The organism is Ochrobactrum sp. XJ1 (assembly GCF_024701725.1).
Classification (GTDB): Bacteria; Pseudomonadota; Alphaproteobacteria; order Rhizobiales; family Rhizobiaceae; genus Brucella; species Brucella anthropi.
This window is the reverse complement of record NZ_VDGD01000001.1, coordinates 1-228,554: the sequence shown is the minus strand read 5'-3', so window position 1 is coordinate 228,554 and position 228,554 is coordinate 1. Positions and strand designations below refer to the sequence as shown.

The following is a 228,554-nucleotide window of genomic DNA, read 5'->3' as shown; positions in this document are numbered from 1 at the left end:
ATGCGCATAATGTGAGAGTGAGCCACAGCAAAGGTGATGCTGAAAGGTAAACCCATAGTTCCAGTGGATGTTTCATGACGCTACCTCCGCCCCATGAAGCGTTGCACAAGAATGAAGGTCCAGACCGTCACCGCCAATGTGAGAATTGCCGAGATCACCACGATAGCCAGAATTGCCGTGGCCTGCCCCTGAATCTGGCTCCACATAGCCACCACTCCGACCCCCGCCGGGACAAAAAGCAGGCCGAGATTACCAAGAAAACCATCGGCCGCCGTTTCTGCTTCGGCAAAGATACCCCAGTCGAATATCTTGCACAGTTGCATGGCAACGAACAGAAGCACGAGCCCCACAACGGGGCCCGGTATAGGAAGCCCGCTCATGAAGATAAAGCTTTCGCCAAGCAGCTGAAACAACAATAGCAGCGCTATACCCTTGATCATGAAGGCTTCATCTCCGGTTCAAATCTCAAGAGCCAAGGTAACCGACCGGCCGTCCTACCGTCTATACGGTCGGCAGTGATAGTGTTTCTGATTTGCAAGAACATATGCTCGCCGAGCAGGCCCCGGGGCTTTGCTCCCGGCACAGGCACGCCTGAGGTTGGCGGCGTGCAGCACCACAGTCCAGCCGGAAATTCAATATACGGGGTGCCGCCCGAAGCGTTTCTACCGAAGGATCATTGCGCGCGGCGCACGGTTTCCGATGGGAGATAGCCGAAGCGCTGTCGGTAATCCGCTGAAAACAAGCCCATATGATTGAAAGCCCAGGCCATGGCGATACGCGTGATATCCCCCGGCCCGGCATGGCCGCGGACAAGCTCTGCATGCACCTTGTCCAGCCGCATGTTCTTGAACACGCCGAGCGGCGTGTTGCCCCGGACACTGCGAAATGTGCGGTGCAAGGTACGTGCGCTGGTGCCCGTTGCATCGACAAGCTCCTGCAAGGTCAGCTGCTTGTCGAGATTGTCGAGCATGAATTTTTCAGCACGCTGGACATAGCTCGGAACCGCACTCGTCAGCGGCCTTGCGCGCGGCTGCGTGTCGAGCGCCGCCGCAAGCGATGCCATCAGGCTGTCTTCGAGCCGCTCCGACAGACCGCCATGGAAGAATGCTTCCTTATCCTTCTCGATCTCGTTTATGACGAAATGCGCCAGCTGATAGAAGGCATGCCCCACCAGAGTATCGAAGGATACGACGCGCTTGTTATGGGTAAACTGCTCGATGAATTCCTTGCCCCCCAGAATATCGATCTGGGTATCGTTCAGGCTGAAGATCAGCATGCGCGTGGAAGGGTGAAATTCGAGATCAATCGCCGAATGCGCGTCGACCAGCTGCGCATTCATGCCGGACTGATACAACAGCTCGTCACCGCGCCGGTCGCGCGAGACAAAGATACCCTGCAACGGAACCTGCAACAAAGTCATGTCGTTATGCGCTTCGACTTCGATGCGGGCATGGCCGCCAATGCGGATCGCAGTCAGGCCGAAGGGACGCATGCGCCCATGTGAAACTTCCGTCCGGTAGGTCCGGCTGGATTTTTTCGAGATGCGGCAAGGCCTGAGGAGACCCGACATGGTGTCCTGGAACGAATCGATGGACGGCGAAAGCCTGTGCATATAGCTCGTAGTCGGCATCACGATATTCCCCGTATCTCATTTAGAGAGCATTTTATTTTAAGATTAAAGTATCACGCTGGAGCGAGAGCGCAAGCGCCACGAAAATTTTGCACGAAAGCGCGTTTCTGGCGGTTTCCTGTTAGGAATGGCGTTTTGGTGATAGACAGCATTGTTCCCGCTTTTATCGTTGGTCCCAGGCGCCAAAGAGCAGCCACGAAAAAGGGAACCGCGAATGAAAGCGATTATCGTCGGAGGGGGCATCGGTGGCCTCACGATGGCATTGATGCTGCACGCACGAGGCATTGACTGCCAGATTTTCGAAGCAGCACCGGAAGTCCGTGAACTGGGCGTTGGTATCAATGTCCTTCCGCACGCCATCCGCGAACTGGCTGAAATCGGCCTTCTGCCCGCGCTGGACGCCACCGGCATCCGCACCCGAGAGCTGATTTACGCTACACGGCAGGGCCAGGAAATCTGGCGCGAGCCCCGCGGCATCGATGCAGGCTATGATGTGCCTCAGTTCTCAATCCATCGCGGCTATTTGCAGAAACTGCTTTATAATGCCGTCATCGAACGGCTTGGACCGGATGCCGTCATCGCGAACCAGCGCTGCGTGGGCTACACCCAGAACGAGGGTTCTGCCACGGTTCATTTTGCCGAAGGTTCAAAAATTACCTCGGCAACTGCCGACATCATTATCGGCGCGGACGGTATTCATTCCGTCATTCGACATCAGATGTTCCCGAACGAAGCCGGTCTCAAATGGAACGGCGTCATGATGTGGCGCGGCGCTGTTGAAAGCGATCCGTTCCTTGACGGTCGCACCATGATCGTCGCTGGCGGCTTTACGTATAAGCTGGTGCTTTACCCGATAGCCAAGGGCACCACGCCCGGCAAGATTCTCAACAACTGGGTCGTCACCTATCGTCCCGGCGCCGACGGATCGCCTGCGCCGAAGCGCGAGGACTGGAGCCGTCGCGGCACGCATGAAGAACTGATGCCCCATGTCGAAAAATTTGGCATCAATGTCGTGGACCTTGCCGCTTTGGTGCGCGCAACCGATACATTCTTCGAATATCCGATGTGCGACCGCGACCCCGCCCGCTGGTGGACGGATGGCCGCGTGGCGCTGATCGGCGACGCCGCCCATCCGATGTATCCGGTGGGGTCGAACGGCGCGAGCCAGGCGATCATCGACGCACGCACGCTTGCCGACCATCTTGCCGCTGCGGAGCACGGTCGCGCGGCGCTGGCGGCCTATCAGGCAATCCGGCTGCCCGCGACGGCGGAAATCGTCCGGCTCAACCGGCTGGGCGGCCCGGAAGGCGTCATCGATGAGGTTGAACGCCGCGCTCCATCCGGTGTTGCCGATCTGGACGGCGTCATCAGCTTTGCCGAGCGCGAAGCCATTGTTCGCGGCTATGCCGCAAAGGCTGGCTTTTCAACACAGCAAGTCAATCGGGGAGTGTCTCGGGCCTCTGCCTGAAACCTGCGTCGGAATAATTTTTAACGCGCATCTTTTCCGAAAACCGTTTCACACTTTTCGGGGTGCGCTCTAATGAAAGGGAATTCGAGTGACTGTTCTTCAAGCTGGCGTGACCAAATCCGGTTCCTCCGTGGACGGTGTTGTCTGGCATATTCTCGGTCAGACCTATGTGCCCAAGCATGTCTGCGAAAGCTCCATGTCCTGGCACGCAACCTTCCCTCCCGGCACTTTCGTTCCGCCACATATCCACACCACGCAGGAAGAATTCATCTACGTGCTGGAAGGACGCTTCGACCTGCTTCTCGACGGCAAGGAAGCCGTTGCCGAAGCTGGCGATCTCGTCTGCCTACCACGCAACGTGTCGCACGGTATTTTCAACAAGACCGAGCAGCCAGTGAAGTGCGTTTTCTGGGTTTCGCCGACCGCAAAACTTTGGGATCTGTTCGTTCGCATCGACAATGTCGGTGATCCTGCCGAAATAGTTCGCATTGCACCGGCACACGAGGTTGAATTTTTGCCCGCTCCAGCAGAATAATGCATCCGCCCGGCAGAAGTATGGGAGTACATCTGCCGGGTATCAGAGCATTTCCAGCAAAAGTGTGAAGCGGTTTTGCGCCGGATAATGCGAAAGAAAAATAAGACAAAGCAGAACGCTGCAATCGAGGTGGAACAATGAAAATTTCGACGAAAGCGGCCTTCGCGCTGCTCGCCGCAACCATGTTGAACGGAACCGCGCAGGCCGAAGAAGGCAAGATCAAGATCGGTTTGATCTATACGCTGAGCGGGCCAGCGGCCTTGCTGGGCGAACAATCCCGCGACGGTTTTCTGCTTGCCATGGACAAGCTGGGCAACAAGCTCGGCGGCCTCGATGCTGAAATCATCATTCAGGACGATGAGCAGAAGCCGGATATCGGCGTCAACAAGGTCCAGCAGATGATCCAGCGCGACAAAGTGGATTTTGTCGTAGGCCCCATCTTCTCCAATGTCCTGAACGCTATCGTCAAGCCGGCGACCGATTCCGGCACGTTTCTGATCTCGACCAATGCAGGCACGTCCAATCTGGCCGGTAAGGATTGCAACCCCAATCTGTTCGTCACCTCCTATCAGAACGACCAGATGCATGAAGTTTCCGGCAAATATGCCGAAAAGCAGAACTACCAGCGCGTCGTGCTGATCGCCCCGAATTATCAGGCTGGCAAGGACGCTCTGGCCGGTTTCAAGCACTCCTACAAGAACGAAGTCGCGCAGGAAATCTATGTGCCGCTTGGCCAGCTCGACTATTCGGCAGAACTCGCCCAGATCGCAGCCGAACAGCCTGACGCCGTCTACGCCTTCCTGCCCGGCGGCATGGGCGTAAATTTCGTCAAACAGTATCGTCAGGCCGGTCTTGAAGGCACTCCGTTCCTCTCGGCATTCACCGTGGATGAGACCACCCTGCCCGCGCAGCAGGATGCGGCAGTTGGCTTCTTCGCCGGTTCGAACTGGGCGCCGGATCTTGATTCCGCACCAGCCAAGGAATTTGCCGCCGCCTATGAAGCCAAATTCAAGCGCATTCCGGCGACTTTTGCAGTGCAGGCTTATGACGCCGCCATGCTGATCGATGCGGCCGTCAAGCAGGTCAACGGCAATATTGCCGACAAGGATGCCTTGCGGGCCGCCATGAAAGACGCGAAATTCACCTCGCCGCGCGGTGAATTCAGCTTTGGCGACAACCACTTTCCGATCCAGAATTTCTACCTGACCAAAGTCGTCAAGCGTGACGACGGCCAGTTCGCCACGTCCTACGTTGAAACGGTCTTCAACGATTACAAGGATAATTACGCAGCTGAATGCAAGATGTAACCCGGTGGAAGGCGGGTGCTCCGATGAGCCCAGTCCTCTCAATTTCCAAGTCTGAAACAGTTCACGCCAGTTTGTCTGGCGTGAAACGGACTTCAGTACAACGAGTTCCGGACGTCCCCCATGCTCAATCTTTTTCTGCTGCAGTCCCTTAACGGGATTCAGTTTGGCATTTTGCTCTTTCTCGTCGCAGCCGGTTTGACACTGATCTTCGGCGTCATGGACCTCATCAACCTGGCGCATGGCGTTCTTTATATGGTCGGCGCCTATCTGACTGCGACTTTCACTGCCATGACAGGCAGCTTCTTTTACGGCATCCTGATCGCCCTGCCCGTCACCCTTGTCATCGGCATTGTGCTGGAAGTACTGGTCTTTCGACGATTATACGAACGCAGCCATCTCGATCAGGTTCTGGCTACATTCGGGTTGATCCTGATAGTGAACGAACTCGTGAAGATCATCTGGGGCGCGGCTCCGCTCAGCGTGCCGATGCCGGATTCCCTATCCGGTTCCATCCAGCTCTTTGGCAACCTGCGCTATCCCGTCTATCGCCTGCTGATCATCGCTGCTGGCCTCGCCACGGCGGCGGGTCTTTATGTCCTCGTCAATCACACGCGCATCGGCATGTTGCTGCGTGCCGGAGCGACCAATGGCGACATGGTCTCGGCTCTGGGCATCAATATACGCCGCCTGTTCATGGTGGTCTTCGGACTTGGCGCGATGCTTGCAGGCTTTGCCGGTGGCATGATCTCCCCCATTCTCTCCGTTGATCCAGGCATGGGCGATTCCATCCTGATCCTCACATTCGTCGTCATCGTGATCGGCGGCGTCGGCTCCGTGCGCGGTGCTTTCGTTGCGGCCATCACCGTTGGCCTCGTCGATACGCTTGGCCGCACCTTCGGACCGATGCTGCTCCGCAATCTGCTCGATCCGGCCGCTGCCTCCCAGATGGGCCGCACGCTGGTGCCGATGCTCACCTATATTCTGATGGCAGCTGTGCTCTATTTCCGTCCGACAGGTCTCTTCCCGGCGCAGGGAGGAACCCGATGAGCGAGATTACCCATAACAGCACCCGCGATACCGCCATGCCGGAAACGGCAAAGAGCCGAACCTCGCCTTTGCTGGATGCGGGCCCGTGGCTGGTCTTCGCCGCCTTTGCAATCGTTCCGCTTCTCGCATCCGTATTGAACGACAGCTTTCTTCTCGTGATCGTGACACGCATCATGATCTTCGCGCTGGCCGCGCTTTCGCTCAATTTCATCATGGGTTACGGCGCGCTCGTTTCCTTCGGCCATGCTGCCTATATCGGGATCGGCGCCTATGCAGTCGGCATCCTGTCCAGCTATGGCATCGACGATCTGATCCTCCAGCTGGTTGCGGCCATCGTTGTTGCAGCGTTCTTCGCCCTCGTCACCGGCTATATCTCGCTGAGAACCAGCGGCGTCTATTTCATCATGATCACGCTGGCCTTCGGGCAGATGGCCTTCTTCTTCATGGTTTCCCTGTCAGCCTTTGGCGGCGACGATGGAATGACGCTGTCCACCCGCTCAACGCTGTTCGGCAATACGCTGCTTTCCAGCAATCTGGTGCTGTTCTACTTCGTGCTGGCGGTTCTGATGGGCGCATTTTTCATCTTCCGCATGCTGGTGCATTCACGGTTCGGTCGTGTGCTGCGTGGAACGCGGGACAATCCGGTGCGTATGCGCGCCATCGGTTTCTCGCCCTTCTCGTTTCAGCTCACCGCCTATGTGATTGCCGGTGTGGCAGCGGCCATTGCCGGTGTTCTGCTCGCCAACCAGATCCAGTTCGTTTCGCCTGCCTTCATGAGCTGGCAGCGTTCTGGCGAACTGATCGTCATGGTCGTGCTGGGTGGAATGGGCACGCTGATCGGCCCGGTCCTCGGCGCAACCGCCTTCATCGTGCTGGAAGAGGTGCTGGCGCATTTCTCCGAGCACTGGAAACTCGGCCTTGGTCTTTTCCTTGTTCTCGTCGTGCTTTTCAGTCGCGACGGTATCGGCGGGCTGCTCCGCAAGCTGCGTGGAGGTTCCGATGTCGGATGAACTGCTTCAGGTTCATGACCTGCATAAAAGCTTCGGCGCGCTCAAGGTCACGGATGGGGTCAATCTCACCGTCAAACGCGGCGAAATTCACGCGCTGATCGGCCCCAATGGCGCCGGAAAGACGACATTGATCCACCAGCTTTCGGGAAATCTCAAAAGCGACCGCGGTTCGGTCATCTTCGATGGCCGTGACATTTCCGGTCTGCCTATGCCCAATCGTGTCCATCTCGGCCTTGCACGTTCGTTTCAGATCACCTCGGTTCTTGAAGGTTTCAGCGTGCTGGACAATGTTGCACTTGCCGTTCAGGCACGATCAGGTTCGAGCTTCCGCTTTTTTCAGGCGGCAAACAAGGAAGCCGATATCAACGAGCAAGCCATGACTGCGCTTGCTCGCGTCCGGCTGGACGACCGCGCCCATCGCCGGGCCGGAGCGCTGTCGCACGGCGAAAAGCGCCAGCTTGAGATTGCCATCGCGCTCGCCACCGAAGCGCAGATGCTGTTGCTCGATGAACCACTGGCTGGCACCAGCCACGAGGAATCCGTGGTGCTGGTCGAACTGATGCGCGCATTACGTCAGACGCATACGCTGGTTCTGATCGAGCATGACATGGATGCCGTTTTCTCGCTGGCGGATCAGGTGAGCGTCCTCGTCTACGGGCGCGTGATCGCATCGGGAACACCCGCCGCCGTGCGCTCCGACCCGGATGTGCGCGCCGCCTATCTCGGCGAAGAGGAGGCCGCGTGATGCTGAAGGTCGAAGGACTCCAGAACGCCTATGGCCAGTCTCGCATTCTCTTCGGCATCGACTTTGAAGTCAGTGCGGGAGAAGTCGTCACGATCCTCGGCAGAAACGGCATGGGGAAAACGACGACCATCAAGTCGATCTTCGGCTTGCTGCCGCCCAAGGGCGGCAAGGTGTTCGTCAATGGCCATGACGTTACCGGCAAGCCGCCCTATGCGATTGCCCGCGAGGGGCTCGGTCTGGTCCCGGAAGGGCGGCAGATATTTCCGACGCTGAGCGTCGAAGAGAACCTGCTGGCCACCCGGCGTTCGGATGCGCGCTCGTCCAAATGGACGCTGGAAAGCATCTATCGGATGTTCCCACGCCTGAAGGAGCGGCGGCGCAACATGGGCAACCAGCTTTCCGGCGGTGAGCAGCAGATGCTGGCGGTTGGTCGCGCATTGATGACCAATCCGAAAATGGTCGTGCTGGACGAGGCTACGGAAGGCCTGTCGCCGCTCATGCGCGAAGAGATCTGGTCCTGCCTGCGCAACATCAAGGACGAGGGCGAAGCGATCCTCGTCATCGACAAGAATGTCGATGCGCTGGCGCGCTTCGCAGACCGTCATGTGGTCATCGAAAAGGGCCGTGTGGTGTGGAGCGGTGACAACGCCGCCCTTTTGAACACCCCGGACATCAAGGAACGTTACTTGCACGTTTGACCCAGCAGTCGAACGCAAACTGGCATTGACAGGAGACGAGCATGCACCCCAGCGCTCATGTGGACACATTCGTTCTGGATAATCTCCCGGCTGCGGAATTTCTACCGGATATCATCAACCTCGACGCACTCGGCTACCCGGAACAGCTCAATGCCACCACCGAACTGGTGGATGCACATCTTGCAAACGGCAAAGGCGACCGCATTGCATTGCAGGCGCCTGGCGTGCGCTGGACCTATAGCGATCTCGCCGCAATGATCAACAAGATCGCCAATGTGCTGACCGACAAGCTCGGCATGAAAACAGGCAATCGCGTGATGATCCGCTCGGGCAATAACCCGACCAAGATTGCGCTCTATATGGCGATCATCAAAGCGGGCGGCGTTGTGGTCGCGACCATGCCACTCCTGCGCGCCCGTGAACTGGTCCAGATCATCGACAAGGCCGAAATCAGCATTGCCTTTTGCGATCACGCGCTGATCGGCGAGATGCAGAATGCCGTGGCACAGACCGATTTCATTAAAACTCTGGTGACCTGGGAGGGCAATGCAGGCGGAGAGCTTGGGGCATTGCTGGCCGGTGCCTCCAGCGATTTCGAGGCGGTCGCGACACGCGGGGATGATCCGTGCCTGCTCGGCTTCACATCCGGCACCACCGGCTTGCCGAAAGCGACGATCCATTTCCACCGCGACCTGCTGATCGTCTGTGATTGCTATGCACATCATATATTGAACGCGACCGAAGATGACATTTTCATCGGCTCACCGCCGCTGGCCTTTACATTCGGGCTTGGCGGACTGGTCCTGTTTCCCTTCAGGATCGGCGCTTCCACAGTGCTACCGGCAAAAACCGCCCCGCATGACCTCGCGCTCGCTATCGGGGAATATAAACCAACTGTCTGTTTCACAGCGCCGACCGCTTACCGAGCCATGCTTTCGAAGATCGATCAGTATGATCTTTCGTCCCTGCGCAAATGTGTTTCAGCTGGTGAAGCGCTGCCGCTCCCTACTTTCGAAGCGTGGAAGCGTGCGACCGGGCTTTCGCTGGCCGACGGCATCGGCGCGACGGAAATGCTGCATATCTTCATCTCTGCGCCGGAAGACGACATCAGACCCGGAGCGACTGGTAAACCCATCCCCGGTTATGAAGCGCGTGTCATCGATGACAACGGGCAGGAATGCGCGCCCGGCACCCCCGGACGACTTGCCGTTCGCGGGCCGCTCGGCTGCAAATATCTGGCCGACGCGCGCCAGACCAAATATGTCGAGAACGGCTGGAACATCACCGGCGATACCTATATCATGGATGCGGACGGCTATTTCTGGTATCAGGCCCGCAATGACGACATGATCGTTTCTGCCGGATACAACATCGCCGGACCGGAGGTCGAAGCCAGCCTGCTCGCGCATCCAGCCGTGGCGGAATGTGGCGTGGTGGCGGCGCCCGATGACGAACGGGGCTGCATCGTCAAAGCCTATGTCGTGCTGAACGAAGGATATAATGGCGACACGAACTTGCAGGAAGCACTGCAAAGTCACGTCAAAAGCGAACTCGCGCCTTATAAATATCCACGCCTCATATGCTGGGTTTCAAGCCTGCCCAAAACAGAATCCGGAAAATTGCAGCGATCCGCCCTGCGCGCGCAGGCGGCAACCGAAGCCCGCGCCTGACGTGCGGCTTCAAGCATGAAATACGCAGGAGACTTCTGTGCTGCACGACTACGATACCGCTTACGACAATATGAAGGCCATCAGCGATTCCGCCACCTATCCGCCGCGCTGGACGAAACTGGCATCCGGCTTTCGCGAGAAAATGCGCGATCAGGGTCGCTTGATCCCTGACATCGCCTATGCCGACGGCGCGCGGAACCATTATGACCTCTTCCTGCCGGAAGGCACGGCCAAGGGCACACTTGTTTATGTCCATGGCGGCTATTGGAAGGGGCTGGACAAAAGCTTCTGGTCACATCTGGCGCAAGGCGCGCTTGCGCGCGGATATCGCGTTGCCATGCCAAGCTATACGCTGTGCCCCGAAGCACGCATTTCCGGTATCACACGGGAAATTGGCCGCTTTATCGACCATCTGGCGCAGGAAGTGGACGGCGATATCGCCTTGACCGGCCATTCCGCCGGAGGGCATCTGGTCAGCCGCATGGCGTGCGAAAATGCGCCCATTGCCGTCGCAACGGCGGAACGGATCAAGCGTGTTCTTTCTATCAGCGGGCTGCACGATTTACGCCCGCTTCTCAAAACCGCGATGAACGATATTTTCTCTATGGACGAGGCCGAAGCTGTCGCGGAGAGCGCGGCACTCCAGCGCCCGCGTACAGATATTGCCGTTCATTGCTGCGTCGGCGGCGATGAGCTGATGGAGTTCCGGCGACAAAATGCGCTGCTGGAAAACATCTGGTACGGGTTGGGAATAGAAACCAGCGCTTGGGAAATCGATGGCACGCATCATTGCAATGTCATCGACACGCTGTGCGATCCCGAAAGCCGCGCCGTTAAATTCCTCTGCCCTTAGTAACGCGGAAAGCGTTTTCAGAAATGCTCTATGGGAAGGCCGCGCCGTTCCTGTCCCGACAGGACAAATCCGGCCGGCTCGGCTTTCCTCCCACCGCTCATGCGGTTGATCAGGACGGCCACTTCGGTTCTGTTGCGAACACCGAAACGCTTGATCAGATCGTCGACATAATCCTTCACCGTATGGGGTGAAAGCTCCAGATGTCGGGCAATCTGCTTGTTGGTATTGCCAGCTGCAAGCAACCGGGCGACCGTCGATAGGCGCGGCGACAGGTTGGTCAGATTGGCGCTGGGCGTCTTCGCCGGACGCGCTTCCTGAATGTTGCGCAAGGCAAGCGCCGACGAACGGCACAGCAGCGAAACCTGTTCTTCGAGCTGTGTTGCGTGCATCTCGAAACCGGCGGCATAGATCAGCGCCTGTATGTTGTCGCCGACATAAACCGGACAGCACAAGTTATCGTTGTAGTTCCATCGATAGAGCAGCGTTCGCATCAGCGGCACATTCCCCGCCGCATTCTGGGGCAATCGCGAGCCCGCAACCGCGCCGGCATTCTGCACCACTGCCGCAATCATCGGATCCGAATCCGCAAGCCCATTCTGGTATTCAAGAAGAAAGCCGGTGGGCGTGTTGATGCTGTGAAAAAGGCGCGGTCGATTATTCTCCAGCAAATAAATTCCAAGCGAACGCACTCGCAGAACATTCGCGACAAAATAATCACAAGCTATTGTAAAATCGTCATAATTACGACTCTCCGCAACGGAAAGCGCTGCAGATATCCGCTCGTCTGTCGATAATATTTGCCTGGGCATTCTCTCTCCCGAGTTCCCAAGCCCCCCATCTGGGGGGAATGTCCGTTCCCACTCTTATCCGTATCATTCCTGCTTATAACCACTAAATCAAGGGGAACTAACTTGGATACCAGCGTGCACCGGACTCACACAGCCGACAACTATTCCGCAGTCCTTCAGGGCTTCAATGACCGCCTTCAAGCGATTCTACCCTTGATTGAAGAAAAGGCGGAAGAGGCAGAGACACTCGGACGGATGCATGACGACGTCGTGGACGCCATGCGCAAGGGTGGCTTCTACACAATGCTGTTTCCCAAGGAAGTCGGCGGGGCCGAACTGCGCCCAATCGATGCCATGAGATTAATGTCCGCGCTTTCCTATGCCCACGCATCATCGGGCTGGTGCACGATGGTCAACAATATGGAAGGTACCACCATGGCGATCTACCTCGACGACGAGGGGATTGCGAATGTCTTCAAGGACGGCGTCGACATCACTATTGCAGGCAATGGCGTGCCGCGCGGCTTTGCCCGCAAGGTCGATGGCGGCTACATGATCCGCGGCAACTGGGCTTATGGAAGCTCCATCTTCCACGCGGAATGGATTCATTCCGGCTGCTTCCTTCTCGATCCCAAGGACCCGAGCGGAAAGGCACTTCTTAAAGACGAAACCGGCGCACCGCAGATCATCGTCGCACATCACCCGCGCTCGACGATCCAGCTGCTTGGCAACTGGGATGTGCTGGGCCTGCGCGCCACGGGCAGCTTCGACTACACGCTGGCAACCGATGAAGACCTCTTCGTGCCGGGTTCAATGACCTATAGTTTCACGCAGTCCGCACCGAAGCGCGGTCAGACACAGGGCCATCTCGGGCTGGCGGGCTACAGCGCCCTCACCCATACAAGCTGGGCCATCGGCGTCGGTCGCCGGATACTCGACGAACTTGCCAAGGTGATCCGCCAGCGACAGGATCCATTCGGCAAAAGTGCAGACAGCGCCAGCCTGCGGTTCCAGTTTGCCAATGCCGAAGCCCGTTACCGGGCCGCACGGGCGCTGGCCATGGAAACATGGGAAGACGTCTCGCAGACCACCGCATCCGGCGGCGTCCCGTCCCTCGACCAGATGACGATGGTGAAGCTCTCGCTGCGCTATATGCACGACATCGTTTCGGATGTGGCGACATTCGCGCATCGTGCGGCTCGTGGAGCCTCGCTGCACAACACGGCCATGCAGCGCTTCTATCGCGATATCCATTCCGGCACCCAGCATATTTTGCTCGCCGACCAGATCGTCGAGGAATGCGGCAAGGGGCTACTTGGCCTGCCCGGCCCCGATGCGCGATGGACCGTTTTCGGCATCAGCGAAAACTGAGACCGGCCATGGCGCGAAATATTGTCAGCTTCGTCGGGTGTGACCGCCCGACGAAAGTTCACCGGCTAACCCAGGCGATTGCCGCAAGGCTGGAAGCGGAAGACGATGTGTCGGTCACGCATCTGGACCTGTCGCATGCCGGGCCGAACCTGTTTACCGTCAATCGCAAGGCGCTGGACCGGCAATCAGAAAGCCTCATTTCAGAGATTGAACATTGCGATGCTTTGATCGTCGGTTGCCCTGTTTATCAGGGAAGCTATCCCGGTCTTTTCAAACACGTGTTCGATCTCGTCCACCCGCTCGCGCTGCGCGGTCGCCCGACCGTGCTGTGCGCAGTGGGCGGCGGGCATCGTCATGCGCTGGTCGTCGAGCATCATCTGCGTCCGCTCTTCGGCTTTTTCGAAGCGGGAACCGTCGCAACGGGCATCTATGCCTGTTCGGCGGAACTGGAACCGGACGGCCTTCTGCCTCCGGCTCTGGAAGCGCGGATCGACAGCGCCGTCGACCAGATGAGAAAGCAATTGGTCCAGTCACACCAAGCCAGCGGCATAAGGTGGAAAGATGTTGAATTACTCGAGCAGTTTTGAAAAACGCACGGTCGAAATCCGAGGCAAAACCCTCACCTATCTTGTGAAGGGTGAAGGTAAGGATGTGGTCTTTCTGCATGGAACCGGGACATTTCCCGGCTTCGACAGCCTGGCCGACATTGCTTCGCGAAACCGGCTCATCATCCCGTTTCATCCGAATTTCGGTGAAAGCGACGATGATACCGATATCGTGCAGATTGGCGACTATGTACTCCATTACATGGATTTCTTCGATGCACTCGCGCTGGATCAATTCAGCCTTGGCGGCTTTTCGCTTGGCGGCTGGATTGCCGCAGAATTCGCGATCAGGCAGCCGGACAGGCTCGCCGCGCTGTTTCTGGCAGCGCCCGCCGGACTTGACCTTCCGGCAATCCCTCTTCCCGATCTGTTTCAGGTCGCGCCTGCCGATATCCCAGCCCATCTCACGCATGATCCGTCAGTTGCACTCCGCTATTTCCCAACTGCGCCCGACAGCCGGTTCGATGAAGCACTGGGACGCGAAATGGGTGCGCTGGCGCTGGTCCACGCAACTGACGGACGCGGCAATCCGAAGCTTGGACACTGGCTGCACCGGCTTCACATGCCGACCCTGATCCTCTGGGGCGAGGAAGACAGGGTCATCCCCGCGCAATATGCCGAAGAATGGCAGCGCGGGATCGATGAAGCACGGCTGGAAAAACTCGGCGCGACCGGACATTTGCTGTTTGAAGAGGCGCCAGCTGCGGCGACACTTGTGCGCGATTTCCTGTCCACGGTCTGAGGTCCGTTTTCAAGCATTTGGCACCGCACGCTCCCGCGAGGAAGCATCATAACTTTGCAGGTAAAAATAAGGGGAACCAGCCATGCAATGGGAAAGCCTATCGGACTTCGATCAATCCAGAATAAAGCGCTGGCAATGGGGCATGCTGGCGCTGGCGCTTTTATGCGAAATGTTTCTCGCCGCTGACTGGTACGCCTTTGCGGCAGTGATACCGTTCATTTCGGAAACGCTCCAGCTTGATTCCGCGCAGGCCGGTCTGGCACAGGGGATTTTCGCACTGACCTATGGTCTCGGCATGATTGTCTGGTCACAATTGAGCCGCCGCATGAATGCCCGGTCGCTGCTGCTGATCGGTCTGTTCTGCACCGCTGTCGGCATGGTGGCGCAAGTCTATGTACAGAACTATGCCCAGCTGATTGCACTGCGCCTGTTTATCGGTTTCTTCGACGCGGCGATCTTCCTCGGCAATATGAAACTCATTATCGGCTGGTTCCCGCAGAAGCGGCGCGGCAGCATGATCGGCTTGATCCTCGCGGCCTATAGTCTTGCAATCACGCTGGACTTTGCGATTGGCATTCCGCTTTCCATCACCTATGGCTGGCGCACCTTCTTTGCTATTCTTGCCATCGGAACGCTGGTGACGGCGGCGGCTGTGCTGCTCTTCACCCGCAACAATCCGGCTCATATCGGCTATAAGGATTTCCGCTGGGAGCCGGAAAAGCAGCAAACCTCCACGGCGTCTCTGGCCAGCATCTTCCGCTCGAAATGGATTATCGTCGGCAGCCTCGGCATTTCGGCCTGCACGATGGCCATTGCCGGAACCGCCACCTGGGTCATTCCCGGATATATTGCCGTGCATCAGATGCCGGTGGAAGACGCAGCACTGATCGGCACCTTGATGGGACTGTCGCAGGTCGTGTTTCTCGTCATCGGCGGTTACGCCGCCGACCGCCTGAACAAAACAGGGATGATCAAGTTCGGAACCGTGCTTGCCGTCCTCGTCGCTGCAATGTTCACGGTCGGCATGGCCATACCGCTTGGCTTCGGCTGGCTCATCCTGATGGCGCTCCTGAGCGGCATGGCACTTTTCGGCGGCGGTGCAATCTTCGCCTTTCTCAGTGAAAAATACCCAGAAGAGCTGGCAACAGCAGCGGTTGGTTATGCCGAAATCTTCGCCATCCTTGCGACGTTCATTTCGCCCTGGGTCATGGGCGTGGTCATCAAGGTTTCGGGCGGGTCCTTTGTCAGCGCCTTCCTGACCTTCGCGATCATGGAAGCGATCATTCTGGCTATCGTTCTTGTAGTCACCCGCGAGAGTTTCAGCCTCAACGACGACAAGGTTGCCATTGCCACCAGCGGCAACGGCATCTCGGGTGAGGCCTCCCGCCCCTGATCCAGAAACAGCAGCGAATGCGATTGCAAGATCGCATCCGCCTTTTTCTCTGGCATCTTTCCACAACCGATATTAACACCGATGAGAGCGCCTTGTTGCGCCTGATGCCTCACTGCATCGGGCGCATGACTATTGTAACCATGATCTAAAGTGAGGGAATTCATGGAGGAACGCTTCTCAGGTACGGTTCTGGCTTCCGAACATCAGGAGGAGAACCCCGCGCGTTCGCTGGGCGAGATCGGCTTGAACAGTTTTGCGCCCTACCTGATGAACCGCCTGATGGCGCGCTATAATGCGAATCTCGCGGAAGCGCTGAAAGGCCGCCAGATCACGACAGTCAAATTGCGAACGCTGGCCGTCTTGAGTGTCACGCCTTCGGCCACGATCAACGAGCTTGCGGTCTTTACCGTGACCGAACAATCGACGATGAGCCGCACGCTCGATTCCCTTGAAGAGCAGGGTTACATCCGCCGTCAGGCGCGTGCAGAAGACATGCGCATTCGCGATATTTCGATGACCGAAGAAGGCCGCAACATTTTTAACGAAGCATGGCCGGTCATGTATGATCTGCTGTTGCAATTGTTTGAAGGCATTGATGAAGACGAGCATCGCGCCTTTGTCGGCACCTTGCAGAAAATGCTGCGCAATATCCGTAAGAACGAACTTTGATAGTATGCTGAATAATAGGCCGATCCGCTCTCAAGTGCGGATCGGCCTTTTCGTGGCTTAGTCCGTCGAGCGTGACGGAATCAGCGCGGTTGCCACAGCGGCCAAAGCGGCGACGATGGCAAAGATATAGAAGTTCCACTGCGGGCCGACATTGAGGCTTGCGATCAATCCGCCCAGAAGCGGACCCGACAGCGCGCCAATGCGCGAGAAGCTCAGCGCCCAGCCGGTTCCGGCAGAACGGATCGAGGAATCGAGCCGCTGGGCAAGAAAGCCCGTGAGAACCAGCGACGCGGACACGGTGCCAAAACCGGCAATCGCGACAAACACATAGTTCATCATCAGCGAGCCCTTGAAGGCGAGCGCCACAATGCCAAGCGCGCCCAGCGCATAGGAGCAGGCAACCGTGCGGCGCACGCCAAAGCGATCCGCCCATGTGCCCAATACAATACCGCCAATCGCCGAGCTGAGGCTGAAGACAGCAAGGAACAGCAGGCTGTTGCCAAGATCATAGCCATTCTTGCGCATGATCTGCGGCAGCCATTGCGCGAGACCATAGACCAAGAGCAGCCCCATGAAGAGTGCGATCCAGAAACAGGCGGTTTCGAACGCCTTTTTCGGGGAGAAGATTTCGCTGAAAACGGTGCGCCAGCCAACCTTGCCATGCTTGCGGACAATTGCCGCCGGAACGCCGACGCCCATGCGCGCTGCCGTCTTGCGTGCTGCATCATGCTTGCCGCGCTGGACCAGCGATTCCACGCTTTCCGGCAGGAATGCGAGGAAGATCGGAACAAACAGCAGCGGGATTGCGCCGATCAGCACAATGGTGCGCCAGCCATGGGCTTCCAGAAAGCCACGACCGCACAAGGCGGCGGCAAGCAATCCCATTGAATAACCCGAATACATGAGACCGTAGTTGAAGCTCTTCTTCTTGATCGGGGAATATTCCACCGTCAGCGCGGCTGCGACCGGAATAATCCCGCCAAGCCCGATGCCCGAAATAAACCGGCTCAATCCGAAGATGAAAGGCGACGGCGCCATGGCGCTGACGATCATGCACAGCGAAAACAGGGTGATACAGGCGACGAATAGCGGTTTGCGCCCATGAAGCTCGCTCAGCGTGCCCGCAAGAATGCCGCCGATCAGCATGCCTATCACCGTATAGCTGCCGATGGCGCCAAGCTCTATCGGCGTCAGTTGCCAGACCGGATCGACCGACAAGGCGGGCAGAATGGCCCCGATGACGCCGACATCATAGCCTTCCGCAAAAATGGCAAGCCAGCACAGGCCGACGACGAGCAGGCTTTTGCCTGCCGATATTTCCTTTCCGGCAACAGCCGGCGCATCTATGCTCTGCGCTTGAGACATAGTCCTTCCCCTTTTTTCTTTGAAATAGCGGCGCGCTTCTCTCAGAGCGTCGCGATTGTTTTCAGCGCGCCATCAAGCGCGATACCCTGTTCGTCCAGCAAGGCTGCCTGCCGCAGGCGCCGCAACCAGGCCGCGCCGTCGTCCCGCTCGGTCAGAACAGGCAAGGCGGACAGAACGCGGTCGAATTTCGACAGGCCACGCGAATGCGTGTCGGAGTAGCCCTTGACCAGACGGCGGCAGGCTAGAACTTCAACTGCGAGATCATAGTTCTGCGGCAAAGCGATAAGCGCCTGCGCCAGCCAGGCTTCGCGATGTTCAACCTCGCGCTGATGGCGCAGGCTGCCGCGTCGAAAACGCCGCAGCCCCGAAACGACATAAAGCCCGGTGAACCAGAACAATGTTCCCGTATTCACCCGGCGACCCTTGCTGATGCGCTTGTCGAGCCAGGTAAAGAGTTTTGGTCGATTTTCGATCCAGGCGCCGATGCCTTTCGGCAAAGTGCCGCACACTTCTTCCATGCGCGGATGCATATATTCGGTCGTATAGGCAATCTGGTCTTTCTTGAGGCCGATTTCCTTACGCACCCGCTCAAACCGCGAGCCCCGCACCTTGATTTCGGCCACCCGGACCACATCGTCATAGGCCATGGCGATAGCGACATATTTTGCCGCCTGTTCGGTGAAGGCAAAGCCATGCGCCGTGCCGCCATTATCGCGATCCGCCTTGAGCAAGGCAGCGCAACGGGTCAGATATTCATCCGCATAGGCCGGGTCCTGAAACTCGGTCAGTTTCTTGATGCCCGCAAAAAACATCGGATGACATTCACCCGGGAATTCGCTGCGAATGCGCTTGATAAGCCCGTCAAGTGCCGGATGATCGGACCGTTCAGGCAAAGGGTCGAGCCGCTTTGCGGGCGTTGCCGCAAGCTTGTCATTCGCGCCGCCAAGCGCGCGCTGATAGGCAGCTTCAAAAGCCCTGAGGCTTGCCTCGATGCCCTTGCCGCCAGACTTGATGGTCGCTTCGAAGGCGGCCTTGTCGAAAGGCAAAGCGCCGGCAGCCGCAAGCGCGCCGAACAAAGCCGAAGATACCACGCTGCCGCTTTTTGTCGCCAGCGCTTCCATGTCAAAGGCAATGGTCTTGCGCGCTGCAAAGGCCGTCGCGTCCTCAACCACCACCGGATTACCGGTGCCGTCGCCCGGCTTTTCCTTTTCGCCCACCGCGAAGGAGCGATGGGTGGAGGTGATGAGCAATGTCTTGTCGGGCGTCACGAGGCCGCGCAGCACCGAGCGCCCCGCTTCCATCAATTCAGCCGCGATGACGATATCGACGTCGCCGGGCGTGGGCATCAGCGACAGGATCGGATGCGCCCCTTCGCGGGCCCGCAACAGTTCGAGATAATAGATCGTCGCGCCGGTTCTCTGCGCCACGCCGGGCACGGATGTGGTCTGCGCGACCCAGCCATTGGTTTCCGCCAGCGCCACAACCCAGTCGGCCAGAACGCCGCCGCCCTGACCGCCCATGGCGAGAATAGCAATCGATAGCGGCTTGTCCTGCGAAAGAGGGGTGGACGGCGATGCATTCAATGTAGACATGGCCTGTTCCTCAATCCGCAAAGACAATGCGCGACGCGCGGCGGCGCTTTTGCAGCCAGCCGATGACGCCGGAGCGCAGACGATGCGCGAACTTGTCCCAACCCGTCGGGTTGTGGATGACATCGGCGCGATAGAAGGACGGGCACAGAACCGCCGCTTCCGAAACCTCACCGCAATTGCCGCAACCGACGCAGGAATTGTCGATGGCCGCGACCGGATCGTCCTTCAGCGGATCGTCGGTGTGCTTCACCGAAAGCGACGGACAACCCGACAGACGGATGCAGGCGTGATCACCGGTACACACATCCTCATCGACACCGAAACGCTGCTTGACCATCCGCTTGCCGTCCTTGACGGCCTTGGCGAATTGCGGCTTCACGCGGCGCTGCTTGTTGAGCATGCATTCCGACGACGCCACGATGATCTTTGGGCCTTTTTCTTCCGTCGTCAGCGCTTCCTTCAGCGTGTCGCGCATCTTTGCAACGTCATAGGTGTGGTCGATCTGGCGGACCCAGCCCGCACCAATTCCCTTGACCGCATCGACGATGGAATTGTTGGTCTTGCGGCGCGGATTGATCGCTCTGGAGGACATCACGTCCTGACCGCCCGTCGCCGACGAATAGTAATTGTCGACCACGAGGATGACGCCGTCCTGCTTGTTGAAGACGGCATTGCCGACCGAAGTGGCAAGACCGTTGTGCCAGAAACCGCCATCACCCATCACGGAAATGGAGCGTTTGCCCGCAGGCACGTTGAAAGCGGAGGCCGAGGCCGGACCAAGGCCGTACCCCATGGTCGTGCCGCCGAGATTGAACGGCGGCAGAATGGAAAAGAGGTGGCAGCCGATATCGGCTGACACGTGATGCTCGCCGAGCTCCTTTTCCACCAGCTTCATGGCGGCGAAGATCGGGCGTTCCGGGCAACCGGTGCAGAAACCTGCGGGGCGCGGCGGCACCACTTCGGCCAGCGCCTTGACGCGCTCATCGGCCAGAACCGGCGACGGATCAGGCAGAGGCGGACGGTTGCCGAGCAATTGCGGCGCATGCGCATCGAAGAATGCCGTCAGGCCTTTGAGCAGCACGGGCGTCGTATATTCGCCGCCGAGCGGCAGCACGTCCTTGCCGGACAGTTTTGTCTGTATATCGCGGCGGCGCAGCAGCGTATGCAGCGCCTGCTCGATATATTCAGGCGCGCCCTCCTCCAGCATCACCACGGCTTTTTTGCCGGCAACGAAGTCGATGACCTCGTCGTCTATCATCGGATAGGCGACATTCATCACATAGAGCGGAACCCGGCTTTCGCCGTAAACATCGGCCAGCCCCATTTGCTGCAAGGCGCGCATGGCGCTGTTGTAAAGCCCGCCTTGCAGGATGATGCCGACATCGCCCTCTTTCGGGCCGAAATATTCGTTGAGACGATTGGCTTTGACGAACTCGACGGCTGCGGGCCAGCGCTTTTCGAGCTTTTCCTTCTCATGCAGGAAAGATGCAGGCGGCAGGACGATGCGGTTGACGTCGCGCTTCGGATTTTCCAGTGCTTCGGCCAGCGTGTGGGCAGGCCGCTTGTTATCCTTCGCCACAAACTGACCATGCACGTGGCAGCTGCGAATGCCGACCTGCAACATGACCGGCGTGTTGGAGGCTTCCGACAGTTCAAAGCCTTTTTCAACGGCTTCCACAATCGAAGGCAGGTTGGGCCGCGGCGTCAAAAGCCACATTTGCGATTTCATCGCATAGGCATGGCTGCGCTCCTGCATGATGGAGGAGCCTTCGCCATAATCCTCGCCGATGATGACCAGCGCGCCGCCGGTCACACCGCCAGAGGCAAGGTTGGACAGGGCGTCGGAGGCGACATTGGTGCCAGCCGTCGATTTCCACGTCACCGCACCGCGCACCGGATACATCACGGAGGCGGAAAGCATGGCTGCGGCTGCGGCTTCCGATGCGGACGATTCGAAATGGACGCCCAAGTCTTCCATAACGTCCTTCGCATCCGCGAGAACATCCATCAGATGCGAAATCGGCGATCCCTGATAGCCGCCGACATAGGACACGCCCGACTGCAACAGCGCCTTGGTGATGGCGAGAATGCCTTCACCACTGAAAATTTCGCCTGAGCCGAGTTTCAGATCCTCGACCTCGCGGGCGAATGACCGCTCCGCCATGATAGTTCCCCTTTTCCGTTTGCCGGAATATCAATTCATTTGCATCAGCATATTTTCCAATTCTAAACTGTGTCAATAGCGGTTTTTGGTGTGATTATAATTATTGCATTTGCATATTTTAGTTCACAGCCATTTCCCCTGTGTCGTAGGCGATATGAAAAAGATGGCGATTTTTTCACTTGACGCGTCGAAGTCGCCAATTATATTTTAAACTTAAAATAATTAACCGGCGCCGTTCGGCAGCATATCGGAAAGGGAACTCAACATGCGTATCGTGTGTATTGGAGGAGGTCCGGCCGGCCTTTATTTCGGCCTTCTGATGAAAAAACTTCATCCGGAACATGACATTACGGTCGTGGAGCGGAACCGCCCCTATGACACGTTCGGCTGGGGCGTGGTGTTTTCCGACGCGACCATGGAATCCATGAAGGTCTGGGACCCGGAAAGTGCGGCCGAAATTCAGGACGCCTTCAATCACTGGGACGATATCGAGGTGCTGTTCAAGGGCACGCGCCAGCGCACCAGCGGTCACGGCTTTGTCGGCATCGGGCGCAAGCGCCTGCTCAACATTCTTCAGCTGCGCTGCGAAGCGCTGGGCGTGAAGCTGCAATTTGAAACCGACGTGGAAAGCGATCTCGATTTCCCGGACGCCGATCTCATCATCGCTTCGGACGGTCTGAACTCCCGCATTCGCAATCGCTATGAGGATGTGTTCGAGCCTGATCTGATCGTGCGGCCCAATCGCTATATCTGGCTCGGCACGGAAAAACTGTTCGACGCCTTTACCTTCGACTTCCGCAAGACCGATCACGGCTGGTTCCAGGCGCATATCTACAAGTTCGACGACAAAACCTCGACCTTCATCATCGAAACCACCGAGGAAGCCTATCTGGCGCATGGCCTGGACCAGATGGACCAGACAGCATCCATCGATTTCTGCGAAAAGCTGTTTGCGGAAACGCTGGAAGGCGTGCCGCTGATGACCAATGCGCGCCATATGCGCGGCTCGGCCTGGTTGAACTTCAACCGTCTGATTTGCGGAAAGTGGAGCCACTTCAACGGCAACTCCCATGTGGTGCTGATGGGTGACGCAGCCCATACCGCGCATTTCGCCATCGGATCGGGCACAAAACTCGCCATCGACGACGCGATTGAACTGGCCAACCAGTTCCAGAAGCTCGGTCACGGCAAGGAAGGCATTCCTGAAGTGCTGCACGCCTATGAGGAGATCCGCCGGGTCGATGTCGCACGCATTCAAAACGCTGCACGCAATGCCATGGAATGGTTCGAGGTCGTAGGCCAGCGTTATGCCGACACGCTGGAGCCGGAACAGTTCATGTATTCCATGCTCACGCGCTCGCAGCGCATCAGCCACGAAAATCTGCGCCTGCGCGACAAGAACTGGCTGGAAGGCTATGAGCGCTGGTTTGCCCGCAAGCAGGGGCTGAACGTGACGGAAGACGAGCGTTGCCTGCCGCCAATGTTCACGCCCTATACGCTGCGCGGCGTGACGCTGCCAAACCGCATCGTCGTGTCGCCGATGGCGATGTATTCCGCGACCGATGGCCTGATCGATGATTTCCATATGGTGCATCTGGGCAGCCGCGCCATGGGCGGCGCGGGACTGGTCTTTGCCGAAATGACCTGCGTGTCGCCTGATGCGCGGATTACGCCCGGCTGTCTCGGTATCTGGAACGATGCACAGGCCGAAGGCTGGAAGCGCGTTGTCGATTTCGTGCACGGCAACAGCAATGCCAAGGTTGCCATGCAGATCGGCCATGCCGGACGTAAAGGCGCGACCAAGCTTGCATGGGAAGGCATTGATCAGCCATTGGACGACGGCGCGTGGCCGCTGCTGTCCGCCTCCGCCCTCCCCTACCTCAAGCACAGCCAGACGCCGAAGGCGATGGACCGCGCCGACATGGATCGGGTGAAAGCGGATTTCGTCGCCGCCACCAAACGCGCTGCGGAAGCTGGCGTCGATTGGCTCGAACTGCACTGTGCCCATGGCTATCTTCTGTCGAGCTTCCTGTCGCCGCTCACCAACCGGCGCGAGGACGAATATGGCGGCAGTTATGAAAACCGCGCACGTTATCCGCTGGAAGTCTTCCACGCAGTCCGCGAAGTCTGGCCGCAGGACAAGCCGATCTCGGTTCGTCTTTCCTGCCACGACTGGTTTGAAGGCGGCAACACGCCGGAAGATGCAGCCATCTTCGCGGATATGTTCAAGGCCGCAGGCGCCGATCTGATCGACTGTTCGTCGGGTCAGGTCTGGAAGGAAGAAAAGCCGGTCTATGGCCGTCTGTTCCAGACCCCGTTCTCCGACAAGATCCGCAACGAAATCCATATTCCGACGATCGCCGTCGGTGCGATTTCGGAAGCCGATCATGCGAATTCGATCATCGCCGCTGGACGCGCCGATCTCTGTGCTGTGGCACGCCCGCATCTTGCCGATCCGGCATGGGCGCTGCATGAGGCGGCAAAGATCGGTATCAACTCCATCGCGTGGCCGAAGCAATATCGCTCCAGCAAGTATCAGTATGAAGCCAATCTCGCCCGCGCCGCCACAGCGCCGCAAGGCGCGAAGTAACGGGAGATTGCGATGAACGATGCCGCTGTTGGTCTTGCCCTTTCCGGCAAGCATGCGCTGGTCACCGGCGCCGGTAGCGGCATCGGCGCCGCCATCGCCGTCGGTCTTGCGCGCGCCGGGGCCAATGTGACCCTGGCGGGTCGCCGCCGCGAACCGCTGGAAGCAACCGCCGCCCTTCTGGACTGGCAGCGATGCTTCATTGCCGATGGTTTCGATGTGACCAACCGCGAAGCCATTGCAACCGGGCTGGACAGCGCGCGCGCCGCTTTCGGGCCGGTCAGCATTCTTGTCAACAATGCCGGGGAAGCACCGAGCGCACCTTTCGAGAAAACCAGCCTCGACATGTGGAGCCGTGTACTCGACGTCGATCTGACCGGCGTTTTCAATGTAACGCAGGCCACCCTTGACGATATCAAGGCGGGCGGCAAAGGCGGGCGCATCATCAATATCGCCTCCACGGCGGGCCTGAGCGGCTATGCTTATGTCTCGGCCTATTGCGCCGCAAAGCACGGGGTCGTCGGGTTGACCAGAGCACTGGCGCTGGAACTCGCCCGCAAGGGCGTGACCGTCAACGCCGTTTGCCCCGGCTTCACCGATACGCCGATCATTTCCCGCTCGATTGCCGCTATTGTCGCGAAGACCGGGCGGTCGGAGGACGATGTGCTGGCGGAATTCGTCAAGGCGAACCCGCAGGGACGTCTGATACAGCCGGAAGAAGTGGCTGAAACCGTGCTGTGGCTCACATCGCCCGGCGCGCAATCGATAACTGGACAGGCGATTGCAATCGCCGGTGGGGAGGTAATGGCAGGATGAGCGACGGCACTGTTTCGATGGCGAGCAATCTGAAGCCCTTCAAGGATTATCAGGCGACGCATTTTCTATGGCAGACGAGCGAAGACGGTCGCGTTGCCACGCTTACCCTGAACCGCCCGGACCGGAAAAATCCGCTGACGTTTGAAAGCTATGCCGAGCTGCGCGACCTGTTTCGCAACCTCGTCTATGCCTCCGACGTGCGCACCATCGTCCTGACCGGCGCTGGAGGAAACTTCTCGTCGGGCGGCGATGTTTTCGAGATCATCCAACCGCTGACCCATATGACGATGCCAGATCTTCTGGCTTTCACGCGCATGACAGGCGATGTCGTCAAGGCCATGCGCAAATGTCCGCAGCAGATCATTGCCGCCGTTGACGGCATTTGCGCAGGCGCTGGCGCCATTCTGGCCATGGCATCGGATTTGCGCATCGCCACGCCGGAAGCCAAGACGGCCTTCCTCTTCGCCCGCGTCGGCCTTGCTGGCGCCGATATGGGCGCATGCGGCATTCTCCCGCGACTGATCGGCCAGGGCCGCGCATCGGAACTGCTTTATACCGGACGTTTCATGAGCGCTGACGAAGGCGAGCGCTGGGGCTTTTTCAACGCGCTGCATCCGCAGGGCGACCTCATCGGCAAGGCCGAAGCGCTGGCGCGCAACATCGCCGATGGCCCATGGTTCGCGCATAGCATGACCAAAACCATGCTCAATCAGGAATGGGCAATGGGCATTGAAGAGCTGGTGGAATCGGAAGCACAGGCGCAGGCCATTTGCATGGCGACGCAGGATTTCCGCCGCGCCTTTGAGGCTTTCGCAGCCAAGCAGAAGCCCGTTTTCGAGGGGAACTGACGATGGATAGTTCCGCAGCAAAACCGCTCACGCGGGAGTATCTCGACTGGCCGTTTTTTGACAAAGCCCACACCGACTGGGCCGCAAAACTGGATGCCTTTGCTAAAAGCCCGGCGCTGGCCGGTGTCGACCACAGCGACACGGACAATGCCTGCCGCGCGCTGGTGAAGGCACTCGGCCAAGCCGGGCTGCTGGAAGCAGCAGTCAGCCTGACTGGCGGCGAAGGTATCGATTCCCGCAAGCTTTGCATTGCCCGCGAGACACTGGCCTACCACGATGGTCTCGCTGATTTCGCTTTTGCCATGCAGGGCCTTGGCACCGGCGCGATCAGCCTCACCGCATCGGACGAACTCAAGCAGACCGTGCTGCCGAAAGTGGCAAGCGGCGAATGGATTTCGGCCTTTGCCCTGTCGGAAAAACTGGCGGGGTCCGACGTGGCGGCAATGAATTGCGCCGCCAGAGCCGACGGCGATGACTATGTGCTCGACGGTGAAAAGACGTGGATTTCCAATGGCGGCATCGCCGATGTCTACACCGTCTTTGCCCGCACGGGCGAAGCACCGGGAACACGGGGCATTTCGGCCTTTGTTGTTTTCGCCACCGATCCCGGCTTTTCCATCGCGGAACGCATTGATGTGATCGCGCCGCATCCATTGGCCACGATCCGCTTCGACAATTGCCGCATCCCGGCCTCGCGTCGCCTCGGTACGCCGGGCGAAGGTTTCAAGATCGCCATGCGCACGCTTGATATTTTCCGCGCATCGGTTGCGGCAGCAGCACTTGGCTTTGCACGCCGTGCCGCCAGCGAGGCGCTGTCCCATGCGCGGTCGCGCCCGATGTTCGGCGGCGCTTTGGCCGACTTGCAGCTGACACAAGCCACGCTCGGCGACATGGCGACCGATATCGACGCCGCTGCGCTTCTGACCTATCGCGCAGCATGGCGGCGCGACATTCAGAAGCTGAACACAACCAAGGAAGCCGCAATGGCCAAGATGGTTGCGACGGAAAACGCCCAGCAAACCATCGACAAGGCCGTGCAGATGTTTGGCGGTCGCGGTGTGAAAAGCGGCGAAATCGTCGAGCGGCTTTATCGCGAAATCCGCGCACTTCGCATCTATGAGGGCGCAACGGAAGTGCAGAAACTCATTATCGCGCGTGAACTACTGAAGGCAAATTAAAGCCCGCCACCGCGCGCATTTTCTGGAGACACAACATGCATAAGACACTTCAGCCGCAAGGCTGGGCCCGCCCCATCGGATATGCCAATGGCGTTGAAGCGCGTGGGCGCACCGTCTATATCGGCGGCCAGATCGGCTGGAACGAACAGCAACAGTTCGAGACCGACGATTTTGTCGAGCAGACCGAGCAGACATTAAAGAACATTGTCGCCATTCTGGCGGAAGCTGGCGGCAGGCCGGAGCATATCGCCTCCATGACCTGGTATTTCACCGACAAGGCTGAATATACCGCCAATCTGAAAGGCATCGGTCGCGCCTATCGCGATGTGATCGGCAAGCACTTCCCCGCCATGGCGGCGGTGCAGGTGGTCGCGCTGGTCGAAGACCGGGCCAAGATCGAAATACAGGCTTTTGCCGTGATACCGGACTGAGACCACCATGGCCGATAGACGCGAATTCTCCCCCGTTGTGACAGGCATGGTTGTCGATGGCATTCTTGTCGTCACGATCGACAACCCGCCGGTCAATGCCACCTCTGCCGAGGTGCGCAAAGGGCTTGCCGCAGCCATTCACCATGCTTCCGCAACAGCTGCGATCCGGGCGACCGTGCTGAGCGGTGCAGGCAAGATCTTCATCGGCGGGGCGGACATTCGCGAATTCGGCAAACCGCCGGTTGAACCGACATTGCCGGATGTCATCACGATCATCGAAAACGCCGACAAACCCGTGGTGGCCACAATCAACGGCCCCGCTTTGGGCGGCGGACTTGAAGTAGCACTTGCGGCTCACGCCCGCATCGCGTCGACCAGCGCCTCCTTTGCCTTGCCGGAAGTCAAGCTTGGGATCGTGCCCGGCGCTGGCGGCACACAGCGCCTGCCCCGATTGATCGGGTCGCTCGCAGCACTGGACATGATCGCCACGGGACGCCAGATTGCCCCGGATGAAGCGCTGCAACTGGACTTGATCGACCGGATTTCGGACGGCGATCTTGTGGCCGACGCTATCGCGCTTGCCCATGCGCTGGTCGGCAAGCCTTTGCGCCGGACCTGCGATCTGCCGGTTACCGCGCCCGATGCCGCCACCTTTGAACAGGCCAAAGCGAAGATACTGAAGAAAGCGCGTGGCGCGACCGCCCCTGGCGAAGCCGCGCGGCTGGTGCAGCTTTCCACCACGATCTCGATTGCCGAAGGTCTGGCCGAGGAACGGACAACCTTCATCCGCCTGCGCGACAGCGAAGAGGCGGCCGCCTTGCGGCATCTTTTCTTTGCCGAACGCGCCGCTGGAAAAGTCGAAGGCATGGAGGCAAAACCTCTGGCGCTTTCGACCATCGGCATTGCCGGGACCGGCCTGATGGGATCAGGCATTGCCGTCGCCTGCCTTGCCGCTGGCTACACGGTTATCGGCTATGAAACGACCGCGGAAGCAGCTGCCAAAGGCCATGCGCGGATCAGCGATATGATCCAGAAGGCTGTCGATACCGGCAGGCTTTCCACCGAAGCCGCAGACGCGCAACGCGCAAAGCTCTCCGTCAGTGCCGATATGGCTGCGCTTGCCGATGCCAATCTCGTCATCGAAGCCGTCTTCGATGATTTCACCGTCAAGGCATCGCTGTTCCGCGAGCTCGACGCTTTGCTGCCTCCGGCAACCATACTGGCAACCAATACCAGCTATCTCAATCCGGATGAACTGGCCGCCGTTACGAACCGCACCGACCGGGTGCTGGGATTACATTTCTTCTCGCCAGCCAATATCATGCGGCTTCTGGAAGTGGTGCGCTGCGCGGAGACCTCCGACGAGACGCTTGCAACGGGTATCGCCTTTGCCCGCAAAATCAAGAAGCTGCCCATCGTCACCGGTGTCTGTGAAGGCTTCATCGGCAACCGGATGTTTTCGGCCTATCGCACGGAAGCCGAGAAAATGCTGGCTGAAGGCGCCTATCCCGAAGATATCGATCGTGCCATGGAAGCCTATGGCTTTCCGATGGGACTCTTCGCGGTTTACGACATGGCCGGCCTGGAAATTGCCTGGGCGCGGCGCAAGAGAGCGGCGGCAAGCCGCGATCCTAACCTTCCCTATTTCGACGTTGCCGACAAACTATGCGAAGCCGGGCGTTTTGGCTGCAAGGCCGGTCTCGGCTGGTATCGCTATGCGGACGGTGTCCGCACAAGCGACCCCGACGTCCACGCGCTGATCGACGATTACCGCGCGCGCAACGCCATTGTTCCTCGCAGTTTCAGCGATGAAGCGATCATGCAGCGCCTGCTCGCCGCCATGGCGTATGAAGGGGAAGCCCTGCTTGAAGAAGGCATTGCGCGCCATTCCGACGACATTGATCTCGTTTTGGTCAACGGCTACAGCTTTCCCTCGATCAAGGGCGGCCCCCTGTTCGCGACACGCCAGACTGGAGAAACCCGATGACAGAAGCTTTCATCTGCGACTATATCCGCACCCCCATCGGACGTTTTGGCGGGGCGTTGTCCAGCATCCGCACGGACGATCTTGCCGCTATTCCGCTCAAAGCGCTGGTCGAGCGCAATCCGACGCTGGATTGCGAGGCGATTGAGGACGTGATTTTCGGCTGCGCCAATCAGGCAGGGGAAGATAACCGCAATGTTGCGCGCATGGCGGCACTGCTTGCCGGTTATCCCGTTACCGCCACCGGTACGACGATCAACAGGCTCTGCGGTTCCGGGATGGACGCCGTGCTTACCGCCGCGCGTGCCATTCGGGCAGGCGAAGCAGAGCTTATGATTGCGGGTGGTGTGGAAAGCATGAGCCGCGCACCCTTTGTTTTACCTAAAGCAGACAGCCCGTTCTCGCGCCGCGCAGAAATTCACGATACGACAATTGGCTGGCGTTTCGTCAATCCGGTGATGAAAGCTCAATACGGCATCGACTCCATGCCGGAGACCGGGGATCACGTGGCTGTCGATTACGCGGTCACACGCGCCGATCAGGATGAATTCGCCTTGCGAAGCCAGAAGAAGACTGCAGCAGCACAAAGCAACGGCCGACTGGCGCAAGAAATAACGCCCGTTTCCATTCCTCAGCGCAAGGGTGATCCCGTGGTCGTCGGTGCTGACGAACATCCGCGCGAAACCACGCTGGACGCACTGGCCAAACTGAAACCAATCAACCGGCTGGAAGGTGCCACGGTTACAGCTGGGAATGCGTCGGGCGTCAACGATGGAGCGGCAGCGCTCATCATTGCTTCGGAAGCCGCTGCCCGCAAGTTCGGCCTCACGCCTGTTGCTCGAGTTCTGGGTGGTGCTACGGCAGGAGTTCCTCCACGCATCATGGGTATCGGCCCGGCGCCAGCCAGCCAGAAATTGATGGCACGGCTGGGAATGAAGCAGGAGCAGTTCGATATAATCGAACTGAATGAAGCTTTCGCCAGCCAGGGATTGGCCACGTTACGTCTTCTTGGAGTTGCCGACGACGACATCCGCGTCAATCCGAATGGCGGTGCCATCGCTCTCGGACATCCGCTCGGCATGTCCGGAGCACGCATCACCGGCACGGCAGCGCTGGAACTGAAACTTGGCGGTGGTCGTTTTGCGCTCGCCACGATGTGCATCGGTGTGGGGCAAGGTATCGCCATCGCGCTTGAAAGGGTTTAACGTCCATCGCAACGATCAGCCCTTTAGAGCGCGTCAGTCTGCAATCAAGGCAAGCGTATCTCGATGCCTAACAAAGTTTCTGCAAAAGTCGTTGCGTTGCTTCAATGTCCTGGATCATCAGACTGCCCGCTTTTTTTGCGTCGCCGGCACGAATGGCATCCAGCATTTCGTAATGATAGGCTGAATAAGGATGGATAATACCCTGGTCCACTTGCTGACGGACATGATTGGAAAGAAGGCGCATATAGGGTCCAAGTCGCAGCCACAGCGTTTCAATCATCTGGGGTAATGTTTCCGATCCCGATAGTTCGTAGATCGTGAAATGAAACTCTTGGTTCTTGCGCAGCATCTCATAGATCTTGCCTTCTTGACCGAGAGCTTCATGCTCCCGCGCGAGCGTCAGACAGCGGTCAATATCGGCAGCCGTCATCCGCGGCGTTGCAAGTTCGGTGGCGAGCCCCTCGAGAGCAACGCGGACCCGACAAATGTCATCCAGCCGTGTCCGCGAAATATCAGGCACACGTGCCGATCCATTACGGGCGATTTCCAGTCCGTTCTCCGCCGCCAGCCGTCGCAGCGCCTCACGTACGGGCATATGGCTTGTGCCGAACTCCTCGGCAAGTGAAGCGATCGTCACCGCCTGCGACGGCTCGAATGAGCCCCACATCAAAGCCTGGCGAAGCTGTTGGTAGACACCGTCCTGCACAGTTACGCGCGAGGATACCTTCAACAGACGGGTTTCACCGATCATTTGCTTCAAATCCCTTGTCTCCGTGTTCCTCAGTTATAGCATTTTACCACCCGATAGGATCACCGGGTGTCGCATAAATACGGTGAAAACAACAGGTTCGAGCAGAAATCGGCATGGAACCAAAAGGCTTAATCGAGCGCCAGCCTATCCAGCGCATCACACAAGGCTTCCGTTTCCATCAGGGAGGTCACCGACCCAGGTGAAAACCGCAGAATACGACTGCGACAATCACAGTAAAAATTTTCAACCTTCAATGCGGTCACGATCACGGCCGCCTTTTCAGCCGAAACCGCTTGCACCATCACGCTGCCGCCGCGCTCTTCAGGCCTTTCTGGAGAGACCAACGACAGTGCAGTGTTGGCAGCGACCCGTTCCACAATCTTGCCGGTCAACAGTTCGTTATGCCGGGCCAGCACGTCGACACCTGTCGCGGAAACAAAATCAAGGCCGGGTTGCGAGGCTATAGCCGCCAGCACGGCAGGCGTGCCATGGTCGAAGCGCCGCGCATCGTCGGCATAGGCAAAAGTATCAAGATCCCAGGAAAACGGATTAGGTTGACTAAACCAGCCACGCAATTCCGGCTTGCAAGTCGTCAATAGTCCCGGACGCACATAGATTGCCCCCGCTCCCGAACTTCCACAAAGCCATTTGAGAGACGATCCCACCACGACATCTATCTCTCCGACGGAAAAGGGGCGGATGCCTACGCCCTGGGTGACATCTGCAACGATGATCGTGCCGTGCTGCCTGCCGTGTTTGGACATCAGGTCCAGGTCGGCGCGCTTCGATGTCGTGGACGACACCCATGTCACCAACGCAATCGCAACATCGCTGCCCCAAGCATCGATGAAATCCTCGTCGCGTACAAAACTCTCGCCCTGTCTCATGGGTACGGTTTCGAGCGTAAATCCGAACCGCGCCTGCAACCCGGCCAGCAAAAAATGCAGACTCGGGAAGCAATCGGCGGCGGCCAGAATTCGGCGGCCGCGCAATAATTCCTCAGGCAGTGCACCGATCAGACTGTAAAGGGCCAGTGTCACATTCTCTGCAGTAGTCATGGAGCCTGCGGGAGCGCCAATCAGGTTCTCCCAGCTTCGGATGAAATGCCCGCGCTCCGCCAGCATTGCCGGCCATTGAGAGTCATTTTCTGCCGACCAGATATCCGAATAACGACTAAGTGCCGCTTTCACCTTTTCCGCTTTACCCGGAAAGGTACCGATCGAGTGATAGAGAAAATAACCGCTCATATTATGCCTGCCATTGCTGTTGCCGATATCCGCCGATGAAACCAGAATTGGACTATCGGACTCTCTCCTTTTTGAACCGCGCCTCAAGAAGCGCGACCAAGCGCACCAGCGGCAGCAGGAGGATGAGATAGATAAGCGCTGCGCCGATCAATGGTGTCGGATTGGCATAAAGCGCCTGCGCGTCCTGCGCTTCCTTCAAAAGCTCGGGCAGAGCCACAGTAGACGCCAATGCGGTGTCCTTGAACATGGAAACACAATTGCTGGTAGTCGGCGGAATGATGATACGGATCGCCTGTGGCAGAACCACTTTCCACAGAGTAACCGGGAATGGAATTCCAAGCGCAGAAGCAGCTTCGAACTGGCCGCGTGGTACACTTTCGATGCCGGACCGGAACACTTCCGCCGAATATGCCGCCATAACCATGGAGAAGGACATGATGGCAGAGGTCCAGGCAGAAAAGCGTATCCCGATGAATGGCAGTGCATAATAGATCAGGATCAGCACGACCAAAACCGGCATGGCGCGGAATACATCGATATAGGCGATCGCGAGATAACGAAGAACCTTCGGTCCGTAGATACGGACAATACTGATCAGCAAGCCCGACAGAACACCAAAGAAAATGCTGGCGATACCGATGAGAAACGTATTGAGCAGGCCACGTCCAAGCGCTGGCAGGCTCGAAGCGAGAACATCGGTGTTCAGGAAGGTTTCGACGAATGTCATATTGGCGTCCTTCGCAGGCAAATCCTGGGAGCGCACGACCGGTCAGTCTGAGAAGTAACGGTCGAAGATAGGCCGATCCTGCAAATGCGGCCCATCTGTCACCAACATCAAAAGATTACGGCTGCGGGATCGGCACGACGGTGACTGTCGAGGAACTGGCTGCAGGTTCCGTACCGAACCACTTTTTGTGAATAGCCGCAGTGGTCCCATCCTGCTTCATGGCGGTAATCGCATCGTTGAGCTTGCCAAGCAACGGATGGTCCTTCGCCATCATCAGACCATATTGCTCCCCGGTCTGAATTCGGTCTTTCACGGCAAACCCCTTCATCTTCAGAAAGAGATGTTCCATGCCGGGTATGTCGGAAATGACGGCATCTATGCGGCCTGCACCGAGATCAAGAAACAGATCCTGTTGCGAGTTATAGCCTTTGATATCGGCGAAGCCTTTGGCCTCTTTGTTTTCCTTGACCCATTTTTCGCCGGTAGAGCCGGAAAGGGCACCAACGGTCTTGCCATTCAAATCGGCCAGTCCGGTGACAGCACTATCGGTCTTGGTCGCAACCCCGATGTCTGAATCGTAGTAAGGCTGGGTGAAGGACTGTGATTTCAGGCGTTCCGGCGTAATTGTTATGGACGAAACCGCCACGTCGATACGCCGGGAAGTCGTTGCGGCAAACAGGGCCTGAAACCCGTAATCAGCGATTTCCGGCTCCAGACCGGCCCGTTTGGCTGCCTCGGTCGCGATATCGATTTCGAAGCCTTCGAACGTCCCATCGGCATTTTTCAACTCGAAAGGTGGGTTACTGGGATAGGCACCGATATTAAGTGCATCGGCAGCCAGAGATGCAGATGTCATGGCAAAAGAGCTCACAGCCAGAGCGCTTGCAAGGCCTGCCATAGCCAGAAAATTACGGCGACAGATCATCATGTTGTTATTCCCTCTATGGGTCGTTTCTTTCGGCAGAAGTTCCTGCTCCTACCTGCGTCGACCTATTTGATTATTTGATCATATGGAATTTTAAGTTTCAACTAAAATCGCATTGGTCTGAGCAACCAGACCGCAGCGAAGATGCTCCAGTCATTCAAAGGGAACCAAAGAACCGCTGAAGGCGATCCATGGCTTCATTGACACGTGCAAGCGATTGCGAACCGAAACAGACACGCAAATGCCCTTCACCGCCCGCTCCGTAAAAACTCCCCGCTTCCAGCACAACGCCCGCCTCTGTCATGATGCGTTCAGCCATGTCCTGCGACTTAAGACCCAATGCAGCGATTTTGGGAAACGCGTAGATCGTGCCTTCCGGCCAGTCGCACGTGACACCTGACATTTGATTTAACCGCGACACGACAATGTCGCGCTTTACTTTGTCTTCCGTCACCAGTTCGGCCAATATCTCCTCTGGCCCCGAGACCGCCGCCAGAGCCCCCGCCTGAATGAATGTGTTCACGTGAGTGACGTCGTTGGTCGTGATCTTCAGGATACCTTCGATCATATGCCGCGGTGCGGTGAGATACCCAAGTCGCCAACCATCCATGGCGAAACTCTTGGTAAAGGCGAACATTGAAATCGTTCGCTCCTTCATGCCGGGCAACGAAGCGATCGAAACATGGCGCGCGCCATCAAACAGTATCTCTTCGTAAACCTCGTCAGAAACCACCACCAGATCGTGACGGCGAGCAATATCCGCCAGAACTTCCAGCTCCTCGCGACTGTAGACCCGTCCTGTCGGGTTACACGGATTGATCAGAACAATCATTTTTGTGCGGGCCGTGATCTTCGGTTCGATCAGTTCCGCCTTGATCGAGAAACGGTCGCTGGCATCCAGCGGCGCCAGAACAGGTTTGGCTCCGGCGAGTTCTATCTTGCCGATATGCTGAGGATAATAAGGTTCCAACAGGATCGCCTCGTCGCCCGGGTCAAGCAGCGCCATGAAAGCGGCAAAGGACGCATGGGTCAGCCCGTTAGTGACAACGATATCGGAGGCTGAAACATCCATGTCATTCTTCTCACGCAGACGGGCGGCCAGGGCTTCGCGCAATTTTGGAATTCCCTGAAAATGCGAATAATGGACATCGCCTGCCATCAGTGCATTGACCGTCGCCTGCTTGATATGCAGTGGCGTATCGGCATGGGGGCTGCCAAGCTCCATGTGAATGAGGTCACCGGCATTCGCTCCGAGTGCCGCCGCCCGGGCATACATGCCAAAAGATTTGCTGGAACTTTCGGTGATGCGTCTGGCAAGGCGGATCATGAATCTATCTCTCCTGTTGTTTTCCGTCTCAGCCCCGCCCCTCAGCGAGTGTCAAAGCCGGCCTTCCGGGAACCTGGTCAGCTGGCGTAATCAAACCAGCACCGTCCTGTCCCTTTGTTTTCACATCTTCGTCCTGAGCAGACTGCATAAACGCAGCTTCAACCTGGATTGGCTTCCCAACATGCGCGTATCTAAAGATCATTTGATCAAATAAGCAAGTGAAATATTCCCTGATAATTTCTGCAAGTGCAGGAATTATATCGTTCCTTATATCCAATTGTTATTATTGTGTTTTTTATCGTATCTCAACGCGATGGCAGAGAGTAGGTCAGTAATCCATATCGAACAGCGGATATGGGAATGCTATTCCTCATTGTCATCCATGAGGTGATTGCCGACCGATTTTTTGACACGCTTCATATCTCTCAGCAACGAAGCGATCGTGTCGCGATCGACCTCGGCCATCAGATCACGTAACCAGCTTTCATGGACCCGCGCCATTTCTGCGAACACCGTCTGCCCAGTATCAGTCAATCGCGCGACGGTAACGCGTCTGTCGGCACCAGGTGTTTCACGACGCACAAGACCGTCGGCTTCCAATCGCTCAATCAAGCCGGTGATGTTGCCATTCGTCACCATGGTCCGACGCGAGAGTTCTCCCAGCCGCAACCCGTCCGGTTCCCGGTAAAGCTGGGCAAGAATGTCAAATTGTGGCAGCGTGACACCAAATTCATTGCGCAGACGGCGGCGGATTTCCTGTGAAACCAGTCTGGTTGTTGCCAGCATACGCAGCCAGAGGCGCAATTCCTGCTTCTCGCCCTCATCGACTTCGGTGACTATAAATTCGAGATCCATTATCCGCCCGGTGCATATCGTTGCGCTGCAATCAATGAGAATTGCGCCAGACAGCCGATATTTCAAGCCTAAATTAACCTGACCGCTACACCCCTGCCCTTTATTGGTCGGCAGATCACACAAGAACCTTCCCTTAAAGCAATCGAACCGTGAAGAATGCCGTCGACATGCGAGCCCAGTTTTTTTACAGATGGCCGATATTATACTTGAATGCATATAACTGCATTACCTTGCATGAGGTTTTACTACCAGTCACAGCAGGACATACGGACAGAAAAGTCCATAAATTTGGTCTATTGGCGAACGCTCTTCTGCCGCGAGAAAATTCCTGGAAGATTTTGTAAAAGAGATACTTGCAAGAGCATATTTCCTGCCATAGGCTTCGAGTGAACGTCCGAAAGAGACCGGTTCATCAAGGACCGCACAATAATGCCGGCGCCGGCTCAGGGCGAAATGGGGATTTCATGAACGATACATCTGCTCTTTCCAGCCTTGCGTCCGGACTGCTGTCTGGCACCGTCAAGGTCGTTGACATCACCGCACCACTCGGTCCGGATACGCCCGTCCTTTACCTTCCCCCGCAATTCGGCAAAAACACACCGAACGTTAAAGTTCACACTATCAGCCAATACGATCAGAATGGTCCGTTCTGGGCCTGGAACTGGATAGAGCTTGGCGAGCACACCGGCACCCATTTCGATGCCCCGTGTCACTGGATCACCGGCAAGGATCACTCCAACAACACCACTGATACGATCCCGCCACAGAACTTCGTTGCTCCCGTAAACGTAATCGACCGTTCCGCACAAGCCGCCGCCGACGCTGATTATCTGCTGACGGTTGATAGCATCAGGGAATGGGAAGCAGAGCATGGCGAAATTGAAGCTGGATCATGGGTTTTGATGCGTACCGACTGGTACAAGCGCAATGGTTCAGCCGATACATTTCTGAATGCCGATGAAAACGGCCCACATTCTCCGGGACCAACGGTTGAAGCAATCGAGTATCTGCTTTCCAAAGGCATTATCGGTTGGGGTCAGGAAACAGTCGGTACGGATGCAGGATCCGCAGGAGCCATGACCCCTCCATTTCCGGCACACAACCTCATGCACAAGGCAAACCGATACGGACTGGCAAGCCTGAGCAACCTTGATCAGCTACCAGCCAAGGGGGCGATCCTGATCGCAGCACCCCTGAAATTCGTGAAAGGAACCGGCTCGCCGGTCCGTGCACTCGCACTCGTCGTCGGAGAAAAAACGACCGGACAGTAGCATCTGCGACAAGGAAGTCCTGCACCGAGCCAAGAAAGGCTACGTCACATACTATAAAGTATGTTGCGATTCACTGTCTCCAGCGATTGGAGGCAGTGAGAGTGCCTTTGATCGAACTGATTTCGAATGGTCGGTGATCGAACCACTTCTTCCGACCACAGTGCGCGGCAAACCTCATGTCGATGAACAGCACATTTCGAACGGTATTCTCTGGCATCTGAGAACAGGTGCACCCGCATTCCAGTTCGATACGATCCTCTTCTTGGAGGCTTGCTTTAAGAGGTTTGATCTCTTTTCGTCATTGTGCAGGCGGCGCGGGCGGAAAATCACCCTGCGGCTGCGGCTGCGGCGACGGCGAGGATGGTTGCGGCTCCGGTTCAGGGGCCAGCGGCGACGGATTATCCATCATATTGCCGCTATCTGGCTCCGGATTGGGCAGAGACGTATCGGGCTTGTCGCCGAAAATGCCGAGACGCGCTTCCACAGCCTTACGACCCGCTTCGTCATAGGCACCGCCGGGAGCGGCCTTCGCCCAGCCATTGGCAACCAGCCATGCGGCTGCATCTTCATTGCCCAGCAAGCATTCGGTCGCCACCGCGCCACCGCTGTCGTTTTCAGGCAGGCGGCACATGACGGCACGGGAGCGCAACCATTGCCGGAAGGCAGTGCGCGCCTGCATGCCGCATGGCCAGCTTTCACCGGAAGCGGTCTGGCAGGTCTGTTCCAAGGGTACGATTTCGATGCCCTGCAATTCAATAATACGGCCCTGACTTTCAAGCCGTCCGGCCGCCACAGCGACAGGTCGCTGCAAAAGCTGCATCTGTTCACCCGCATCGACAGGCGTGGCCGGTGCCGGTGGCTCCGGCGGCTTGGGCGTGGATGCAAGACCGAGATCGCTCAGCGGTGGACGCGGTGCTTCGCGTTCAATGCCGTTGTCATTCACCTGGTCGTTGACCTTGCCGTTCTCTTTCCACGCAGGCGGCTGCCCTTCAACGGGGGCGGTTTGGCCCGGTTGCGGCGACGTCTCCTCCGAAGCATTGCCCGTTTCAGGCGATGTCTCCGGCTCGTTATAGTCAAACTGTTCGACGACGATACCGTTTCCCGTACCGGATTCTGTCTTCGTATCACCGGAGTTGATGACGACCACCGGGCGATCCAGTGCACCATAGAACGGCGCCACGAAGGCTGCGATCAGAACTGCGCCTGTTATGCCAGCCAGACCGCCGAAAACGGCGCGTGCATGGCTTCTATCCTGCGATTGCGCCATTACTGGCTCGCCCATAAAATGCGGGCGACCCATTCGATATCCCTGGACTCGAAAATGCGGTTCGGATGTTCGGGATTGAGCGAATGAAGCTCAATGGTTCGTGGCGTCTGGCGATGCAGGATCTTGGCCATCACTTCTCCGTCTTTCGTCCGCACCACTACGCGATCGCCCCGGCGAATGGCGGTATTGGGTGCTACGATCAGCGTATCGCCATCACGGTAAAGGGGCAACATTGAGTCGCCCGAAACCTCCAGCGCGTACACACCTTCCCCCGATCCGACCGGGAATTCCACAATGTCCCAGCCTTGTCCAGCCGGGAAACCGGCATCGTCGAAATAGCCGCCAGCGCCCGCTTCGGCCATGCCGAGCAATGGAATGGACTGCATGTCCTGCGTATATTCGCCGAATTGCGGCGTGCGATTTTCGCCACGGATGAGCCGCGTGAATTCATCGAACGTCGAGCCGGTGGCTTCCATCACCTTGGCCAGCGATTCCGTCGAAGGCCAGCGCGCACGCCCATCGGAAGCATAGCGCTTGGATTTGTTAAAGGTCGTAGGGTCGAGCCCTGCACGACGCGCCAGCCCGGACGCGCTCAGGGAATGACGTTCAGCCAAGGCATCAATGGCCGCCCACACGCTCTCGTGAGAAAACATAGTAATGATCCGCCACCTAGGTTCCGACATATCTTCCTGAATAATCCCCATCAGGAAAGATATGTTTCAAAGGATTTTAAACCTATTATTCCGTCCCATCTTCGGCTTCAACCTACCGAAAAAGCAGTAATTGCGCAAGACGGCTGAATTAACAGGGAAAATTTTCTTATCCGGGGATGCTGCAGTTCAGCTATGACAAGAAGCACAAACAAAAAGCGCGGCATGAAACATGCCGCGCCTGATGATCTTGCGAAGGGTTAAGCTTACGCTGCCTTCTTTGCTTCCGTCTTGTAAGGGTTGAAACGCTGGTAGAAGCTTTCACCGTTTTCGGCCATGTCGAGCAGAAGTTTCGGCGCCTTGAACTGCTGGCCGTACTTCTTCTGCAACTCCTTGGCAAGCTTGACGAATTTCTTCGCACCCATGCCATCGATATAGGAAAGCGTACCGCCCGTATAAGGCGCGAAACCAAAGGCAAGAATGGAGCCGACATCGGCTTCACGCGGATCGGTGACAATGCCTTCTTCCATCACGCGGGCAGCTTCCAGAGCAATGGTGACGAGGAAGCGCTCTTTCAGCTCCTTTACATCGATCTTGTCCGGATTCTGCTGTGGATAGAGATCCTTGAGGCCCGGCCACAGATGCTTCTTGGCAGGCTTCGCCGGATAATCGTAGAAGCCCTTGCCGTTCTTGCGGCCCTTGCGGTCGAACTCGTTGACGAGACGATCCACCAGTTCTACATGGCGCGGATCGACCGCCTTTTCACCGAGATCGGCAAGGGTTGCCTTGAGGATCTTCTGTGACAGGTCGATAGCGGTTTCGTCGTTGAGCGCCAGCGGACCAACCGGCATGCCAGCCATACGGGCGGCATTTTCGATCATCGCAGCAGGCACACCTTCAACGAGCATGTTGTAGGCTTCCGACATATAGCGCAGCACGCAGCGATTGACGTAGAAGCCACGCGTATCGTTGACGACAATCGGCGTCTTCTTGATCGCACGAACGTAATCAAGGGCTACGGCCAGTGCCTTGTCGGACGTCTTTTTGCCGAGGATCACTTCCACCAGCATCATCTTGTCGACAGGCGAGAAGAAGTGAATGCCGATGAAGTTCTTTGGACGTTTCGAGACTTTCGCAAGACCAGTGATCGGCAGGGTCGAGGTGTTGGAAGCAAAGACTGCGGAAGTCTTGAGCACTTCCTCGGCCTTCTCAGTCGCAACACGCTTGACTTCACGGTCCTCGAACACGGCTTCGATCACCAGATCGGCACCTTCGAGAAGCGCGTAATCCGGCGTTGCCGTGATAAGCGACAGGAGCTTTTCCTTGTCGGCTTCCGTGGCGCGGCCTTTCTGCATTTCCTTGGCGATAAGGTCAGCCGTATGTGCCTTGCCCTTGTCGGCAGACTCCTGATCGCGGTCGATCAGCACCACCGGAATGCCTGCCTTGGCGGTCACATAGGCGATGCCTGCACCCATGAAGCCAGCGCCGATGACGCCGATCTTCTTGAGCTTGGTCGGCTTTTCATCGACCGGACGGCGTGCGCCCTTGTTCAATTCCTGCAGCGACACGAAGAGCGAACGGATCATCATGCCCGCTTCGGTCGTCTGGAGGATTTCGGTGAAATAGCGCTGCTCGATCTTGAGGCCGGTATCGAATGGGACCAGCAGACCTTCATAAACCGACTTCAGGATAGCAAGGGCTGCAGGATAATTACCGGAGGTTTCGCGACGCAGGATTGCCGTTGCGGCAGGCCAAAGGTTCGCACCGGCAGCAGAATAGATCGCGCCGCCGGGCAACTTGAAGCCCTTTTCATCCCATGGCTGAACTGGCTTGAGACCGCCCTTGATGAGCTTCTTTGCGGTTTCGACCAGCTTCTTGGCCGGAGCAATCTCGGTGACGAGACCCATTGCCTTGGCGCGCTGCGCGGTCAGGCTGGAGCCGGTCGTCATCATCTGGAGCGCGTCCTGCTGATTGGCAAGGCGCGGAACGCGCTGCGTACCGCCAGCGCCCGGGAACAGGCCGACCTTGACTTCCGGCAGTGCCATTTTCACGCCCGGCGCATCGGATACCACGCGGGCATGACAGGCGAGCGACATTTCAAAAGCGCCGCCCATGCAGGTGCCATTGATGGCCGACACCCACGGCTTGCCGCAAGTTTCAAGCTTGCGGAAAAGACCGCTCATCTTGCCGACATTGTCGAACAGGGTCTGGACCGCGCCCTGCGGGTCCTTGGCCTTCTGCTTCTGGAATTCCTTGAACATGCCTTCCAGCATGGTCAGGTCGGCGCCACCAGAGAAGCTGTCCTTACCTGACGTGATAACAACGCCCTTGATCTTATCGTCGGCAGTCACCGCGTCGATGATGGAATTCAATTCCTGCATCGCCTCGACGGTGAAGACATTCATCGACTTTTCAGGCATGTCCCAGGTGACGAGAGCAATGCCATCGGCGTCGGTTTCAACTTTGAAATTTACATAAGCCATTCGTAAAACCTCCCTCACCTTAAACGCGCTCGATGATTGTCGCCGTGCCCATGCCGGCACCGATGCACAAGGTCACCAGCGCGGTGTTGAGATCGCGGCGTTCCAGTTCATCCAGCACCGTACCGAGGATCATAGCGCCGGTTGCACCGAGCGGATGGCCCATGGCAATGGCACCGCCATTGACGTTGATCTTGTCGTGCGGAATGTCGAAAGCCTGCATGTAGCGCAGAACAACAGCGGCAAAGGCTTCGTTCAGCTCGAACAGGTCGATATCCGAGATTTTCATCTTGGCCTGCTTGAGAAGCTTTTCCGTCACATCAACCGGGCCGGTCAGCATAAGCGCCGGTTCGGAGCCGATATTGGCGAAAGCACGAATGCGCGCACGCGGCTTGATATCGAATGCCTTGCCAGCCTTCCTGGAACCAACCAGAACGCCAGCCGCACCGTCGACGATGCCCGACGAGTTACCGGCATGGTGGACGTGGTTGACGGTTTCGATTTCCGGATGGGCCTGAATGCCGACCGCATTGAAGCCGCCCATTTCACCCGGCATCACAAAGGATGGATTGAGCTGGCCCAGCGCCTGCATGTCGGTTGTCGGGCGCATGTGCTCGTCATGGTCGAGAATGGTCAGGCCATTCTGGTCTTGGATCGAAATGACCGAATTCTTGAAATAGCCCTTTTCCCACGACTTGGCGGCACGCTTCTGGCTTTCGACGGCATAAGCGTCGACGTCATCGCGGCTGAAACCATATTTCGTGGCGATCAGATCGGCGGACACGCCCTGCGGCATGAAATAGCCGGGGAAGCCGACCGATGGGTCCATGTACCAGGCACCGCCCGACATGCCCATGCCGACGCGCGACATGCTTTCCACGCCGCCTGCAATCACCAGATCGTCGGAACCGAAGGCGACCTTGGCTGCTGCCAGATTGACCGCATCAAGGCCCGAGGCGCAGAAACGCGAAATCTGGATGCCCGGCGCCTTGAAGTCGTAACCGGCTTCAAAAGCTGACGAACGTGGGATGACCGCACCAGCTTCGCCCACCGGATCGACACAGCCGAAAATAATGTCATCGACCTTTGCCGTGTCGATACCGTTACGGTCGCGCAGGGATTCTAGAACCTTCGCGCCCAGACGAACGGCAGGCACTTCGTGCAGGCTGCCATCCTTCTTGCCACGTCCGCGCGGTGTGCGCACGTGATCGTAAATATAAGCCTCAGCCATTTTTGCTCCTTCCCGCCAAGTTCGAAAACTTAGCCTGATCTCTAACTCAGAATGTGTCCGCGTTTAGCGCCATCATCGAATCCGCGCCCGACTGGATGCGTGCGAGATGTGCGGCGCTTTCCGGCATGATCCGCTCGAAATAATAGCGTGCGGTAACAAGCTTGGCTTCAAGGAACGCCTTGTTGCCTTCGCCACTGCCAAGCTTTTCTTCCGCGATCTTCGCCATGCGTGCCCACATGAAGCCAAGCGCCACCAGTCCGAAGAGATGCATATAGTCGTTGGAGGCGGCACCGGCATTGTCGGGCTTGGCCATCGCATTCTGCATCAGCCACATGGTGGCGGCCTGAAGATCGTTGAGACCCTTCTTCAGATGCTTGGTGAAGAAGGAAAGCTTCTCATTTTCGCGGTTGGCTTCGCAGAAATCGCCCACTTCCTTGAAGAACGCGGTGATTGCGCGGCCACCGTTAAGCGCCAGCTTGCGGCCGACGAGATCGAGCGCCTGAATACCATTCGCGCCTTCATAGATCATGGCGATACGCGCATCGCGCACATACTGGCTCATGCCGTGTTCTTCGATATAGCCGTGCCCGCCGAAGACCTGCTGCGCCATGACGGCGTGTTCAAAACCCTTGTCGGTCAGAACGCCTTTCAGAACTGGCGTCAAAAGGCCGACGAGATCGTCTGCTGCCTGACGTTCCGCTTCATCGCCTGCGCGATGGGCGATATCGGAGTTGAGTGCCGTCCAGAGGATAAGCGCCCGACCGGCTTCGTTGAAAGCACGGATATTCATGAGGTTGCGGCGGATATCCGGATGCACGATGATCGGGTCGGCTTTCTTGTCCGGTGCCGCGGCACCCGAAAGTGCACGACCCTGAATACGCTCACGCGCATAGATGGCAGCATTCTGGTAAGCGGTTTCGGCAATCGAAAGGCCCTGCAAAGCTACACCAAGACGCGCTTCGTTCATCATGGTGAACATGGCGCGCAGGCCTTTGTGTGCCTCGCCAATCAGGAAGCCCGTCGCATCATCGTAGTTCATCACGCAGGTGGAATTGCCGTGAATGCCCATCTTTTCTTCGATGGAACCGCAGGACACGCCGTTGCGCTCGCCCGGATTGCCGTTTTCATCGAGAATGAACTTCGGCACGATGAACAGCGAAATGCCCTTCACACCTTCCGGCGCGCCGTCGATACGGGCCAGCACCAGATGGATGATGTTGTCCGACATGTCGTGTTCGCCAGCCGAGATGAAAATCTTCTGGCCGGAAATCTTGTAGGAACCGTCTTTTTGCGGCGCGGCGCTGGTGCGCAGCAAGCCCAGATCGGTACCGCAATGCGGCTCGGTCAGGTTCATCGTGCCGGTCCAGGTGCCTTCCACCATCTTCGGCAGATAGGTGCCTTTCTGCTCATCGGTGCCGTGGGTCAGGATCGCGGCAATCGCGCCCTGTGTCAGGCCCGGATACATGGTGAGCGCCATATTGGCAGACGACATATATTCGCCGACAGCCGTATGCAGCAGATAAGGAAGCCCCTGCCCGCCATATTGCTCCGGCACGGCGAGGCCGAGCCAGCCGCCATCGCGATAGAGATCATAAGCCTGCTTGTAGCCTTTCGGCGTCGTCACCGAACCGTCCGAATGACGCTTGCAGCCTTCGCGATCAGCGGTCTGGTTGACCGGAAACAGGGTGCCCTCGGCGAGCTTCGCACCTTCAGACAGGATTGCCTCGACGACATCGGGCGACGCGTCGGCAAAGCCCGGCAGATTGTTGTAGCGCTGATAATTCAGAACGTCATTGAGAACGAAATTCGTATCCTCAACTGGCGCGCGATAGCTCGGCATAGAAATCCTCCAAATTCACCACCTGAGCCGTTCCGCGATGGCTGGAACGAGCCCGTAACCGCGTTTCATGCCTGCATGCCACATTATAGCAAAACGTTGTGACAGCGCGCATGTTGCAACAAAAAGGGATTATTTTCTGCGAAAACAGCCATTTTTGCCGCTTTTTTGACTGACCACATCACGGAATTCGCGCTCGTCCAGTCAATTTCGGCTCGAAGCTAACCTACTTTGACGTTTCCGTAAACGTCAAAAATTACACAAGTTCGTGCGGGACGGGGAAATGTTCATGTCGAGACACTTTTCATCCTGATAGTGGTCGAAGGGAAAGTGTGATAAGCGCCTGCCAGCAACAACAGGAGTATAGTGGTGAGCGAACCTACTGTAGCGGAAGCGACAGACCGAATTTATGAATCGCTTCAGGCGGATAATGTCGACATCGATTTGCATATCGCCGCCCTGAAAGCAGCACTTGAGCGCGCGGGCCTGAAAGAGGCTGTGTTCGATCCGGCCAAGCTGGTGCAGAACAATCGCTCCGGCAGGAAGCTCATGCAGGCATATTTTCGCCAGCGTGGTGTTATGGTCAAGTTTGCGACTTCGTGAACGGTCATTTTTGACCGGTAACGCGAGCTGACGGTGAAAATCACGCCGACTGCGTAGACCGGATGACCACATGTGAGACATGAGAAAGGCGGCGATTCTGCCGCCCTTCTGCTATTCATCGACCCTTGAAGGCTTACTTGACCCATACAACGCGGCGGGTCTGCGTATCGATCAGAGCCGGACGATCTTCCACATAAACATAGGAATAAGTCGGCTGCTCCGGAACAGCCACCAGCGGCACATCCTCGGGGATGACCATACCTTCGGCGATATCTCCTTCGATGATGACCGGATCAACCGGATTGGTTTCGATGTAGGTCACGACTTCATTCGGCACCAGCGGACCAGCATTCGGCCCTTCGGTATAATAGACGACCTGACGGTTCTGCATGGAAACGATCACCGGTTCACCATTGAAATAGATGTAACCGAAACCCGGATTGTCGGGGATCGGATGAACCGCGATTACATCGGGGAGAACATAACCGTCACTGATTTCGCGCTCAATGACGACCGGGTCCGAAGGATTTGCGATGACATAATCGCGTGCTGCCTGAGGCACTTCGATAAGCACTCGATCCTGCGCCAGCGCAAAACCGGAGCTAGCAAGAAACGCCGCTACGGTCAGAACAAGAGCTTTTTTCATTGTCAGCCTCACTTTCGCATCAGAGCGAATTCGATCTGATTGGATCAGACCGGCGCTCCATCTGTTCGTTCTGGGCACATCTTGGATGCGCCATCAGTCGCAAGGCTGGAATAACCCCGTCGATGCGTCGAGGTTCCCACTCCAGGGCACACTTCATGCAACAGGCTGAAACATTCGGACCTGTCAGGCGGAGTTCGCTCTGACTTCGATCTGGCCGAGGCCGCACATTCGTGGATGCACACATATACCCAAATTAAAAAGATGACGGCGAATAATTGTGAATCGTAGTTTCATTGTCCAAAGCCGCCCCAGAGCGCACTTGGCGAGACACAAGTCGATACAAGTTTTCAGGAATCCCAGAACGAAGCCTTCCGGAAGCTTCCTTGCGGATAAATCAGTTATTCGAAAATTACATTTCAATATTTAGCGTTAGTTAAATTAGCCAATAGAGATTGAGAAATCTTACCCAGCAAGTTGCTATTTTAAGATCGATCTAAATCCAGTTAAGATGGCCTTGTTTTCAATGAACAGGAGGTTTTAAAACTTTTTCTTATTGCTAAGCGCGACCCGTTCTCGCCCTGCAAGCAACATCTGTGTTGGTGGATTAGACCAAACACAGCCTGCAGAGCAAAAATGGAGGATGCAAAATGGCTTGTATATTACCGATACAAGACAGGCTGTTCCGTCATTCCCCGTATGGCGTCAAAGTCTAGATTGCATTCTAAAAGCGTTGATTTTTATATATATTTTTCAGTACGAGCGAATAGGCTGCCCTTATCTGTCCTGTCAATCAGATAGGGGCAGCCACATTTTCAAACTTCACACACCCGCAATCAAAACGATTGTCGCCCCATTCGTGCGAGGATGGTTCGCAGCTCTTCGACAGACTGATCAACCTCGTCCTTTTTCTTCTCAAGCTCGACCAGTTTTTCCTTGAAACGCTTGCGTAGCTTCTCCACTTCGACAGCGTCGCGGGTCTCATTTTCCCACACGCTGATCAACTGCCCCATCTCGCTCAGCGTGAAGCCGATGCGTCGTCCAAACAGGATGAGACGCAAGCGTGTATGGTCGTTGTAATCATAAAGCCGCGTCACGCCCGCACGGCGCGGATTGAGCAATCCTTTGTCTTCGTAGAAGCGCAAGGCGCGCAACGTCAGGTCGAACTCCTCCGCTAGATCGCCGATCCGGTATAGTTGACCGCCTGACTGACCTTCCTTTCGCATATTCACGCTTGTGCCGGTTAGCAAATCCGCAATTGCTAAATCTGCGACCAGCCCTGGTGCGTTAGCCTGTTTACTCATGTCCTACCCTGTTTCCGCCCCCGGAAACGCCCGGTCACCGCGCGATTGCGCGATGGAACCACTGTTGATGACAGCTCACATTGACATTGCTGTCAGTGCCGTAGCTTCGATTTACATTTTGCCGCCGCGGTTCACGCATCTTTCGTATTCGATAGATCCGCTTTTCATGCCGGGTTGCGTTTGACACGCTGAATTCAGCCCGCTCAACCATGGGATGCTATTCGGCATCCACGAAAGCACTCACTTAGCCGCATATATTAACGAGTTATTTACCACGTTTGTACAAATGTAAGCAGAGCAAATTCTTGCCTGTTGCGCTGGTGAAATTTGCTCCCGGCGGCCTCTATCATTAGAAAAAGTGAATTTATCATGGCAAATCCAGATATGGCGTCAGGTTCACGATCAATTATTGACGATTTGAATGCCCACCGCGAGCGCCGAGCGTCATCGCCTGCCATGGAAGAACTTAACCGCACGCTGGCGAGCCTTGAAAAACGCCTGATGGATCTGGAGCACGACAGCGCCCCGGACGTACGCGATATTCTGCGTTCCGAACGTCACCCAGTTCGCCATCCTGACGAGACTGTAACTGGCCTCGCCGAAATTGCCGAAAATCTGCGTCGGATGCGCGGTAGCCATGAAGAACCGCAGCCGCATTATGCCTCAAGCGCCGAGGTCAGCCGTGCCAGCCGCGAGATGACCCGCCTTCAGCGCGCCGCAAGCGAAGAAGGCTTTTCACAGCAGATGAGCGATGATTTCGAGCGTATCAACGACAGCGTACGCCTTCTCGCCGAACGCAGCAGTGAGGCAAACGCGCAGGCGCTCCGCCGCCAGCTCGAAGAGCTCCATCGCACCGTCCAGAGCCTCGCGCGCGAAGAAACACTGCATCGTCTCAACAATCGTTGGGATCGCTTCGACGCGCGTTTCGAGGCCTTCGAACAGCGCCACAACGCCGTCGATCCGGCGTTGGATGCGATCGGCTCGCGGCTTGAGCAGGTGCGCGACGCCATCGGTACGTTGCCCCAGTCGAACCGCCTGAGCGCAATCGAGGATCGCATCGGCCAGCTCGCGAATTCCATCGAGGAATCGCTCAGCCCACAACACGCGTCGTCGCTCGATCAGAGCCGTCTGCAGCAGATCGATGAGCGGCTGGACGAAATCAGCCGCGCTATCATCGCCACCAGCCGCGCCCAGCGCCCGGATCAGGACAGTGCGCGCCGACTGGAGCGTATCGAAAGCCGTTTGGCAGAGCTCGCAGAACAGCTCGCCACTTCGGCAACGCAGCAGAATTCCGATACGCTCTATCGCAAGCTCGGCGAACTTTCCTCTCGCATCGACGGCCTTTCAAGCGGCTCAGCGCTACCGGAAGGCGTCATTGACCAGCTCGCACACCAGATTAACCTGCTTGCCAATCAGGTTGGCAAGGTCATGGAGAATCTGAACCAGTCCGACTATCACGCTGTAGAGGCACGTCTTGAAGCCATCGGCGAGAAGCTCGAAGCTGCCGAGCGCCGGGTAGAGGAGCCGCATCCTTCCGTTCTGGACAAAATCGACCGCCGCTTTGCAGAACTGACCGAGCGTCTCGACGCGCAATATGCCACGCAGCATGTCGACAACAGCGCGATCCACACTCTGGAAGGCCGCCTCGACGATCTTTCGCAGCAGATTTCACTGGGTCTCCTTCAGGCGCCGACCTATGACGGCCCTGGACTGGATGTGAAGGCAATCCGCAGCCTCGAAGATCAGATTGCAAATATCGCCCATCATCTTGCGCAGCCCGTTGCCGAGCTCGCAGAATTGAAGCCGCGTCTCGATTCCATCGAGCGCTCCATCGCCTCCAATCGCGAAACAGTGCTGGATGCAGCGCGCGAAGCTGCCGAAAGTGCTGTCGCGCGCGTTCTGCAGCATGGATCACATGGCGACAGCGTGATCGCCCGGCAACTCGCCGAAGACATGAAATCGCTTGAGGCCCTGGCGCGCAATTCCGACGAGCGCAACGGCAAGACATTCGAGACCGTCCACGACACATTGGTCAAGATCGTTGATCGTCTGGCCAGGCTTGAGCAGGACGTGGCAGGCAAATCAGACACGTCGGACACTGAAAAGTCGGCCTTCACCAGCCCCAACGCTGGATCGCCGCGTCCGTCGGCACCGCGTTCCCCGGCTGCAGCGGCAGCGGAAGCAGCTTTTGCAACCGTCCAGAGCGAAGCTGGTCCCGCCGATATGCAGGCAGGTGACTTGACCGGGAAGTCATCGCTCTTCGGCGGTTTCGCGAAAGCTATACGCGGTCGCCGCGCCGACAAATCCGTCGGAAAGAACGACGAAACACTCGAAGCCAGCGCTTTTGACGCGACGCTTGATGCGCCAGCCTTCGAAAGCGATCTTGCGGCCATCGAGCCGATCACACGCGAAGAACCGGAGCTGGAAACGACTCCATCCCCTCGCCCTCAGGGCGAAGGCATGCCGGACCTCAATTCGATTATGAAGCGGGTGCGCGAAGAACGCCGCCAGCGCGAAGACGCTGCCGATCTGGCCCTTGCCGCCAACGGCAAGGTGGACTTCATCACGGCGGCGCGTCGCGCCGCCCAGCTTGCCGCCGCTGAATCCGAACAGCTTCAGAAGGGCACGACCAAGCGCACTGGTAAGAAAAAGTCATCAGTCGGCGACATGATCCAGCGCCAGCGCAAGCCGATCCTGATGGCAATCGGTGCTGTGATGATCGCGATGGCTGGCCTGCAGATCGGCTCAGCTTTCCTCAACCGCGACGAGCCGGTGGAAGCCGCACTTGATACGGTGCCGCCTCAGATCGACACAACTGCCGCCGATAATACACCTGCGCCAGCCGACGAAATCGCTGCAAAAATCGCGTCGGACACCACACCTGCCCTCGAACAATCCGCGGAAACCACGCCCGTAATCGCAGAGCCCCGCGCGGAAAAAATTGCGCAGGAAGAAATCCCGAAACTAGCGAACGAGCAACAGGCAGCGGTCGAAATCCCCACACAGATTGAACAGCCTGCCGCAGCAACCGGAACAACCGTCCATCCGGTAGCCCCTGCGGAAACGGCTACATCAACCGAACCTGCCGCACAGCCTCAGGCCACCATTCCGTCTGTACCGGAAGAAGCCGGTCCGGCAGCGCTTCGCGAGGCTGCAGCCAAGGGCGACGCCCGTGCCCTCTTCGAGGTCGGCAATCGCTACATGGAAGGTCGCGGCGTTGCTGCCGACTTTGCCAAGGCGGCGAAATGGTATGAGATTTCTGCAGGTCAAGGCTTTGCTCCCGCGCAATATCGTCTCGGCAACTTCAACGAGAAGGGCCTTGGCATGGCCCGCGATCTCGAAAAGGCCAAGACCTGGTACCAGCTTTCAGCGCAACAGGGTAACGCCAGCGCGATGCACAACCTCGCCGTCCTTTTCGCAACCGGCGCCAACGGCAACCCTGACAATGCTTCCGCCGTGCGCTGGTTCACCGATGCCGCCGAACTCGGCGTGAAGGACAGCCAGTTCAATCTTGGAATCCTTGCGGCCAAGGGACTGGGCATGCCGGTCAATCTGGAAGAAAGCTACAAATGGTTCTCGCTCGCCGCCAATGCTGGTGACAAGGATGCTGCCGACAAGCGCGACCAGATTGCCAAGGCATTGAAACCGGAACAGCTTGAACGCGCCAAGGATTTAGTCAAGCTCTGGAAGGCCAAGCCGCTCGATCAGGCAACCAACTCCATCGACGTCCCGGATGCTTGGACCGAGAGCAAACCGCTCACCACCGGCTCGGTGGATATGAAGAAGGCTGTTCGTAACATCCAGCTTATTCTCCAGAAGAACGGCTACGACGTCGGCACCGCCGATGGCTTGATGGGCGGCAAGACCCGCGCTGCAATTGCTGCCTTCCAGAAGGCGAATGGCCAGACGCCGACCGGTGACGTTGACCAGAAACTGGTCCAGCTTCTTCTCGAGAAGAACAAGTAACGCATTGAAGTAAATCGGATTTTTCGAGGGCAGCAGATGCTGCCCTTTTTTCGTTCTGGCCACAAGCGTCTGAAAGAAGTGACAGGTTGAATCGACTCGTTGAGCCTTATTATCTAAGCCCTATCAACGAGGGATAGACGATGCTCTTGCACGTAAACAACGACATGGAAAACGGGATCATCGCGAAGATTCCCCTCGCGCTCGACAAGGACATCAAAAACTTCCAGGGAGATGCGATCGACTTTGAGATTTCCTCTGGCGACAAGCAACTTATCCCTGCCGAGGAAATTCATCCGTACAAATCCATTTTCAAAGTTCTATCCGGCAGTCTCGAGCTGAAGAACATCTTCATAGGCGTGTCGTTCAATGCGAATTTCACCACACCAGACGGCAAAAAGACCTGTCTCACACGGTCCAGCCCGATGGAAGAATGGAATGTCATGAATGGCAACTACTATGCCGAAAGCATGAACTGCTTTGGTTTCAAGTCCAGCAGCCGCTTTGCTGGAAACTTCAGCGTGAATCTGACCAATCCCTATCTTTATATCATAAAGAACGGCAGCCTGACCGACAGTAAAATGTCCGACAACATTTCGATCCGTGCACAGTTTTACCCATCGTCTGGTCATTCCGTCATCACGCCGAAAGAAGATATCAATATCGTCATCAGCAACCGACAGAACGCTACCGAATGATCGACAGTGCATCGTGGCCAGATTGCGCTCATGTATTTCCTATATATTCTATGGGATTATACCAACAATGACTGTTTTAAGCTCTCTTCAAGGCTCTTTTTGTTGTTCTTAAACAACACCTAGCATTTTTCCTCGAATAGAGTTTCGCGAGATAACTTTATCAGCAATCGGCGTTTGACTTCGCGATGGCGACAGAGCAAGACATTATGAGGAGTGGTCGGGCTGAAACTCACGTGTGAAGTTAAGCCTAACTACTTGTTTTCATGCATTTCCGCACGCAGAACAGTTTCATAATTTTGCCGGAGATGTTTTAGTAGAGTGAAACATCTTGCGGAGAAGCGCGACCGCAAGCAGCTGTGTGTCATGCGTTCGTGAAAGCCGGGTTCGGAATTGGGTATTTATCTTCCCATTGCGGAATTATCGGTCAACATGCTGGTTCTTCTCGGCATGGGCGCCGCCGTGGGTTTTCTCTCCGGACTGTTCGGCGTCGGCGGCGGCTTTCTGATCACACCGCTTCTGATCTTTTATAACATTCCACCTGCAATCGCGGTCGCCACCGGTGCCAATCAGGTCATCGCCTCGTCGGTTTCCGGCGCACTGGCGCATTTCAAACGTCGCACGCTCGATATCAAGCTCGGCCTGTTTCTCGTGGCGGGTGGTGTATTGGGTTCCCTTGTCGGTATCTTCGTGTTCTCGTGGCTGCGCGATCTCGGCCAGTTGGACCTGATCGTTTCCATCCTCTACGTCTTCTTTCTCGGCACTGTCGGCGGTCTGATGCTGGTGGAAAGCCTGCGCGCCTTGCGCCGTGTGAAGAAGGGACAAGCAGGTGCTGTGCGGCGATCCGGCCAGCATACGTGGATACACCGCCTGCCATTCAAGATGCGGTTTCGCGCCTCTACCATCTATGTCAGCATCATTCCGGTTCTCGGCATCGGCTTCTTCATCGGCCTTCTGTCATCGGTGATGGGTGTCGGCGGCGGTTTCATTATGGTTCCGGCGCTCATCTATCTTCTGCATGTTCCGACAAATGTGGTTGTCGGAACCTCGCTGTTTCAGATCACCTTTGTGACCGCAGTCACGACCGTCCTGCAGGCAACGACCAACCAGTCCATCGATATCGTGCTTGCTTTCCTGCTGATGGTTGGCGGCGTTATCGGCGCGCAATACGGCGCACGCGCGGGCCAAAAATTGCGCGGCGAACAGTTGCGCCTTTTGCTGGCGCTTCTCGTGCTTGCCGTTGGCCTGCGCCTCGCCTTTGGCCTGTTCGTGCGGCCCGACAATCTGTTTTCCATTTCGATTGCGGATATCTGACATGCGGAGCCTTACGCTTTCCTCCGCATTGATGTTCCTTCTAATGACGGGAAGCGCACTGGCGCAGGTCGATTCCAGCGGCAACGGCAACACGGTTCCGCAATTGCAGAACCCTGCGGATGAAACCATCGAAATCGGACTTTCAACCGAAACCATCGCCATCACATCGAATTTCGGCGGCACTGACCTCACCATATTCGGCGCGCTCGACAATGCCGACCCGATGATCCAGCGACAAGGCCGTTACGATATCATCGTCGTGCTGCAAGGCCCCTCGCGCGATCTCGTGGTGCGCAAGAAGGACCGTTATCTCGGTGTCTGGGTGAATTCGGATTCGGAAACCTTCATGGGCGTGCCGCTCTCCTACTCGCTGGCCTCTACCCGCAATCTGCAGGACATTACCGAAGAGAAAATCTACCGACAACTTTCGGTGGGCGTGCGCAACTTCTATCTCGTCCCGGAAGATCCGGGCAGCCTGTCGGGCAATATCCCGACATTCGGCAACGAACTGCGCGAAATGAAAATCCGGCAGGGCCTCTATACGCAGCGCATCGGGGGCGTGGAGTTCATTTCCCGCACCTTGTTTCGTGCCACATTGAACCTGCCCGCCAATGTGCCGGTCGGACGCCACAAGGCTCGGGCGCTTCTGTTCCGCAACGGTGTTTTTTTGCGTGAAGCCAATGCCAGTCTGGAAATCGTCAAGGCTGGTTTTGAACAGAGCATCTACAACGCCGCCCACCAGAACAGCTTTCTCTACGGCCTTTTTGCCGTTTTCCTTGCCGTCTTCACCGGCTGGTTCGGACGCATTCTGTTCCGCAGGGATTAACCCCCATAAAGCGCACCGCGCGCAATCGGGTAAACCTTACCCTGTCCCAGCATATAGGCGCGCAGGGTCTCGTCAGCGAACAGCCCTCGGAAAGCGCGATCCAGAATATTCAGCGCACCCGTATAGGCTCCGAAAGCAGGCATGATGAGCCTTTCCCCGTCGCTAACAAAACAGGGGCGGCGTACTGATCGTCCACGTCGCACGATGCGGGCCGCGGGGTGAAGGTGCCCTGCAATCTCGCCCTGCCCGGCCTTGCGCGATGGTTCATGCCGGAAGGTAAGCGGCCCGACTGCCAGTTCCTCCACACAATCGCCCGGCAGGTCGACCGGGCGATCCGGATCATGATTGCCAGTGATCCAGAACCAGTCCCGATGCTCCATAAGCGATTTCAGCCGGATGGCATAAAGCGACGGCAGGCGTTCGCTGGCCGTCGCATCGTGAAAACTGTCACCAAGGCTGATGACGGTTCGCGGCTGATAGCGCGCAATGGCCAGCGCCAGCATGTCGAGCGTCGCCGCTGTGTCATAAGGCGGGATGAGCTGGCCGCGCCGGGCAAAGGATGAACCTTTTTCCAGATGCAGGTCTGAGACGATGAGCATATGGAGATCAGGCAGGAACAGTGCACCGGATGGATCGCACACAGCTGCAACGCCACGCACTTCCGCATGGGCCAGACTGTAGGCCTCTCCGTTGCCCCACACGGCAGTCTTCATTGCATCGCCTCTCTGATTAGATCGTCTGCGGCCTCTTCAAGCAGCATTTCATCGCCCTCACCTGCCACACGCTCACGTCCGATTTCGAGCATCACAGGCAGCGCCAGCGGTGAAATCCTGTCGAGCGGCTTGTGCAGGAGATGACCTTTCACGCGTGCCAGCATGTCGCCAAGACGCTTGATATCCAGAAGCCCGGTCGCGGCATCCGCACGCGTCGCCTGCAGCAATATGTGGTCCGGCTCATGGGTCCGCAGCACGTCATAGATCAGGTCGGTGGAAACCGTAACCTGACGGCCTGTTTTTTCCTGTCCCGGATGACGGCGCTCGATAAGCCCTGAAATCACGGCACAATTGCGGAAAGTGCGTTTCAAAAGATAGCTTTCATCAAGCCAGGCTTCGAGATCGTCCCCCAGCATATCCTCATCGAACAGGCGGGTGAGATTGAGCTTTCCCGTGCCAATCAGCGCGCCCATATCCTTGAGGCCCCAGAGTCCCAGCGAATAATCGGTCGCGACAAAGCCAAGCGGATGTGCGCCCATGCGCTCCAGACGACGCGTCAGCAACATGCCGAGCGTCTGGTGTGCCAGCCTGCCCTCGAACGGATAGGCGACCATGTAGAAGCGATTGCCGCGCGGAAAAGTTTCGATCAGCAGCTCGTCCGTTGCTGGCAGTACGGATTTCCACTGCTGCACTTCCAGCCATTCCCGCACCTGTTCCGGCAAAAACTGCCAGCGCGTGCGGTCGGCAAGCATGGCGCGCACCTGCGCGGCAAGATAGGTGGAAAGCGGAAACTTGCCGCCTGCATAGACAGGAATCTTGGCATCCTGCCCGGCAGCATTGGAGGCGATGCATTCGTTCTCACGGATGCCTTCAAACCGCAGAACCTTTCCGGCAAACAGGAACGTGTCGCCAGCAGTGAGCGTCTCAAGGAAATATTCCTCGATGCGACCAAGAACACGTCCGCCGCGCGCATTTCCGCCCTTGCCGCCACGAGTAAGCCGGACATTGAGCTCCGGCGCTTCGACAATCGTGCCGATGTTGAGCCTATATTGCTGCGCAATGCGCGGATTAGACACCCGCCAAGTGCCGTCCACGGTCTTGCGGATTTTCGCGAACCGTTCATAGGTCTTGAGTGCGTAGCCGCCGGTCGCCACAAAATCCAGAATGCGGTCGAACGTGTCTCGCGGAAGGTTCGAATAGGGTGCGGCACTCTGCACCTCACGATAAAGCTGATCGGCGTTGAAAGGCTCGGCACAGGCCATGCCGAGCACGTGTTGCGCCAGCACATCCAGCGCCCCATCGATCAGGGGTGGCGTATCCTGCGCACCCAGATAATTGGCATCAAGTGCGGCGCGACACTCCATCACCTCAAAGCGATTGGCAGGCACCAGAATGGCACGGCTTGGCTCGTCCATGCGGTGATTGGCACGGCCAATGCGCTGCGCAAGGCGACTGGCCCCTTTCGGTGCGCCGACATGAATGACCAGGTCGACATCACCCCAGTCGATCCCCAGATCAAGCGTCGAAGTCGCGACCACTGCCCGCAACGTGTTGGCGGCCATGGCCTGCTCGACCTTGCGGCGCTGGCTGGCATCGAGCGAACCGTGATGCAGCGCAATGGGCAGCGTGTCCTCGTTGACCCGCCACAGCTCCTGAAACAGCATCTCCGCCTGACTGCGCGTATTGACGAATAAAAGCGTCGTGCGGTGCTGGCGGATCGCCTCGTAAATGTCAGGAATGGCATAACGTGATGAATGGCCTGACCATGGCACCCGTTCGTCGGAATCGAGAATGGTGATTTCCGGCTTGGCGCCGCCATCGACCGTCACAAGTCCGGCCATCGGCCCGGTGCCGTCCTGCTCAACCAGCCAGCGGCGCAGTTCATCGGGCTCAGCCACCGTTGCGGAAAGGCCGATGGTCCGCAATTGCGGTTGCAGGCGGCGCAGCCGCGCCAGCCCCAGCGCCAACAAATGCCCGCGCTTGGAAATCACCAGCGAGTGCAATTCGTCCAGCACCACATAGCGCAGACCCTTGAAGAACTGTTCCGAACCTTTGGATGCGATCAACAGTGCAAGCTGCTCTGGCGTGGTCAGCAGAATATCCGGCGGTGCCAGCTTCTGCCGCTGGCGTTTGTGCGCAGGCGTATCGCCGGTCCGGGTCTCGATGGTGATGTCGAGACCCATTCCCTCGACCGGCACCGTCAGATTGCGATGAATATCGACGGCCAGAGCCTTCAGCGGCGATATATAAAGCGTATGCACGCCGCGCTTCGCCATACCCGGCTTTTTACGGCCATTTCGTTCCAGGTCCACCAATGCAGGCAGAAACCCGGCCAGCGTTTTACCTGCCCCGGTGGGCGCAATCAGAAGCGTGGACTGGCCCTGTTCAGCACGGGCCAGAAGCTCAAGCTGATGCGCGCGCGGCGACCAGCCCTTGGCCGCAAACCATTCAAGAAAACGGTCCGGCAAGGGAAAAGCGGCAGATGCTGCGGCGGGTTTCAGGTTCAGTGTCACGCCGTCAATCTAATCGCAGCGAGGCAAGCCGCCAAGGTGTTTGTTCACTTTTGTTCTCATTTTGTCAGCAGATGCAAGCTCCCTCTCTTTTCGGCGCGAACTTCGTGACCTATCTTGAAACCATGCGTTTCAACCAGCTTCTCTGCTCCTCTCCCAAAGGTCTTTATTGCCCGCCCGGCGATTTCTACATCGACCCCGTGCGTCCGGTGGAACGCGCGCTCATCACGCACGGACATTCCGATCATGCCCGCGCGGGCCACACCCATGTACTGGCAACGCCCGAAACGCTCGACATCATGGCGCTACGCTACGGCGCGAACTTCGCCGAAACCACGCAACCGATAGGCCTCGGTGAAACCCTGACGATCAATGGTGTCCGGGTCAGTTTTCATGGCGCGGGCCATGTGCTCGGTTCGGCCCAGATCGCAGTGGAGAAGGACGGAACCCGCATTGTCGCTTCGGGCGATTACAAGCGCGCAGCCGATCCAACCTGCGCACCTTTTGAGCCGGTCGCCTGTGATGTCTTCATCACCGAAGCAACCTTTGCGCTGCCAGTGTTTCGTCACCCTGATGCGTCACACGAGATCGCAACGCTTCTCAAATCAATCCGGCAATTTCCTGAACGCGCGCACCTTGTCGGTGCCTATTCGCTGGGCAAGGCGCAGCGGGTTATCAAACTCATACGCAATGCAGGCTACTCGGAACCGATCTATATTCACGGTGCACTGGAAAAGATGTGCGATTATTACCAGGCACAAGGTATCGATCTCGGTCCGCTTGAACCGGCAACCCTGGAACGTGACGAAGCGCAGCCGGATTTTGCAGGCAAGATCATCGTCGGTCCTCCATCGGCTTTTTCCGACCGTTGGGCGCGGCGTTTTCCCGATCCCATTTCGGCCTTCGCCTCCGGCTGGATGCGCATCCGCCAGCGCGCCAAGCAACAGGGCGTTGAACTGCCACTCATCATTTCCGACCATTGCGACTGGGATGAACTGACGGCGACCATAACGGAAATCGCACCTGCCGAAGTGTGGGTCACGCATGGACGCGAGGAAGCGCTTGTTCGCTGGTGCGAGTTGCAGAACATACCGGCCAAGCCGCTGCATCTCATCGGCTATGAAGATGAGGGCGATTGATGCGTGCTTTCGCTGAACTTCTTGACCGGCTGGTTCTGACGCCGCAGCGCAACGGCAAGCTTCGTCTGCTTGTTGACTATTTCCGCGCTACTCCCGACCCGGATCGCGGTCTGGCATTGGCGGCAATCACGCGCGATCTCGAACTGCAAAGCGTGAAGCCCGCCATGCTGCGCGCACTGATAGCCGAGCGCATCGATCCCACGCTCTTTGCCTATTCCTATGATTATGTGGGAGACCTCGCCGAAACGATTTCGCTCATCTGGCCCGGCCCCAGTGAAACCGCACCCGGCGCAAATCTGCCACTTGGGATTGTGGTGCATGAATTGCAGCTTGCGTCGCGCCGCGAAGGCCCGATGCTCGTGGCCGGATGGCTCGATCTGCTCGGCATTTCGGAACGTTATGCGTTGTTAAAGCTCGTCACCGGTGGTTTGCGCGTCGGGGTTTCCGCCCGCCTCGCCAAACAGGCTCTCGCTGACTTTGGCGGCGTCAACGTTGTCGAAATCGAGGAACTCTGGCACGGCCAGTCACCGCCCTATGAGACGCTTTTCGCCTGGCTTGAAGGTCGCGGTGAAAAGCCTGCTGCCACCGCGGCCGCACCGTTTCGCCCCGTCATGCTGGCGACAGCGCTTAATGAAGCTGAAATCCCCTCGCTTGACGCATCCGCCTACAGCGCCGAATGGAAGTGGGACGGCATTCGCGTTCAGGCCGTTGCGGAAAACGGCGTGCGCCGCCTCTACTCACGCACCGGTGACGATATTTCCGGCGCATTTCCGGACATTCTGGAGGCCATGGATTTCGAAGGTACAATCGATGGCGAATTGCTCGTCGGGCATCACGGCGAAACTGGCATAGAAACTGCCACGTTTTCAGATCTCCAGCAAAGACTGAACCGCAAGACCGTGAGCGCGAAACAGTTACGCGACTATCCCGCTTTTGTGCGGGCCTATGATCTGTTGCAGGACGGGAACCAGCAGACTGGCGAAGACCTGCGTGCCTTGCCTTTCTCCGAGCGCCGTGCCCGCCTGCAAGGTTTCGTCAGCAAGCTCGACCCTCGCCGCTTCGATCTTTCGCCAATACTGCCTTTCGCTGACTTCGAGGAATTGGCGCAGTTTCGCGCCAATCCACCCCATCCCGTCATCGAAGGCGTCATGTTGAAACGCCACGACAGCACCTACCTGCCCGGACGCCCGAAAGGGCCCTGGTTCAAATGGAAGCGTGATCCGTTCACCGTCGATGCCGTGATCGTTTATGCCCAGCGTGGACATGGCAAGCGCTCCAGCTATTATTCAGATTTCACCTTTGCCGTCTGGACGGGACCGGAAGGCGAGCCAGTGCTGGTGCCGGTTGGCAAAGCCTATTTCGGCTTTACGGACGAAGAATTGAAATTGCTGGACAAGTTTGTGCGCGAGAACACCACCGAGCGCTTCGGGCCGGTTCGGTCCGTGCGTGCCGAGCCCGATCATGGCCTGGTGGTGGAAGTTGCTTTCGAGGGTCTCAATCGCTCCACGCGCCATAAATCCGGCGTTGCCATGCGCTTTCCGCGTTTCTCACGGCTTCGCTGGGACAAGCCGCCCCGCGAAGCGGACCGGCTTGAAACACTGGAAAAGCTGCTAAGTTGATTATTCAGCCGCCGTCGAAACGCGGATTTCATAGATATTCACCGGCTTGCCGGAACCGCTCAAATCCGAGTTGACCGTGATCGTGCCTGCGCGACCTGCCTTCTGGCCGGACGAAATATCCATATCGAAAAGGAAGTCGCTCACGGAATCGCGAACGTCGTAGCGCCTTCGCCCACAATCGCCAAGACCGCCGAAATCACAATTGACTGACATCTGGGTCGTCTTGCCATCATCCGCTCGCGCAACAATGTCGAAGGTCGCCTTCTTGCCTTCCAGCTGGTTCAAAATGCCTTCGCCCACATCGAATGTGACCGTATCTTCAGCACCGGAAGATTGTACACGTGCGAAACTGCGTGTGCCTTCCTGCCTGATTTCCGCCGTCGCACGTCCCTTGACGGACATTCGTGTTGCCTCAGACGGCTGGAAAATCGTGATCCATTTCAATCCGCCGGGCTCTTCGCCTTCTTTCAAAGGCGCAATACTGCCATCGCTATGCAGCGGATTGTTCGCCGGTCCACGGCTCAAATCGATAAAGCTGTTATAGAGCGAATAACCGATGAAAGCGGCAACAGCGAGCACAAGCGCCGGAATACCATAGCTATAGAAAGGCGAATGGCGTTTCTTTTTCCTGCGGTCCTTACGCGAAACGCCGCCCTCATAACCGAGATCGGCATTGCTGCGCTTCTTCTGCCGCGAGGTCGCACGGATATCGCCAGTATCGAGTGCGGGCGATGCTTCTTCCGTCCTGCCACCAAGGATCGGATCTTCCCTGTGCGGAGCATCACGTGACGGGTCGTGACGCTCAGTCTTGTCACCACCGGTCTTGAATTCCTGTTCAATGTGCGAGATCGCGTCCTTTAGCTTTTGGCGGCGCTGTTCCTTCTGCACATCGCTGAGCGCGGTATTTGCCGCAAGAGCGCGCTCATGCGCACCCCAAGCGGACTCATAGATTCGCTGGCGGGTCGCCGGATTATGCGCATCCGCCTTGGCAAATGCATTCCTGATCGCGCGCTCAATACTTTCCAAAGGTTGCTCTTCCCTTGTTCGTTCTTCCCGCCGTTTCGTCACGCCCTCAACAGGAGCAAGCGGTCTCCGATGCAGACGATTTCATAAGCCTCAGCGAAATTAACGTCTGAATCAAGGCATTTAGCTGTTCATCACCCGCTTTGACTAGCCAATAAGCATGTCGGAGACACCAAATATTAACTCTGACTGCGGTTTTCCCCCATCCGTATGGTTTTACAGCGCCAAACTGCGCCATGCGAATGAACGAGACATCCCGAAGTATGTTGGCGATTCCCTCCCCTCCCGGCATTTCCGCTTACCATAGAGTGTCCGTGCATCAAGAATGTCCCAATCAGCTGGTTTCCGTCGCTTCCTGTCAAGATTCTCGGAAAACCGCAGGCGACCTGTATTGATAGGTCGGCTCGCGCGCTTTTGATATTGCCGTTGAGCGAGGAGATGCTAAAACTATTACGTTTACGGAAACGTCAATCACGGAGGACGATTGAAGATGGCCTTGCCGGATATTCTGAAAAGCAGACTGCGCATCCCGGTGGTTGGTGCTCCCCTATTCATCATTTCGCATCCGGCTCTGGTCATGGCGCAGTGCAAGGCAGGCGTCGTCGGTTCCTTTCCCGCACTCAATGCCCGTCCTGAAGCACAACTCGATGAGTGGCTGGCAGAGATCACGGAAGGACTTGCCGCTTACGACAAGGCCAATCCGGATCGGCCATCCGCGCCCTTCGCGGTCAACCAGATCGTGCACCGTTCCAACAAGCGCCTTGAGCACGATCTCGGCCTTTGCGTGAAATACAAGGTGCCGATCGTCATTTCCTCGCTCGGCGCTGTGCCGGAAGTGAATGCGGCAATCCATTCCTATGGCGGCATCGTCCTTCATGACGTCATCAACAACCGCCATGCCAATTCGGCAATCCGTAAGGGCGCGGACGGCCTTATCGCGGTCGCTGCCGGTGCTGGCGGCCACGCCGGTGCGCTGTCGCCCTTCGCGCTCGTGCAGGAAATTCGTTCTTGGTTCGACGGCCCCTTGCTCCTTTCGGGCGCCATCGCCAATGGCGGATCGATCCTCGCCGCTCAGGCCATGGGCGCCGACCTCGCCTATATCGGCTCGCCTTTCATCGCCACGACCGAAGCGCGCGCGACAGATGCCTACAAGCAGATGATCGTCGACTCGAATTCATCCGACATCGTCTATTCCAACTACTTCACCGGCATCGGAGGCAATTATCTGAAGCCGTCGATCGCCAACTCAGGTCTCGATCCGGAAAACCTGCCGGAAGCCGATCCATCCAAGATGGATTTCGACAAGGCTCAGCAGGAAGGCGCCAAGGCCTGGAAGGATATATGGGGCTGCGGTCAGGGTATCGGAGCCATCCACGAAGTGGCACCTGCCGGGCAACTGGTCGACCGGCTGGAGCGTGAATATAACGACGCCCGCCAGCGTCTTTGCGCAGGCGTTTGATTCCTTGATGGTCACGGAACCGCGCCAGCTTGAAGGCTGGTGCGGTTCCAACGTTTCACACTCTACGGATCATTATCGCATGCCCGCTGTAAAACCCGGTTGATTTCCGCCCCGTCTGGTACTGCCGATGTACATGTTGTGAAACCTTTCTAACAAACAACGATATTGTTTGATTTGGGCCTTGCTTTCCTCCGTGCTTTTGGTTATCAGCGCACCGTTCAGTCGGAAACGGTTGGCTTCCTTCGGGAAATTGGAATGTAATGTTCCGGGCCGCTTTAGCTCAGTTGGTAGAGCACATCATTCGTAATGATGGGGTCAGGTGTTCGAGTCACCTAAGCGGCACCATAAAATCAATGATTTAGCCAGTTTTCGTTTTCACCACATTGACGCTAGCAATCAAATAGCAATCATCGTCGTGTAACCCGCAATATCAGATGGCAGTAACCGGTTTTGGCGGTATTATCTGAAAACGTCCGAAAATGCCTGAAAAATGCTAAACAAAAATAATAGCTTGCGCTAAGTAATGGCTGATCAGGTTCAGCCCAGTTTGAAACTGGACGCGCAAGATCAAATGGCAGGGCGAGCCTTTGAAATCAAATTTAAATCGACCGCCCGAACCACATTACACGACCGGCAACATGCAATTGCTCGATCTCGCCAGCCGAAACTTCTTCGGCCGGATATCGCGGATTGTCACTTATCAGCTGTAAAGAGCCATTTAAACGCCCGTGGACGCGCTTAACGAGAACCATATCTCCATAAACAATAACGTAGATAGTATTGTCTCTGATGCGATTGACTGAGGTGTCGACCAATAAGACGTCACCGTCTCGAATCGTTTCCTCCATACTGTCGCCGCGCGCAGTCAAAATCCGTGCAAAAGCTGGATTGATATTACGGCTGCGCAGCCAGGTTGATTGGAACGCAAGATATTCCAATGGGTCTTCACCGATCGTCACCCGACCCGCTCCAGCCGAAGCCTGAACGTCGAGCCGAGGGACGAGTGTAAACTCTGATTTCGCTTCTAGTTCAGTAGCTTGGACCCTCTGCGGAAGCTGAGGTAGTTCGACGGTGCTCATTTCACCTTCGCCATTGATGAGCCAGTCTAGCGCCACGCCTTTTACCTTGGCGATTTGCGCCACCTTATCGATCCCAGGGGTCGCGCCTGCCAAATACTTGCGCATCAAGCTTTCACCGATATCGACCTCGCGTGCGAACGCATTTGCCGACTGATTCCCGATAAGCACTTTAAGGCGCTCTGCGAACGTATCGTTCACCAAAGTACGAACTCCGAAAATGGTTCGGAGTTAACTAGTCACGGCATTAACGGCGCTAAATTATTGTTATTCCGCAATAATTTTGCATTTCGCACCATAGTGCCCGATCAGTCAACTCCGAACTCGAAATTCGCCGTATAGGGCTTGACTATTGAGCACTATATTGCGAATATCCGTTGCGACACTGTTTCAACACCTACACCCAAGCCAACCGACCTCTTGCACAGGTCAGAAAACAGGGAGCAACCATGACGAACCCAAAAAAGTGGGACCGTGCAGCGATCAAGGACGAGCTACTGCGGCAGAATAAAACCCTGACCGGAATAGCCCGCGATGCTGGCATGTATCCCGCAGCTTGCCGTGCCGGAATCATTGGAGCCAGTCGGCCTGGAGCGGAAGCGATTGCCGCTGCCCTTGGCGTTCCGTTCCGCGAGATGTTTCCCGACATGTACACGCGCGGTCGTCATGACGGGGTGGATAGTAGCAGCAACAAGTCTGGCGGCGGAAGGCCAAAACGTCACGCGAATGCTGACGGTGCACAGACAGCTGCCTGACGGTTCCGTCAGCCATTTTTCACCATCCTGACAATCGAAAGCATCTAACATGATAATTGCTGACATTAACCCGTCGCTCGTGGACGTTTCCGCTGAACACAAGAAGGTGTCGCCAGACGCTTCCTTTGCCATTGCTGAAGACTTCAAGGTTCGCGGCCAACGCCAGCCAATCGAAGTGATCGAACAGAAGAGCGGACGCTACCAGCTGGTTTTTGGTGCGAAGCGTCTTGCAGCTGCCGCGCTGCTGAAGACAACCGTAATCGCGGCGATACGCCAGCCTGACGAATTTGCCGACCAGGCTGAAATTCGGCTCACCGGTATTGCGGAGAATTTCTATCGCCATAGCCTAACTGTTCTGGAACGCAGTGTAGACGTTGCCGACTGGTGCGCGATCTGGCGGGCTGCTCACCCCGTAAAGCGCGGGCCTAAAACACAGGCGCAACCGGAAACGGAGTTTAGTACCAACTTGGTACTTAATTCGACCGATGCCGAAATCATGGAGCAAAGCGAGACGTTTGCGCTGAGCTTTTCCGAGGCAGCGCAGCGCTTCCTGAAGATCGGCCGTAACGAAGTTTTCCGCTCAATCAAGATTGCGGGTATCCCGGCCGACCTGCGGGACCGTATGGCAATATTCGTTCCGCTTTGCGACAATCAGCAAGCGCTTCTGTCCATTGCAAACGAACCATATGAGCGCGCATCGGCGATCATTGAACTGGTGCTTGATGGCAAGGCGCAGACCGTCACTGAAGCAATTATCCAGATCGACGGCACACCGAAGCCGAACGAACCGGCCCGTTGGGAAAAGATTGCTGACCGTTTCGCACGGCTGAAGCCTGCTGAGCAGGATCATTTCTTTGCGCTGCATGAAGCTGCGGTGCTGCGTTGGTTCGCAGAGCGGCAGGCTGCACGTTAATGACCAAGCGCCGCGACCCTCTCACTAAAGACTTGTTCGAGTGGACGCCTCCCCAGGTGGCAATCCGCTACGAAGAAGGTGTGACCGGTCGCGGCTCGCTCGATAACCAGATTGCGCGCCTTGTAGCTCGCGCTCTTCGCGATGCGCGTGACGACAACAAGGGACGGTCGGAAATCGCCGCTTCAATGACGCGGTTTCTCGATCGGTCAATCTCAACGACGATGCTCGACAAATGGGCGTCCGAAGCCAGCGGCGAACATCGTATTCCGCTCGACGCTTTCATCGCCCTTGTGCATGCGACCGACGCTAAGGAACTGCTCGGGTTTGTGCCTGGCATGTTCGGCCTGACGGTTATCGAAAACGAATACGCAGACCTGATCGAAGACAGGTTGCTTGAAGATCACATCGAAGAATTGCAGGCGCGGCGGCAGATGCTGTCAGCGAAGCGAAAGGCGCGTCGATGAACGAGCTAATACGCATCACCCCAAACGAAATTGCCCGGCCCAAGGAGTGGCTAACTGCTCGGGAAATCGCGGTCGAAGCTCTACCGGATTTGCCGGACAGTGAGCGTGGAATACAAATATATGCAGATCGTGAAGGTTGGACCAACTATCCGGGTTGCGTTCGCCGCCGAAAAGGTCGGGGCGGTGGACTGGAGTACAACTATCGTCTGTTTCCAACGCTCGCCAAGATCACATATGTCCAACGCTACATGGTCACGGGTCGTGTCGAGGTGCTGCCGCAGGCCGAGCCAGAAATCAACACAACAGCACCCTTGAGCGACCGCGCCCAACGTGAGCGCGATGCGCGCCTTGCTGTAGTTGCGGCTTTCGAACTGTTCTTGAAGGGCCTTAATCTAAGCGTTCAAGGCGCTTTGTTCGTATTCTGCGACCGCTACAACGTTGGCATGATCCAGGTGGACCCATGGGTCAAGGAAACCCTGCCGCGCATTTCGCAACGTTCAGTTTTCCGTTGGCGAGCGACCAAGGCAAAAGGCGCGAAAGATGCGCTTGCCGTTGATCGTTCTGAGGCCCGCAAGGGCAAAGGTTTGCTGGAGACCGCCAGTAACGGCGAGGTTCGAGCATTCATACTCGCGTGGCTTGCGTCCAATCCGCACCTGTCCGCCGATATCATCCGTGGATATTGCGAGGACCATTTCGGACCCGAGCTAACCGACCGCAACGGCGAGGTGAAGCCTTTGCCGCCAGTTCGTACCTTCCAGCATTTTATTGCAAACCTGAAGGCGGCTGAAAAGGTGGTCCTGACCAAGATCACGGACCCCGACAAGTTCCGCTCCACCATGAAGCTGTCCGGCACGGGCACCTATCGCCATGTTGATGAACCTAACGCGCTCTGGATGATCGACGCATCGCCGGTTGATGCCCTATGCGTGGATGGGCGCTATTCAATGTATGCCTGCATCGACATTGCCACACGCCGTCTGGTCATAACCCTTTCGAAGACGCCGCGTGCTTCAGCTGTTGCCCTGCTCATCCGCAAGGCAATCCTGCAGATGGGTGCTGCCGCTGTTATCAAAACGGATAATGGTTCGGATTTCGTAGCCATCGCGACCAAGCGCCTGTTCGACAATCTCGACATCACCGCCGACATTTCGGACGCCTACAGCCCTGAGCAGAAAGGCCATGTTGAGCGCGTTATCAAGACGTTCCAGCACAACGTCTGTCCGCAGCTGCCGGGTTACATCGGGCACTCTGTCGCTGATCGTAAGGCAATCGAAGGCCGGAAGAGCTTCGCACAGCGCCTTGGTGCTGACGAACACGAACTGTTCGAAGTCTCTCTCACTGCCGCGCAGCTTCAGCAGCATATCGATGACTGGCTTGAGTTCGTCTACCACGAAAGCGCGCATAGCGGCCTGAAGGGACGGACACCTAACGAAGTCGCCCAGGCTTCCACCACGCCGATCCGCCGTATCGACGAACGTGCGCTCGATACCCTGCTGATGCCAGTCGCTGGAAAGAACGGACTGCGCAAGATGACCAAACAGGGCATCAAGGACAACGGCCTGCATTACGTCTCCGGTACGATCATGGTTGGAACCGAAGTGTTCTGCCGCCGCGATCCGCTCGACATGGGCAAGATGTACGTATTCTCCGCTGAAGGCGGTGAGTTCCTCGACGTAGCGATCTGCCCAGAGCTGGCAGGCGTCAATCCGCAGGAATACGTCAAGGCGCAGAAGGACATTGCCGCCGATATCGTTCGTCAGCGTGAACGCGAGATCAAGGCCGATATACGCGAGCTGAAAAAAGGCCCGTCTGGTATCGAGCGCACAATCCGGCTTGCAAAGCGCAAGGCTGCTGAGAAGGCCGGGCAGACCGCCAACGTCATCCAGTTGCCGAAGCGCGAAGAGCAGCACACCACACCGGCCATCGTCGCCGCCCTCGATGCCGCCACACTTCCGCAGGCGGGTATCCAGCCAAAGCCGCTCAACGAAAAGGCGGCAGAGTTGCATGAAGCGATCAAGCGCGAAGCTGAAGATCGGAAGGTATCGACGGTTGTCCACCTCGATCCCGATGCGGGCCTAAGCGCCAATGCGCGCCGCTTCAAATGGGCCATGGACCTCGAAACCAAGATCGCCGCTGGCGTCGAACTGGATGCAGACACTGCCGCGCAGCTCGTCCGCTTCCAGGCCACGGCCGCATACCGAACCATCAAAGACACAGCAAAGGATTTTGGACTGGAGCAAGCGCTGAAGATCGCTCGCTAAAAAATAAAACCCCGTTGGCGCGGGGTTTCAGAAAGCACTTCCCAAATGACGAGGTTAAAAAATGACTGGTAGCGAACAATTTGTCAATGGAGGCGACACAGCGCCGATCAAGAATGTGGCTGCATGCCTCACTCTGGTCCGCTCGCTGCAAAATCGTCATCCGTTGCAGCCAAACCTTGGCGTATTCGCCGGCTTCTCCGGCTATGGCAAGAGCGTGGCCGCGCTCTATGCCATGAACAAGACGGCTGCGGCCTATGTCGAGGTTTCCGACACGTGGACCAAAAAGAAGCTGCTCACCGCCATCCTGTCCGAGCTTGGTCAGCCGGATGCGCGCGGTACGCTTTCCGATCTGGAAGACGACATCATCGGCATACTGGCCCGTGATCCGAAGCGTCCGCTCATCATTGATGAATCTGACAAGCTGGTCGATCGGAACATGATCGAGCTGGTGCGCATGATCGCCAAGAAGAGCAACGTTCCGGTGCTGCTGATCGGTGAAGAGCTGTTCCCGAAGAAGCTGGAGCGTGTCGATCGGTTCCGCGACCTCGTTCTGGAATGGGGTTATGCGCAGCCTTGCGACCTGGACGACACGCGCACGCTTGCCCGAACGTTCTGCCGTCACATCGATGTGAGGGATGATCTTCTCGATCAGGCGCGCATGGAAGGTGACGGCCGCGTCCGCCGCATCTGTAACACCCTCCATTCCATCGCCAACACCGCCGACGAACTCGGACTGAAGGAAATCAGCCTTGCGCAGTATCAGGAGCATGGGGCGGGTTATTTCTGCACCGGCGCGGTTCCCTCCCGCAACCGGAGGGCCGCTTGATGGGCATCGTTCTCAAGGTTACCGCCGTCAAAGGCAAAAGCCCCAAGCGTGGCTTCGATCACTACTGGACTGTAATGATGGACTACGCAGTAGCCGACCGCAGCTTTACCGCTCGCGACGTGTTCAATCGTTCAGACGCGACACAATCGGACATCAACGATTTCATGCGGCGTCTGGTGAAGGCAGGCTTTATCGAGCCAGTTGTTTCTGACCGGGATGGTGAGACATTCAAAGTCGCCATCCGCCAGTCGATGACACCGAAGGTGCGTCGCGACGGCACCGTGATCGAAGGCGTCAGCAAACAGAAAGCCATGTGGAACCACATGCGCATGAGTGCAGGTGCACAAGGTTTCACTGCGCAGGATATTTCCATCTGGGCTTCGACCGATGAAACACGCATCGGCATCGAGGCGGCGAAATCTTACATCAAGTTTCTGGCCAAGGCTGGCTACCTGATTGAGATGCAGAAGGGGAAATCCGGTAACCTCGGTATCTATCGGCTTTCGCCGGACATGAACACTGGACCGCTGCCGCCGATTATCCTGCGCGCCAAGGGCGTCTTTGATCAGAACCGTCATGAAATTGTCGGCCCGGTTGTCACCGAAGAGGTGCAACCATGATCGCCGCCAAGCTCTCCAACGTCGACAAGGCGCGCGCTGCCTGGGGACATGTCATCCCGGACTGGATCGTCATTCTGGCGGAAGCCTGTGACCATGAAAGCCAGTCTGCGATTTCTCGCAAGGTCGGTTATTCGGCTTCCGCCGTCAGTCAGGTTCTCTCCAACAGCTATCAGAACGGCGATATCGGCCGAGTTGAACAAGCTGTTCGTGGGGCTTTGATGGCGGAGACCGTTGACTGCCCGGTCCTCGGCGATCTGCCACGCAACACCTGTGTGCTTTGGCAGCGCAAGCCTTTCGCAACAACCAACGCCCATCGCATCCGCATGTTTCAGGCATGCCGGAGTGGATGCCCGCACAGCCTTATCAAGGAAGGAGCATAACCATGGATGCCGATCTTTATGCCTTGAGTGACACGCTTTTCGCATGGCGTCGGTCGTTCCTGAAGTACGAGACGCAAGGCGTTTTCCTCACTCCGGCTGACGTCCAGAATTTCAACGCAGCGCTCTACGAATGCGGCGCTCTCGCAGTCAAGCGCGAGCATGAGATCAGCCGCCACCGCTGGAACGGCATGGGTCGCAGCGATGACCGAACCAGACAAGCCCTGCTGGACCAACTCTACCAGGGCGAAACCAACGTCGTCCTCTTCAAACCCAATTTCACCCTGCGCGCCGACCGCGCTTGAGCCTCCCGAACGCAAGGAAAACGACAATGACCGAAGTAATTGCCACTGCTGCTTTCGCAGGAAACTCCGAACAGGGCGTGACCATGGTTGGCGACAAGCCTTACATGGCCGATGCCAAGGGAAACCTCGTCCCTGTGGAAGCGATCAAGCCCGCTGACAAGCTGGAGGATGAAGTTGTCCGCAAGGTCATGCGGTACGCATCCAGCCTTTCAGAGCAGATCAGCCGGTTTCGCGGTCATACCATGACCGATCTGGGCGAGTTCGACGCGCTTCTTCAGCAGGAATATGGCGTCACCAAGGGTGGCCCCAAGGGCAACCGCACCTATCAGAGTTTCGACGGCCTGAAGCGTGTCACGGTACAGATTGCCGATTTCGTGGATTTCGGACCGCAGCTGCAGGTCGCCAAGCGCCTCCTGGATGAATGCCTGACCGAATGGGCCGCTGACAGTCGGCCGGAAATTCGCGCTGTCATTACGCGGGCCTTCAACACCGACAAGGAAGGCAAGGTCAATCGCTCCGAAATCTTCATGCTGCTGCGGCTCGATATCGATGATCCGCGTTGGCAAGAAGCCATGCGGGCCATCCGCGAGGCGATGCGTATCACCGGCTCCAAGGAATATGTGCGCTTTTACGAGCGGGCATCCATCACCGATCAGTGGCGTGCAGTCACGATCGATATGGCCAAGGCGTGAGGTGCGGCCATGTGTGATTGCATCAAAAACGTAGACGAGAAGTTGGCCGAGCGAAACACTCGCCTGACCCAGGCCCTCGTATTCGGCAATCGAGCCGCTCCGACGATCATGCTTCAAACAGAGGTGATCGAGAAGAAGCGCGGTGCAAAGCCTGTCGGCATGTTCCTGTCCTACTGCCCATTCTGCGGCGAGAAGTATCCAGAAGGCGGTGACGCATGATCCGCTTTCACTTTCAGGACAACGGTCAAGACTTCCTTTGGTGGGACGTAGAAGATCAGGGCAGTGGTATCGGCAAGGTTGTCGATGCAGGTCCGTTTCAGGCATGGGCTTGGGCTGATGGCAATCATTTCGTCAATCTGGCGCAGCCGCACGGCGTTGGTGACAAACTGGTGACCACGGATGACTTGGTCCGCTCTCAGGAGACCGGATACAGTTTGACGCTTCATCATCGCATTGTTCGCGTCGAACACCATCACCGGTTGGCAGGTGCGGCATGAGCACCAGCCAGAAATCTCGCACTCGTCATCAGCAAGGTCGCGTATCAGGTATTCTGCTGTCTGGTGTTTGTGTGGTGTTCAGCCCTTCAGGCACGGATTTCTATGCCGTGCCTGAAGGCATCGACGGCCCGACCTTCTGCCGTAACATGGTTGATCGATACGCTCACCCTCACACCGCTGATCGGCCCGCACCGAAATCAGCCCGATTCAATTTCTCACGCTTCTTGATGACGCTCCATGCCGCTGTGACGGCATTGTTTCGCCGAAAGGTAATTCTGAAATGAGCAACCATTCTCAAAAGACCTGGACTGACGATCGCAAACAGGCCGTCGCCGAGCTGCTACGCGAAGGTCTCTCTGCCGGTCAGATGAGTAAGCGCCTCGGTATCAGCCGCAATGCGATCATCAGCGTCATTCATCGCGACAAGATGCTGAGCGAGATCGGACTTCGGGCCGGTGTCGGTGGCGCACGAAATCCGAAGGCAGCGTCGTCACCATACAAGACGGGCCGCATGAAAACTGCGGCTCGGTCTCCAGCTCGGCAGTCACAACCCGCGCCGGTCGCGGTCGCGCCAGTTATAGAGCCGGAACCGGTATTTATTTGTGAGGGCGTCGCCGAGGTAGAAACGCCGATCGATCCGCTCGGCCTGCCGTTAGCGGACCTAAACCTTCGCCAATGCCGGTTCGCAGTCAACAACGCAGCCAAGGGCGAACAGCATCTGTTTTGCGGCCATCCGGTGAAAATCGGCTCCAGCTTCTGCGAGCATCATCATCGCCGTGTCTTTGTGCGTCCAACGAAGGCAGGTGCAGCATGACTATTCCCGTAATCAATGCCGTCTGGCTAGAAGAGTTCATCAACTGGAATTTTGCCACGTTCGGCCCTGGGCGACGGACGGAAGGCACAATCGATCATATCCGCAAAGAACTGATCGAGATCGAGACAAATCCAACTGATCCGAAGGAATGGGCTGACATTGTGCTGTTGGCACTTAACGGCATGGCGCGGCTCGATTTGTCGCCCGAACAGATCATCAAAATCATCGTCGCGAAACAGGCATGCAACTTCATTCGCCGGTGGCCGGACTGGAGACACGCGGACCCATTGAAGGCCGTAGAGCATATTCGGGAAGCGGACACCTTTAATCCGTTCGGGTCCGGACCAGTTCCCATCGCGCCGAGGGAGGATTGATATGAAATCCACCGCCGCCATACACGTTGCGAAAAAGCAGCTGGACCTTGATGACGATACCTATCGCGCAATCTGCATTCGCGTCACCGGCAAGCATTCGTCTGCGGTCATGACTGAAGGCGAGCGGCTGAAGCTCATTGATGAGTTTCGTCGTCAGGGCTTCAAGCCCGCTTCAAAAGGCTCTCGAAAGCGCCTTGAAGGCAAGTTCGCCGGAAAGCTCCAGGCTCTATGGATTGCAGGCTGGAACCTTGGGGTTTTCGATAACCCTGCCGATGAAGCTTTGCTGGCCTTCGTGCAGCGCCAGACGAAAATAGATCATGTTCGTTTCGTTCATGATTGGGCTGATGCGCGCATAGCGATCGAGAGCATCAAGAAGTGGATCGAACGCGAAGTCGGTCCGGTCTGGCAGGAAGATATGTTCATGCAGGGCTGGAGGCGCGCAGACGGCGCGAAAGTCGCGGCAGCGCAATGGAGTGTGCTTTCTCAGCAAGGCAGACTGCCGGAGCCGGGTAGCTTCACCCGATACGTCCGGGCAGTTCTCGGCCTTGATGACCAGTTCGATTTTGAAGAGTTGAAGCCGCAGAACTGGCAACCGGTCATGAATGCGCTTGGCGCAGAGATCAGAAAAACGGCGCGGCCATGAATTTCACGATCCGCGCCACATCAGAAACGATAACAACTCGCTTGGAGAAAAGTGGGCGCGTGACGCGGTTAATTCGTGAATCCGTAGGATTTTGCGACACGTTTGACTTGCGTACAATTCGCGGTCTTTTGGGACGGCGACATGCCGTCCAGTTCGAGTTTCGCTCCAGACACCATCATGTTCAATGTGCCCGCAAAATTCAGATTGTCGGCTGGCACTTTGGCCGTGATAAATTTCTCAATCGCACCTTGGTCGAACGACAGCCCGCAGGCTTCTTCTGCCGCCAGCACGCTGCCGAGCCCACTTGCGAGTTGCATCGTGGAAAGATCATCGGCATGGGCGACTACGCCGCTCGCCAAAAGTGCAAATCCAGCCAGTACCAGTCTCATATCAACCCCCTGAAATTTCCTTCAATAAAGCGCGCCTTCCGCGTTTTGGCAATGGTGAGGGCATGATGATGGTTCAGCAATCCGCGCCTCTGGTTAATCTGCCTCTGTTCATCGCGCCGGAATTGGCCGAGATCGAGCGGCTCCAGATAGAGCGTAACACCTTACAGCAGCGTATCCATGCGCTCCGGCCACACTGCCACAAGCGTGTCGAGCTGGAAGCACGCTTGCGTCTAGTTACCGCACAACAGCTGGCGCTTTCCGCAGAGATTGGGAGGCAGCATTGAAGGGCGAAAGCAATAGCTTCGTTGCAGAGCTGATCGACCTGCTTGGAGAAGACGGCTTGATCCGCCTCGCAGATGCACATGCAGGTATCCGCATTTACGTTCCGTCGCCGTCCAACGTTGCCCGGTCGCAGTTGGTTGATACTCTCGGAATTGATATTGTAACCAAGCTCGCCCGGCGTTATGGCGGTGACGGCTTCACGGTTCCCTTGATCCGCGACATGCGAGCCAGACGGGATCGTGACCAGGGCTTGTCGAACGCGCAGATTGCACGTAGGTTGGGCATCCGTGAGGACGCAGTCGAAAAGATTTTCAACCGTTCTCCGGTCAAGTATCGTCCAAAGAAAAAAGACGACCGCCAAATAGAAATGTTCTCAACCGAATAGTCCGGTATTGACGCCCGCCAGTGCGGGCGTGAACCCCATTCCAGCCACCGTGTAAAACTCTGTTCATGCCCACCATAGCGGGCCTGTTTTTTGAACACTGTTTCGCGGAGGGCGTGATGTGACCGACCTTGCATCCCACATCAATCATACTGTTCTGGTTGCAATCGCCCCAAAAGTTGCGGTGAAAAAGATTGCCCGGCAGCAGGATATCATCACGAAATGCGGACCTTTGCTGCCTGCTCTCCTGAAAGAGTTTCAGGTGACGACTGCTCTCCGCATTGTGCATTTTCTTGCCCAGATTGCTCATGAGAGCGACGGCTTTTGTACTACCGTCGAATACGCGTCGGGTGCAGCGTATGAGGGTCGGACTGATCTGGGTAACACTCAGAAGGGCGACGGCCCCCGGTATCGCGGACATGGTCTTATCCAGACCACGGGACGCTATAATCATGGACAGTTCACGTCCTGGTCTCGCGCCCGCGATCCTAAATCGCCTGATTTCGTTCAGTATCCCGAGAAGCTCGCTGATTTCCCCTGGGCACTTCTGTCGGCCTTTTATTATTGGTCATCGAAAAACCTGAACGCACTTGCTGACTACGACAATCTGGTTGCTGTCACCAAAGTCGTCAACGGCGGCACGAATGGCCTTGCAGATCGCGCCGCAAATCTTGCCAAGGCAAAGGATATTGTTGCCGAGTTACAGGCCGACAATCTGTCCTCAAATCTCGGCGATGTCGTTTTGCGGCGTGGAATGCGCGGCCTTGCGGTCGCTGACCTTCAGCGTGCGCTACGTGGAGCCGGGTTTTATCATCTGTCGATTGACAGCATTTTCGGACCGGGTACCGAACAGGCCGTCAAGGCATTCCAGCGCGACCATCGACTGGTTGCTGATGGGCTGGTTGGTGCAAAGACCTTTGCCCAACTGAAGCGGTTTATGCCGGAGGTCGCGGCATGAGCGAACCAATCAAGGAACCGGGCTATACCTCCAGCCGACGCTACCTCTGGGGCAGCTTCTACCTCGCCTGGGCTGTTATCGTCATTCTTGTTGGCGCTGCATCGGTTGGCTCCGAGCAGGCCGTTGCGATTGCTCCGATCGTGGTGCCTTCCATGGTCGCGCTGATCGTCGGCGTTCTCGGCGTCCATCGCGGCTTCGGGTCTGTCGATTATTGGGCGCAGGCAAAAACGCTATTCACCGATCGACGGGAGGACCGGCCATGATTGCATGGTTCTCCGCATGGTTCGCCAAGTGGACCTCCCAGATTGTCGTTGCCGCCATCATAATGCTGGCAGCGGCGACCTTGGCTTTCGGTGCTGCTCGCGCGCTCCGCGATACGATCAGCGATGCGGTAGAAACCGCCGAAAAAGCCTGTGATGCGGATTGGTCTCGACAGATCGCCGAGGCCAATGAAGCTGCCGCGAAGAACATCATCGAGCAGATGAAAGCCTCCCAGGCGGCACAGGAAAAAGCCCAGACCGAAATCAACCGTCTCAACAACAAGGTCTTAGAACTGGAGGATGCCAATGCGGCGCTTTCTGACACTCCTGGCAGTGGCATCGATGTTGATCGCTCACGGCTGCTCAATAACCAGTTCATCGGAGGGAAAGCCAATCCTCCGTACTGAATTCGTCAGAGGGCAAGTGCCGTCAGAGGCGCGCAAGCCATGCGATCCACCTGTCACTCTGCCTGATCGCGCCCTGTCGGCGAAAGAGCTGACGCCGCTTTGGGGCAAGGATCGCGCCGCGCTTGCCGTCTGCGAGCAGCGGCGCGGAGCAGCCATAGCCGCAATCGACGCCGTGCCGGTTCCTGCGGAGCGACCAAACTGATGGAAGCGGGAAACAAGGCACATGAACTGGCCGATCTGCGGGCCGAACAGGAGCGCGAAGCCGGTATCGCGGCGGTGCAGTCCGCCTTGAGCCGGAAGGGTTCCGATATCTGCATTTCCTGCGGTGAGGATATCGAACTGGAACGCAAGGCCGCGATGCCATCGGCGAGACGCTGTACGCATTGTCAGCAACGACTGGAGCGGCAGCGTAAGCATTGGGGGCATCGCTAATGGAGATTTCTGCAATCGTTCCGTGGTTGAGCTCAGTCTCGATCCTCATTTCGCTCGGTACGTCGGTGACGATCTTCCTGACGTCCGGGTCGAAGAAGAACGCTGTCACGCTGGATGAGCATGAGAAGCGCCTTTCCAAGGTAGAGAATGAACTTTCCCATATGCCCAACGCGGAAACGGTTCATCAGCTCCAGCTCACCATCACGGAAATCAAGGGGCAGATGGGCGTCATGGCGAAGTCCGCAGAAGCGACAGAACGCACCACACGCCGCGTTGAAGAATTTTTGATTCAGAAAGGACGTTAGGAATGACGGCGGGTTACAAAGAATTTGTCGATCAGAACGTGCGCCTCATCATCCTGAAGGCGCTTGCTATGGAGACGAATGCCAGCCTGAACGATAGTCTGCTTGAACGCGAGCTGGAGCTGTTCGGCTACAAGCGCACCCGTGAATATCTGCGCAACCAGATGCGCTGGCTCGAATCCGAAGCCGGTGCGGTTCGTATCAACGCTGCCGGTACCGCCCTGATCGCTACGCTTACACGCACTGGTCGCGATCACGTCGAGCGTCGTATCGTTCTGGAAGGCATCCAGCGACCCGGCGACGTGGAGTAAATCGCCATGGCAAGCCAGCGCGGCCGGGGCCGTCTTTCCTCCATCGACCTGTTGCCAGAAGAATGCGAACCCGTCATCACCTGGGCAACGCAGGAACTGGCCGCGCGCAAGCGATCGCTCAGCGATATCTATGGCGAGTTCAAGGAAAAGCTGATCGGCCTTCAGGGTGAGCTTGGCCTTGATTTTGATATCCCGGCATTTTCATCTTTCCATCGATTCACGGTTCGCACTGCCCAGATGGCCCGCCGCCTGGAACAGACGCGCGAGATCGCATCCACCATTTCCGAACGTATGGACGCTGCGGGTTCGGACGATCTGACATTGATCGCAGCTGAAGCGATCAAGACGCTGATCTTTGAAATCCTTCAGGACGCAGGTGATGCTGGCATTTCTCCGAAGGGAGCCATGGAACTGGCGAACGCGCTGCGCGCCGCCTCGGCCGCACAGGTCGCATCGTCATCCCGACGCATGAAGCTGGAGGCGGAAGAGCGCGCCCGCAAGGTTGAGGCCGAAATGAAGGAAAAGGCCGAGAAGGCGCTTGATGTCCTTTCCAACGAACCCGGCATTTCGAAGGAAGCCATTGCCCGCGCGCGCCGCGAGTTCCTCGGCGTTCGTCCGCAGAAACCCAAGCCCGAGACACCGGAGGCCAGCCAGTGAGCGAAGCGCCTCTGCCCGGATTGCCACGTGGGCAATGGACCGACCCGCCAGTCATACCGACCGATCCGGCCAAGCTGCCGGATGAATTGCCTCGCGGCGGTGAAATCCCGGATGATCTTGATCCATTGGCCGATGGCGTTCTCATGGAGCACCAGAAGGAATGGATCGCCGACGACAGCTTGTTGAAGGGATGTGCCAAGGGCCGACGCACCGGCATCACCTTTGCCGAGGCGCTTGACGCGACCCTGATTGCTGCTGCGCAACGATCGGCGGGCGGGCAGAACTATTTCTACATTCCCGACACCAAGCCGAAGGGCCGCGAGTTCATCGGTTACGCTGCACATTTCGCCAAGACCGTCGCCAACGAGATGCTGACGATCGAGGATGGCATCTTCTTCGACATTCGTGAAGATGGCAGCACGAATGCGATTTCCAGCTATATCATCCGATTCAAATCGGGTTTCCGTATTGAGGCGCTTTCGTCCAGGCCGGAGAATATTCGCGGCCTTCAGGGCGTCGTCTGCATTGACGAGGCTGCGTTCCACCGTGATGTCCGCGCCGTCATTGATGCAGTTGCCGCTCTCCTGATCTGGGGCGGCAAGGTGCGGGTCATATCCTCCCACAATGGTGTCACCAACCCATTCAACGAACTGGTCAAGGAAGCCGAAGCCGGAAAGAACGGCTTCAACTTCCACACGTTCACCTTTGGCGATGCGGTCCAGAACGGCCTGTTCAAGCGCGTCTGTCTGATCAAGGGCGAGGAATGGACGCTTGAGAAGGAAGCCGCCTGGGAAGCGAAAATCCGCTCGGCCTATGGTACGCGCACCGCCAAGATGCGTCAGGAGCTGGATGCCATCCCGGCCGAGGCCGAAGGTGCTGCACTTACCCGCGTTCTGATCGAGCGCTGCATGAGCCGCGATCTTCCCGGCGTTGTGCGTTGGGATCGACCGGACGAGTTTAAGGACCTGGAGGATTTCGAGCGCGAAGAGCAGGCAGAAGACTTCTGTAAACGGTCATTGAAGCCGCTTCTAGACAGCCTTGATCCTGAGCGCGAACATTGTTTCGGAGAAGACTTTGCGCGATCAGGCGACAAGACCGCCATCATCGTGTTTGAGATCGGAACCGACCTTGTGCGCCGCGCACGTCTTGTTGTCGAGTTGAAGAATATCCCGTTCGATCAGCAGCGCGATATCCTGTTCTATATCGGCGATGCGCTGCCACGGATGATTGGCGGCGCGCTCGATGCGCGTGGCAATGGTCAGTATCTTGCGGAAAAGGCCCGCCAGCGCTGGGGCGAAAACATCCATGAAGTGATGCTTTCGGACAAGTGGTACGCAGCCAACATGCCCGCTTACATCGAGGCGTTCGGCGACAAGTCGGTGCTGTTTCCCTATGACGCTGACATTCTCGCCGATCATCAGGCGCTTGCATATGTCGGCGGCTACATCAAGGTGCCGGACGGCCATTCGACAAAGGGTGCGGATGGATACGATCGCCACGGCGATACCGCACCCGCAGGCGCTCTCGGTTTCTTCGCCTCCAATCAGGAGGCCATCATCTATGAATATGAAACCAACCGGAAGCGTGCCGGTACCGGCAACGACATGCGCGGCCACAATGGTGGGCCACCGCTGGACGATGACCGGCGCGGACGAACGGTTGATATCTATCTGAGAGGATCGTTGTGATGGGCCGTTTTCTTGACTGGTTTGGAAACCTTATTGCTGGCCGTGATCTGACGGACGAGCGGGCCGGTGCGCAGGCGGGCGGTGTGCGCCAGTGGATGTCTGGCCATCCGGCAGATGGACTGACGCCGGTCAAGCTTGCTTCCATTTTACGTAGAGCAGACCAGGGCGACCCGGAAGCCTATTTCGAGCTGGCTGAAGACATCGAGGAGCGAGATCCGCATTACCTCGCGCAGCTCGCCACGCGAAAGCGTTCGGTTGCGCAGTTGCCGATCACGGTGAAAGCCGCGTCCGATAGTCCCGAACACAAGAAGCATGCCGAATTTATCCAGAACTGGGTCAATGAAGGCATTCTGCGTTCGAGCCTGTTCGACATGCTTGATGCGATCGGCAAAGGTATTTCAGCGATTGAGATCGACTGGCGCTTTCACAATGGTCATGTCACACCACGTGCCCTGACGTGGCGAACGCAGCGATGGTTTACGTTTGATCAGGCTGACGGTGAAACGCTTCTGATCCGCGACGATGCGGGTAATCTTCCCATCGTCCCGCACAAGTTCATCATCCATCGTTCCAAGGCCAAGTCCGGCCTCACGATCCGATCCGGCATTGCGCGGATTGCCGTCTGGTGCTGGATGTTCAAAAGCTTCACCGTGAAGGATTGGGCGATCTTCTGCCAGAACTACGGCCAGCCGATCCGCATCGGCAAGTATGGCCGTGGTGCAACCGAGGCTGAAAAGGATGTCCTGTGGCGCGCCGTCTCCGGTATCGCCGGTGACTGCGCTGCGATCCTGCCGCGCGAGATGCTGATCGAGTTTCATGAGGTCGGCTCGAAGAGCAGCTCGACAGATATGTATGAGCGGCGCGCTGACTGGTATGACCGTCAAGTGTCGAAGCTCGTCCTCGGCCAGACGACGACGACTGATGCTGTTTCCGGCGGGCATGCGGTTGCGAAGGAACATCGTCTCGTCCAGGAGGACATTGAGCGTTCCGACGCGCTGGATGGTTCGGATACGCTCAATCAGCAGCTGATCCCGAACATGATCGCGTTCAATTTCGGGCCGCAGGATTTGTATCCGATCATCGCAATCGGGCGTCCGGATGAAGTCCCGCTGAAGGAGTTTGCCGACGCCTTCGACAAGTTTGCCCAACATGGTCTGGAACTGGACGCGGCCTATGTGCGTGACAGGCTTGGTGCGCCCGCTCCGAAGAAAGGGGCTGAGGTCATTGGCGGCAGGCGTCCAACTGCCATCGACCGCCTGTTTGAATCGGATGGAAAGGAGCCCGCGCGCAATGCCGTCAAGCGATTGCTTCATGCCCGCCAGGAACAGTCACCGACCGAAGATATCATCGGCAAGCTGACCGATCGCCTTCAGGAGGATGCAGCGGGGGCTCTCGCCGGACTGACTGAAGACATCCGTGCCGCCCTGGAAGAATCGAAAGACCTTGCCGACGCCGCTGACCGGCTCGCCCGGCTGAAGCTTTCGCCAGACGAACTTGCGACCGCGATGGCGCGGGGTATGGCTCTCGCGCATCTCGCCGGACAGGCCGCTTTGATCGATGACATTGCCGGTCGGAAATAACGCCTCACAGGCGCGCATTCGCTTCCAATGTGAAGCGTTCCCCCAAAATCTGAAGAATGCGCGCCAGTGGCCTTCAAACAGCCTTCAAATTTGATGGTTCAGGAGCTTCAAAGATGACAGATACGATATCGGCACTCGATCTGCCCTTTGACGAAGCGATCCGCTTCTTTCGCGGCAAGCTCAACATCAAGACGCAAGTCTGGACGGATGTTTATGCTGCGGCTCATTCGAGAGCATTCATGGTGGCCGGGGCCGCTTCCGATGCACTGCTCGATGACTTTCGCCGCGAGATCGACAAGGCGCTTTCCGAAGGTACGACGCTTCAGGATTTCCGCAAGTCTTTTGATGCCATCGTGGAAAAGCACGGATGGGATTATCGAGGTAAACGGAACTGGCGTACCCGCATCATCTTCGACACCAATCTGCGCACGGCCTATGCGGCGGGGCGCTATGCCAAGCTCACCGAACCCGAAACGCTCGAAGCCTTTCCATACTGGCAATATAACCATTCCGGCTCGCTCCATCCGCGCAAGGAACATTTGTCCTGGGACGGCATGGTGCTTCGCGCTGATGATACGTTCTGGCGCACCAACTATCCGCCGAACGGTTGGCGTTGCGGTTGTTTCGTGACGCCTGTTTCAGAAGGTGGCCTGCGCCGCCAGGGGAAGGCTCGTCCCGATCATTCGCCCGACCTCGTGTTTCGCGCCGAAGAAGTTGGCGGGCGCACAGTTCGTGTTCCACAGGGCGTTGATCCCGGCTTTGAATATAATCCGGGGATGTCCTGGCTTGATGGAGCAGCCGAGTGAGTGGCGTTTCTCTGGAGGTCGAGGTTGCTGACAAGGCAGTCCATCAGGCGTTTACCCGACTGATCGGCGTAATGGCGGACACGACGCCTGTCATGAGCGCGATCGGCACCGGCCTTGTCGGCTCCACGCATCGGCGTTTTATTACGCAAACATCTCCCGATGGCGCTGCCTGGGCGAAGCTCAATCCCGAATACAAGAAGGGAAAGCGCAACAGCCGCATTCTGACCGAGAGCGGACGGCTGCGCGACAGCATCACGCATCGGGCCAGCCGCGATGCTGTCACCATCGGCACCAACGTCATTTATGCAGCACCGCACCAGCTCGGCGCGACGATCAAGCCAGTTTCGGCAAGTCATCTATGGTTCCGCATGGGTGGCAATCTCATCAAAGCTGCCAGCGTGACCTTGCCCGCACGTCCCTTCCTCGGTATATCAAATGAAGATGAGGCGATGATTGCCGAGACCGTGTTTGGTTTTGTAGCCCGCCATTTCCCCAACAGGTCCGTTCATTAGTTTTCTGGTGCCCGCCTACGCGGGCATGAACTGATTTTGCCGCGCATGGCACATAGTGACCATGCGAAACCTGATCTCGACCCATATTCTAGCCCTCCAGGCAGCAACAGCTGGCGAAGCGCCAGAATGGCTGCATGTGCTTCCGGCTGGCCGCTTTACTGGCTCTGATGGTCGCGGGCCTTATCTGCTGGACAACGCCGAAGCGGTGATTGCTGCCTTCAACGCCGCTGCCCGCAAGCTTCCCGTCGACGAAAACCACTCCACCGACCTTGCAGCCAAGCAGGGCTTTTCGGCCCCGGCACGTGGCTGGATCGTGGAGCTGCAAAACCGCGAGGATGGCATCTGGGGCCGCGTCGAATGGACCGCCGAAGGCCGTTCGATGGTCGAGGGGCATTCCTATGGCTACCTCTCTCCGGTTTTCACGCACACCGCAAAATCCCCGTTCGTTGTTCAGAAGCTGCTGCGCGTGGCCCTGACCAACGACCCAAACCTCAATCTCACCGCTCTGCACTCAACCAACATGGAGACTACCATGGACCTCGACGCTCTCCGGGAGGCGCTCGGCCTGCCGGAAACCGCTGACGAAGCCGCGATCCTTGCGGCTGTCGCTGCGGCTCATTCCGCCCAGACGGCTCATTCCGCATTGATTTCGCGCCTGGCACCGGTTGCTGGTGTTGCCGCCGATGCTGGCGACGACGCCATTGTCACTGCTCTTCAGTCCAAGGCGAAGCCTGCGACCGCTGTCGAGGCGGAAAACGCCGAGTTGCGGACACAGGTGAAGAGCCTGAGCACGAAGCTCGAAACTTTCGTGACCACGCATGCGAAGGAGCGCGCCGAAACCGTGATCGATACCGCGATCAAGGAAGGCAAGGTCGTTCCGGCGCTACGCGACCACATGATCGCGCGTCACACCAAGAACCCGACCGAGGTTGAGGACGAACTCAAGCTGATGGTCTCAATCAACGCCGGTGGCCTTGGTGGACGCAAGCCACCTGAAGGCGAAACCGCAACCGCCGAAGAGCTTTCGGTCGCCTCCATGATGGGTGTCGATCCTGAAGCCTTCAAGAAAGAGCACAAGGCGCTCTTTGGAAAGGGGCAGTAACATGACGGCTTCCGCAGATATTCGCCGCAAGTGGCGCGCGGGTGATGCCTATGGCTACCCGGTACTGGCCGGTGTCCGCATTTTCGGCGGCACCATGATCGGTGTTACCGCCGCGCTCGCTGCCGTGCCCGCAGCCCATGCTGACTGCGTGGCTCTGGTTGGCTTTGCCTCCGAGGCCGTCGACAACCGCGATGGCGCGACGGGCGACCGGCTGATCGAAGCCCGCAAGGGCGTGACCAGCATTCCGCTTTCCGGCGCAACCGCCGCCGATATCGGCAAGACGGTTTATGCGTCGGCCGACGACACTTTCACCTTGGCCGCTGGCGCACTGCTTGCGGCTGGAACCATCGACGCCATTGACGCCGAGGGCGTCTGGCTCAAGACGCTTTAAGGGGCCGACATGGATATCAACATCACGAACCTGCGCGGCATCTATACCGGGCTTTCAACTGTCTTTAATCAGTCACTCGCTGCTACGACAACGTTCTACAACACAATTGCTATGACAGTTGGCTCAACCACGTTCGCCAACGAATATCCTCGTCTGGATGATCTTCCCGGTTTCCGCGAATGGATCGGCGACCGTGTTGCCCATGATGTCGGCGCGACGCTTTATTCGATCCAGAACCGCTCGTTTGAAAAGACCATCGCTATCAAGCGTCGCATGATCGAAGACGATCAGGTTGGCATCTTCACGCCAATCGCTGCGCAGTATGGTCAGGACGGCGCGGCCTTCCCGGACACACTTGTCTGGCCACTCTTCAAGAAGGGTGAAACGACAAAGTGCTATGACGGCCAGTATTACTTCGATACCGATCATCCCGGTTACAACGAACAGGGCAACGAAATTTCGGTATCGAACTTCACGCCTGGCGCACAGCCTGCCTGGTACCTCATTGATGACACTCAGGTCATCAAGCCCATGATCTGGCAGAACCGCAAGGCGATCAAGCTCACCCAGATGTTCGCCGAAACCGATCCCAACGTCTTCTGGCGAGATGAATATGTTTGGGGTGCTGACACGCGCGGGAATGCCGGTTTCGGTCTCTGGCAGCTTGCACACAAGTCCAAGCTGGAGCTGACGATCGAGAATTACGAAGCAGCCCGTACGGCCATGCAATCGATCCGCAAGCGCGATGGTCAGATTAATGCGATCCGTCCAGTCAAGCTCCTGGTGCCGCCAGCGCTGGAAGGTCGAGCACGATCGGTTGTGGAAGCGGCTCTCATCAAAGGCGGTGAGACGAACATCTGGGCGAAAACCGCCACAGTCGTTTCCATACCACACCTCGCCTGAACCTATTCGGCGGGTTTTCCAATCACCCGTCGTTCCCGCCAGCAATTGTATGCCTCTCGGTTGCTGGCGGGGTTTTCGGAAAACGGCTTCACGGCCGCTTTCCCAAAACCCGAAGCTGAAACCTGAAGAAAGTACCCGACATGCCAAAAATCCAGATCATCTGTTCTTCCCCTGGCATTCGCCGCAACGGCATCGTGCACCCGGCCTCGGCCACCTATGACGAAGGTCACTGGACGGAAAAGCAGCTTGAGGCTTTCCGCGCCGATCCGGCTTTCATCGTCCAGGAAGTGGTGGAAGGTTCCGTCAAGCTTTCCGGTAAGGACGTCGATGCAACCATCGCCGCCAAGGTCAAGGAACAGGTCGAGAAGATCGCGCAGGGAATGCAAGCGTCCTTCGAGACCACCGTAAGTGAAAAGGTCGCTGAGAAGCTGACGGAAGCAACCGCCGAACGTGACAAGGAAATCACCGACCTGAAGGCGGAGCTTGCCGCCGCCCAGACCAAGGTCACGGAACTGGAAACCGCTGCCAAGGCTGCACCGAAGAAATAACCCCCGAGCGAAGCGAAACGGTGGCGGAGCAATCCGGCTCCGCCACCACAAACCAGAGGAACATTCGAAATGCTTGCAACTGTCGCCGATATGATTGCCCGCTTTGGAGAGGTGCAGATCGTGCGCCTGTCCAATCCGGAGGATAAGACGGCGACCGCTCCGGACGAGGCCAAAGTCAACACCGCCCTTCAGGACGCGACGTCCACGATCTACAGTTATATTCGCGGGCGCTATCGGGTTCCGATCGCAACGCCGCCTGACGATCTGGTGCGTGCCGCTTGCATTCTCGCCCGTTACGATCTCGCCAATACCGAGCGCGTTTCTCCGACCAAGGAAATGACGGAAGCCCGTGCCGAGGTCATCAAGTGGTTGGAGAACGTCGCCAAGGAACTCGTGCACCTTGAACTGACGCTGGCACCGCCAGCCCAGGCCGATGCAGTCGGCTCCGGGCCGCGCATCTCCGATCGTCCGCGCACCGTCACCCATGAAACGTTGCGGGGCTACTGATGCTTGATTTTCCATTGATGCCAATTCGCAATCAGGAGCCGGTAATTGTGGACCGGCTGCGCATGGCGTTCCCTGAAAAGCTGTTTACGATCGAGCGCGTCCCACAGGTTTTGACGTTGACCGAGTTCGACCGCATTGCGCGCATGGCTCCCTTCATCGGCCTTGCCTGGACTGGCATGCGTCCGGCTTCAAACAACGGACGTCAGCTTCGTGGCGACATGCTGTGGCGTTTGATCCTTGTAAACAGGGTTTCGAGCGGCCTTGAAGCCCGCTTCAAAGGCGATGCTCATGAGATCGGACTTGATGCCATGATCGATGTATCGTCCGTCATCCTGCATGGTGTCAGTTTTGATGATCTCGGAACGACAACCGTCACCACGGCCAACAGCATTATCGCCGATGGCTATACCGAGGACGATGTCGCAATCGCCCAGGTCGATTTCTCCTTCAGCTTCATCTGCCCGGTTGGAAACACCGGCCTGCTGACACTGGACGACTTCAAGTCGCTCGGCATCACCTGGATCACAAATGACGCGGATGCACCTGTCATCACCGAAACCATCAACCCCGAGGAAAGCCATGCTTGAGAAAAAGCTGAAGCTCGCACCCGGTCGCACCGTGCCCATGGAAGATGGCCGCGATTGGCCTGAAAGCGGCGCGACGGTTCCCGTCACTCTTTATATACGCCGCCGCATCGCTGACGGCGATCTGGTCGAGGTTGGCGTCAAGGCTCCAGCCGCGCCAATGCCGACTGCCATCGACAGCAACACCAACGACGACGCGGCCGCGAAGGCCAAGAACGGAGGTAAATAATCATGGCTGACTTCGTTTTTGACGAAATCCCGACCGACTGGCGCTCTCCCGGCACCTATCTTGAGGTCAAGCCGAACTATCGCAATCTTGGCATCTTCGATTATCCGGTGCAGAACCTGATCATCGGCCTGAAGCTTGCCACCGGCACCTTGCAGCCAGGCACCATCACGGAAGTCGTTCGCGATACCGAAGGTCAGGCGCTGTTTGGTGTCGGTTCGATTGGCGCCGAACAGGTGAAGGCGTTCCGCAAGGCCAACAAGACCCAAAGCCTCTTCGTCATGGCGATCGCTGACGACGAAGATGCGGTGAAGGCCAGCGGCACCATCACTTTTACCGGCGCAGTCTCACAGGCTCTTGTCCTTCGCTTCAAGATTGCCGGTCAACAGGTGCGCTTCACCGCGCAGTCCACTGCCACCGTCGCACAGCTCGCAGCATCGCTCGCCGCTGCGATCAACGAAAACACCAGCCTGCCGGTCACAGCTGCGGCCGCTGCCGGTGTCGTCACTGTCACCAGCCGCCATGGCGGTGAAGTCGGCAACGATATCGATCTGCGCGTCGATATCGAGGCGCAACCGCTGCCAACCGGCCTCAACGTTGCGACGGCCAAGATGGCGGGCGGTTCCGGCAATCCCGATCTGACGCCTGCGCTCGATGTGATCGCCAACACGTGGTACACGGCAATCCAGCATCCTTTCAGCGATCCGACCAATATGGGCGTGTTTGCAGACTTCCTGACCAATCGCTTCACCGCGATGTCGAAGCTCGACGCGCATGGTTATGTCGGCAAGAGCGGTACCTTTGCCGATCTTGGCACCTGGGGTCAGCTGACGAACTGCCCATTCCTGACGGCGGTGGGCCTGAATGGCTCTCCGACGAGCTCGTGGGTGTTGTCGGCGGCAGTCATGGGGCTTGCGAGCTTCCACCTTGCCAACGATCCAGCGCGCCAGTTGCGCTCGCTTGTTGTGTCTGGTGTGGAAGCACCAAGTCCCGCCGACCAGTTCATCGAGACGGAACGCGATCTTCTTCTGCGCCGTGGCGTCTCGACCTTCGAAAGCCTTTCGGATGGTTCGGTCACGATCTCGCGCCTCATCACCACGTACCGGAAATCCAACCTCAACGTGGATGATGAAGCGTGGCTCGACATCATGGTGCCCGCCACCCTGTCGCGTATCCGCTACGACTGGAACTCCTACGTTTCGCTGCTCTATCCGCGTGCCAAGCTCACGGACGATGATGACAGCGCAGCATTCGCCGCCAACGTCGGCGATGACGAGGAACCCGGTTCATCGGTTGTCACACCGCGCCGCATGCACGCCTCCTGGGCGGGTCGCTGCCGCCGCTATGGTGATCTGGTCTGGATCGAGAGCGTCGAGGCCACCATCAAACAGAGCGCCTTCCAGCGCTCGTCCAGCGACAAGAACCGCCTCGAAAGCCGACAGCAGATCAAAATCGTCGGCAATCTGATGGTGCTCGCCGGTTCGCTGGAATTCCAGGTCTAAAGGTAAGGAACGAGAACCATGGCACAGGTACTTGGCATTGTGGACATCGTCTGGCGGGGCCGAAACATCCCCGTCGAAAAGGGCGCAAAAATCAAGGTGGGTGGCATCAAGAACAATGCCGTCACCTATGGCCGCAAGGTCGGTCGCGCCCAGGAGTTTGAGGCTTCGGAAATCACCGCGACAACGAACCTCGAAAAGGGACAGCGCTATGGCAGTCTCTGGGATGAGGGCGAAGGCGAATTGCAGGTTGTCTGCGATACCGGCCAGACCTTCATTTTCGGTGACGCCTTCCTGACCGACCATCCGGACATTACGGGTGGCGAAGGCGGCAAGATTGAACTCAAGTGGGCGGGCGGCGCTCCTGAAGAGGTGCTTTAATGGCTAAGAATGTTGTCGATCTCGATCTCACCGACGAAGAGCGTCCGGTCACGGACGCAGTGGTGGACCTGGACAGACCTGTTTCCACCAAGGCTGTTGTGGTCGCCGATGTCGATGAGGACATCGATCCGAACGATCGCCTGCCAGATCATGCAATCCAGAATGACAATGGTTCGGTCACGCTGCCACTGCTCTACCCCCGGACACTGGAGATCAAGAAGGGCGGGAAAGTACGCGAGGAGAAATATTCCGAGCTGACTTTCCATCGTCTGACCGGCGCTGATCAGCGGGCTATTTCCGCCACGTCAGAAGATTCGATGAACGTCGTCGCGTTTTCGCGTTCGACGCGGATCAGTCAGGCCATCATGAACGTGCTCTATGACAGGCTTGATGCGGCCGACATCACCGCATCTGCGCAGGTGCTGTCCTCTTTTTTGGCGAGTGGCCGGAAGACTGGCAAGTAATCCTCGGCGGGATCGCCGATGGATCGGGCTTCTCTGCCGCTGAAATCGACATGATGGAGGCGGCAACCGCCACCTTCTGGTGGAACAGCATCATGGCTTTTCGCAACAGTATCAAAGAGGCAGAGGGCTAGACCATGGCATCAAAATCAATGGCGCTCGATGTTCTGGTCCGGCTTCGCGATCAGCTCTCCAGTCCGATGCGCCGCCTTACAGGCAACCTTCAGAAATTGACCGGCTTTGCGCGCCGTATCGGGATACTCGGTACGGCGGTTGCCGCTATTTCCTTCATGGGGCCGGTTCAGGAAGCCGCAGCCTTCCAGCAACAGCTGCTCGACATTGCAGGCACCGCCGAACTCTCCGGCAAGGCCGCGTTTGATTTCGCGGCCAAGGCCAAGGTTGAGTATGAGGAACTGGCCCTTGTCATCGGTCAGGCGTCGGAAACGATTGCGGCCGGTGCAGGCCAGATGATTGCTGCGGGTGTCGATCAGAAGCTGATCGACGCCACCATCGGCGATATCGGCCGCGCTGCCACGGCGGCGAACGCAGAATTTTCTGACATGGCTGGCGTTGGCACGGCCATGCTCAACAACCTGAAGCTTCCCGCCGATCAGATGCGCGACAGTCTTGGTGCGCTTGTGATCGCCGGTAAGGAAGGTTCCTTCGAGCTGAAGGACATGGCGCAGCATTTCCCGCGCCTGACTTCGCAGGTGGCAAAGTTCGGCGTGAAGGGCCGCGAGGCTGTTAACTTCCTCGGCTCGGCACTCCAGATCGCCATGAAGGGCACGTCCGATCCGTCGATCGCGGCGAACAATCTTTCGAACTTCCTGTCGAAGGCGCTGTCTGAGCGCACCATCAAGAACTTTGCAGGCATGGGCGTCGATATTCAGGCCGTCATGCTGGACGCTGCATCCAAGGGCATCAACCCGCTGGAAGCCATGCTGCAGAAGGTCGGAAAGCTCACCGGCGTCGGCGAAGAGCAGATCGGCAAATACATGAAGGCCGCAGAAAAGAACGGTCTCAAGGGTGCCGAGGCGCTTGCCTATGTTCGCCAGCAGTTGGAAGCGATTGGCGCGGCCAGCAAGGTTTCCGAGCTGTTCTCCGATCAGCAGGTACTGGATTTCATCGTGCCGTTCATGGCGAACGTGCAGGAATACAAGGACATCAAGGAAAAGGTCGCCGCCGCGACGGGTGCAGCGATCGACACCGATTTTGAGACACAGATGGCGGGCATGAACCGGCAGCTGACGATCCTCAACGAAATCGGCACACAGTCCATTCGCGAGGTCGGCTTTGCTTTCGGTGAATGGCTTCCGACCATCAATGAATGGCTGCTCGCCGGTATTCGTTGGGTGCGGCAGATCGATCAGGCAACAGGCGGCTGGATGAAAACCCTGCTGACTGGCGCAGGCGGTGTCGTTCTCCTGGTCACGGCGCTTGGTGCGCTCGGCCTTGTCCTTCCGATTGTCGGTGCGGGTCTTGGTGCGATCGGCGCGTTGATCGGCGTGATCCTGTCACCGCTTGGCATTGTGATCGGCCTACTGGCTGGCGCTGGCGTGCTAATTGCGAAGAACTGGGACAAGGTCGCGCCCAGGCTCATGAAGTTCTGGGATGGCCTGAAGGACCGCGCCTCCAAGGCATGGGAAGGCACAAAGCGTCTGTGGGGGCAGGCACAGCCTTATCTTTCCCGCGTCTGGTCGCGCGTGTCGGACGGCGCGGTTCGTGCCTGGAACTATGTTGCGGATGCTGCGCCACGCGCATGGTCGCGGATTTCGAATGGTGCCCGCTCAATCTTCGCCAATATCAATTTTGATAGCCTGAAGGTTGGCAGTTTGAAGGTTCTTGAAGGCGTCTTCAACGGGCTTCAAACCGCATGGACCGCACTGAAGGATATTGGCAAAGGCATCGAACCATCGCTGGCGCCGATCGGCGAAAGCCTGAAGCGCACCTTTGGCCACATGGGCGATACCTGGAACAACCTGAAGGAATTGGGCAGTGCTCTCGGTACGCTTGCCAGCAACCTGATGCAGCTTGTCGGTTTTGACACCAGCAAGATGAGCGGCTTTGCACGCACCATGGGCGAATGGCTCGGCAAGCTGGAATTGCTGAAGTTCACCGGCCTTGAGAAAATCTGGCAGGGCATATCGGCACTGACGAAGGGACTGGCCGAACTTGCAAATTGGGCAGCGGGAAAAGCCGAAATGCCGAACTGGTTGGCAATCTTTCCTGATTACGCCGGCCGAGCGGTAAACGTGATTGCTACCGGCGTCGAAAAGCTATGGGGCCTGTTGACGGCTCCCATCCAGATACCAGTACTCGCATGGGACATGCTATCGAGCGGTTTTGATGCCGTGAAAGATAAGATCATGAGCGGCATTCAGACGATCATCGATAAACTTCAGTGGCTCGCTGGCGTCATGAAAAACATCTGGAGCGGTGCGACGGTCCAGCCGGGGCAAGCTCTTCCTAACGGCAGCACTTCGAACGGCAGCCGGGATAGCACAATGGACGATTACCTGAAGGGGCCGACCATGCGGCCATCTTCTCCCGCCAACTCCAATGAAGCGGAAAAGCGCGCCAGTCTCTCGACGCCGACACGCCTTGCAGCTGTTGCCGGTCCAGCGCAGTCAGTCAATGTCGGTGGCGACATCCGTATCAAGGTTGATGGTCCTGGCAGGCTCGCAAGCGCCACGTCCGACAACAAGAATGTCGGGCTTACGACCGATCGCGGCCGCGTGATCGGCAGGGCATAGGGGTAATCATGATCTTCGACAGCATCAGCGACGTTCTGCCAGGACTGCTTCCAGCTTCATATCGTGGGATTTCGTTCCACGTGCCCGATACCTCAACACAGGTCGGCCGTCGCGTTGCCGAGCATCTGTTCCCCGGTATCGATCAGGCGGCGTATGATGATTTCGGCCTTGCGACACAAACCGTCCAGGTTGAAGGGCTGATCGTCAGCGATTCCTATATTGCCCAGGCACAGGCTCTGAAGGCCGCATTCGAGACACCGGGACCGGGTACGCTTATTCATCCATGGCTTGGCCCGATGCAGGTCATCCTGGAAGAGACGGCCGAGATTTCCTTCGCCGCCCACGAGCTGCGCGTCGTCCGCTTCAGCGCCACCTTCAAGCGCTATAATGGCATGGGGCTTTTGGGCTTTGCTTCAACCGCCTCGGCATTGATCGGTGCTGCCCTTTCGCTTGTCTCCCTTGCCGCGTCTCTCACTACATCGCCATCGAGGCGAACCCTGTCCCGGCTTCGCACCGACGCCACACAGCGCACCGCCCGACAGGTTGTTTCCTACTGGCAGTCCGGCGCCGGAAGGGCTTCTGCCCTGATCACAGCAGCTCTGCCGCAAACCTTGCCTGCCACGCCTGAAGCCTTGTCCAGCGCCACCAGCTCGGTGACGGACATGATCGTCAATCTCGTTCCCGATCTCGCCGGAACGCCTGCGGTTGCTCCGGCGGCAGAAGCAACCAGCTCCTACACCGGCCTTTCGGCACGTCAGGCACTCGACATCAACGCCAGTGCCAGTGCTGCTTTTGTCGTTCTTGCCGGTGATACCGTATCGCGTCCGGACACGGTGTTGTTGGCCGGAACGGCTGGCGATGCGCTTGCCAAGGCCGGACAGCTCGCTGCCTATGTCGAGTTCGGTTCACGAGCGGAAGCAAGCGCGCTGCGCGACAGCCTGGTCGGCCAACTGGATGCCTATACCGATCTGCTATCCAGCCTTTCCGATTCCGATTTTGCTGCCGAAGCCAGCGCCACCATCCGCGCTACCCGCGACGTTCGCTTGTGCCTGATTGCCGATATCAATGAAGCGATCGGACGCTTGCCAGCATCGCGTATCATCGAAACCGATCGGCCGTCCGATGCCTTCCAGATTGCCAATCATATTTATGGTGACGATCCGTCCGCGATCGAGGACGGCTACCTCTCGATCATCGAGCGCAATCGACCGCGCCATCCAGCCCGCATTCCTGCTGGCCGCGTCGAGGTGACGGAATAATGGCGCGCACGATCTGGCTGAAGGTGAACGGGCAGATATTCGACCAGTGGACGAATGCCAACATCACCCGCGACCTGAAGGATTTCAGCGGCTCCTTCAGCTTCGAGCTGCGCGATTATAGCCGGGCGCTTTCCACTTTCGATTTCGCATCGCCTGCAAATGCAGTCTTTACCCTCAAGCCGGGTATGGAAGCGGAAGCCTATGTCGAGGATCAGCTCGTCCTGAAAGGCTATATCGAAACCGTTTCACCCGATATCGATGAAGAGCGCGCCATGGTCTCGATCTCCGGCAAGGACAAGGCGGGTGATCTTGTGGACAGCACGGCTGCACCGAACGGTCCATCCGAGTTCAATAATGTGAAGCTGGAAGAGGCCGTCAAGCGCATCGCAGAACCGTTCGGGCTTTCCGTCCGTTCCGAGATTGATACCGGCGATGCCTTTCCTCGCTATGGTATTGACCTGTCCGAAACCGGCTTGAGCGCCATCGACAAGGGCACACGCCAGCGCCACGCGCTCGTCATGTCGGACGGCGTCGGCGGTGTTGTCATCACCCGGACTGGAGCGAACCGCGCTCCGGCAGCGCTCTCCCTGCCTGGGAACGTGAAAGCCTCATCTGGCCAGTTCACGCACAAGGATCGGCATTCGAAGGTCGTCGTGCGCGGGCAATCGGAAAAGGCTGCTACCGTTCGCGACGGTCGTGCAGCACCGCTTCTCGGTGGCAGCGCTCCGGTAAAGCCGGAAGACAGGGAAGCAACCGACGGTTCGGCCACCGAACGCGAACGGCGCGGCGTTGTCGCCAGTGGCGAGGCGACCGACGACGAAATCAGGCGCTATCGCCCGATTGTGCATCTGGCCCGCTCCAAGGCCGACGACAAGGGCTGCAAGGACGAAGCCGACTGGCGTATGCGCACCAAGCGCGGCGAGAGCGAGGAAATCTCCTATCGCGTTCATGGTTACAAAGCGAACGGGCGTCTGTGGCGCGTCAACGAAATGGTCGAGGTCTCCGATTCCTTTCAGGACGTGTTCCGCGACATGCTGATATCCCGCGTCACGTTCCTTCAGCAGGAAGATGGCGGCGAAGAAACCGAGATCGCCGTCACGTCGCCTGAAGCTTTCGACAACAAGCCTGTAAAGGGCCGTCGAAAGAACGTTAAAGGTCGAAAGAAGAGCGGCAAAAAGAGCAAGGGCAAGGGATCGGGCGGACCGATGGACGGCACCGCATCGGCCCTGTGACTTTGAACAATGTGAGGTCGATCATGGATCATGAAACAGCCAGCAAGGTTCGCGGTATCGTTCGCCGCGTCGTCCTGAAGAACATCAGTGATGATGGCGAAACACAGACCGCCTCGGCGGAAGTTGCTCCCGGTATCTGGCGCGACAAGGTTGAGATTATGCAGCCTTATGGGCTGGCAACCTCGGCACCTGAAGACGGTGCACTGGCGCTTGCCGTCGCCATCGGTGGTAACGAGGATGACATTGTAATCCTGCCGGTTGGCAATCCATCCGCCCGCATGGGTGGGCTGAAGGCCGGCGAAGCTGCTCTATATAATCAGCACGGTGATGGCATTCTCGTGGGCGCTGACGGTACGGTCAGCATTCAGGCCGGTACGTCGATCGTGCTGAAGGTTGACGGCGTGACCGTAACGATCTCGGCTGGTGGCGTTGACATCAAGGGCGGAACCGTCACCCATGACGGCAAGAACATCGGCTCAACCCATGTTCATATTGGCGTCTCTCCCGGAAACAGTACTACCGGCGTTCCACAAGGATAATCTGTTTCGTGCCCGCCTTGGCGGGCATGATCGTTTTCGCGCGCGCGCGATAGAACCGGGGCATGTTTTACGATGTGGCACTCATCTATGACCCGGAAACCCGCCGCGCTGATCTGGAGATCGGCGCGGATGGCGATCTCGTCATTGATGAAACCCCGATCACGCCGGTTCTTCTCTCAGTCGGCCTTGATCGCCGTGCAAATTCCGACGATCCGCTGCCGGAGGGCCGCTCACAGTTTCTGACAGGATCAGGCATTGATGTCCGGCGCGGTGCTGCAGGTGACGCGCTCGATCCTTATGGTGAGCGTATCGGTTCGCGATGCTGGCTGCTTGATCGCGCCAAGGAAACCGAAACCACCCGCCTTCTTTACCACAGCTGGCTTGCCGAAAGCCTCGAATGGGTGACCTCTGATACCGGCATTCCAGCCGAGATCGAGACGGAATGGGTCGCGACACAAATGCTTGGCTGGCGCGTCCTGGTCGATGACACTGCTATTTCCGGCCGGAGGACTGCCTAATGCCTTGGCCCGTTCCTTCCGCAAAGACCATCGCTGAACGCATCGCCTCTGCCATGGAGTTCAGCATTTCGGTTGTGCGGCCGCTTGTCGATCCGCTTGCAATTTCGCGCGCAGTCCGCTCGGCGCGTGGCATGCTTGCCATGATTGGCCGTGCCGTCGCACTGGAAGCGCGCGAGATCCACGATCATGTCGCATGGTGGGGCAGACAGTATTTTGTTGATACCGCCGAAGACGAGTTCGTCCAGCGTCATGCCGATATCTGGGGCATTGTGGCACGGCCCGCCACCTATGCAGTGGGCAATCTGACGATAGAAGGTGCAGCTGGAACGCCGCTGCCTGCCGATCTTGAAATTGCCGGTTCTGACGGCACCCTTTACTGGACGACCGCAACAGCAATTATCTCACCGAATGGCAATGTGACAGTCGCCGCAAAGGCTGTTGTCGCGGGTCCATCTGGAAATCTTGAAGCTGGTGTTCGGCTTCGCACAGTGATCGCATTCCCGGAAATCAACCGTATCACGGTGGCTGATGGCGGCTTTGCTGGTGGCGCTGAAGCTGAAACCCCTGTGGAACTTGCTTCCGCGACCATGGCCTATATCCGGCAGCGTCCGCATGGCGGCGCAGGCTTTGACTATCCGACCTGGTTGCGGGAAAAATTTGACGTTCGCGCTGTGAAAACCGAAACCGATTGGGTCGGACGCGGCTCTGTCGGTGTCATAGTTGCCATGAAGGATGGTACGTCTGCTCGCGCGCCCACTGAATCGGAAATGGCCGAGCAACTCGTATATCTGGGCGCGCCTGGATCATCTTCCGGCGTTAGGCCGGTCACCGCCTATGTCGTCATTGTCCCAGCCGAGATGCGCGAAATCCCGATCACGGTTCGCGTGCGTCCCGACACAGTGGCGACACGTGCCGCCGTCGAGGAGGCCTATGCAGCCTTTATCGCCACCATTGGTGATGTGAACGACGATCAGAACGATAGTCCGATCGGTGCGCGTATCGAGCCGTCGCGGGTTTCCGAGGCGATCTCAGCTGCGTCGGGTGAATATGCGCATGATCTCATCTCGCCTGCAGCACCGTTCACACTCGATCGCGACCAATACCCGCTTCCAGGCGATATCACGTTTGAGGACCCGCTATGACCCGGCCGCAATCCTCCATTCTCGCCAGTCTGATCGGTAAGCTTCCGCGCGGTTTCGCGCTCGGAAAACGCGAAGGCGTTCTCGATGCGATCCTCGACAGCATCGCCAAGGTTCTCGTCCAGGCAGAGGCGGACGCCGAAGGCCTTATGGATGAAATCGACCCGCGCACGTCGAATGCGCTGTTGTCGGATTTCGAGCGGGTTCTTGGTCCCGATCCGTGCGGTCGCGATCTCGGAAACCAGATGCTGGATCAGCGGCAGCGCCGCGCGCACCAGCGCTGGATTGCCAAAGGTGGTGCCAGCATTCCGTATTTCCTCAAAATGGCGGCAAGCCTTGGCCACACTATTGAGATTGAGGAATTCTGGCCATCCGTCGCGGGTAGCCTTCAGGCGGGTCAGCCGCTCATTGCCGAGGGCGAGCAATTCACTTGGCGGGTGAAAATCCAGCTTATTTCCGAGTGGCTGTTCCGGGCAGGCGTGAATACTGCAGGCCAGCCGCTCGGCGGGTTTGAAATCAGTGACATTGAATGCGAGTTGCGGCGGCTCAAGCCCGCGCACACTCAGCTTGTTTTCTCTTATCTGGAGACCTGACATGGATCGCGTCAACGGTAACAATCCGGTTGATATTGGCGGGGGCCGTCGCGGCTTTCGCTCGCAAAACGCCGCCGCAGGCGTTGCAGGCACCGAAGTCACCGCGAAATACCTTAATGACGTGCAGGAGGAAATCTGCGCCGTCATTGAAGAAGCAGGGATGGATCTTGATCCGGATAACCAGCGGCAGCTTTACACCGCTAATGCTCTCAACACACAATCAGGTAAATGGGGTTACGCCGTTGCTGGCGGGTCAGGCAACGCGCTAACGGCGACGCTAACCCCTGCGCCGTCAGCATATACCGCTGGTATGGTACTCGCTGTTAAGATCGGTGTGAACAACACCGGTCCGGCTACCATTAATATCAACGGCCTCGGCCTAAAACCGATTGTGCGCGTCGACGGATCGGACTTGGAAAAGGATGACCTGATTGAAGGGCAAATTGCTACCCTGATGTATGACGGTTCGGCATGGCAAGTTGATGGCTTGAAATCTTCACAAATGCCGCCACGTACCATGACTTCATATCCTGCGGCTGGCACCTACAGTTTCATTGTGCCTGCAGGAATCTATAAAATTTATGGCATCTGCGTTGGCGGTGGTGGCGGTGGGGCTGGAATGGGGGTTTTGCCTAACGGTAACGCTGCGCCGGGCGGTGGGGGCGGATCGGGTGGCTTTAGCGAGGGCTGGATTGATGTCGTTCCAGGTCAAGTGATACCCATTACGGTCGGTGCTGGTGGCGCAGGGGGTACCGCATCAACCGGAACGAGCGGGTCTTATGGTGTCGATGGCTCACCGGGCGGGACATCGAGTGTTGGCGCGTTTTTATCTGCGGTTGGCGGCGGTGGAGGTGGTGCGGCAACAGAAAGTGGGGGCGGGAGTGGCGGACAAGGCGGCAGCGGTGTCGGCGGACAGATGACAGGATATGGTGGTTCGGGCACCGATGGTGGTGGCCGGCGAACCCCACATGTCGGAGGAAGTGGAGGGTCTAGTCGCTTTGGTGGAGGTGGGCGCGCAGGAACTTATACTGACATCATCCTCAATGGGGTGGCACAAGGGAGCGGCGGTGGAGCCGTTTACTCGAGCTTCCAAAGTCAAGCGCTTGGCAAGGGCGGCAATGGTGCTAGCGGATCGGTAATTATTCAATATTGAGGGCAATCCAATGCGTTATGTTCGTATCGATAATTTAGTGGTTGCGGAAATTGTTTCTCTGCCAGGCAGTTTGACGCCGGAAGATGCCTTTCATCCCGAAATTGCCGCAACATTCGTGTCCTGTGAGGACGAAGCCGTGGAACAAGGCTGGTTGTATGAGAACGAGACCTTCTCACCGCCTATGGCTCCGCCTGAGTTGACGCCAGAAGAAAAACGCGCGGCAATGCCCAATCTGACGGCTCGCCAGCTCCGCCTTGGTCTGTTGCACCTCGGAAAACTTGGCGGTGTTCCCGAAGCAATCGCCGCTTTGCCCGAACCAGAGAAATCACAGGCAGAGATCGAATGGCAGTTCGCCAGCGAGTTCCGGCGTCTCCATCCTCTGATTGTCCAGTTGCGTCCGATCCTCGGCCTCGCAGATGAGGATGTCGATCAAGCCTGGCTCGAATTTTCCCAGGTGTGAAATGGCAGCTGTTATTGGTGTTTTGTTGGATGATTTGCGCGGCCTTCTGTCTGTCGAACATGACGGAACGATCACTTGGGATGAACTGCAAGAGCTGAAGAACGAATATTTCGGGGCGGATGCAGTTGCGATCGAGGTTTATCCGCCTCACAGCCATGTCGTGAACAGTCTGCCTATGCGCCATCTCTGGAAACTTGGATCGGGTGAATATTGGCCTGATCTAACCGGCCAAAAGATTGTTGGCGATCTGACCTTGCGTGATCGTGAAATCCTCACACGGACCGAACTGGAGTTTCTCAGCCGAAAGCCGAGCTAGGGACGGCCACGTCAATTCGTGGCAGCGGGGCAATCCGCCAAGATAAGACCCGCCCGACAGCCATTCGAGATAACCGTCGCATCCGTGCCCTCTCGGGCAATTGGTTTGTGACCGATTCTCTTAGGAACGTACATGAGCCAGAAGGCCGATTTTATTGCCGTCGATGCTGTATCGCCGCCCGCTGCCTATATCGGTGGGAAGCGCCAACTCGCCAAGCGCATTTGCCAAAAGATCGACACAATACCGCATTCACTTTACGCGGAGCCGTTCGTGGGCATGGGCGGTGTGTTCTTCAGGCGCACTGCCGCCCCACGCGCCGAGTTCATCAATGATCGTTCGAAGGATGTGGCGAACCTCTTTCGTATTCTTCAGCGGCACTATCCGCAGCTTATGGACACGCTTCGGTTCCAGATAACCAGCCGAGCGGACTTCGAACGCCTTACTGTTACTGATCCCGAAACGCTCACTGATCTGGAGCGGGCTGCACGCTTTCTCTATCTCCAGCGCCTGACGTTCGGCGGGAAAGTTGCTGGCCGGACCTTCGGTGTGGATTACAGCCGCAGCTCACGCTTCAACCTTACGACACTTGCGCCGATGCTCCAGGAAGTTCACGAACGGCTTGCCGGGGTGGTTATCGAGAACCTGGACTGGACGGTGTTCATTCAGCGTTACGACCGGCCAGAGACCCTTTTCTATATAGACCCGCCTTATTGGGGATCGGAGGGCTATTACGGGAAAGACCTATTCGGCCGAGATCAGTTCGAAATTCTTGCCGAGCGCCTTGATCTCATCAAGGGACGGTTCGTCCTGTCGATCAATGATGTTCCAGAGATACGGAGCATCTTTGCGGCTTTCGTCATCGAAGGGGCGGAGCTGACCTATTCGGTTTCAGGAGGAAAGGGAAAGCCGGTGCGGGAACTGATCATCAGCAACGCTCCTTAATCCACTCTTCAAGATACGTTTAATGAGCGTCTCGCGCAGTTCTTTGACATTGTAAATCTGTTGCCACTCGATCTTGCGCGCGCTGCCACGCGATTTTGCGCGCTACACGTCGTGTAGCGCGCAAAATCGAATGACAACAGTTTTACGATTTCAAAGAACTGAGCGGAACGTTCATTGAAGCCCCACTGAAGGGGCCGTTAAGCCCTCCCGCTAATTATCAGTTCGTTGACCACCTTCCCCTTACCGTCAGCCGCTGCGTAGGTCAGGTCCACATCTTCGATGTCGAAGGCCGAAAAGATCGATCGGATCTCCGGCACGTCGTTGATGGACATGATGAAGCGACCCATGATGCGACCGAGGCGCTCGGCCATCACCTGGTATTGGCCTCGGCTGAACAACTCCTTCCCATAACAGTCCTCGCTGCCCCAATACGGCGGATCGAGATAAAACAGCGTCTCCGGTCGGTCGTAGCGGTCGATGAAGGCGCTCCAGTCGAGGTTCTCAATGACGCCAGACGCAAGGCGTTCATGGATTCTGTCGCAGTGGCGTCAGTCTCACTGCATGAAGCGGGCAATAGCACCACTACGCGGCTGAACCGAAAGGTCTTCATCATCCTGATCGGTTTCGAGCCGCTGCAGAATCGGGCAATGGGGGCGATGGTCGCCGTGACAGGCGTTGACCAACGTCGTGAGTGTCTGGGTCATGTCTTGCAGATCGGCGATCTTCTTCTGGAGTTCGTCGATATGAACTTGTGCCAAACGTTTGACTACCGCGCTCTGTCGCGTCTCGTCACGCCATAACCCGAGAAGATCACCTATCTCCGCAACGGAGAAGCCGAGATCTCTGGCTCGCCGTATGAAACGGAGCATATGCACGTCTGTGTCCGAATAGTCGCGGTAGCCGGAAGCTGTTCGGTCGGCAGCAGGTATGAGGCCGGTCTGCTCATAGTAGCGGATCATCTTGGCTGATACGCCGGATGCTTTAGAAGCTTGTCCAATATTCATGTAATCACTCCCGCAATCTTCAGGCCGGCAAAGCCTTAAGAGCATTTTCGCGAGAGCCGATCTGGAACGTGCAAGTATCGCCTTTATTGGGTAGACAAATTGCTGCGTTCTTCGTCTCTGGAGTTCTAACAAGAGCATTCATAGCTGACTCCTTTTTCGTTCCGAAATTCAGGTTCAGTCGAAGTATGGTTCTTCCAACCGTGGGAAGGTCAATGACATTTTTCTTGTTTTTTCCACTTGACCTTTCCACGGTTGGAAGAACCACCTTGCATGTCATGAGACCCAAACAAGGAGAAATCTCATGGAATTGAAAATCGAAGGCATGACCTGCGGCGGGTGCGCCAAATCTGTAACTATGGCGATCCAATCGGTAGATTCCGGCGCCAAGGTCGACACCAATCCGACAGAGCGCGCGGTCAAGGTCGAAACAACTGCGACACTGGCATCTGTCTTGAAGGTTCTCGAGGAAGCAGGTTATCCCGCAACCGCTAACTGAATAGGAACAAGATCGCGCCGATATTCATCACGGATGTGCTTGCGATCAGCGCAGGCATGGCGATCGCACAAGGCTAGATGACAACGGATAATCCATGCATTGTCACGATATGTCTGCAATGTAGAAGCCTTTGTCGAGCAGTCCTTCGACAAAGGCCTATACAGTCTCCATGGATACCATGATGAAGAAATGAAGCGCCGATCACAGCGACTAGCTGCCTGGAACCGCCGCCGCGTATCATGACCATACGCAGCGGCGGCTTTTTATCTCAGTATTATTCTCCGCCGGAAATCATCGGTATGGGGCAGTCCTGTCTGGAACGCATCTCGGAAAAAGTGAAAAGGTTTCGAACAAGTCGGCTTTCGGAGCAAAATTAAAGGGCGCAAATCTGATCCAGACCTGCGCTCTATCATCACGTTGTCCACTTCATCGATTTGCACAGCGATTTTAGTGGCGAGCAACAATACTCTGAGTTTTCGCCGCCCGCTGCCGGCTCATCTGTTCAAGCAAGGCTCGCAACTGGTTTTCATCCACAGCATCTGCAGCCATGACAGCGCGGATTATGGGATCCGAGAGTAGTTCCTGAGCGGTTGGCTCCGGGTAGCAGTCGAATCTATTGCACATATGAATTCTCTCCCTTCATACTCTCTCAGGATTGACCCTTGATCCAGTTCACTGGGCTGGTGTTTGGTTAGGCCCGTCATCGGGCGTGAAAAACACATCGGCATGCATGTCCTCAACACGTAATCCGCGCGCCAAGGCGAGCTGAATGGCAGCGTCAACCATTCCCGGTGAGCCGGCGACATAGGCCTTCCACCCATCAAGGTCCATCAGGTCGTCGGCAACCGCCTTTGTCACAAAACCACAGCGGTACTGTGTCGCTTCTGCCTCGGATAACACCACCACAAAGGTAAGATTGGCATACTGTTCGGCCAAGGACTGAAAATGCTCGACGAGGTAGAGATCACACTCGCTGCGTGCTCCGAAATAAACATGGATCGGCTGCTTCATGCCGTGAGCAAGGGCGGTCTCAACGATCGACTTGATCGGCGCAAGGCCGGAACCGCCAGCGATGCACAGCATCGGGCCGGAATGATTTTGGCGCAGATAGGAGGAACCAAGGGGAAATTCGAGTTCAACTTTGTCACCGGACTTCAGCGCGCCGTGTATGTGTTCGGACGTAATACCTCCTGCGACGCGGCGAACGTGAAATTCCAGACTGCCCTCACCTACACGGTTGGCCATGGAATAGCTGCGCATCGGAGTTCCGGTAAATCTGATCTGGGCATATTGTCCGGCGGTAAACGGCAAAGACGAGCCATCTGCAGGCGCAATTCGTATCAGTTTGATGTCGTGCGTGAGGTCATATAGTCCGATCACGACTGCATCAAGACGCCGCGGAGCCTCCACGGCCTTTTCGTCGCTGACAAGCCACGCGACAGCGACATCCGTTTGCGGCAATGCGCAGCACGCGAGGATCAAGCCGTCGGATTTCTCCTCCTCAGTCAGTGCAAAGCGCGAGTGCTGAAGCAATTGAACCTCACCCTCGATCAGGCGCGATTTGCATGAACCGCAGCGACCGGATCGGCAGCCATGAGGATAGGAAATACTGGCAGCGAGTGCAGCTTCGAGGATTGTTTGTCCGTTCGAGACTTCCAGTCGGGTCCGTGTCTGTCGTATATCAACGTTTCTTCTGGTCATCCGGCTTTCCTTACAGTCCATCATTCAATCCGAGGGCCTTGAGCAAACCTGGCTTCTGCCGCACGAATGTTCCGTAGAAAATTTCGGAACCGACAATCGTGATCGGAGCCACCCGAACCCCTGTGCGCGCTTTGGCTTCCTCGGCAATCTCCGGCTCACTTAGGTCGCGCTCCTCATAGGAAAGCCCCTGCTCGGAGAGCCAGCGCTTAAGGGCATGACAGTCCGGACAAGTCGGGGTTGTGTAAATGAGAATGTGTGGCGTACTGGTGTGCGTCATATCTGGGCCTTTCACTCGGTGGACGTGCTTGCGTTCCCAGTCCGGCCGACAATCGACTGGCGTTCTGAGCGGAATTTTTGTCAGCCTGCAGCTTCCAACACTTGTAAGGTCAAGACCGTTTTTTTGCGCAGGGACGTGACCCGATCACGAACAGTGCGAAGGCTCCGGCCCTCACATGCAAGAGCAGCATCGTTTGATCGATCGCTTCTTCTCTTTCCCGGAATATTGGCGAAACAACGCGCGAGATTGGCCGCCAAACGAGGTTGCAGCTGCCACCAATACTCTCCTTGGGAAAATAACTCTCAGGGCCTTGACCTTTCCACCGTTGGAAACAGCAAGGTCGTCAAATGACCGTCGTCATGTCCCGCTGGCAGACGCTGCGGCCCTATGAAGGAGAACGAGAATGAGTAATAGAGCCGCCGCCCTGTTCCTGGCCGGCGCCGTCATCGTTGGTGGTACCTTTTATGCGGTCTATCGAGACGATATCGAGCCATATACCCAAAGATTCCTCTCGCTTGTTTCATCCGCAGCCGCACAGCCCGCTCAAATGCCTGCTCCCCAAGTACCGGTTGCCGAGGTCGTCACACGCAATGTTGCCCCATCCGTAGAGTTTACCGGTCATACCGAGGCCACAAGGACAGTTGACCTGCGTCCACGTGTAGGTGGGGCCATAGTTAGCGTCAGCGTTCCTGAAGGCGGCCTTGTTCGACCCGGCGATCTTCTGTTCCAGATCGATGCAAGGCCGTTCCAGGTCGCATTGGATGCAGCCAAAGCTCAATTGCAGCAGGCTATTGCTTTGCTTGATCAAGCTGAGATCGATTTCAAACGCGCTGAAGCGCTGGCTCCGAATGGGACTGTATCGCGTAAGACCTTTGATGATGCGAGGGCTGCACTTAGGCAGCGCAAGGCTCAGGTGGAGATCGTCAAGGCTGCCATTGCAGCTGCAGAACTCGATCTGTCTTTCACGCGTGTCACAGCACCGATTGCCGGTCGCGTTGATCGCGTTCTTGTCACAGAAGGCAATCTCGTTACCGGCGGCAATGCGGGGGCTGCCACGCTTCTCACCACGATTGTTTCGACCGATCCACTCTATGTTTATTTCGATATCGATGAAGCAACCTATCTGGAATTCGCAGCTCGTGGACGCGCATCCGTGACGGAGGGCGAAGCAGACAGGCTTCCGGTTAAGGTCGGCTTGATGACCGATAATGGCCACCCGCTTGTCGGCGAACTCGATTTTCTCGGCAACCGCATCGACCGGGGCACAGGCACGATCAGAGCCCGTGCAATCGTTCAGAATTACGACGACAGGCTGGCTCCTGGCCTTTTCGTCCGAGTGAAGCTCGTGACTGCCGAACCGACCCAAACCGTACTCATTGATGAGCAGGCGATTGCCGTCGACCAAGGGCGACGCTATGTGCTGGTACTCGGAGCGGAGAATAAGGCAGAGTACCGCCCGATTGAACTGGGACCGATGATCGACGGAATGCGCGTTATTTCTGCGGGACTCAAGTCCGGTGAAAAAATCATCATCAAGGGGCTCGTTCGCCCCGGAATGGAAGTCGATCCGCAGATAGTGCCGATGCTCTCCAACCAGCAGGGCGAAGCTGCCCAGACTGCAGCAGAAGTTCGGGAGGCGCTTCGATGAACATCCCGCGCTTTTTCGTAGATCGCCCGATCTTTGCGGTTGTCCTCTCTGTCCTGATGTTGATTGGTGGAGGACTCACACTCCTGAAGCTGCCCTTGAGTGAGTATCCGCAGGTAACTCCTCCAACGGTGCAGGTTACGGCGAACTATCCGGGTGCCAGCCCTGAAGTGATCGCCGAAACGGTCGCCGCGCCGCTGGAGCAGGTCATTAATGGCGTGGAGAATATGCTCTATATGAGCTCGCAGGCTGCCACCGATGGACGTATGACGTTGACCGTGACGTTCCAGCAGGGCACGGATCCTGACATGGCGCAAATTCAGGTGCAGAATCGTGTCTCACGCGCGCTTCCGCGTCTGCCGCAGGAGGTTCAGCGCATCGGCGTGGTGACGCAAAAGACTTCGCCCGATATTCTGATGGTGGTTCATCTCGTATCACCCGATGATCGCTATGATCCGCTCTATCTGTCGAATTTCGCCACCTTGCAGGTACGCGACCAGCTTGCGCGTATCTCGGGTGTAGGCGATGTGCTTGTCTGGGGGGCTGGTGAATACTCCATGCGGGTCTGGCTTGATCCGGCGAAAGTGGCCGCCCGCGGTCTGACCGCTTCGGACGTCGTGGCAGCAATTCAGGAGCAGAATGCCCAGGTAGCCGCAGGCTCGGTAGGCCAACAACCAGATGCCTCGGCTGCACTTCAGGTTACGGTCAATACACTCGGCAGGTTATCCAATGAGGAACAGTTCGGCGATATCGTCGTCAAGACCGGCGCTGATGGTCAGGTTACCCGGTTGCGGGACGTTTCACGAATCGAACTAGGGGCTGACGGCTATGCTCTGCGCAGTCTTCTCGATGGAAAACCGGCACTGGCGATGCAGATCGTCCAGAGCCCCGGCGCCAACGCACTCGATGTAGCCAGCGCCATTCGCGGCACCATGGAAGAACTGCAGAAGGGGTTTCCCGAAGGGATCGAATATCGCATTGCCTATGATCCCACAGTCTTCGTGAAAGCCTCCCTTGAGGCTGTCGTGATGACATTGCTTGAAGCCATCGTCCTGGTCGTAATCGTTGTCGTGCTCTTCCTTCAGACTTGGCGTGCTTCGATCATTCCTTTGGTCGCCGTGCCGATATCGTTGGTCGGCACATTCGCCCTCATGTATATGTTCGGTTTCTCGCTGAACACGCTATCTCTGTTCGGCTTGGTGCTGTCCATCGGAATTGTGGTCGATGACGCTATCGTCGTCGTCGAAAATGTCGAGCGTCACATCGCGCTCGGCGAAACGCCCAAGCAAGCTGCTCGCAAGGCTATGGACGAAGTGACGGGACCAATCATTGCCATTACGTCTGTGCTCTCGGCGGTCTTCATCCCGTCCGCATTTCTGTCCGGCCTGCAAGGTGAGTTCTATCGCCAGTTCGCCCTCACAATCGCAATTTCGACCATCCTGTCGGCAATCAATTCCCTCACACTTTCTCCCGCACTTGCAGGCGTGCTCTTGAAGCCGCATCACGGCGACGTGAAACGTGATCTCCTGACACGGGTGATCGACGGTTTGTTCGGCTGGTTCTTCAGGCTCTTCAACCGGTTCTTCGACAGTGCATCGACTGCCTATGTCTGGTCGGTGCGACGCGCCTTGAGGTTGAGCACGCTCGTCCTGTTCGTCTATGCTGGCCTGCTTGGCATGACATGGATGGGGTTCCAGACTGTACCCAGCGGATTTGTTCCGGCTCAAGACAAATATTATCTCGTTGGTATTGCGCAGCTGCCGACGGGAGCGTCGCTCGACAGAACCGAGGCGGTGGTTAAGAAAATGTCGGAGATCGCACTTGCCGAACCCGGCGTGGAAAGTGTGGTCGCTTTCCCGGGGCTTTCGGTCAATGGCATGGTCAATATCCCGAACGCTGCTGTCATGTTCACGATGCTCAAGCCCTTTGACGAACGTAACGATCCCTCCTTGTCCGCCTTTGCCATAGCAGGCCGCTTGATGGGCAAGTTCAGCCAGATACCTGATGGTTTTGCCGGTATATTTCCGCCACCGCCGGTTCCTGGCCTCGGTACGACTGGAGGTTTCAAAATCCAGATCGAAGACAGGGCCAGCCTGGGGCTTGAAGCGCTTGCCGAGGCGCAAGGGGCAATCATGGCCAAGGCGATGCAGGCACCTGAACTCGCGGGCATGCTTGCAAGCTTCCAGATGAATGCGCCGCAGGTTCAGGTGGATATCGACAGGGTGAAAGCCAAATCGCAAGGTGTGCCCCTCAACACAATTTTTGAAACGCTGCAGGTGAACCTTGGTTCTCTCTATGTGAATGATTTCAATCGTTTTGGCAGGACTTATCGGGTGGTTGTCCAGGCAGATGCGCCTTTCCGGATGCACCCGGAAGATATTGGCCGACTGAAGGTGCGCAACATGGCTGGTGAAATGATTCCGTTGTCGGCGCTTTTGACGATCCAGCATAGTTCGGGACCGGATCGCGTCATGCATTACAACAGCTTCCCATCGGCCGATATCAGCGGCGGTCCGGCGCCCGGCTATTCGTTCGGACAGGCAACAGCCGCAATAGAACGCATAATGACAGAAACCCTGCCATCCGGCATGGCCTTCGAATGGACCGAGCTCGCTTATCAGGAGAAGCAGGCCGGAAACACGGCAATGTATATTTTCCCACTTTCCGTTCTACTCGCTTTTCTCATTCTGGCTGCCCAGTATAATAGCTGGTCGTTACCGCTCGCTGTATTGCTGATCGCGCCGATGGCTCTGCTTTCGGCAATTGTCGGGGTCTGGCTTACCGGTGGCGACAACAACATTTTTACTCAGATCGGTTTCGTCGTTCTGGTTGGCCTTGCTGCCAAGAATGCGATCCTGATCGTCGAGTTCGCGCGAGCAAAGGAAAATGAGGGCGTCGATCCGTTAAATGCCGTGCTAGAGGCGGCACGGCTTCGACTTCGACCCATACTGATGACTTCGCTCGCCTTCATTGCCGGTGTCGTACCACTTGTGATCGCAACAGGAGCGGGTGCCGAAATGCGGCATGTCATGGGCATAGCCGTGTTTTCCGGCATGCTCGGCGTCACGTTGTTCGGGCTGCTCCTGACACCGATATTCTACGTCGTGGTGCGAAAACTCGCATTGCGTCGAGATAAAAATGTTGCAGGATCGGCACAAGAACAGAAACCATGACAATAAGCCGAAGCAACCTGACATACGGGAATGCGGAAGAAAACTTGGACTATCAAGAAGGTGGTTCATGTATTCATACGAAGACAATATCCGAGCAAAAACACATTAAACGGCCAATTCCAAGAATACGGCGTCGGCTTGATCTGCGTTCAGCAGTTTGCTCCCCGAGCCCTGAATACTCAAATGTTCACAGGGGGCCGTTGTTGAACAGTTTAAAAGAGAAGGCGGCGCCATAACGGCGAAAGGCACTAGCCGGAACTCCAACGGATTCCGGCTAGTGCTTCGTTCTCTCATTGCCATCCGGTTATCATGCCTTATGGGGCGATTGCTCGTAGCGATCGTGGCGGCGTACCCAGTCCATTCCGCCGACCTCGTTGCGGCCCTTCGGAGCGAGATCGAGCATATTGTAAGTGCCCATCATTGCCTCGACACCGCGTCCATAAGTGGAGTAGGTGCGGAAGACCTCGCCTGCATTGTCCTTGTAGAAGGCGCTGACGCCCGGCCATTCTTCACCGTTTTCCTTCCATTCGCCGAAGTTATAGTCAATTTTTCCGCTGGCGACTTCATCGGCTGAGAAGCTCACCCGAAAATCGTAGTTGAAGTCAGTGTCAAACGACGACACCCATTTGAACTCCCAGCCCATACGTTTGCGGTAACGTTCAATGTCGGCAAGCGGCGCGCGGGAGACGGCGATCATGGTAACGTCGTGATGCGCAAGGTGCTTGTTCATACCGTCGGTGTGGTCAGCCATGAAGGAGCAGCTGGGACAGCCTTCCTTCCATCCCGGCGCAAACATGAAATGCTGCACCAAGAGTTGAGACCTACCGTCGAAGAGATCGGACAGCGTGCGTGTGCCCTCCGGCGTGTCGAAGACATATTCCTTGTCGATGCGCACCCACGGCAAGGCGAGCCGCTGCTGGGCAACCTTGTCGCGAAGATGTGTCAGCTCCTTCTCCGCTTTCAGGAAATCCCGGCGAGCGGTCAGCCAGTCATCATGTGAAACAACAGCGTGTTGCATTGTGAGTCTCCTATGGTTTGGTATTGGGGAGTTGGAAACGGGCGGCAAAAAGCTTCATCCACGGCGATAGGTGAAAGAGGCTCATCAACACGTACATCACGGCCATACTGTTGACGGCGGCGAAGGTCGATGCGTCAGAACACATCATTATGTCCTGCGAGCCGGATGCAGAAATCCACGCCATCAGCGCGAATGTCGGAGTTGCGGCGAGCCCAATCCAACCGGACGCTTTGCCCGTCAGTCTGGACGGCGAACCGACCTTTCCTATTACGGTGCGCATTGGCATTTCCGCTTCTCCCATCGAATTGCCGTTTCCAGCGGTTGCGATACAATGAAGCTAGCTCGGATGGAGGCGCGCGTGAGAGTTACAAGTGTGACGGGATTTCAATGGACCCACTGATCGCCGCCGCTGCAAACGCTCTCTCGGCAGGCGATCCCCTCGCCGCGCTGAAAAGGGTTGCATTACGTGATGACCCGCCAGCGCTGGCGTTGCGCGGCATCGCAATGGCGCAACTCGGAGACTTTGTGCGCGCTAGGGGGCTTCTGCGAAGCGCTGCGCGTAATTTCGGTCCGAAAGAACTTGTAGCCCGTGCGCGTTGCGTCGTTGCCGAAGCCGAAATCGCACTTGTTTCGCGTGATCTCGGCCGGTCATTGCAAAGGCTCAATGCAGCCCGGTCGGCACTTCAAGCGTTCGGTGACCGCAGCAACGCGGCCCACGCCGGCTATCTCGAAGCCCGGCACCTTCTCCTGATCGGCCGTCTTGATGAAGCCGAAGCATTGCTCAGTCAGTTGGATGACAGCGCTCTGCCTCGCGCGTCGCTGGCCGGTCGGGAACTGGTGGCGGCTGGCATAGCCATCCGCCGCATCAGGACCGAACTGGCGAAAGCAGCTCTGGAACGGGCAAGACAGGCGGCGACAGACGCACGTATTCCGGCGCTCTCGACCGAGGTCGACCGGGCAGAACAAGCATTCGGCGCGCCAGCAGCTCGCTTGGTAGCCTGTGGCAAAGAGCGCTTGCTCCATCTCGAAGACATCGAAAGGCTTTTGGCCTCCGATACACTCATAGTGGATACCTGCCGCAATGTAGTGCGTGGAGGAACAACAATAGTTCCACTCATCACTCGTCCGGTGCTGCTTAAACTCATGCGCGCTCTGGCGGAAGCTTGGCCGAAGGATGTAGCACGTGAGACGCTTCTCAAACGGGCTTTCAACGCGCGGCAAGCTGATGTGTCACACCGCGCGCGCCTGCGTGTTGAAGTTGCCCGGCTGCGTGAGGCCGTCAAACCGCTGGCGACACTGAATGCAACCAGGGACGGGTTTGTTCTGCAACCTCACACCACGCGCAATGTCGCCGTGCTGGTGCCGCACGTAGAAGGCGACCATGCCCAAATCCTAGCTTTGCTCAGCGATGGGGAAGCCTGGTCGAGTTCGGCATTGGCGCTCGCCTTGAACGTGAGCCCACGTACGGTGCAGCGAGCACTCGAAGAGCTTGCTCGCGACAGCAAGGTCGAGACATTCGGACGCGGAAGAGCATGCCGCTGGATCGCGGCGAGTGTGCCTGGATTCCCGACAAGCTTGTTGCTCCCCACCACGCAGATTTACAGTTAGGATGAAGACATGAAACACTCAACCGCTGAAATCATCCGTGAATATGGCCCCTTCCCCGATGCAGATGACGTGGCCGGGGTCAGCTTCGACGGCAATAAAGTTTGGTTTGCAACGGGCAAGAAACTGAATGCTCTTGACCCCGAAAGCGGAGAGATCCTGCGCTCGCTCGACGTCGCGGCCGATGCGGGAACCGCGTTCGACGGCGAGCACTTGTTCCAGATCGGTGATTCCATCATCCGAAAGATCGACCCCAAGACCGGAGAGATAGTCGCCACAATACCGGCTCCCGGAAATGGCGGAAACTCCGGCCTGGCCTGGGCAGAGGGTTCGCTCTGGGTCGGACAGCATCGCGCTCGAAAGATACATCAGGTGAACCCCGAGACAGGAGAAGTACTGCGCACGATCGAATCCGATCGGTTCGTCACCGGCGTCACTTGGGTCGACGGCGAACTTTGGCACGGCACGTGGGAAGACATCGGCAGTGATATTCGCCGCATCGATCAGAAAACGGGTGCCCTGCTAGAACGTTTGGACATGCCGGACGGAACCGGAGTATCGGGACTTGAATCCGATGGCGGCGACCTCTTTTTCTGCGGAGGTGGAAGCAGCGGAAAGGTAAGAGCTATTCGTCGGCCCCGACATGGCATCAAATGAGCGCATCGTAGCGGAAGCGCCGGTATGGGCGGAGTGCTGTTCGGGGCGCTACTACATCCGACAGCTGGACATAATGAGCGAAAGCCTTCGCCATATGCGTTCATTGTAAACAAATAGGGTCAATACGATCAGACTAATTGCAACAAGGTTGGTGCATGACGAATGGGCATCCAGACACAGAAGCCGATAGCCCGCGACAAACATGAAGCCCATCGCTTCATGTTTGGGCGATTTGAAAGCATCCATAAGCTTCGTAGACCAGCTAACACTGGGAGGCGCATCGCCGCTTGTCATACCAGAAGCCGCCCTCGCCTTTTCGTGAGCTGACAATCCTGTCGAAGTCTGCCTGTCACCAATTTGATTTCATCTACAGTTTCCTTAACTACTGACCCACACATTGAAGTGCGAACACATAGATTCCTTCATAAGAGATTTTCTTTTTATGTTGTATAACAATGTCTTATGGATATTCTTCTTACTCTCAAACACAATTGGCATCATCATTTGACATTAGTCAGATCGTATGTTTGTCGTGTTGATCGAAAGATTTTTCTGTGCAACTCAGTCACAACAGAGACAGTAGGAAACGAGTATGACATCGGGCGCTCAAACACCGTCTGCGCATGCCATCCCGGCCGAGTTCGATGACGCCATCATCTGGGCGGCATGGCTCTATTACGAGAACCAGCTGACCCAGAACGAAATTGCACAGATGATTGGCGTTTCACGCGCAACCATAGTTAACTATCTGCAGGAAGCGCGACAAAGAGGCGTTGTGCGCATTCTGATGAATCCTGAAATCGCGACACGCACGCATATCGCACGTAAATTGGCTGCGCGGTTTGGATTGTCGGAAGTGCTCGTCATTCCATCGGAAAAATCATTCACGACAGAAACGCGTCTGAAAACGCTGGGCGCAGGTGGTGCACGTTTGATGGAACGCATAGTCAAGCCAGGCCAAACCATCTGTGTTTCATGGGGACGCACAGTACTCGCCGTCGCCGACGCTATTTCATTGCCGCAAGCCATGGAAGGGGTGGTCGTAGTGCAGGTCACTGGTTCCTCCATCGGCAAAAGAGAGTTTTCCGCAGAGCTTTGCACATCGATCATGGCGCGAAACATGGGAGCGACCAGCGTCAATATGCTGGCTCCGGCAGTACTGAGCACGGCCAAGCTACGGGATGCCCTTATGAGCGAACCCGTACTCCAACGACAGTTCGAACTGATCGGCCAGGCCAATATAATTGTGTTCGGTGTCGGCGGCCTGGCCGCCGACAGCACGATGCGCATCGCCGATGTGACCAGTAATGAAGAGATTGATGCTTATGCTCGTGAGGGGGCCGCAGCGGTTCTGATATGCCGCTTTCTTGATCGCGACGGTAACCAAATCGTCCGCGAATTCGACCAGCGCGTTATCGGCATCGAACTGGATGAACTGCGTGGTGTGCCAACGAGGCTCTGCGTTGCGGGTGGAGTCCAGAAGGTCGAAGCGATCCGCGCTGTTCTAAAGGGTGGTTACGCCACGCATCTGGTTACTGATATGGACGCCGCCGAACAGCTTCTTGCCGATTAGAGGGCGAGCCGATTTTCGACCGGCCCACCATCCGTCAGTTTATTGATGAACAGGCACTGTGTTCATGAACGCAAGCGTATCATCGAACGAACGGATACCCGCATCTGAACCGAGTCCCGTCGCGACCAGCGCTGCGGACGCCTGAGCGAAATTCAAAGCAGTTTTCAAGTCCATCTTGCGACGCAATGCTGTAATGAATCCGGCGTCAAAAGCATCACCGCATCCGGTCGTGTCAACAACCTCAATCCGGAAAGCAGGTTGACGCACGATTTCTCCCGATGCGTCCATGAAACAGACGCCGTCGCCACCCAGCGTGAACACGCAATGCTTCACACCGCGTTCGAGGAAGAATGCTCCCGCGCCTTCGGCATCCGCTGCCCCCGAAATCTGCTTCGCTTCCTCGATGGACGGCATGAAGTAATCGATATGTGGGAAGAGTGGAGCGATAAGGTCAAGCGTGCCATCATTCGCGCCAAGCAGATCGAAGGTTGTCGTCCTTCCGCGCGCCTTTGCTTCAGCAAGCAACTTACGGCTCGGTTCGCCGTCGAGCCTTGCCAGCAGGCCGGTACCTCCCAGGTGAATGATCGGTGGTTCCAGCACTGCATCCAGCGCATCGTCGGCGATCTCGAAATGATCGGATGCACCACGTGCATGCAAAGCCGGGCGCTCGCCGTTGCGGCGGATATTCAGAATCGTCGATGATGTTGGCACGCCTCTAAGACGCTGCATCTGTGCCGTATCGACCCCAAAACGTTGTAGCGTCGCGATAACAAAATCGGCCTTCTCATCGTCGCCAACTGCACCCACAGCCAGACAGTTGAGACCGAGTTTGGCTAGGTCCACCACCGTACCGCCGGCGGTGCCTGCAACGGTCAACCGGATTTCATCTATAAACTCAACATTTCCGCCTGGCGGAATCGCATCGACCGGCCGACCGAGCACATCAAGAATATAAAGCCCGACGACCGACACATCGTGTGACATGAAAAACCTCCCAGAAAATGCACAAGACCGCATCAAGAGCGCTTAAGCCAAAGCGCGATTATTTTGGTTTCAGCCGCGATCACGCAAAGCAAAGATTGTGCCAGAAAGCAGAATGAAAATACCTACGATAGCGAGCTGCAGCGTGCTTGGAATGCCAACAAAAATCAGCACATTACTGACAATCGTGATGAGAAGCACGCCGAGTAACGTCCCCATCACTGAGCCTGAACCGCCTGTGATACGCGCTCCGCCCAGCACAACGGCGGCGATAATTTCAAGCTCCATACCTGCAAGGTCAAAAGGATTTGCAAGACGATTACTCGAAACGTGCACGACGCCCGCAATGCCGGCTAGAAGGCCCGCATAAGCAAAGACGAAAATACGCACACGGAAAAGGTTGACACCCAGTCTTTCGGCAATGCCCGGATTGCCGCCAACCGCAAAAATCGCGCGTCCCATCAGTGTCCGCTCAAGAATGAACCACGTCACGAGGGCAGCAGCCACAAGAACCAGAACCGTCGCCGGTAGAACGGAGACTACACCATTCGATGCATGATGGGTGAAGAGTGATGCCTTGCCAAATGCATCCATCGCCACCGGAATATTCATGAACAGCGCGGTCCCGACAAAGGTCAGCAGAAAGCTGCGGATCACGTATTGCGTGCCGATGGTGACGATAAGCGAAGGTGCCTGCAGCTTCTGGACCAGCAAGCCGTTCAACGCACCGAAAGCAGCCCCCCCAATTGCCGCAAGGATCAGAATGATCGTCATCGGCATTTCGGGGAACCAGTTCGTAACCAGCATGGTAAGAGCGTACATCACAAAGGCTGCAATTGCGGTGAACGAGACGTCAATCCCGCCCGAAGCCAGCACGACCAGCACGCCCATCGCAAACAGTCCGCGCACGACGGAAGCGCGTAGAATATCCACGATATTGCTCATTTGCAGGAAATCAGGATTGGCTGCGATCACGACGACGCAGGTCACGATAATCAAAAGAAGCGTGAACATTTCAGGCCTGCGGCCCATCATATCCCAGAGCCGCGCACCAATACCGGGCTGACCTTTGTCCGTAACGTTGGCTGATACGATCTCGGTCATTGTGCCACCTCCTTCGACGTGCTGGCCATGGATTGGTAGATGGCATCTTCGGTCAGGTCTTCGGCAGCATGTGCTGCAACAATACGGCCCTGACGCATGATGAGAATGCGGTCACAGTTCTGCAGAAGCTCCGGCAGGTCGTCGCTGATGATGATGACGCCCATGCCATCATCGGCTAGGCGCTGGATGATGCGGAAGATCGTATCTTTCGAACCGACATCAACCCCGACTGTTGGCCCATGCAGAATTAACAGTTGCGGGTTAATGGTCAGCCAGCGACCGATCAAAACGCGCTGTTGATTGCCCCCCGATAAAGACTGTACCGGTATGGTGACATCCGGCGCTACAATCTGAAGATCCGCGACACTTTCCTCCGCAACACGGCGTGCGCGACGATCACTGATGATGCCTAGTGCATTGCGCAGCCGATCGAGGATCGGCAAGGTGATATTATCCTGTATGGGCTTTTCGAGGAAAAGGCCTTCCGTCAGCCGATCTTCCGGCACATAACCGATGCCATATTCAATGGCCTGTGCCGTCGATTGTGGTGCGATTTCGCGCCCGTTCAAGCGTACCTTACCATTCGTTGCCGGTTTGACGGCAGCAAGAGCAAGCGCAAGCTCGTTACGACCAGAATCCAGCAGTCCCGTGACACCGAGTATCTCGCCTTTTCTGAGACTGAATGAGACATCCTGAAAGGCTTCACCGTCGCCAAGCTTTTCAACTTCGAGCATGACTTCGCCCAGCTTGGGCTCGGTGCGATAGCGCGTTTGGCTAATTTCGCGACCCGTCATCCAATGACTGAATTCCGCTTTGCTATGCCCAGCGACGTCAAGTTCGGCCACTTTCAATCCGTCGCGCATGATAATTGCACGTCCGCCAAGCAATTTGCATTCATCAAGCTTGTGCGTGACGAACAACACCGCGACACCCTTGTTGCGAAGGCGTTCTACCACGTGCAACAGATTTTCAACTTCCTGACGCGTCAGCGATGTCGTAGGCTCGTCCATGATAACGAGACGCGCTTCGGACGCAACGGCGCGTGCAATGGCAATCAGCTGGCGGGTCGCCAGCGGTAGCGTGTCGGTTCGGCGCGAAAGAAACGCCTTGTCGGTTGGTAGGTGCACTTCGGCAAGCGCCCGTCGCGCTGTTTCATTCAGAAGGGAAACGTTCAATCGGCGAGCAAGGCGCCCAGAGGCTTCAACAAGCTGTTCGGTAAAGGCCACGTTTTCCGCAACGGAAAGATTTGGAAGCAGCGACAGGTCCTGATAGACGGTTTCGATCCCGGCGCGAAGGGCTCCTATGGCGCCGAGATCGCCAGCACGCGAGCCTATAACCTCACCATCAATCAGTATTTGCCCCTCATCGGCAGGTTGCGCACCCGAGAGGATTTTGATCAGCGTGCTCTTACCGCAACCGTTCTCTCCCATCAGATGGTAGATTTGTCCGGCTTCGATCGTCAGACTGACGTCTTTCAGTGCCTTCACGCCGCCAAAGGATTTCTTGACGTTTCTGACCTCAAGAAACGGTGGTACAGGATGTGTCGTGGCATTGACGGCGTGCATGGCAAATTCCTGAAATTATCGAATATTCTTTCCAGGACCGCCGTAGTGTGGTCGGCCCCGGAAGTCAGCTTTGGTGCGTTATTATTCGATCAGAACGGGAAGTCCTTGTAGTTGGATTTGTCCGCATCGACCCAGGCCTGCCCCTGGATGATGATGCCCTTGCCCGGTCCCTTGATGACAGTCATTTTCTCGTAACCCGGTACACCAAGGTCGATACCATCCTTGATCTCCTCGCCCTTCAGAACGAGATCGGAGACCTTGTTCATGACATAGCCAGCGTCTTTCGGATCCCAGAAGAAGATCTGGTCGACGGCGCCGCTTTCCAGATATGGGCCGGTATCTTTTGGCAGACCGAGACCGTACACACATGTCTTGTCTTGAAGACCGGCCTCCTCGACAGCGCGGCCAATCCCGATCACATCGATGGCAGAGGATCCCTGAAAGCCCTTGATATCCGGATATTTGCGGAGAATCTCCTTGGCTTTTTCATAGGCGCGGTTGGCATCGTTGAACGACTCGTTCTTTTCCGCCACCAGCTCCATGTCCGGATATTGCTTGGCGTTTTCTGCACCAGCATCAACCCACTGATTGTGAGTCAGGCTGCCCAGTGATCCAACGAAAGAAGTCCACTTACCGGACTTACCCATGCATTCAGCAAGCTTTTCGTTGATGCGTGCGCCGAAAGCCTTGTTGTCGAAGGCTTCGATATCGACGTCCGTATTGACCAGACTATCGCCTTCATGGGTGATGACCTTGATACCACGCTGCGAAGCGCGACGCAGTACACCTTCAAGCGCTGATGGGTCCATAGGCACGATCGCAATCGCTGAGACGTTCTTGGCGACGAGATCTTCGATAATACGGGTCTGCTGGGCGGCATCCGCTTTTGCGGGTCCGACCTGGCTGGTGCTCACGTTGGGATTATCTTTGCCATAAGCATCAACCCCTTCGTTCATACGGGTAAACCAGTTTTCGCCGGTAACCTTGACCACTGTCACGATGGTGGGCTTGTCTTGGGCAAATGCCGCCCCTGCTACGACTGTACTGGCAAGCATTGTGCCAGCTATTAGTTTGGAAAACATGCTCATATGACTCCTCCATGAATATAAGCAGATTGTTTCTTTAGGTGTTTGCCAGCGTCCTTCATCTCGAAGTTGCCGGCTTTGTTTCTATTGTCGTTTTGGTCGTAACCAGTAACCCAAGTGCACGCGTGCCGATGCGAGCAACGCGAGAAGCAGAACACCCCAAGCGAGGTCGCGGAAGAAATTCGAAATGTTCATGAAGTTAAACAGGCTTGAGAGAATCTGCAGCGCGGTTGCAGCCAGCAACACACAGATCACCTTGCCATATCCACCTTCCGGCTTGACGCCGCCAAGAACGGCGATGAGGATAGCAATCAGCACATAAGACCCACCGTAATCCCACTTTACGGACGAGTTGCGTGCCGCGATGATAATTCCCGCAACGGACGCGAGCAGGCCGCACAGCGTATAGGTGATGAGGAGCATGCGTTTCTCATTGATACCACCGTAGCGCGCCGCCTTGGCGTTGCTTCCGAGCAGCATGAGTTTCACGCCAAAAGGCGTATATTTCAGCAGAAATGAAAGCGCCGCAGCGATAACCAGAAATAGCGCGAAACACATGGGAATGCCGAGAATGGGCATGTTGCCGAAATTATCCAGCGGCTCGATGTAACCCATGCTGACGGCTGAACCGTTAGTGAGATAGACGGCTATGCCGGTAAAAAGAAGCTGTGTCCCAAGCGTAGCGATCAACGGAGTCAGGCGTGCATAGGCTATTACAACCCCATTGATAATGCCGCCAACCAGCCCGACAACGAGCGCTAAACCAGCGAATACCCATGAAAACAGCAAAGGCGCATCAGCAGCCGGAATGTAATGGCGTGTCAGTAAGAACGCGATAATGCCAGCGAGATTTGCTAGCGCTATGCCGGACAGATCGATCCCGCCATTGCCGGAAATCATCGCCAGCATAACCCCCAGCGCAAGAAGTCCCAACTCCGGAACCTGTGAAGCCATCGACTGCAGATTATAACTGTCCATGAAATTGGAGCCGGCCAGAAAGCCGCCCGCTGCCAGAACAGCAACATTGATCAACGCCAGAAATAGCGTCTGTCGATCCAGGCTATTCGATGACACGTCCATCCTCCCGCTATCGAAGCACCTCTTTGATCATCAAACCCTGCCGCCTCCAGACAGTCTTATGACTTGAAGATCAAACTCACTTTTGACATTTGTCAGTCACTTTTGTCTCTTGTCAATATGTTTCCCCCATTCAACGAGATCCTCTAAAAATGGAGCTGCAGGCTGAAACAGCCGAGCACATAGCAACACGCTCTGTCGAAGCCTAACAAGCGCGCAGAACTGCGCTAACAAATTGAATAGAAACGATCATTCATGCCTCCCAGTCCTTAGCCCGGTTATCAAAGGCCAGCGTTTCTCCCCTTCTTTTTACTTTCATACCGCATGGGTTGACATTTGTCGATCATTTATCGAATATTGTCAAAATGGCGACGGCGCTAACTGTTGCCAACGGAGGAACTGCATTGGAATTTCTGCTGGAAGTAGAAGGACTCAAGAAGTCCTTTGGTGGCGTTGCCGCCTTGCGGGATGGACGGCTGAAGTTGCGAGCCGGTTCGGTGCACGCACTGTGCGGTGGAAACGGTGCAGGCAAATCCACTTTCCTGAAGATATTGATGGGGATTTATACCCGCGACGACGGTCACATCCGGCGACGTGGAAAAGACGTTGTTTATTCCAGTCCCGCTGAAGCGCTTCAGGCCGGGATCGCCATTATCGAGCAGGAATTAAGTCCGGTTCCGCATATGACCGTCGCTGAGAATATCTATCTCGGTCGCGAGCCGCTCCGTCGCTTCGGCGGAATCGACTTCAAGACGATGAACCGAAATGCTCAGAAACTTCTAGATCAGCTCGAATTCAATATCCGTGCCAACCAGTTCATGATGAACCTGTCTGTTGCCCAGGTTCAGCTCGTCGAGATCGCCAAGGCGCTCAGCCACGATGCGGAAGTCATTTTTATGGACGAGCCGACTTCGGCCATCGGCGAAAAAGAAGCGCAACATCTCTTTGCCGCGATAGAGCGCCTGAAAGCGAGCGGAAAAGGTATCGTCTATGTCTCGCATCGCCTGTCGGAAATTTTCCAGATCGCCGATACCTATACTGTGTTTCGCGACGGCAGCTATATAGATAGCGGCAATCTCGATGGCATTACCCGTGCCGAATTGATCCGTATGATCGTCGGACGGGAGCTGGGCGACGAATATATCAAGACCAATGCACCAACTGAAATACCAGGCATTGAGGTCTCCGGCCTTAGTGCGCCCGGCAAGATAACCGACATCTCCTTTACAGCACATAAGGGCGAGATTTTCGGTATTTACGGATTGATGGGATCTGGCCGATCAGAAATATTCAATTGTCTTTTCGGGCTGGATAAAGCCTCCCAGGGTGCAATCAGACTTGAGAGTAAACCCGTCACCGTCCGGCGACCCTCCGATGCCATGGCTTTGGGACTGGCCTTTGTGACAGAAGATCGCAAGCTGACCGGCCTTAACCTTGATGACAGCGTTCGCAACAATATTTGCCTTGCCAGTCTTCCCGAGATGAGTCCGCATTTTGCAATGAACCAGCGTGAGGAAACATCCGCCAGCAGAGACATGATCGAACGGTTCAGGATCAAGGTCGCGCGCGATACGATGCCCGTTTCCGGCCTTTCGGGAGGCAATCAGCAGAAGGTCGTGCTGGGAAAATGGTTCCTGAGAAAACCACGCGTTCTGCTGCTTGATGAACCCACACGCGGCGTCGATGTCGGCGCAAAACAGGAAATTTATCGCATCATCTGTGAATTTGCCGCTGAAGGCGGGACCGTCATCATGGTCTCTTCCGAGATTGATGAAGTTCTTGGCATGTCCGATCGCATCATGGTCATGCGCAGTGGACAGTCGGCAGGCATTTTTCGCAGGGAGGAAACGGACGCGCAGTCGCTGGTGCATCTTTCGACATGAAAGCCACCCCAAAAGCACCGTGTTTCGTTCTAGAGAGGTAGAACAGTGTCCACCACAGAAAACAATTCATCGACGAGCTGGTTTGGCTCCGAACGTCGCAGACTGGTCATCCAGGAATATGGCATATTCATCGCCTTTCTGCTCCTGGTTACGATCCTCTCATTCTCCAACCAGTATTTCCTGACAGCAGGCAATATCTCCAACGTCCTGCTACAGACCTCGATCAACGGCATTCTCGCCATTGGCATGACCTTCGTCATTCTGACGCGTGGCATTGACCTCTCCGTTGGCTCGGTGGTGGCATTAGCCGGTATTGTCAGCGCCAGCTTTGCAACCACGTCGGCGACTGCAGGTGTTGCAGGCGCTCCCTATTCGCCATTCATAGCCATTCCCGTTGGCCTCTTGGTGGGCGTTGGCTGCGGCGCGCTCGTCGGCACGATTGTCTCGCGCTTCGCGGTTCCAGCCTTTGTCGCGACATTGGGCATGCTTTCCGCTGCGCGCGGCCTGACGCTCATCTATGGCGGTGGCAAGCCGGTGCCTGCTCTCATCCCGGATTTCCGCTGGATCGGAACCGGAAACATACTGGGTATTCCGGTTCCGGTTATTTTGCTCGCCGTCGTCTTTCTGGCATCGTGGTGGATCCTCAACCGTTCACGGTTCGGGCGCTATATCTATGCTGTCGGCGGCAATCCCCATGCTGCCAATACATCGGGCATCAATATTTCCCGGGTGCGTTTTTCGGTCTACGTCATCTCCGGCGGCCTTGCAGGTCTTGCAGGCATGATCCTGTCAGCTCGCACCGGCTCCGCCCTCCCGCAGGCCGGTATCAGCTATGAACTCGACGCCATCGCGGCGGTCGTCATTGGCGGCACCAGCTTGTCCGGCGGCGTCGGCCGCATCACCGGAACGCTCATCGGCGCACTCATCATTGGTGTCATGAACAATGGCCTCGATCTGATGGGCATCCAGTCCTACTACCAGCAGGTTCTGAAAGGCGCCTTGATCGTCGGCGCAGTCATGCTTGACCAAAAGCGCAACCAAAATGCGTAATCTACCCTGACTTGTAACAACAAACGTGCCGCCCAAACGGGGCCAATTATCAAAGGAGGAGAATGAAATGAAGAAACTTCTCATTGCGCTTGCCGCAGCATCTGCACTGATGGTGACACCATCTCTGGCGCAGGACAAGAAACTCAAGATCGGCGCTGCACCATACGGGCTCAATGCTGAATTCATGCAGGTCTGGTCCGAAGCGCTGAAAAAACACCCTGCCGTGAAGAACGGAGAAGTCGATCTGACCATCTTCGACGGACGTTACGACGCTCTCGTGCAACAGGAACAATTCAACACGATGATCACGCAGAAATTCGATGCGATCATCTTCGTTCCTATTGACATCGAAGCGGGTGCTACGGCCGTTCAGGCAGCCAGCGATGCAGGCATTCCGGTTGTCGGCTCGAACACCCGCGTCAACTCCGAGCTGCTTGCCGCCTATGTCGGCTCCGACGATACGATTTCGGGCTATATGGAAGCCAAGAACGTTCTCGACAAGATCGGCTGCAAAGGCAATGTCGTCATTCTGGAAGGCCCGATCGGGCAGTCCGCACAGATTTCCCGTCTGGAAGGTAACAAGAAGGCTCTTGCCGAATGCCCGGACGTGAAAGTTCTCGAGGACCAGACCGCAAACTGGTCTCGCGCTGAGGCCCAGACACTAATGGAGAACTGGCTGACGGCTCATCCCGGCCAGATCAACGGCGTGATCGGTCAAAACGATGAAATGGCACTGGGTGCAATCGAAGCGATCAAAGCCGCCAATCTCAAAGTGGGCGATTTTTCCATTGCCGGCATCGATGGCATTACCGATGCACTGCGTGCTGTCAAGGAAGGCACGATGACCTCCATCCTGCAGGACGCGAACGCTCAGGCGCAAGGCGCCCTCGACCTCGCGATCTTCCACGCCAAGAAGGGCGACTACAAACCTCAGTCCGATATCTGGGCCCAATATCCCGATATGCCTTTCAACGACGGCAAGGACAAGAACTACAATGTTCCATGGACGCCGGTGACGGCTGAGAACGTCGACAAGCTCCTGGAAAGCCGCAAGTAAAATTGTCTGGGCGGCCCGGCACACCCTCTCATGAAAAGTGTCATGAACGCGCCGGGCCATCAGGCTCACAATCCAGAACTCCGAGGCAAAAATGTCCGATCAAGCTCCCCAAATTGACCTGAACTTTCCACTCACCGGAAAAATTGCCATCGTGACCGGAGGCGCTTCTGGCATTGGTGCTGCAATTTCCACGGCTTTCATTGCCAAAGGAGCTAAAGTTGCTGTGCTGGACATTAGTGCCGACATAGCGAAAGCCAAAGCCGAGGAGCTTGGCGAAAACGCAAAGCCCTTCGTTTGCGATGTTTCCAACCAGCAATCGGTCAACGATGCGATCGCCAGCGTTATCGAACAACTCGGGGTTATCGATATTGCGGTCAACAGCGCAGGCGTGGTCTATCTGGCTCCGGCGGAAGATATATCGCTCGACTATTGGGACAAGACGATCAACATCAATCTCAAGGGAAGCTTTCTCGTCACTCAGGCCGTTGGTCGCACCATGATTGCGGCAGGCAAGGGTGGCAAGATTATCAACCTGGCTTCCCAGGCCGGAACCGTGGCCATTGAAGAGCATGTCGCCTATTGCGCGTCTAAGTTCGGCGTCATTGGCATGTCGAAGACATTTGCCGCCGAATGGGGCAAATATGGCATCTGCGTCAACACGCTTTCCCCCACCATCGTCCTCACCGAACTTGGCAAGAAAGCATGGGCTGGCGAAAAGGGTGAGGCCGCAAAGAAACGCATTCCGATTGGGCGCTTCGCATATCCGGAAGAAATCGCCGCCGCTGCAGTCTTCTTTGCCTCAGCTGGAGCAGACATGATTACGGGCGCCGATCTTCTGGTCGATGGCGGCTATACCATTCTTTGAGCCCGGCGCTCATTCACCTTATAGGAGATACCATGCAGCGCTTCATCAACAATCCGGACGAAGTCGTTGAGGATACTGTAAAGGGCTTTGTCAAAGCTCATTCCGACATCGTTCGACTTGCAGAAAACCCGCGTGTCATTGTCGCCAGAAACGCCCCTATCGCTGGCAAAGTCGGTGTCGTCACCGGCGGCGGTTCCGGTCACGAACCGGCATTCATCGGTTATACCGGCAAGAACATGCTTGACGCTGTAGCGGTCGGTGAACTGTTTTCCTCCCCCACTGCCAAGAGCTTCCATGACGCAATCCGCGAAGCTAATGGCGGCAAAGGTGTTGTCGTACTTTACGGTAATTATGCCGGTGACAACATGAACGTGAAGATGGCCACGAAACTTGCCGCCAAAGACGGTATAGAAGTTGCCACTGTTGTCGCTAATGACGATGTCTGCTCAGCCCCGGTCGATGAACGTGAAAAACGTCGCGGCGTCGCTGGCGAGATATTCATGTGGAAGGTTGGCGGTGCAAAAGCGGCAACCGGAGCCACGCTCGAAGAAGTTCGCGCAACAGCTCAGAAGGCCATCGACAACTGCCGCTCAATCGGTGTTGGTCTCGGCCCATGCACATTGCCCGCAGTCGGACATCCGAATTTCGAGATTGCGCCGGATACAATGGAAGTCGGTATTGGTCATCATGGCGAACCGGGCGTGCGGGTTGAGCCGCTTAAGTCTGCTGCCGAGGTAGCAAAAGACATGTGCCAGATCGTGCTTGACGATCATGCACTGGCAGAAGGTACCGAAGTCGCCGTTCTCATTTCAGGTCTCGGTGCAACACCGCTCAACGAACTTTATATTCTGAATGATACGATTGAGTCGGAAATTACCAAACGCGGCCTGAAAATCCATCGCACCTATATCGGCAACTACTTCACGTCACTTGAAATGGTAGGAGCAACGCTGACAGTCATGGCGCTGGACAGCGAGCTGAAGGAATTGCTCGATGTCGAAGTGCAGTGCACCATCATTCTGTAAGGAAGAGACCTGTGCAAACACTTAATAACGCAACAGCCGGAGACATTGTACTCGCAATGGCCGACCGGATTGTCGAAAATCGCGCCTATCTCAGTGAAATTGATGGGAAAATCGGCGACGGGGATCACGGCGTCAACATGGCCAAGGGCTTCAACATGGCTGCTGAACGCCTGAAGGGAAAGAATGAAGCGCTGGCTGCTTCCCTCGATACGCTCGGCACGGTGCTCATGACCGAGATCGGCGGTTCGATGGGGCCACTTTATGGTGTTATGTTCACCGAATTTGCAGAAAAAATCGATGGGATCGACAATATCGATGCCGCTGCTTTCAGCCGTATGCTTCATGCCGGACTGGAGGGCATTCAGTCCATCGGTTCTGCCAAGGTTGGTGACAAAACCTTGCTGGATACGCTTGTGCCAGCGGTCGAAGCCTTCGATGAAGCCACTGCTGCCGGAAAAACCTTTGCCGAGGCACTCGAAGCTCTGGTTGCTGCCGCGGAGAAAGGCCGCGACTCCACAATTGATCTGGTGGCGAAAATCGGTCGCGCCAGTCGTCTTGGCGAGCGATCACTGGGCGTGCTGGATGCCGGAGCGACCTCATGCGCGATCATCCTTAAAGAGCTTTCCAACGGTGCGCGGGAACGATTGCAGTAATACGAGCATCTACATTCAAATAGATTTGGCGCACTGTCGCGAAACCGGGCCGATCCGTTCTCCGGCAGATTGAATCCGGTAGGAAACAAACAAAAACATTGTATTGCAGGACAAGCCGGCAGATAGAAGGAAAAACCACGGGAATTAGTGCAAACAAGATGGCGTCAAACGGAAAAACAACCGCAAGCAAAATCGGGCAGGTGGTCCCGACTGATGGCATTCCACTGCGATATGGTGACGATCCTTACGTCTGGGCTTGCTGGCTTTACTACGAAGATGGACGCACGCAAGGCGAAATCGCCGAAATCATGGGAATTTCGCGAGCCACGGTGAACAGCTATTTGGCAGATGCACGTAGCCGTGGCATCGTCAATATCTCGATCGAACCCGCACGCCTCAGTTCTCTTGCAATCGCGCAGGAACTCAAGCGTCATTTCGGTTTGAATGACTGTCTGGTGGTGCCCAATGACGACGGTGCACAGACTCTTATTGACCGGCTCGGGACAGCCGCAGCGCAAGCCATCGCCAAGCTTCTGAAATCGGGAGACACGCTTACTGTAGCCTGGGGACGAACAGTTCTCGCGATCGCCGAAAATACTCGCATATCCAACCTGCAGGATGTGACCGTCGTACAGGCGACGGGCGGAACGCGCGCCAGTTTTGCTTACACCCCCGAACTATGCGCGGCCGCCATGGCCCGGGCGACAAATGCACACCTCGTCAACATCACCGCGCCTGCCATCGTATCCAGTCCTGATGTAAAAGCGGCGATTATCGGAGAACCGATTATTGCGGAGCAATTTCAGGCGCTCAATCATGCGAACAAGGCACTGTTCGGCATTTCTTCGCTACGACCAAATTCGACAATTCACACCAGCGGCTTTTTTGAGAGCGTCTCTATACAGGATTATCTCACCAAGAATGCCGTCGGCGTCGTGGCTGGACGCTTCATCGATTCTTATGGGCAGCCCGTGTCCGGACCACTTGACGACAGGACCATCGGTATCACGCTCGAAATGCTGCAAAACATCGACATGCGTATCGCCGTTGCGGGTGGCTTCGACAAGGTACCGGCAATTCTTGCAGCGTTGCGAGGCGACTATGTCAATGTTCTGATTACTGATGCTGCGACAGGGCGCGGCATTCTCAATGCGGACGGCGTGACAGAAATCGACAGCAAGCTTTCCCAGAAGCTGCGTGCAGAACCGACAGTCAATGTGTCCAGCCATTATCGTACGCATATCAAGAAATTTCTGAACAGCCCAGACGATGTCGTCGAGGAAATGCTTGACGGTGTCATCAAAGCGCACCGATCCTATCTTGCTCCGATCAAGGAATCGAAACGTGCACTCGTCGCACGTCAGGGTCCGCGCCAGGGAAAAGTTGGCCTGGTAATTGGCGGTGGGTCAGGACATGAACCCTGCTTTCTTGGTTATGTCGGCAAAGGTCTTGCCGATGCCGTAGCTATCGGCAATGTCTTTTCTTCCCCTCCGCCGGCCCCAATCCTTGAATGTGCCAAGGCGGCCTCCGGCGGAGAAGGCGTGCTCTTCGTGTACGGTAATTATGTCGGAGACGTCATGAACTTCGAGATGGCTGCCGAAATGGCGCAAGAAGTTGCTATTCCGACGCGCACCGTTCTGACGACAGACGACATATCCTCTTCCCCCATAGAGGATCGCGATGGCCGTCGCGGTGTCGCGGGTAACTTCTTCATTTTCAAGGTGGCAGGTGCAGCCTGTGATCGGGGCATGTCGCTTGAGGCGTGCGAGGCGGTAACACGCAAGGCCAATCGGCGCACCTATACGATGGGTGTCGCGTTGGAGCCCTGTTCTTTGCCTCAGACGCGACGCCACAATTTTGAAATCGGTGCCGAGGAAATGGAAATCGGCATGGGTATTCACGGCGAACGGGGCGTTATCCGCGAAAAAATGATGCCAGCCGACGCTATTGTTGATCACATCATGGATCGGATTTTCAGTGAGATGAATGCGTCACCCGGAGACAGGGTGGCAGTGCTCGTAAATTCGTTCGGTTCAACGCCACTCATGGAACTGTACATCCTGTTCAGACGTGTCGAACAACGCTTAAGTGCTAAACAAATAACAATCGAAGCCAACTGGATCGGCCATTACTGTACATCGTTGGACATGAATGGAGCATCCATATCCATCATGCATCTCGACCAGGAATTGTCCGGTCTCCTATCACACCCTTGCGATACGGCTTTTCTTCGGATCAACTGACTAATGCCGCCTCCGGCGGATCATGAATTCCAGATCATCTGGGAGGTAAAAATGCAGGAAGCCGCAGCGCGTCGTCTTAGCCGAATGTTTCAGCTCATCGCCTTTTCCATGCAGGCGGAGAAAGAGCGACTTTCCGATCTCGACGGAGCTATCGGCGACGCGGATCACGGTATCACGATGGCTCTCGGCTTTTCAGCGGTGAATAGTGCACTCGCAAAAATGGATCTCGAGAAAGCACTGCCCTCCGATATTTTCACTACTGCAGCATCCGCTTTTCTCGATGCCGTGGGTGCATCAACCGGACCACTTTATGCGACAGCATTCCGTCATGCATCAAAAGCGCTTAAATCACATGAAGCCCTCGATACTGGGGGACAAGCCATCATCGTAGAGGCGATGACACGTGGCATTCAGGAACGAGGAAAGGGCCAACGCGGCGATAAAACCATGTTGGATGCATGGATACCAGCGATGGAGGTAGCCATCGACGCGCGAACACACAATCTGGCCAGCCAGGAAATGTGGAGCAAAATTCTCGAAGTCGCCGAAAAAGGTACGGATTCAACCCGCTCAATGGTCGCTACGCGGGGTCGAGCTGCCCGGCTGGGCGAGCGCTCGCTTGGGCATGTCGATCCCGGTGCGGCTTCCGCAATCATCATCCTGCGTGCAATGCGCGATAGCTTCACGGAAGCCAACTGACATCTTACCTATACCGCTTTCTACCAGGGATCGGACGCTTTCGATTACATCAAAATGTTTTACCATCCGAAACGCAACCACATCAGGAACGGGATGCGGTCAAACGTCGAATTCGAAAAGCAGAAACACTAATCGCAGCTGTCTACAAAACCGGGGCTTTTCAGTCTGAGCTAATGTTATATGCCATGTTAAGGGCAATTATCATGGCATCAAGCACTACGTCTGAATCGCTGACTTTATTGATTGTCGGGTTGAACTTAGAGATAGCGACGCGGATTGGCTGCGAGATAGAACGTATTGATCAGCGTGTTGATATCGAATACCGGCAAACCGGATTCAGCAGCCACATAGGACGAAAACGGGCACATATTCGTGCATTCAAACAAGATCGCGCCGGGATTTTCACAGCTTGCCATGAACTCCCGCGTCATTTCCAGCATCTCTTCCTTCAGCACTTCCGTGTCAAGATAATCGCGGCCTTCAATATAGGTCTGCGGAAATTCAGCATTCTGCTTCATCCCCTGCACCTGCACGGGAATGACCTCAGATGACCAGCCAACGCCTTTGAAATGTTCGTCATTCATGTGATGCGCGCGTTCGGTAAAGACGCCAATCACCTTGCCGGGCGCCAGCATTGCGTGGATGATCGGCGCCTGCATCAAGGATGAAGTAAAGACCGGAATGTTGACCGCTGCCGCGATATCCTTTTGAAACGGCCCAAGAAAGCCACAGCTCGTGGTGATGGCGCGCACGCCTTCCGCTTCCAGTTCGCGTGCCGCATCAATGAAGGGTTCGATGAGTTTTGGATCAGGATTGTTGCCCATAATGCGTGTGGCATGCGCACCTTTTACAGTCTTGTAACGCACAGGAAAATCATAGGACAGCGCATTGCCGATATCGCCAGCAGGACGAGGAAAAATCGTGTCCAGCATCAGCACGCCGATCTGCTGGCCATAATTGGTGTAGCCACCTTTGAGCATCATAGTTTCATTCCTTTGAATTCAGGATAATCAAAGCATTTCCAGCAAAAGTGCGAAGCGGTTTTGCGTAAGGATAATGCGTAAAAACAAAAAGATAGAGCAGTTCCAACTGTTCAATATTAACTGGAACCGCTCTAACAGCCGAAACGAACTGGCGAGAAGGCGCGAGCGCTTTCGGAAGGTAAGTTGTTGATTTCATCGAGCACCATATCGGCCGTTTTGGGGGCCCCAGCGATCCCGATATGGCCGTGGCCGAAAGCTGCGATAATTCCCGGATGCTGAGTTAGTTTTCCAATCACCGGAATCCCATCGGCAGGTGATGGCCGGTGCCCCATCCAGAGTTTGAGATTCTGCAGATCCCGCCTTGCCAGGTCGGGATAGCTCGCCAATGCGTGCTTAAGCAGCACCTCCGAGCGTCGCCAATCCGGGGCTTTCTCCACAGTTGCCAATTCAACCTGGCCGGAAAGTCGCAGTCCCATATTGGTTGGTGTATTTCCCATTCGCCCGGTGCTCGGCATGATCGGGATATCAAAGGGAAGCTCGGCCATCGGCAAGGTTACATGGTAGCCGCGCTCGCTTTGCATGGGCACATGCATGCCGAGATCGTGCATGATACGCCCAGAATGAATACCCGCTGCCAGCACGATGTGATCGGCGGCAATACTCTCATCATTATCGAGCACAATACGCGGCGAAACGCCGGTGAGGACCCTCACGACATTTCTTCGGATGAAGCGAACACCGGCTTTTTCAGCCTGCGCCGCGATACCCGCAACATAACCTCCGGTATCAAGACAATGCGCGCCTTCCGTCACATGAATGGCAAAACGATAGTTTCTCCCAAGAGCAGGGATACGTTCGCGCAATTCTGCTTCCTGCCATTCGTCGAACAGAATGCCGTTATCACGGCGCAGCTGCCAGCTAAGCGCTTCAGCTTCAAAGGCTGCACGATCAGGATAGGCGTAAAGCAGGCCTTTCTGCACGATGAGATGTTCCTGCCCGGTCTTGCTGGCCAGCTCAAGGTGGCGTTTCGGCCCATCATGAAGCAACCAGTTGAGCTTAGCCGCAGTTTTTGTCACCCGCGATTTTGTGGCGCCAGCAAGCAGGAAACGCAGAAGCCATGGTGTCAGCCTAGGCACCGATTTCCAGTCAAGGGTCAGTGGCCCGTTGCGATCAAGCAGAAATCCGGGGACCTGTCGCCACAGGCCCGGCATACTCATGGGAATGATCGAGGCGGGACTGATCCAGCCACCGTTGCCATAGCTTGCACTTTGCTCACCACCCGGTTCTGAGCCGTCGCACAGCGTTACTTTCAGACCGGCTTCAGCGAGCCGCAAAGCGGTGGTGGAGCCGATAATGCCAGCCCCAACGACAATAACATTGCCTGTCATGACATTTATCCGTTCTGCGCGCGCATTTATACGAGACCGCCATGGAAATGGCTTAAGAACTCTCGGGTTGCAGCTTCGCGCGGCTCATTGATCACTTGACGAGCGTCGCCGGTTTCAACGACGTAACCGTCCTGCATGAAGATGACCTTGTCGGCGACATCACGAGCGAACGCCATTTCATGGGTCACAAGGATCATCGTCATGCCCTGCTCGGCCAATTGCCGGATGACCGCCAGAACTTCACCGACAAGTGCCGGATCGAGAGCCGATGTTGCCTCGTCAAACAGCATCACATCGGGGCGCATTGCGAGCGCCCTTGCAATCGCAACACGCTGTTTCTGACCGCCTGAGAGCTGTTCTGGTCTGGCGTCCGCACGGGCGGCAAGGCCGACCTTTTCCAGCAGTTCCATGGCCAGCTCGCGGGCAGCCTTTTTGTCCTGTTTGAGAACACTGACCGGTCCGATCATAACGTTATCGAGAACGCTCATATGCGGAAACAGATTGAAGTTCTGGAACACCATGCCGGTATTGGCACGGAACGCCGCGAGATATTTGTCCTTGAGTGACACGTTCCCGGACGAGAAGTCTATTTTCTGATCACCAATTGCGATGTAACCGGCATCAGGCAATGAAAGCAGATTGAGACTGCGCAGCAGTGTCGACTTTCCGGAACCGCTTGGCCCGATAAGCCCTACCACCTGCCCGCGCTCGACTGTGAGGCTGATATTGCGCAGCACCTCGATTTCGCCGAACGACTTTTTCAGCCCGCGTACTTCGATCATCGGTTCAGCGCTCATGGCTTATCTCCACAATGACGGTTCGCTCGATACGGTTCATCATTTCAGCCTGCCTTCCAGTCCATGAGCGAGCCGTGTCAGAGGGAAGAGAACGGCGAGATAAAGCACTGCAATCAGGGTGTAGGTTTCAAGCGGGCGATAGGTTGCCGAGGTGACAAGCTGGCCCTGATAAAGAAGGTCAGGCACAGCAAGAACCGATAAAAGCGATGTGTTTTTGAGCTGAAGCACGGACTGGTTGACCAGCGGCGGCACCATGCGACGCAGTGCCTGTGGCAGAATGATCTTGCCCATGAGCTGGCCGCGGCGCATGCCGATTGCACGCCCTGCATCCCATTGGCCCGCATCAATGGAAACGATACCACCACGAATGATTTCTGCATAAAATGCAGCGCCATAGAAGGTAAGCGTGATGAAAGCCGCCATGGCAGGCGAAATTTCAAAGCCAATCAGCATGGGAAGCGCGTAATAGCACCAGACAAGCTGCACCAGCACCGGCGTACAGCGAAATATCTCAACGACCGTCATGATGGGGACGGTTATGATCTTGTTGCCGGAAAGCCTGCCGAGAGCAAAAACCGTTCCAACAAGAATGCCGGAAATCACAGTGATAACCGTGAAACCAACGGTGTAGCCAAGTCCCTGAAGGAATAATCCCCGATACTGCCAAAGGCCGGAAAAGTCCCATTGATAGTCCATTAATTCACTCTTTCTGACATCCCGGCAACGGCACGGGAAGACGTTGAGCTGAACAGCCAATGTCCAAGCGACAGAACATCGAATACCGGCAAGCCAGAGGCTTTTGCGACGGCTTGAGCAAATGGCGGCATGTTCGTGCATTCAAGAACAACAGCACCAAGGTCGGGTTCGCGCGACTTCAACTCTCGCGCCGCATGTATGATTTCAGCTTCAAGCGCAGCGTGGTCATAAGTTCCACCGCCTTCAATCAGTTCACGAAAGGCTCCACCGTCTGGCATGCCAATTCGTGGCGTGCTGATGTCGGCGCCACAGGCAGCGAAGATCGCATCATCAAGGCTCGCTTCGTCATAGGTGATCACACCCACTTTGCGTTCCTGTCCGATCACCGTGCGGACCATTGGCAATTGAAGCAGACTGGAGGTCGCAATCGGCACCGAAAGCTTTGCACTCAGCGCGCTTTGGTGGCGTGCCATGAAACCGCAAGACGTCACCAGCGCGCTGCAGCCTTCAGCGATCAAGGCTTCACCCGCAATGACGAAGTCTTCGATCAACCCGGCGCCACCCTGACGAATGATCTTATCCGGCGACGCTCCGCTTACCTTCTTGAACCTTACCGGCATCCCCCATGATGCCGGATTGCCGACATCTCCGGGCGGACGCGGAAAGCCGGTGTCAAGCATGATGACACCGAGTGATCCTTGCTGATGCTGCATGATGGTTGACGCGTCAGAACTTCAGAGTTGGCGGCAGGTCAGATGGCTGCACGCCAACAAGCGACAGGCTGCTGACAATCCATTCATTGACCTTGCCTTCCTCGCGGCGCTTTTTAAGCCAAACATCAACGTAGTCGCGGAATTCGCCCTTTTCGTCTTTGCGCACACCAATCGTCGTTGGCTGGCTATCCAGCGGCTCTGGAACAAAAACCTTAAACTTGCTGCCAAGCTTGTGCGCCGTCACCACGGACATCAGAGCAACCTGCACAATCGCATCTGCCCGGCCAGACTGTAGTGCGATAACTGTTTCATCCGCACCCTTGAGCGCAACGAGCGTGCAATTAGGTAAGGTTTTGCGGGCGAAAAGATCCTGTGTTGATCCGAGATCAACCGTGACGCGGATTTCCGACTTGTTCAATTCCTCCCAATTTTTGACCTCGCGGTCTTTGTTGGTGATGACGGTGAAGACGTTATCCATCATGGCTTCGGTGAAATCGACGGATTTCGCGCGCTCAGGATTGTTGCTGAGGGCAAACATGATGTCGATTTTGCCGCCCTGAAGGTCCATGACGGAATTACCCCAGGTGGTTTCGACCATTTCGAGCGGAACACCAATATATTCGGCCAAGTCCCTGCCCATGGAAACGCAGAAGCCGTCCCATTCGCCGGTAGCGAGATTTTTCTGATAATAAGGCGGTGTACCATTGAACACACCGATACGCAGGGCACCCCGGTCCTTGATGGATTTCAGTGTTGCACCGTCTTCGACAGCCCACGAAAAGCCGGGAGCAAGCATGACCGCTGCGCTACCCAAAAGCGTTGTCTGGATAAACTTACGTCTATTCATTGTTGTTTCCCTCTTTTTGAATCGAGCATTCCGTCGAATATTATTGGGCGCTTGAATGCGCCAGACTGCTTTCTCTATTAAACTTATTGGAAAGTACCACCGAATAACTGACGTTCTCGATACCTTCGATTTGTGCCAGCTCCTCGATGAGTGCTTCCAGATCTTCAAGAAATCCGACATGAACCCGGCACAATATGTTGGCCGGGCCACTAATAGCATCAGCGGTCAGGATTTCCGGATAGGCGCGCAAGGCTGCAAACAAGCGCTGCACAATGCGTTGCGAGGCAGTGATAAACAAATAGGCCGAAATGCTGTTGTCATCCTTCGCCCTGCGGACGATAGCCCGATATCCCAATATGACGCCACGACGCTCCAGGCGGCCTATCCGCTCCTGAACACTCGACCGGGCAAGACCCACGCGCCGCGCCAACTCACTCGCCGGGAGACGTGCGTTTTCCTCCAGGATACTGACCAGATTTCGGTCGATACTATCACCGTAGTCCATCGTGTTCCCTTATGTTTGTTTTTAATAAGAATGCGGCGCTTTCTCATCAAATAAAAGCATTGAAAATTGGATTATGCATGACTTAAACTCATGATGAAATTCTGAGGTTACCCAATGCGCCGCTTTCTTCCATCCCTTTCGGCTCTGCACGCTTTCGATGCTTCAGTGCGCTATCTGAGCTTCACGCGCGCATCGGAAAATCTCGGGATGACCCAAAGCGGAGTGAGCCGCCAGATACAAAATCTTGAATCTTTTCTCGGGCTTAAACTGTTTGAACGCGCTGGACCACGGCTGGTTCTGACCGAAGAGGGGCAGAACTATTACGAGGAAGTTTCGCGCATTCTGGCAAAGCTTGAAGAAGTGTCGATGGATGCAGTCCGTGGGTATAAAACGCAAAGCCTGCTCAAAGTGGGCTTGCCGCCGACACTGATGCGGAAATGGGCGCCGGGTATTATCAGCACCTTTGCGAGATCTCATCCGCAAATCTGGTTTGAGGTGTTTCCCTGCTCCCACGATCTCGACTGGGGGAAGTCCGATCTCGATCTTGCCGTACTGCGCGGTATTGGCAATTGGGCCAATGTGCGTAGCCATCTACTGTTCCCTGAAGAGCTCGTCGTGATCGGATCACCTGACATTGTGCCCGAAAACGGACTGGCCGGAGACGTCGAATTGCTCGACTTTCCACTGATCCAGAACTCAAACAGACCCAGCCTGTGGCTGCATTGGCTGCGCGGCGCAGGCATCCATTACAACAAGCGCATTTTTGGTCCGCGTCTGCCAACGCATGACGTTATTATCGAATGCGCCGTGGCGGGTATGGGGCTCGCCATCGCGCCCAGAATTTTTGTGCAGGAAGAATTGCGGTCAGGAAAACTCAAACTGGCACTTGAGCGCGTGCAGACATCTGGCGAGAGCTATTTTCTTTGCTCAGCGCAGGCGCGTCAGGGTTCGAAAAATGTCCGGCTGTTCCGCGATTGGTTTATTACTGAAGCAAAACGCCACAGACATTCTCTGCCTGTAGCGTCGTAAATAATGGCGTTCAAAAACGGCTCAGACGTAAGAACGCTCAACAGGCTTGAGATTAAGCGGGTCTTCACCACGCTTTAAAAGCCATGAATAAACCGGCGGCACTCGGTCAGCGATCGATTCAACATGAATATCGACAAAGCAAGGGCCATCCTTCCACACAAAAGCTTCCGCCAAGGCTATATCAACCTCATCGGCGGTTTTTGCCGTCCATGCTTTCAGGCCATAGGCTTCGGCGATTGCTTGACCTTTGGGAGCAAGAAAATCGACGCCAAAGCATTGATTGTGCCCTTTCAACCTGTGCAAACTTTTGATCCAGCCAAATGTCGCATTGTTGAACAAGATAAGGATCGCTGGCACCTGCAAGCGCACCAGCGTTTCAAGCTCGCCCACCGTCATGCCGAAAGAACCATCGCCAAACAATCCGATGGGACGCTTGTCTGGATCAGCACGCCATGCACCCACCGTAGCTGGAAGTGCTGATCCAAGACCACCAAAAGCACGCGGAATGGCAAACCGTGTTTCCTGATCGTTGATCTTCAAGAAACGTGTCATGTAGGGCGTTGGTGTGCCTGCATCAGAATAAATCAGTGCTGGCTGTCCCGATTGGCTCAATGCATCATTGAAGGAACGCACAACCCGTTCAGGACGCAAAGGCACACGCTCATCGTTCAAAGCTTCCTCAGCATGTTCCCAGAATATGCGCCTGCGAGCATTCAATTCCTCGATCCAGCCATCATGCTTTTTCGGTTCAATCGTCAGCTCGATCTGCAGTAATTCTTCAAGAACCAGCAATGCATCGCCCTGAATGGAGAGCAAATTCTCATAGTTGTTGGCCATGATTTCAGGCGAAATATCGATTTGTGCAAGGCGCCGATTGAGCGTGATCTTGGGAAAGGTCCAGCCAATCGTCACGACAGAGCCGATGCGTGATCCGACAAAAAGGGTAAAATCAGAATGTTCCAAAGCCCAATTGGCATGGGGATGATAACCATTGTCGCCGATCACCCCGATGGCCAGACGATGATCGTCATCAATCGCGCCTTGCCCCGTCATCGTCGTACACATGGGAATGTTGTATTTCTCGGCCAGCCTTGAAATCTGATCGCCCGCTCTGGCGCGATTGACACCGCCGCCCGCAACGATCAGCGGGCGCTCAGCCCTGGCAATCAGTTCGAGCAGTTCATGCAGCTTCTGTTTTGGCGGCAATGTCGGAAAAGCCGGGAAAGTTTTGCACTCTTCTTCAATGTGCAGTGAAATGCGCGCGGGATCGACCTCAGCGAGAAGCATGTCCTCAGGGATCTGGAGATGCACCGCACCCGGTTTACCGGAACAAGCGACGCGAAACGCGCGACGGATGATTTCTGGCAGTTTTTCGGCAGATTTTACCTGAACGGATAGCTTTGTTACAGGCTCGAACAGTTTGGCGCAATCAAGCTCGGTGAGAACACCGCGCCCTTCTCCCGGCAAAGGAATATCAATGGTCAGGAGAATGACAGGTATCGACGATCCATTCGATTCAGCGACCGGCGGCAGCGAATACATAGCACCCGCACCTGACGGACACTCGAAAACACCGGGCTTATTGGAAAAACGGCCATAGGCGTCGGCCATGTAACCAGCAGAGCGTTCATCCCGCGCCATAACATGGCGGATTTCGCCTTCACGTTGCTGGAGCGCTTCATAAAAAGGCACGTTGGTATCGCCCGGCACCCCGAAGATTGTCTCCACGCCATAGCCAATCAACATTTGGACCAAAATATCCGCGCCGCGCATTCCACAACTCCTTCAGAAACTGACGGCCGAGAATAGACGCTATCATTTTCGGGCTGAACCATCGGATCGACGGCCGTAGCATATCAATGCCGACGAAACGCAGGTGTGGGGCGGCGTCATCGCAAAAAGCGCACTAATTTTGATGCGACCGGACCTGAATCATGAAACTTATGAGTGTTTTAGACGCCGGCTGTCGTAGAACACAGCTTCTGTAGTGATTTGTCTGTTGGCTGATTTACGTTGCTTCTCAACTAGAACTAAACACGTTTTTGTGGCAAGCAAGAATCCAGAGGAGATAAAGTCCACCCAATAGTCCGGTCGTAAGACCAATCGGCATTTTGATGCCGAATGGCACATGCTGGCTTAACAAGTCAGCGCCGACCAGAAGGGTAGCCCCCATGAGCGCGCCCGATATCAGTGGGACATTCGAACTCGCTGTCAGACGCCGGGCCAATTGTGGCGCTGCCAGAGCGACAAAGGCAATCGGTCCGGCGGATGCGGTAGCAACAGATGTCAGGGTGACCGCGACCAACACCATTGTCAGACGCGTACGCTCCGGCTGGATGCCGAGCTGGCATGCTGCATCATCGCCCATTTCCAGCAGATTGACAGATTTGGCGTAGTAAAGTGCCAACGGCACGGTTACCGCGAATCCGGCCATCGCCGGGACAGCATGTGCCCAGCTTCTTGTATTGAGTGATCCCGATAGCCAGAGTTGGGCCGACGCGGCCTGGTCCAGATCGCCCGCAACCAGGAGTACAGTATTGATGCCCGAAAGAATGGCTCCCACGCCAATTCCGACAAGGATGAGCCGATAGCCACCGGTTCGTCTACCTTTGACAGCCAACATAAACACAAGAACTGCCGCCGCCATTCCACTTGCAACGGCTGAAAGCGCTGTTTCAAGCGGACCGGCATTGAACAATATGATTTGTGCAATGGCGCCGGTTGCTGCACCTGTCGTAAAGCCGATCACGTCGGGCGAGCCAAGGGCATTGCGCGAGATTGATTGGAAGATCGAGCCTGCCATACCGAGTGAAGCACCCACAAACAAGGCTGTGACAAGGCGAGGTAAACGTACGCGCTGGATTATACGGTCGGCGGTCGCATTGTCGCTTCCGCCAAGAAGACTCGAGACGACCTGGGAAAAGCTGAATGACATTGTGCCTGTTGCGATGTGGAAAACCGCAAGCAGCAGGATGGCTGCAACCAAGAGGCAGCAGATCATCAATGGGCGCGATTTCCAGCGAACAGAAACAGGACCTATTCGCAACATATTCATTGAACTGCTCATAGTTTTGTCAGCCGGAATTTGCGTACGACAAAGATAAAGAAAGGCCCGCCGATCAACATGGAGACAATCCCGGCCGCAACTTCCGAAGGTGCTGCAATCAGTCTGCCGATGATGTCAGCGCCAAGCAATAGGATGGAAGCCAGCAATGCGGAATATGGCAGTATCCAACGATAGTCCGGGCCGGTGATGGTCCGGGCCAGATGCGGCGCAACCAGTCCGACGAACGCAATGGGGCCAGCCCCAGCAGTGGCAGAACCTGCCAGAAGCATTACGGAAAGACAGGCCAAAAGCCAGGTTACATGCAGGTTGACGCCCAGCGCAGCACCAAAATCCCTGCCCAGCGCCATTGCATTCAGGTTACCGGCGATCGACATCGCCACGGCAAGCCCTGCGATGACTGCTGGAGCCAGAATGACGACGACATCAAGGCCGCGCCCCTCAACGGAGCCTGCGGCCCAGTGACGAAACTGGTCAAGGACAGCGAGCGGTGCATTGATGACAACAATACCCGTGACCGACGCAAGCACAACCGACAATCCGGCTCCGGCCAGCACCAGTTGCACGGGATTATTCGCCTTGCCGTGGGCATCTCCGAGAATGAAGACGGCAATTCCAGCAAGACCAGCGCCCGCAAATCCGAACCAGACATATTGCGCCATTGTCGTCAGGTTAAAGGTCACGATCCCCAGAATAACTGCGACGGCTGCACCTGCATTGATCCCCAGCAATCCCGGTTCGGCGAGCGGATTGCGCGTCACAGCCTGCATGATGGCGCCAGCGGTTCCAAGGGCCATACCGGCAATGATTGCAACGATAGTGCGCGGGATACGCAGTTCGCGAACGACAAGATGTTCGTCGTTCGAAAAATCAGGCTGCCATAGCGCATGGATGGTCTCGCTAAGGGCGATTGACCGGGAGCCCAGAGCAAGGCTGCAAAGCGCCATTGCGGTCAAAACGGCGGCGGCAACAATAAGGCCCCTAACACGCCTCTTCTGCAATGGCATGACAAACTGCATCCTGTTTGACGTCATTTGCGAAAATTGGACGCGACAGCCTCGATCATCTGGAGACCGGAATAATAGTCGATACGGAAAGAAGATGGTCCGAGAGGATAGACGTTATGATCGCGGACCGCAGGAAGGTTCGCCAATACTGGATCTTTCAACAATGCCTGGACGTCATTTTGTGAGCCGCGCAAAAGGAAAATGCTCTTGCCTGTGATCGCTGCCGAGAGGTTCTCGTGGGAAATGAAATCGAAATCGGACCGGCGTGTGACATCCTTGGCTACCGTGTCGGGCAAGCCATCGACCTTGAAACCCAATGCTTGCAGTAGCTGTGACTGCGGGCTCGAAATTCTGCCGACCGAGTAACTGTTGCCGATATTGTAGCCGACGATTGTGACGGGCTCGCTGGGCGGCGTAATCGTTGCAGCCACCACTGCAACCTTCGCGTCGAAACGGGCGATGGTCGCGCCGGTCTCGTCTTCCAACCCCAATGCCGTGCCGAGCTGAGTAGCAATCTCCTGCCAGCTCTGGTTGGAATAATTGACGACCAGCGTCGGAATACCTTGCGCTTTCAATTCACTGTAATGTTGGACGACACTATCCGCTCCGGTCGCCGATGCGATCAGCAGGTCCGGTTCAAAACCGATAATGGCTTCCATGTCGAATTCGAGATTGGGATATAGCACTTCGACGCCGCGCTCATCGGCGACGTCTGCCCATTGAAGGAAGAAGCCCTTGTTATCTGTCAGCGGGCTCGGGGTCGTCGCGGCTGTCGCCACCAGAGGAGCGCCCATAGCCAGCAGAATGCCGGTTATGCTGGGCGTGGTCGATACGATGCGAACGGGTTTGGTTTTCAGTGTGAGTTCACCTGCTTCATGTTTTACAGTGCGGGGCCAGACCTGTTCGGCTCCAATGGCTGTCCGATATGGAGAAAACAGAATAACCATGGTGGCCAGAAGCAAGAAAATCGGACGTGCGGCTTGCATGGCTATTCTCCACCGACGCAAATTGGAAATCTTCAGACGGAAAGCTTTCCGAACGAATGCGCGACCAGCCAGCATTTCGAATAGGAAAACACTGCGCCGTTATCGAACGAGGAGCGAGCGGTCTGCTTCAGCTTCGAAAACTGGAGCTGATTACTCCATATTGCAGAATGCGTTCTACAATGCAATACGAACAGCCACATGATTTCCTCCAGGGACGACCAACCATGATGCAACGCCTGCATGCGGACGCCGTTACATTGCGCTATGATGATCGGGGCATCGTCGAGAACTTGTCGGTCAGTATTCCCGATGCGTCTTTCACCGTCATTGTCGGCCCCAATGCGTGCGGGAAGTCCACGTTGCTGCGTGCCTTGTCACGATTGCTTGCACCGGCCAGTGGAGAAGTCGTGCTGGATGGCAGGAATATAAGCCAATTTCCGGCAAAGGAAGCTGCGCGCAGGCTCGGTCTTCTTCCGCAAATCTCGGTTGCTCCCGATGGCATCACCGTTGCCGATCTGGTGTCACGCGGTCGTTATCCGCATCAGTCCTTTCTGCGACAATGGTCGGTGAAAGACGAAGAAGCGGTAGCACTCGCCATGGAAGCCACCCGCATTTCCGACCTCGCCAACCGTTCAGTCGACGAACTTTCCGGCGGACAGCGTCAGCGCGTCTGGATTGCGCTTGTGCTGGCCCAGGAAACACCGATCCTTCTGCTCGATGAACCGACAACCTATCTCGATATCGCGCATCAGATCGAACTTCTGGAATTGCTGGCGAAACTTAACCGCGAGGGCCGGACTGTCGTTGCCGTACTACACGATCTCAATCATGCCTGCCGATATGCTTCACATCTGGTGGCCATGCGAAACGGGGCGATCATGGCGGAAGGCGCTCCATCCGAGATCGTTACAGAAAAGCTGATAGAAGATGTGTTCGGCCTTGCATCGGTAATCATTACCGATCCGGTTTCGGGAACGCCGCTCGTCGTCCCCCGAGCAACGCCCTCGCAATCTCCGTGATATTTCAATCGCTGGCGGCGCCACCCTCCCCGTCTACGATCCTTCCGCCGGTTGCCTGATTGACCAGTGACGCTTCATGAAAAAGCGCTCTCCGCTCGTCCTCGCTTCGCAATTGTCCAAGATCGGCCACCGTCGTCATGACGCAGACGATTTCCCGCTGCGCGTCGAAGACCGGGGCGGCCTGCCCTGTCACATTTGAAAGAAGATGGCTGGTCATTTCGGACCATCGTTCGTTGCGCACTTGTTCCAGCAGTGACTTTGCCGGCGGGCTGCCCCGAAAGTGAGCTGGCTGTACCTTACGCGCTGCATCGACCATAGCCTTGGGTAGAAAAGCCTGAAAAACCAGACCGCAAGCCGTATTATCGATGGGCAATGTGTCTCCCAGCGCCAGCGGATTGACCGAGAAATACGCACTTCGATACCAGCGCACGAGCGTCGGGCCACGATCTGTCCAGATAGCGACACCACCGCTGACGGCATGTCGTTGCGAAAGGGCCTTCATGTGTTGCGCCGCAATCTCCACAGCGTCCACACGTTTCAAGGCACCTATGCCGATGCTCAGCGCAGTCGGCCCCAGATCGTAAAGACCGCTTGCAGCGTCCTGTTTTGCAAGGCCTTCCTTGACGAGGCTCTGCAGATAACGATGCGCTGTCGAGCCGCCCGTCTTTGCCCGCCGGGCGACTTCGCCCAACGCAAGCTCGGTTTCAGCATTGGCCAGAATCCGGAGAAAGCGCGCGGCAATGGAAACCGACTGTATTGTACCCGAGCGTTTTTCACTCGTGGTGTCGCTCTCATCGGACAGGTCGTTCTCGTTCAAATGCTTTGCCTCCTCCTCGGTAATAGCAAATCGATGTTTAGCGACAAGCCGTTGGAAAGTCATGCCCTCTGCGTTGCGAATGCGATGGGCAGACCTCGAGGGTTTTGAGCCGGATTGAATTGCCCCTCCCTCACTGTTGCGGGCATGCAACACATATCGGAGGCTTGATATTATACTGTATTGCGGCATGCATTCCTTATTGCGGAATGATGCCCTTATGCTTTAACAGAACATGACTAATATACTCATGTTTGGGGCGACTTATGAATATCCGTTTGAATCGTGGCTTGATGTCCAGCGCCAGTGCACTCACGCTGGCGGTATTTGTGGTAACGCCTGCGCTTGCCCAGGAGGCTGCGAAAGCCAGCTCCGATGCGATCGTGCTTGATACTGTGGTCGTGACAGGGGAAAAAGTCGCGCGCGACATCAAGAACACGGCGTCATCTGTCACCGTCATTTCGGCCAAGGAAATCGACAAGGAGAAGACAGGCGATTCATCCGTGGCTGAAGTGATCGCGAACGTCCCGAACGTCATCTATACCGACAACGTCGGCGCTCCCATCATTCGTGGGCAGGATACGCAGGGCCCAAACACAGGGCAGAATGTGTTCTGGGGCGGCACCGTGCCGCGCGCCACGATTAATCTCGACGGACATTATCTCAACTATAATGAATACTACTTCGGTGCGACCTCGGTGTGGGATCTCGACAGCATCGAAGTGTTCCGTGGCCCGCAGACGACATCCCAGGGTGCGAATGCGATTGCGGGTGCGATCATCGTGAACACCAAGGACCCGGTATTCACACGCGAAGGCGCTTATCAGGTCGAGATCGGCAATTACAACACCAAGCGCACCTCAATCATGCTGAACAGTCCCATCTACAAGGATGAGCTGGCAGCGCGCCTTGCAATCGACTATTCGGGCCGTGATACCTTCATCGACTATATCAGCCCCAACTTCATTTCCGAAAAGACAAATCAGGATTTCGAAGCACTGAATGCGCGGCTGAAACTGCTGTGGGAACCGGCAGAGATTCCCGGCCTCACGGCAAAGCTGACCTATTCCCACAATCGATCCAACCGTCCAAGCCAGGAAGCAGCGTCCGCACCATTCGACGAACTCGAACATCTGACCACGACCATGCCAAGCTGGAAGCAGGATACCAATACAGGCATCCTTGATGTTGGCTATGATTTTGGCAACGGCGTGAAATTCTACAACCAGGCGCAATATTCCGCCTCGTCTGTGCATCGCCATACCGGCATTGCGAATAACGGCAAGGCCGATATCAACCAGAAGAACATTTCCAATGAGTCTCGTATCACGTTTGGCGAGCAGGAAGACGTCATCAGCGGTGTCGCCGGTATTTTCTACGCCAATACCAAGTCGGACGAGTTCATGCTGCTTCAAGGCACGACGACGTTTGACGATACGAAAGACAATCTGGGGCTTTTTGCCGAAGTGAGCTACCGGCTCGACGACCAGTGGACGTTGACCGGTGGGCTTCGTTACCAGCAGGATCGTGTACAGCGCATCGGAAAATCGGCGCTGGCGCCAACGCCGCTCGATTACGACGAAACATTCTCCGCGCTCTTGCCAAAGGTATCGCTGGCATATGCTGTCACACCCGATCTGACGATCGGAGCACTGGTCAGCAAGGGTTACAACCCCGGCGGGGTTTCCCTCAATCTCAATTCAAGGCAGTGGAAGCCTTTTGAGGATGAGACGCTGTGGAACTACGAGTTGTTCACGCGCGCCAATCTGCTCGACGACAAGCTGACACTGACAGGCAATCTGTTCTACATGGACTTCAAGAACGCCCAGTACAACATTCCTGTCGTCGTCTCTCCCGGTGTGGCGCAATCCTATACGATCAATGCCGAAAAGGCTCATGCCTATGGTCTCGAAATGGGGCTCGACTATCAGCTTTTGTCTAATCTGACGATCAAGACAAGTGCCGGCATTCTCCGCACCAAAATCGACGAAATTTCGAGCAATGTGCGCTATGAGGGTAACGAGTTCGCCAAGTCTCCCGGTTATATGTTCAGCATCGGTGCGAGCTGGGATGCAACGGAAAAGCTCAATATCTCCGGACAGGTTCGCCACACTGACGGTTACTATTCCGACCTTGCCAATACACCGACCTATGTCGTGGACGCCTATACGATTGCCGATGCGCGTGTGAGTTATGATTTCCATGAATCACTGCAGCTTTACGGCTATGTGAAGAATATTTTCGATGAGCGCACCCCGACCTATCTGCAGCAGAACCGCGGTATTGGTGGCATCGAGGCAAGCATGACCACGCCTCGCACATTCGGCGTCGGCATCAAGGGCACGTTCTAGGCATTTTGTAAAATCGCCAATCCAGCCGGTCACATCCGTGGCCGGCACAGCTTTTTATATGCATTAACGGGAGCCCGAAATGGGTAAGCAACGGAAACTTCACATTGGTATGTCGCTGGCACCGACCTGGCTGAGTGGCGACGGGTGGCGGCATCCGGACAGCAACATCGAAGGGACACTCGGTTCAGATTTCTATATCGATATCGCCCGGCGAGCCGAGGCGGCGAAGCTTGATTTCGTATTCCGTCCCGATAGCCTTTTCATGAACCATCAGATCATGGAAACCACTCCGGGCTTCGGCAGCATGGATGCGACGCTCGTCATGGCAACGCTGGCGCGGGAGACTTCGCATATCGGTCTTCTGACCACGATATCGACAACTTTCATGCCGCCTTATGTCGTTGCCCGTCAGGTCCAGTCCCTGCACTGGCTCAGTAATGGCCGGGCCGGGTGGAATATTGTCACGGCACTCGATGGCAACGAGAATTTCGGTTTGACGGAAATGCCTTCATCCGACGAACGCTATGCAAGGGCAGCCGAATTTACCAGCGTCGTGCGTGATTTATGGAAGAGTTTTCCTGGATCGGCCTTGAAACGTGACCGTGAAAGCGGCCGCTTTGCAGATACGGCAGTCATAAATCCGATAAATCACGACGGTACCTATTACCGGGTTAAAGGTCCGCTCAATGTCCCTTCTGTTCAGGATGCTCCCATCCCGCTTATTCAGGCTGGCGCGTCACCGGCAGGGCGCGACTTTGCGGCATCCGTTGCCGACGCCGTCTTTTCCGCGACCCCGGATATGGAAGCGGCAATCGATCTTCGCCGCAATCTTCGTGACCGTGCGCAATTCCATGGCCGAAAGTCGGACGACGTTCGCCTGCTTCCCGGTCTCAGTCTCTATCTGGCACCAACGCGGAAAGAAGCGGAAGAACTTTTCGCCTACACGCATGCGCGAGGTGATCGCGCTCGAAAAATCGCATTCATCCACGAAATGACCGGCCTCGACCTATCGGAATGGCCCGCAAATCGTCTCATTCGACCAACCGACCTACCACCCCCGCCAGAAAAGGTCCGAAGCAAAACCCATGCGGGATTGCTTCGGCGTTTGTTACAGCGTGAAGAGCTTTCGGTTGATGATCTCATGCGTAGACCCGAGGTCATCAGTGCCGCACATTGGCAGGTAATCGGGACGGTTGATGATGCAGCCCAAGACATTCGTAAATGGTTTGAAGCAGGTGCGATCGACGGTTTCATAACCGCGCCGGGTGGCTCAACCGGATCAATGCGGCTAGCGCTGGATGAACTCATGCCAAGGCTTAGCGAAGAAGGGTTACTGCGTTCAGAATATTCAGGAAATACCTTCTTCGAACATCTCACGGAGTAAGGTGGTTTTGGTACAAAAGATGGGTGGACTTTGAAAGGACGACTTCCAGCCGAGTTGTTTCCGATGTCTCAGATATTCAGCACCGCAGACTGAAGTCAGCCAAGATTATCGACCCACTCGATAACTATTATATCCCTGCGCTTGAAAGAGATATGAACCGCCAACTGGTCATTAATTTTGTGAGTAGCCGGAATGGGGCCAAGAGTGGACTATCAGCTTGTGGCTTCCAAGATGGCGGTAGCGGACGTTCTGCCCTATTAAGAGCGACATGCAGTTTTTGGGCACAGGGGGAGAGCGGGCACACCAGCGCGAGCTTAGATTAGAAACGAAAACAACGTCTTATGAGATTCCAAGCATATTTTCGAGCTTTCTTCTGGGTACTGAGCGATCCAGTAAATGTCAACATTTCGCCTGATGAGCGACAACCTTCTTAGTGTTTAGTTGCCGGCTCTTGGTTGAGGGCGAACAGGCCGGCAAGCACGTCCTCTTCCGTCAAGTCGACCGCCAAACCGTATGCTGCAGCTACAACCTCGTCCAGAGCCTCGTGTTCAAGGCCCCACCAAGTAGGACGTTCGTTACATAGGTTTGTCAGCGTCCGCTGTTTCAATATTTTTCTGCCTCTTCGTCAACAGGAACGATCCGGCCTGGAAATCCAGGCACAGCTTCTTGGGTTCAGCCCGTTTTCTCGTAACTCGTTTAGCTGTTTCTCGACATCTGCAATTCTGACGGCTCTGGAATCATTTGGTTCGGATGACGTATGAACACGTCCTATATTGACTGGTATGGTAGTATGGTATATCCGGAATTTGAGGAGTCAAAATCATGCGAAGCCCATTGTTGCAACCGAAACACGTCAGTGTGGTCGATCAGCTTTATGCAACGCTGCGGGCTGCCATCATTGATAATGCATTGTCGCCCGGCACCCGGATTTCCGAGGCCGATGTGGCTCAGCAATATGGGGTTAGCCGTCAGCCTGTGCGTGAAGCCTTCATCAAGCTTGCCAATGAAGGGCTGCTGGAGGTTCGGCCTCAGCGAGGCACTTTCGTCGCGAAAATTTCACTTCAGGCCGTAATGGATGCGCGCTTCGTGCGCGAAGCGGTTGAAGCGGACATCGTTAAGCTTCTGGCCCAATCTCCTGATCAGACGTTGGTTACCGAGTTGCGAGCCCAGCTCGTTTGTCAGGAAAAGCTCGTTGGCGGGTCTGCACGGGATTTCATGGAGGCGGATGAAATATTTCACCGCACCCTGGCCGAGGGAGCTGACAAGGGAAAAGCCTGGCGCGTCGTCGTCGAGATGAAGGCTCAGATGGACCGGGTACGGTTTCTTTCCAGCATGCATTTCCCGGTTGATCGCCTCATTGCACAACATCGCGCAGTGGTGGAAGCAATTGCGGACGGCGATGCCATCCAGGCCGAACAGTCGATGCGAGGACATCTGCGAGGAATTCTGAGTGATTTGCCTGTCATCGAACAGGAGCGGCCCGAATATTTTCTGTAGGGTTCACAGCAACAGCAAAGACATTATCCAGAGGAGGAAACAATGAAATTTCGGATTCTTACGCGTCTGGCAGCAACCTGTGCTGTTCTCGCTATCATGGGAGGAACATCGCTGGCGCAGGAGGTAACACTCAAGCTCGGCCATCTGGCCAATGAAGAGAATATCTGGCACAAAGCGGCACTGAAATTCGCGGAAGAGGTCAAATCTCGTACAGAAGGACGCGTTGCCGTCGAAGTCTATCCGAATGAATCGCTCGGTAAGGAAATCGACGTCATCAACGGCATGCAGCTTGGCACGGCCGATATGACCATCACCGGTGAAAGCCTGCAGAACTGGGCGCCAAAAGCAGCCCTGCTTGCTCTGCCATATGCATACAAATCGCTTGAACATATGGACAAGATTGCCTCCGGCGAAATCGGAAAGCAGATCGAGGCAGAGATCGTCGAAAAGGCGGGTATTCGCCCGCTGACCTATTTTGCACGCGGCCCGCGCAACCTTTCTGCCAATCGCGAGATAACAAAGCCGGAAGAGCTGAAAGGCTTCAAGGTTCGCGTGCCGAATGTGCCGATCTTTGTCGCCGCATGGCAATCGCTTGGTGCGAACCCAACCCCGATGGCCTTCTCGGAGGTTTTCACCTCACTCCAGAACGGCACTATCGAAGGTCAGGAAAACCCGCTCGCGCTTTTCAAGTCTGGCGGCTTCTATGAAGTCCAGAAAGTCGTCAACAAGACGGAACACGTTCGCTCGTGGATCTATCTGGCCATATCGGAACGAAGCTGGGGCAAGCTTTCGGAGATCGATCAGGCTGCATTGCAGGAAGCCGCCAAGGCCACGCAGGCTTACGAACGCGAATTGTTCATCGCTGACGAAAAGGCACTCGTCACTGATCTCGAAAGCCGCGGCGTGAAGTTTGTCGACGTGGATCAGGCTGCCTTTGCCGACAAGGCGCGCGACGCTGTCATCAACTCTGTTCCGCAGGAAATCCGTCCCCTGGTCGAACAGGTTTTCAACGACTGAGATAATGGGGCTGCCGGATCCAATCCGGCAGCTGCCACGTCGAGGATACCATGACAAAACTATTCAAAGGATTGGAAGGCATATGTCGCCTTCTGATACTGGCAGCATTTCTCTTATTGATGGGGGCGGTGCTGTTGCAGGTCTATGCGCGCACGTTTTTGAGCAGCGCCCCGGTCTGGACCGAGGAACTGACCAGATTCTGCCTGCTCTATATTGGTGCGCTCGGCGCGGGCCTCGCGCTGCGTAGTGGCGATATGGTCAATGTCGACCTTCTTTGCGAAAGCCTTCCCGGACGTATGCCTTGGATTTTGCGACTGGTCAGCGCCGCATTGACGGTAGTTTTTGCGGCTATTCTCCTGCCCGCCGCGTGGGATTACACCATGATCGGAAGCCGTCAGACCGCCCCGTCGCTTGGCTGGCGCATGGATTTCGTCCACGCAACACAATTCATTCTTCTCGTCGCTCTGGGTCTCTGGGCACTGATGCGCATCATTGAAATGCTCTCGGGCCGTCATGATGGGCGACCTATCCCCAATTCGGAGGAAAATTGATGGGCCTGACCCTTCTTCTTGGCTCGTTCGTGCTGGGCCTTGCCATCGGCTTGCCCGTAGCTGTGACATTGGGCCTTTCCTCGATGGCCTATCTTCTGTTCGCGGACATCCCCTTGGTTGTCATCCCGCAGAAAATGTATGCCGGGATGGACAGCTTTGTTCTGCTCTGCATTCCAGGGTTCATTCTGGCTGGTAACCTTATGAATTCCGGTGGCATTACCGAACGGATTATTCGCTTTGCAAATGCCCTTGTGGGCTGGATGCGCGGCGGGCTGGCACAGGCCAATATCGCAGCCTCGATGCTTTTCGGCGGTATTTCAGGAACCGCAGTCGCAGATGTAGCTTCCGTTGGCGGCATGATGATCCCCGGCATGAAGAAGGTTGGTTATCCGGCCGATTTCTCCGCTGCAGTCACAGCCGCCTCATCGACTGTCGGCCCGATGATCCCGCCAAGCGTGCCGATGATTATCGTCGGATCGCTCTCCGGCCTTTCGGTCGGCAAATTATTTCTGGCAGGTGCGGTACCCGGCCTTCTGATGGGTTTTGCCATGATGGTGACGACCTATTTCATCGCCAAGAAGAAAAACTTCCCTCGCGAGGACTGGAAGGGCGCCCGAGAGTTGCTGTCGTCATTCACCGGAGCGATCTGGGCTATTGCAATGACCGCACTGATCGTGGGTGGCCTGCTGATCGGCATCACGACACCGACCGAAACGGCAGTGGTTGCATGCCTTTATGCAGCGGTGGTGGGGCTGTTCGTCTATAGAGAACTGCCAGTAAGCCGGATTCCGAAAATCATCATCGATAGTGCAATCAGTTCGGCAGGCATTCTCGTACTGGTGGGCACAGCCAATGTGTTCGGCTGGATTCTCGTCGCCGAACGTATTCCGCAGACATTGGCCAATGCGGTTCTCTCCATCACCGATAACAAGTTTCTCGTTATCCTGCTGATCAACATTCTGCTTCTTTTCGTCGGCATGTTCATGGAAACGATTGCAGCCCTGATCATTCTATTCGTACCATTGCAGGCTCTAGCCTTGGCAGTCGGTATCGACCCCATTCATTTTGCGTGTTTTGCGGTCCTGAACCTTATGATCGGCCTGACTACACCACCGGTCGGCGTTTGCCTGTTTGTCGCATCCAATATTGCGCGTCTCCCACTCTCGCCGGTGATCAGGGCGATCATTCCCTATATCATCACCAATCTGATTGTCCTTTTGATGGTCAGCTACATGCCGCCTCTGGCGACCTGGCTGCCCAACACGCTGATGCCGTGAGGTGGAAATGACTGAGTTGTCGAACACGCGCGTGATCTGCCTTCACGCGCAGGACGATCTGAGGATCGAAAGTCGGCCTGTCGGAACACCAGGGCCAGGAGAAGTGCTGGTCGCGGTCGAAGCAGGCGGGATTTGTGGATCGGATCTGCATTACTGGTTGGAAGGCGGCATTGGTACTATCCGTGTCCGAGAACCGATCATCCTAGGTCACGAGGCCTCGGGACGCATCAAGGCTCTCGGCGAGGGAGTGACGGGGCTGGTGCCGGGTCAGCTCGTTGCAATGAACCCTTCGCAGCCTTGCGGCACCTGCAGTTTCTGCCAGCAGGGTCTGACGCGCCATTGCAGTGCGATGCGCTTCAAGGGATCGGCAATGTATCTCCCGCACCAACAAGGCATGTTCCGCGACAGGATAGTGATTGCGGCGGACCAGTGTTTTCCTGTCCCGAACGGTATTGATCCGGGAGCCGCAGCCTGCTCTGAACCACTGGCAGTTTGCCTTCATGCCGCCAATCGTGGGGAAGCGATTGCAGACAGCTTGGTCGGTAAGGTCGTCATGGTGACGGGTGCAGGCCCGATCGGCGCCCTTTGCGTGGCGGTAGCGCGACAACGCGGCGCGTCGGAAATCATTGTGACTGATATTCAGGACGCCACTCTGGCTGTCGCCGCACGCATGGGCGCAGATCATACGGTCAATATTGCAACCGACCCGACAGGGCTCGCCCGCTGGCAGGAAGGCAAAGGCAAGGTCGATCTGGTATTTGAATGCTCTGCTGCAGCACCGGCCATCGGCGACGCAATTTCCTGCCTTCGACCGCTCGGCACCCTCGTACAGGTTGGCGTCGGCGGACCGACCGTCCTGCCTCTCAACGTCATGGTGGGTAAAGAAATCCAGTTTGTCGGCTCGCAGAGGTTCGATACAGAATTCGCCGAGGCCGTACGCCTTATCGGATCAAAAGCTATCGATCCTCGACCGATCATCACCGCAACCATTCCCCTGACGGAAGCCTTGTCTGCCTTTCAGGCGGCTACGGATCGTACGCGGTCCGTTAAGGTTCAGATTAGTTTCGCTGATGCGTCAGCCTAGTACTGAAAACAGAAAGACGAATAAATGAGACAGACCTGGCGCTGGTTTGGCCCCAAGGACCTCGTATCCATCGATGATATGCTACAAGCAGGTGTTGAAGGCGTTGTCACCGCCCTGCACCATGTGGCGACCGGATCCGTCTGGTCGCCCGCCGAAATCGAAAAACGGCAGGTCGAAATTGCCCGGATGAAGAACGGCGAACCTTCGGGACTGAAATGGGAAGTCGTGGAAAGCCTTCCGGTTTCAGAAGATATCAAACGCCAGACAGGTGACTGGAAAACTCATATCTCGAACTGGAAGACATCGATGCATAACCTGCGTGACGCAGGCATCGAGGTCATTTGCTACAATTTCATGCCCATCCTCGACTGGACACGCACCGACCTTGCCTATCGGCTGGCGAACGGGGCAACCTGCATGCGTTACGACGCCCTCGATTTCGCCGTCTTCGATCTGTTTCTGCTCGAACGCAAGGGCGCATCGGACAGTTACAAACCTGAACTCATCGAAGCTGCACGCAAGCGTTTTGCGGAGATGTCCGAGGAGCGACGGCTTGAGCTTTCCGGCAACGTCGTCTTCGGTCTGCCTGGCGCTGCCGAACGCATGTCGATGGACGATGTGAAGGTTCATCTCGCCCATTACGACAATATTTCGCCAGAGCGCCTGCGAAACCACCTGATCGACTTTCTGGCAGAGGTGAGTCCGCTTGCGGAAGAGCTTGGCGTACGTCTGTGCTGCCATCCAGACGATCCGCCCTTCCCCCTTCTCGGACTGCCGCGCATCATGTCCACCGAAGCTGATTATAAAGCGGTCATGGATGCAATAAACATTCCGGCGAACGGTATCACACTTTGCACTGGCTCGCTGGGCGCGCGCGCCGATAATGACCTGCCAGGCATGATGAAGCGCCTGGGTGACCGTGTGCATTTTCTGCATTTGCGCAATGTCGCACTTGAAGAAGCCCACCTTGGCGGATCGTTCCATGAGGCCGCTCATCTTGAAGGCCATACGGATATGGTGGCGATGATTGCTGCCATTTTGTCAGAGGAGAACCGCCGCAAGGCCGAAGGTCGTGCCGACTGGCGCATTCCTATGCGCCCTGATCACGGTCAGGATATTCTCGATGATCTGAACAGACGCGCTCAGCCGGGTTATCCATCCATTGGGCGCCTGAAAGGCCTGGCCGAATTGCGCGGAATCATGACCGCCCTGTCCCATCCAAATGTCAGGATAGACAAGTGACACGGCTTTCAGCACTGGTGAACGATGCCGTAGCAGCCAGCTGGCCCGCTTATACTCCCGAAAATCACGAGGTCGGTATTGTTCATCTCGGCCTCGGCAATTTTGCCCGCGCGCACTTGTTATCCTATACCGATACCGTGTTGGCACAGAAAGGTGGCAATTGGCGGGTGACGGGAGTGTCGCTGCGCGGAACCGCCGTTGCTGATAGTCTGAATCCACAAGACGGGCGCTATACCCTGATCACACGCGGTCCGGTCACAGAAGCACGTGTGATTGGCGCACTGAACCGGGTGCTATCCGGCCCGACGGTTGGCAATGATGCCCTGGATGCGATGACCTCGCCCGGATGTCGCATCGTCAGTTTAACCGTAACGGAAAAAGGATATGGCATCACCAGTGACGGTAGGCTGGATCGTGAGCATCCGGCAATCGTCGCTGACCTCGCTAATCCAGACGCGCCCACCAGCGTGATCGGGCTTATTGTGGCAGCGCTATCTCGCCGTATGACCGGTGGATTGCCACCCTTCACGGTGCTCAGTTGCGATAATCTCTCTCACAATGGTCAGAAGTTGCGGGACGCAGTATTGGCGTTCGCCGATCAAACGGGTGGAAGACTGCTTTCGCGCTGGATAGCAGAAAAAGTCGCCTTCCCGTCCACTATGGTGGATCGGATCACGCCGGCGTCAAATGCCCAGACCGTCAAGCTCGCCGTGGAGCTGACGGGGCGAGAAGATCACGCTGCCGTTGAAACCGAACCTTTCAGCCAATGGGTGATTGAGGACAAATTCTGTGCCGGACGACCGGAATGGGAATGTGCTGGCGCCCTCTTTGTCGACAATGTCGCCCCATATGAAAGCATGAAGCTGCGAATGCTGAACGGGGCACATTCTATGCTTGCCTATAGCGGGCAGCTCTCGGGTAAAAGCTTTGTCCGAGACGTGATGGCCGACCCGGATCATGCTGTACTCGTCCGTCGTCACCTTGCTGTCGCTGCGGCAACTGTAGAAGGACTGTCCATCGATCTCGACGCCTATGCTGCGGCTCTTGCCGAGCGGTTCGCCAACCCGGCTATCGCCCATTCCACCGCACAGATTGCAATGGATGGAACACAGAAGCTTCCCCAACGCATCACAACCCCGGCCCTGGAAGCTCTGGCATCGGGCAAACCGTACGGACCCTTCGTATTTGCTCTCGCTGCGTGGCTCGCCTATCTGGCTCGAAAGGAGGACGACGGCCACCCGGTTCCATTGAATGACCCCAAAGCGACCGAGCTTCAGACCGGCTTGAAAGACATCAAGACGCCCGAGGAAATAATCCGTGCGGTTGCGTCTGTGTGTCCCGATATCCTTCCCAGTAAGCTAACAAATGGCGTATTCGGTTCAGCGCTGCGTGATACGCTTCACACAATCCAGTCGGAAGGGATGCCAAAGGTCATCAAACAAAAAGCGGCAGAAGCTTCCTGAGCGTCGATACAAGCAGAAGACTTTGCTGTCATTGCTCTGAACACAAGAGCCTGAATCATAATGAACGTGACGATATCAGGCTCCGAGCGGCTAACCATGGCTTACTTTGTTTATAGTTCTCGGCGCATTTGGTAATTTTCCCTATCCTAAAATGAAATTCCGACAACGTTATTGCGATCTGATATAATAAGGAGTGCCTGACATTTTTCGGGCACATTTGTTGGTGAACAGCCGAGCTCTCTATCGCCACCATCCGGTGAAGCGTATGGGACGCCAACAAACAAAGGCTGGAGGCAACATGGTTCAATCAGCAGATGCCGTGCATAAAGCAGCGGCCGGACACATACCCGCATTTATAACACCCCCAGGTCAAGCCGATGTACTTTTGAACATCGTCATTATTTTTCTTATCTGCGTAGTATTCTTAACTGGTATTCTCTACCTGAGACTCCATGCTCTCCCCGAACACATCGCTCATCAGACGAACAAGATTCAGATTCAGCTTGTTGCTGTATTGGGCTTGATAGCGCTCTTCACCCACAATCAGCTCTTCTGGATTGCAGCTCTTTTGCTAGCAATGACGGATCTTCCAGACTTCCTGTCGCCGGTAACATCAATGGCAAGGTCTCTGCGTACCATTGCTCGGCGAGGACTTCACCTGACGATTCCGCCATCCGCCCCAACGACAGGCGATGATGTTTCGTCACAGACTGCATCACCGACGCCGCAAAATGTTGCCGCTTCGACAACCGCGCCCGACACCGGATTATCCCTCGATCAGAACAAAGAGGAGCAGAAATAATGTTCGAATTCCTGCTTTGTTCGATGATCACCATACTTCCAGATTATCTTTACCGTCGATTTGGCCAGGGAAAGCGAATTGGACACGAGATCACGATCTATTCCATGTGGTTTGAACTCAGATGGGGGATCACGGCGTGCCTCATCCTCACAATTTCCCTGATTACGATGATCTTCTATTACCATCCGTCTACATCTAACGTAACGGCTGCATTTCGAACCGTTACGATCCTTCCTGAAATAGGCGGACGTGTCGATGAGGTATATGTCTCGCGAAACCAGAAGGTAAAAGCCGGCGAGGCGCTCTTCAAGCTCGACGACAGCAAACAAAAAGCCGCGCTGGAAACAGCCCGGAAACGCATTGCAGAAATCGATGCGGAGATGGTTGTCGCCAAAAGCGATCTTGTCGCTGCCGACGCCCGTATCAAGCAAGGTGAGATAGCATTTGTTCAAGCACAGAACGATGTAAACACGCAGCTTGAACTGCAACGCCGCAACCCAAACATCGTCGCCCGCAAGGATATTGAACGTCTCCAGTCGATAGCCGATGGCAAAGGCAGCGAACTGGCAGCCGCAACCGCCAGCAAGCAGACGCTCGAAACCAAAATCACCTCATTACTTCCGGCGCAGAGGGCAAGCACCGAAGCTGCCGCCGCTCAGGCGGAAGTTGAACTTAATAAAACGATCGTGAAGGCGGGCGTTTCGGGAACCGTTCAACAGTTCACCCTGCGCGCAGGTGAAGTCGTCAATCCACTGCTCCGCCCTGCTGGCATACTGGTGCCAGAAACAGCAGGCCGAACGGCTCTTATCGCAGGATTCGGTCAGATTGAGGCACAAGTCATGAAGCCCGGCATGATTGCTGAAGCTACATGTATCGGAAAGCCGTTCACGATTATCCCTATGGTTGTAACCGAGGTGCAAGACGTTATCGCTGGCGGACAGGTACGCGCCAGCGATCAGTTGGTCGACATCCAGCAATTGGCGAAACCGGGAACAATCACAGTCACTCTGGAGCCTCTCTACGAAGGACAGCTTGCAGGCATACCCCCGGGTAGCAGTTGTGTGGCCAATGCCTACACGAGCAATCACGAGGAACTGCAATCCGGTGAAGCGGGTACGCTGCGGTCGATATTCCTGCATGCCGTCGACGCAACCGCGCTCGTTCATGCCATGATCCTGCGAATACAAGCCGTGATGATGCCAGTGCAGACCCTTGTGCTTTCTGGGCACTAATTCTCATCACATCGCCTATGAAACGGGGGGCCATCATGGCTCCCCGTTTTTCCCAGCTCACAGGCAGATCACGTCGCAGCAAAACGCTATTTCGCAGGTTTCTTGTGCTAAGCCGTCGCACATCAAGGTGAGCAGAACGAGTGAACTACAGGTAAAAGAGACCTAACTACACGACTTGATATGGATCGGTGTCTCCTCCGTCTTTCCAAGTTCAACACATTTTTGTTCCGAACAGAAAGTCCAGCCTCCAGTCGTCTTGCCGGAGGCAGCCAGAACAATTTCATGACGCGGAGGGATGGTTGGGTGATAGATATACCAACCGTCCTTAAGAACGGCATCGGCAGGTGGATCCATGCCTGCGCCAGAGCCTTTGATGCGAGCTTCTGACAATACCAAGCCCTGGGACGTAACATTCCAGAACTCCTGCCATGGCACTTTCTCAACGCTGTGCGTCCATGAAAGAACAAAGCTCGTGGCGGCGATTTTCAGTACGCCGCCAGCCGTCGCAATGCAGACCGCCATCAACCGGATGACGCGACGACGGAAGGTCGCGATCTCCAGAAATGCCATGCAAGGAAAGCTGCACAGGCAGCAAAACCGAGTTCATCGCTATAGGGATAGGTTGCGAGCATCAGCGCGATAGCGACGAAAGCCCATATGCGTTCCCACATGTTCAACGGCGTTCGAAGATGGCCGATAGCGGCTGCGCCCCATAGCAGAATACTGAGCAGTGCCTTGATGAACATATAGGCGAATGCAGGCCAGAACCCGAGCGTTTCCGAAAGAGGCCCTCCTTCCTGAAGCATGATGACCGGCTCGTACACCGCCATGAAAGGCACGGCAAAACCCGCAACCGCAATACGGATCGCCTGCATGCCGATCTTCATGCCGGACTCGCGCGCGATTGGCGCTGCCGCAAAAGCCGCAAGCGCAACAGGCGGCGTGAGATCAGCCATGATACCGAAATAGAAGACGAACATGTGCGATACCAGAAGCGGCACTTCCAGGTGAAGGAGTGCTGGGCCAGCGATCGAGGATGTGATGATGTAGTTTGGGATAGTCGGAATGCCCATACCGAGTACCAGACAGGCCAGCATGGTCAGCACCAGCGAGAAGAACAGTGAGTTTTCTCCAACGCTGACAATCACACGAGCGAAAGTAGACCCGGCTCCGGTAAGCGCCAGAATGCCAATGATGATGCCAACCAGCGCGCAGGCAACGCCCACGGGCAGCGCATTCTTGGCACCTTCCCCGAGGCTTTGAAGACACAGACTGAGCGTTTCCCGACCACCGCGCACCAGAAAATTTATCATGACCAGCAGCACAACGAGGGCGATGATCAGCGTAATACCGCGCAGGGCATAGCCGAAAATGTTGAAGGTCGTGCCGAAGGCTGCTGCTGACATGACGCCGAGCGCGACCCAGAACAGCACACGCAAAGGCATCGACATCGAGCCGGAAACCGGCACGCCGAGAATGATGAGCGCGGTCAGACTGAGGCCGACAGTGCCTGCAAAAAGTGGCGTATAGCCGGAGAAAAGGAGCCACACCAATGCGACGAGCGGCAGAACCAGAAACCAGCGTTTTCTGATTGCTTCGAGAGCGCTTGGCATTTCGCTTTTATTGAGGCCTTTCATCTTGAGGCGACGCGCCTCAAGGTCAACCATCACGAAGACAGTTATGAAGTAGAGAATAGCAGGTACGATTGCCGCTTTGACGATCTCAACATAAGGCAGACCCAGCGTTTCAGCCATGATGAAAGCAACCGCCCCCATGACCGGGGGCATGATCTGGCCACCCATCGACGCAACGGCTTCGACACCACCCGCGAATGCCGGGCGGAAACCGGAGCGCTTCATGAGCGGAATGGTGAAAGCGCCTGTGGTCACAACATTGGCGACACCGGAACCGTTGATCGTTCCCATCAAGGCTGACGAAATCACCGAAACTTTTGCAGGGCCGCCACGCGACGCGCCAACCGTTCCCATGGCAATGTCATTGAAGAGTTGGATCATGCCCGCGCGTTCGAGAAATGCGCCGAACAGAATGAAAAGGAAAATATAGCTCGATGAGACATAGATCGGCGTGCCGTAAATTCCTTCTGTTCCCAGAAAGAGAACTTCGACCACCTGCTCGAAATCATATCCGCGATGGTTGAACGGGTGCGGGAGATATTGTCCGAACAAGCCGTAAGCCAGAAAGATCGCGCAGATGAGAGGTAAGGTCCAACCCATCATCTTTTTTCCCGCCCAGAAGACGAGAGCGACCACGAGAATGCCGATTATGATATCCGGCGTGTTGGGTTCGCCAGCCCGGATCACCAGGTCTTCGTAGAAAACCCAATGATAAAGACTGAGCACGAAAGCAACGATGGCCGCCAGCCAGAAGGCCGCTCGCTTTGCAGCGACTGTGCTCGCATTGGCGTAAAGGCCGAAGAGAAGCAGAAGCAGAAATCCGACATGGACGGAGCGGACCACCTGACTTGGCAGTGGTGAATAAGCGGAAGTCCAAAGCTGGAAAACCGAAAAAGCCACGGCGATGGCAAACAGGACTTTTGCGCCTGTGCCTGTGCCCCAGGCGGGAATATGCTCGGCCGATTCTACGGCGCTGTTCTCGCTCTGCGTCATGAACGAACCTTCATCAGATTGTGCATTTAAAATGAACAGTTAAGGGAGCGATCCGATTAACAAGGATCGGACACCGTCTGTCAGAAAAAGGAAGGAACCCGGGATTGTCACCCGGGTACCAACCGCCGCGCAGGATTGCTGCCAGCCTATTCGATGCCTTTTTCCTTGTAGTAACGCAGAGCACCGGGATGAACCGGAACAGGTGACACGATGGTGCTTTTATCGAGCTTGATTGCCTTTGCGGAAGAATGGGCGGCAGTTAGCTGGTCGAGATTTTCGAATAGCCCCTTGGTCATCTGGTAAACCAGTTCTTCATCCATATCGGGGCGAACGATCAGATAGTTGATCACGGAAGCTGTCACGACATCCTTGTCCTGCCCGCTATAGGTATTCGCCGGGATCGTGTTGACCTGATACGGCGCGCCGATTTTCTCGATAACGTCTGCCGGAACCTCAACCACATTGATGTCCACGGAATTGGCAAGATCGCGCAGCGAGGCGACGCCAAGTCCGGAAGATTGCAAGGTTGCATCCAATTGGCGGTTCTTCATCAGCTCGACGGATTCCGCGAAGGGCAGATATTCGATCTTGCCGAGATCATCATAGGAAAGTCCGGCAGCCCCCAGAATGGTGCGCGCATTGAGTTCGGTTCCCGATTTCGGTGCACCGACGGACAAACGCTTTCCTTTGAGATCAGCCAATGTCTTGATGCCGGATTCCTTGGAGGCGACGATCTGCACATAATTCGGATAGATTGCCGCAAGCGTGCTCAGATTGGTGAGCTTCTTTTTAAAACCGGCTGCTTCATTGCCTTCATAGGCATCGCGCAGGGAATCGCCCAGCGTGAACGCCACTTCACCCCGGCCGCTGTTGATGAGATTGATATTCTCAATGGATGCTTTCGTCGCCTGAACCGAGGGACGCACATCAGGAATGCTCGAATAGATTTTTTCCATAGCGACGCCGAGCGGGTAGTAGACGCCACTGGTGCCACCGGTCAGAATATTTACAAACTCCTCGGCTTTCGCTTGAGCAGCACCGAACACAAGCCCCAATGCGGTAGCCAGAGAAACAGTCGTTTTCCGATTAAAGATTTGCATATTTCCTCCTCACTCCAATAGATTTTGCCATGGTGCAGACACCACGACTAAGCGGGAAGTTTTTGCAGATTACTTCCCCCACTGCATTTCATAAGGTCCTCCCACGGAACTGCGAAGACGCTAACGCATTCTGGGGAGAATCCAAAATGTTTTTGACCGTTATTGCCCAGTGAGTTTAATTCACCATGTTTGCTTTGAAGACGACGAGGTTCTGCCACCGTTATGCAGAGCGCACGGCAAAGCCGTGTTTCAACCAAGATCAAAGCCCACTCGTCCGGGGCTAGCAGTTAACTCGCCAGTGAGAGGTCTGTTACTGGTTCAAACCAGGATAGAAGCTGTCCGCTTTCAGGTCTTACCATTTGAGTAAAACGCGCCCGCCAATCATGCCCAAAAAACCCATGATTGCGATGCCGAGCGTATACCAGATTGCAATAAACGGCATTCCGGATTCCGGACAGTGTAGTGAATAGATAAGAACTCCTACGGCGCCAGCAACGATACCGGCGACAAGACCGGTCAGAGCAGGATCGGCCGGAGCAAGCCGCCGCATGGCAGTAAGCAGAAACCCGAGCATGGGAAGAGCGATGAGAACAATCAACCATGGACAGACCAACGCCGTCCGCCCCCATATCAACACCTCTGCTTGTCCGGGCTCGGCGTTCAGCAGCTGGATTGATGCAGCGCCTGCAAGACAAGCCAGAAGTATGGCCAGCGGCAACCAGTGCAATCCCGTGCGAACGGGCCGCGACAAGGTGAATAATGCGGGGATCAGTATCAATAAAAGCAGGACTGCGTAGCCGAATTTCATCCAATAGGCTGTCGTCGTCATCGCCAACAACAAATCGTGACGCACGCCAAGGAAAACCAGCATAATCGCAAGCCCGCCTACAATGCCTCCCGTCGCATAGCGCAAGAAAAGCTGGCGCATTGCGTGAGGGCCAACCGGTTTGACATCTGCTGTCAGCTTGTCGATCAGATCATCGGTCATGCCCTTTGCCTCCAAATCTTTGCGCTATTGTTGCAAGACCGCGGTGGATGGCGACTTTGACCGCGCTCTGGCTCAAGCCGGTGTCACGTGCGGCTTCATCTATGGATTGTCCCTCGATTTTTACTTTGCGGATCAAACCTGCCGTGCGTTCGGAAACACCGCTCAACATCCGGTCCACATCCATGCGCGCATCGGCGGCTTCAGCATCATCGGACACGGGAACATCCTCTTCCAGAGGTGTAGCAGTCTCACGCCCGTGACGGCGTAGATGATCGACAAGCTTGTGATGTGCAATTCCATTCACCCAGGGTAGAAACGCCATGCCCCGATCATAGGTTATGCGTCGGGTATGGATCGCCAGCAAAGTCTCCTGAATAAGGTCCTCCGCTTGCGATTTATCGCCGAAAAGACGCCGCAGAAAATAAGGTTTCAGTCGGCGCGACAGATCCTCAAGCAAGGTCCGATAGGCTGCCTTGTCTCCGTCGAGCGCCAATATCATCAGTTTTTTCAACCTCTCTTCGTTCGAATAGGTCAGGTTACAACTCCCAATCACCGGCATATTCGTGAAAGAAGCGGAAAAGGTTACATCTTCCAATGAGGTGATCACATCGCCGTGATCGGTGTAACCATTTGCCTCTGCCTGTCGAAACTCCTCCCGTTACGCGCCGCTGGCGCCCAGATGAACAGGAGTATCGTCATGACCATCAAACAGAACATCATCGTCCTTCCGGCGCTCGCCCTGCTTGCCGCTATATCTTTCACGCCGGTTTCTTTCGCGCAAGACGCGATGAAAACCGACACCATGAAGTCTGACACTATGAAGAAGGATTCCATGGGCAAGCATGACGCCATGAAAGGTGACGCCATGCATAGCGATACAAAAAAGAAAATGAAGAAACATGACGACAAAGCGATGAAGAGCGATGCCATGAAACAGGACGCAATGCAGTCCGACTCCATGAAGAAGCCACAGTAATTGTTCTGGCCCGCCAGTCTTCCCTCACGATTGGCGGGCAAATTACCGGAGCGCAACATCATGAAACAGCTCGTCTATCGCCAGCGTCTGCTGACGCGTCTCACACACTGGATTTGGGCTGCAAGCCTCTTCTTTCTGCTGCTGTCCGGGCTGCAGATATTCAATGCGCACCCCACACTCTATCTCGGCAACGAATCCGGTTTCGACTATGATAATGCCATTCTGGCAATTTATGCCGTCGAGGGCGAAAGCGGCCCTGAAGGTCGTGTCGATATCTTGGGCAAAAGCTTCCAGACAACCGGTTTTCTCGGCGTATCGGGAGCCACAGGCGCTCCCGACTATCAGGCATTTCCCCCAGCGTTGACCATTCCGTCCTATCGCGATCTGGCAACCGGACGTGTGGTTCACTTCTTCTTCGCCTGGGTTCTGGTGGGCACGCTCATGCTATGGTTGATCGGCAGTGTTCTGAACAGGCATCTGAAGAACGAGCTACTGCCATCTGCATTGGAAATAAAGAGCCTGCCCGGCGATTTTCTCAACCATCTAAAATTTCGTTTCCAGCATGGGAAAACATACAATCCTATGCAGAAACTGACCTATTGCATGGTATTTTTCGGCCTTTTCCCGATGGTTATAATTACGGGGCTGGCCATGTCTCCCGGCATGGATGCCGTACTGCCGCTGACGGAATGGCTCGGCGGACGCCAGACAGCCCGCACTCTTCATTTTGTAGCCGTTTTCCTGCTTTGCGCATTCGTCGTCATTCATATCGTGATGGTGCTTGCGGCAGGTCCGTTCAACGAAATGCGATCGATGATTTCCGGTTGGTATCGCGCCGATCTTCCGAAAAAAGACGAGGACAGGCACCCATGAGCAAGCTGAATCTTTCCAGACGACAGTTCCTAACTTTTTCCGGAGCCGCAGCCTCTTCCATTATGTTGAGCGGTTGTGATGCTTTCGATTTTGTCGGCAACAACGAAAGCGCTACGCGGCAAGTCCTCGAAAAGGCGAACGATCTGACCTACCTCATTCAACGGCAACTGCAGGGACATAATGCACTTGCAAGGGAGTATGGGGAAAGCGAGCTGCGTCAGGGTCAAAAACCGAATGGTGAAACCAATCCTGCGACGGAAGAATATGAAGCACTTCGCGCAGCCGATTTCTCAGACTATGTTTTGCAGGTAACAGGTCTCGTGGAAAAACCGACAAGTTTTTCGCTGGAGCAACTGCGCAACATGCCAGGGCGCACCCAGATCACCCGCCACGACTGCGTGGAAGGCTGGAGTACAATCGCCAAATGGACAGGCGTCCCCTTGAGCCAGATTCTCGATGTGACACGCCCCACGCCATCCGCGCGCTTTGTCGTCTTCCACTGCTTCGATAGGGTAGACGGCGCGAAAGGAGCAGCGTCATTTTACGGCAGCATAGATCTCATCGACGCCCGTCATCCGCAGACTATTTTGGCATATGGTCTCAATGATCGTGTCCTGCCGGTAGAAAACGGAGCTCCGCTTCGTCTGCGCGTAGAGAGACAACTCGGATACAAGATGAGCAAATACATCAAGTCGATTGAGCTTGTCTCAAGCTTTGCGGCCATTCAAGGTGGGAAAGGTGGTTACTGGGAGGACTATGGCTATGACTGGTATGGTGGAATATGAGCCTTTGAAATGCCCGGCTCCGGTGCTGGTTAAACGCAGATATTCCGAGTGGAATAAGCACTTTCCGCACTGGAACAAAGCGGCCACTAATTATTTTGGATCTTCGTGACCGGATTATCAGCCCCCAAAGCACGCTTCACCGCTGCACGCGCCGACGCCAGATCCGGCATGACCCAGTTCGGCTCGCTACCAAGAAACTTATCAAGAAATGCTATCGCATAACCCGGCATTTCCGAGACGTTTTCCTTGTAAGACCACCATGTCCGCAGCTCATCAGCACACTGATCGATATCCGGAACAGTACCGAATTCCTGCTCCTGCACAGCAGCAATCGCGCAGATACAGTAGTTTGTGTAGAGAAAACCTTCTGGCCAGAAGCTGACGATTTCGTAAAGACGCGCGGCATCGTCTGCAGCGTGCTTTGGCGGCGAAACGACCTTCGCAGGTGACAAGCGGATCAGCTCTCGCAACACAAGGCCCGCAGCAAAGGTGATGAAATCCTTACGATCCACCTTGGCGAAACGCTTGTTCTGATTAACGAGCTCCACCCAGTTCAGGAAGGCTTCTGTGAGCTTCTTTTCATCAATCTCATATTCGACGCCATAAAGCTCATGCAGTAAGCTCGCATGTTTACGGAACGTCGCCCTGAACCAACGCAGCTGGCGCAGTCGATGACGCAAATCTGGCATCGATGCCATTTGTTCTCTGAGTAGCAAATCCATGTTGCGAGCGGCCTCCCGTTTACAAACGACATTATGCGAAACCGATTGCAATGTCAGTCGTCATTCGTCTTCATTTGCTGACAAAATTATACATATTGACATTCAAGAAGACAAATGTTCTCTATTTACTGAAGGACGAACTCGGAAAATATCCTATTCGTCCTTCGTGGGAGGAGAACAAAATGGCTATCTGGCAATGGGCTTTGCTGGCGCTCGCCTTGCTTTGGGGCTTTCAGTCTCTGGGCGTCTGGTTTCAGATGCGTCACTATTCCGATGTGATGAAAGGCATCACCTCGAAATATTCTGACGGCTTTGTCGGCGCGGGTCATGTGCGAGGCCGCTTCGGCAGAGGCGTTATTGTTTTGCTCGTCGTAGACCGCAATTTGGTGGTGCGACGCTTCCTGCAAATGAGCGGACGAACAGTTTTTGCAAAATTCAGCCGCCGCGAAGGCTTTGAGGGCATGCGCCTCAGCGAGTTGCAGGACAATCCCGCAATTGGAGAAGGAACGCCTGAAGTGGTGGCTGCTGCCAAGCAGGCGATAGAGCAGATCGGTCGCATAAGAGATCAATCCGATGGGATCGAACTCGAAGGTCTGAAGGCAGTGGGAGCATAGGAGTTGCTTGCCTGAAACAAGCAATCGAGGAGGAGCAATGTCGATAGTGACGATGTTGGCACAACATGCCGACGTAACAATGCAATCTATACATATGGCCGGCAGCATGATTTCCGATGCGGCCCTGCATGGCAAACATGCTGCAGAGCACGCGGGAAATGATCTTCTGCAGCTTGCGCAAGCAACAACCACCGCGCCAGCCGATGTCGGCAGCGGCGGAATTACCGTTGATCAGTTCAAGGAACGCCTTCAGAACGTCCAGCAAGAAGAACAGCTGGGCTGGCTTGCTTCAATCGGCAAGCATTTCATTGGCGTCTTCCAGAAGGGCGGCGAAGTTTTTGCCGGGTTTGTAACGGGTATTATTCCGACGCTCGTCGTGCTGATGACCGCCTTCTATGCCGTAACCGAACTGGTCGGTGAAAAGCGCGTCCACGGCATTGCCCGCAGCGCCGGACGTATCGCGCTTACCCGCTATACGGTTCTGCCGGTTCTTTCGGTGTTCTTCCTGACCAACCCGATGGCCTACACATTCGGGTCGTTTCTGGACGAAAAATACAAGCCCGCCTTCTATGACGCGGCTGTTTCCTATGTTCATCCGCCACTGGGTCTCTTCCCGCATATCAATCCGGGCGAATACTTTGTCTGGGGCGGCGTGCTCGTTGCACTTCTCGAACTTGAGAAGAAGGGCGCAGTTCCAACGGGTTATCACATCAACGTCGCCATCTGGTACGCCATCGTTGGTCTCGTCGTGATCCTCCTTAAAGGCATGCTCACAGAACGCATCACCGCCATCATGGCGCGGCGTCAAGGCATTGAGCTTTAAGCGGGAATTGGGGAGGACGACATGGTAAAGACCTATAAGGCAGTTAAAATTTCCCGCGGCTCAAATGGCTGGGGCGGTCCGCTTGTCATTCAGCCGACAGAGCAACGCAACAAGGTGGTTTCGGTCACTGGCGGCGGCATTCATCCGCTTGCACGCCGGATTGCCGAATTGACCGGAGCAGAGGCCGTTGATGGCTTCCGCTCACCACCAATTGAAAGCGAAATGGCAGTCGTGGTTGTCGATTGTGGCGGCACTGCCCGCTGCGGCGTCTATCCGCGCAAGCGCATTCCAACGGTAAACATCACACCGGTTGGACAATCCGGGCCACTGGCGCAGTTCATCACCGAGGACATTTACGTGTCAGGTGTGAAGCCGGAAGACATCGTTTCTGCTGACGGCTCGACCGCCGCTGCCCCTGCAGTTGCCGCAGTTGAAGAAGAGCCTGCGCCGGTAGAACAGCCGAGCGAAGGCGGCTTGGTCGGACTGATCAGCAGTATCGGTCGTGTCATGGGCCGTGTGGTTGGTATCTTCTTCCAGGCGGGGCGCCGCACAATCGATCAGGTTATCCGTAACGTTTTGCCATTCATGGCATTCGTGACCATGCTGATCGGTCTGATCCTCTATACAGGCATTGGCGATATTCTTGCCCAGCCGCTTGGACCGCTAGCCAATAATATTGTCGGCTTGCTCGTCCTTTCCGCCATCTGCGGCTTGCCGTTCCTGTCCCCAATCCTCGGACCGGGCGCGGTTATCGCGCAGGTCGTCGGCGTGGCGATCATAGGACCGCAGATCGCCAACGGCACAATCGCTCCGGCCATGGCCCTGCCTGCGCTCTTTGCCTACAACACGCAGGTCGGTTGTGACTTCGTGCCGGTTGGTCTCGCGCTCGGTGAGGCGAAACCCAAGACAATCGAAATTGGTGTTCCGGCAGTTCTGATCAGCCGTCAGATCATGGGGCCACTTTCGGTCCTGATCGCATGGGTTGTCAGCCTCGCAGTGCTTTAAGACGTTCAGCCTGTCGCAGCAAAAGCGGCGGCAGGCAATCTCCCAAACATCTGCAATGTCGATGTCCCCTGATCACTATTTCCGGGCATCGAAGACCATACCAAGAAAGGACCGCCTCTATGTCGATACATCTGAAAACGCGGATCACCGCGATCGGCCCGGAAGTTGCGGATCTCGCTGAAGGCGGCGTTCTCATTCTTTTTGCAGATGGGTCGCCACCTGAACTCGCTGAAGTTTCCGTAATGCATGTCGTGGAAGAAGGCCCGGAAGCGGCCGCACCTGCTGTCGGAGCCCGCATCACCATCGGCTCGCTCAACGCAGAAATCACTGCTGTCGGTGATAGCGCCTGGCAAAAAGTACGCGAAATCGGCCACGTCGTTATTTCGTTTACGGGCGCACAATCGACAGATCGTCCAGGCGAAATTTGCGCTACTGAAATCGTCGGCGAAGAGCTTGTCGCTGCTCTCAAAGAAGGGCAGATTATCACCATTGGCGGCTGAATCTGGCCATCATTGGATTTGGAATTACGTGTTAAAACAGATAATTGGAACAAGTTTCGACATTTAAAATGTTGGAATGTTTCAGATGTTGCTTTGAGGCTTATATAAATGGAACGCTCGACTATCGTCCGGGTGCATGAAGGGCTGCATGCGCGCCCCGCCACCCGCTTCGTTAAACTGGCCAAAGGTTTTGAAAGTGACATCGAAATCGCCAAGGCCGGAAAAAGCGTAAGTGCCAAAAGCTCCGTCAAGCTGATGCTGCTTGGTGTGAAAGAGCTTGATGAAGTGACCGTTCGTGCCGATGGTGCCGATGCCATTGAAGCCATCGAAGCTTTGATTGGCTATCTGGAAAACCCGCAAGCTGGTCTTGAAGAGGCCGCTGCACCCACTGCTACCCCTCAAGCAGAAACCACGCCGCCAGCCGCTACTCAGCCTGCGATTTCGATAAAGCTGCCCACGGGTCAGATAAAAGGCATTGGTGCGAGCGAAGGCATCTCATTGGGTACTGCGTTTCCGTTTTTTCCTGAAGAAATCAAGCCGTTGGGCCGGAAGCTTGCAGCATCTGAAATAGACACCGAGATTGCCCATTTTAAGTCGGCTATCGCGACGGTACAGCAACGCATGGATGCTTCGCTCTCCAGCGGCAACCTCGCTGACGCTGACAGAGGCATCATTGCGGCATTAAAGGATATTGCTGCGGATGATAGCCTGACCGACGAAGCACTTGGGCTCATTCGAGATGGTTTAGATGCCATTTCGGCGATGCTTGCTGCAGCTTCCACGGTTGCCGGGCAGTTTGCGGCACTCGACGATCACTATCTTAATGCACGTGCAGATGATGTGCATGCCGTCAGTCGCCAGATCTGTCTTGCACTTCTCGGCAAGGAAGATATCAATCTGGAAGGCTTGCCGGAAGGATCGGTGCTTATTGCCGAAGACATCGGCGCCTGGGATCTGGCACGTGCACCGCTCAAAAAAATCAAAGGTGTTGTCTGCGGACATGGCGGCGCCACATCGCATGTTGCGATCATCGCCCGCACGCATGGCATTCCGGCTGTTCTTGGCCTGGGGAGTGCAATCCATGAGCTCGAGAATGCAAAGACCGTAGCAGTGGACGGAACGTTCGGCATCGTTCATGCCGATCCAGACCTGGCTATCCGCAACGAAATCGAAGCGCGTATTTCCAAAGCAATGCAGGAAAAGCAGGCTCTGGATGCTTATCGCTCGATCACGCCGCGTCGCGCAGATGGAAATATTATCGAAGTTGCCGCCAATATGGGCGCACTTGAGGAGATCGACGTCGCGCTCGAAGCCGGCGCCATGGGGGTTGGTCTTTTCCGCACTGAGCTTCTCTTCATGAAGCATATTCATCTGCCGTCCGAAGACATGCAGGCCGAAACCTATTCGGCGCTTCTCAAAGCATTTGCACCACATTCGGTTATTGTCCGGACGCTCGATATCGGTGGCGATAAGCCCATTGCAGGCATCGAGTTTCCCGAGGAAGAAAACCCTTTCCTTGGCTGGCGCGGCATTCGCATGTGTCTGGATCGTTTGGATGTATTCAAGCCGCAGTTGCGCGCATTGCTGCGCGCAGCAGTCAATGGTAACCTCAAGGTGATGCTGCCGATGGTCTCGGATGTCGGAGAAATTCGCGCAACCAAACGACTGATCGCAGAATGCATCAGCGAACTTACAAACGAAGGTAAAGCTTTCGCCCAGTTCGACCTTGGCGTTATGATTGAGACACCGGCGGCTGTTTTTGCCGCCAGAGAACTCGCAAAAGAAGCGGCTTTCTTCTCCATCGGCACCAATGATCTCACGCAGTATGTGATGGCTGCGGATCGGCTCAATCCAACCGTTGCGAAGCTCAACGACGTAAGCCACCCGGCTGTCATGGCGGCAATCGAGATGACCGCAAAGGCGGGTACCGAAGCAGGCATCATGGTGGGCATGTGCGGCGAAGCTGCAGGAAAGCCGGAACTCATCGGCGAATTCCTGCGCATGGGACTGACCGAGCTCAGCATGAGTCCGGCTTCAATTCCCCGCGCAAAAAAGCTGATCGCAGATATGTTTGGAAACTAAACTTCATCTGCGACGCATCTATAAAACAAAGCCCGGATCATCGTATCCGGGCTTTGTTTTATGGCAGGTGTGCAATCAAGGTCTGGAACAGATTTTCGAGCTGTGGATGATCTCGATCTTCAGCAGCCTGCATCAGACGCTCATGTCTTGCGTCCAAAGCCAGAATGGCGCTCTCAAGTGGGTCAATTCCTTCCAGGTCGCCAGCTTTCGCTGTGGCCAGTCCGCATGCCAGGCCAACAGCAGCGAAACACATTGTTTCGAATTTACGTAAAGCCTGCGGATCGCAATGGCCATCCAATGAAATAAAACGAACCGGCTTTTCCGCAAGAAGCTCGAAAAACATGGCCGTGATGGCCTTGGCCGTTTCGGCTACTTTTTTGTCGCCCGCCTCGGCGGCAACCGCGCTCTTCAAGAGAGCTCCATGTTTGCGCATTACTTTTGCATGCACGGTGACAAACACAGCTTCCTGAATCAGCACATTCTGCAACTGATGGCGGCGGAGCACTTCCTTCGTGAGATAGTACATATCCTTGCGGAACGCGCGCCCACCTTCAGCTCCTGCGCCGAAATAAACCGACAGGCTTCTCACATGCGGCGCACTGTTATGAACATTCGGGTTCGATGAAATCAACGAAATGGAGATTGTTTCAGCTGTGGTCAGCGCCTTGTCCATCATGCTCGCAGCATGTCCAAGCAACAGTTCCGGCGACACGATTTCACCCGGCCGGGAAGCGGCTTGTTCGCCCTGCAAACTTTCATGACGATTGCGGCGAATCATATATCGAACCTCACGCAGCCGGTCTTTCAGATTGACTGCAATTTCTTCCGAAAGAATGCGTAGCATGTTCATTTTCCTTAACCGAAGCGCCACCGGAACAGCCTGGACAGAGCACATGAATTATTGTTTGCCTTCACATGGAAAAGCAATAGGTTCGCTTTAAGAGTATCACTTCTATAAAGCAGTATTGCGCCAATAATTTGAGGGATTATTTTGAAAAAAGCTGGCAAGAAGACGCAAAAGAATCCGGAGACAGCTGACCTCATCATTGGATCGGAAGGCGTTGCCGCCGAAAACCGCACGAGCCGGTTGAGAACGCGTGCCGCGTGGATGTATTACGTCGAACAAATGACCCAGAACGACATTGCTGAAGCGCTTGGCGTCGGTCGTGTCACAATCGTTCGCCTTCTTGCTGATGCCCGTGCTCGCAATGAAGTAAAAATTACCATCGAAGGCAAGCTGGCAAGCTTGACCGCATTGGAAGTGGAGCTTGAAAAGACCTTTGGTCTGGAACGCGCGATTGTCGCGCCGCTCTCTTCATCTGACATTGATCCTATTCCACCGATCAGTGCTGCCACCGGCGCTTATCTGTCGGAAAAGGTGCAGCACGGCATGACGATTGGCGTCGGCTGGGGGCGCACCCTTTCCAGCACTCTGCAGCACATCGGTGCCCGCCCGCTCAACGATTTGAAAGTGATCTCGCTGCTCGGCGGCATCGTGCAGCCACGCCGTTCCAATCCGCCGGAATTTGCCTGGCAGTTTGCGCAGATTTTTCAGGGTGAAGGCTATCTTATCCCCGCCCCTGCTCTGGTTGATAGCAAAGAGACACGGATCGCTCTTATCGAACGTTGCGGATTGAATACTGTGCTGGATATGGCCGAAGAATTGGACATGGTTCTGCTCAGCGTCGGCGACATTCAAACCGCCAGCAGCACGTCTTATCGTGTCGGCCTGATTGACGAGGAACAGAAGCTATCGCTCATTGCAAATGGCGCTGTTGGCGACGTACTTTTCCACTTCTATGACAAGAACGGCAAGATCGTTGATGATCCCGTGCACGACCGCGTCATGTCGGCCAAAATTGAAAGTCTTCAGAAGACGCCGCAACGTATTCTTACATCAGGCGGCAAAGAGAAAATTGCCGCTCTGCTTGGTGCAATCGAACTTCTGAAACCCACCGTTCTCATCACCGATGAAGAAAGTGCAACACAGATGCTCAAGGACAGGGCGCAGTCCGAGTAACAACAAAAAGCACATCGCCGCAAAACGATGTGCTTTCTTTTTAATCACACCAGTTGAACATCAATTGGCAGCAGCCGTTGCACACTCTTTAAGGATTTGCAGCACCGCAGCCCGCTCTTCGATTTGTGGCATATGTCCACAACCTGCGAAAATGTGGACGCCAACTTTCCCCGGCAAACCATGAGCCTGGGCAACGGGAATAACCCGATCTTCGGCACCGAAGATGAGCCGCACCGGCATTGCAAGCGAGGCAGTGCTTGAGCGAACCTCAAATGTCTGCGTGCCATCTGCAAAGAACCGGGCACCAATCGCTTCCTGTGTATTGCGCAGTTCTGCGTCGGAAGCCTGAGCAACGGTTGCATTGATGAATGGCTTTGTCAGATGGCTCTCATCGGCAACGAGCAGCTTCAACCAGGGAACGATGCTGGCTTCGCTTTTCGCGCCGATAAGACCTTTTATGAACGCACCGTTGACCTGCGGCCCCAAACCACCCGAAGAGATAAGCAACAGGGAACGCACATCGACAACGCCACGCGCAGCGGTGACTGTGGCGACGGCCCCGCCAAGCGAATGGCCGACCAACAGGCACGACGTCACACCGAAAGCAGCCAGCGTCGCTTCGACTGCAGCAGCAATGTCATCAATGCTTTCAGGAACGACACGTGGTGAATTACCGTGTCCCGGAAGATCAAGCGCCAGTATCGGGTGGCCAAGCGACGCCCCGGCAAACAAGCCACGCCATGAGTTGAGGTCTGCGGCAAAGCCGTGGATCAGCACAATCGGCAACCGATCGGCCTCGCCCTCACGCAACCAGACTGCGTTAAGCTGACCGGGCACGGATGGGTCAGCATTTTTAATTGCAGGCGATTTAGCCGATACTGCATGCTTCGCAATGCCGGTATTGCCTTCAACGTCCTTCTTCTGCACGCGGCCCTTCGGACCTGAGCCCTGAATGGTGGCGAGATCAATGCCTGCTTCACGGGCGAGCCGCCGTGCGAGCGGTGTTGCCCGCACATCATCTGCTGAACCATTTTTATCGTCTTGGGAGGATTTTGGTTCAACCGGTTTTGGTGCTACCGTCTCAATGATAGTTTCGACGGGCACAGCAGCAATTGGCTCTTCAACGACGGGCGCTGACTTGGCACTACGTTCTTCACCTTCGTCATAAATCCAGGCGACAGTCTGACCAACCGGGACAACAGCGCCTTCTGCGGCACTGATATCCGCAATAATGCCTGATGCCGGAGCATCGACTTCCATCGCCGCCTTATCAGTCTCAATTTCAAAGAGAAGCTGGCCTTTCGTGACAGTATCGCCATCCTTGGCGTACCAGCGCGAAATCTGCCCCGTCTCCATATCCATATCGACCTTGGGGAGAATGACTTCCACAGCCATGGTCAGCGCACTCCTTTAGCCAGATCACGCGCACTTTTCAGGATATCAGGCACCTGCGGAACCGTTGCACGTTCAAGATCAGGATTGTAAGGAATTGGAGTTTCTGCCCCGCCAAGACGCACGATTGGCGCATCAAGATAGTCAAAGGCATCACTTTCCGCGACGATTGCGGAGATTTCAGCACCGATGCCAAGCGTCTTTACAGCTTCATAAACGCAGAGGAGCTTGGACGTCTTCTTGACGCTTTTAATGATGGTTTCATGATCAATCGGACGCACGGTGCGCAGATCGATCACTTCAACATCAATACCTTCCTTGGCAAGTTCGGCAGCCGCATCAAGTGCTTTGTGCACCATGATTGCGGTTGCAACGATGGTCAGATCACGGCCTTCACGAACCACTTCTGCCTTGCCGATCGGCACGGTGTAGAAGCCTTCAGGAACCGGACCTTTCATCTTATAAAGCAGCTTGTGTTCAAAGATCATGACGGGGTCTGGATCTTCAACGGCTGCAAGCAACATGCCTTTGGCGTCATAAGGTGTCGACGGCTGCAAAACTTTGAGACCGGGAACATGACCAAGCCATGCTTCAAGGCTCTGGCTGTGCTGCGCTGCAGCACCTGTTCCCGAGCCAGCCGGGAAGCGCATGACCAGTGGCACAGAAACCGCGCCGCCAAGCATATAGCGGATTTTGGCAGCCTGATTGACGATCTGCTCCATAGCAAGTGCTGCAAAGTCGGAGAACTGAAATTCAAAAATCGGACGCATACCGGTCAGTGCTGCGCCGACAGCGACACCCGCGCCGCCCAGTTCTGAAATCGGGGTGTCCATGACACGGTCCTCGCCAAAGCGATGCACCAGATCCCCTGTCACCTGAAATGCGCCGCCATAGACGCCAATATCTTCACCCATCAGGAACACGCGGTCGTCGCGTTCCATGGCAATCGCCATTGCTTCCTGAATGGCTTGCGAATAGCTCAACTCACGGATTGCTGTGTCCATGTTCAAATATCATCCGTGTAAACGTCGCGGGTCAGGTTGGTCAGATCGGGTGCAGGGCTGTTCTTGGCGAACTCAATCGCCTCAGCGATCTCCTTCTCCACCTCGGTACGGATCGCCTCGATCTCGGCATCGTTGATGAAGCCATAGGCTTTCAAGTCGGCCTCAAAATGCGCGATTGGATCGCGATCGTTCTGCCAGTGCTCGATTTCTTCCTTGGTGCGATAGCGGTTGCGATCGCTCTTGGAATGACCACGAATGCGGTAGGTCTTGTTTTCAATGAGCGTAGGCCCATCGCCGCGCCGTGCGCGTTCGGTGGCTTCATTCACGGCCTCTGCCACTTCCGACAGATTGTTGCCATCCACGATCACGCCCGGCATGTTATAGGCCGATGCACGATCAGCGACATTGGCAACCGCCGTCGAACGCTTGGTCGAAGTAGACATCCCGTAACCGTTGTTTTCGCACACGAAAATGACAGGGAGCTTCCAGACCGAAGCCATATTGAGTGCTTCGTGAAAAGCACCCTCATTGTTCGCACCATCGCCAAAGAACGACACGACCACCTTGCCGTTTTTCTGCTTCTTGGCGGAAAGAGCTGCACCGACCGCAATCGGGATACCGCCGCCGACAATGCCGTTTGCACCAAGATTGCCCTTGGAAACGTCAGCAATGTGCATCGAGCCGCCACGGCCTTTGCAATAACCGGTTTCCTTGCCGAAAAACTCAGCAAACATGCGCTTCACGTCTGCACCCTTGGCGATGCAGTGGCCATGACCACGATGGGTCGAGGTGATCATGTCGTCATCGTTAAGTGGCAGGCACGAGCCCATCGCGCTTGCTTCCTGCCCGATGGACAGATGCATCGTTCCATGAATGAGGCCACGCGTGTAGCTTTCTTCCGCGCCCTCTTCAAAGCGGCGGATGAGATACATTTTATGCAGTGCTTCTTTCAGCTGTTCCGGCGAATAAGTGCGGAAAGCATAAGGCAAATTGTGACGGTCGCCCGTATCCTGCGGTTCGACTTTTTTGGCTTGAACCATGATGTTTTGTCCTCACGCTCCGTAAACGAGCTTGTCCTGACGTGCGCGCAGCTCGGCAATCTTGGAGCCGGGAGCTACAGCCGCATTGTCGTAAGTGATCAGTTCGCCTTTTTTGATCGGCTTGGTCACGCTGCCACCCTGCAACAACCCGCATGGGATCGCATGCGCGCTTCTTGCTTCACCGGAAGTCATGATCCAAGCGCGGTAGCAATATTCGCCAATCGCATCGAGCTTTTCGCCCGGCTGCATGTCCTTCTTTGCAACGGCTGCCACTTCGGCGACCGGCTTTGAAAGCGGAACCATGTCCGGCTTGCCATAGAGCACAACGCGGGCGCAGGTGAGCGGCACTTCAAGGGAAGTCAGGTGATACGGACGATGGAACGTGAAATATGGACCCTTGCCCATTTTCAGATCTTCCATGCGCTCGGAAATACGCGGATGCGACATGTCGGCGACAACAAATACGCCCGGCGCAACACCCTTGCCGATGGAATAATCGACCACACCGACCTTCGACAGCACGCCGCCATCCTTTTCAGGGATCAGCGTCTTATTGAGCTGGTCGAGCGTTGCAGCAGGGCCGTGCATACCGGCCTTATCGGGGACGAGACCTGTGGCATTGGCAATAGCCGCCATTTCAACCATGGTCTTTGAACCGTCAACGAATTCCACCAACATGCGTACATTCATGTTACGGCGCGTGGCTTCTTCCATATATTCATCTGGAATGGCGTCGATATTGAGCGGATTGTTCTTGCCCTTGCCCGCCGCCACAATCGGATGACCCATGGCAGTCACAAACTCGATCAGCTCCATACAGGATGACGGCTCATCGCCTGCGCCCAGCGAATAGGTCACGCCAAGGCGCTCGGCTTCGGCTTTCAGATATGCACCGATGGTGACGTCCGCTTCGACATTCATCATGACAAGATGCTTGCCATGCTCCATAGCGCGCAGGCCGATTTCGGCCCCCACAGCTGGAACACCGGTTGCATCGATCACGACATCGATAAGATCATTTTCGAGGATCAGATTGGCATTGTCGGTTACAGCAACCTTGTGCGCTTCCATAGCAGCAGTCAGGTCGGAAGCTGTCGAGACCTCGCGGCCATGGCCTTCTTCCTGAAAAGCAATATCCACTGCCTTGAGTGCATTTGGAACGCGCAATTCGGAGATGGCACCAACCTCAATACCCGGCATATGTGCAACGCGCGTGACGATATCGGTGCCCATTTCGCCGGAGCCAATCAGTCCGATGCGAATTGGGCGCCCACTATCCGCCCGCGCCTGCATGTCACGCGCCAAACCTGTCAACGCCACATTGGTTGCCATCGTTTCCTCCTGAACGTCCCTGCAAAATTCTCGCAGTCTCCTCTGATGCATTATCGATTAATGAACATTTGTTTCTAAGTCAATACCAGTGTTCATTTCTCGCAGCGTTTACACCTCCCGAAATGCCATCTTGTTATTCAACTTTAGTTTGCTATAGAATACAAATGTTCTGCCGTTTCGCCCAATTCACATTTTGAAACGTCGATACGTGCGAGCTAATAATGATGTTCTGTTAGTTCGGTGCACTTTGGGACGTGCTCCGAGGGGGAGGAGAGATAAATGGACGCATTTCTGAGCGGACTTAAAACGGCAGTCGATACGCTTGGGGCGACAGTCCTGTTGCCTATCGTGATTTTCATTATTGCAGTGGTACTTGGGGCGAAGGTCGGCAAAGCCTTCCGTGCAGCCATAACAATTGGCGTCGCTTTCATCGGTATCAACCTGGTCCTTGGCCTTATGTTCACCTCTATCGGTGAAGTGGCTCAGGCAATCGTCACCAATACAGGCATCAAACGCGACATCGTTGATGTGGGCTGGCCATCGGCTGCAGCCATCGCCTTTGGTTCATCCGTGGGCTTGTGGGTTATTCCAGTTGGTATTCTGGTCAACATCGTCCTCCTGCTGATGCGCTGGACGCGCACGCTCAATGTGGACGTATGGAATTTCTGGCACTTTGCTTTCGTAGGCTCGCTGGTTGTCGCTGCAACCGATAACCTCGCTTATGGCATCATCATTGCAGCACTGGTTGCAGCACTGTCGCTGTTGTTTGCAGACTGGTCCGCACGCGCTGTTCAGCAGTTCTATGGCGTACCCGGTGTGTCCGTGCCGCATCTGGCCTCGGCGCAGATCCTGCCAATTGCCATCGTGCTCAACTGGATCATGGATCGCATCCCCGGCATCAACAAGATCAACATCAACACCGAAACCATCGAACGTCGCTTTGGGGTTTTCGGTGAGCCGGTCGTGATGGGGCTGATCATAGGTCTCGTTCTTGGTACTATCGCATTTTATAATGCAGGCGACTTCGGCACGATCCTCGCCAAGGTTCTCGGCACCGGCATGACGCTTGCAGCAGTCATGCTGCTTCTGCCGCGCATGGTGAAAATCCTGATGGAAGGCCTGCTGCCGGTTTCTGACGCTGCACAGGAATTTGTGCGCAAGCGCACGGGCGACCGCGAACTTCTCGTCGGTCTCGACTCGGCAATCCTGATTGGACACCCGGCTGCAATCTCGTCGTCACTCATTCTTGTGCCGATTGCGATCATTCTGTCGGTCATCCTGCCGGGCAACCGCGTGATCCTGTTCGCCGATCTTGCCGTCATTCCGTTCATCGTCGCCATGACGGCACCGCTTCTGAAAGGGAACGTGTTCCGCATGGTCGTCGTCGGAACCATCACACTGGCCATCGGCTTCTATGTCGCCAATGCGCTCGCACCATTGTTCACCAGCGCTGCTGTTTCATCGGGCTTCAAGCTGCCTGAGAACGCCTTGCAGATTACTTCGGTGGTCGATGGATTCCTGTGGGTGCCTTACGTCATCATCTCGGCCATCCAGTGGCTCGGTGCTATTGGTATCGCGGTAATCGCCGTGGTTATTGCAGCACTTTTCATGCTCTATCGTCGCAATACGCAGGCATGGGAACGCGCTGCGGGTGCTGAGGACGAACCTGCAGACGAAATTGCAGCCTGAGCGCGGCAATGATCGCTGCATGAAATACAAGTCGCACGTCGAGATCGGCGTGCGACCTTCTTTGAATGGAGAATGGAATGGCTGCTGGTCTGATTGATTTTCTCGACCCACAAGCGATCGAGCTTCAGAGCGACGCAAAAACCAACGAAGAGATTATCCGGATATTGGCGGGCAAGCTGGAGAAACTTGGCTACGTCAAGCCAAGCTATGCTGATGCCGTCGTTAGCCGCGAATTGTCCATGCCTACCGGATTGCCACTAGAGCGCGATGATAACGTCGCAGTCCCTCACACCGATCCTGAACATGTGATCAAGGCTGGTATTGCATTCGCGACGCTGAAATCGCCCATCCAGTTCGCCAATATGGAAGACCCGGAAGAAGCTGTCCCGGTTGGATATGTGTTTCTGCTTGCTATCAACGACAAGGACAAACAGATTGAGACCTTACAGCAGATCATGGCAACCATTCAGGATGCTGATGCACTCGACAGGCTGAAGGCCGCACGCACGCTTGAGGACGTTCAAACTGCCTTGCAATAAAGGCTAGAGCATTTCCAGCAAAAGTGCGAAGCGGTTTTGCGTCGGATAATGCGAAAAACAAAGAAATAGAGCATTTCCAATGATTCAAGAAAAACAGGGAATGCTCTAGCGCCCTGAACACACAAGCACCAATTGGAGGAAACCATGGCTAAAATGAAAACAATTCTCTTCGCTTGCGGTACAGGTGTAGCGACATCTACGGCAGTGAATGCAACCGTCACCGAAGAAATGAAAAAGCGTGGGCTTACCTTCAACGCTCAGCAGGCAAAAGCAACTGAAGTTGCTTCTCTGGCTGACAATGTGGATTTCATCGTTTCCACTACGCCTATTTCGGCTTCTGTGACCAAGCCCGTCATAAAGGGCCTCCCCTTCCTGACCGGCATTGGCAAGGATCAGGTTCTCGATCAGATCGAAGCCGAGCTGCGCAAATAAGCGCGGACCGTGAAACCTGACCGTTCACGCGATCTAACGGGTTTAGTGCGGGTTATCTTCTGAAATCCGATAATCCCTAAGTTTAGCAACAGCGCAGCGGGCGGCGCCAGCACCTCCCGTTGCGAGTTCTCTCCCGCACTGGCTTGAACCAAAGCCCTATCGCAGATCAACCAGATCGCCCACAATCGCCGCAGCCTCGTTCTGCAGGACATCTGTCGCGCTCTTGCGGTTTTTCTCAATCGCCAGATCAGCACTCAAGCTTCGCTCATTCGATTGCAGACCGTCATCCATCCCGGTATCAATACCGTCGTTGACCTTCCCGCGTGCCTTGATCCGCTTTTCCTGAGCGGCCATCTCGTTGCGACGTTCAGTTTCGTTGAGGGATATGGACTTTTTCTCGCGCTGCTCTTTCAGCGTTGCAACGTCTTGCAAAAAGTCCTGAAACTCCGGGGATTTCTGCACGCGCTCATCATGCAGGTTCTGCAGCCGAGGCAACAGCGTCTTTATATTGTCCGATCGCTTGTACTTCGCAGCCTTCACCTGCGACCACGGCAACGCATTGTCGAAGCTTGATTCACCGACAAGCTTGAGATCGAAAAGCCCCGGTAGACTGATATCGGGTGTTACACCACGCAATTGGGTCGTACCACCGTCAACTCGGAAGAACTGCGCGACTGTAAATTTAAGCTCGCCATATTCGGGTTTGGGGTTATTGGCCACTTCGTCAAGATTGACCACGGTCTGCACCGTTCCCTTGCCGAAACTTGGTTCGCCGATAACCACACCACGACCATAATCCTGTATCGCCGCAGCAAAAATCTCGGAAGCCGAAGCTGAACCGCGATTGATGAGTACGCCCAGCGGGCCCTTCCAGGCAGGTGCCGAAAGAGTATCGCTTTCCACCTTGACTTCGCCGCTTGCATTGCGCTGCTGGACGACCGGTCCTTTTCCAACAAACAATCCTGTTAGATCGATCGCTTCGCTGAGCGAACCGCCGCCGTTGTTGCGCAGGTCGACCAGCACACCATCAACCTTGTCTTGCTTCAACTCAGCAATGAGCTTGGCAACGTCGCGGCTGGCACTCCTGTAATTCTTGTCGCCCTTGCGCCGCGCTTCAATGTCTTCGTAAAACGCAGGCAGAGTGATCACTCCAATCTTGCGGGAGGCGTCTCCGTCTTTCACCGAAAGGATCTTCTTCTGGGCGGCCTGCTTGTCGAGACTGATCTTGTCGCGGACTAGAGAGATGACATGGTGCTTGCCGTCGGGGCCAGCATCGACGGGCAGGATATCGAGCCGCACAACCGAACCCTTGTCACCACGGATCATCTGCACGACCTCATCGAGACGCATGCCGATCACTTCCTTGATAGGACCTTCCTTGCCCTGTCCAACGCCAACAATACGGTCGCCCACGGCAAGCTTGCCCGATGACTGTGCCGGACCACCCGCAACCAGTTCACGGATCGTCGTATAGTCGTCTCTTTCCTGGAGCACCGCGCCGATACCGACCAGAGACAGCTTCATTGAAATATCGAATTCGGCTGAAGCCTTGGCACCGAAGTAATCGGTATGCGGATCGACCGACGTCGTATAGGCAGCCATGAATGATTGGAAAGCGTCGTTGCTGTTGTATTTAAACGTGCGCTCGATGGAGTTTTCATAGCGCTTGTCGAGGGTTTTGCGAATCGTCGCATCATCCTTGCCGGCAAGCTTCAAACGCAGCCAGTCGTTCTTGACGCGTTTGCGCCACAGATCATTGCTCTCCTCACTTGATCGCGGCCAGGGCTCCTTGTCGCGCACGATAGAGAAATCTTCCTGCTTGCTGAAATCGAACCCCTGCTTGAGCAGGCTGCGCGCAAAGGTCATGCGCTCGATGATGCGCATCTGGTAGGTGTTGAAGATGGAAAACGGAACAGTCAAATCCTGGCGTTCGATGGCATCATCGATTTCCTTGCTGCCGGTCAGGAACTTGTCGACATCCGCCTGCAGAAAGATGAGCCGATCCGGGTCCAGCGAGTCGATAAACCGGTTCATGATCCGGACCGACAGCGCATCATCCAGAGGAATGGGCCGATAATGAAAACGCGTGAGAAACTCTGCCGTTAGATTGGCGGCTTGCATTTGCTCCGGCGACGGCTTCAAAATGGCCGGAGAACTGACTTCAAGAGCATGCGCTGACGAAATGCCTGCCAAAAAGAGCCAGACCAAGCCAATTTTAATGCGTTTCAAGCTGTGTTCCATTCTCGACATTGAGCGCTTAGTTCCAACCCTTGTTCAGCAATTATGTTTTTTTGGCAACCGTCTGTATGAATTATTCAGTCGAGCGGCACTTGGTACTGGCCCATAAGAGATAGACATTGGCTACCGGAGGGGCCTCTTCATGATCAATGGCCCATCTGAGGCGGGTGCCGTATATCGCATTACCACCCGGATCGTCCGCGACTTAACCGGAGTTCTGTTCGCGCACTCATTCAGCGCCTGCTGTGCGCTGATTGCGAATTCGCGACCCGCTCGTCTAACTGGTTGATACTCGACAGTCACGATGCGTACCAACTCGCCCTCAGCATTATATGTAACCTCGAAAGTTGCGGACGCTCGTTGATAATCAATATTCTCGGGCAACTTCCAGCACTCGGAAGCCATATCGGCAACCAATTGCGCGTCGTTTGCAGCAGCGGGAAAGGCTGCAAACAGCATCAGGATAGTTCCGACGAAGCCAGTTCTGTGCATGTTTCTCCGTCGCGATTTCACGGTTACGATTCCACCCTTATACGTAGTCGTTGAATCGCGAAGCTACCAGTCTGGGGACTGGTTTGTGGTTGTAAAACTTGTATGACCATCAAGCCGGATTTTCCCCGCTTTTTCCCGTTCATCATCAGTTCATGCGCCAGATTTCAGGATGCGAGCTTGAAAGGAGTACGCAGAATGAACCTAGTTAAAGGACTGATCGCCGGTGTTCTCGGTGTCGGGATGCTGATCGGAGCAGGTGCTGCCAATGCCGCGCCGACACTGAACGTCGCAAAACCAGACGTGAGTTCGAATGTCGAACAAGTCCGGGATCATCGGGGACATCATTCACGGAAACATTGGAAGAAACGGCATCACTACAAGCGAAACAACTGGCGCTCGCATCACCGCCATTATCGTGGACCACGCTGGCATTCGCATCGCCATTACAGGCACAACGCCTGGCGCAATCATCACAGACACCACTATTATAGTGGGCCACGCGTGAGGCGGGGTCACTATTAGTAAAAGGGGCGCGTAACTGCGCCCCTTTTGTCATTCTCGCTGAAAATGATCGGGGTTGAACCACGTTCAGCCCCGATTGTTCATTCTTACTTTGCTTCGATAGCCTGCAGACCAGCAAGTGCGCATTCCGCATCAGTTGCACCCGATGGTGCGCCGCCAACGCCAATTCCGCCGACCAGTGCATCCCCGATCTTGATCGGCAACCCACCCGCCTGAATAACGAAGCGAGAATCCATGTCCCGCATGCCATTATTGGCTGGCTTCGACGCGATAAACTCTGCGACTTCACCGGAATCACGGCCCAGAGCAGCCGACGTGAACGCTTTTCCTTCTGCGCTGTTGCCGGTATGCGGACCAGAAAGATCGGCCTTGAGCAGAACCTTGGTCGATCCGTCTCGCGCCACAACTGCAACGCTCACATTATTGCCCTTGGCGACACAGGCATCCAGTGCAGCCTGTGCAGCTTTGGTTGCCAGATCAAGCGGCAGATAGGGCGTGGTGGGAAGAGTCTGAGCGAAAGCGGCAGCCGGGGCCATCGACAAAACGATAATTGCAAGTTTACGGATCATGGTCGTTCCTCAGTTGTGATGAGGAACATTTAGTTCCCGTCAGCAAGCAGTGAAATCCGTAACATTTACGAACTTATCGGTAGTTCTACGGATGTGACTGTCCTTCAAGCCACAAGCGTGTCATTTCCGCTTGCGATGTCGTGCCCAGTTTTGCTCCTATGGCCGCACGGTGGCTATCTATCGTGCGTGGTGACAATTCAAGACCGTCGGCAATTTGCCGGGTAGTGAAGCCTTGTGCAATACGATCAAGCACCTCACGCTCACGCGCTGTCAGCGCGTCCAGCAGTGCCAGCGTTTCGGCTCTCAGAGCCTCGCTCCCCAGCTTGCGTTCAAGCAGTTGCTGAGCCTTCTGGATTGCATCGATCAAATCCTGCTCATCGACCGGCTTGGAAAGATAATCCACCGCGCCATTTCTAAAGGCGCGACGACAGGCTTCGATATCGCCGTGGCCCGAGATGATGATCACCGGCCAGTCAACTTCCTGCCCGGCCAGAAGCTCCTGAAGCTTCAGGCCCGTCATGACAGGCATGCGAATATCGAAAATCATGCATCCGGGTTTCAGTCGCGGCAGCTGCGCCAAAAAAGCGGAAGGATCAGCAAACCCCCTGACCTCGATGTCTATGGTTGACAGAAGAAGGCTGAGCGACTTTCGTACCGCTTCATCATCATCGACAAGATAGACCGGTTGAACCATCGTCTTAACTTCCTGTGCCATCGGCGATTGGGAGCACAACGCGAAACAACGCACCTTGCTCCTGAGGAATATAGGAAATTTCACCACCAAAGCGTTCAACCAGCCGCTGGCTGAGTGCCAGGCCGAGACCGGTCCCTTCAGGGCGATTTGTCGTAAAAGGGGTAAAAAGACGCGGCAACAACTCTGGCGCAACACCGGGGCCGTTATCGGCAATTTCCAGAATAGCGAGCGATCCGTCAGCTTTCAGAGATGCGTTGATCCATCGATCACCATCACTATCATGAAAGGATTCAATTGCATTGCGGAGAAGATTGAACATCACCTGTTCCATTTCCACCGGGTCAAACGCAGCCAACAAAGGTGTCTCGGGTATCGAGAGTTCAACTTTGACGCCTTGTCGTACAGCCTCCGAGGCGAGCAGTGTCTGCACGTTCTGAAGTGAAAGGCGCAGATCAGCATGTTTCGTCTGCCGGCGCTGCGGACGAGACCAATTGCGTAGCCGATCCAGAATGGCGGATGCCCGACGCGCCTGATCCACCATATCGTCCAGCGCTCCGGCCAGCGCCGTCATATTGTTGCGGCTCAACAAGCGGCGCCCCGCCTGAGCCCCCGCCAGAAGGGCCGTCAGGGGCTGCGTCAACTCATGTGCCATGCCGCTTGCCATTTCGCCCATCGTGTTGACGCGTGAGGCGTGTGCCAATCGGGCTTCGAGGCTACTCAGTTCTGCACGACGTTCCGCATGGCGCGTGCGTTGTGTCTGGCGAACGATGACCAATCCACCAAAGAACAGCAGGTTCGTAAGAACGAGGATCGGAATAAGCTGGTCAAACGGCAAAAGATCAGTCCAGCCCATGGCAAGGGCTGTCTGGAAGAGAAGCGGTTGCGTTGCACTGCCCAGTTTCTTGGAAAAATGCGCTTCACCAAATGTGCCCGCGCTACTGAACAAAACCTTCCCATCTGGCATGAGGATACGCTGCGCAACGCCATCCCGGCTCCAGAATGCATCGTCAGAACTGATGAGACTGCTCGCATTGATCGAGAGTGTCAGACCGTCGTGCGGGGTGTCCGTATTCGGGCTGCGTTTTACGATCATGTAATGCCCGGGTCGCGCAGCAGGTGCCAGAAGCTCGGGGACGCCTCGCGATGAACGAGCGGCCACACGTATGGCATCAGCCAGTTCCGGTTCCAGCTTTCTTGTGCCGGTCACCGGCTCAGCCGGGTTCATCGGCACCAGTTGAATTTCATCGATGCGCGGATAGAAACGAGTGATCGTTGCCGCCACTTCGAGGAAAACGTCATCCTGCGAAACATCAGCCGTTCGCGCTTTGGATTGAGCGATCGTTGAAAGCGCCGTCAGATGGGCATCGTGTTGGTCGGCACGTTGGGAAGCCTCACGATGTAACGTAAAGCTGGCAGCTTGAAGTTCGGACAACAGCGCCGCTCGTTGATAAACAGCAAGGCTGCCTATCGCCAGAAGGTTGAACAGCAGACACAAGAGAAATGGAAGCAAGGCAGATCGGATGCTTCCATTGTAGAGGTTCATAAATTGCATCCCGGTATCAGGCTGTGTTCTGGTCTTTATGGCATCTCTGCTATCTATATATACCCGTATTTATCTCCCCGTCCAAACCGCACCATGCACGATACATGCCTGGGCTGTTGAACGGCAGGCTGACATTGCCTTTGCGATCCACCGCAACAAGACCGCCAGAGCCACCGATTTCACCCAGCTCGCGGACAACCGCGCCAGCTGCCTCATTGAGCGATTGCCCTGCCCAGCGCATCCGTGCATTCACTTCGTGACCCACCGCCCAGCGAATGAAATATTCTCCGTGACCTGTGGCGGAAAGCGCTACCGTCTCGTCATCCGCCCAGGTTCCAGCACCGATGACCGGGCTGTCGCCAACGCGTCCCGGTGTCTTGGCGGTCATGCCGCCCGTGGATGTGGCTGCCGCCAGATGACCGAAACGATCCAGTGCAACTGCTCCGACAGTGCCATGTTTGCGGGCAGGATCGCCATCGTCGGCGGCACCACTGCGACGACGTGCCATTTCGTCGTGCAAGGCCTTGCGACGCTGTTCCGTCGAGAACCATTCCGGCGCCATCATTTCCAGACCGGCAGCTTCGCAAAATCGCTTTGCCCCCTCGCCTGCGAAAAATACGTGTTCGGTCTGCTCCATGACTGCACGTGCCGCCAGAACAGGATTGCGTGGCCCGCAAATTCCGGAGATGGCACCGCATGCCCGCGTTGCACCATCCATGATGGCCGCATCCATCTCATGCGTTTCATCCGTCGTGAAAACGGCTCCGTGCCCGGCGTTGAAAAGCGGATTTTCTTCCAGGGCAATCACAGATGCCGTCACGGCATCAAGTGCTTTGCCACCTTTACGCAGAACATCCAGTCCAGCCTGCAGGCATTCCCGCAGGCCGGCATGATAGGCTGCTTCCTTCTCTGGCGTCATATTGGCTTTAAGAATGGTTCCAGCGCCGCCATGCAACGCGATGACAGGTACAAATTCGGGCATCTTCATTAACTCGCTAAAAAAACCGGCGGCCTTGAAGCCGCCAGTGGATACGGTCTTATTTCGGCTTGACGTCCATTGCCAACGTGTCCTCGTCAGAGCGCGGCGTATAGGAAATCTTGTCCTTTTTTACACCCCATGCCGACATGTTCACAGCAAGCGGCAAATCTGGTCTGTCGGTTGAAACAAGCAGATTGGCTTTCTCAAGAAGAGCGCCACGCTTGGCCTCGTCCATTTCACTACCGGCATCCTCAATCAGCTTGTCCATTTCCGGATTGGAATATCCGCGCGTATTGAAAGCGCCCAGTGATTTCGCGGTGTCATTTGTATGCATCAATGACGACAGCATATAGTTGGATTCACCGGTCAGCGTGCCCCAAGACGCCATATAGAGCGAATAATCCCCGCGCGTCTTGGCCGGATTAAATACCGCTGCAGGGACGCCGCTGACATCGACCTGAACATTGATCGAAGCGAGCAACTGGGCAATTGTCGGCCCCAATTCCATCGGCATACGGTCATTGGCATAATTCAATGACACTTTGAAACCATCCGGATAGCCAGCATCGGCCATCAGCTTGACTGCCTTTTCAACGTCGTAAGCAGCCGGAGCAATGTCCTTGTTGTAGCCGAAAATATTCGAGGCCACCATTTGCGTGGGCACCGAGCCCATGCCTTCCAACGCTACTTCCGTGATCGTCTGGCGATCAATAGCCAGGTCGAAAGCTTCACGCACACGCGGATCAAGGAATGGGTTCTTCTCCAGCTTTTTGCCGGTTTTATCCCAGACCATTGGCGATTCTTTGCGGAAGTCGAACTCCAGATAGGGAATATAGACGGATTCATCCTTCACGACGTCCAGCTTGGAATCGGACTCCAAGGCAGCAAGATCTGTCGAAGGAACCTTCGATATCAAATCAACCTGACCGGCCTTCAGCTGGGCAACGCGAGCAGCATCATTGGGAATTTCCTTGCGCACGACGTGATCCCAAGGCTGGGCACCACCCCAGTAACCGTCAAATTTTTCCAGTACCAAGTCCTGCGTGGGAGCCCATTTCACAAATTTATAAGGACCCGTACCAATCGTAGCCTTACCTGAATTGAAACCGTCTGCGGCCGTTTCCTTGGTCGAGTAATCCGCTGCAGCCTTGTGGGAAACAATGAACAGACGTACGAAATCATTGGGCAATGTTGGCGCCGATCCAACCGTCGTCACACGGACGGTCAGCGGATCGATCACTTCCACACCCTTCACCCTGCGAACATAAATGGTCGAAGGATTAGGTCCCGTAACATTTGGAATGCGCTCGATGGAAAACTTCACGTCCTCGGCAGTAAAGTCCGATCCATCGTGGAATTTGACACCTTCACGCAGTTTGAACTCCCACGTCGTGTCATCGACAGGCTTCCAGCTCACAGCGAGTGACGGTTCGACTTCGAGCTTATTGCCCGATTTCAAGAGCGTATCGAAAACATGCTTGGTCGCTTCGGCATTCGCAGACGTTGCCGTAAAGTGCGGGTCCATTGAAGCTGGCCCCGATTTCGTGGCAATCACGAGGTCGGCAGCAATCGCTGACAACGGCATCATCAGTGTCGTTGCCAGTAAGGCGGTGTTGAATATCGAACGAATGGTCATTTTTTCCCCTGTAATTTTCTCATTGGCATGACGAGTAGTAAAATCCATGGCAAGCCGACTTGCCGATTATTGATCCGAGATGTGCTGTTTCAGGTATCTTCGCCTTCGATAGGCTCCAAATCCGCGACGAGCTGCTGCGGCCAACTTTCCGAAGCTACCACCAGCTTGGTCAGGATTTCAGAAAGGTTCAAACGCTCGGCGGGCGACAGGGATTCGAGCATCATGCGTTCGTGATCCATCATCTTCGCCTCGACAGCTTCCACCGCCAAACGCCCTTTTTCAGTCAGTTTTAAAGCAACTCGGCGCTGGTCAATGGGGTCGAGCTCGCGGCTGATCATGCCCAACGTGTCGAGCTTGTTCACGGCACGGCTCAAGGTATTTTTTGGGAAACCGGACGACCGGACAACTTCGGTCAGGGTCAACTCGGCGCTCAGATAGAGCGACCAAAGCACGACAAACTCCGGCCGCAGCAAACCAAGTTGCTGCTGGATCAATCCATAAACAGGATTGTTGAACCGCAACGCCAGATAGTTCAACCGAAATGAAAGCCAGCACGGATTTCGCCAGAGCTTGGGATAGAGCGGATCGCCCTCCGAAAGACTGGAAAGCCCCGGCTCCTCCCGTCCCGCGCGCCCTTCGTAAAGAGCCGTACGCAACAAATCATCCATCGATAAAACCTCAGCGGTTTTTCATTTAGTACTATTTGGAACGATATTTAAAAATTTTGTTGCGTCAACTCTATTTTTTTGTTCCTAATGGAACCGAATTCAAAAAAGCAAATGAATGCAGGGGTGCCATCGCACAACCATCCCTGCGAGGGGTTAGTGCGCTCTGGTTGCCAATCCGGAAAATTGCAGGAGACGAAAATGCGCATTCAGGACATGCATTGGTCGCAGGTCGAAGCACGTGTAAAAGAAGACGACCGTTGCGTCATCCCGATCGGGTCTATTGAACAACATGCCTATTTGAGCTTGGCAACCGATATGATCCTGGCCGAACGCGTCGCCGTAGAGGCGGCCGAGCCGACAGGCGTGCCGGTGTTTCCTTGCCTGCCCTATGGAATGGCATCCGGGTTCGCTGATTTTCCAGGTACGGTTACGCTGACGCTGCGCACCTACATCAATGTGATCGAGGACGTTCTGAACAGTGTCTATCATTCAGGTTTCCGTCGCATTCTGATTGTCAACGGTCATGGCGGCAATTCGCCTATCAACCCTCTCCTGTCGGAATGGATGAACAGTCATCGCGACACTTCGGTCAAGCTCCACGACTGGTGGCGCGCGCCAAAGACCATGGCAAAAGTGCAGGAGATTGACCCTGCTGCCAGCCATGCCAGCTGGATGGAGAACTTTCCATGGACCCGCCTGGAAGGTGCGCCGATCCCGAATTTCCAGAAAGAGCGCATCGACTTTGCCGCATCCGCGCGCGTCGATGCTGGCAGAAAGCGTGAACGTATTGCTGAGGGCAATTATCACGGCGTCTTCCAAAGGCCCGATCGGGACATGATGGAAATCTGGAAAGTCGGTGTCGAAGAAACACGCCACGAGATCGAGCATGACTGGCATTAACGCGCCGGTCAAACCTTCCAAGTCCCTCGCAACCCTTGCCCGAATGCAACCATTGGGGCACTAGCCAGAGAAAAGCCAATGGCCTCATTCATTCTCCGCAGGTCGGGACAGGCGTTCATCGTCCTGGTGGTCATGTCCATTCTTGTGTTCATTGGCGTTTACGTCATCGGCAACCCCATTGACGTACTCATTTCACCGGATGTTACGCAAGAAATCCGCCAGCGGGTTATCGAGGAATACGGCCTCAACCAGCCCCTCTGGAAACAATATGCCGATTTTGTCGCCAAGACTGTCAGTGGCGACTTCGGAAGATCATTCGTCTTCAACATGCCAGTCAGCGAGTTGATTGCCCAGCGATTGCCGGCGACCTTGGAGCTCGCTGTTATCGCCGTTCTGCTTGCCTCTCTTATCGGCATCCCTCTTGGCGTCTATGCCGGTTACAAGCCAGAAGGGTTCGTTTCCAAACTGATCATGGCAGGCTCGATACTTGGCTTTTCCGTACCTACCTTCTGGATCGGATTGATGCTGATTATGGTGTTTGCTGTTCAGCTCGGCATGTTGCCCGCCGGTGGGCGAGGAGAGACTGCCGATATTTTCGGGATTCCCTTTTCGTTTTTGACCCGCGATGGCTGGTCACATCTCTTCCTTCCAGTTCTTAATCTGGCTCTGTTCAAGATGGCGATGATGTGTCGACTGGCAGCAGCAGGCACACGCGAGATAATGACGACCGATACAATTAAATTTGCACGGGCGGCAGGCATTCCTGAACACACGATCCTGCGCCGGCATGTATTGAAGTTGATCTCCATTCCGCTTGTTACGGTGTTTGGTCTGGAACTCGGCTCAACACTTGCCTTCGCTCTTGTCACGGAAACCATTTTCAACTGGCCGGGGCTCGGAAAACTCATCGTAGACTCCATCGCATCGCTCGACCGTCCAGTCATGGTCGCCTATCTGATGATGGTCGCGATCCTCTTCGTCGTCATCAACCTTTGCGTCGATCTGGCTTATGCAGCCCTCGATCCACGACTGCGTCAGAAAGGTCGCTGAGATGGCCGAAACGGTATCAACTCAAAGCTCCGCTCCAATAAGCAGCACGTCTCCTGTGAAGGAGTTTTGGCGGGCCTTTTCCAAGAACAAGGTCGCGGTTATCGCATTCGCTGTGGTTGTCATCATTGCTCTGCTGGCAATATTCGCGCCATGGATCACGCCACAAGACCCCTACGACCTCAAATCTCTCGTGCTGCGTGATGCGCGCCGGCCGCCCGGCTATGTCGGTGCCCAGGGCATGTATTATCTGCTCGGCTCGGACAGTCAGGGACGCGACCTGCTGTCAGCCATTATATATGGTCTGCGCATATCACTCGAAATGGGACTGATTGCAGGGGCCATAGCCTTCAGCCTCGGCGCGATTGTCGGTTGTTTCGCGGCCTATCTTGGCGGGCGAACAGAAACTTTCATAATGCGCCTTGTGGATGTGCAATTGTCATTTCCGGCCATCCTGCTGGCCTTCGTGGTTGCCGCCGTGCTCGGTCAGGGAAAGTGGCAGCTCATTCTGGCACTTGTCTTCGCGCAATATGCCTATTTCGTGCGCACGGCACATGGTGCGGCGGCGGCGGAACGGCAAAAGGATTACGTGCAGGCAGCCCTTTCCGTGCCGATGAGTGGCTGGCACGTCGTGACACGGCATATCCTGCCCAACTCCCTGCCACCGCTCATCGTCGTGGCAACTGTGCAAGTTGCTTCAGCCATTTCGCTGGAAGCCACGCTTTCATTTCTTGGTGTCGGCCTGCCGCCAACAGAGCCCTCCCTTGGAATGTTGATTGCCAATGGCTTCCAGTATCTTCTGTCGGGCCGCTACTGGATTTCCATCTATCCGGGCGTTGCGCTGATTGTTCTGATCATGGCCATCAATCTCATGGGCGATCAGATCAGAGACATACTCAATCCGAGGCTGCGCAAATGACAGCTCTGCTACAAGTCGACAATCTCTCCACTTATTTTGAAACTGACCGCGGTACGGTGAAATCCGTCGATGGCATCTCATTTGAAATCGGGAAAGGCGAAATACTTGGCCTTGTCGGAGAATCTGGTTCAGGAAAATCGATCACCGGCTTCTCTCTGATTGGCCTGATCGATAAGCCCGGCAGAATTCAACCCGGAAGTTCAATTCGATTTGAAGGCCGGGAGCTGGTCGGATTGCCGGAAAACCAATTGCGCAGCATTCGCGGTCGGGAAGTCTCTATGGTCTTTCAGGACCCCATGATGACCCTAAACCCGGTCCTCAAGGTCATCGACCAGATCGCAATGGCTATCCGCGCTCACGAAAAGGCTTCGGATGCCGAAGTTCGCCGCAGAGCAATCGAAGCTTTGGCGCGGGTGCGCATTGTCGAGCCGGAAAAGAAGGTCGACCAGTATCCACATCAGTTTTCAGGTGGCATGCGCCAACGCGTGGCGATTGCTATTGCGCTGCTTCACAAGCCCAAACTGGTAATCGCGGACGAACCCACAACCGCGCTCGATGTGTCGGTTCAAGCGGAAATCCTCAAAGAAGTGAAAGCGCTCGTCTCTGAATTGGGCATCTCGATGATCTGGATCAGCCATGATCTCGCGACCGTTGCTTCAATCTCACAGAGAATAGCCGTCATGCGGCTTGGCAAGATTGTCGAGATGGGGAGCGTTGCCGAAGTACTCGGTTCTCCCAAGCACTCCTACACTCAAGGCCTGCTTGATGCCCTGCCGTCACGAAAACAGCCAGGGGAGCTTCTAACCTCAAGCGCCACCGAGAACGCTGGCGAATATTCAATTATAGAGACGCAGAAGAATAAATCTCTCGCCCCAAGCCCGAACTTCGTCAGCGCCGATGACGTTACGATGATCTTCCAAAAGCCGGTAGGCTCGCTTGGCCGTTTTGCCCAACGGCTCGGCCTCGCCAAACCAGCTCATGCCGTCCATGCCGTTCAGTCCGCAACTCTTACGATTGCACGCGGCGAAGTGCTGGGGCTGGTCGGCGAATCCGGCTCGGGGAAATCAACGCTTGGCCGCATCATCTGCGGCATCTCCACGCCAACTTCGGGTAATGTTCTGGTTGACGCTCGCAAGGTGCGGGAAAAAGACCGCAAGATTGGCACTTCCGTTCAAATGATCTTTCAGGACCCCTTTGCATCGCTTGATCCACGCCGCACAATATTTCAGTCCGTCGCGGAAGGGCCGATCGCACACGGGCTTTGCACCAAGAAAGACGCGCGCGAATATGTCAATCGCTGGCTGAAATCAGTGGCATTCGATCCGGCGCTGGCAGACCGTTATCCTCACCAATTCTCCGGCGGACAGCGACAGCGCATTGCTATTGCGCGGGCGCTGGCAATGCAACCGGAGCTCATCGTTTGCGACGAGCCAGTGGCTTCGCTCGACGTTTCCATTCAGGCACAGGTTATCAATCTCCTGTTGCAACTGAGGAAAAGCCTTGATCTGACATTGCTTTTTATCAGCCATGACCTGTCTGTCGTTCGCCATCTGTGCGACCGCGTTGTTGTCATGCATCACGGCAAGATTGTCGAAGAAGGTACCGTTTCTCAAATATTCACTCAGCCGAAACAGCCATATACGCGCATGCTGCTTGACGCGGTGCCCAAGCTGGCCTGGTGAAAGGGCCTATCGAACAGGTTTAAAGGCTTCACTCACCCCGTCTCAGAGTATAGGGCAGAATAAACAGATACAGCCCGGTTGCGAGTAATATAAACAGCGGTAGAAGCGGAGAATAAACGATCCACACCGGAGGCTGCCCGAACGCCATAGTGACGAAATTCGCAATCACGGTAAGCGTGAATATGATCGACAACCAGCGGTGAATTTGGCGTATGGATTTATTCAAGACCATATGTGCTTCTCCTTATGGAGTTCGCCAACCACATTGGCTGAACTCCAGCTCCTTCCAGCTCATTATGTTTTGCGGCACTCTCTCTAGGAGCAGGTTCAGTCCAAATCAGCGGCGACGGCATCGAGCTTTTCAAGGAAATTTCGCCATCCATGATGTGCACCGTGAAAGGCCTGTTTCTGACCCGGCATAAAGCCCGACTGTTCCATCCGCAGATGTGTCCCGGTGGCGGTCGGTATCAAAGTCAATGTTACGATACTTCTGAGATTGTATGCTTCGTCCTCATGGGTGTGGTTCCAGGTGTAGGATAGCCGCCTGTTCGGCTCGACCACCAGAACCTCACAATCCAGCACCCCGCCCCACTCACCTTTGAGCTTGAAACAATGGCCTACGGTCGGAGCGAAATCATTATTCATCAGCCATTCCGCGATGAGGTGAGGCTCCGTCAATGCGCGCCAGAGCTTTTCAGGCCGATGAGGCATTTCACGCTCAACAATTACCGTTCGCACATCATCAGATATCTCGGTCATTGATCCATCCTCTTCAACAGGTCTTCAAGGGCATCGAACTTCTGCTCCCAGAAACCGTTCAACTCTTTCGCCCAATCGATCAGTGGAATTAGTGCCGTGTATTCGGCCCTGTAGTGGCTTTGGCGCCCCTCGTGACGATCACTGACGAGGCCTGCCCTCTTGAGAGCGGCAAGATGCTTTGAGACGACCGGCTGGGACACACTCGTTCCTGCGGTCAAAACCGTAACCGTCTTCTCGCCCTCTCGGCAAAGTCGTTCAAATATCGACCGTCGGGTCGGATCGGATAAAGCTTTGAAAACTTCGTCTCGCATAGTCATCGCTCAATTCATACCCAATTGGTTATGCGTTGATACATAGCCGAATGGCTATACATCAGTCAAGTGCCTTTCGACGAACTGTCCGTAACGACGTGACACACTGACTGACCTGAGAGCCGTCCGATGCAAATAAAATAAGGATGGACAGGCGGAACATGCCGCCTCCGTTATCAGAACCGCTTCTTGAAATTGACCAGGAAACCGTGTTCGCGGTCCCCGTCTGCAGCTATCAGACCACGATATTCAAGCCGTGCTGCTTGTCCCTTTGTCGCCAATATCGCTATCATCACGACCACAGCCGAAGCTGCCCCGACAGTCAGTTCTCTGGCAAGATGATAACCCATGCTAGCGCTGACGCCGGTGGTCGTGAACCTGACGTGCTTGCCATTATCATGCTCACCCACATTGATCGCACCACACCGGTCCGCAGAGTGAGAAGATTGCACCGGAACCAATCACTTTGCCAGAATTCATCGTGACCTTCACCAAGACGACAAATGAGCGGTTGAGCATCATGCGCTCATACACCTGTTCCGGTCTTTCGCCGCTTCAAAAGTGGGAGTGTTGCAGGATGACTACAAACCGACAAACATGACTCTTTTAATCATGTAATTTCTTGCCAGCACTAATACATGAATATATCACTCATGATTGTCAAAATCATGTTGGGAATATTCTATATGCGCTCCGATTGCATGCCTCTTCGCCGTACAATTCTGGCTGGTACATCCCTGATTGCTCTTGCCGCCACGGCAATAGCGCAGGACCAGACCACTGCCTCTCCAACGGAGAATGGTGCAATCGTTCTCGACAAGATTGTGATCGACGGCGGCAGCGGCGGCGTGATCGATGCGGACGGTTATGTGGCGCGCAGCAGTGCGACCGGCGCCAAGATCGACACGCCATTTGTGCAGACCCCGCAGTCCATTTCGTCCGTCACCCAACAGCAGCTTGAAGATCGCAATCCGCAGACCTTGCTCGACGCCATTGCCTATACGCCCAGTGCACGCGTTGGCGGCTTTGGTTTCGATCCGCGGTTCGACTCCTTCACCGTGCGTGGCTTCGACGTCACCTATACCGGTGTCTTTCGTGACAATCTGCGCCAGCCCGGAGCAAGCTCGGCGCTGTTCAAGACTGAACCCTATGGCCTGGAAGGCGTTTCCATTCTGCGCGGCCCATCGTCAGCCCTTTACGGCGCTTCCGGTGCCGGTGGCCTGTTCAACCTGATCAGCAAGCGCCCGACCGAAACCCCGCTTCACGAAGTACAGGTCCAGTACGGTACCAATAATCGTTATCAGACCCAGTTCGACCTCTCCGGCCCGGTCAAGGAAGGCGACCCACTTTACTACCGCCTGACAGGGCTTTGGCGCAACGCCGATACCGAACAACCCTCGGTTCCCGACGACCGTATTTACATTGCACCGGCATTTACGTGGAAGCCCGACGAAGACACGCGCCTGACAATCCTCAGCGAGTTCTCCCGCATCAAAACCGGCGGCACTGCCGCTTATTATTACGATGCCGTAACGGGCAAGGTATCCGACATTTTTGCAGGCAACACTGCCTTCAATGACTCAGTACAAACGCAGGGGCGTGTCGGTTATGAATTTGAAACCCGCCTCAACGACACGTTCGTGTTCCGCCAGAATGCTCGCCTTGCATCGACCAAGATCGGAGCCGACTGGGCCTTTGCCTATCAGGCCAATGAAATCGATCCGTTACTGCTCGACAGCAGCGCAGGCACTTTTGAGGAGCGGCTGACCAGTTTCACAATCGATAATCAACTGGAAGCAAGCTTCGATACCGGCAATTTCGAGCACACGCTTTTGGCCGGCGTAGACCTGACAAAGCTGCAATGGAAGGGATTAAACGGGTATGGCTATACGCCACCGCTGGATACCAGACATCCGTCCATGGGGCGCCCTGTAGCGCCAATCGATTTCCAGACAAAAGACGTTCAGGACCAGCTCATGGCTGGCATCTATCTGCAGGATCAGATCCGCTATGATGCCTGGACCATAACCCTCGGCGGTCGTCAGGACTGGGTCACCACCGACACGAAGAACACCGATCTGGCAACCAGCACGTCCAGCGATTTTGATCAGAGCGACAAGGCCTTCACATGGCGCGCCGGGCTGACTTACGAAACACCTTGGGGCATCACGCCATATGCCAGCTATTCGACAGCCTTTTCGCCCAATGCCGGTGTAAACCGGGCAACAGGCAATCCGTTCGAGCCAACGGAAAGCGAACAGCAGGAAGTCGGGATCAAGTATCAGCTGCCCAACAGCAACACCCTGATAACGGCCGCCCTGTTCAACATCAATCAGGACAACGGTCTCTATTACGAAGTGGTCGAATTGGATGCTGGCCCGGCCAACATTCAGGTACAGCGCGGGAAACTGCGTTCGCGCGGTCTGGAACTGGAAGCCAGCACCAGTCTCGACAACGGCCTCTCCCTCATTGCGTCCTATAGCTACATGCAGACCAGCATCAAGGACGGCCCGGACGGAACAGTGGGCAACGAAATCTCATCTGTACCGACCCACATGGCGTCAGCCTGGGCTCACTATAAGTTGCCTGAGAACAGCTTCCTTTACGGGCTGGGTGTCGGCGCAGGTGTCCGTTTTGTCGGCTCAAGTTACGGCAATGACGAAAATACTATGAAAAACAGCTCGCGTGCCTTTGTCGATGCAGCAATTGATTTCGATTTTGGCGCGATCAAGAAGGACTATGAAGGTGTCAAACTGCAGGTCAACGCCACCAACCTGTTCGACACCAGCAAGCCGGTCTGCTCCGCAGGTTTCTGTTATCGTGATCAGGGCCGCACTGTTGTCGGCAGCCTGAAATATTCATGGTAAGCGCCGATACCAGAAATGAAGCACTGCAAGCTCTCAGGCCCCAAGGCCTGAGAGCACTGTTCCATGGTGACAATGCATGGTGTGCCGATAGTATGATGCTGTCCTGCGAAATGACTGACAGCATGCCTCTGTCGGAATTTCTGTACGGCCCTCTCCTGACGAAAACCCTGCATCAATGCGCAGCCGCCTATCCTGATGTCGACCTGCGGGCGGTTTCTTCGTTCTGGTCGCTCTATTATTTTTCGCTTCTGGTCATTCCCTATATCTGCGCCCGACAAAGTGGAGTGGCCCTTCCGGTCGAGCTCGAGAATATGACCATTGCCATCAATGATCAGGGCTTGCCACGTTCCTTTGGCTTGCCCCACGAAGGGCAAGCTTGTGACGCGCCGGATGTGATGACGGTTATCAGCCATGTCGCAAAAAGCCATCTGAACACTGTCGTTCAAGTCCTGAAAGACCGCACCGGCATCTCACCGAAGCTCGCCTGGAATAATGCAGCGGTCTATATCGACTACGCCGTCAACAGCGCAGCTGAAAACCATTGTCGTGATGGCTGGCCATGTCGCCCGCTTTTTGAAACGCAGATTTTTGACGATGGAACGCGCAACCCGTTTTTTGGGTGTCTGCGTCAAGAAACAGATCATGGCGCCAATTTGTGCCGGCGCAAGATTTGCTGCCTGCGCTATAAACTGCCGGGCGTTGCCGGATGCGGTGAATTATGCGCGCTCCCCGAACTTAGAAAGCAATGAAATGATCCGTCTTGTTGTGTGTCTGACTGTAATCTGGCTGGCCCTCGGTAAAAGCGCTGTTGCAGAGGTAACCTATCCCATTCACGTCAAGGATGCGCTTGACCGGGAAGTCACCATTACCGCCCAACCAAAATCCATATTGCTTGGCAGCGGATTCAATCTGATTGCGTTGTCGCTCGTCCATCCAGATCCCGTCAGTGTGCTGGCCGGTTGGGCCGGTGACCTCAAGGGGGACAATCCGGAAATCTATGCCGGCTTCAAACAGCGCTTCCCGGAAATTGAAAAACTGCCGATCATTGGCGACGGCATTACAGTTTCGGTCGAGAAAATCGTTTCTGTAAAAGCCGATCTGGTCATTCTTTCAGACTGGCAGATGCGCAATGATGAAGGCGTGCAGGCGATCGCCTATCTCGAGAAAATGGGCATACCGGTGCTCGTGGTCGACTTCGGCAATCATGCACTCGAAAATACTTCGAAAAACATGCGCCTGCTGGGCAAGGTACTCAACCGCGAGGAGCAGGCTAACGCTTTTGCCGACTTCTACGACGAGCGCATTGCCCGCATTCGTGATCGAGTGGCGAAGAGCGATGCCGGACCGACTGTATTGCTGGAAGCCTTTCCCAATGCCGATCAATGCTGCTACGCTTACGGGCGAACCAGTATGGGCGAGTTCATCACATTGACCGGCAGCCGAAATATTGCTGCAGATGGACCAGCACAGGGAGGGGTGATCAGCAGCGAATTTATCGTTGCCGCCGACCCGCAAGTTTACATCGCCACCTCATCCCCAGGCGGGAAGTATAGCGGTTTTTCGGTTGGGCCGGGCGTAAGCGAACAGGAAGCGCGCGACACACTTTCAAATGCCCTGAAAAATCCTTTCCGCGCTGGTTTGAAGGCCGTGAACGACAAGCGCGTGTATGGATTGTGGAACTTTTTCAATGCTGTTCCCTTGAATGTTCTGGCAGCAGAAGCCTTCGCCGTCTGGTTGCGACCGGAACTGTTCGCGGATATCAGCCCCGAAGCGACACTGGCGGAAATTAACCAGCGTTTCGCGGCTGTCCCGTTTGAAGGTTCATACTGGATCAGCCTGAAACCCTGACCCCGCATTTTTCTGGCGTATACTGCTATCGCAGGCCGCCAGAAGTCTGAGTGTGGGCGTCCGCAGCCAGACCCGGCCAGTAATAACCATTGCTGGTCGGACGTGGACCGAAAATGGCCTGCCCGACCCGCACCACGGTTGCCCCCTCCTCGATTGCAACCTCGAAATCGCCAGACATGCCCATGGAAAGTCCGTTCATATGCGGATGCACATCAACAACACGATCCCGCAGACCACGAAGCAGGCGAAAGCAGGCGCGCACGCGCGCTGTGTCGGAGCTGAAAATTGCGAGCGTCATCAGCCCACGTGGTTTGAGGCGGGGAAACTCTGAGAGGCGCGCCACGAACGACATGAGATCGTCCGGATGCAGCCCATATTTGCTTTCCTCGTCCGAAGTATTGACCTGAACGTAAACATCAAGATCACGATCTTCCGCGTCCAGTCTGCGATTCAGTTCTTCCGCCAGATGGAAACTATCCAGCGCATGGAATTCCCATGCAAGACGAACAAGATATTTGACCTTGTTTGTCTGCAGATGGCCGACAATGCTCCAACGGATTGGCAAATCGTTCAGGGCCGTTTGTTTGTCGCGCGCTTCCTGAAGTTTATTTTCTCCGAAATCGAGAATTCCGGCCGCATAAGCGTGCCGCAGGATGCGAGCCGGGACTGTTTTTGTGATCGAGAGAAGACGCACATCGTTCGGGTCGCGTCCGCTGCGATGACAAGCCGCGGCGATCCGCGCGCGAACCTCTTTGAAATTGCTCGCGAAAACAGAAGTCGGATCAGCACCGAAACGCGCTATCTCGTCTTTGATTGCCTGCTCCTCAACCGGCTGCGGCTCGACAGATAGTTGCATCGCCAATCTCCCTTCAAGCGCCGATACAAATGCTTGCCGCTGCGCGGATACGACATGGCAACCATCCCGCCAGCTTGTATCACGGAGGTGGTCTGGTTCTCCCATCCACTTCCAGCGCAAAGATCAGACCAATTTCCAAGTCATCCGGTCATGACGATCATTCAACTGCTGACCATTCGAGCACCTATGGCTTCTTGAACGCGCGAAAGGCCGTCGCCAGCTTTTTAACTGCGGCCCCGATTTCTGTCGGCGTATAGGCTGCAAACCCCATCAGAAAACCGGCCTTTCCGTCACCGGCAGCGTAAAGCCCGGACAGGCCGAGGAGCTCGATACCGACACGTTGGGCTGCAGCGACGGCATTGCGCTCCGATAAATCACCGGTGAGCAGACAAGACATCTGTAACCCTCCGGCAGGTACATGCGGCTCGACGAAATCCGCCAGATATCGCTCGATCAGCCTGGCCAGTACATCGCGCCGTTCAGCATAGATGCCGCGCATGGCCCGGACATGCGCGCCGAAATGTCCACCTTCCATAAACCGGGCAAGCGTCAACTGCGCCATCGGTGCGGAATGCCCATCAAGCAGGGTGCGCGCAACGGTCATCGGTTTGACCAGTTGCGGCGGCAATACCATGTAGCCGATACGCAGGCCCGGAAAGAGTGATTTGGTGAAAGTGCCGATATAGATTGTCCGCTCATGCCGGTCGAGGCCTTGTACGCAGGCGGTCGGTTTGCCAGCGTAATGAAACTCGCTGTCATAATCGTCTTCGATAATCCATGTCTGCTGGCGGGCGGCCCATTCGATCAGCGCCAGTCGACGATCCAGCGACAGGGTCGCGCCGGTTGGAAACTGGTGCGAGGGTGTGAGAAACACGGCCTTGGCCTTGAGCGTTTCGCCAACCATCCGCTCGATCACAATGCCTTGGTCGTCCACATTGACCGGAATGGATTCAAGGCCTGCAGCATCGAACGCCTTGCGTGCACCGTAATAAGCCGGGTCTTCGATGAAGATGCGGTCACCGGGGTCGAACAGCATGTTGGCACATAAAGTCAGCGCCTGTTGCGAGCTGGTGAGGATCAGCACCCTGTCAGGTGTCGCGCGTCCTCCGCGTTCCAGGTTCATGTACTCGGCAACAGCGCGTCGCAATGGCTCTGTCCCCTGCGGATGACCATGCAGCAGCGCTTGCGTGCCGGCTTCCTTCAAAACCTGCCGTTCCAGACGTTCCCAAAGCTGAAGCGGAAAATTTCGTGTTTCCGGAACACCGTGAGCGAAAGGTCGTGGCGCCAGCAGCTCGCGTACACCACCGCTTCGGAACATGGCTGCTCCGCGTTTGCTCAGATTGGGCGCCTGATTGCGCAATAGCGCTTCGCGCTGGGAAACGCTGTGTCCGGGTGTGAATTCCGTTATCTGCGCCACGAAACTTCCACTGCCCACCCGGCGGTCGATAAAGCCCTCTGCATGCAGCTGCGCATAAGCCGCTTCGATCGTGTCTCGGGAGACACCCAGCGATTTGGCGAGGCTGCGCGAAGCCGGAAGCGGCTTTCCCGGCCCCAGCGCACCATCGATGATCAATTGCCGGATCGACCGCTGAATACGCGCATGGAGCGGCATTGCCGCATGGGCGGGGTGGGCAATCCAAGCCTTGACGGATTCAAGTTGCGAATGCCTGAACAAATGGACTGGTCCTTTTGTCAAAAATGGATGGGCATATCAGGCCATTAAACAGCTAACTGTCAATCAATCTTTTCAGCCCGACTTGCAGGCCATGTGCCCAATTCCCAGAAGGTTTTTGAGGATGATACCATCCCGTGCTTCAACGTCATCGATCCGCTTGAGCGACCTTGCCCATCCTATCGTGGCGGGCCTAATCTCCGTCATTGTCAATTATGGCGGCACATTCATTCTTGTTTTTCAGGCCGCAAAGGTTGCGGGATTGAGCCCGGAACTGACTGCCTCCTGGGTTTGGTCGGTTTCGATTGGCGTCGGGCTTACCGGCCTTTATCTCAGCTGGCGCTACCGCGAGCCGATCATCACCGCCTGGTCGACGCCAGCTGCTGCCTTTCTTGTAACGGCACTTGCCACCACATCCTACGCCGAGGCAATCGGCGCTTTCATGATTTCGGCTCTCGCATTTGTCATCCTCGGCGTGTCGGGCTATTTCGAGAAAGTCATCCGGCTGATACCACCAAGCATAGCTTCAGGGCTTCTGGCCGGCATTCTGTTGCAATTCGGAATAGGGGCCTTCGGCGGCACCACCACCGACCCGTTGCTGGTTGGACTGCTGATTGTTGCCTATGTGGTTTTGAAACGGCTGTCCGCCCGCTACGCCGTAGTCGGCATTCTCGTGCTCGGACTGGCCTTCCTGCTTCTGCAAAACAGGGTCGACCTGTCTGGACTGCGACTGGAGTTTGCAACTCCAGTCTTCACCATGCCTGCATTCTCTCTCAATGCCCTGCTGTCCGTCGCGCTGCCATTGTTCCTCATCACACTGACGGGACAGTATATGCCGGGGATGCTGGTTCTGCGTAATGATGGTTTCAAGACCAGCGCCAATCCAATCGTTACCGCAACAGGTCTCGGCTCGCTCATCATGGCGCCATTCGGATCGCATGCCTTCAACATTGCGGCAATCACGGCAGCAATCGCGACCGGGCCTGAAGCACACGAAAATCCATCCAAGCGCTGGATCGCCGGTATTGCAGCGGGCGTGTTCTACATTCTCGTCGGCATATTCGGTGTGACGCTCGCAGCTGTCTTCATGGCCTTTCCCGCAAGCTTTATCACAACGCTCGCAGGTCTGGCCCTGTTGGGCACGATAGGCAGCAGTCTGGCTGGAGCCATGTCAGACCCCACGCATCGCGAGGCAGCATTGATTACCTTTCTCGCATCCGCCGCAAACATCAATCTCTTCGGCATCGGCGGTGCTTTCTGGGGACTGATAATCGGACTGGTTGCCTATATCGTTCTCAACGGTCGTCTGCCGCGTCGTGAACGGACCGAATTGAGCGTGAGCGAAGGAGCTGCAAAATGACTGCCAAAAGCACTGGAATGACCACTTCCATCATTTCAATCCAGAGCCAGGTTGTGCACGGGCATGTCGGCAACAGCGCTGCGGTTCTGCCCATGCAGGCCCATGGGTTGAATGTCGCTGCAGTCCCGACGACCTTGCTGTCCAACAATCCGCATTTCGAAACCATGCGCGGGCGGGTTCTCGAATCCGAACTGGTCGGCGATCTTCTGCGCGGCGTCGAAGAGCGCGGATTGATTGAAACAAGCCACTATATTGTTTCCGGCTATCTCGGCTCTCAGGCAAACGGGAATGTGGTCGCCGCGTTCGTCGAACGCGCCCGCCAGATCAATCCCGACATAAAATACATTTGCGATCCGGTCATGGGCGATATGAACCTCGGGATCTTCGTTGCCGATCAGGTGGTGGAATGTATCGTTGAACGGCTTGTTCCGCTAGCCGATCTGTTGACACCCAACCAGTTCGAATTGGGTCTTATCGCACAGACAGATGTAACCTCCTGGGCTGCACTTGAAACCGCGGCGGGGCGTGTGCAGGCACTTCACGGCGCGCAGCTGGTTGTGACCAGTTGCGAACTTGCCGACACTCCTGAAGGCTTGCTGGAAAACATCGTCTTCGACCACGAGACCCGCACGCGACTGATATCGCCGCGCCTGCCGATCGTACCTGTGGGGACTGGTGACCTTTTCACCGGCCTTCTGACCACCAAGCTTACGCGGGGGAATACATTGATCGAGGCAGCCCGCAGCGCCGCTGCAACTGTGCTTGAAGTACTCAGGCGTACCATGGAGGCGGGTGAACGTGACATGCAGCTTGCCAGTGTCATCGATGCGCTCATTCCGAGCGAGAATGCTCAAGAATGAAATTCCAGACGATGCTTGTCAGATGAAATAATAGCTCAGCGCGATGAATCTGCCGGCTGTTCAACTGTTGCCCCGTAGTGCAGTCGGGATTTGCCGTGCAGTGTATCCCTATAAAGGAAACGGAAGAAGAAGGCGTCGCCCGTTCCGCGCAGAAGTCTGGCGAATATCGCGACCAGAACAATGGAGAAAATCAATCGACCGAACAGGACGACATAGATATCCGCGCCAAGAGCCACCACGATCAGCGTATCTTCGATCAGGCTGTGGCACAGCCCCATGAAACTCGACGCGAGAAAGACGTCCCGAGGCTGAATGTGTCCGCGCTGTGCTTCACGGATGATGAGACCTCCACCATAGGACAGTCCCAGCACCAGCCCGACCACGGTCAATGGAGCGGCATTTTTCGATATGCCGAGCAAGCGCAACAAGGGTGAAAGAAGCAGGTTGAGGAAGCGTGTCACATCCAGCGCGTCCATTGTTCTCAGCACGGCCACCAGACCGAGCAGGACGATAAATATCCAGACCAGCGTGGAGGCCGTATCGGCGACGAAGCTGCTCCAGCTTGAATCGTAATGGCCCGGCACCCAGCTCGGCGCAGCCGGTTCTGCCAGCCAGCCGGTATGACTGGAAATCAGGTTGATCCCCCATGCGAAAGCAAGTCCGCCAACAAGCCGTATCAGCGTCGAGACGATCAGGCGCGGGCCAGCCTTTTGTACGATACGCTGTTCGATGGGAAGAGCATGAGCGAAGAGGAAAAGCGAACCGAGGATCGTCACCTGAGCTGTGGTGAGCGTGTCGACCGGCAAGACGGCGAACATCACCACTGCCCCGCTCCACACGCCAACCAGCAGGTTCATAGCCCAAACAAAACCGGCTTCAGGCGGCAGCCCCACGAACTGCATGACGGGAGCGAAAGCAGGAGAAATGGCTTTGATCAAGCCCATCTCGATCGCCAGCTGCGTCAGCACCATCACCGGCAGCATGATCTTGACGAGCGTCCAGTAGACGCCGATCGCCTCGCGCAGGATAACCATGCCGAATGCTGCCAGTCGCTTTGCCAATCCAGTGGCCATCCCGTCCCCTCCGCTTTTGTCCGGAGCGTGCGACAGATCAGGGTCGATGCTTTCGGCTTTGGCGAGCAGAAAATCAGCCCACGCACGCCGATGCAAGCCATATTGCTTATGTTTCACGCGATTTATCGGGATTAGCGAAAGTCCACGACGATGCCGGTTGCGATAATCAGCAGAACCGTTGCGGCAATGACGGTGTAGACGTAATCACGCTCGCGCAGAAAAAGATACATCGTCAGCGCGACCCGGATGATCGGCAGGAGAATGAATACCGCAATACCAGCCTTCACGATGTCATAGCCGTTCAGTGCAAGCGACGGCGGTTCAATAGAAGTCATAACGACTCCGACCGCGATCAAGGCAGAAGCGAACCATGTGCCATACCAAAGAAGCGCTGCAATGATTTTGTCCCGTCGTCCGGCGTCTGCGGTAACTTTCATTCTAAGCCTCCAGAGATCTCTATACCGAAAGCGCTCAGAAGCATCTGGACCGCGAGAACAAGGAGAACCACGACAAAGAAGATGCGCAGTTTTTCCGCCGGAAGGCTCATCAGCAGGCGGGCGCCGACCAGCGCACCGATGACCGAACCAAGCGCAATCGGCCCCGTGATCCCGATATCGATGTCACCGCGAACAAAATAGGCGCTTGCGCTTGCAGCAGCCGTCACGCCGATCATGAAATTGGAGGTGGCGGACGAGACCTTGATAGGAAGTTTCAAGGCGGTGTCCATCGCCGGGATTTTCAAAACGCCCGAGCCTATCCCCAGAAGGGCCGAGACCAGTCCTGCCCCATACATCAGCGCCATGCCCAGCGGAACATGGCCGACGCGATAGTGCACCTCCTGCCCGGATATGTGATCGGGAAAGCTGGAATGCAGTCGCAGGCTTGTTGCGAGGCTCTTCGCATCCGGCATCGCTGAGCCGATTTCGTCGCGCCGCCGTACCAGCATCTGCTTTGCAGAAAGCACCAGAATGGCTGCGAACAAACCATATAGAACCGAAGTCGAAACGATTCCGATCAGAAGCACGCCGGTCAGCGCACCAAGCGTGGTTGCCGTCTCAAGAACGACCGCGAGCCGGACATTGGTCAGCCGTCGCTTCAAAAGCGGAGCCGCGCTGCCGCAAGAGCAGGCGATGACCGAAACAATGCTCGCCCCGATAGCGACGTGAATATCCACGTCGAAAAACAGCGTAAGCGCCGGCACGATGAAGATGCCGCTTGCCATGCCCAGCACGCCACCGAGCGCGCTTGCCCCGAAAGCCGCTATGAACAGCCATAAAGCCAACATTTCACCCCCCGGCTATCTTTGGCCGCGCGGTCGCCGGGCCAGGCGAGTGACAAAGCTGATGAGATCACCGCGATAGTGAAGCTTTTCGTAGTCGATTGCCCGATGCCCCTCGGTGTAGGACGTGCGCTCGATCAGGAAGACAGCGCTGCCCGGCTCGACTGCGAGGGCCTCCGCAACATCTGGCGAAGCAGTGATAGCCTCCAGCCGATACTCCGCCTCGACAAGCGGCAGATCATATTTGTCTTCCAGCAGTGTGAAGATCGGCTCGACGTCCAGATCGTGCGTAACAATCTTCTCACCGATTTCACGTGACAGATATGTTTCATCCAGAGACATGGCGACGCCGTCGGCAAGCCGAACGCGCCGGATCCGCATCACCAGAGCTCCGGACGGCAGAGCGAGCTGACGCGCAACGTCTGCATCGGCTGGCACTATCTCCGTGTCAAGCAATCGTGCCGTCGGCGCGCGGCCAAGCGCCTGCATGTCTTCGACGAAACCGGTCAGCTCCGTCAATTCCTGCGTGACTTTGGGCTGGGCAACGAAGGTTCCCTTGCCGCGACGAATTTCGACAAGGCCACGCGCGACCAGATTCTCGATGGCCTTGCGAACGGTCGTCCGGCTGACTCCGAAACGTTCGATCAGGCGATCTTCTGGAGGAAGCTGACTGCCAGCAGGCAGAGCACCGGCTGAAATATCGTCCGCCAGCGATGTTTCCACCTTGGCATAGAGCGGAGCATGATCTTCTGCGATTTTCATCAGAAGATAGTGACATCATGATGTCATGATGTCAATGAAACTCACCCGGCTGAGTGAACCTTTTCATTAGTTGTTTGTTAACCATGCTGGAGGACATCGCCATGCAGTTGATTTTTTGGATTGAGTTAACAGCGATCCTGGCCGTCAGCGCTGTTGTCTTCGGCATTACCTGGATCGAGATCCACAGAAAATGACGCGCTTGTTACTTGCCGATCAGATTTGGCTCTGGTCAGGCGTCATTTTTTCAACGGTCGTAGGCCTTTATCTGCTGTGGAGATTGCCCCATTGATTTCAGTGGGCGCTCCCTGTTACCGCGCAGTATGCTTCAGATAATCCCTTTCAGGCGCAGAAGCCCGAAGGCGGCAATAGTACTCGCATCTTTGATATCGCCACGAAGGATCATCTCGACGGCTTCCCCGATAGGAAAGCGGCGGCAGATGAGCCCCTGCTCTTCGGCATCGAGGTTGGGCTTTCCCATTTTCAGTCCTGTAGCGAGAAAGATATGGCACTTGTTAGCCGCAAAGCCGTAGGCTTCGTAAGTCTCTCCGAAATAGACCATTTCCTCAGCGGTCAGCCCGGTTTCCTCTTGCAGTTCTCCACGAGCCAAAGTGAGCGGATCGACGTTCTCCTGCTCCTGCCAGGCCCCTTGCGGAAGCTCCCAGAAGCGGCGCCCGACGGGATAGCGGAACTGTTCCACTAAATAGACGCCGTCTTCGTCATCCATTGCGAAAATCAGTGCGGCATCGTTTTTCTCGACAACGCCATAAATGCTTTCGCTGCCGTCCGGATAAACAATGCGATCCTCGCGAACCTTCATCCAACGATTTTCGTAGACCCGTCTGGATCCCAGTGTTTTTATTTCCGACATCCAGCCTCCGGTCGAAACCTGCCGCTCTCTTTTACAGGCTAGCGTTAAGGCTTTCCCATCGCAACAGACGGTTGAGTTGACGCGAAAACTGCGCCAAGGTGTCGGCCATGATTGATTGGCCACTCATATTTGCCAGCCTGCTAGCTATCGGCGTGGCAGTGTTCCTGATCTACTGTTTTGCAGTGATGATTTTTGCCAAGCCAGACGGCAAGCCCGTCGAGCCGACGACAATCGACACGGTCGATATGCTCCCCTTCATGAATCATGACGCTGATTGATATCCCGGTCTCAAATGCCAGCTGCCCGCGCATCCCGGAATCTGTCCGAGCGCAGCACTACCACGCGAATTTTCCTTGTTCACTGGATGTTTTGGCATTGAATGCCTCGTTTTCAACGGGGCGACAGTGCTAAAAATGCTCCCAGCAAGAAATAGAATTATTCTTAAAAACAATGCCCGAAACACAACATCACAAGAATGTAATTTAGTACATTTTATAACATCATTATATCATAAACAGACTCCACGATCAGCTCTATATCTTGCCATTGGAGATGCAGACCATGATCCACTCGACATCGAATACAGTCGCCTCAGGCGCACCGGAAGCCGGTGTTCGTGCGTTTGGCAATTCCGGCAGGCTTCAGGAATTGCTTGCCAAAGTCGAAGATGCCAAGCGCAAGGCCAACAACAGCTTGCGACGCGCCCAGTCCGCGCCTGAGCCACATGTAACGACGAATTCCATTTTCGTGTCTCTCTACGAAGAACATCTGCGAGACCGGGAATTGTTGTTTTCATCATTGCGGCAGCTTGATGATATGCGCAAAAATGCGAGTATCTGAGGCGACGCATCCATGAACATGCTTTGCCGTGAAAGAATGACCCAGAATTACGATCAGCCTGAATACGCCGCGCCTTCTGCCGATCTGTCCCGTATGGCTTTGACCGAGGAGCTCGTTTCGCTGAGCCTTCGGCTTGAGGTTGATCGCGGTCCTGATCCAAGCCGGGCACCGATCACCGACAATGAGGTCGATGAACTGGCGGAACAGCTCTTTCACGAAGCAGGAGACGAACCGCTCTGGGTTTTCGCCTATGGCTCCCTGATCTGGAAGCCGGATTTCGAGGCGGTGGACTCGCGCGCCGGAACGGCGAGCGGCTGGCACCGTTCATTCTGCCTTCGGCTGACCCGCTGGCGCGCAACGATGGCCCAGCCGGGCCTTATGCTGGCGCTGCGACCGGGCGGCAGCTGCAAGGGTATTGCTTTCCGGCTGTCCGATGAGGACCGCCTTGGACAATTGCGTCGAATGATCCGGCGCGAAATCAGTTCGATTGACGATGCCTATTCCATCCGCTGGGTTTCGATCGACACCGAGGATGGACCAATACGTGCGCTCGTTTTCTGGGCCGGACCGCGTGGAGACAGGCTTTCGGACAACATGCCCCTGACGTCCGTGGCACAATTGCTTGCGCGCGCCTGCGGGCATATGGGCTCCTGCGCCGAATATCTCTATCTCACCGTCAAGCATCTGGAAGAAAAAGGCATCCGCGACCGCAATCTCTGGGAGTTGCAGCGCCTGGTCGCCGAAGAGATCATCAGCATTTATTGCGGGGATATGCCCACGCAGAGCCTGAAACCAGCCTGAACGGAAAGCTGCGCGCTAGTCCTGATAGGCCAGACTATCACTGAAATTGCCGCTGAAATTGCGCCCGGCTTCACGGGCGATATTGGCCACAAGCGTGATCAGGCGCGTCGCTGCGCTTTCGAGATAAATAGCGCTATAGCTCGTCGCCGGGAAAACGGCATTGGTGTTCAGCACCTGCAGCTCACCTGTCCGAAGCTCTTTCTGGATCACCACCGGCGGAATGACGGAAATACCGACACCAGCCGAAATCATGTTGATCGTCGTGGTGAGCGAATTGGAATAATGAACGGTCGCGTCTTTCAGGCGCTCTTCGGTGAAATAATTGATGATCTGCTGATAATTATAGGAACCGCTCTCATAGGAAATGAGATTGCAGCCAAGCAGGTCATCGCGTGACAGCATGTCTTCAGCCCCGCCCGGAAACTGATTGCTGCGCGATATCCAGAACATGCCGAAAGTGCATATGTCGACGATGCGCAGGTTGGGCGTAGGCTCGGGCTTGATGGCAAAAACGATGTCGAGTTCCCGCTGCTCCAGCTTCTGCACGATCCCTTTCGATGATGAGGTCGTGATCGAGATGCGTATCTGCGGATAGCGTTGGCGGACGATATCGAGAATACCCGGCAATATGGTCATGGCGAGGCTCGGAACAATACCAATCTTCAGCGTGCCTTCAAGCCCGTTCTGCGGACTCAGGCTTTCCACCAGATCATGATAACGGCGTACGACATCGCGCGCGCCCTCGACAAAAGCTTCGCCTTCCGCCGTCAGATTGACGTCGCGGGCATCGCGGTCGAAGAGCCGGAACCCCAGTTCCTGCTCCATCGCGCCGATACGATTGGATATCGCCGCCGGGGTCATATTGAGGCGAGCCGCCGTCGCCCGGAAATTACGCAGTTCCGACAACCAGATCACCGTTTCCAGAAAACGGATATTCATGGACGGGCATGTCCCTTCCCATTTCAATCACCCGCGCGCCTGCGTTTCTTGAAGTCCCTTATAGCGCTGCGGGCAATCAGATTCGTCCTTTCCTTCTAAGACACTTGCGGGATGAAAATAAGCAAATAGTCATATTCCATCCCACAAATGATCAGGGCCGGCCGAAACCGGCCCGTATCGGATCAGCTTCCCGCGTGGGCGAGAATTTTCTTGGTGGCGCCAGACACGTCACCGAGCTTGAGACCGGTTTTCACCGAAGCCTCACGCACCTTTCCCTTGTCCTGTATATCGAGCGCGCGCGAGGCAACCGCGTTCACTTCGTCCCGCGGCAGGACCAGAACCCCGCTCTCATCGGCCAGAATGGCATCACCGGGATTGACAACCACACCGCCGCAAGAGACCGGAATGTTGATGCCACCGCCCAGATCATAGAGCCGCGTGGTGATGGGCGAGATACCCCTCGCCCACATCGGAAAATCGGAATCCTCGATTTCCGTCAGGTCCGTGCACGGGCCATCCACGATGCCAGCAACCGCACCCGAGGCCTTCGCAGCGATGGTCACACCGCCGCCCCAGCACGCATAGCGGTCGTCGCCCATCCGGTCCACCACCAGAATATCGCCGGGGCGAAGCATTCCGGTTACGTGGTGAAGCAGGGTGGAATCCGGACCCGGTATGGCGATGGTGACGGCGGTACCGACCACACGGCGCTTCGGGAGGAGCGGCTGGATGGAACGGTGCATGAAACCGAAGAAGCGCCAGTGTCCGACAGTGGCTGTCTCGACCCCCGACAGAAGCTGGAGGTCACCGGCAGCAACCTGCTCCGGCATGGGATTGATCGTATACATATGGGGCCTCCTATGCGCAGGCTTGCAACTGCTTGCCGATACGGCGATGGCTGACCATGGGGATGAGTGAACGCACACGTTCGATCTGCGCGCGCTCGATGCGCGCCGTCACGAAGCCGACACCGTCTGACGCGCGCGCCACAACGTGGCCCCACGGATCGCAGACGAGCGAGTGACCATAGGTATGACGCCGTTCGCCATTCGAAACCGTGCTGCCGGTCTGGCCGCAGGCGGCAAAATAGGTCTGGGTTTCGATGGCACGGGCACGCGCCAGCACCTCCCAGTGGTCCTTGCCGGTTTGCAGCGTGAATGCGGCGGGAAGCACGATGACATCGGCACCGGCCTTTTCCAGCTCCAGATAAAGTTCGGCAAAGCGGATGTCGTAGCAGATCGCGCAGCCGACCTTGAACCCGTCAAGGTCATAGACGACAACATTCTCGCCCGGCTTGACGGTTGCGGATTCCTTATAGGCCGTCCCGTCCGGCCCGACGATGTCGAACATATGGATCTTGCGATAATGCGCGATCTCCTTGCCTTCGCGATTAAAGACGAAGGTGGAATTGTAGATGCGCTTTTCGTTTGGAACCTTTTCCATCAAGGTTCCGGCATGGACGAAGACCTTGTGCTCGCGAGCAAAGTCCTGCGCCATCTTGTAGGCAGGGCCACCGGGAACGCTCTCGGCTGCCGCAAGTTTTTCTTCCGGAGTACCACCGTAATATTCGAAATACTCGGGCAGCACGATCAGGTCCGGAGAATCCGTGCGCACGGCATCTTCCATCAATCCCCGCGTAATACGCAGGTTGTCTGCCTTGTCGGTCTGCGGGCTCGTTTGGATCAGGCTAATCTTCATTTCTTCCTCCAGCGAATGAGTGGGTATTCAGTTCAGTCAGGCAACCAGGGCTTCGTTTTTCAGCATGTTCACAGTCGAAACCATGCCCTGGCGAAGCGTCATGTTCTGGGTAGCGACGACCAGCATCGCGGCGCCCTCTTCCTGTGCGAAGCGCCGTTCGGCTTCAGTCCAGGCGGGCATGATCCATGGCTTCCCGGCAGCGCGTGCAGCCGCCGCACAGCGGCGCAGATCGGCCTTGTCGTCATCATTGAAAGCGTATGCTCCCCGACCGCGCGCAAGCGCCAGATCCGAAGGGCCCGGAAACAAGCCGTCGACCGTATCGAGCGCGATAATCTTCTCGACGTCGGCTAGACTTTCCGCCGTCTCGACCATGGCGAAGCATTTGGTGCGCTTGTTCTCTTTTTCGAAGGCATCGGTCGCCGGACGGGCATAGCCGAAAATGCGGCCACCCGTGTAAGAGCGCGTGCCGACCAGCGGATATTTTGCAGCCTTCGTAACCTGATGCGCATGTTCCACGCCGAGAATATGCGGAACGATGACGCCATCCGATCCGAAGTCCAGCGCCTGCTGAATGGCTTCTGGCGTCGGTGCCAGCACCTTCGTCAGGGTGGAGAGACCTTGCGCCTTGGTGAAAGCCAGAAACTGGTCCAGCGTCGACAGGTCGAAGGTTCCGTGTTCGAGTTCCAGAACGAAGGATGAGAAACCGCAGGTCCGGGCAATTTCGAGATAGCTGAAATGCGGTTGCGACATCCAGAGGGCGATATTTTCCATGCTTGCAGTCACTTTCAGTTGGGAGGTTATTTGCCGATTGTGCGTGACAATCCGAGTGTGCGTTCGATGACGAAGATGATGAGCAGCGTGGCCGCGATCAGCACGACCGAGATGGAAGCGGTCATCGGGTCGGTGCGGCTTTCGACATAGTTGAAGATTTCCACCGGCAGCGTCGTCATGCGCGGTCCGGTGATGAAGAGCGAGATCACCACCTCATCGAAGGACAGAAGGAAGGACAATGCGGCACTTGCCACCAGACCCGGCATCATCAACGGCAGGGTGATGCGACGAAACACGGTGAACGGTGACGCACCCAGCATCGTGGCCGCCTCTTCAACCGATGGCGGCAGTGTCGAGAACGCCGTTATCATGATGCGGATGACGTAAGGGGTCGTCACGATCAGATGGGCGATCACCAGACCGGTGAACGTGCCGAGCAGTTCCAGCCGCACGAAGACCAGCAGAATGGCGAGGCCAAGCACGATGGAAGGCAGAAGCAGCGGCGCGGTAAAGAGGTTCAGCACCGCTTCGCGTCCACGGAACTGATAACGGCGGATGGCATAGGCGGCCGGGATACCTGCCAGAAGCGACAGGACGGTGACGACCGATGCAATGCCGAGGCTGATCCAGAACGCCTGAATGAGCGTTTCATGATGCAGCATTTCCGCATACCACCGCACACCCCAGCTCTGCGGCGGAAAAGTGAGATAGTTGTCGTTGCTGAACGATAGCGGCACGACGACCAGAATTGGGGCCAGCAGGAACAAATAGAGCAGGCCGACCAGTAGGCGGAATGGCAATGAAGTTGAACCAATCATCTCGTTTCTCCTTTGCCAATCAGTCGATGCGACGTGCGATGCGGGAATAGACCATCAAGGCGAGACCGAAGATGATCAGGACAATGACGGAGGTTGCGGCGGCTCGCGGCCATTCAAGCTGGATCACAGCCTGATCGTAGATTTCCGTCGCCAGCAGGAATACGCGCCCGCCACCAAGCAATTTCGGTGTGATGAAGGAGCTGATTGCCAGCACGAAGCAAAGCAGGCAGCCAAGTGCGATGCCCGGCAAGGTGAGTGGCAGGATGATCCGGCGAAACCGCGTGAAGGCATTGGCGCCAAGGGATGCTGCAGCCTCCTCAAGTGAGGCGTTCAGGCGCCCGAAACCGGCAATCAGCGACAGCGCCATATAGGGGATCAGGATTTCCACCATCCCGATGAATACGCCGAGCGTATTGTTGACGAGCCTGATGGGGGAGGAAATGATGCCGAGGTTCATCAAGGCTCCATTGACAAGTCCCTGATCGCCGAGAAGCACCATCCAGCCATAGGTGCGCACCACGCTGCTGACGAGCAGCGGCGAGACCGTCACCACGAAAAGGAAGTTGCGCCAGACCGGCGAAACACGGTGCAGGAAAAGCGCGATCGGATAGGCACAGATAAGCGTTGCCAGCGTGATGAACGCGCTCAGCCAGAGCGAGTTGAACACCAGCCCCCAATTGAAACTGTCGGTGAAGAAATTGATATAATTCTCGAACGTATAGCGGTCTGTCAGGACACCGCCGCTCTCGCTCTGCAGGAAGGATATCTGCGCCAGATGGGCAACCGGCGCAATGAAGGCAATGAGATTGATCAAGGCCATCGGCAGAAGAAGCGCAACGGCGACGAGGCTGTAGCGTCTGCGCCTTGATGACTTTGCCGGGATGATGTCGGTCGATGTGATCGCTGTCATGACATCAACTCCCGAAAACCAGCATGTCTTCCGGTTTCCATTCGCACAGCAGCCGGTCGCCGGTATGGAATGCATGCCCTGCACTGGCGGTTGGCACTTCTACTTTCAGGCAGGCGCCCTCAATCTCGATGTCATATTGAACGATGTCACCGATATAGGTCGTGCGCTCGACCACGCCGTGGGCGCTATTGGTTACGACACTGACAAGATTGCGATCGCGGTTGGGCGTGAGATTGATGCGATGCGGACGAATGGCGATCTGCCCTGACCCGCGTGACTTTCCATGCGTGTTGCAGCGATAGGTGCCGCTGCCCAGACGGCAGACATTTTCGTCAACGATCTCGCAATTGTGGACATTGGCGCGTCCGACAAATTTGGCCACAAACAGGGAGGATGGCTTCTCATAGATTTCTTCCGGCGAACCGAGCTGTGCCAGCTTGCCGCTATCCATCACGCCGACGACGTCGCACATTGTCAGGGCTTCGACCTGATCATGCGTGACGAAAACCGTCGTGATGTCGAGGCGCTTCTGAATCTCGCGGATTTCGATCCGCATGTCGTCGCGCAGCTTCGCATCCAGATTGGACAGGGGCTCATCCAGCAGAAGAATGCGCGGACGGATGACCAGCGCGCGCGCCAGCGCCACGCGCTGCTGCTGACCACCGGACATCTCCTTGGGCTTGCGCGAACCGTAGCCGGGAAGCCGCACCATTTCGAGTGCTTCCTCAACGCGCTTCTTTGCTTCGGCCTTGCCGACCTTGCGCATATCGAGACCGAAAGCGACATTTTCGGCCACGGTCATGTGTGGGAACAGGGCGTAGTTCTGGAAAACCAGACCGATATCGCGCTGATGGGGCGGCCTGTGCGAAATATCGTTGCCATCAATCAGGATGTTGCCGTCCGAGATCGAAGCTAGACCTGCAATCATGCGCAAAGTCGTCGTCTTGCCGCAACCGGATGGACCGAGGAGGCCAAGCAGTTTTCCGCGCGGCAGATCGAGATGAAGATCGTCCACTGCCCGGTAGTTGTTACCGTAAAGCTTGGTGAGGGCCTTCAACTGTAGAAATGAGCTTTCTGCTACCATATCGAAACCTGTGAGGGGTCGTTGCCGCCCCGGAGAAACGGGGCGGAAGCGTGAATTTCAGGGTGAGGTAGAGTTTTAACGACCAGCCGGAATGATCTGGCGGCGCCAGGGATTGAGCAGCTTGTCGCGCATATCGCCAATGGTCATCCAGTTGACCGGAATGAGCTTTTCGCGTTGGGCCGCATCCATGTACGGAATGCGCTTCTTCGTTTCGTCGTTCACGTCCGCTTTCGTGTTCGATGGCGCATAGAACATGATCTCGGCGAACCGGGCCTGCGTCTCGGGGCTTATCGCATAGTCGATGAATGTCTTGGTTGCATCCATATTTTTGCCGTTGGCAATCGCACTGATGACATTCACCTGCGCAGCCGTGCCTTCCTTCGGGCCGACCGACTGAAGCTTTCCGCCGGTCTGGTCGAAGTAGAACTGGGCGCGGGCATTATAGCCGATGGACAAGGTCGCAGTGCCGTTTGCAACCAGCGTATAGGCATCGGGCTTCGGTTCCCACGTCTGCACGGCAGGCGCCAGCTCCACCAGCTTGTCGACGCCCGGCTTCACAGTCTTCGTATAGTCGTCTTCACCAGCGAGACGGTTCGCGATGATCGTAAGCAGGATGGCTTGAATATCGCTGCCGCCCTGTGCCGGGATGATAACCTTACCGCTTTGCTGCTTGTCCCAGAGCGCTTCCCAGCTATCCGGTGCACCTTGCGCAAATGCATCGTTGTTATAAAGAAGCGAAAGCGTGTCATATGTGATCGGAATTGCAGCGCCTGCGAGTTCCTTGCCGAGGTCGGCGACATCCGCATAATTTTTGAGCGATGCCGGATCGAGCTTCTCGACCAGCCCTTCCTCATTGGCGATCTTGGCGACCGAAAGGTCATAGATGACCGCATCCGTCTGGGGAGAGGACTTCTGGGCGCGCATGTTGCCGAGCGATGTCGCTGCATTCTGCACACCGTAATAGGTGACCTTGATGTCGGGATGTTCCTTCTGGAACGGCTCGATGACGGCCTTGACATAATTGTCCTGGAATGCGCCGCGATAACCCATCACCGTGATTTCAGCAGCATTGGCTGCGAAAACAGTCATTGCCGAAACACTCAACGCTAAACTTGCCAGAAAAGCCGATTTTCTGTTGATCGAACGTGCCATCAGTCACTCCCCTTTTGTTTGAAGGTAAGGTGAAGAATGGTGGTCGGAGCGTCCAACGACTTATTCTGTCCGCCTGTTCGATTTTGCTTTATGCCTTTGAATTTCAGGGGTTTCTGGGCTTGAGTGACAGGTGACAAGATTGGGATGACGCACCCGGTATTTCAGGCGTGATGAAATTCTAATCTGTTGCCTGTTTTTTGAGCAGACATTCTCCGCTTTCCGTTGTGCAAATCTTGCCCGCTTTATCGCTTGCGCCTGTGCCACCGTGGAAATGCGTCAAATTTGAAACTGGCACGGTCCTTGCTTCTATTAAATCGAACACCGAGCCGCGCGACACCGCATGACTTGTGGTGATCGATCAACCGAGGATGACAGAGAGACTAGCGATGACCAAGTACAAGCTCGAATACATTTGGCTCGATGGATGCACCCCTGCTGCCGGACTGCGCGGCAAGACGCAGATCAAGGAATTCGACGCTTTTCCGACACTTGAACAACTGCCGCTCTGGGGCTTCGACGGCTCATCGACGATGCAGGCCGAAGGCCGCAGCTCCGATTGCGTCTTGAAGCCGGTCGCGATCTATCCCGATCCCGCGCGCAAGAACGGCGTTCTGGTGATGTGTGAAGTCATGATGCCGGATGGCATCACGCCGCATCCATCCAACAGCCGCGCAACCGTCCTTGAAGACGATGATGCATGGTTCGGCTTCGAGCAGGAATACTTCTTCTACAAGGATGGCCGTCCGCTCGGCTTCCCGGAACAGGGCTTCCCTGCCCCGCAGGGTCCATATTATACCGGCGTCGGCTACAAGAATGTCGGCTCCATCGCCCGCAAGATCGTTGAGGAACATCTCGATCTCTGCCTCGATGCCGGCATCAATCACGAAGGCATCAATGCTGAAGTGGCCAAGGGCCAGTGGGAATTCCAGATTTTCGGCAAGGGCTCCAAGAACGCCGCCGACCAGATCTGGATGGCCCGTTATCTCCTGCTTCGCCTCTGCGAACAGTACGAAATCGATATCGAATTCCATTGCAAGCCGCTCGGCGATACCGATTGGAACGGCTCGGGCATGCACTGCAACTTCTCGACCAAGTATATGCGTGAAGTGGGCGGCAAGGACTATTTCGAAGCGCTCATGGCTCAGTTCGACAAGAACCTGCAGGACCATATCGACGTTTACGGCCCGGACAACCACATGCGCCTGACCGGCAAGCATGAAACCGCCCCATGGAACAAGTTCTCCTATGGCGTTGCCGACCGTGGCGCTTCGATCCGCGTTCCACACGCATTCGTCAGAGATGGATATCGCGGTTATCTGGAAGATCGCCGCCCGAACTCGCAGGGCTGCCCATACCAGATCGCTTCGCAGGTTCTGAAGACGATTTCTGAAGTCCCGACCTCGGAAGACGAAGCACTGGCTGCTTAATTTCTAGCCAAACGGCCTGCTTGAGGATTTCAGCAGGCCGTTTTGCTTCATTCTCGTGAAACTGCAGACAACAAAAAAGGCCGGGGCGAAAACGCACCGACCTTCCTGATCATCGCTTTCCTACCAGTGCCAGTACATCCGTGGTCAAAAGCATCAAGCGATGAAGGCTATTGCGAGCGACAGACGCGTTCCAGCGCTCTTAAGCAATGCCTATGACAGCCATATAGGTGCACATCTTGTTCAAAACAAGGTCATGCAACAATTTCTATAAATTAGTTTGACGCCTTAACCTGACGTCGCGCCAGCAGATACACGACGACAATTCCGGCACCGATCGCATAGGCCAGAACGTCCAGCCAATCCGGCGTCGCTCCGAGAATAATACGCAGGGCCGGGTTTCCGATCACGATATCGAACTGGCTTGCAAGATACTGACCATATTCCACCGCCACGCCGGTCAGAAACGCGATCAAGGCCAGCAGCAGGCGGTTTCCGTCAATAAAAGTTCTGAGCACCGCATAGACAAAGATGACGGCGATCACATCCCCGATGAAGCTTCTGATCCAGCCCAATCCTGCCCCCATTGTCGCGAGCAGAGCAAGTAGCGCCAGAAGCATCAGCGTGAAACACAATGCCGATCGCGAAAATTTAAACTGCACGGGATTTTCCTGCCAGGATATAGATCAAAGCCTAATCCAGCTTTTTCCCGTTCCACGCAAGACCGACGCACCGGAATATTAGTGGACTACTTGTTACTGCGATGGCACAAAGCGCCATCGCAGTCCCTTTTCATCGCTGTTCCTATAAAGCCTCACGCCACGTTCAGAACGCTTTCGGGCGCGAAAGCTTCGTAACCGAGCGCCTCAGCAACAGGTTTGTTGGTGATGCGCCCCTTGTGAACGTTCAAGCCATTGCGCAGGTGCTTGTCCTCGGCAATTGCCCTCAGGCCACGATCGGCAAGCGCCAGACCGTAATGAAGGGTGGCATTGTTGAGGGCGTGCGCCGAGGTCACCGGAACAGCACCCGGCATATTGGCCACGCAGTAATGGACGATTCCGTCCACTTCGTAAGTGGGATCGGAATGTGTCGTTGCATGGGATGTCTCGAAACAGCCGCCCTGATCGATAGCCACATCGACGATAACTGCCCCCTTCTTCATGCCCGAGAGCATTTCATGGGTGACGAGTTTCGGCGCTGCGGCACCGGGGATCAGCACGGCGCCGATGACGAGATCGGCAGAGAAGACTTCATCTTCAAGCGCCTGAATGCTGGAATAGCGGGTATGAACGCGACCGCTAAATATATCGTCGAGCTGGCGCAGACGCGGCAGCGAGCGATCCAGAATGGACACGTCGGCGCCAAGTCCCACTGCCATTCTGGCCGCATGAAGCCCGACGACGCCACCGCCGATGATCGTGACTTTTGCCGGTAGCACGCCGGGCACGCCACCCAGCAGAATACCGAGGCCGCCATTGGCTTTCTGGAGCGCCGTCGCACCGGCCTGTATCGACAGACGGCCCGCCACTTCCGACATCGGGGCGAGCAGCGGCAATCCACCGCGATCATCCGTTACGGTTTCATAGGCAATTGCCGTCACGCCGGAGGCGAGCAGGCCCTTGGTCTGTTCCGGGTCGGGGGCGAGATGGAGATAAGTGTAGAGAAGCTGGCCTTCGCGAAGCTGCGCCCATTCGGAGGGCTGTGGCTCCTTGACCTTCACGATCATGTCGCACTTCTCAAAAATGTCTTTTGCAGAAGCGGCAATTTTCGCACCAGCGGCGATGTAGCTGGCATCATCGGCACCGATACCGGCACCTGCCTTTGTTTCAATCCAGACTTCGTGGCCATGAGCCACATATTCACGAACCGCGGCGGGGGTCAGTCCGACACGATATTCATGGTTCTTGATTTCCTTCGGGCAGCCGACACGCATAAGCGTTCCTCTCATTTTTTGCCCACTTGCCGTGGGTCGTTGTCGATCCGAAAATGAGAACATCTGCGGCTTGCAATGTCCTTGCAAAGAAGATTTGCCTGCGCAGATTTTTTAGTGAATTATTGTGCAGATGATCCTCTTTTTCGAAGGTTCTTCGAATGAGCAATCTTGATCCTATCGATCTTGCAATTCTCAGGACATTGCAGGCCAATGCGCGCATCACCAATGCAGAACTTGCGGAGAAGGTTGGATTGTCGCCTTCAGCCTGTTCGCGTCGCCTCGACATTCTGGAAAAAAGCGATGTAATCGCAGGTTATCATGCCCGCCTGTCCCAGAAGGCGCTCGAATACCGGATGATTGCAATTGTCCATATCTCGCTCTCCGGACAGTTCGCCAAGACGCTGGCCGAATTCGAGGCTGCGGTGAAGCGTTGTCCCAACGTACTTGTCTGTTATCTGATGTCGGGGGAATATGATTATATTCTGCGCGTTGCAGCCCGCGATCTTGAGGATTACGAGCGCATCCATCGCGACTGGCTCTCGGCCCTTCCGCATGTCGTGAAGATCAATTCCAGTTTTGCGCTGCGTGAGGTGATCGACCGGCCGAATGTCGGTCTCTGACTGTTTATTTTGACGCGCATCTTACCCGAAAACCGTTTCACACTTTTCAGGATGCGCTCTAGATTAAAGCTTTCGAGTCCCTGATCGTTGGATCCATGTTGCAGTTCACCAGAAGAGTTTTGCAAGAGGCCGGTTGGGGCTTGCCAGCCTCAGTGGTCCTGCATCTGGTGCTGGCAACTCTGTTTCTGGTCCGCCTTCCGGCACTCCCTTCGCCGGCTTCGGAACAAAGCGTCAATGTGGAGCTGGTTCAACCACCGCCCCCTGAAAAGAAGCCTCAGCAGCAAACACCAAAGACGCCGGAACAGGCCGCCCCTCCACCGCAGCCACAGGCATTCGAATCTGCCTCGGCGAAGCAAGACGTGAAGTCACCGCCAGAGCAGGACCTGCCGCCCGCAGCGCCTGAAGAAATACAGAAGCCGGACGAACCCTCCGAGACTGCAGCCACAACGGATGCTGACAAGGCGGAAGAAAAACCTTCTGTGACGGAGGGCCAGCCTTCCGAACAGCTTCTTCAAGCGGAGAAACCATCTGAATCCGGTCAGGCCGCCGCGGAAAAAACTCAAGCAGCACCGAAGCAAAAAGCCGATGCTCCCAAACCGGCGACGCCTGCCAAGAAACTGACGCGAGCGCGTGAAATCTATTCGAAGGACGCCATGTCCGATCCTCGTGTGAAACAGGCGCTGGGAAAGCTCGCGCCGAAGGACCGGATCATCCAGATTTGCGGCATCGAGGCGCTTGAACAGGTGCGCCGCCATAAAGCCGGTGCTTTTCCGGATATGCTTGCGCGTGAAGGCGGCTCCGTTTCGACAACCGGCCTGACCGTCAGCGACGGCGCCTTTCGCAGCCAGCGCAAGTGGTATGCTATCGACTTCACATGCAAGGTCGATGCGGAAACAATGGTGATTGGCTCTTTCAGCTACAATATCGGCAGGGCAATTCCGGAAAGAGAATGGGCCAGACGACAGCTTCCAAGGGACTGATAGCAGCCATGAAAATGTCGTCCCGCCGATGTATCACCATTCGTCAATGTAAACTGAACAACATAACTGAAATTCAAGGAGACCGGCATGACTGTGCATTTCGCCCCGCAACTGACTGTGTGTGGAATTCAGGAACTGCCCGATCAGCGGACGCGCAAAGTCACACATGTTCTTTCGCTGGTTGATCCGGACCTTCCGGAACTGGATGCGTTTCAAACTTTCGAGCAACACCATCGTGTAACGCTGCGTTTTCACGACATCATCAACGCAGCCGACAACCACACAATGCCAACGCCCGACCATGTGAATGCGATCCTGCAGTTCGGCTCGGAATTCCAGGCGGCACCGAACCCGCAAGCGCCGAGCCATCTGCTGGTCCATTGCCATATGGGCGTGTCGCGCTCGACGGCGGCAATGGTTTCGCTTATGGCACAGGCCAATCCGGACGAGACGGCAGAAAGCCTTTTCACCCGCCTTGTCGCCATTCGCCCGCAGGCATGGCCGAACTCCCAGATGATCGGCTTTGCCGACGAGCAGCTTGGACGCAGAGGCGAACTGACCGCTGCATTGCGCAGACATTACGGACGCCAGATTGAACGCACCCCTCAGTTTACCGAATTGATGGAGAGGCTGGGACGTCATGCCGAGCTTCAGATGGCGCTGCGGGACTAGCTCCCCGCCCCATCCATATTGTTCAGTTTGAACCTTCGTCCCCGGCAAGCTTCGTAACCTTGCCGGGCGGCGTCAGCGGTTCAGGAACAGGAACGCCGGTGAGCAGCCGATCGGCCCCCGAATAAATATCGCCCTGCACCTGTGCCGTCAGCCGTTCAGCATCGCGCATGCGAATATCGCGTAGCGTATCCTCTGCGAGACTCTCATCCAGACCAAGCTCGCAAAGCGCTTCCTTTCCGAAAAGCAGTGCAGATTCGAACGTTTCGCGCAGTTCAAAATCCACACCTGCCTTCAACAACTCGATGGAATGCGTGCGGTCGTAGGAGCGCACCATGATCTTTGCTGCCGGGAAATGAGACTTGACCAGTTCCACAATGCGATTGGCCGTCTTTCGGTCATCCACGCAGATCATGATGACTTCCGCTTCGTCTGCACCTGAATGATGCAGGATATCGAGACGTGATCCATCGCCATAAAATATCTTGAAACCGAACCGCCCGGCTTCACGGATACGGTTGGGATCGGCTTCGATAATCGAAACATCCGATCTCTGGGCAAGAAGCAATTGCGCCGCGATTTGTCCAAAACGCCCGAAACCGATCATCAACACCCGACCTTTGAGATTATGAGCGGTTTCAACGCCTTCGAGAGAAGGCGCTTCCTCGCGCAAAAGTCGGGAACCCAGAAGCAGCACGAACGGTGTCACGGCCATCGACAGAATGATGACAGTCGAAAACAGCGCATTGTCGCGTGCTGAAAGCAACCCGTTACCGAATGCCGACGTGTAGAGCACGAAGGCGAATTCTCCGCCCTGCGCGAAGAGCAACGTCCGTTCGAGCGCCGAACGATGGCTGGAGCCGAAAATTCGGGCGACGGCATAGATGCCGATTGCCTTGGTAATCACATAGGCAATGAGGAAGATGAGGACCGTGGGCCAGTCCGAAGCAACCACGCCGAGATCAAGCGACATGCCGACAGCCAGAAAGAACAGCCCCATCAGGAGCCCCTTGAACGGCTCGATGTCACTTTCGATCTGGTGCCGGTAACTGGAACCGGACAGCATGACCCCGGCCAGGAAAGCGCCCATCGCCATGGAAAGGCCGCTCGCTTCCATCAGCAGGGCAGCCCCAAGCACAACGATCAGTGCGCCAGCCGTCAAAACCTCGCGCGCCCTCGCACGCGCCAGCAAGGAGAAGAACGGATCAAGCAGCCAGCGACCGACAGCAATCAGCAGCAAAATGGCGCCAATGGCCGTCGCAATGCCTAGGATTCCGCCGGACTCATGCTGGGAAGGCGAAAGGAATGCAACGAGCGCCAGCAGCGGAACGATCATCAAATCTTCGAGCAGGAGAATGGAAACGGCCTTCTGGCCGTCGGGCGTGGCTATTTCGCCTCGCTCCTGCAGCATCGACATGATGACAGCTGTGGAAGACAGCACGAAGCCAGCCCCCGCGATCAAGGCCGTTATCGGAGACAGGCCCAGAAGAACCCCCGCCCCTGTCAGAAGGGCGATACAGCCCAGAACCTGTGCAAGACCGAGACCGAATATCTGCTGCCGCATCGTCCAGAGCTTGCCAGGGCGCATTTCAAGTCCGATGACGAACAGGAACATGACGACGCCGAGTTCGGAAAAATGCAGGATCGTTGCGGGATCAGTGAAGAAGCCGAAGACCGAAGGCCCCACCAGGGCACCGGCAGCGAAATATCCCAGCACAGAACCGAGACCCAGTTTCCGAAACAACGGCACCGCCACGACACCGGCGGCAAGCAGAACCACCGCAGGCCCGAGTGTCTGTCCAAGTCCTTCAGTCGCCATATGGTCTCCGTGTCAGGATCCGTTTGTTATGTTTCACTAATATACCGAGTCAATAAAAACTGAACAATTAACGCATCCCCGTCAACCGGATTCAAATTCCATCCGCGATGTGGCAGCCGAACTGATTATGGCTTACATTCCATGTGGTTATATAGAACGGAGCAAGAATGAACCTGATCGCCCATGTGGAAATACCGGTAGCTGATCTTGAAAGGGCTATGCGATTCTACTCCGCAGTGTTCGGAGTGACTTTTGGTGACGTCGTTACGATACACGGAAACAGAATGGCTTATTTCCCTTTTGAAGAAGGCAAGGATGGCGCGAGTGCCGCGCTTGCCGAAGGCGACGTCTATATTCCAACCGTGCATGGCGCGATTATCTATTTCAATGTCGACGATGTGGACACCGTCATCACCAAGGCCGTGCAAGAGGGCAGCGAAATGCTGTTCCCGAAAACGCCGGTTGGAAACGGCTTTGTCGCGGAGATCAGGGACAGCGAAGGCAACCGGATTGCGATCCAGACTACCTGATATCTAAACCGGTTTTGCAAGCAGGCCGGTTGCAAGCGCTCGAAAGGCATCAATCGCCTTCGAAAGAACCCCTTTCGGATCTTCACTGGCGGCAATCCAGAGTGCTGCATTCAATGCTGCCCCGTTGAGCAACCGTGCGGCGGCTTCCGGGTCAACCGGTTTCAGCACGCCTTGCTCTATCAAAAGAGCAATTTTTTGCCGGGACGCCTGCAGACAACTGTTCTGGCTCGGCCATTGTGACGGATCGCCGAGAAACGCCGGTCCATCAAGCAGCACGATGCGCTGGACATCAGGATCGAGTGCCGCCTCGATATAGGCAACCCCTTCCGCCAAAAGCCCCTCCCACAGATTATCCGCCCGCGCAGCAATCTCTTGAGCACGTTCGGCCATTTCGCCATCCATCTGGCTGACCACAGCCGCCAGCAGCCCGCGCTTGTCTCCAAAATTATGGTAGAGCGCACCACGTGTCAGGCCGACTTCCGCAGTCAGTTCATCCATAGAGGCGGCGGCATAACCCTTTTCCGCAAAAGCCTTCCGGGCTGCCGCTATCAGCTTCACCCGGTTTTCTTCCATCGCCTTGATGCGCAGGTTCATGACCATCGTCACACCTTTTTTTGATATACGCACCGTATATTAATTGACATACGGATCGTATATAACTATTTAGTATACGTGACGTATATCAAATATCCCGGTTGTTTGTGAAGCCGCAAATACAAAAATCTTCCGATAACGCACGCCTCAGCATCAAAAAGGAAAACGAAAATGACCAGAAGAGAAACTATTTTCCCCGCCGACCGCAGTGCCCTTTATGACAAGCATCGTTATTCCGCCGCTATCCGCTCGGGCGACCTGCTGTTTGTCTCCGGTCAGGTTGGAAGCCGCAGCGACGGCACGCCCGAACCCGACTTCGCAAAGCAGGTTCAACTCGCTTTCGATAATCTTGAAGCGACACTGAAGGCAGCCGGCGCCACTTTCGATGACATTGTTGATATAACCTCTTTTCATACCGATCCTGAAAACCAGTTCGAGGCCGTCCTGCAGATCAAGGACCGAATTTTCAGCGCCCCACCTTTCCCCAATTGGACTGCTATCGGCGTCAGCTGGCTCGCCGGTTTCGACTTTGAAATCAAAGTCATCGCTCGCATACCGCAATAAAGACAGGCCATAAGCCGGAGCGGCTAATCCCGTTCCGGCAACTGTCATTCGCATTCCGCAATATAATTTGATTTGCAATTCAAACTATATTGCGTCTTAATGACCTCATGATTTCAGACACTCCCCGCTCTCAATTCGGTATTCGCTTTTCACTGCTGGCGCGGCGCTGGCGACGTGCGCTCGACATCCGCCTTGCCCAAGCCGGGCTGACTGATGCGACCTGGGTTCCCCTTGTCCACCTTCACCAGACCGGCGGCGGCCTGACGCAGAAAGAACTGGCTGCCCTGGTCGGCATAGATGGGTCCAGTCTCGTACGCCTCCTCGACATTCTATGTCGGCAAGGCCTGGCGGAGCGCCGCGTCGATGAAAGGGATAGTCGTGCAAGGCTGGTTCATCTGACGGCGCAAGGGGAAAAGCGGGTTGCCGAAATTCGTCAGGAGCTGGCAAAGGGCGAGCAAGAAATGCTCGCCGATCTGTCAGACAATGACATTGCAATCATGCTTCGCAGCTTTGACAGCATTGAGCACCGGCTGTCGCAGATAAAACCCGACCGCGAGCAGGACCCGGAACAATGAAAGCGGACGGATTTCTTTCCGGGCGGCGTCACGCCGCCTATAACCTTCTGAAGCCTCAGCAGTTTCGCGAAAGCATCGCCCTTGCTGGCCAGCCATCGCTCCGAAACTCGTCGCTTGCCGGGCTACAGGCTGCCGCCACGGTTGCCATCGCGCTTCCGTTGGTCAGCCTGTCCTCGTGGTCGCATCTGATCGGCTTTGCCTCGCTTGGCTCGCTCGTCGCATTGTTCGGCCGGTTTGCTCCGGAGGCAAAACGCGAATGGATCGTCCTCCTGTGCGCGATCTGCCAGACACTCGCGGTGTTTTTCATGTCGCTCGCCACATGGGTTGGCCTGCCCTTGCCCGGCCAGCTTTTGCTGCTGGCACTTTCTGCGGGCATATTCTCTTTCATAACCGTTACCGGCAAATTCGGACCACCCGGCGCGCTCATATTCATCTTCGCAGCCGGTGCCTCCATGACGCCGGTCGCGTCGCTGCACGTTGTGTTTGAGCGTACCGCCGCGACAGCAATCGTCTCGGCTCTCGCTTGCCTGATCTGTGCCCTGACCGAGAAGTTTCGTCATCAGGCATCGCCGGAAAAGCCATTTCCGTCCGAGCCGTCACGTCCGACAGTTCACCGGCTTATTGCCGCCGGTCGGATTTCGCTTGGCGCCGCAATTGCCGCGCTGACCGCTTATGCTCTCGGCGCCCTCCACCCAGCCTGGGCAGCCATGGGCGCTGTCGCCGTGATGCAGGGCGCGCATCTGCACATCAGCATGAACCGAGCCTTGCAACGCATGGCAGGTACGCTTCTGGGCGCCTTGATTACATGGCTGGTGCTTGCGCAAGGCCCCAGTCTCTGGTGCGTCATTGCAATCCTGGCCGGACTGCAATTCGCCACCGAGGTCATTATTGGCAGCAATTATGCGCTGGGGCAGATTCTGGTAACTCCGATGGCGCTTTTGATGACCTATCTGGCAATGCCCGGAGTGTCCCACAATGGTATAATTTCCGAACGTATCCTCGATACGTTTCTGGGCGCAGCTCTGGCGGTCATCTTCGCAGTCATTTGTTCCAATCGCGACGACCGTATTTTTCTCGCCCAGCATAGGGCAAGAAAATAACGCACCAAAAGAAAAAGGCGCCGTAAGGCGCCTTTTTGCTAACTTACCAATCGGCCCAGCCATATCAATATGCAGGCACCGATAAAGCCCGCGATCAGATAGCCCAGCCAGCCGCCGAACGAAACACCGAGAAATCCGAAAATAAAACTCGCTACGGCTGCGCCGATGATACCGAGAATGACATTCATGAATATCCCGGTATTGCTGTTCATGAAATTGGAGGCAATCCAGCCGGCCAGGCCGCCTATGATGATCGCCGCAATCCAGCCAATTCCTGCGCTTCCCATCGGGAACCCTCCTGATTACAATCCGGCGGGAACTTTACCGCCATTATCCTTGAGTTTCTGGATAACCTGCTTGTGCAGCCAGACATTCATGGTCGCGGAATCGCCTGTGTCGCCGGTATAGCCCAGCTCCTTGGCAAGTTGCTTGCGGTGCTCCAGACTGCTGTCGAGGCCAAGAGCCTTCATCAGATCGACGATCGAAGTCTTCCAGTTGAGCTTCTGGCCGCTTTTGGCAACGGCAGCGTCCAGAATGGCGCCTACGTCGACAGCGCCCGCGGCAGCGGGTGCGGATGCAGATGGCGCCGGAGCGGCGGCAGTAGAGGAAGCGGTCGGTGTCGGAGCAGGCTGTGCAGCCGTTTCCGCCTCAGGAGTTGCCGCTTGTGCCTCGCCCCAAATGGCGTTCTTGATCTTATCGAAAATCCCCATAATGAACTCCAATCGTTGAAAACCGATATGCCCCCAAACTTCCGATTTGTGACGACCGGAAACCTGGACGCAGCAAATCATCCGGTGATTCCCAGACAAACGCTCGAACTAAATGAATCTGAAGCCATTTTGTTCCCGATAAAGATGCGGTTGAAAGTTTCTTCCACGTATAGGCCGGTATTCGAGTGGGCTGAGCGGCATAAATCCGGGCACCAAGACAGGCTCAGCGATCTGCACCGGACATATCGCCAGCATAAAACAGTCCGCTGACAACGCACGTGCCAGACATGTTTATGATGCAACGGGATTTCATGTGACGGGTATCAATATGAATAAGTCCCTCACTTAGTGGGCATTGGGAGCCAGGCTTCCGGACACACTCGATTTTTCATACGATGACTGACAGCGGAGGTTGTTACGCCGAGCTCGATTGCGGCCAGTTTCATGCTTTTCCCGCGTTGTGGCGGGTTTTGATTTGGTTTTGGGCTGGTGCCTGGTTGCGTTTGTCGGGGGATTGTTACGCTGGATCGTTTCTTTTTGCTGCCCACCCTTGGGGTTATGAGCGCGCTGCGGTGCGTGCGTATAGAACTCGCTTCCGTGCATCGATATTAGGTCGAACGATCTTCTGCGAGAAGCCGGAGCCAGCTCGCAAAGATACGAACATCGGTTATGCTTGAGAGATTTCGTGTATTTTTGTGGGAATTTGGTTGCGGGGGCAGGATT

231 protein-coding genes, 1 tRNA gene and 1 pseudogene (1 of these 233 running past the window's edge) are annotated in these 228,554 nt (G+C 56.0%); 142 read left to right on the top strand and 91 right to left on the bottom strand.

Annotated elements, in window-relative coordinates; genetic code table 11:
- From FG152_RS01165 to FG152_RS01155, 3 genes are all read right to left on the bottom strand, one after another.
- A protein-coding gene (locus FG152_RS01165) for an LrgB family protein (RefSeq protein WP_010659174.1) crosses the window boundary here: on the bottom strand, positions 1-76 show its 5' portion. It extends 644 nt beyond the left edge of the window; the window shows 76 of its 720 coding nt (coding positions 1-76); its start codon is at positions 74-76; its stop codon lies beyond the left edge, outside the window.
- 4 nt (positions 77-80) lie between these two features.
- Complete coding sequence (locus FG152_RS01160) at positions 81-440, bottom strand: CidA/LrgA family protein (protein WP_010659175.1); 360 nt, start codon at positions 438-440, stop codon at positions 81-83.
- A 233-nt stretch (positions 441-673) separates the two neighbouring features.
- Positions 674-1,630 (bottom strand): AraC family transcriptional regulator, encoded by a 957-nt coding sequence (locus FG152_RS01155; RefSeq protein ID WP_010659176.1) that lies wholly within the window; start codon positions 1,628-1,630, stop codon positions 674-676.
- 214 nt (positions 1,631-1,844) lie between these two features.
- On the opposite strand from FG152_RS01155, the gene FG152_RS01150 reads away from it, so the two are divergent.
- The 9 genes from FG152_RS01150 to FG152_RS01110 all read left to right on the top strand — a co-directional run bounded on the left by FG152_RS01150 (position 1,845) and on the right by FG152_RS01110 (position 10,963).
- Positions 1,845-3,098 carry a flavin-dependent oxidoreductase gene (locus tag FG152_RS01150; RefSeq protein WP_010659177.1) on the top strand — a complete coding sequence of 418 codons (1,254 nt, stop codon included), beginning with the start codon at positions 1,845-1,847 and terminating at the stop codon, positions 3,096-3,098.
- Between the two features lie 88 nt (positions 3,099-3,186).
- The gene (locus FG152_RS01145) at positions 3,187-3,633 is read left to right on the top strand and encodes a cupin domain-containing protein (RefSeq protein ID WP_010659178.1); all 447 of its coding nucleotides are present in this window, start codon (positions 3,187-3,189) and stop codon (positions 3,631-3,633) included.
- A gap of 137 nt (positions 3,634-3,770) precedes the next feature.
- Positions 3,771-4,940, top strand: coding sequence for an ABC transporter substrate-binding protein (locus tag FG152_RS01140; protein ID WP_010659179.1), 1,170 nt, complete (start codon positions 3,771-3,773; stop codon positions 4,938-4,940).
- A gap of 120 nt (positions 4,941-5,060) precedes the next feature.
- Positions 5,061-5,987, top strand: coding sequence for a branched-chain amino acid ABC transporter permease (locus tag FG152_RS01135; protein ID WP_010659180.1), 927 nt, complete (start codon positions 5,061-5,063; stop codon positions 5,985-5,987).
- The gene (locus tag FG152_RS01130) at positions 5,984-6,997 is read left to right on the top strand and encodes a branched-chain amino acid ABC transporter permease (RefSeq protein WP_010659181.1); all 1,014 of its coding nucleotides are present in this window, start codon (positions 5,984-5,986) and stop codon (positions 6,995-6,997) included. The genes FG152_RS01135 and FG152_RS01130 overlap by 4 nt, the downstream gene beginning before the upstream one ends.
- On the top strand, positions 6,987-7,742 hold the full coding sequence (locus FG152_RS01125; RefSeq protein ID WP_010659182.1) for an ABC transporter ATP-binding protein: 756 nt from the start codon (positions 6,987-6,989) through the stop codon (positions 7,740-7,742). The genes FG152_RS01130 and FG152_RS01125 overlap by 11 nt, the downstream gene beginning before the upstream one ends.
- The gene (locus tag FG152_RS01120) at positions 7,742-8,440 is read left to right on the top strand and encodes an ABC transporter ATP-binding protein (protein WP_010659183.1); all 699 of its coding nucleotides are present in this window, start codon (positions 7,742-7,744) and stop codon (positions 8,438-8,440) included. Before FG152_RS01125 ends, FG152_RS01120 begins: the two co-directional genes overlap by 1 nt.
- Positions 8,441-8,481: 41 nt before the next feature.
- Entirely contained in the window at positions 8,482-10,110 is a 1,629-nt protein-coding gene (locus FG152_RS01115; RefSeq protein WP_010659184.1) for a benzoate-CoA ligase family protein, read from the top strand.
- 37 nt (positions 10,111-10,147) lie between these two features.
- Positions 10,148-10,963 (top strand): hormone-sensitive lipase, encoded by an 816-nt coding sequence (locus FG152_RS01110; protein ID WP_010659185.1) that lies wholly within the window; start codon positions 10,148-10,150, stop codon positions 10,961-10,963.
- Between the two features lie 17 nt (positions 10,964-10,980).
- On the opposite strand, the gene FG152_RS01105 is transcribed toward FG152_RS01110, so the two are convergent.
- Positions 10,981-11,772 carry a response regulator transcription factor gene (locus FG152_RS01105; RefSeq protein ID WP_080574585.1) on the bottom strand — a complete coding sequence of 264 codons (792 nt, stop codon included), beginning with the start codon at positions 11,770-11,772 and terminating at the stop codon, positions 10,981-10,983.
- A 114-nt stretch (positions 11,773-11,886) separates the two neighbouring features.
- On the opposite strand from FG152_RS01105, the gene FG152_RS01100 reads away from it, so the two are divergent.
- The 5 genes from FG152_RS01100 (at position 11,887) to FG152_RS01080 (ending at position 16,531) form a co-directional block, all read left to right on the top strand.
- Entirely contained in the window at positions 11,887-13,122 is a 1,236-nt protein-coding gene (locus FG152_RS01100) for an acyl-CoA dehydrogenase family protein (RefSeq protein WP_498985058.1), read from the top strand.
- An 8-nt stretch (positions 13,123-13,130) separates the two neighbouring features.
- On the top strand, positions 13,131-13,709 hold the full coding sequence (locus tag FG152_RS01095; protein ID WP_029926677.1) for an NAD(P)H-dependent oxidoreductase: 579 nt from the start codon (positions 13,131-13,133) through the stop codon (positions 13,707-13,709).
- Entirely contained in the window at positions 13,684-14,469 is a 786-nt protein-coding gene (locus FG152_RS01090) for an alpha/beta fold hydrolase (RefSeq protein ID WP_029376007.1), read from the top strand. The genes FG152_RS01095 and FG152_RS01090 overlap by 26 nt, the downstream gene beginning before the upstream one ends.
- Positions 14,470-14,551: 82 nt before the next feature.
- Positions 14,552-15,862: an MFS transporter gene (locus FG152_RS01085; RefSeq protein WP_010659190.1), complete on the top strand. Its 1,311-nt coding sequence runs from the start codon at positions 14,552-14,554 to the stop codon at positions 15,860-15,862.
- Positions 15,863-16,024: 162 nt separating this feature from the next.
- Positions 16,025-16,531: a MarR family winged helix-turn-helix transcriptional regulator gene (locus tag FG152_RS01080; protein WP_010659191.1), complete on the top strand. Its 507-nt coding sequence runs from the start codon at positions 16,025-16,027 to the stop codon at positions 16,529-16,531.
- A gap of 57 nt (positions 16,532-16,588) precedes the next feature.
- Here the strand turns inward: FG152_RS01080 and FG152_RS01075 are convergent, their stop codons facing one another.
- The 3 genes from FG152_RS01075 to FG152_RS01065 are packed head-to-tail and all read right to left on the bottom strand — an operon-like array spanning position 16,589 to position 21,652.
- A complete protein-coding gene (locus FG152_RS01075) occupies positions 16,589-17,896 on the bottom strand; it encodes an MFS transporter (protein WP_010659192.1) in 1,308 nt (435 codons plus the stop codon).
- Between the two features lie 41 nt (positions 17,897-17,937).
- Complete coding sequence (locus FG152_RS01070) at positions 17,938-19,488, bottom strand: indolepyruvate oxidoreductase subunit beta family protein (RefSeq protein ID WP_010659193.1); 1,551 nt, start codon at positions 19,486-19,488, stop codon at positions 17,938-17,940.
- A 10-nt stretch (positions 19,489-19,498) separates the two neighbouring features.
- Positions 19,499-21,652 (bottom strand): ferredoxin family protein, encoded by a 2,154-nt coding sequence (locus FG152_RS01065; protein WP_010659194.1) that lies wholly within the window; start codon positions 21,650-21,652, stop codon positions 19,499-19,501.
- Between the two features lie 265 nt (positions 21,653-21,917).
- Between FG152_RS01065 and FG152_RS01060 the strand changes: the two genes are divergently transcribed.
- The 7 genes from FG152_RS01060 to pcaF are packed head-to-tail and all read left to right on the top strand — an operon-like array spanning position 21,918 to position 30,701.
- Positions 21,918-24,242: a bifunctional salicylyl-CoA 5-hydroxylase/oxidoreductase gene (locus tag FG152_RS01060; protein ID WP_010659195.1), complete on the top strand. Its 2,325-nt coding sequence runs from the start codon at positions 21,918-21,920 to the stop codon at positions 24,240-24,242.
- A gap of 12 nt (positions 24,243-24,254) precedes the next feature.
- Positions 24,255-25,055, top strand: coding sequence for an SDR family NAD(P)-dependent oxidoreductase (locus FG152_RS01055; RefSeq protein ID WP_010659196.1), 801 nt, complete (start codon positions 24,255-24,257; stop codon positions 25,053-25,055).
- Entirely contained in the window at positions 25,052-25,903 is an 852-nt protein-coding gene (locus FG152_RS01050) for an enoyl-CoA hydratase family protein (RefSeq protein ID WP_010659197.1), read from the top strand. The genes FG152_RS01055 and FG152_RS01050 overlap by 4 nt, the downstream gene beginning before the upstream one ends.
- Positions 25,904-25,905: 2 nt before the next feature.
- Positions 25,906-27,081 carry an acyl-CoA dehydrogenase family protein gene (locus FG152_RS01045; RefSeq protein ID WP_010659198.1) on the top strand — a complete coding sequence of 392 codons (1,176 nt, stop codon included), beginning with the start codon at positions 25,906-25,908 and terminating at the stop codon, positions 27,079-27,081.
- Positions 27,082-27,116: 35 nt separating this feature from the next.
- Positions 27,117-27,512, top strand: coding sequence for a RidA family protein (locus tag FG152_RS01040; protein ID WP_010659199.1), 396 nt, complete (start codon positions 27,117-27,119; stop codon positions 27,510-27,512).
- A gap of 7 nt (positions 27,513-27,519) precedes the next feature.
- Positions 27,520-29,499, top strand: coding sequence for a 3-hydroxyacyl-CoA dehydrogenase NAD-binding domain-containing protein (locus FG152_RS01035; protein ID WP_010659200.1), 1,980 nt, complete (start codon positions 27,520-27,522; stop codon positions 29,497-29,499).
- On the top strand, positions 29,496-30,701 hold the full coding sequence (gene pcaF / locus FG152_RS01030; protein WP_010659201.1) for a 3-oxoadipyl-CoA thiolase: 1,206 nt from the start codon (positions 29,496-29,498) through the stop codon (positions 30,699-30,701). Before FG152_RS01035 ends, pcaF begins: the two co-directional genes overlap by 4 nt.
- Before the next feature lie 67 nt (positions 30,702-30,768).
- Here pcaF and FG152_RS01025 read toward each other — a convergent pair whose 3' ends face one another.
- The 6 genes from FG152_RS01025 to FG152_RS01000 all read right to left on the bottom strand — a co-directional run bounded on the left by FG152_RS01025 (position 30,769) and on the right by FG152_RS01000 (position 36,533).
- Entirely contained in the window at positions 30,769-31,452 is a 684-nt protein-coding gene (locus tag FG152_RS01025) for a GntR family transcriptional regulator (protein ID WP_010659202.1), read from the bottom strand.
- A gap of 128 nt (positions 31,453-31,580) precedes the next feature.
- Positions 31,581-32,699: an aminotransferase class V-fold PLP-dependent enzyme gene (locus tag FG152_RS01020; protein WP_010659203.1), complete on the bottom strand. Its 1,119-nt coding sequence runs from the start codon at positions 32,697-32,699 to the stop codon at positions 31,581-31,583.
- Between the two features lie 52 nt (positions 32,700-32,751).
- Positions 32,752-33,426, bottom strand: a complete 675-nt coding sequence (locus FG152_RS01015) for an amino acid ABC transporter permease (protein WP_010659204.1) — start codon at positions 33,424-33,426, stop codon at positions 32,752-32,754.
- A 115-nt stretch (positions 33,427-33,541) separates the two neighbouring features.
- Complete coding sequence (locus FG152_RS01010; protein ID WP_010659205.1) at positions 33,542-34,354, bottom strand: ABC transporter substrate-binding protein; 813 nt, start codon at positions 34,352-34,354, stop codon at positions 33,542-33,544.
- Positions 34,355-34,508: 154 nt separating this feature from the next.
- Positions 34,509-35,678, bottom strand: coding sequence for a pyridoxal phosphate-dependent aminotransferase (locus FG152_RS01005; RefSeq protein WP_010659206.1), 1,170 nt, complete (start codon positions 35,676-35,678; stop codon positions 34,509-34,511).
- 363 nt (positions 35,679-36,041) lie between these two features.
- A complete protein-coding gene (locus FG152_RS01000; RefSeq protein ID WP_010659208.1) occupies positions 36,042-36,533 on the bottom strand; it encodes a MarR family winged helix-turn-helix transcriptional regulator in 492 nt (163 codons plus the stop codon).
- A 464-nt stretch (positions 36,534-36,997) separates the two neighbouring features.
- On the opposite strand from FG152_RS01000, the gene FG152_RS00995 reads away from it, so the two are divergent.
- Together FG152_RS00995 and FG152_RS00990 are read left to right on the top strand one after the other, a co-directional pair.
- Positions 36,998-37,804: a cyclase family protein gene (locus FG152_RS00995; protein WP_010659209.1), complete on the top strand. Its 807-nt coding sequence runs from the start codon at positions 36,998-37,000 to the stop codon at positions 37,802-37,804.
- 85 nt (positions 37,805-37,889) lie between these two features.
- A pseudogene (locus FG152_RS00990) lies at positions 37,890-38,039 on the top strand (transposase); the annotation flags it as partial.
- A 63-nt stretch (positions 38,040-38,102) separates the two neighbouring features.
- Here the strand turns inward: FG152_RS00990 and FG152_RS00985 are convergent.
- From FG152_RS00985 to FG152_RS00965, 5 genes are all read right to left on the bottom strand, one after another.
- Positions 38,103-39,071: a thermonuclease family protein gene (locus FG152_RS00985; protein WP_010659210.1), complete on the bottom strand. Its 969-nt coding sequence runs from the start codon at positions 39,069-39,071 to the stop codon at positions 38,103-38,105.
- Positions 39,071-39,724, bottom strand: coding sequence for a S24 family peptidase (locus FG152_RS00980; RefSeq protein ID WP_010659211.1), 654 nt, complete (start codon positions 39,722-39,724; stop codon positions 39,071-39,073). The genes FG152_RS00985 and FG152_RS00980 overlap by 1 nt, the downstream gene beginning before the upstream one ends.
- A gap of 263 nt (positions 39,725-39,987) precedes the next feature.
- Positions 39,988-42,204, bottom strand: a complete 2,217-nt coding sequence (locus FG152_RS00975; RefSeq protein WP_010659212.1) for an FAD-dependent oxidoreductase — start codon at positions 42,202-42,204, stop codon at positions 39,988-39,990.
- Between the two features lie 19 nt (positions 42,205-42,223).
- A complete protein-coding gene (locus FG152_RS00970; RefSeq protein ID WP_010659213.1) occupies positions 42,224-43,432 on the bottom strand; it encodes an acetyl-CoA C-acetyltransferase in 1,209 nt (402 codons plus the stop codon).
- A 46-nt stretch (positions 43,433-43,478) separates the two neighbouring features.
- Positions 43,479-45,272, bottom strand: coding sequence for an acyl-CoA dehydrogenase C-terminal domain-containing protein (locus FG152_RS00965; RefSeq protein ID WP_010659214.1), 1,794 nt, complete (start codon positions 45,270-45,272; stop codon positions 43,479-43,481).
- A 363-nt stretch (positions 45,273-45,635) separates the two neighbouring features.
- Here FG152_RS00965 and FG152_RS00960 point away from each other — a divergent pair, with 363 nt between their 5' ends.
- Positions 45,636-45,872 (top strand): hypothetical protein, encoded by a 237-nt coding sequence (locus FG152_RS00960; protein WP_029376009.1) that lies wholly within the window; start codon positions 45,636-45,638, stop codon positions 45,870-45,872.
- 133 nt (positions 45,873-46,005) lie between these two features.
- Here the strand turns inward: FG152_RS00960 and FG152_RS00955 are convergent, their stop codons facing one another.
- Together FG152_RS00955 and FG152_RS00950 are read right to left on the bottom strand one after the other, a co-directional pair.
- A complete protein-coding gene (locus FG152_RS00955) occupies positions 46,006-46,518 on the bottom strand; it encodes a DUF1236 domain-containing protein (protein WP_010659216.1) in 513 nt (170 codons plus the stop codon).
- An 833-nt stretch (positions 46,519-47,351) separates the two neighbouring features.
- The gene (locus FG152_RS00950; RefSeq protein WP_029376010.1) at positions 47,352-47,819 is read right to left on the bottom strand and encodes a MerR family transcriptional regulator; all 468 of its coding nucleotides are present in this window, start codon (positions 47,817-47,819) and stop codon (positions 47,352-47,354) included.
- 369 nt (positions 47,820-48,188) lie between these two features.
- Here FG152_RS00950 and FG152_RS00945 point away from each other — a divergent pair, with 369 nt between their 5' ends.
- From FG152_RS00945 to FG152_RS00930, 4 genes are all read left to right on the top strand, one after another.
- Positions 48,189-51,785 (top strand): peptidoglycan-binding protein, encoded by a 3,597-nt coding sequence (locus FG152_RS00945; RefSeq protein ID WP_010659218.1) that lies wholly within the window; start codon positions 48,189-48,191, stop codon positions 51,783-51,785.
- A 140-nt stretch (positions 51,786-51,925) separates the two neighbouring features.
- Complete coding sequence (locus FG152_RS00940) at positions 51,926-52,480, top strand: hypothetical protein (protein ID WP_010659219.1); 555 nt, start codon at positions 51,926-51,928, stop codon at positions 52,478-52,480.
- Positions 52,481-52,909: 429 nt separating this feature from the next.
- Positions 52,910-53,791: a sulfite exporter TauE/SafE family protein gene (locus FG152_RS00935; RefSeq protein WP_029376011.1), complete on the top strand. Its 882-nt coding sequence runs from the start codon at positions 52,910-52,912 to the stop codon at positions 53,789-53,791.
- Between the two features lies 1 nt (position 53,792).
- Positions 53,793-54,617 (top strand): TIGR02186 family protein, encoded by an 825-nt coding sequence (locus tag FG152_RS00930; RefSeq protein WP_010659221.1) that lies wholly within the window; start codon positions 53,793-53,795, stop codon positions 54,615-54,617.
- Here the strand turns inward: FG152_RS00930 and pdeM are convergent.
- The gene (pdeM, locus tag FG152_RS00925) at positions 54,614-55,330 is read right to left on the bottom strand and encodes a ligase-associated DNA damage response endonuclease PdeM (protein WP_105543978.1); all 717 of its coding nucleotides are present in this window, start codon (positions 55,328-55,330) and stop codon (positions 54,614-54,616) included. The two genes, FG152_RS00930 and pdeM, sit on opposite strands and share 4 nt — an antisense overlap.
- Positions 55,327-57,843 (bottom strand): ligase-associated DNA damage response DEXH box helicase, encoded by a 2,517-nt coding sequence (locus FG152_RS00920; RefSeq protein WP_036584297.1) that lies wholly within the window; start codon positions 57,841-57,843, stop codon positions 55,327-55,329. Before FG152_RS00920 ends, pdeM begins: the two co-directional genes overlap by 4 nt.
- A 122-nt stretch (positions 57,844-57,965) precedes the next feature.
- Here FG152_RS00920 and FG152_RS00915 point away from each other — a divergent pair, with 122 nt between their 5' ends.
- On the top strand, positions 57,966-58,979 hold the full coding sequence (locus tag FG152_RS00915; protein ID WP_010659224.1) for a ligase-associated DNA damage response exonuclease: 1,014 nt from the start codon (positions 57,966-57,968) through the stop codon (positions 58,977-58,979).
- Positions 58,979-60,598, top strand: a complete 1,620-nt coding sequence (locus FG152_RS00910) for a cisplatin damage response ATP-dependent DNA ligase (protein ID WP_010659225.1) — start codon at positions 58,979-58,981, stop codon at positions 60,596-60,598. Before FG152_RS00915 ends, FG152_RS00910 begins: the two co-directional genes overlap by 1 nt.
- Here FG152_RS00910 and FG152_RS00905 read toward each other — a convergent pair whose 3' ends face one another.
- Positions 60,599-61,624 (bottom strand): hypothetical protein, encoded by a 1,026-nt coding sequence (locus tag FG152_RS00905; RefSeq protein WP_010659226.1) that lies wholly within the window; start codon positions 61,622-61,624, stop codon positions 60,599-60,601.
- A gap of 487 nt (positions 61,625-62,111) precedes the next feature.
- Here FG152_RS00905 and FG152_RS00900 point away from each other — a divergent pair, with 487 nt between their 5' ends.
- Both FG152_RS00900 and FG152_RS00895 read left to right on the top strand, forming a co-directional pair.
- Positions 62,112-63,080: an NAD(P)H-dependent flavin oxidoreductase gene (locus FG152_RS00900; protein ID WP_010659227.1), complete on the top strand. Its 969-nt coding sequence runs from the start codon at positions 62,112-62,114 to the stop codon at positions 63,078-63,080.
- A 269-nt stretch (positions 63,081-63,349) separates the two neighbouring features.
- Positions 63,350-63,425 (top strand) — tRNA-Thr (locus FG152_RS00895).
- A gap of 254 nt (positions 63,426-63,679) precedes the next feature.
- Here FG152_RS00895 and FG152_RS00890 read toward each other — a convergent pair.
- Entirely contained in the window at positions 63,680-64,357 is a 678-nt protein-coding gene (locus FG152_RS00890; protein ID WP_179253523.1) for a LexA family transcriptional regulator, read from the bottom strand.
- A 248-nt stretch (positions 64,358-64,605) separates the two neighbouring features.
- On the opposite strand from FG152_RS00890, the gene FG152_RS00885 reads away from it, so the two are divergent.
- The 15 genes from FG152_RS00885 (at position 64,606) to FG152_RS00815 (ending at position 73,697) form a co-directional block, all read left to right on the top strand.
- Positions 64,606-64,911 (top strand): helix-turn-helix domain-containing protein, encoded by a 306-nt coding sequence (locus tag FG152_RS00885; protein ID WP_094543766.1) that lies wholly within the window; start codon positions 64,606-64,608, stop codon positions 64,909-64,911.
- Between the two features lie 49 nt (positions 64,912-64,960).
- A complete protein-coding gene (locus FG152_RS00880) occupies positions 64,961-65,824 on the top strand; it encodes a ParB N-terminal domain-containing protein (protein WP_498985033.1) in 864 nt (287 codons plus the stop codon).
- Complete coding sequence (locus FG152_RS00875) at positions 65,824-66,288, top strand: hypothetical protein (protein WP_235819049.1); 465 nt, start codon at positions 65,824-65,826, stop codon at positions 66,286-66,288. Before FG152_RS00880 ends, FG152_RS00875 begins: the two co-directional genes overlap by 1 nt.
- Positions 66,285-68,549: a transposase gene (locus FG152_RS00870; RefSeq protein ID WP_498985029.1), complete on the top strand. Its 2,265-nt coding sequence runs from the start codon at positions 66,285-66,287 to the stop codon at positions 68,547-68,549. Before FG152_RS00875 ends, FG152_RS00870 begins: the two co-directional genes overlap by 4 nt.
- Before the next feature lie 61 nt (positions 68,550-68,610).
- Positions 68,611-69,375, top strand: coding sequence for an AAA family ATPase (locus tag FG152_RS00865; RefSeq protein ID WP_498985026.1), 765 nt, complete (start codon positions 68,611-68,613; stop codon positions 69,373-69,375).
- Positions 69,372-69,995: a hypothetical protein gene (locus FG152_RS00860; protein ID WP_498985024.1), complete on the top strand. Its 624-nt coding sequence runs from the start codon at positions 69,372-69,374 to the stop codon at positions 69,993-69,995. Before FG152_RS00865 ends, FG152_RS00860 begins: the two co-directional genes overlap by 4 nt.
- Positions 69,992-70,375: a transcriptional regulator gene (locus FG152_RS00855; RefSeq protein ID WP_498985022.1), complete on the top strand. Its 384-nt coding sequence runs from the start codon at positions 69,992-69,994 to the stop codon at positions 70,373-70,375. Before FG152_RS00860 ends, FG152_RS00855 begins: the two co-directional genes overlap by 4 nt.
- A 2-nt stretch (positions 70,376-70,377) precedes the next feature.
- The gene (locus FG152_RS00850; protein ID WP_125335817.1) at positions 70,378-70,677 is read left to right on the top strand and encodes a hypothetical protein; all 300 of its coding nucleotides are present in this window, start codon (positions 70,378-70,380) and stop codon (positions 70,675-70,677) included.
- Positions 70,678-70,760: 83 nt separating this feature from the next.
- Positions 70,761-71,369 (top strand): DUF3164 family protein, encoded by a 609-nt coding sequence (locus FG152_RS00845; protein WP_076771973.1) that lies wholly within the window; start codon positions 70,761-70,763, stop codon positions 71,367-71,369.
- 9 nt (positions 71,370-71,378) lie between these two features.
- The gene (locus FG152_RS00840; protein WP_498985019.1) at positions 71,379-71,588 is read left to right on the top strand and encodes a hypothetical protein; all 210 of its coding nucleotides are present in this window, start codon (positions 71,379-71,381) and stop codon (positions 71,586-71,588) included.
- A complete protein-coding gene (locus FG152_RS00835) occupies positions 71,585-71,866 on the top strand; it encodes a hypothetical protein (protein WP_498985017.1) in 282 nt (93 codons plus the stop codon). The genes FG152_RS00840 and FG152_RS00835 overlap by 4 nt, the downstream gene beginning before the upstream one ends.
- On the top strand, positions 71,863-72,150 hold the full coding sequence (locus FG152_RS00830; RefSeq protein WP_498985015.1) for a hypothetical protein: 288 nt from the start codon (positions 71,863-71,865) through the stop codon (positions 72,148-72,150). The genes FG152_RS00835 and FG152_RS00830 overlap by 4 nt, the downstream gene beginning before the upstream one ends.
- Complete coding sequence (locus FG152_RS00825; RefSeq protein ID WP_498985012.1) at positions 72,147-72,680, top strand: GcrA family cell cycle regulator; 534 nt, start codon at positions 72,147-72,149, stop codon at positions 72,678-72,680. Before FG152_RS00830 ends, FG152_RS00825 begins: the two co-directional genes overlap by 4 nt.
- Positions 72,677-73,054 (top strand): dATP/dGTP pyrophosphohydrolase domain-containing protein, encoded by a 378-nt coding sequence (locus FG152_RS00820; RefSeq protein ID WP_498985011.1) that lies wholly within the window; start codon positions 72,677-72,679, stop codon positions 73,052-73,054. The genes FG152_RS00825 and FG152_RS00820 overlap by 4 nt, the downstream gene beginning before the upstream one ends.
- Before the next feature lies 1 nt (position 73,055).
- Positions 73,056-73,697: a phage protein GemA/Gp16 family protein gene (locus FG152_RS00815; RefSeq protein ID WP_498985009.1), complete on the top strand. Its 642-nt coding sequence runs from the start codon at positions 73,056-73,058 to the stop codon at positions 73,695-73,697.
- 68 nt (positions 73,698-73,765) lie between these two features.
- On the opposite strand, the gene FG152_RS00810 is transcribed toward FG152_RS00815, so the two are convergent.
- On the bottom strand, positions 73,766-74,086 hold the full coding sequence (locus FG152_RS00810) for a signal recognition particle (protein ID WP_498985006.1): 321 nt from the start codon (positions 74,084-74,086) through the stop codon (positions 73,766-73,768).
- Positions 74,087-74,148: 62 nt separating this feature from the next.
- Here FG152_RS00810 and FG152_RS00805 point away from each other — a divergent pair, with 62 nt between their 5' ends.
- From FG152_RS00805 to FG152_RS00635, 35 genes are all read left to right on the top strand, one after another.
- Complete coding sequence (locus tag FG152_RS00805) at positions 74,149-74,370, top strand: hypothetical protein (protein WP_498985004.1); 222 nt, start codon at positions 74,149-74,151, stop codon at positions 74,368-74,370.
- Positions 74,367-74,753 carry a hypothetical protein gene (locus FG152_RS00800; RefSeq protein WP_498985002.1) on the top strand — a complete coding sequence of 129 codons (387 nt, stop codon included), beginning with the start codon at positions 74,367-74,369 and terminating at the stop codon, positions 74,751-74,753. The genes FG152_RS00805 and FG152_RS00800 overlap by 4 nt, the downstream gene beginning before the upstream one ends.
- A 118-nt stretch (positions 74,754-74,871) precedes the next feature.
- Positions 74,872-75,708 (top strand): peptidoglycan-binding protein, encoded by an 837-nt coding sequence (locus FG152_RS00795; RefSeq protein ID WP_498985000.1) that lies wholly within the window; start codon positions 74,872-74,874, stop codon positions 75,706-75,708.
- Complete coding sequence (locus FG152_RS00790) at positions 75,705-75,971, top strand: NAD(P)+ transhydrogenase beta chain (RefSeq protein ID WP_498984998.1); 267 nt, start codon at positions 75,705-75,707, stop codon at positions 75,969-75,971. The genes FG152_RS00795 and FG152_RS00790 overlap by 4 nt, the downstream gene beginning before the upstream one ends.
- Positions 75,968-76,375 carry a hypothetical protein gene (locus tag FG152_RS00785; protein ID WP_498984996.1) on the top strand — a complete coding sequence of 136 codons (408 nt, stop codon included), beginning with the start codon at positions 75,968-75,970 and terminating at the stop codon, positions 76,373-76,375. Before FG152_RS00790 ends, FG152_RS00785 begins: the two co-directional genes overlap by 4 nt.
- A 16-nt stretch (positions 76,376-76,391) precedes the next feature.
- The gene (locus FG152_RS00780) at positions 76,392-76,577 is read left to right on the top strand and encodes a hypothetical protein (protein ID WP_235972592.1); all 186 of its coding nucleotides are present in this window, start codon (positions 76,392-76,394) and stop codon (positions 76,575-76,577) included.
- A complete protein-coding gene (locus FG152_RS00775; protein WP_498984993.1) occupies positions 76,577-76,807 on the top strand; it encodes a TraR/DksA family transcriptional regulator in 231 nt (76 codons plus the stop codon). Before FG152_RS00780 ends, FG152_RS00775 begins: the two co-directional genes overlap by 1 nt.
- Positions 76,807-77,112 (top strand): DUF2730 family protein, encoded by a 306-nt coding sequence (locus FG152_RS00770; protein ID WP_497213983.1) that lies wholly within the window; start codon positions 76,807-76,809, stop codon positions 77,110-77,112. Before FG152_RS00775 ends, FG152_RS00770 begins: the two co-directional genes overlap by 1 nt.
- A 2-nt stretch (positions 77,113-77,114) precedes the next feature.
- Positions 77,115-77,420, top strand: coding sequence for a VpaChn25_0724 family phage protein (locus tag FG152_RS00765; protein ID WP_171380722.1), 306 nt, complete (start codon positions 77,115-77,117; stop codon positions 77,418-77,420).
- 6 nt (positions 77,421-77,426) lie between these two features.
- The gene (locus FG152_RS00760; protein ID WP_171380721.1) at positions 77,427-78,077 is read left to right on the top strand and encodes a phage protein Gp27 family protein; all 651 of its coding nucleotides are present in this window, start codon (positions 77,427-77,429) and stop codon (positions 78,075-78,077) included.
- Positions 78,074-79,765, top strand: coding sequence for a hypothetical protein (locus FG152_RS00755; protein WP_498984989.1), 1,692 nt, complete (start codon positions 78,074-78,076; stop codon positions 79,763-79,765). Before FG152_RS00760 ends, FG152_RS00755 begins: the two co-directional genes overlap by 4 nt.
- Positions 79,765-81,345: a DUF935 domain-containing protein gene (locus tag FG152_RS00750; RefSeq protein WP_498984987.1), complete on the top strand. Its 1,581-nt coding sequence runs from the start codon at positions 79,765-79,767 to the stop codon at positions 81,343-81,345. Before FG152_RS00755 ends, FG152_RS00750 begins: the two co-directional genes overlap by 1 nt.
- Positions 81,346-81,458: 113 nt before the next feature.
- Positions 81,459-82,151 carry a phage head morphogenesis protein gene (locus FG152_RS00745; RefSeq protein WP_498984985.1) on the top strand — a complete coding sequence of 231 codons (693 nt, stop codon included), beginning with the start codon at positions 81,459-81,461 and terminating at the stop codon, positions 82,149-82,151.
- Entirely contained in the window at positions 82,148-82,663 is a 516-nt protein-coding gene (locus FG152_RS00740) for a phage virion morphogenesis protein (protein ID WP_498984982.1), read from the top strand. Before FG152_RS00745 ends, FG152_RS00740 begins: the two co-directional genes overlap by 4 nt.
- Positions 82,664-82,724: 61 nt before the next feature.
- Positions 82,725-83,765, top strand: coding sequence for a phage protease (locus FG152_RS00735; protein ID WP_498984979.1), 1,041 nt, complete (start codon positions 82,725-82,727; stop codon positions 83,763-83,765).
- Between the two features lies 1 nt (position 83,766).
- Entirely contained in the window at positions 83,767-84,156 is a 390-nt protein-coding gene (locus FG152_RS00730; RefSeq protein WP_171380715.1) for a hypothetical protein, read from the top strand.
- A gap of 9 nt (positions 84,157-84,165) precedes the next feature.
- Entirely contained in the window at positions 84,166-85,059 is an 894-nt protein-coding gene (locus tag FG152_RS00725; RefSeq protein WP_498984976.1) for a Mu-like prophage major head subunit gpT family protein, read from the top strand.
- Positions 85,060-85,199: 140 nt separating this feature from the next.
- Positions 85,200-85,607: an HI1506-related protein gene (locus FG152_RS00720; protein ID WP_498984973.1), complete on the top strand. Its 408-nt coding sequence runs from the start codon at positions 85,200-85,202 to the stop codon at positions 85,605-85,607.
- A gap of 69 nt (positions 85,608-85,676) precedes the next feature.
- The gene (locus FG152_RS00715) at positions 85,677-86,114 is read left to right on the top strand and encodes a phage protein Gp36 family protein (RefSeq protein ID WP_497213992.1); all 438 of its coding nucleotides are present in this window, start codon (positions 85,677-85,679) and stop codon (positions 86,112-86,114) included.
- On the top strand, positions 86,114-86,701 hold the full coding sequence (locus tag FG152_RS00710) for a hypothetical protein (RefSeq protein WP_498984969.1): 588 nt from the start codon (positions 86,114-86,116) through the stop codon (positions 86,699-86,701). The genes FG152_RS00715 and FG152_RS00710 overlap by 1 nt, the downstream gene beginning before the upstream one ends.
- The gene (locus FG152_RS00705; RefSeq protein WP_498984967.1) at positions 86,694-86,927 is read left to right on the top strand and encodes a DUF2635 domain-containing protein; all 234 of its coding nucleotides are present in this window, start codon (positions 86,694-86,696) and stop codon (positions 86,925-86,927) included. The genes FG152_RS00710 and FG152_RS00705 overlap by 8 nt, the downstream gene beginning before the upstream one ends.
- Positions 86,928-86,929: 2 nt before the next feature.
- Positions 86,930-88,426, top strand: a complete 1,497-nt coding sequence (locus FG152_RS00700; RefSeq protein ID WP_498984965.1) for a phage tail protein — start codon at positions 86,930-86,932, stop codon at positions 88,424-88,426.
- A gap of 18 nt (positions 88,427-88,444) precedes the next feature.
- Entirely contained in the window at positions 88,445-88,804 is a 360-nt protein-coding gene (locus FG152_RS00695; RefSeq protein WP_171380708.1) for a phage tail tube protein, read from the top strand.
- The gene (locus FG152_RS00690) at positions 88,804-89,268 is read left to right on the top strand and encodes a hypothetical protein (RefSeq protein ID WP_497213996.1); all 465 of its coding nucleotides are present in this window, start codon (positions 88,804-88,806) and stop codon (positions 89,266-89,268) included. Before FG152_RS00695 ends, FG152_RS00690 begins: the two co-directional genes overlap by 1 nt.
- A gap of 134 nt (positions 89,269-89,402) precedes the next feature.
- Entirely contained in the window at positions 89,403-92,018 is a 2,616-nt protein-coding gene (locus FG152_RS00685) for a phage tail tape measure protein (protein ID WP_498984962.1), read from the top strand.
- Between the two features lie 8 nt (positions 92,019-92,026).
- Positions 92,027-93,277 carry a DNA circularization N-terminal domain-containing protein gene (locus FG152_RS00680; RefSeq protein ID WP_498984961.1) on the top strand — a complete coding sequence of 417 codons (1,251 nt, stop codon included), beginning with the start codon at positions 92,027-92,029 and terminating at the stop codon, positions 93,275-93,277.
- Positions 93,277-94,509 carry a phage baseplate assembly protein gene (locus FG152_RS00675; RefSeq protein ID WP_498984959.1) on the top strand — a complete coding sequence of 411 codons (1,233 nt, stop codon included), beginning with the start codon at positions 93,277-93,279 and terminating at the stop codon, positions 94,507-94,509. Before FG152_RS00680 ends, FG152_RS00675 begins: the two co-directional genes overlap by 1 nt.
- A gap of 23 nt (positions 94,510-94,532) precedes the next feature.
- Entirely contained in the window at positions 94,533-95,048 is a 516-nt protein-coding gene (locus tag FG152_RS00670; protein ID WP_498984957.1) for a phage baseplate assembly protein domain-containing protein, read from the top strand.
- A gap of 62 nt (positions 95,049-95,110) precedes the next feature.
- On the top strand, positions 95,111-95,566 hold the full coding sequence (locus FG152_RS00665) for a phage GP46 family protein (RefSeq protein ID WP_498984954.1): 456 nt from the start codon (positions 95,111-95,113) through the stop codon (positions 95,564-95,566).
- Complete coding sequence (locus FG152_RS00660) at positions 95,566-96,708, top strand: baseplate J/gp47 family protein (RefSeq protein WP_498984952.1); 1,143 nt, start codon at positions 95,566-95,568, stop codon at positions 96,706-96,708. Before FG152_RS00665 ends, FG152_RS00660 begins: the two co-directional genes overlap by 1 nt.
- Positions 96,705-97,298, top strand: coding sequence for a YmfQ family protein (locus FG152_RS00655; RefSeq protein WP_498984949.1), 594 nt, complete (start codon positions 96,705-96,707; stop codon positions 97,296-97,298). Before FG152_RS00660 ends, FG152_RS00655 begins: the two co-directional genes overlap by 4 nt.
- 1 nt (position 97,299) lies before the next feature.
- Positions 97,300-98,451, top strand: a complete 1,152-nt coding sequence (locus tag FG152_RS00650) for a glycine-rich domain-containing protein (protein WP_498984946.1) — start codon at positions 97,300-97,302, stop codon at positions 98,449-98,451.
- Positions 98,452-98,461: 10 nt separating this feature from the next.
- Positions 98,462-98,911: a hypothetical protein gene (locus FG152_RS00645; RefSeq protein WP_498984943.1), complete on the top strand. Its 450-nt coding sequence runs from the start codon at positions 98,462-98,464 to the stop codon at positions 98,909-98,911.
- 1 nt (position 98,912) lies between these two features.
- Positions 98,913-99,227 carry a DUF7694 domain-containing protein gene (locus FG152_RS00640; protein WP_498984941.1) on the top strand — a complete coding sequence of 105 codons (315 nt, stop codon included), beginning with the start codon at positions 98,913-98,915 and terminating at the stop codon, positions 99,225-99,227.
- Positions 99,228-99,359: 132 nt separating this feature from the next.
- Positions 99,360-100,169 carry a DNA adenine methylase gene (locus tag FG152_RS00635; RefSeq protein WP_498984938.1) on the top strand — a complete coding sequence of 270 codons (810 nt, stop codon included), beginning with the start codon at positions 99,360-99,362 and terminating at the stop codon, positions 100,167-100,169.
- 197 nt (positions 100,170-100,366) lie between these two features.
- Here FG152_RS00635 and FG152_RS00630 read toward each other — a convergent pair whose 3' ends face one another.
- Positions 100,367-100,702 carry a DNA adenine methylase gene (locus tag FG152_RS00630; RefSeq protein WP_122241852.1) on the bottom strand — a complete coding sequence of 112 codons (336 nt, stop codon included), beginning with the start codon at positions 100,700-100,702 and terminating at the stop codon, positions 100,367-100,369.
- A 21-nt stretch (positions 100,703-100,723) separates the two neighbouring features.
- Positions 100,724-101,173, bottom strand: a complete 450-nt coding sequence (gene cueR, locus FG152_RS00625; RefSeq protein WP_010659229.1) for a Cu(I)-responsive transcriptional regulator — start codon at positions 101,171-101,173, stop codon at positions 100,724-100,726.
- 301 nt (positions 101,174-101,474) lie between these two features.
- Between cueR and FG152_RS00620 the strand changes: the two genes are divergently transcribed.
- A complete protein-coding gene (locus FG152_RS00620) occupies positions 101,475-101,669 on the top strand; it encodes a heavy-metal-associated domain-containing protein (protein WP_010659230.1) in 195 nt (64 codons plus the stop codon).
- Between the two features lie 672 nt (positions 101,670-102,341).
- Here the strand turns inward: FG152_RS00620 and FG152_RS00615 are convergent.
- Together FG152_RS00615 and FG152_RS00610 are read right to left on the bottom strand one after the other, a co-directional pair.
- Positions 102,342-103,370 (bottom strand): 2Fe-2S iron-sulfur cluster-binding protein, encoded by a 1,029-nt coding sequence (locus FG152_RS00615; protein WP_036584288.1) that lies wholly within the window; start codon positions 103,368-103,370, stop codon positions 102,342-102,344.
- A 10-nt stretch (positions 103,371-103,380) separates the two neighbouring features.
- A complete protein-coding gene (locus FG152_RS00610) occupies positions 103,381-103,647 on the bottom strand; it encodes a glutaredoxin family protein (RefSeq protein WP_010659232.1) in 267 nt (88 codons plus the stop codon).
- A 403-nt stretch (positions 103,648-104,050) separates the two neighbouring features.
- Between FG152_RS00610 and FG152_RS00605 the strand changes: the two genes are divergently transcribed.
- A complete protein-coding gene (locus FG152_RS00605) occupies positions 104,051-105,295 on the top strand; it encodes an efflux RND transporter periplasmic adaptor subunit (RefSeq protein ID WP_010659233.1) in 1,245 nt (414 codons plus the stop codon).
- Complete coding sequence (locus FG152_RS00600; protein ID WP_010659234.1) at positions 105,292-108,465, top strand: efflux RND transporter permease subunit; 3,174 nt, start codon at positions 105,292-105,294, stop codon at positions 108,463-108,465. Before FG152_RS00605 ends, FG152_RS00600 begins: the two co-directional genes overlap by 4 nt.
- Before the next feature lie 307 nt (positions 108,466-108,772).
- Here the strand turns inward: FG152_RS00600 and FG152_RS00595 are convergent, their stop codons facing one another.
- Together FG152_RS00595 and FG152_RS00590 are read right to left on the bottom strand one after the other, a co-directional pair.
- Entirely contained in the window at positions 108,773-109,483 is a 711-nt protein-coding gene (locus FG152_RS00595; RefSeq protein ID WP_010659235.1) for a DUF899 domain-containing protein, read from the bottom strand.
- Positions 109,484-109,493: 10 nt separating this feature from the next.
- Positions 109,494-109,784 (bottom strand): hypothetical protein, encoded by a 291-nt coding sequence (locus FG152_RS00590; RefSeq protein ID WP_036563506.1) that lies wholly within the window; start codon positions 109,782-109,784, stop codon positions 109,494-109,496.
- Between the two features lie 86 nt (positions 109,785-109,870).
- Between FG152_RS00590 and FG152_RS00585 the strand changes: the two genes are divergently transcribed.
- From FG152_RS00585 to FG152_RS00575, 3 genes are all read left to right on the top strand, one after another.
- Complete coding sequence (locus FG152_RS00585) at positions 109,871-111,091, top strand: HTH domain-containing protein (protein WP_151607528.1); 1,221 nt, start codon at positions 109,871-109,873, stop codon at positions 111,089-111,091.
- 9 nt (positions 111,092-111,100) lie between these two features.
- Complete coding sequence (locus tag FG152_RS00580; protein WP_010659238.1) at positions 111,101-111,745, top strand: NHL repeat-containing protein; 645 nt, start codon at positions 111,101-111,103, stop codon at positions 111,743-111,745.
- 592 nt (positions 111,746-112,337) lie between these two features.
- On the top strand, positions 112,338-113,318 hold the full coding sequence (locus FG152_RS00575; protein WP_010659239.1) for a sugar-binding transcriptional regulator: 981 nt from the start codon (positions 112,338-112,340) through the stop codon (positions 113,316-113,318).
- Positions 113,319-113,357: 39 nt separating this feature from the next.
- Here FG152_RS00575 and FG152_RS00570 read toward each other — a convergent pair whose 3' ends face one another.
- The 5 genes from FG152_RS00570 to FG152_RS00550 form a co-directional block, all read right to left on the bottom strand.
- Positions 113,358-114,302, bottom strand: a complete 945-nt coding sequence (locus tag FG152_RS00570; protein ID WP_010659240.1) for a carbohydrate kinase family protein — start codon at positions 114,300-114,302, stop codon at positions 113,358-113,360.
- 69 nt (positions 114,303-114,371) lie between these two features.
- Positions 114,372-115,403, bottom strand: a complete 1,032-nt coding sequence (locus FG152_RS00565) for an ABC transporter permease (protein ID WP_010659241.1) — start codon at positions 115,401-115,403, stop codon at positions 114,372-114,374.
- Positions 115,400-116,968, bottom strand: coding sequence for a sugar ABC transporter ATP-binding protein (locus tag FG152_RS00560; RefSeq protein WP_010659242.1), 1,569 nt, complete (start codon positions 116,966-116,968; stop codon positions 115,400-115,402). Before FG152_RS00560 ends, FG152_RS00565 begins: the two co-directional genes overlap by 4 nt.
- Positions 116,969-117,057: 89 nt before the next feature.
- Positions 117,058-118,056, bottom strand: a complete 999-nt coding sequence (locus FG152_RS00555) for an autoinducer 2 ABC transporter substrate-binding protein (protein WP_010659243.1) — start codon at positions 118,054-118,056, stop codon at positions 117,058-117,060.
- A gap of 81 nt (positions 118,057-118,137) precedes the next feature.
- Complete coding sequence (locus FG152_RS00550) at positions 118,138-119,127, bottom strand: ABC transporter permease (RefSeq protein ID WP_010659244.1); 990 nt, start codon at positions 119,125-119,127, stop codon at positions 118,138-118,140.
- 407 nt (positions 119,128-119,534) lie between these two features.
- On the opposite strand from FG152_RS00550, the gene FG152_RS00545 reads away from it, so the two are divergent.
- The 8 genes from FG152_RS00545 to dhaL (FG152_RS00510) all read left to right on the top strand — a co-directional run bounded on the left by FG152_RS00545 (position 119,535) and on the right by dhaL (FG152_RS00510) (position 128,605).
- A complete protein-coding gene (locus FG152_RS00545) occupies positions 119,535-121,013 on the top strand; it encodes a sugar ABC transporter ATP-binding protein (RefSeq protein ID WP_010659245.1) in 1,479 nt (492 codons plus the stop codon).
- Between the two features lie 45 nt (positions 121,014-121,058).
- Positions 121,059-122,063 (top strand): ABC transporter permease, encoded by a 1,005-nt coding sequence (locus FG152_RS00540; RefSeq protein ID WP_010659246.1) that lies wholly within the window; start codon positions 121,059-121,061, stop codon positions 122,061-122,063.
- Between the two features lie 67 nt (positions 122,064-122,130).
- Positions 122,131-123,120, top strand: a complete 990-nt coding sequence (locus FG152_RS00535) for a substrate-binding domain-containing protein (RefSeq protein ID WP_010659247.1) — start codon at positions 122,131-122,133, stop codon at positions 123,118-123,120.
- A gap of 91 nt (positions 123,121-123,211) precedes the next feature.
- Positions 123,212-123,985, top strand: a complete 774-nt coding sequence (locus FG152_RS00530) for an SDR family oxidoreductase (RefSeq protein ID WP_010659248.1) — start codon at positions 123,212-123,214, stop codon at positions 123,983-123,985.
- A 32-nt stretch (positions 123,986-124,017) separates the two neighbouring features.
- On the top strand, positions 124,018-125,010 hold the full coding sequence (locus FG152_RS00525; RefSeq protein WP_010659249.1) for a dihydroxyacetone kinase subunit DhaK: 993 nt from the start codon (positions 124,018-124,020) through the stop codon (positions 125,008-125,010).
- An 11-nt stretch (positions 125,011-125,021) separates the two neighbouring features.
- Positions 125,022-125,663, top strand: coding sequence for a dihydroxyacetone kinase subunit DhaL (dhaL, locus tag FG152_RS00520; protein ID WP_010659250.1), 642 nt, complete (start codon positions 125,022-125,024; stop codon positions 125,661-125,663).
- Between the two features lie 158 nt (positions 125,664-125,821).
- Positions 125,822-127,906, top strand: coding sequence for a bifunctional sugar-binding transcriptional regulator/dihydroxyacetone kinase subunit DhaK (locus FG152_RS00515; protein WP_166942301.1), 2,085 nt, complete (start codon positions 125,822-125,824; stop codon positions 127,904-127,906).
- Between the two features lie 51 nt (positions 127,907-127,957).
- Complete coding sequence (gene dhaL, locus FG152_RS00510) at positions 127,958-128,605, top strand: dihydroxyacetone kinase subunit DhaL (protein WP_010659252.1); 648 nt, start codon at positions 127,958-127,960, stop codon at positions 128,603-128,605.
- Between the two features lie 257 nt (positions 128,606-128,862).
- On the opposite strand, the gene FG152_RS00505 is transcribed toward dhaL (FG152_RS00510), so the two are convergent.
- From FG152_RS00505 to FG152_RS00475, 7 genes are all read right to left on the bottom strand, one after another.
- Positions 128,863-129,588, bottom strand: coding sequence for an aspartate/glutamate racemase family protein (locus FG152_RS00505; protein WP_010659253.1), 726 nt, complete (start codon positions 129,586-129,588; stop codon positions 128,863-128,865).
- Between the two features lie 131 nt (positions 129,589-129,719).
- Positions 129,720-130,976 (bottom strand): NAD(P)/FAD-dependent oxidoreductase, encoded by a 1,257-nt coding sequence (locus tag FG152_RS00500; protein ID WP_036577570.1) that lies wholly within the window; start codon positions 130,974-130,976, stop codon positions 129,720-129,722.
- A gap of 26 nt (positions 130,977-131,002) precedes the next feature.
- Complete coding sequence (locus tag FG152_RS00495; protein WP_010659255.1) at positions 131,003-131,773, bottom strand: amino acid ABC transporter ATP-binding protein; 771 nt, start codon at positions 131,771-131,773, stop codon at positions 131,003-131,005.
- A gap of 39 nt (positions 131,774-131,812) precedes the next feature.
- A complete protein-coding gene (locus FG152_RS00490) occupies positions 131,813-132,469 on the bottom strand; it encodes an amino acid ABC transporter permease (RefSeq protein WP_010659256.1) in 657 nt (218 codons plus the stop codon).
- The gene (locus tag FG152_RS00485; protein WP_010659257.1) at positions 132,469-133,182 is read right to left on the bottom strand and encodes an aspartate/glutamate racemase family protein; all 714 of its coding nucleotides are present in this window, start codon (positions 133,180-133,182) and stop codon (positions 132,469-132,471) included. The genes FG152_RS00490 and FG152_RS00485 overlap by 1 nt, the downstream gene beginning before the upstream one ends.
- A 13-nt stretch (positions 133,183-133,195) precedes the next feature.
- Complete coding sequence (locus FG152_RS00480; RefSeq protein ID WP_010659258.1) at positions 133,196-134,029, bottom strand: transporter substrate-binding domain-containing protein; 834 nt, start codon at positions 134,027-134,029, stop codon at positions 133,196-133,198.
- Positions 134,030-134,069: 40 nt separating this feature from the next.
- Positions 134,070-134,534, bottom strand: coding sequence for an Lrp/AsnC family transcriptional regulator (locus FG152_RS00475; protein ID WP_010659259.1), 465 nt, complete (start codon positions 134,532-134,534; stop codon positions 134,070-134,072).
- Between the two features lie 114 nt (positions 134,535-134,648).
- Here FG152_RS00475 and FG152_RS00470 point away from each other — a divergent pair, with 114 nt between their 5' ends.
- Positions 134,649-135,563, top strand: coding sequence for a LysR substrate-binding domain-containing protein (locus tag FG152_RS00470; RefSeq protein WP_010659260.1), 915 nt, complete (start codon positions 134,649-134,651; stop codon positions 135,561-135,563).
- A gap of 21 nt (positions 135,564-135,584) precedes the next feature.
- Here FG152_RS00470 and FG152_RS00465 read toward each other — a convergent pair whose 3' ends face one another.
- The 4 genes from FG152_RS00465 to fepB form a co-directional block, all read right to left on the bottom strand.
- Positions 135,585-137,336 (bottom strand): thiamine pyrophosphate-binding protein, encoded by a 1,752-nt coding sequence (locus FG152_RS00465; protein ID WP_010659261.1) that lies wholly within the window; start codon positions 137,334-137,336, stop codon positions 135,585-135,587.
- Positions 137,337-137,583: 247 nt separating this feature from the next.
- Positions 137,584-138,618 carry a FecCD family ABC transporter permease gene (locus FG152_RS00460; protein WP_226622633.1) on the bottom strand — a complete coding sequence of 345 codons (1,035 nt, stop codon included), beginning with the start codon at positions 138,616-138,618 and terminating at the stop codon, positions 137,584-137,586.
- 8 nt (positions 138,619-138,626) lie between these two features.
- Positions 138,627-139,634: a FecCD family ABC transporter permease gene (locus FG152_RS00455; RefSeq protein ID WP_085982304.1), complete on the bottom strand. Its 1,008-nt coding sequence runs from the start codon at positions 139,632-139,634 to the stop codon at positions 138,627-138,629.
- Positions 139,635-139,657: 23 nt separating this feature from the next.
- Positions 139,658-140,620: a Fe2+-enterobactin ABC transporter substrate-binding protein gene (fepB, locus tag FG152_RS00450; protein ID WP_010659264.1), complete on the bottom strand. Its 963-nt coding sequence runs from the start codon at positions 140,618-140,620 to the stop codon at positions 139,658-139,660.
- A 224-nt stretch (positions 140,621-140,844) separates the two neighbouring features.
- Between fepB and FG152_RS00445 the strand changes: the two genes are divergently transcribed.
- Complete coding sequence (locus tag FG152_RS00445; RefSeq protein ID WP_010659265.1) at positions 140,845-141,639, top strand: ABC transporter ATP-binding protein; 795 nt, start codon at positions 140,845-140,847, stop codon at positions 141,637-141,639.
- 4 nt (positions 141,640-141,643) lie between these two features.
- On the opposite strand, the gene FG152_RS00440 is transcribed toward FG152_RS00445, so the two are convergent.
- Positions 141,644-142,456, bottom strand: coding sequence for an IclR family transcriptional regulator (locus tag FG152_RS00440; RefSeq protein WP_010659266.1), 813 nt, complete (start codon positions 142,454-142,456; stop codon positions 141,644-141,646).
- 263 nt (positions 142,457-142,719) lie between these two features.
- Between FG152_RS00440 and FG152_RS00435 the strand changes: the two genes are divergently transcribed.
- The 11 genes from FG152_RS00435 to FG152_RS00385 all read left to right on the top strand — a co-directional run bounded on the left by FG152_RS00435 (position 142,720) and on the right by FG152_RS00385 (position 156,353).
- The gene (locus tag FG152_RS00435) at positions 142,720-144,804 is read left to right on the top strand and encodes a TonB-dependent receptor (protein WP_010659267.1); all 2,085 of its coding nucleotides are present in this window, start codon (positions 142,720-142,722) and stop codon (positions 144,802-144,804) included.
- A 79-nt stretch (positions 144,805-144,883) separates the two neighbouring features.
- The gene (locus FG152_RS00430) at positions 144,884-146,188 is read left to right on the top strand and encodes an NtaA/DmoA family FMN-dependent monooxygenase (protein WP_010659268.1); all 1,305 of its coding nucleotides are present in this window, start codon (positions 144,884-144,886) and stop codon (positions 146,186-146,188) included.
- A gap of 822 nt (positions 146,189-147,010) precedes the next feature.
- Complete coding sequence (locus tag FG152_RS00425) at positions 147,011-147,685, top strand: GntR family transcriptional regulator (RefSeq protein ID WP_029926471.1); 675 nt, start codon at positions 147,011-147,013, stop codon at positions 147,683-147,685.
- Positions 147,686-147,727: 42 nt separating this feature from the next.
- Positions 147,728-148,702 (top strand): TRAP transporter substrate-binding protein, encoded by a 975-nt coding sequence (locus FG152_RS00420; RefSeq protein WP_010659271.1) that lies wholly within the window; start codon positions 147,728-147,730, stop codon positions 148,700-148,702.
- Between the two features lie 50 nt (positions 148,703-148,752).
- A complete protein-coding gene (locus FG152_RS00415; RefSeq protein WP_010659272.1) occupies positions 148,753-149,253 on the top strand; it encodes a TRAP transporter small permease in 501 nt (166 codons plus the stop codon).
- A complete protein-coding gene (locus tag FG152_RS00410; RefSeq protein WP_036577572.1) occupies positions 149,253-150,530 on the top strand; it encodes a TRAP transporter large permease in 1,278 nt (425 codons plus the stop codon). The genes FG152_RS00415 and FG152_RS00410 overlap by 1 nt, the downstream gene beginning before the upstream one ends.
- Before the next feature lie 7 nt (positions 150,531-150,537).
- Complete coding sequence (locus FG152_RS00405) at positions 150,538-151,614, top strand: L-idonate 5-dehydrogenase (protein ID WP_036563512.1); 1,077 nt, start codon at positions 150,538-150,540, stop codon at positions 151,612-151,614.
- Between the two features lie 24 nt (positions 151,615-151,638).
- Positions 151,639-152,856, top strand: coding sequence for a mannonate dehydratase (uxuA, locus tag FG152_RS00400; protein WP_010659275.1), 1,218 nt, complete (start codon positions 151,639-151,641; stop codon positions 152,854-152,856).
- A complete protein-coding gene (locus tag FG152_RS00395; RefSeq protein ID WP_010659276.1) occupies positions 152,853-154,319 on the top strand; it encodes a mannitol dehydrogenase family protein in 1,467 nt (488 codons plus the stop codon). Before uxuA ends, FG152_RS00395 begins: the two co-directional genes overlap by 4 nt.
- Before the next feature lie 298 nt (positions 154,320-154,617).
- Positions 154,618-155,121: a hypothetical protein gene (locus tag FG152_RS00390; RefSeq protein ID WP_036563570.1), complete on the top strand. Its 504-nt coding sequence runs from the start codon at positions 154,618-154,620 to the stop codon at positions 155,119-155,121.
- Positions 155,121-156,353 carry an HlyD family secretion protein gene (locus FG152_RS00385; RefSeq protein ID WP_010659278.1) on the top strand — a complete coding sequence of 411 codons (1,233 nt, stop codon included), beginning with the start codon at positions 155,121-155,123 and terminating at the stop codon, positions 156,351-156,353. Before FG152_RS00390 ends, FG152_RS00385 begins: the two co-directional genes overlap by 1 nt.
- A 162-nt stretch (positions 156,354-156,515) precedes the next feature.
- Here the strand turns inward: FG152_RS00385 and FG152_RS00380 are convergent, their stop codons facing one another.
- The 5 genes from FG152_RS00380 to FG152_RS00360 all read right to left on the bottom strand — a co-directional run bounded on the left by FG152_RS00380 (position 156,516) and on the right by FG152_RS00360 (position 161,567).
- Positions 156,516-156,875, bottom strand: coding sequence for a DUF1850 domain-containing protein (locus FG152_RS00380; protein ID WP_012093428.1), 360 nt, complete (start codon positions 156,873-156,875; stop codon positions 156,516-156,518).
- Complete coding sequence (locus FG152_RS00375) at positions 156,875-158,980, bottom strand: TRAP transporter permease (RefSeq protein ID WP_010659280.1); 2,106 nt, start codon at positions 158,978-158,980, stop codon at positions 156,875-156,877. Before FG152_RS00375 ends, FG152_RS00380 begins: the two co-directional genes overlap by 1 nt.
- Before the next feature lie 146 nt (positions 158,981-159,126).
- The gene (locus FG152_RS00370) at positions 159,127-160,080 is read right to left on the bottom strand and encodes a TAXI family TRAP transporter solute-binding subunit (protein ID WP_010659281.1); all 954 of its coding nucleotides are present in this window, start codon (positions 160,078-160,080) and stop codon (positions 159,127-159,129) included.
- 352 nt (positions 160,081-160,432) lie between these two features.
- Positions 160,433-161,068: an NrsF family protein gene (locus FG152_RS00365; RefSeq protein ID WP_010659282.1), complete on the bottom strand. Its 636-nt coding sequence runs from the start codon at positions 161,066-161,068 to the stop codon at positions 160,433-160,435.
- Complete coding sequence (locus tag FG152_RS00360) at positions 161,058-161,567, bottom strand: sigma-70 family RNA polymerase sigma factor (RefSeq protein WP_029376017.1); 510 nt, start codon at positions 161,565-161,567, stop codon at positions 161,058-161,060. Before FG152_RS00360 ends, FG152_RS00365 begins: the two co-directional genes overlap by 11 nt.
- 198 nt (positions 161,568-161,765) lie before the next feature.
- Between FG152_RS00360 and FG152_RS00355 the strand changes: the two genes are divergently transcribed.
- The 3 genes from FG152_RS00355 to FG152_RS00345 are packed head-to-tail and all read left to right on the top strand — an operon-like array spanning position 161,766 to position 163,702.
- Positions 161,766-162,044 carry a pentapeptide MXKDX repeat protein gene (locus FG152_RS00355; RefSeq protein ID WP_029926454.1) on the top strand — a complete coding sequence of 93 codons (279 nt, stop codon included), beginning with the start codon at positions 161,766-161,768 and terminating at the stop codon, positions 162,042-162,044.
- A 60-nt stretch (positions 162,045-162,104) separates the two neighbouring features.
- Positions 162,105-162,917, top strand: a complete 813-nt coding sequence (locus FG152_RS00350) for a cytochrome b/b6 domain-containing protein (protein ID WP_010659285.1) — start codon at positions 162,105-162,107, stop codon at positions 162,915-162,917.
- The gene (locus tag FG152_RS00345; protein ID WP_010659286.1) at positions 162,914-163,702 is read left to right on the top strand and encodes a molybdopterin-dependent oxidoreductase; all 789 of its coding nucleotides are present in this window, start codon (positions 162,914-162,916) and stop codon (positions 163,700-163,702) included. The genes FG152_RS00350 and FG152_RS00345 overlap by 4 nt, the downstream gene beginning before the upstream one ends.
- Before the next feature lie 86 nt (positions 163,703-163,788).
- Here the strand turns inward: FG152_RS00345 and FG152_RS00340 are convergent, their stop codons facing one another.
- Complete coding sequence (locus tag FG152_RS00340) at positions 163,789-164,424, bottom strand: hypothetical protein (RefSeq protein ID WP_029376018.1); 636 nt, start codon at positions 164,422-164,424, stop codon at positions 163,789-163,791.
- A 182-nt stretch (positions 164,425-164,606) separates the two neighbouring features.
- Between FG152_RS00340 and FG152_RS00335 the strand changes: the two genes are divergently transcribed.
- The 5 genes from FG152_RS00335 (at position 164,607) to ptsP (ending at position 169,448) form a co-directional block, all read left to right on the top strand.
- Positions 164,607-165,038 (top strand): transcriptional regulator GutM, encoded by a 432-nt coding sequence (locus FG152_RS00335; RefSeq protein WP_029376019.1) that lies wholly within the window; start codon positions 164,607-164,609, stop codon positions 165,036-165,038.
- 37 nt (positions 165,039-165,075) lie between these two features.
- Positions 165,076-165,861, top strand: coding sequence for a PTS glucitol/sorbitol transporter subunit IIC (gene srlA / locus FG152_RS00330; protein WP_029376020.1), 786 nt, complete (start codon positions 165,076-165,078; stop codon positions 165,859-165,861).
- A 21-nt stretch (positions 165,862-165,882) separates the two neighbouring features.
- Positions 165,883-166,866: a PTS glucitol/sorbitol transporter subunit IIB gene (srlE, locus tag FG152_RS00325; protein ID WP_010659290.1), complete on the top strand. Its 984-nt coding sequence runs from the start codon at positions 165,883-165,885 to the stop codon at positions 166,864-166,866.
- A gap of 119 nt (positions 166,867-166,985) precedes the next feature.
- Complete coding sequence (locus FG152_RS00320; protein WP_010659291.1) at positions 166,986-167,366, top strand: PTS glucitol/sorbitol transporter subunit IIA; 381 nt, start codon at positions 166,986-166,988, stop codon at positions 167,364-167,366.
- A 108-nt stretch (positions 167,367-167,474) separates the two neighbouring features.
- Positions 167,475-169,448, top strand: a complete 1,974-nt coding sequence (gene ptsP, locus FG152_RS00315; RefSeq protein WP_105529170.1) for a phosphoenolpyruvate--protein phosphotransferase — start codon at positions 167,475-167,477, stop codon at positions 169,446-169,448.
- Positions 169,449-169,506: 58 nt separating this feature from the next.
- On the opposite strand, the gene FG152_RS00310 is transcribed toward ptsP, so the two are convergent.
- Positions 169,507-170,226, bottom strand: coding sequence for a hypothetical protein (locus tag FG152_RS00310; RefSeq protein ID WP_226622634.1), 720 nt, complete (start codon positions 170,224-170,226; stop codon positions 169,507-169,509).
- Positions 170,227-170,439: 213 nt separating this feature from the next.
- On the opposite strand from FG152_RS00310, the gene FG152_RS00305 reads away from it, so the two are divergent.
- Positions 170,440-171,468 (top strand): sugar-binding transcriptional regulator, encoded by a 1,029-nt coding sequence (locus FG152_RS00305; protein ID WP_010659294.1) that lies wholly within the window; start codon positions 170,440-170,442, stop codon positions 171,466-171,468.
- A 60-nt stretch (positions 171,469-171,528) separates the two neighbouring features.
- Here FG152_RS00305 and FG152_RS00300 read toward each other — a convergent pair whose 3' ends face one another.
- Genes FG152_RS00300 through FG152_RS00285 form a run of 4 tightly spaced genes read right to left on the bottom strand, consistent with a single transcriptional unit; the run spans position 171,529 to position 176,236 of the window.
- Complete coding sequence (locus tag FG152_RS00300) at positions 171,529-172,863, bottom strand: acetoin dehydrogenase dihydrolipoyllysine-residue acetyltransferase subunit (protein ID WP_010659295.1); 1,335 nt, start codon at positions 172,861-172,863, stop codon at positions 171,529-171,531.
- A 2-nt stretch (positions 172,864-172,865) separates the two neighbouring features.
- Positions 172,866-173,864 carry an alpha-ketoacid dehydrogenase subunit beta gene (locus FG152_RS00295; RefSeq protein WP_010659296.1) on the bottom strand — a complete coding sequence of 333 codons (999 nt, stop codon included), beginning with the start codon at positions 173,862-173,864 and terminating at the stop codon, positions 172,866-172,868.
- Between the two features lie 2 nt (positions 173,865-173,866).
- On the bottom strand, positions 173,867-174,904 hold the full coding sequence (locus FG152_RS00290) for a thiamine pyrophosphate-dependent dehydrogenase E1 component subunit alpha (RefSeq protein WP_010659297.1): 1,038 nt from the start codon (positions 174,902-174,904) through the stop codon (positions 173,867-173,869).
- Between the two features lie 12 nt (positions 174,905-174,916).
- Positions 174,917-176,236, bottom strand: coding sequence for an NAD(P)H-dependent oxidoreductase (locus FG152_RS00285; protein WP_010659298.1), 1,320 nt, complete (start codon positions 176,234-176,236; stop codon positions 174,917-174,919).
- A gap of 279 nt (positions 176,237-176,515) precedes the next feature.
- On the opposite strand from FG152_RS00285, the gene FG152_RS00280 reads away from it, so the two are divergent.
- The 3 genes from FG152_RS00280 (at position 176,516) to FG152_RS00270 (ending at position 178,896) form a co-directional block, all read left to right on the top strand.
- The gene (locus tag FG152_RS00280; RefSeq protein ID WP_010659299.1) at positions 176,516-177,925 is read left to right on the top strand and encodes a PTS galactitol transporter subunit IIC; all 1,410 of its coding nucleotides are present in this window, start codon (positions 176,516-176,518) and stop codon (positions 177,923-177,925) included.
- A gap of 77 nt (positions 177,926-178,002) precedes the next feature.
- A complete protein-coding gene (locus FG152_RS00275) occupies positions 178,003-178,464 on the top strand; it encodes a PTS sugar transporter subunit IIA (protein WP_010659300.1) in 462 nt (153 codons plus the stop codon).
- A 144-nt stretch (positions 178,465-178,608) separates the two neighbouring features.
- Positions 178,609-178,896, top strand: a complete 288-nt coding sequence (locus FG152_RS00270; RefSeq protein WP_010659301.1) for a PTS sugar transporter subunit IIB — start codon at positions 178,609-178,611, stop codon at positions 178,894-178,896.
- Positions 178,897-179,052: 156 nt separating this feature from the next.
- Here the strand turns inward: FG152_RS00270 and FG152_RS00265 are convergent, their stop codons facing one another.
- A complete protein-coding gene (locus FG152_RS00265; protein WP_010659302.1) occupies positions 179,053-181,137 on the bottom strand; it encodes a carboxy terminal-processing peptidase in 2,085 nt (694 codons plus the stop codon).
- A 684-nt stretch (positions 181,138-181,821) separates the two neighbouring features.
- Here FG152_RS00265 and FG152_RS00260 point away from each other — a divergent pair.
- Positions 181,822-182,148 carry a hypothetical protein gene (locus FG152_RS00260; RefSeq protein ID WP_155269258.1) on the top strand — a complete coding sequence of 109 codons (327 nt, stop codon included), beginning with the start codon at positions 181,822-181,824 and terminating at the stop codon, positions 182,146-182,148.
- Positions 182,149-182,234: 86 nt separating this feature from the next.
- On the opposite strand, the gene FG152_RS00255 is transcribed toward FG152_RS00260, so the two are convergent.
- From FG152_RS00255 to FG152_RS00230, 6 genes are all read right to left on the bottom strand, one after another.
- Positions 182,235-182,717 carry a GlcG/HbpS family heme-binding protein gene (locus FG152_RS00255; protein WP_010659305.1) on the bottom strand — a complete coding sequence of 161 codons (483 nt, stop codon included), beginning with the start codon at positions 182,715-182,717 and terminating at the stop codon, positions 182,235-182,237.
- Between the two features lie 85 nt (positions 182,718-182,802).
- Positions 182,803-183,411: a response regulator transcription factor gene (locus tag FG152_RS00250; RefSeq protein WP_010659306.1), complete on the bottom strand. Its 609-nt coding sequence runs from the start codon at positions 183,409-183,411 to the stop codon at positions 182,803-182,805.
- Positions 183,412-183,415: 4 nt separating this feature from the next.
- Complete coding sequence (locus tag FG152_RS00245) at positions 183,416-184,954, bottom strand: sensor histidine kinase (RefSeq protein WP_010659307.1); 1,539 nt, start codon at positions 184,952-184,954, stop codon at positions 183,416-183,418.
- A gap of 49 nt (positions 184,955-185,003) precedes the next feature.
- A complete protein-coding gene (locus FG152_RS00240) occupies positions 185,004-185,936 on the bottom strand; it encodes an isoaspartyl peptidase/L-asparaginase family protein (RefSeq protein WP_105529408.1) in 933 nt (310 codons plus the stop codon).
- A gap of 55 nt (positions 185,937-185,991) precedes the next feature.
- The gene (locus FG152_RS00235) at positions 185,992-187,569 is read right to left on the bottom strand and encodes an ABC transporter substrate-binding protein (RefSeq protein ID WP_010659310.1); all 1,578 of its coding nucleotides are present in this window, start codon (positions 187,567-187,569) and stop codon (positions 185,992-185,994) included.
- An 89-nt stretch (positions 187,570-187,658) separates the two neighbouring features.
- Entirely contained in the window at positions 187,659-188,237 is a 579-nt protein-coding gene (locus FG152_RS00230) for a MarR family winged helix-turn-helix transcriptional regulator (protein WP_010659311.1), read from the bottom strand.
- Positions 188,238-188,435: 198 nt separating this feature from the next.
- Here FG152_RS00230 and FG152_RS00225 point away from each other — a divergent pair, with 198 nt between their 5' ends.
- The 4 genes from FG152_RS00225 (at position 188,436) to FG152_RS00210 (ending at position 192,785) form a co-directional block, all read left to right on the top strand.
- Complete coding sequence (locus FG152_RS00225) at positions 188,436-189,137, top strand: creatininase family protein (RefSeq protein WP_010659312.1); 702 nt, start codon at positions 188,436-188,438, stop codon at positions 189,135-189,137.
- 78 nt (positions 189,138-189,215) lie between these two features.
- On the top strand, positions 189,216-190,187 hold the full coding sequence (locus tag FG152_RS00220; protein ID WP_010659313.1) for an ABC transporter permease: 972 nt from the start codon (positions 189,216-189,218) through the stop codon (positions 190,185-190,187).
- Positions 190,188-190,242: 55 nt separating this feature from the next.
- Positions 190,243-191,103, top strand: a complete 861-nt coding sequence (locus FG152_RS00215; protein ID WP_010659314.1) for an ABC transporter permease — start codon at positions 190,243-190,245, stop codon at positions 191,101-191,103.
- Positions 191,100-192,785: a dipeptide ABC transporter ATP-binding protein gene (locus tag FG152_RS00210; protein WP_010659315.1), complete on the top strand. Its 1,686-nt coding sequence runs from the start codon at positions 191,100-191,102 to the stop codon at positions 192,783-192,785. The genes FG152_RS00215 and FG152_RS00210 overlap by 4 nt, the downstream gene beginning before the upstream one ends.
- A 28-nt stretch (positions 192,786-192,813) precedes the next feature.
- Here the strand turns inward: FG152_RS00210 and FG152_RS00205 are convergent, their stop codons facing one another.
- From FG152_RS00205 to FG152_RS00190, 4 genes are all read right to left on the bottom strand, one after another.
- The gene (locus tag FG152_RS00205; RefSeq protein ID WP_010659316.1) at positions 192,814-193,017 is read right to left on the bottom strand and encodes a hypothetical protein; all 204 of its coding nucleotides are present in this window, start codon (positions 193,015-193,017) and stop codon (positions 192,814-192,816) included.
- Positions 193,018-193,112: 95 nt separating this feature from the next.
- Positions 193,113-193,544, bottom strand: coding sequence for an SRPBCC family protein (locus FG152_RS00200; RefSeq protein WP_010659317.1), 432 nt, complete (start codon positions 193,542-193,544; stop codon positions 193,113-193,115).
- On the bottom strand, positions 193,541-193,861 hold the full coding sequence (locus tag FG152_RS00195; RefSeq protein ID WP_010659318.1) for an ArsR/SmtB family transcription factor: 321 nt from the start codon (positions 193,859-193,861) through the stop codon (positions 193,541-193,543). The genes FG152_RS00200 and FG152_RS00195 overlap by 4 nt, the downstream gene beginning before the upstream one ends.
- Before the next feature lie 170 nt (positions 193,862-194,031).
- The gene (locus tag FG152_RS00190) at positions 194,032-194,265 is read right to left on the bottom strand and encodes a hypothetical protein (RefSeq protein ID WP_029376022.1); all 234 of its coding nucleotides are present in this window, start codon (positions 194,263-194,265) and stop codon (positions 194,032-194,034) included.
- Between the two features lie 243 nt (positions 194,266-194,508).
- On the opposite strand from FG152_RS00190, the gene FG152_RS00185 reads away from it, so the two are divergent.
- The 3 genes from FG152_RS00185 to FG152_RS00175 are packed head-to-tail and all read left to right on the top strand — an operon-like array spanning position 194,509 to position 198,570.
- On the top strand, positions 194,509-196,722 hold the full coding sequence (locus tag FG152_RS00185) for a TonB-dependent siderophore receptor (RefSeq protein WP_424945435.1): 2,214 nt from the start codon (positions 194,509-194,511) through the stop codon (positions 196,720-196,722).
- On the top strand, positions 196,716-197,471 hold the full coding sequence (fhuF, locus tag FG152_RS00180; protein ID WP_010659321.1) for a siderophore-iron reductase FhuF: 756 nt from the start codon (positions 196,716-196,718) through the stop codon (positions 197,469-197,471). The genes FG152_RS00185 and fhuF overlap by 7 nt, the downstream gene beginning before the upstream one ends.
- A 1-nt stretch (position 197,472) precedes the next feature.
- A complete protein-coding gene (locus FG152_RS00175) occupies positions 197,473-198,570 on the top strand; it encodes an ABC transporter substrate-binding protein (protein WP_036577601.1) in 1,098 nt (365 codons plus the stop codon).
- Between the two features lie 25 nt (positions 198,571-198,595).
- Here the strand turns inward: FG152_RS00175 and FG152_RS00170 are convergent, their stop codons facing one another.
- Both FG152_RS00170 and pdxR read right to left on the bottom strand, forming a co-directional pair.
- Positions 198,596-199,426: a YggS family pyridoxal phosphate-dependent enzyme gene (locus FG152_RS00170; RefSeq protein WP_010659323.1), complete on the bottom strand. Its 831-nt coding sequence runs from the start codon at positions 199,424-199,426 to the stop codon at positions 198,596-198,598.
- Between the two features lie 184 nt (positions 199,427-199,610).
- Positions 199,611-201,101 (bottom strand): MocR-like pyridoxine biosynthesis transcription factor PdxR, encoded by a 1,491-nt coding sequence (pdxR, locus tag FG152_RS00165; protein ID WP_010659324.1) that lies wholly within the window; start codon positions 201,099-201,101, stop codon positions 199,611-199,613.
- A 121-nt stretch (positions 201,102-201,222) separates the two neighbouring features.
- Between pdxR and FG152_RS00160 the strand changes: the two genes are divergently transcribed.
- Both FG152_RS00160 and pdxY read left to right on the top strand, forming a co-directional pair.
- Positions 201,223-202,458 (top strand): benzoate/H(+) symporter BenE family transporter, encoded by a 1,236-nt coding sequence (locus FG152_RS00160; protein ID WP_010659325.1) that lies wholly within the window; start codon positions 201,223-201,225, stop codon positions 202,456-202,458.
- Positions 202,455-203,318: a pyridoxal kinase gene (gene pdxY / locus FG152_RS00155; RefSeq protein WP_010659326.1), complete on the top strand. Its 864-nt coding sequence runs from the start codon at positions 202,455-202,457 to the stop codon at positions 203,316-203,318. Before FG152_RS00160 ends, pdxY begins: the two co-directional genes overlap by 4 nt.
- Before the next feature lie 35 nt (positions 203,319-203,353).
- Here the strand turns inward: pdxY and FG152_RS00150 are convergent, their stop codons facing one another.
- The 5 genes from FG152_RS00150 to FG152_RS00130 all read right to left on the bottom strand — a co-directional run bounded on the left by FG152_RS00150 (position 203,354) and on the right by FG152_RS00130 (position 207,300).
- Positions 203,354-204,508, bottom strand: coding sequence for a nucleoside recognition protein (locus FG152_RS00150; RefSeq protein ID WP_235916911.1), 1,155 nt, complete (start codon positions 204,506-204,508; stop codon positions 203,354-203,356).
- A gap of 14 nt (positions 204,509-204,522) precedes the next feature.
- Positions 204,523-204,828: a DUF1634 domain-containing protein gene (locus FG152_RS00145; protein ID WP_010659328.1), complete on the bottom strand. Its 306-nt coding sequence runs from the start codon at positions 204,826-204,828 to the stop codon at positions 204,523-204,525.
- Positions 204,825-205,676 carry a sulfite exporter TauE/SafE family protein gene (locus FG152_RS00140; RefSeq protein WP_010659329.1) on the bottom strand — a complete coding sequence of 284 codons (852 nt, stop codon included), beginning with the start codon at positions 205,674-205,676 and terminating at the stop codon, positions 204,825-204,827. Before FG152_RS00140 ends, FG152_RS00145 begins: the two co-directional genes overlap by 4 nt.
- A gap of 12 nt (positions 205,677-205,688) precedes the next feature.
- Positions 205,689-206,432 carry a GntR family transcriptional regulator gene (locus tag FG152_RS00135; protein WP_010659330.1) on the bottom strand — a complete coding sequence of 248 codons (744 nt, stop codon included), beginning with the start codon at positions 206,430-206,432 and terminating at the stop codon, positions 205,689-205,691.
- A gap of 325 nt (positions 206,433-206,757) precedes the next feature.
- Complete coding sequence (locus FG152_RS00130; protein WP_029376026.1) at positions 206,758-207,300, bottom strand: NUDIX domain-containing protein; 543 nt, start codon at positions 207,298-207,300, stop codon at positions 206,758-206,760.
- A gap of 107 nt (positions 207,301-207,407) precedes the next feature.
- Between FG152_RS00130 and FG152_RS00125 the strand changes: the two genes are divergently transcribed.
- The 3 genes from FG152_RS00125 (at position 207,408) to FG152_RS00115 (ending at position 208,941) form a co-directional block, all read left to right on the top strand.
- A complete protein-coding gene (locus FG152_RS00125) occupies positions 207,408-207,578 on the top strand; it encodes a hypothetical protein (RefSeq protein WP_155243286.1) in 171 nt (56 codons plus the stop codon).
- A 283-nt stretch (positions 207,579-207,861) separates the two neighbouring features.
- Positions 207,862-208,140 (top strand): hypothetical protein, encoded by a 279-nt coding sequence (locus tag FG152_RS00120; RefSeq protein ID WP_010659332.1) that lies wholly within the window; start codon positions 207,862-207,864, stop codon positions 208,138-208,140.
- Positions 208,141-208,176: 36 nt separating this feature from the next.
- Entirely contained in the window at positions 208,177-208,941 is a 765-nt protein-coding gene (locus FG152_RS00115) for a gamma-glutamylcyclotransferase (protein ID WP_226622641.1), read from the top strand.
- A 15-nt stretch (positions 208,942-208,956) separates the two neighbouring features.
- Here the strand turns inward: FG152_RS00115 and FG152_RS00110 are convergent, their stop codons facing one another.
- The 8 genes from FG152_RS00110 to FG152_RS00075 form a co-directional block, all read right to left on the bottom strand.
- Positions 208,957-209,880 (bottom strand): LysR family transcriptional regulator, encoded by a 924-nt coding sequence (locus FG152_RS00110; protein WP_010659334.1) that lies wholly within the window; start codon positions 209,878-209,880, stop codon positions 208,957-208,959.
- Between the two features lie 182 nt (positions 209,881-210,062).
- The gene (locus FG152_RS00105) at positions 210,063-210,728 is read right to left on the bottom strand and encodes an RraA family protein (protein WP_010659335.1); all 666 of its coding nucleotides are present in this window, start codon (positions 210,726-210,728) and stop codon (positions 210,063-210,065) included.
- A gap of 10 nt (positions 210,729-210,738) precedes the next feature.
- Positions 210,739-211,578: a carbon-nitrogen hydrolase family protein gene (locus tag FG152_RS00100; protein ID WP_010659336.1), complete on the bottom strand. Its 840-nt coding sequence runs from the start codon at positions 211,576-211,578 to the stop codon at positions 210,739-210,741.
- Between the two features lie 36 nt (positions 211,579-211,614).
- The gene (locus FG152_RS00095) at positions 211,615-212,349 is read right to left on the bottom strand and encodes an aldolase/citrate lyase family protein (RefSeq protein ID WP_010659337.1); all 735 of its coding nucleotides are present in this window, start codon (positions 212,347-212,349) and stop codon (positions 211,615-211,617) included.
- Positions 212,350-212,375: 26 nt separating this feature from the next.
- Complete coding sequence (locus tag FG152_RS00090) at positions 212,376-213,167, bottom strand: ABC transporter permease (protein WP_006470062.1); 792 nt, start codon at positions 213,165-213,167, stop codon at positions 212,376-212,378.
- 19 nt (positions 213,168-213,186) lie between these two features.
- Positions 213,187-214,077 (bottom strand): ABC transporter permease, encoded by an 891-nt coding sequence (locus FG152_RS00085; protein WP_010659338.1) that lies wholly within the window; start codon positions 214,075-214,077, stop codon positions 213,187-213,189.
- 4 nt (positions 214,078-214,081) lie between these two features.
- Positions 214,082-215,161: an ABC transporter ATP-binding protein gene (locus tag FG152_RS00080; protein ID WP_012093472.1), complete on the bottom strand. Its 1,080-nt coding sequence runs from the start codon at positions 215,159-215,161 to the stop codon at positions 214,082-214,084.
- Positions 215,162-215,236: 75 nt separating this feature from the next.
- Complete coding sequence (locus FG152_RS00075; protein WP_498984880.1) at positions 215,237-216,313, bottom strand: extracellular solute-binding protein; 1,077 nt, start codon at positions 216,311-216,313, stop codon at positions 215,237-215,239.
- Between the two features lie 386 nt (positions 216,314-216,699).
- On the opposite strand from FG152_RS00075, the gene FG152_RS00070 reads away from it, so the two are divergent.
- On the top strand, positions 216,700-217,740 hold the full coding sequence (locus FG152_RS00070; protein WP_010659341.1) for a glutamine synthetase beta-grasp domain-containing protein: 1,041 nt from the start codon (positions 216,700-216,702) through the stop codon (positions 217,738-217,740).
- A gap of 272 nt (positions 217,741-218,012) precedes the next feature.
- Here FG152_RS00070 and FG152_RS00065 read toward each other — a convergent pair whose 3' ends face one another.
- Together FG152_RS00065 and ald are read right to left on the bottom strand one after the other, a co-directional pair.
- A complete protein-coding gene (locus FG152_RS00065; protein ID WP_010659342.1) occupies positions 218,013-218,399 on the bottom strand; it encodes a ribosomal maturation YjgA family protein in 387 nt (128 codons plus the stop codon).
- A 152-nt stretch (positions 218,400-218,551) separates the two neighbouring features.
- Positions 218,552-219,670: an alanine dehydrogenase gene (gene ald, locus FG152_RS00060; protein ID WP_010659343.1), complete on the bottom strand. Its 1,119-nt coding sequence runs from the start codon at positions 219,668-219,670 to the stop codon at positions 218,552-218,554.
- A gap of 158 nt (positions 219,671-219,828) precedes the next feature.
- Between ald and FG152_RS00055 the strand changes: the two genes are divergently transcribed.
- The 3 genes from FG152_RS00055 to FG152_RS00045 all read left to right on the top strand — a co-directional run bounded on the left by FG152_RS00055 (position 219,829) and on the right by FG152_RS00045 (position 221,942).
- Positions 219,829-220,290: an Lrp/AsnC family transcriptional regulator gene (locus FG152_RS00055; RefSeq protein ID WP_010659344.1), complete on the top strand. Its 462-nt coding sequence runs from the start codon at positions 219,829-219,831 to the stop codon at positions 220,288-220,290.
- Between the two features lie 95 nt (positions 220,291-220,385).
- On the top strand, positions 220,386-221,270 hold the full coding sequence (locus FG152_RS00050; RefSeq protein WP_029376027.1) for a DUF930 domain-containing protein: 885 nt from the start codon (positions 220,386-220,388) through the stop codon (positions 221,268-221,270).
- Between the two features lie 87 nt (positions 221,271-221,357).
- A complete protein-coding gene (locus tag FG152_RS00045; RefSeq protein ID WP_010659346.1) occupies positions 221,358-221,942 on the top strand; it encodes a tyrosine phosphatase family protein in 585 nt (194 codons plus the stop codon).
- A 22-nt stretch (positions 221,943-221,964) separates the two neighbouring features.
- On the opposite strand, the gene FG152_RS00040 is transcribed toward FG152_RS00045, so the two are convergent.
- On the bottom strand, positions 221,965-223,758 hold the full coding sequence (locus FG152_RS00040) for a monovalent cation:proton antiporter-2 (CPA2) family protein (RefSeq protein WP_010659347.1): 1,794 nt from the start codon (positions 223,756-223,758) through the stop codon (positions 221,965-221,967).
- Between the two features lie 167 nt (positions 223,759-223,925).
- Between FG152_RS00040 and FG152_RS00035 the strand changes: the two genes are divergently transcribed.
- Positions 223,926-224,288 (top strand): VOC family protein, encoded by a 363-nt coding sequence (locus tag FG152_RS00035; RefSeq protein ID WP_029376028.1) that lies wholly within the window; start codon positions 223,926-223,928, stop codon positions 224,286-224,288.
- A gap of 3 nt (positions 224,289-224,291) precedes the next feature.
- On the opposite strand, the gene FG152_RS00030 is transcribed toward FG152_RS00035, so the two are convergent.
- Positions 224,292-224,888, bottom strand: a complete 597-nt coding sequence (locus tag FG152_RS00030) for a TetR/AcrR family transcriptional regulator (RefSeq protein ID WP_010659349.1) — start codon at positions 224,886-224,888, stop codon at positions 224,292-224,294.
- A 165-nt stretch (positions 224,889-225,053) separates the two neighbouring features.
- Here FG152_RS00030 and FG152_RS00025 point away from each other — a divergent pair, with 165 nt between their 5' ends.
- From FG152_RS00025 to FG152_RS00015, 3 genes are all read left to right on the top strand, one after another.
- A complete protein-coding gene (locus FG152_RS00025; RefSeq protein WP_010659350.1) occupies positions 225,054-225,446 on the top strand; it encodes a RidA family protein in 393 nt (130 codons plus the stop codon).
- A 107-nt stretch (positions 225,447-225,553) separates the two neighbouring features.
- Positions 225,554-226,021 (top strand): MarR family winged helix-turn-helix transcriptional regulator, encoded by a 468-nt coding sequence (locus tag FG152_RS00020; RefSeq protein WP_010659351.1) that lies wholly within the window; start codon positions 225,554-225,556, stop codon positions 226,019-226,021.
- On the top strand, positions 226,018-227,121 hold the full coding sequence (locus FG152_RS00015) for an FUSC family protein (protein WP_010659352.1): 1,104 nt from the start codon (positions 226,018-226,020) through the stop codon (positions 227,119-227,121). The genes FG152_RS00020 and FG152_RS00015 overlap by 4 nt, the downstream gene beginning before the upstream one ends.
- 38 nt (positions 227,122-227,159) lie before the next feature.
- Here the strand turns inward: FG152_RS00015 and FG152_RS00010 are convergent, their stop codons facing one another.
- Positions 227,160-227,408, bottom strand: a complete 249-nt coding sequence (locus tag FG152_RS00010) for a GlsB/YeaQ/YmgE family stress response membrane protein (protein ID WP_010659353.1) — start codon at positions 227,406-227,408, stop codon at positions 227,160-227,162.
- A 15-nt stretch (positions 227,409-227,423) separates the two neighbouring features.
- Positions 227,424-227,831, bottom strand: a complete 408-nt coding sequence (locus tag FG152_RS00005) for a DUF3597 domain-containing protein (RefSeq protein WP_010659354.1) — start codon at positions 227,829-227,831, stop codon at positions 227,424-227,426.
- Positions 227,832-228,554: the final 723 nt, after the last annotated feature.

Excerpts from the sequence above, each read along its gene's own strand:
- FG152_RS01160 (WP_010659175.1), bottom strand. The coding sequence starts at position 440 with ATGATCAAGGGTATAGCGCTGCTATTGTTGTTTCAGCTGCTTGGCGAA.
- FG152_RS01155 (WP_010659176.1), bottom strand. The coding sequence starts at position 1,630 with ATGCCGACTACGAGCTATATGCACAGGCTTTCGCCGTCCATCGATTCG.
- FG152_RS01150 (WP_010659177.1), top strand. The coding sequence starts at position 1,845 with ATGAAAGCGATTATCGTCGGAGGGGGCATCGGTGGCCTCACGATGGCA.
- FG152_RS01140 (WP_010659179.1), top strand. The coding sequence starts at position 3,771 with ATGAAAATTTCGACGAAAGCGGCCTTCGCGCTGCTCGCCGCAACCATG.
- FG152_RS01135 (WP_010659180.1), top strand. The coding sequence starts at position 5,061 with ATGCTCAATCTTTTTCTGCTGCAGTCCCTTAACGGGATTCAGTTTGGC.
- FG152_RS01130 (WP_010659181.1), top strand. The coding sequence starts at position 5,984 with ATGAGCGAGATTACCCATAACAGCACCCGCGATACCGCCATGCCGGAA.
- FG152_RS01125 (WP_010659182.1), top strand. The coding sequence starts at position 6,987 with ATGTCGGATGAACTGCTTCAGGTTCATGACCTGCATAAAAGCTTCGGC.
- FG152_RS01120 (WP_010659183.1), top strand. The coding sequence starts at position 7,742 with ATGCTGAAGGTCGAAGGACTCCAGAACGCCTATGGCCAGTCTCGCATT.
- FG152_RS01115 (WP_010659184.1), top strand. The coding sequence starts at position 8,482 with ATGCACCCCAGCGCTCATGTGGACACATTCGTTCTGGATAATCTCCCG.
- FG152_RS01105 (WP_080574585.1), bottom strand. The coding sequence starts at position 11,772 with ATGCCCAGGCAAATATTATCGACAGACGAGCGGATATCTGCAGCGCTT.
- FG152_RS01095 (WP_029926677.1), top strand. The coding sequence starts at position 13,131 with ATGGCGCGAAATATTGTCAGCTTCGTCGGGTGTGACCGCCCGACGAAA.
- FG152_RS01090 (WP_029376007.1), top strand. The coding sequence starts at position 13,684 with ATGTTGAATTACTCGAGCAGTTTTGAAAAACGCACGGTCGAAATCCGA.
- FG152_RS01085 (WP_010659190.1), top strand. The coding sequence starts at position 14,552 with ATGCAATGGGAAAGCCTATCGGACTTCGATCAATCCAGAATAAAGCGC.
- FG152_RS01080 (WP_010659191.1), top strand. The coding sequence starts at position 16,025 with ATGGAGGAACGCTTCTCAGGTACGGTTCTGGCTTCCGAACATCAGGAG.
- FG152_RS01075 (WP_010659192.1), bottom strand. The coding sequence starts at position 17,896 with ATGTCTCAAGCGCAGAGCATAGATGCGCCGGCTGTTGCCGGAAAGGAA.
- FG152_RS01070 (WP_010659193.1), bottom strand. The coding sequence starts at position 19,488 with ATGTCTACATTGAATGCATCGCCGTCCACCCCTCTTTCGCAGGACAAG.
- FG152_RS01065 (WP_010659194.1), bottom strand. The coding sequence starts at position 21,652 with ATGGCGGAGCGGTCATTCGCCCGCGAGGTCGAGGATCTGAAACTCGGC.
- FG152_RS01060 (WP_010659195.1), top strand. The coding sequence starts at position 21,918 with ATGCGTATCGTGTGTATTGGAGGAGGTCCGGCCGGCCTTTATTTCGGC.
- FG152_RS01055 (WP_010659196.1), top strand. The coding sequence starts at position 24,255 with ATGAACGATGCCGCTGTTGGTCTTGCCCTTTCCGGCAAGCATGCGCTG.
- FG152_RS01050 (WP_010659197.1), top strand. The coding sequence starts at position 25,052 with ATGAGCGACGGCACTGTTTCGATGGCGAGCAATCTGAAGCCCTTCAAG.
- FG152_RS01045 (WP_010659198.1), top strand. The coding sequence starts at position 25,906 with ATGGATAGTTCCGCAGCAAAACCGCTCACGCGGGAGTATCTCGACTGG.
- FG152_RS01040 (WP_010659199.1), top strand. The coding sequence starts at position 27,117 with ATGCATAAGACACTTCAGCCGCAAGGCTGGGCCCGCCCCATCGGATAT.
- FG152_RS01035 (WP_010659200.1), top strand. The coding sequence starts at position 27,520 with ATGGCCGATAGACGCGAATTCTCCCCCGTTGTGACAGGCATGGTTGTC.
- pcaF (WP_010659201.1), top strand. The coding sequence starts at position 29,496 with ATGACAGAAGCTTTCATCTGCGACTATATCCGCACCCCCATCGGACGT.
- FG152_RS01025 (WP_010659202.1), bottom strand. The coding sequence starts at position 31,452 with ATGATCGGTGAAACCCGTCTGTTGAAGGTATCCTCGCGCGTAACTGTG.
- FG152_RS01020 (WP_010659203.1), bottom strand. The coding sequence starts at position 32,699 with ATGAGCGGTTATTTTCTCTATCACTCGATCGGTACCTTTCCGGGTAAA.
- FG152_RS01015 (WP_010659204.1), bottom strand. The coding sequence starts at position 33,426 with ATGACATTCGTCGAAACCTTCCTGAACACCGATGTTCTCGCTTCGAGC.
- FG152_RS01010 (WP_010659205.1), bottom strand. The coding sequence starts at position 34,354 with ATGATGATCTGTCGCCGTAATTTTCTGGCTATGGCAGGCCTTGCAAGC.
- FG152_RS01005 (WP_010659206.1), bottom strand. The coding sequence starts at position 35,678 with ATGATCCGCCTTGCCAGACGCATCACCGAAAGTTCCAGCAAATCTTTT.
- FG152_RS01000 (WP_010659208.1), bottom strand. The coding sequence starts at position 36,533 with ATGGATCTCGAATTTATAGTCACCGAAGTCGATGAGGGCGAGAAGCAG.
- FG152_RS00995 (WP_010659209.1), top strand. The coding sequence starts at position 36,998 with ATGAACGATACATCTGCTCTTTCCAGCCTTGCGTCCGGACTGCTGTCT.
- FG152_RS00985 (WP_010659210.1), bottom strand. The coding sequence starts at position 39,071 with ATGGCGCAATCGCAGGATAGAAGCCATGCACGCGCCGTTTTCGGCGGT.
- FG152_RS00980 (WP_010659211.1), bottom strand. The coding sequence starts at position 39,724 with ATGTTTTCTCACGAGAGCGTGTGGGCGGCCATTGATGCCTTGGCTGAA.
- FG152_RS00975 (WP_010659212.1), bottom strand. The coding sequence starts at position 42,204 with ATGGCTTATGTAAATTTCAAAGTTGAAACCGACGCCGATGGCATTGCT.
- FG152_RS00970 (WP_010659213.1), bottom strand. The coding sequence starts at position 43,432 with ATGGCTGAGGCTTATATTTACGATCACGTGCGCACACCGCGCGGACGT.
- FG152_RS00965 (WP_010659214.1), bottom strand. The coding sequence starts at position 45,272 with ATGCCGAGCTATCGCGCGCCAGTTGAGGATACGAATTTCGTTCTCAAT.
- FG152_RS00955 (WP_010659216.1), bottom strand. The coding sequence starts at position 46,518 with ATGAAAAAAGCTCTTGTTCTGACCGTAGCGGCGTTTCTTGCTAGCTCC.
- FG152_RS00950 (WP_029376010.1), bottom strand. The coding sequence starts at position 47,819 with ATGAGTAAACAGGCTAACGCACCAGGGCTGGTCGCAGATTTAGCAATT.
- FG152_RS00945 (WP_010659218.1), top strand. The coding sequence starts at position 48,189 with ATGGCAAATCCAGATATGGCGTCAGGTTCACGATCAATTATTGACGAT.
- FG152_RS00940 (WP_010659219.1), top strand. The coding sequence starts at position 51,926 with ATGCTCTTGCACGTAAACAACGACATGGAAAACGGGATCATCGCGAAG.
- FG152_RS00935 (WP_029376011.1), top strand. The coding sequence starts at position 52,910 with ATGCTGGTTCTTCTCGGCATGGGCGCCGCCGTGGGTTTTCTCTCCGGA.
- FG152_RS00930 (WP_010659221.1), top strand. The coding sequence starts at position 53,793 with ATGCGGAGCCTTACGCTTTCCTCCGCATTGATGTTCCTTCTAATGACG.
- pdeM (WP_105543978.1), bottom strand. The coding sequence starts at position 55,330 with ATGAAGACTGCCGTGTGGGGCAACGGAGAGGCCTACAGTCTGGCCCAT.
- FG152_RS00915 (WP_010659224.1), top strand. The coding sequence starts at position 57,966 with ATGCGTTTCAACCAGCTTCTCTGCTCCTCTCCCAAAGGTCTTTATTGC.
- FG152_RS00910 (WP_010659225.1), top strand. The coding sequence starts at position 58,979 with ATGCGTGCTTTCGCTGAACTTCTTGACCGGCTGGTTCTGACGCCGCAG.
- FG152_RS00900 (WP_010659227.1), top strand. The coding sequence starts at position 62,112 with ATGGCCTTGCCGGATATTCTGAAAAGCAGACTGCGCATCCCGGTGGTT.
- FG152_RS00885 (WP_094543766.1), top strand. The coding sequence starts at position 64,606 with ATGACGAACCCAAAAAAGTGGGACCGTGCAGCGATCAAGGACGAGCTA.
- FG152_RS00880 (WP_498985033.1), top strand. The coding sequence starts at position 64,961 with ATGATAATTGCTGACATTAACCCGTCGCTCGTGGACGTTTCCGCTGAA.
- FG152_RS00875 (WP_235819049.1), top strand. The coding sequence starts at position 65,824 with ATGACCAAGCGCCGCGACCCTCTCACTAAAGACTTGTTCGAGTGGACG.
- FG152_RS00870 (WP_498985029.1), top strand. The coding sequence starts at position 66,285 with ATGAACGAGCTAATACGCATCACCCCAAACGAAATTGCCCGGCCCAAG.
- FG152_RS00865 (WP_498985026.1), top strand. The coding sequence starts at position 68,611 with ATGACTGGTAGCGAACAATTTGTCAATGGAGGCGACACAGCGCCGATC.
- FG152_RS00855 (WP_498985022.1), top strand. The coding sequence starts at position 69,992 with ATGATCGCCGCCAAGCTCTCCAACGTCGACAAGGCGCGCGCTGCCTGG.
- FG152_RS00850 (WP_125335817.1), top strand. The coding sequence starts at position 70,378 with ATGGATGCCGATCTTTATGCCTTGAGTGACACGCTTTTCGCATGGCGT.
- FG152_RS00845 (WP_076771973.1), top strand. The coding sequence starts at position 70,761 with ATGGTTGGCGACAAGCCTTACATGGCCGATGCCAAGGGAAACCTCGTC.
- FG152_RS00840 (WP_498985019.1), top strand. The coding sequence starts at position 71,379 with ATGTGTGATTGCATCAAAAACGTAGACGAGAAGTTGGCCGAGCGAAAC.
- FG152_RS00835 (WP_498985017.1), top strand. The coding sequence starts at position 71,585 with ATGATCCGCTTTCACTTTCAGGACAACGGTCAAGACTTCCTTTGGTGG.
- FG152_RS00830 (WP_498985015.1), top strand. The coding sequence starts at position 71,863 with ATGAGCACCAGCCAGAAATCTCGCACTCGTCATCAGCAAGGTCGCGTA.
- FG152_RS00825 (WP_498985012.1), top strand. The coding sequence starts at position 72,147 with ATGAGCAACCATTCTCAAAAGACCTGGACTGACGATCGCAAACAGGCC.
- FG152_RS00820 (WP_498985011.1), top strand. The coding sequence starts at position 72,677 with ATGACTATTCCCGTAATCAATGCCGTCTGGCTAGAAGAGTTCATCAAC.
- FG152_RS00815 (WP_498985009.1), top strand. The coding sequence starts at position 73,056 with ATGAAATCCACCGCCGCCATACACGTTGCGAAAAAGCAGCTGGACCTT.
- FG152_RS00810 (WP_498985006.1), bottom strand. The coding sequence starts at position 74,086 with ATGAGACTGGTACTGGCTGGATTTGCACTTTTGGCGAGCGGCGTAGTC.
- FG152_RS00805 (WP_498985004.1), top strand. The coding sequence starts at position 74,149 with ATGATGATGGTTCAGCAATCCGCGCCTCTGGTTAATCTGCCTCTGTTC.
- FG152_RS00790 (WP_498984998.1), top strand. The coding sequence starts at position 75,705 with ATGAGCGAACCAATCAAGGAACCGGGCTATACCTCCAGCCGACGCTAC.
- FG152_RS00785 (WP_498984996.1), top strand. The coding sequence starts at position 75,968 with ATGATTGCATGGTTCTCCGCATGGTTCGCCAAGTGGACCTCCCAGATT.
- FG152_RS00775 (WP_498984993.1), top strand. The coding sequence starts at position 76,577 with ATGGAAGCGGGAAACAAGGCACATGAACTGGCCGATCTGCGGGCCGAA.
- FG152_RS00770 (WP_497213983.1), top strand. The coding sequence starts at position 76,807 with ATGGAGATTTCTGCAATCGTTCCGTGGTTGAGCTCAGTCTCGATCCTC.
- FG152_RS00765 (WP_171380722.1), top strand. The coding sequence starts at position 77,115 with ATGACGGCGGGTTACAAAGAATTTGTCGATCAGAACGTGCGCCTCATC.
- FG152_RS00760 (WP_171380721.1), top strand. The coding sequence starts at position 77,427 with ATGGCAAGCCAGCGCGGCCGGGGCCGTCTTTCCTCCATCGACCTGTTG.
- FG152_RS00750 (WP_498984987.1), top strand. The coding sequence starts at position 79,765 with ATGGGCCGTTTTCTTGACTGGTTTGGAAACCTTATTGCTGGCCGTGAT.
- FG152_RS00745 (WP_498984985.1), top strand. The coding sequence starts at position 81,459 with ATGACAGATACGATATCGGCACTCGATCTGCCCTTTGACGAAGCGATC.
- FG152_RS00735 (WP_498984979.1), top strand. The coding sequence starts at position 82,725 with ATGCGAAACCTGATCTCGACCCATATTCTAGCCCTCCAGGCAGCAACA.
- FG152_RS00730 (WP_171380715.1), top strand. The coding sequence starts at position 83,767 with ATGACGGCTTCCGCAGATATTCGCCGCAAGTGGCGCGCGGGTGATGCC.
- FG152_RS00725 (WP_498984976.1), top strand. The coding sequence starts at position 84,166 with ATGGATATCAACATCACGAACCTGCGCGGCATCTATACCGGGCTTTCA.
- FG152_RS00720 (WP_498984973.1), top strand. The coding sequence starts at position 85,200 with ATGCCAAAAATCCAGATCATCTGTTCTTCCCCTGGCATTCGCCGCAAC.
- FG152_RS00715 (WP_497213992.1), top strand. The coding sequence starts at position 85,677 with ATGCTTGCAACTGTCGCCGATATGATTGCCCGCTTTGGAGAGGTGCAG.
- FG152_RS00710 (WP_498984969.1), top strand. The coding sequence starts at position 86,114 with ATGCTTGATTTTCCATTGATGCCAATTCGCAATCAGGAGCCGGTAATT.
- FG152_RS00705 (WP_498984967.1), top strand. The coding sequence starts at position 86,694 with ATGCTTGAGAAAAAGCTGAAGCTCGCACCCGGTCGCACCGTGCCCATG.
- FG152_RS00700 (WP_498984965.1), top strand. The coding sequence starts at position 86,930 with ATGGCTGACTTCGTTTTTGACGAAATCCCGACCGACTGGCGCTCTCCC.
- FG152_RS00695 (WP_171380708.1), top strand. The coding sequence starts at position 88,445 with ATGGCACAGGTACTTGGCATTGTGGACATCGTCTGGCGGGGCCGAAAC.
- FG152_RS00690 (WP_497213996.1), top strand. The coding sequence starts at position 88,804 with ATGGCTAAGAATGTTGTCGATCTCGATCTCACCGACGAAGAGCGTCCG.
- FG152_RS00685 (WP_498984962.1), top strand. The coding sequence starts at position 89,403 with ATGGCATCAAAATCAATGGCGCTCGATGTTCTGGTCCGGCTTCGCGAT.
- FG152_RS00680 (WP_498984961.1), top strand. The coding sequence starts at position 92,027 with ATGATCTTCGACAGCATCAGCGACGTTCTGCCAGGACTGCTTCCAGCT.
- FG152_RS00675 (WP_498984959.1), top strand. The coding sequence starts at position 93,277 with ATGGCGCGCACGATCTGGCTGAAGGTGAACGGGCAGATATTCGACCAG.
- FG152_RS00670 (WP_498984957.1), top strand. The coding sequence starts at position 94,533 with ATGGATCATGAAACAGCCAGCAAGGTTCGCGGTATCGTTCGCCGCGTC.
- FG152_RS00665 (WP_498984954.1), top strand. The coding sequence starts at position 95,111 with ATGTTTTACGATGTGGCACTCATCTATGACCCGGAAACCCGCCGCGCT.
- FG152_RS00660 (WP_498984952.1), top strand. The coding sequence starts at position 95,566 with ATGCCTTGGCCCGTTCCTTCCGCAAAGACCATCGCTGAACGCATCGCC.
- FG152_RS00655 (WP_498984949.1), top strand. The coding sequence starts at position 96,705 with ATGACCCGGCCGCAATCCTCCATTCTCGCCAGTCTGATCGGTAAGCTT.
- FG152_RS00650 (WP_498984946.1), top strand. The coding sequence starts at position 97,300 with ATGGATCGCGTCAACGGTAACAATCCGGTTGATATTGGCGGGGGCCGT.
- FG152_RS00645 (WP_498984943.1), top strand. The coding sequence starts at position 98,462 with ATGCGTTATGTTCGTATCGATAATTTAGTGGTTGCGGAAATTGTTTCT.
- FG152_RS00640 (WP_498984941.1), top strand. The coding sequence starts at position 98,913 with ATGGCAGCTGTTATTGGTGTTTTGTTGGATGATTTGCGCGGCCTTCTG.
- FG152_RS00635 (WP_498984938.1), top strand. The coding sequence starts at position 99,360 with ATGAGCCAGAAGGCCGATTTTATTGCCGTCGATGCTGTATCGCCGCCC.
- cueR (WP_010659229.1), bottom strand. The coding sequence starts at position 101,173 with ATGAATATTGGACAAGCTTCTAAAGCATCCGGCGTATCAGCCAAGATG.
- FG152_RS00620 (WP_010659230.1), top strand. The coding sequence starts at position 101,475 with ATGGAATTGAAAATCGAAGGCATGACCTGCGGCGGGTGCGCCAAATCT.
- FG152_RS00615 (WP_036584288.1), bottom strand. The coding sequence starts at position 103,370 with ATGACCAGAAGAAACGTTGATATACGACAGACACGGACCCGACTGGAA.
- FG152_RS00610 (WP_010659232.1), bottom strand. The coding sequence starts at position 103,647 with ATGACGCACACCAGTACGCCACACATTCTCATTTACACAACCCCGACT.
- FG152_RS00605 (WP_010659233.1), top strand. The coding sequence starts at position 104,051 with ATGAGTAATAGAGCCGCCGCCCTGTTCCTGGCCGGCGCCGTCATCGTT.
- FG152_RS00600 (WP_010659234.1), top strand. The coding sequence starts at position 105,292 with ATGAACATCCCGCGCTTTTTCGTAGATCGCCCGATCTTTGCGGTTGTC.
- FG152_RS00595 (WP_010659235.1), bottom strand. The coding sequence starts at position 109,483 with ATGCAACACGCTGTTGTTTCACATGATGACTGGCTGACCGCTCGCCGG.
- FG152_RS00590 (WP_036563506.1), bottom strand. The coding sequence starts at position 109,784 with ATGGGAGAAGCGGAAATGCCAATGCGCACCGTAATAGGAAAGGTCGGT.
- FG152_RS00585 (WP_151607528.1), top strand. The coding sequence starts at position 109,871 with ATGGACCCACTGATCGCCGCCGCTGCAAACGCTCTCTCGGCAGGCGAT.
- FG152_RS00580 (WP_010659238.1), top strand. The coding sequence starts at position 111,101 with ATGAAACACTCAACCGCTGAAATCATCCGTGAATATGGCCCCTTCCCC.
- FG152_RS00575 (WP_010659239.1), top strand. The coding sequence starts at position 112,338 with ATGACATCGGGCGCTCAAACACCGTCTGCGCATGCCATCCCGGCCGAG.
- FG152_RS00570 (WP_010659240.1), bottom strand. The coding sequence starts at position 114,302 with ATGTCACACGATGTGTCGGTCGTCGGGCTTTATATTCTTGATGTGCTC.
- FG152_RS00565 (WP_010659241.1), bottom strand. The coding sequence starts at position 115,403 with ATGACCGAGATCGTATCAGCCAACGTTACGGACAAAGGTCAGCCCGGT.
- FG152_RS00560 (WP_010659242.1), bottom strand. The coding sequence starts at position 116,968 with ATGCACGCCGTCAATGCCACGACACATCCTGTACCACCGTTTCTTGAG.
- FG152_RS00555 (WP_010659243.1), bottom strand. The coding sequence starts at position 118,056 with ATGAGCATGTTTTCCAAACTAATAGCTGGCACAATGCTTGCCAGTACA.
- FG152_RS00535 (WP_010659247.1), top strand. The coding sequence starts at position 122,131 with ATGAAGAAACTTCTCATTGCGCTTGCCGCAGCATCTGCACTGATGGTG.
- FG152_RS00530 (WP_010659248.1), top strand. The coding sequence starts at position 123,212 with ATGTCCGATCAAGCTCCCCAAATTGACCTGAACTTTCCACTCACCGGA.
- FG152_RS00525 (WP_010659249.1), top strand. The coding sequence starts at position 124,018 with ATGCAGCGCTTCATCAACAATCCGGACGAAGTCGTTGAGGATACTGTA.
- FG152_RS00515 (WP_166942301.1), top strand. The coding sequence starts at position 125,822 with ATGGCGTCAAACGGAAAAACAACCGCAAGCAAAATCGGGCAGGTGGTC.
- dhaL (WP_010659252.1), top strand. The coding sequence starts at position 127,958 with ATGCAGGAAGCCGCAGCGCGTCGTCTTAGCCGAATGTTTCAGCTCATC.
- FG152_RS00505 (WP_010659253.1), bottom strand. The coding sequence starts at position 129,588 with ATGATGCTCAAAGGTGGCTACACCAATTATGGCCAGCAGATCGGCGTG.
- FG152_RS00500 (WP_036577570.1), bottom strand. The coding sequence starts at position 130,976 with ATGACAGGCAATGTTATTGTCGTTGGGGCTGGCATTATCGGCTCCACC.
- FG152_RS00495 (WP_010659255.1), bottom strand. The coding sequence starts at position 131,773 with ATGAGCGCTGAACCGATGATCGAAGTACGCGGGCTGAAAAAGTCGTTC.
- FG152_RS00490 (WP_010659256.1), bottom strand. The coding sequence starts at position 132,469 with ATGGACTATCAATGGGACTTTTCCGGCCTTTGGCAGTATCGGGGATTA.
- FG152_RS00485 (WP_010659257.1), bottom strand. The coding sequence starts at position 133,182 with ATGCAGCATCAGCAAGGATCACTCGGTGTCATCATGCTTGACACCGGC.
- FG152_RS00480 (WP_010659258.1), bottom strand. The coding sequence starts at position 134,029 with ATGAATAGACGTAAGTTTATCCAGACAACGCTTTTGGGTAGCGCAGCG.
- FG152_RS00475 (WP_010659259.1), bottom strand. The coding sequence starts at position 134,534 with ATGGACTACGGTGATAGTATCGACCGAAATCTGGTCAGTATCCTGGAG.
- FG152_RS00470 (WP_010659260.1), top strand. The coding sequence starts at position 134,649 with ATGCGCCGCTTTCTTCCATCCCTTTCGGCTCTGCACGCTTTCGATGCT.
- FG152_RS00465 (WP_010659261.1), bottom strand. The coding sequence starts at position 137,336 with ATGCGCGGCGCGGATATTTTGGTCCAAATGTTGATTGGCTATGGCGTG.
- FG152_RS00460 (WP_226622633.1), bottom strand. The coding sequence starts at position 138,618 with ATGAATATGTTGCGAATAGGTCCTGTTTCTGTTCGCTGGAAATCGCGC.
- FG152_RS00455 (WP_085982304.1), bottom strand. The coding sequence starts at position 139,634 with ATGCCATTGCAGAAGAGGCGTGTTAGGGGCCTTATTGTTGCCGCCGCC.
- fepB (WP_010659264.1), bottom strand. The coding sequence starts at position 140,620 with ATGCAAGCCGCACGTCCGATTTTCTTGCTTCTGGCCACCATGGTTATT.
- FG152_RS00445 (WP_010659265.1), top strand. The coding sequence starts at position 140,845 with ATGATGCAACGCCTGCATGCGGACGCCGTTACATTGCGCTATGATGAT.
- FG152_RS00435 (WP_010659267.1), top strand. The coding sequence starts at position 142,720 with ATGAATATCCGTTTGAATCGTGGCTTGATGTCCAGCGCCAGTGCACTC.
- FG152_RS00430 (WP_010659268.1), top strand. The coding sequence starts at position 144,884 with ATGGGTAAGCAACGGAAACTTCACATTGGTATGTCGCTGGCACCGACC.
- FG152_RS00425 (WP_029926471.1), top strand. The coding sequence starts at position 147,011 with ATGCGAAGCCCATTGTTGCAACCGAAACACGTCAGTGTGGTCGATCAG.
- FG152_RS00420 (WP_010659271.1), top strand. The coding sequence starts at position 147,728 with ATGAAATTTCGGATTCTTACGCGTCTGGCAGCAACCTGTGCTGTTCTC.
- FG152_RS00415 (WP_010659272.1), top strand. The coding sequence starts at position 148,753 with ATGACAAAACTATTCAAAGGATTGGAAGGCATATGTCGCCTTCTGATA.
- FG152_RS00410 (WP_036577572.1), top strand. The coding sequence starts at position 149,253 with ATGGGCCTGACCCTTCTTCTTGGCTCGTTCGTGCTGGGCCTTGCCATC.
- FG152_RS00405 (WP_036563512.1), top strand. The coding sequence starts at position 150,538 with ATGACTGAGTTGTCGAACACGCGCGTGATCTGCCTTCACGCGCAGGAC.
- uxuA (WP_010659275.1), top strand. The coding sequence starts at position 151,639 with ATGAGACAGACCTGGCGCTGGTTTGGCCCCAAGGACCTCGTATCCATC.
- FG152_RS00390 (WP_036563570.1), top strand. The coding sequence starts at position 154,618 with ATGGTTCAATCAGCAGATGCCGTGCATAAAGCAGCGGCCGGACACATA.
- FG152_RS00385 (WP_010659278.1), top strand. The coding sequence starts at position 155,121 with ATGTTCGAATTCCTGCTTTGTTCGATGATCACCATACTTCCAGATTAT.
- FG152_RS00380 (WP_012093428.1), bottom strand. The coding sequence starts at position 156,875 with ATGGCGGTCTGCATTGCGACGGCTGGCGGCGTACTGAAAATCGCCGCC.
- FG152_RS00375 (WP_010659280.1), bottom strand. The coding sequence starts at position 158,980 with ATGACGCAGAGCGAGAACAGCGCCGTAGAATCGGCCGAGCATATTCCC.
- FG152_RS00370 (WP_010659281.1), bottom strand. The coding sequence starts at position 160,080 with ATGCAAATCTTTAATCGGAAAACGACTGTTTCTCTGGCTACCGCATTG.
- FG152_RS00365 (WP_010659282.1), bottom strand. The coding sequence starts at position 161,068 with ATGACCGATGATCTGATCGACAAGCTGACAGCAGATGTCAAACCGGTT.
- FG152_RS00360 (WP_029376017.1), bottom strand. The coding sequence starts at position 161,567 with ATGATATTGGCGCTCGACGGAGACAAGGCAGCCTATCGGACCTTGCTT.
- FG152_RS00355 (WP_029926454.1), top strand. The coding sequence starts at position 161,766 with ATGACCATCAAACAGAACATCATCGTCCTTCCGGCGCTCGCCCTGCTT.
- FG152_RS00350 (WP_010659285.1), top strand. The coding sequence starts at position 162,105 with ATGAAACAGCTCGTCTATCGCCAGCGTCTGCTGACGCGTCTCACACAC.
- FG152_RS00345 (WP_010659286.1), top strand. The coding sequence starts at position 162,914 with ATGAGCAAGCTGAATCTTTCCAGACGACAGTTCCTAACTTTTTCCGGA.
- FG152_RS00340 (WP_029376018.1), bottom strand. The coding sequence starts at position 164,424 with ATGGATTTGCTACTCAGAGAACAAATGGCATCGATGCCAGATTTGCGT.
- FG152_RS00335 (WP_029376019.1), top strand. The coding sequence starts at position 164,607 with ATGGCTATCTGGCAATGGGCTTTGCTGGCGCTCGCCTTGCTTTGGGGC.
- srlA (WP_029376020.1), top strand. The coding sequence starts at position 165,076 with ATGTCGATAGTGACGATGTTGGCACAACATGCCGACGTAACAATGCAA.
- srlE (WP_010659290.1), top strand. The coding sequence starts at position 165,883 with ATGGTAAAGACCTATAAGGCAGTTAAAATTTCCCGCGGCTCAAATGGC.
- FG152_RS00320 (WP_010659291.1), top strand. The coding sequence starts at position 166,986 with ATGTCGATACATCTGAAAACGCGGATCACCGCGATCGGCCCGGAAGTT.
- ptsP (WP_105529170.1), top strand. The coding sequence starts at position 167,475 with ATGGAACGCTCGACTATCGTCCGGGTGCATGAAGGGCTGCATGCGCGC.
- FG152_RS00310 (WP_226622634.1), bottom strand. The coding sequence starts at position 170,226 with ATGATTCGCCGCAATCGTCATGAAAGTTTGCAGGGCGAACAAGCCGCT.
- FG152_RS00300 (WP_010659295.1), bottom strand. The coding sequence starts at position 172,863 with ATGGCTGTGGAAGTCATTCTCCCCAAGGTCGATATGGATATGGAGACG.
- FG152_RS00295 (WP_010659296.1), bottom strand. The coding sequence starts at position 173,864 with ATGGACACAGCAATCCGTGAGTTGAGCTATTCGCAAGCCATTCAGGAA.
- FG152_RS00290 (WP_010659297.1), bottom strand. The coding sequence starts at position 174,904 with ATGGTTCAAGCCAAAAAAGTCGAACCGCAGGATACGGGCGACCGTCAC.
- FG152_RS00285 (WP_010659298.1), bottom strand. The coding sequence starts at position 176,236 with ATGGCAACCAATGTGGCGTTGACAGGTTTGGCGCGTGACATGCAGGCG.
- FG152_RS00280 (WP_010659299.1), top strand. The coding sequence starts at position 176,516 with ATGGACGCATTTCTGAGCGGACTTAAAACGGCAGTCGATACGCTTGGG.
- FG152_RS00275 (WP_010659300.1), top strand. The coding sequence starts at position 178,003 with ATGGCTGCTGGTCTGATTGATTTTCTCGACCCACAAGCGATCGAGCTT.
- FG152_RS00270 (WP_010659301.1), top strand. The coding sequence starts at position 178,609 with ATGGCTAAAATGAAAACAATTCTCTTCGCTTGCGGTACAGGTGTAGCG.
- FG152_RS00265 (WP_010659302.1), bottom strand. The coding sequence starts at position 181,137 with ATGGAACACAGCTTGAAACGCATTAAAATTGGCTTGGTCTGGCTCTTT.
- FG152_RS00260 (WP_155269258.1), top strand. The coding sequence starts at position 181,822 with ATGAACCTAGTTAAAGGACTGATCGCCGGTGTTCTCGGTGTCGGGATG.
- FG152_RS00255 (WP_010659305.1), bottom strand. The coding sequence starts at position 182,717 with ATGATCCGTAAACTTGCAATTATCGTTTTGTCGATGGCCCCGGCTGCC.
- FG152_RS00250 (WP_010659306.1), bottom strand. The coding sequence starts at position 183,411 with ATGGTTCAACCGGTCTATCTTGTCGATGATGATGAAGCGGTACGAAAG.
- FG152_RS00245 (WP_010659307.1), bottom strand. The coding sequence starts at position 184,954 with ATGAACCTCTACAATGGAAGCATCCGATCTGCCTTGCTTCCATTTCTC.
- FG152_RS00240 (WP_105529408.1), bottom strand. The coding sequence starts at position 185,936 with ATGCCCGAATTTGTACCTGTCATCGCGTTGCATGGCGGCGCTGGAACC.
- FG152_RS00235 (WP_010659310.1), bottom strand. The coding sequence starts at position 187,569 with ATGACCATTCGTTCGATATTCAACACCGCCTTACTGGCAACGACACTG.
- FG152_RS00230 (WP_010659311.1), bottom strand. The coding sequence starts at position 188,237 with ATGGATGATTTGTTGCGTACGGCTCTTTACGAAGGGCGCGCGGGACGG.
- FG152_RS00225 (WP_010659312.1), top strand. The coding sequence starts at position 188,436 with ATGCGCATTCAGGACATGCATTGGTCGCAGGTCGAAGCACGTGTAAAA.
- FG152_RS00220 (WP_010659313.1), top strand. The coding sequence starts at position 189,216 with ATGGCCTCATTCATTCTCCGCAGGTCGGGACAGGCGTTCATCGTCCTG.
- FG152_RS00210 (WP_010659315.1), top strand. The coding sequence starts at position 191,100 with ATGACAGCTCTGCTACAAGTCGACAATCTCTCCACTTATTTTGAAACT.
- FG152_RS00205 (WP_010659316.1), bottom strand. The coding sequence starts at position 193,017 with ATGGTCTTGAATAAATCCATACGCCAAATTCACCGCTGGTTGTCGATC.
- FG152_RS00200 (WP_010659317.1), bottom strand. The coding sequence starts at position 193,544 with ATGACCGAGATATCTGATGATGTGCGAACGGTAATTGTTGAGCGTGAA.
- FG152_RS00195 (WP_010659318.1), bottom strand. The coding sequence starts at position 193,861 with ATGACTATGCGAGACGAAGTTTTCAAAGCTTTATCCGATCCGACCCGA.
- FG152_RS00185 (WP_424945435.1), top strand. The coding sequence starts at position 194,509 with ATGATTGTCAAAATCATGTTGGGAATATTCTATATGCGCTCCGATTGC.
- fhuF (WP_010659321.1), top strand. The coding sequence starts at position 196,716 with ATGGTAAGCGCCGATACCAGAAATGAAGCACTGCAAGCTCTCAGGCCC.
- FG152_RS00175 (WP_036577601.1), top strand. The coding sequence starts at position 197,473 with ATGATCCGTCTTGTTGTGTGTCTGACTGTAATCTGGCTGGCCCTCGGT.
- FG152_RS00170 (WP_010659323.1), bottom strand. The coding sequence starts at position 199,426 with ATGCAACTATCTGTCGAGCCGCAGCCGGTTGAGGAGCAGGCAATCAAA.
- FG152_RS00160 (WP_010659325.1), top strand. The coding sequence starts at position 201,223 with ATGATACCATCCCGTGCTTCAACGTCATCGATCCGCTTGAGCGACCTT.
- pdxY (WP_010659326.1), top strand. The coding sequence starts at position 202,455 with ATGACTGCCAAAAGCACTGGAATGACCACTTCCATCATTTCAATCCAG.
- FG152_RS00145 (WP_010659328.1), bottom strand. The coding sequence starts at position 204,828 with ATGAAAGTTACCGCAGACGCCGGACGACGGGACAAAATCATTGCAGCG.
- FG152_RS00140 (WP_010659329.1), bottom strand. The coding sequence starts at position 205,676 with ATGTTGGCTTTATGGCTGTTCATAGCGGCTTTCGGGGCAAGCGCGCTC.
- FG152_RS00135 (WP_010659330.1), bottom strand. The coding sequence starts at position 206,432 with ATGAAAATCGCAGAAGATCATGCTCCGCTCTATGCCAAGGTGGAAACA.
- FG152_RS00130 (WP_029376026.1), bottom strand. The coding sequence starts at position 207,300 with ATGTCGGAAATAAAAACACTGGGATCCAGACGGGTCTACGAAAATCGT.
- FG152_RS00125 (WP_155243286.1), top strand. The coding sequence starts at position 207,408 with ATGATTGATTGGCCACTCATATTTGCCAGCCTGCTAGCTATCGGCGTG.
- FG152_RS00120 (WP_010659332.1), top strand. The coding sequence starts at position 207,862 with ATGATCCACTCGACATCGAATACAGTCGCCTCAGGCGCACCGGAAGCC.
- FG152_RS00115 (WP_226622641.1), top strand. The coding sequence starts at position 208,177 with ATGACCCAGAATTACGATCAGCCTGAATACGCCGCGCCTTCTGCCGAT.
- FG152_RS00110 (WP_010659334.1), bottom strand. The coding sequence starts at position 209,880 with ATGAATATCCGTTTTCTGGAAACGGTGATCTGGTTGTCGGAACTGCGT.
- FG152_RS00105 (WP_010659335.1), bottom strand. The coding sequence starts at position 210,728 with ATGTATACGATCAATCCCATGCCGGAGCAGGTTGCTGCCGGTGACCTC.
- FG152_RS00100 (WP_010659336.1), bottom strand. The coding sequence starts at position 211,578 with ATGAAGATTAGCCTGATCCAAACGAGCCCGCAGACCGACAAGGCAGAC.
- FG152_RS00095 (WP_010659337.1), bottom strand. The coding sequence starts at position 212,349 with ATGGAAAATATCGCCCTCTGGATGTCGCAACCGCATTTCAGCTATCTC.
- FG152_RS00090 (WP_006470062.1), bottom strand. The coding sequence starts at position 213,167 with ATGATTGGTTCAACTTCATTGCCATTCCGCCTACTGGTCGGCCTGCTC.
- FG152_RS00085 (WP_010659338.1), bottom strand. The coding sequence starts at position 214,077 with ATGACAGCGATCACATCGACCGACATCATCCCGGCAAAGTCATCAAGG.
- FG152_RS00080 (WP_012093472.1), bottom strand. The coding sequence starts at position 215,161 with ATGGTAGCAGAAAGCTCATTTCTACAGTTGAAGGCCCTCACCAAGCTT.
- FG152_RS00075 (WP_498984880.1), bottom strand. The coding sequence starts at position 216,313 with ATGGCACGTTCGATCAACAGAAAATCGGCTTTTCTGGCAAGTTTAGCG.
- FG152_RS00070 (WP_010659341.1), top strand. The coding sequence starts at position 216,700 with ATGACCAAGTACAAGCTCGAATACATTTGGCTCGATGGATGCACCCCT.
- ald (WP_010659343.1), bottom strand. The coding sequence starts at position 219,670 with ATGCGTGTCGGCTGCCCGAAGGAAATCAAGAACCATGAATATCGTGTC.
- FG152_RS00055 (WP_010659344.1), top strand. The coding sequence starts at position 219,829 with ATGAGCAATCTTGATCCTATCGATCTTGCAATTCTCAGGACATTGCAG.
- FG152_RS00050 (WP_029376027.1), top strand. The coding sequence starts at position 220,386 with ATGTTGCAGTTCACCAGAAGAGTTTTGCAAGAGGCCGGTTGGGGCTTG.
- FG152_RS00045 (WP_010659346.1), top strand. The coding sequence starts at position 221,358 with ATGACTGTGCATTTCGCCCCGCAACTGACTGTGTGTGGAATTCAGGAA.
- FG152_RS00040 (WP_010659347.1), bottom strand. The coding sequence starts at position 223,758 with ATGGCGACTGAAGGACTTGGACAGACACTCGGGCCTGCGGTGGTTCTG.
- FG152_RS00035 (WP_029376028.1), top strand. The coding sequence starts at position 223,926 with ATGAACCTGATCGCCCATGTGGAAATACCGGTAGCTGATCTTGAAAGG.
- FG152_RS00030 (WP_010659349.1), bottom strand. The coding sequence starts at position 224,888 with ATGGTCATGAACCTGCGCATCAAGGCGATGGAAGAAAACCGGGTGAAG.
- FG152_RS00025 (WP_010659350.1), top strand. The coding sequence starts at position 225,054 with ATGACCAGAAGAGAAACTATTTTCCCCGCCGACCGCAGTGCCCTTTAT.
- FG152_RS00020 (WP_010659351.1), top strand. The coding sequence starts at position 225,554 with ATGATTTCAGACACTCCCCGCTCTCAATTCGGTATTCGCTTTTCACTG.
- FG152_RS00015 (WP_010659352.1), top strand. The coding sequence starts at position 226,018 with ATGAAAGCGGACGGATTTCTTTCCGGGCGGCGTCACGCCGCCTATAAC.
- FG152_RS00010 (WP_010659353.1), bottom strand. The coding sequence starts at position 227,408 with ATGGGAAGCGCAGGAATTGGCTGGATTGCGGCGATCATCATAGGCGGC.
- FG152_RS00005 (WP_010659354.1), bottom strand. The coding sequence starts at position 227,831 with ATGGGGATTTTCGATAAGATCAAGAACGCCATTTGGGGCGAGGCACAA.